The organism is Bacillus sp. 17RED48 (genome assembly GCF_019837545.1).
GTDB classification, from domain to species: domain Bacteria; phylum Bacillota; class Bacilli; order Bacillales; family Bacillaceae_G; genus Bacillus_A; species Bacillus_A wiedmannii.
Window position 1 is genome coordinate 739,238 of the sequence record NZ_JADAXG010000001.1, and the last position, 223,419, is coordinate 962,656.

Genomic DNA, 223,419 nt, shown 5'->3' on the forward strand with positions numbered 1-223,419 from the left:
ATCAGGAGTTATATTTGGAAGAAACATAAATGATAAAAAAATGTTTAAAATCAATGGAATAATAACAACAAAGCCCCCGATAAGAAAGGTTTTACTAAACAGCTTAAGAAAATACATTTTATAATTACTTCGTATAATTACAAACAAAAAAGATCCATTTTTTTATCTTCCTGAAAGAGTGATGAACTAGGTAAACTTGCAATCACTGGAAGTATAAAGAAAAATAAAAAGGAAGGTGTTACAATACTATTAATTCCCATCCAAGTTGTATATGGAGTGAAGATAACATCCCTTTTATCGGTTAGTGGAATTACATAATATAATATATATATACAAGATAAGGCTATTCCTAACATAAGTGAAAAATAAAAATTCTTATTACTCATTCTTTCGTTAAAGTAAGTACCCATGTTTCACCTCTTAAAAATTCAAATATACTCCTCGTAACACTTAAAATATGTAATGTTACGAGGAAAGGCTTACAAGAATATAAAATATTATATTTATATATAATTATTTACGGATACTATCTGGACTCCAAACACCTGTCGCTGTGCCCTCAGCCCATCTTCTAGTATCAATTTTAACCTTGATACCAGAATTAAATTTCTCAACTGCCAAATTGTATAAGAATTCTTCTTGACCATCACGCATTATGTACGTATGACCATCAGAAACATCTGTACCATCTTTTAATGCAGCCCAGGCATTGAAATATCCATCTAATCCTGACATGTCGTCTACCCTCATATAATAAGCTGTTTTATTATATTTAGGTCGAGATGGCGTTTCATCATTAGGACTGTAAACACGATATACATTTGACCAGTCGCTGTTTTCATGATTAGATTTTGCTGCTGCTGCTGCTGCAAAGCTTGATAAGGCTATTCCTGCTGTTAAAGTCAGAATCGCTATTTTTTTTCATTTATTCTCCTCCTATTTTTTTACTTGTAAGCCCTTAAAAAATATAACACACCATTTAAAGTTTAATATATAGATTTTATAATATTAATATTTCTTTAATGTTAACTATAACTTTTTAACAAATATCTTGTAAAACATATCATTACACAAAGCTTTTCAACTAATAACAACTGTTTTATATCTAGATATTAAATAAAAATAAGCTATTTACAAAAAGTTAAAGTATAGTTACTTCAATTGCACTACAAGCAAAAGAATTATTTAATAACTCAAGTGAAAAGATAGTTTTAGATGAGTTTGATCAAAGTATGTATACAAATTTTTGGACGGAATATGAAGATGTGCTAAATAAATATAAATAAAAAAGCACTGTAACCAGTGCTTTTTTATTTATAGATTATGAGATTGTAGCATTTTCAAAAATAACAATTTCTGAGCTGTTTGTTGTTGAAACGCGTTGTGCGTAATATGTTAAAGCTGAAGAAATATATGTTGGTAATGAATCATTTGTATGTGTTGTTGTATATTCATGGATTAATTCTTTCAAAGTCGTCCATTCTAATTGTGCTGGGTGATCAGACACGAAAGAACTTACCCAGCGATCAAATGAAGATGAAAAATCAGTTTGTAAACGAAATGCTTCTTTCATAATAAAACGCTCCCTTAAAATGTAGTATAACCATTTTAACATAAAACACGAACGGTTACTAAGTTTTTTGAGTATAATGTTCGTGTTATATAGTTGTCTAGATGATTGGTTATGTAAATTCGATTTGCCATTTGAAATAACATTCCGTAAGATGAAAGGTAGATTATATAAAGAGCTGGAGGAAAGAAAGTGGAATTTGTATTTTTAGGAACTGGTGCAGGTGTTCCTTCGAAAGGAAGGAACGTTTCGGCAATTGCTTTGCAATTGTTAGAAGAACGAGGACAGACTTGGTTATTTGATTGTGGCGAGGCGACGCAACATCAAATATTACATACATCAGTACGCCCACGCCGCATTGAAAAAATATTTATTACGCATTTACATGGTGATCATATTTTTGGATTGCCAGGTTTATTAGGAAGCCGTTCGTTTCAAGGAGGGACTACACCTTTAACTGTGTATGGACCAAAAGGAATTAAACAATTTATTGAAGTGGCATTATCAGTAAGTACCACACATGTAAAATATCCACTTGAAATTGTGGAGATAACAGAAGAAGGTACTGTATTTGAAGATAATGAATTTCACGTGGAAACGAAAAGATTGTCACATGGTATTGAATGTTTTGGGTATCGTATTGTAGAGAAAGATATACAAGGTGCTCTTTTAGTCGATAAATTGCTGGAGATGGGTGTGAAACCCGGTCCACTTTTTAAACGTTTAAAAGATGGAGAAATAGTTGAATTAGAAGATGGTACGATACTAAATGGAAAAGATTTTATTGGTTCGCCTCAAAAGGGAAGAATTATTACCATTTTAGGTGATACAAGGTATTGTGAAGCGAGTAGAGAGCTGGCACAAGACGCTGACGTACTTGTTCATGAGGCAACTTTTGCAGCAGAAGATGAACAACAAGCGTATGATTATTTTCATTCCACATCTAAGCAAGCTGCGAGTATTGCACTTCAGGCAAATGCAAAACGATTAATATTGACTCATATTAGTTCTCGTTATCAAGGGGATACATATAAGGAATTATGGAAAGAGGCAAGAGAGCTATTTTCTAATACAGAAATAGCTACGGACTTGAAAATATTTCCGGTAGAAAGATAATAATGGTGTGAAAAAATGGTGACGAAAGGTTGCCATTTTTTTATTTCTAAAAAAAATTTAAAATAAAACTGTTATCATTTTATGTTTATATTGGATGAAACAGAAAGTTTTAATGATGTGAAGAGATAGGATAAAAATACATAGTACCGATTGTTTAGAAAAACTGTTATATAAGTCAGACGACATACGAGTGGTACAAATAGCAAAAACAGATCGTTATTCAGAACTTTTAAAATTCATTAAAAGTAAGCGTTTTATTAAAAACGAGCTATAATGAGGGCAGATCAAAATTTATTGTAGGCTACATGCGTTTTAGGCATTTGTCGTAATAAGTGAAGTTGACTAAATTGTGAGAGAGCAACATGGAATTTATAATAGGAAAGATATTACTATTATTTATATGAAGTCTTTTTTACTTTTTAGCCTTAAAGCACGAAAAGGTATGAAAGCAATGGGCGTTTCACTTGTTATGCTATCCTTGTAAGGGGTTCTGTGTTAAACTTTGGATTGCTACAAGACTTTATTGTGGATTAGCTTATATTATTTTTAAATGAAGGTAATGCTAAGTTTCTTATTTATTATGATAATTGGTATTATTTCAGGATATATTGTTTCACTGTTATTCAAAAACTATCCAATTCGTATAGCGGAACAAATTCGTCGTACAACTGGAAAAGCAACCGATTCGGTAGCTTAATAGAATAGTAAAAAATTTTTGCATAGAGGTTTAGGGGGAGTTATGATGAAGTATCGCTCAGTATTTGATATTATTGGTCCAGTTATGATTGGTCCATCAAGTTCACATACAGCAGGCGCAGCAAGAATGGGGCAAGTTGCTCGCCAGCTGTTTCGTCATGAACCAGAAAGAGTAAGCATTTCATTATATGGATCATTTGCAAAGACGTATCGAGGGCATGGTACGGATGTAGCATTGATCGGTGGAATATTAGGGTTTGAAACAGATGACTTACGTATTCCAGAGGCGCTAGACATAGCAAAAGAGCGCAAAATCGAAGTAGAATTCATTGAAGAAGATGCAAATGCACCTCACCCAAATACAGCGAGAATTCGTTTGTATAAAGGTGAAGAAGAAATTGAAGTTGTTGCTTGCTCAATTGGTGGCGGTAAAATTGAAGTTGTAGAATTAAACGGATTCGATCTTCAATTAACAGGCACGAGTCCAGCACTACTTATTGTAAATAACGATCGCTTCGGTGCTATTGCAGCAGTAGCTTCAATCCTTGCGAAACATGAAATTAACATTAGTACAATGAGTGTTTCTCGTAAAGAAAAAGGAAGAAGAGCGCTTATGGTTATCGAAACAGATGAATTATTAGCAGATGAAGTGATTGAAGAAATAAACGCGCAACAAAATATTTGTCAAGTAACTATTATGGAATAATTGCAGGGGGGACACACCATGTTTCGGAACGCAACGGAACTAGTGGCGCAAGCTAAAGAACAAAATGTAAAGATCGCAGAAATTATGATTCAATGTGAAATGAAAACAAGAAATATTTCACGTGAAGAAGTAATTGCTGGTATGGAAAAGAACTTAGTCGTGATGGAGCAAGCGGTAGAACGTGGTATTCGCGGAGTAAAATCACCAACTGGTTTAACTGGCGGAGATGCTGTAAAAGTTCAGGCGTATATGAATAGCGGAAAAGGCTTATCTGGAGATACGATTTTGGACGCGGTGAGTAAAGCTGTTGCAACAAATGAAGTAAACGCAGCGATGGGAATTATTTGTGCAACACCAACAGCAGGGTCTGCTGGAACAGTGCCAGGTGTACTGTTTGCACTGCAAGAAAAATTACAGCCGACACGCGAAGAGATGATCGAATTTTTATTTACAGCAGGAGCTTTCGGTATGGTTGTTGCGAATAATGCTTGTATTTCCGGCGCGGCAGGAGGTTGCCAAGCTGAAGTAGGTTCAGCAAGTGGAATGGCAGCAGCAGCAGCAGTTGAGATGGCTGGTGGAACACAAGATCAAGCAGCTACAGCGATGGCGATTTCATTAAAGAATATGCTTGGTTTAGTATGTGATCCTGTTGCAGGGCTTGTAGAAGTACCTTGTGTAAAACGTAATGCAGCAGGAGCTGCGAATGCGATGATTTCAGCTGATTTAGCATTAGCTGGCGTAACGAGTACAATTCCATGTGATGAAGTGATTGAGGCGATGTTTAGAATCGGACAAACGATGCCAGTAGCACTTCGTGAAACAGCTGAAGGTGGACTTGCAGCAACACCAACTGGTCGCCGTCTGCAAGAAGAGATTTTTGGGAAGACTAATAACTAAACAATATATGTTAATAAAAAAATGGAGCTCAAGTAAGATTGAGCTCCATTTGTTATTTTTCTTTTGTTAGTTGTTCTAATGTTTTCCCAAGATTATGTGATCGTTGTGTAGCCTGTGTAATACAAGAAATAAGTGCTTGTTGAAATTTATGTTCTTGTAATACTTCAATGCCTGCTTCGGTCGTTCCACCAGGAGAAGTAATTTCCTTTCGCAAAACAGAAGGGTGTTTTTCACTTGCTTTTAGCATTTCAGCAGCACCAATCATCGTCTGAAGAATAAGTGACTTTGCAACATCTTCTTTTAAACCAATTGTTTTTGCGGCTTCTTCCATCGCTTCCACTACGTAATAAATATAAGCAGGCCCACTTCCAGATAATGCAGTGACAGCATGCATATCTTCTTCCTCTACAACAGAGACGAGACCGATTGTTTCAAATAAAGCTATGGCAGTCTGAATATGTTCCGCTGTTGCATGTTTTGAAGGCGAGATAGCAGTAGCTGATTTTAAAATAGCTGCAGATGTATTTGGCATCGCACGAATAATCGGAACATCTTTTTGAAGCAGGTTTCTAATCGAGTGAGTAGAAACACCTGCTAATAAGGAAATAATAAGCAGGTTATTATGTATATCTTCTTTAAAAGGAGTAAGTGCTTCTGCAACATCCTTTGGTTTCATTGCTAGAAAAAGAATAGTTGTATCAGTAAGTAGCTCTTTTTTATTATGCGTACCTTTAACGCCATATTTTTTATGTAGCTCCTGCAATCTTGTCTCGTTAGAACGATTACTTACGGTAATTTGTTCGCCTTTCACAACATTTGCATGTAACAAGCCACCAATAATAGCTTCAGCAATAGAGCCTGCACCGAGAAAGGAAATGTTTTGAATAGACATGATGTTCCTCCTTTAAATTTGGTTAGAAATTCTTATAAATGTACATACATTCGTTTTTTTATAGGAAACACCTCTTTTTATCTGAAAATAATGACAAATATATATAGAAGTTGTAAACTGAAGAAGTATTCATTTTTGAACCGGAAAGAGACAGGGGGGCTAAGCATGACGGCGATTCACCGAATGGAGATTCCTGTGCCATTTGCAGTTGAAACTGTGAATGTGTTTTTAGTTGAGGGGGAGACATTAACATTAATTGATACAGGGACGAATACAGAAGAGGCAAGAAGTGCGTTAGAAAGGCAATTAGGTACATTAGGATATGCGATAGAAGATATTAAAACAGTAGTCATTACGCATCATCATGCGGATCATTGTGGGCTTTTAAATATATTTTCTGAGAAAACGAACATTATTGGACATCCTTGGAATGAGCCTTGGATCACGCAAAATCCAGAATTTTTAAAGTGGTATCATGAGTTTTTTAGAGAGACAGCTTTGCAATTTGGTGTTCCAGCGGCATTTTTGAAAGACGAGGCGTTATTGACGACGAAGACACTTAAATATTCTTGTAATAGATCGTTAACACATACTGTGAGAGAGGGAGATCGTATTGATTCTTTACCTGGGTTTACAGTAATCGAAACACCAGGTCATGCTTCCACTCATATTTCATTATATAGAGAATCTGATGGAATATTAATTGGCGGGGATGCTCTCATTAGTCATATTTCTTCGAATCCCATATTAGAACCACCATATGAAGGACAAACAGAAAGGGCGCGCCCGTTATTACAATATAATCAGACGTTAAAGCGTTTAAGTGAAATGAATATTTCGCGCATTTTATCAGGACATGGAGAAGATGTTCTAAATGTGAAACAACTTATTGAAACGAGATTACAAAAGCAAGAAACACGTGCGTTTAAAGTGCTTGAGTTATTAAAGGAAAAACCAATGACAGCATTTGAAGTATGTGTAAAACTATTTCCGGTATTATATAGGGAGCAATTGCCGCTTACTATTTCAGAAACTGTTGGACAATTAGACTTTTTAGCATATAATCAACAAGTGATGATTGATGAATCTTCGCAACAATTGATTTATTATGCAAAGTAGGTGACAGCAATGACGGGACGTTTACAAGATAAAGTAATCGTCATTACAGGTGCTTCTAGTGGAATTGGAGAGCAAGTTGCAATGCAAGTTGCAGAGCAGGGGGCGACTCCAGTATTAATGGCTAGAACAGAAGAGAAATTAAAAGCGTTAGCAGAGAAAATTAAAGAAACTTATAATACGCCTTGCTATTATTATGTATTAGATGTAAGTGAAGAGACGGAAGTACAATCTGTTTTTTCAAAGGTATTACAAGAAGTGGGACGTATTGATATATTAGTAAACAATGCGGGATTTGGTATTTTTAAAACATTTGAAGATGCATCAATGGATGAAGTGAAAGATATGTTCCAAGTAAATGTATTTGGATTAGTAGCTTGTACGAAAGCGGTACTACCCTATATGGTGAAAAGGAACGAAGGACATATTATTAATATTGCTTCACTTGCTGGGAAAATTGCAACTCCGAAATCGAGTGCGTATGCAGCGACGAAACATGCCGTATTAGGATTTACGAATAGTTTACGCATGGAGTTGTCTAGTACAAATATTTTCGTAACAGCGATTAATCCAGGTCCGATAGATACAAACTTTTTTGAAATAGCGGATCAATCCGGTACATATGTGAAAAATATGGGACGGTACATGTTAAAACCAACATATGTAGCAGAGCAGATCGTAAAATCGATGCAAACGAAAAGGCGTGAAGTAAACTTACCGAAGTGGATGGGCATTGGTCCGAAATTGTATGCTCTATTCCCAGGTTTATTTGAGCGTGTTGCAGGTAAATCATTAAGTAAAAAATAGGAGATTTCCATATGGAAATCTCCTATTTTTTTATTTTCCAGTCACATAATCGTAAACGATATCCTCCACTGCCTCGTATACATCAATTTCAGTATTTGAATGAATTATCGTTTGAATATGTTTAATTAGCATTTCCTGATCCTCATTTGAAATAGGATTACATTGATATTGTTGAAAACTTTTTATGATCATTTTCTCAATTAATTTCTCATTCATGTTTTTCCCCGCCTGTATGTATACATGTATTGTTTTCCCCGGTATTAACGGGCAGTAAAACTCCCACCTTAAAATTCGGCTAGAGCAAAGAAGTTAGGTGGGAGATCGACTGCCCCTAAACGCCCGATTGGTGTGGGCTAATAATCAGTGGGGATGAACAAAAAACCACTGATTATAGTTTCACTTTATTGTACTTGAAGTGAAATAAAAAAACTACTATACGCTATTTGTGCATAAAAATTCGGTTATGTATATTGTTTTTCTAGTAAAATTAAGTTTTTTTAAGTTTATAAAATTTATAAATATTTAATTGACTCTATAAATATACAATATTATAATCATACTTAATTTAAAGAATCGATATGAGGAGGAGCATATGAAAGTCGCAATTATTGGAGCAACTGGGTATGGAGGTATTGAGTTAATTCGGTTAATAGAGCAACATCCATATTTTTCGATAGCCTCTCTCCATTCTTTTTCGCAAGTTGGCGAGTGTATAACAAATGTATATCCGCATTTTCAAAATGTTCTTGTCCATACGTTACAAGAAATTGATGCGGAGGAAATAAAGAAGAAAGCAGAAATTGTATTTCTAGCAACCCCAGCAGGAGTGTCGGCAGAGTTAACTCCAAAATTATTAGCAGTAGGTTTAAAAATAATTGACCTATCTGGAGACTTTCGTATGAAAGATCCTTCGACATATGAACAGTGGTATAAAAGGGTTGCTGCAAAAGAAAAAGTTCTTAAGGAAGCTGTATATGGGTTAAGTGAATGGAAAAGGTCCGAGATTCAAAATGCAAATTTAATTGCAAACCCAGGATGTTTTGCTACAGCCGCATTATTAGCGATATTGCCGTTAGTACGTAGTGGCATGATTGAAGAAGATTCCATTATTATTGATGCGAAATCAGGAGTATCTGGAGCGGGCAAAACGCCAACAACAATGACTCACTTTCCTGAGTTATACGATAACTTGCACATTTATAAAGTAAATGTGCATCAACACATTCCTGAGATTGAGCAAATGCTTGCAGAGTGGAATAGGGAAACGAAGCCAATCACGTTTAGTACACATTTAATACCGATATCACGGGGGATTATGGTTACACTTTATGCGAAAGTAAAACGAGAAATGGAAATAGAACAACTTCAAAAATTATATGAAGAAACATATGAACAATCGGCTTTTATTCGAATTCGCATGCAAGGAGAGTTTCCAAGTCCGAAAGAAGTGAGGGGCTCAAATTATTGTGATATGGGGATAGCTTACGATGAAAGAACAGGAAGAGTGACAGTCGTTTCTGTTATAGACAATATGATGAAAGGTGCGGCTGGGCAAGCGATTCAAAATGCAAACATAGTAGCGGGACTAGAAGAAACAACAGGTTTACAACATATGCCGCTTTATCTATAAGGGGGACAGGATGATTAAAGTAGAGTCTATAACAAAATTAGAAAATGGTTCAATTGTAACGCCAAAAGGCTTTTCGGCAATCGGTACTGCAATTGGTTTAAAAAAAGAAAAAAAGGATTTAGGTGTAATCATTTGTGAAGTGCCAGCATCATGCGCCGCTGTTTATACAACGAATCAAATACAAGCAGCCCCGCTGCAAGTAACGAAAGACAGTATAGCAGCTGAGGGGAAATTACAAGCGATTGTCGTCAATAGTGGAAATGCAAATGCTTGTACAGGAATGAAAGGCTTACAAGATGCTTACGAGATACGTGCATTAGGGGCCGAACATTTTGGAGTGAAAGAAAATTACGTTGCAGTAGCTTCAACAGGTGTAATTGGTGTTCCTTTACCGATGGATATAATCCGAAAGGGAGTTGCAAATCTTATCCCGACGAAGGAAGTAAGTGAAGCTCATTCTTTTTCTGAAGCGATTTTAACGACGGATCTTATAACGAAAGAAACGTGCTATGAGATGATGATTGATGGGAAGAAAGTGACGATTGCTGGTGTTGCGAAAGGTTCAGGGATGATTCACCCAAATATGGCAACGATGCTAAGTTTTATTACGACAGATGCTCATATAGAGCATGACGTATTGCAAACAGCACTATCACAAATAACGAATCATACATTTAATCAAATTACGGTGGATGGAGATACTTCTACGAATGATATGGTCATCGTTATGGCAAGTGGATTATCAGAAACGAAACCAATCAATATGGAACATGCAGATTGGGAAACTTTCGTATTTGCTTTACAGAAGGTATGTGAAGATTTAGCGAAAAAAATTGCACAAGATGGTGAAGGTGCTACGAAGTTAATAGAAGTAAATGTGCTAGGAGCTCGAACGAATGAAGAGGCAAAGAAAATTGCAAAGCAAATAGTCGGTTCGAGTCTTGTGAAAACAGCAATACATGGTGAAGACCCAAATTGGGGGCGAATTATTAGCAGTATGGGACAAAGTGAAGTAGCGATTCATCCGGATACAATTGATATTACTCTACAATCTATCGCTGTGTTAAAAAATAGTGAGCCTCAAATGTTTTCTGAAGAGGAAATGAAAAGGAAATTAAAAGAACATGAAATTGTGATGGATGTGTATTTACATTTAGGAGAAGAGACCGGATCAGCTTGGGGCTGTGACTTAAGTTATGAATATGTGAAAATAAACGCTTGTTATCGTACATAAGGAGAGGGAAGATGAGCGATTATATTGTAGTGAAATGCGGCGGTAGTATGTTGGATCAATTAAATGATGTGTTTTTTGATTGTATAAAGAAATTGCAACAGAAGTATAAAGTAGTGATTGTCCATGGTGGCGGCCCAGAAATTGATGCGCAATTAAAAGATTGTAACATCAAAGTAGAAAAAAGAGATGGGTTACGAGTAACACCAAAGGAAGTTATGGATATTGTTCAAATGGTGCTATGTGGAAGTACGAATAAAAGATTTGTAATGAAGTTGCAAAGGCATAATTTACTTGCGGTAGGTTGTTCAGGGTGTGACGGCAATTTACTTCAAGTTCAACCTGTCAGCGAAGAAATAGGATATGTGGGAGAAGTAAGTTATGTCGAAACAGCCTTACTAAAAGGATTGATAACTTTGAATTATATTCCTGTTATTGCTCCAATCGGGATAAATGATAATGAGATTTATAACATAAATGCGGATACAGCTGCAGCTGGAATTGCAGCCGCTTTATCCGCAAAAGAACTCATCTTTATTACGGATGTAGATGGAATATTACATGAAGGAAAGTTAGTAAAGAAAACGGATGAAATTGAAATTGTTACTTTAATAGAAAAAGGAGTTATTACAGGCGGGATGATTCCGAAGGTACAGGCGGCACTAGCGTCATTAAAAATGGGAGTGCAGAAGATAAGTATTGTGAACGGTACAAAAGATTTTACTGAAGTTACGGGAGAGTGTATCGGAACGACGGTAACGAAAGGAGTAAGTATCGTATGACAAGTCATCTTTTTCAAACGTATGGGAGAAGAAATATTGAGCTTGTAAAGGGAAGTGGAACGAAAGTTATTGATAAAAATGGTAAGCAATATTTAGATTTCACATCAGGAATTGGCGTATGTAATTTAGGACATTGTCACCCTACTGTTATGAAAGCTGTCCAAGAGCAACTTAATGATTTATGGCATATATCTAACCTGTTTATAAACAGCTTACAAGAAGAAGTCGCGTCATTATTAACAGAAAATATAGCATTAGATTCTGTTTTTTTCTGTAATAGCGGGGCAGAGGCGAATGAAGCTGCGTTGAAGCTAGCTCGTAAGCATACTGGAAAATCTCTCGTCGTAACATGCCAGCAGTCTTTTCACGGTAGAACATTCGCAACGATGAGTGCGACGGGTCAAAATAAAGTGAAAGAAGGGTTTGGTCCGCTCCTTCCGTCTTTTTTACATACCCCTTTTAACGACGTGAAGGCGTTAGAGGAAGTAATGAATGAAGAAGTCGCGGCGGTAATGGTAGAAGTTGTTCAAGGAGAGGGAGGAGTCATACCTGCTAATCTATCTTTTTTGAAAGCAATTGAAACATTATGCAATAAATTCGGTTCCTTATTTATTATTGACGAAGTACAAACAGGAATTGGAAGAACAGGGACATTATTTGCTTATGAACAAATGGGAATACATCCTCATATCGTTACTACCGCTAAGGCGCTTGGAAATGGCATTCCGGTTGGAGCGATGATTGGCAGGAAAGAACTTGGAACATCGTTTACTGCAGGATCACACGGTTCAACGTTTGGTGGAAATTATATTGCAATGGCTGCAGCGAAAGAAGTATTGCAAGTAAGTAAGAATCCATCATTTTTAAAAGAGGTAAAGGAAAAGGGCGAGTACGTATTACAGAAGTTGCGAGAGGAATTACGACATGTTGAATGTATTCAAAATATACGTGGTAAGGGGCTTATGATTGGAATTGAATGTACGCATGAAGTTGCAAGTTTTATAGAACAACTAGAAAAAGAGGGACTTCTCGTATTACAAGCAGGATCTAATGTGATAAGACTATTACCACCACTTATTGTAACGAATGAAGAGTTAGAACAGGCAGTATATATGATAAAAAAAGTAGTTTGTACAAAAAACGTATCAATCATATAAGGGGGAAGTTTCATGTCAACTGTACAAGTACCAAAATTAAATACGAAAGATCTTTTAACATTAGAAGAACTGACGCAAGAAGAAATCATTTCTTTAATTGAGTTCGCTATATATTTAAAAAAGAATAAGCAGGAGCCTTTATTACAAGGCAAAATATTAGGGCTTATCTTTGATAAACATTCAACTCGTACTCGCGTATCTTTTGAAGCAGGAATGGTACAGCTTGGGGGACATGGCATGTTTTTAAGTGGGAAAGAGATGCAAATAGGAAGAGGAGAAACCGTTTCAGATACTGCGAAAGTATTATCTCATTATATTGATGGGATCATGATACGTACGTTCTCACATGCAGATGTAGAAGAGCTTGCAAAAGAATCGAGTATTCCTGTTATTAACGGTTTAACGGATGATCATCATCCTTGTCAAGCGTTGGCAGATTTAATGACAATATATGAAGAAACAAATACATTTAAAGGAATAAAATTGGCTTATGTAGGTGACGGAAATAACGTATGTCATTCATTGTTGTTAGCGAGTGCAAAAGTCGGAATGCATATGACTGTTGCAACGCCTGTAGGGTATGAACCGAATGAAGAGATTGTAAAAAAAGCGTTAGCGATTGCCAAGGAAACAGGAGCTGAAATTGAAATTTTGCATAACGCTGAATTAGCAGTGAGTAAAGCAGATTTCATTTATACTGACGTTTGGATGAGCATGGGGCAAGAGGGAGAAGAAGAGAAATATACTTTATTTCAACCATATCAAATCAATAACAAACTTGTTAAGCATGCGAAGCAAACATATCGTTTCTTACACTGTTTACCTGCCCATCGTGAAGAAGAAGTAACAGGAGAAATTATAGATGGACCACAGTCTATTGTCTTTGAGCAAGCTGGTAATCGATTGCATGCGCAAAAAGCATTATTAGTAAGTTTATTTAAAAATGTAGAAGAGCTTTCCTAAATGATGTGCACCCCAATTGTTAAGCACGAATAACAATTGGAGGTGTGCTTTTTAGATTGAAATGTCGTATGTATATTTGGTTAACTATCTCTATATCATTTATAATAAAAAGAGTAAACTAAATTTGTTTTTCATATCATGTAAGGACATACTAGATAGAAAAAATATAGTTAAAGAGATGATGAATTTGAAAACAACTAAGAAAACATATTCGTTTTTTCAGCGGATGTGGAGAATATTAAAGTTTCAATATTATAAGTTGCTTCGATCGCCAGAAGGCGCGAAGAAAGTATCGTTAGGTTTTGCTATAGGATTTGGTTTAGAAATGTTAGTCATTTATACGGCATCGCTCGTATATGTAATATTTTATCCAATCGTTCGATTAGCAAGGGGATCTTTTCCTGCTGCGGTTATTGGCAATATTATTGGGAAAATATCGTTTCTACCGATATTTTTATTTCCATTTGCTTATGCGTTAGGAAAAATGATATATCCATTTCATGTACAAAAAATACATCATGAACCATTTACGATATCTGACTTGTTTTCGAGTCATATTTTTACGATATTAAAGGGGTTAGTGCAGAGTGAAGTGTATGTATTAATTGGAATGACGATTTTAGGAGTGGTGCTTGGGGGAATTTCATATTTCGTTGTGCATTATTTATATGAAAAGAACCGTAAGTTACGTTTGAAGAATAGAAAGAAACGAGTGAGAGAACCACTCATGCAAATATAAAGAGTGTCACATTCATTTTCTCCTTTGAATATGTTTAAGAAAAAGGGGGAGAGAATGAATGTATTATTATTACGTACCGCAAGTATATCCATATGTAAATTATCATCCGGTTTATGATATGAATAGACAATACGAATTATATCGACAACAACAATTACAGCAATTTCCACAAATACCATCACAACAGCCTACGCAAGATCAAAAACCATATTTAACGACATGGCCGTATTCAAATGTATACTATGGTAATTATTACGAATCATAAAGCTGCTTCTATTTAGAAGCAGCTTTATGCGTTTGTTTTCAAAATTAAATTTTGAATGGTTTGAAGAGAATGGATGAGCTTCTCACGCTCTTCCTCAGATAATGTTTGGAAATTTTCTTTTAATTTGTCTAAAATGAATTGTTGATACTGATTTACTAACAATTTCCCTTCAGCTGTTAGGGAAATTAAAATGACCCGTCGATCTTTTTCGCTATAATGACGCTCTATTAGTTCTTCTTGAATCAGTTTGTTTAATAGAGGTGTCATGTTAGGCCGTGAAATCGCTAGCCGCTTGCCGATTTCGGAAACTGCTAATGTGCCATTTTCATGCAGAAGCAGTAATACTTGTGTATGTGATGGCGGCATATGTCTTTGAGAAGAAAATTCTCCAGGAAGCATAAATTTGCGATAAAAAAGAGGCACTAGCGAAAGAAGATGATCAACAATACGTTCCCACTCGCGTGATTCCATATAAAGGCCCCCTTCCACTCTCATTGTAACAAAAAAGACATGTTATAAAAATAGAATTGTTTCATGGAAACTTTAATATTTGTAGGCTAACACTTTTTTTGTAAATGAATCGGCAATAATCGTATAGCCTTTATCATTTGGGTGTACTTGGTCAAAGAGTAATTCTTTTTTATCATTCGATATTAATTTACGAATTGGTAAAACGATAGATGGTTGATTTGCTTTTGAAATGGAATAAACGGATTCATTCCAGCCATCTAAAAACATATCTGCATAACTGGCGATGGAGTCATCGAGTTGTAACGGGTTATAGAGTTCAGAAAGAATGAGTAAAGCATCCGGATTTTGATCTCGAACTGTCTTTACAATATTTTTTATATCCGCTTCAAAATGAGCTTTTTCTTTATTTAACATTTTAATACCATCTATAACACCGACATCACGATTTAAACGGAATAAATTATTTCCTCCAATATTAATTGTAATGATATTTGCTGCTCTAATTTTTTGCTTTACATCTTCTGATTGCACTTTTTTAGCGAGACGATCTGTTGTAAGACCGTTTATTCCAAGGTTTTCTACCGTAATTGGTTTATGAATTTGTGCTTCTAATTGTCTAGAAGCTAATTCAGCAAATCCCCCTTGTGTCGATCCATATCCTTTGGCGAGCGAATCACCTAGTACGAGATGATAAAAGGAATCGTTTGTTTGCTTATCAATCCAACTTGGAGTAGATGTTTTTTCTATGTTTTCTTCGGGTTCATTTTGTTTTGTCTCATCGTTCTTTTCAAAATAAGAATAAGAAATGATTAGAAGGAGGAGACAAACAATTGTTAAGATGACTTTTTTCATATATTCATCCTCCTTGTAATTGGTAATTGTATCATATTCAGCAGTATTAACAATGTAAGGGCATATTATATGTTTATGAAAAGTTTACAATAACTTTACAGAAAATTTGTAGAAGTATGTCAAAAAATATTGACGATATGAAAGTACATTATATATGATAATGTCAGATAAGGTGAAATTTTAATGAGTAGTGCTTTATTTCCAACTAAGTAAAGTTTCACTAATCGGGCGTTTAAGGGGACTCCTCATTAGCGCAGGATGAAATGAAAATCTTGTCTCTAATAGAAGAAAAAAGGTATGTGGTTAGAGGCAAATAGAGGTTTATTTCATTATTTTGGGTAATTGTATAAGGGGGATTTTTTGTGAAAAAGTCAAAAAAAATGCTAGCTGGAGCAACTCTTGCTATTGGTGTAATAGCACCACAAGTGTTGCCAACAACAGCTCATGCGGATGAGAACAATGGGGAGAGTACGGTTAACTTACGAATTCTAGAAACATCAGATATTCACGTTAACTTAATGAATTACGATTATTATCAAACGAAAACAGATAATAAAGTAGGTCTCGTGCAAACGGCAACACTTGTTAATAAAGCACGTGAAGAAGCGAAGAACTCTGTCCTATTTGATGATGGGGATGCATTACAAGGGACACCGCTTGGAGATTATGTAGCGAATAAAATAAATGATCCGAAGAAGCCTGTGGATCCTAGTTATACACATCCATTATATCGTGTAATGAATTTAATGAAGTATGACGTCATCTCTCTTGGGAATCATGAATTTAACTACGGTTTAGACTATTTAAACAAAGTAATTAGTAAAACAGAGTTCCCGGTTATTAACTCGAACGTCTATAAGGACGATAAAGATAATAATGAAGAGAACGACCAAAACTACTTTAAACCATATCATGTTTTTGAAAAAGAAGTAGAAGATGAATCAGGTCAAAAGCAAAAAGTGAAAATTGGCGTAATGGGATTTGTTCCACCTCAAGTTATGAACTGGGATAAAGCGAATTTAGAAGGAAAAGTGAAAGCGAAAGATATAGTTGAAACAGCGAAGAAAATGGTGCCAAAAATGAAAGCAGAAGGTGCAGATGTTATCGTTGCACTAGCGCATTCCGGTGTTGATAAGAGTGGATACAACGTTGGCATGGAAAACGCGTCGTATTATTTAACAGAGGTTCCTGGTGTAGATGCAGTATTAATGGGACATTCACATACTGAAATGAAGGATGTATTTAATGGTGTTCCAGTTGTAATGCCTGGTGTCTTTGGAAGTAACCTAGGTATTATTGATATGCAATTGAAAAAGGTAAACGGAAAATGGGAAATACAAAAAGAGCAATCGAAGCCGCAACTTCGTCCGATTGCTGATAGTAAAGGGAACCCATTAGTAAAATCTGATCAAGAATTAGTTAATGAAATTAAAGATGATCATCAAGCGACAATTGATTATGTGAATACAGCTGTAGGAAAAACGACAGCGCCAATTAATAGTTATTTCTCATTAGTACAAGATGATCCTTCTGTACAACTTGTAACAAATGCGCAGAAATGGTATGTAGAAAAGTTATTTGCTGAAAATGGACAGTACAGCAAATATAAAGGAATTCCAGTTTTATCTGCAGGAGCACCATTTAAAGCAGGTGGCCGAAACGGTGCTACATATTATACGGATATTCCAGCTGGAACGTTAGCGATTAAAAACGTGGCAGATTTATATGTATATCCAAATACGTTATATGCTGTAAAAGTAAATGGGGCACAAGTGAAAGAATGGCTTGAAATGTCTGCAGGTCAGTTTAATCAAATTGATCCAAAGAAAACAGAAGAACAGCCGTTAGTAAATATAGGCTATCCTACATATAACTTCGATATTTTAGATGGCTTAAAATACGAAATTGATGTAACACAACCAACGAAATACGATAAAGATGGAAAAGTTGTAAATGCAAATACGAATCGTATTATAAATATGACATATGAAGGTAAGCCAGTAGCTGACAATCAAGAGTTCATCGTCGCTACAAATAACTATCGCGGAAGTAGCCAAACGTTCCCAGGTGTAAGTAAAGGAGAAGTTGTATACCAATCACAAGATGAAACACGTCAAATCATTGTGAAGTATATGCAAGAAACACCAGTTATTGATCCAGCAGCAGATAAAAATTGGACGTTTAAACCGATTGTTGCAGATAAATTACACACAACATTCGATTCTTCACCAAATGCACAAAAGTATATAAAGAAAGATGGGAAAATATCATATGTTGGACCATCTGAAAATGAATTTGCTAAATATGCAATTGATATAACGAAGAAGAACGATGATGATAAGGAAACTGGTGGAGAGAATCCAACGACACCGCCAACAGGTGAAGGGAATAATGGAGGAAATCCAACGACACCACCAACAGGTGAAGGCAGTAATGGAGGAAATCCAACGACACCACCAACAGCTGAAGGCAGTAATGGAGAAAATCCAACGACACCACCAACAAATGAAGGTAATAATGGAAATAATGCAGGATCTGGACAAACTACAACGGATAATCAAAACTCAAAAGAAACAATAACTGTAAGTGAAAATAAAGAAGAACGTGATTTACCGAAAACAGGTACAAGTGTTGCTTCTACAATTGGAGCAGGTTTGGCGTTTGTTGGAGCGGGATTACTTCTGTTATTTAGAAGAAAGAAAGCAAATAAATAGTCGAGAAATATAAAAAAGGATTACCGATTTAGGTAATCCTTTTTAGTATATTATGAAATTGGTACTGCTTTTTCTTTCTTCCATGAAAGACCAAATCCAGTGAAACCAACAATAATTGTTAAGACTGGGCAAGCTAAACAGAAAATTGCGTATGGAAGGTAATCGAATGTTGGAACGCTAAGGACGTTTGTTAAGAATACGCCACTTACACCCCATGGTACGAGCGGGTTAATAACTGTACCTGCATCTTCTAATACGCGTGATAAATTACGACGCTCTAAACCAACTTCATCGTATTTAGTAGCAAATGCTTGTCCTGTTAAAACGATTGATAAGTACTGCTCACCAAGTAAGAAGTTTACACCAATTGCAGTTGAAGCAGTAGAAATAATTAAGCGTGTGCTATTTTTTACGAAGCTAGAGATGATATTCATGAGCTGCGTGATAATACCCATTCCTTGTAATAATCCTCCCATACAAAGTGCTAGGAAAATAAGCGCAATCGACATCATCATGCTTTGTAGACCACCGCGAGATAGTAAGCTATCAATATCTTTAATACCAGTTTTAGAAACGTAGCCGTCTTGCATAATTTTCATTAAATCAGCTAAAGAAGTGCTAGGTTTAAAAATAAAGAGAATAATAATTCCTACCACAATTCCTGCAAGCAATGTTGGAACAGCTGGAACTTTTTTAAATGCGAATAGGAACAGTAATAAAATTGGAATAAGTGTAACGATAGAAATCGTTGCATTTTTCTCTAATGTGCTAATAAATTTTGTGAAGTCAACGTCTCCACTCGTACCGCTTCCTAAAATGAAAAATGCGATAAAAGCAATAATGAAAGCTGGAACTGTTGTCCAAAGCATGTTACGAATATGCTCAAATAAATCTACACCCGTTACAGCAGGAGCTAAGTTTGTTGTATCAGATAAAGGAGACATTTTATCTCCAAAGAATGCGCCAGAAATAATTGCACCAGCGATTAGAGCCGGATCGTATCCGAGAGCACTACCCATACCCATAAAGGCAAGTCCTACAGTTGCGGCAGTTGTAAAGGCGCTACCTATACTTGTTCCAACAATTGCACAAACTACAAAAACAGTTGGAACGAAAATTTTAGGAGATACAATCTGGAAGCCGTATACCATTAAAGTTGGAATTGTTCCAGCAGCGATCCAAACACTAATTAATACGCCTACCAGTAAGAAAATAAAAATAGATGGAATACCAGCTGAAATACTACTGATCATCCCTTTTTCCATAGTAGACCAAGAGATTTTTTTCATAAATCCAAATGCTAATAAAAGAACGATACCAAATAAAATTGGGATGTGTGGTGAAACTTCTAATTGGATAACACTAAAGCCAATACAGAAAAAGATAAATAATGTTAAAAGAACAGATTCAATTTTTGAAACCATTGTTTTTCCCTCCTAAGTAATCTAAAATAGCTCTTTTTTATATAAAATTCGCCAATATTGTATATTTCCTTCTAAAATTTAGAATTTTGTGACAAATTACCGGTAATTGTTGATCCTTCAATATGATACGGAAATGATTGGATAAAAAAACGTCCCTGCATATAATTATGCAGGGACGAAGAAATCGCGGTACCACCCTAGCTTGTGAAATGAATGTATCACAAAATAAAGGGTCGTATGATATGCGCTAATAAAATAAAAACGCCCCTGCAATATATGCAGGGACGAAAAATTCGCGGTACCACCCTAAATTGTGAAACAGTTTCGTTTCACCACTCTTTAGATATAACGGTCTATAACCGTCTTTCACTACTCCTTACGTTTCGCAAAAGAAGCTCCAGGGGGTAATTCATAATTCGCTCTGTACTGGTTCGCACCGACCACCAGCTCTCTGAAATCAGAAATCGAAATACTACTAAATCCTATCAATGCCGATTCATATGATGTTAGTTAAATTTTTATCACATTTTCATCTTATATGTCAATAAAAATGTTCAATATTTTTTTAGGGAAATAAAGGTTAAATGTTTTTAATGTTCTAAATTTGTACGTTATAATGAATTTGAAAGGGGAGGAAAGAGTGAAGAAAAAAATAATTCTTTTTACCACCTTACTAGTCATTGGCGGAAGTGCTGGAATTTACACAGCTTTTGCAGCTGAGTCAGAGCAGGCGAAACAAAAGCAAATACAGCAGTCAGAAGCGAAGAAAGTGAAAGAAGATGAAGAGAAGAAGTCGATGGAAAAAGCAGCTGAGAAACTAGGAGTTTCTACTGAAGGGAAAACAAAAGAAGAGGTTACGAAAGAAGTAAATACCGCAAGATTTGAGAAGCGCCATGATTTATTAATTGAACATGCAAAACAACTTGGAATTGATACAGAAGGAAAAAAAGATGAAGAGATTATTTTAGAAATCGGAAAGATACAACACGGAAAGTAGAACAACTTATCGTATGATAAGTTGTTCTTTTTTAAGAACTATTTGATTTAAAAATAATTGACAGTCATTTAAATTTAATGTTAACTTTATTTATAAATTAGTTAACATTAGGGGTGACAATTGTGACTGTTAATAGTAATACGACTGAAAAATCGTCTTATACATATGAAGAATTATCGGAGAAAAATAAAGCTTATGTATGGCATCCGTTTACACAAATGAAAGATTATTTAGAAGAAGATCCTGTCATTATTGAACGTGGAGAGGGAAGAAAGCTATACGATGTAAATGGAAATGAATATTGGGATGGTGTTTCATCTATTTGGTTAAATGTTCACGGACATCAAGTACCAGAATTAGATGAAGCAATTCGTGAGCAATTAAATAAAATTGCCCATTCTACTATGCTAGGACTTGCTAACGTTCCATCTATTTTATTAGCAGAAAAAATAATTGAAGTTGTGCCAGAAGGTTTGAAGAAAGTATTCTATTCAGACTCCGGTTCTAGCGCTGTTGAAATTGCAATTAAGATGGCCTTTCAATATTGGCAGCATAAAGGAAAACCGAAGAAACAAAGATTTGTTACATTAAAAGAAGCATATCACGGTGATACAATTGGAGCTGTTTCAGTAGGAGCGATAGACTTGTTTCACCAAGTGTATAGTTCACTTTTATTTGAGGCAATTAAAATGCCGTATCCATATACATATCGTTCTCCTTATGGAAATAATAAGGAGGAAATTGTGAAAAAACATTTAGAAGAAATGGAAGAGCTGCTCAAAGAAAAGCATGAAGAAATTGCGGCGATTATTGTAGAGCCTTTAATGCAAGGTGCTGGCGGTATGATTACAATGCCAAAAGGATACTTAAGAGGGCTCCGTACTTTATGTACAAAATATAATGTTTTATTTATTACAGATGAGGTAGCGACTGGATTTGGGCGTACCGGGAAAATGTTTGCATGTGAACATGAAAATGTAACGCCAGATATTTTAACAGCCGGAAAAGGTTTAACAGGTGGATATTTACCAGTTGCAATCACCGTAACGACAGATGAAATTTATAATGCCTTTTTAGGAGACTATGAAGAACAAAAAACGTTTTTCCACGGTCATAGTTATACAGGGAATCCGTTAGGGTGTGCGGTAGCCATTGCGAATCTAGAGATATACGAGAAAACAAATTTAATAGAAGAAGTGGCACGTAAGACAGAATATGTGGCGACGCAATTAGAATCGCTCTTTGCATATAAACATGTAGGGGATATTCGTCAGTGCGGGTTAATGATTGGAATTGAACTTGTGAAGAATAAGGAAACGAAAGAAGCGTTTGAATGGACAGAGAGAGTCGGTGTTCAAGTGTGTAAACGCTCAAGAGAGCTGGGCATGATTTTGCGGCCACTCGGCAATACAATTGTATTTATGCCTCCTCTTGCTTCTACAATTGATGAGATTGATGATATGTTACATATTTTGTATAAAGCAATCTCGGATGTTACGGAGGGAGAATAATGAACGGTTTTTTTGTAACAGCAACGGATACTGAAGTAGGGAAAACTGTAGTTGCCGGTGCATTAGCAGGTGTATTTAGAGAATTGGGATATAACATCGGGGTATATAAACCGTTGCAAAGTGGACATGTTGCATCAAATCCAGAGGGAGATGCAGCAAGGTTAAAAGCATTATCAGGTGTACCGGCAAAAGAAGATGAAATTTGCCCTTATTCTATTGAAGAGCCTCTTGCTCCGAGACTTGCCATGAAAAGAGCTGGAAGAGTAGTACATTTAAAAGACATTACGGATCATTATAATGAACTCTTGAAAGAGTTTAATAGCCTATTTGTAGAAGGAGCAGGTGGACTGGCTGTTCCATATACAGAAGACGCTTTAGTAATTGATTTCGCAAAGGAATTACAGCTTCCTCTTATTATAGTCGCACGCCCTACATTAGGAACAGTAAATCATACAGTTTTAACGATTGCTTATGCAAAGGCACAGGGCTTAACAGTAGCAGGTGTAATTTTATCCGGCTGCAAAGAATGTGAAATGGAAAGAGTACAAGAAAATAAAGAAATGATTGAAGAGCTAAGTGGGGTACCGGTTTTAGGGTTATTACCATTCTTTGAAGGGGCGTTTACAAAAGAAGAAGTCTTGGAATCTGCAAAAGAGTATATAATGATTTCAAAATTAGAGGAGTTCATCCGAAATGAATCAAACGTGGCGCACACATCTTCAATCTAAATTGCAACAATTAAATGAGCAAGGGCAGTATCGCAATTTGCATGTAACAGAACAAGCAGAAGAGACATGGCTTATTCGAGATGAAAAAAGGATGCTAAATTTAGCGTCAAATAATTATTTAGGGTTAGCTGGAGATGAGAGGTTAAAAGAAGCTGCTATTGCATGCACAAGAAAATATGGAACTGGGGCGACGGCATCAAGGCTCGTTGTAGGAAATTATTCACTGTATGAAGAGGTTGAGAGAAGTATATGCGATTGGAAAGGCACTGAAAAATCCTTAGTTGTAAATAGCGGATATACCGCAAATATTGGAGTGATTTCTTCGTTAGCCTGTCGTCACGATATTGTGTTTAGTGACAAATTAAATCACGCAAGCATCGTGGATGGAATTATATTAAGCGGAGCAGAGCATAAAAGGTATCGTCATAATGATTTAGATCACTTAGAGAAGCTGTTGCAAGTAGCACCGCCAAAAAAGAAGAAATTAATCGTAACAGATACTGTTTTTAGTATGGATGGTGATACTGCATATTTAAGAGATTTAGTGCAAATGAAAGAGAAATACGGGGCAATTATGATAGTTGATGAAGCACATGCGAGTGGGATATATGGAATTGATGGAGCAGGATTGTCTCATATAGAAAAAAATATTGCTCAAAACATTGATATACATATGGGGACGTTTAGCAAGGCTTTAGGGTGTTATGGGGCGTATTTGACAGGTGATGCAATGTATATAGAGTATTTACAGAATATGATGAGAAGCTTTATTTTTACTACTGCTTTACCACCAGGAACGTTAGGGGCGGTACAAAAAGCAATTGAAATTGTGAAAGAAGATAATGAAAGAAGAGAGAGACTTATAGAGAATGGAGCCTATTTTAGGACACATTTGCAAGAAGCTGGTTTTGATATTGGGAATAGCTCAACTCATATTGTACCGATTGTAGTCGGTTCAAATGAAACAGCTTTACGGTTTAGTAGAAGGCTGCAAGAGGTAGGTATTGCAGCAATTGCAATTCGTCCACCAACGGTTCCAGTTAATAGTTCACGGGTCCGTTTTGCGGTTACGTCCCAACATACAATAGCTGATTTGAAATGGGCTATTCAGCATATTATACGCATTGGTAAAGAAGAGGGGTTTTTCGTATGAAAGAGCTAAAGATTATTTTTATTCCTGGGTGGGGAATGGAAGAAGGTGTTTGGACTTTAGTTCTGCCGTATTTTAAAGGATATTCTGTTCAATGTATCAATTGGCGTAATGTGAAAGAACAAAGTGAATTTGCGGGGCGAATAATTGATGTAGCAAAAGATGAAAATGTAATTTTAGTTGGATGGTCACTAGGAGCGTTAGCAGCAGTTCAAGCTCATAAAAGGGTTAAGGCAAAAGGTATTGTACTAATTGGTGGTACTGCCAAATTTACAAATACGAGCGATTATACGAGTGGATGGAATACTCTGCATGTAGAACGGCTGAAAAAGAATTTAACGAGAAAGAAAGAAGATACGCTCAAGCGGTTTTATGAAAATATGTTCACGAAAGATGAGCTGAAAGAGAATAAAAGGTTTGAAGATATGATAAAACGCTTTAAAGGTGATTCTATTCAGTCTTTGCAATTAGGTTTGGAGTATTTAATAGAAGCAGATATGAGAGAAGAATTGAAAGAAATTAAAGTCCCTATACTACTTATTCACGGAGTGCAGGATGTAATTTGTCCATTGTCTGCAGCGCGTAGTATGGCGGAGAATGAGACTGCCACGCTCAAGGTAGTAAGTGAGGCTGGACACGCATTATGCGTAACGAATTTCGAATATTGCGGAAATGAGATAATTCAATTTGTAGAGGGGATACGACATGATCAACAAAACGTTACTTCAAAAACGGTTTAACATGGCAGCTGTATCCTACGATCAATATGCAAATGTACAAAAAAAGATGGCACATTCATTACTTTCTACATTGAATCGGCGATATAGTGCAAATGCATCGATACGTATTTTAGAACTTGGATGCGGGACAGGATATGTTACAGAGCAATTATCAAACTTATTTCCGAAAGCACATATTACAGCCATTGATTTTGCTGAAAGTATGATTGAGGTTGCGAAAACTAGACAAAATGTGAAAAATGTAATGTTTTACTGTGAGGATATCGAAAGATTACGACTAGAAGGAACGTATGATGTCATTATTTCGAATGCTACATTTCAATGGCTAAATGATTTAAAACAAGTGATAAGAAATTTATTTCATCATTTGTCTATAGATGGGATATTACTCTTTTCAACGTTTGGACATGAAACATTTCAAGAATTGCATGCTTCATTCCAGCGGGCGAAAGAAGAAAAAAATATACAAAATGAAACATCGATTGGGCAACGTTTTTATTCGAAAAATCAGTTGCGCCATATGTGCGAAATAGAAACAGGGGATGTGCATGTTTCTGAAACATGTTACATAGAGAGATTTACAGAAGTTAGGGAGTTTCTACACTCTATTCGAAAAGTAGGAGCGACCAATAGTAATGAAGAATCAAATTGTCAAAGTCCCTCACTCTTTCGTGCGATGCTTCGCATATACGAAAGAGACTTCACGGAAAATGAAGGGATAATGGCGACGTATCATGCTTTATTTATGCATATAACAAAAGAGGGGAAGAGATGAAATGAAACAAGTACAAACAAAAAGGGATTGGAAAAAACTTGCGCATGACGTAGTAGAAGAGAAAATGATTACGAAAGAGGATGCAATTGCAATATTAGAAGCTGATGATACAGAAATTTTAGAAATTATGAATGCAGCTTACATCATTCGCCATCATCACTTTGGTAAGAAAGTAAAATTGAATATGATTATTAATACGAAATCTGGATTATGTCCTGAAGATTGCGGATATTGTTCACAGTCTATTATTTCAGAGGCGCCGATTGATAAATATGCATGGTTAACGCAGGAAAAGATTGTAGAAGGAGCACACGAAGCAATTCGCCGTAAAGCGGGTACATATTGTATTGTAGCATCTGGTCGTCGCCCGACGGATAAAGAGGTGAATCACGTAATTGGAGCAGTTAAGGAGATTCGTGAAACGACAGATTTGAAGATTTGTTGTTGTTTAGGTTTCTTAAACGAAGATCAAGCAGGACGTTTAGCAGAAGCGGGTGTACATCGTTATAACCACAACTTAAATACACATGCAAATAATTACGAAAGTATTTGCTCCACTCATACGTATGACGATCGTGTTGATACAGTTCAAAAAGCAAAACAAGCGGGCATTTCACCATGCTCTGGGGCGATTTTTGGAATGGGAGAGACAATAGAAGAACGTGCTGAAATTGCATTTGAATTACAACGTATAGATGCAGATTCAATTCCATGTAATTTCCTTGTTGCTGTAAAGGGTACGCCGCTTGAAGGACAAAAAGAATTATCGCCGGTAGAATGTTTAAAAGTGCTGGCGATGATGCGTTTTGTAAACCCAACGAAAGAAATTCGCATTTCAGGAGGACGTGAAATTAATTTACGTTCTGTACAGCCAATCGGATTATTTGCAGCAAACTCTATCTTTGTCGGGGATTATTTAACGACAGCTGGGCAAGAGCCGACTGCAGACTGGGGTATGATTGAAGATTTGGGATTTGAGATTGAAGAATGTGCATTATAAGATAGATAAAAAGCAAACTTGTAAAAGAGTTTGCTTTTTTGTAAATAAAATGTAATAAATAGTTGTGAACGCTTGATACTATTGGTTTTTGAGCGAAAAAAAGAATTTTGGTGGACGAATTTTCCAAGCCCCAATTGTACATAGTAAATATGTAATTTATATTGGGTTGGAGGATTTTACATGCACAAATATATATTAGCGATTATGACTTGTCTAATTTTACTAAAAGCAATAAGTGCTGATCCAGTTAAGGCCGCTGAAAATCCTGAACAAAAAGAGATGCAACAACGAATTGAACAACATTTTCGAACGAAAGCTGAACATTTTGGATTGAAAACAGAAGGAAAAGATTTAAAGGAAGTGCGAAAAGAAATTACTATTATAGAAGAAGCGAAGAAAAGGGAGAATATATGGAGAACAGCACAAACGCTTCGTATACAAACAGAAGGAAAAACAATGGATGAATTAATAAAAGATGTACGGAAAAAAGTAAAAAAATAAAAAAGAGGCCGCAGCCTCTTTTTTATTTTTTATGCCCATTGTTTTGATAAATGAGCCATTTCAATCGCAGCAACGGCGGATTCATAGCCTTTATTACCAGCTTTCGTGCCCGCGCGTTCAATCGCCTGCTCGATCGTTTCAGTCGTTAATACACCGAAAATAACTGGGATGTCTGTTTGTAGTGATAAAGATGCAACTCCTTTTGCTACTTCATTACAAACGTAATCGTAATGTGTTGTAGCACCACGAATTACAGTACCTAACGTAATAACAGCATCATACTTCCCGCTATTAGCCATCTTTTTAGCGATTAAAGGAATTTCAAACGCACCAGGAACCCAAGCAACATCGATATCAGTTTCTTCTACACCGTGACGCTTTAATCCATCTAAAGCTCCGCCGAGTAACTTACTTGTAATAAATTCATTGAAACGTCCAACAACAACCCCAACTTTTAATCCTGTACCAACTAAATGACCTTCGAATACCATAATGAATCTCTCCCTTTATTATAAGTTTAGTAAATGTCCTAATTTGTTTACTTTCGTTTGTAAATACGTTTTATTCTCTTCTTTTGTTGGCATTTGCAATGGAACACGCTCGATTACTTCTAAATCGTAACCTTGTAAGCCAGCAATTTTTCGTGGGTTATTCGTTAATAATCGTAACTGTTGTAAACCTAAATCTTTTAACATTTGAGCGCCAATACCGTAATCACGCAAATCAGCTGGGAATCCAAGTTTTTCGTTTGCTTCTACCGTATCGAATCCTTCTTCTTGTAACTTATAAGCGCGAAGCTTATTAAGAAGGCCGATGCCTCGTCCTTCTTGTCTCATATAAAGAAGAACGCCTTTTCCTTCACGTTCAATTTGAGCAAGTGCAGCATGGAGTTGTGGTCCGCAATCACAGCGGCATGAGCCAAATACATCTCCTGTTAAGCACTCTGAATGAACGCGTACAAGTACAGGCTCTCCTGTTGAAATATCACCTTTTACGAGTGCGATATGCTCTTTCGTATCTAATGAATTAGAATAGCCAATTGCATGGAAAGTACCGAAATCTGTAGGTAATGTAATTTCCACTTCTCGGGTCACTAGTGTTTCATGGTGGCGGCGAAAAGCAATTAAATCTTCTATTGTAATCATTTTTATATCAAATTGTTTTGCGCACTGTAGTAAATCAGGTACGCGAGCCATCGTACCGTCCTCATTGATAATCTCGCAAATGACTCCAGCTGGTTCTGCTCCGCAAAGCTGTGCTAAATCGACGGCAGCCTCTGTATGACCAGCACGGCGCAGTACACCGCCTTCTTTCGCGATTAATGGAAAGATATGTCCAGGACGATTGAAATCAGCACCTTTTGATGCAGGGTTTAACAATTCTTGTATCGTAGTCGCCCGTTCGTGAGCGCTAATCCCTGTTGTTGTAGAAACATGATCAATGCTCACTGTAAATGCAGTATGATGCGAATCTGTATTATGAGCTACCATTGGTTCTAATTGTAGACGCTCTGCGTACCCTTCCGTAATCGGTACACAAACGAGACCACGCCCATGTGTAATCATAAAGTTAATCGTTTCTGGCGTAATATACTCTGCTAAAGCGATAAAGTCGCCTTCATTTTCACGGTTTTCATCATCGCATACGATAACGACTTTTCCTTGTTTTAAATCTTCTAGAGCTTCTTCAATACGATGAAACATAATGCTTCCCCCTTATAGAAATCCGTTTTCTTGTAAAAAGCTTTCGCTCATTGAACCTGTTCGTTTTACAGGTTTAGAAATAAAGCGTTCGATATATTTACCGATCATGTCACACTCAATGTTTACTATGTCACCGGCATTCTTTTCTCCGATAACAGATTCACTTACTGTGTGCGGGATGAGTGAGATTGTGATGGAAGATTCGTCTATATCAAATATCGTTAAACTCGTTCCATCAACAGCAACGGATCCTTTATGCAAACAATAGCGCAGCAATTCATCAGCAATAGCTATTTTGTAATAGACGGCATTATAGTGTTGTTTTTTGTTTAATATCGTTCCGATGCCATCAATATGTCCTGAAACGAAATGCCCACCGAATCGTCCGTTTGCAGCCATCGCCCGCTCTAAATTTACTTTAGAGCGGGGTTTAAGCATGCGAAGTGATGTTGATTGCATCGTTTCAGGCATTGCGTCCACTGTGAATGAAGTTGTTGTGAAACTCGTTACAGTTAAGCAAATACCGTTAACCGCGATACTATCACCTAAGTGAACATCTGATAAAATTTTATTCGCATGGATCGTTAACTTCATTGCTTCTCCGCTTTGTTGCATGTTTGCAATCGTTCCTAATTCTTCTACAATTCCTGTAAACATTCCGTCACCTCACTTCGGGCATTCGCAACGATTTTTATATCATCACCAACTTGTTTCATCTCTTGAATTTCCAAGGAAAGTGCATCTTGCAATGCTGCGAAACCATTTCCACCAAATAAAGTAGGGGCATCATTCCCACCAATTAATATCGGGCTTATATAAGTTATAATTTCATTGAAATGCTTTGTTTGTAAGAAGCTTGCATGAGTCGATTGGCCTCCTTCAACGAATAAAGAAAGAATTTGCTTCTCTCCAAGAAAGAAAAGGAGGTCCTTGAGGTCTATATGTTTTGTTTTCATTTGGAATATAGCTATATTTTCAGATTCATAAGAAGCTATTTTCTCTTTATTTACATCCTTACCGACAAAAATCCATGTCGGTGCTAAACCATCTGTTATGACATGAGAAGATGGTGGTGTTCGTAAATGGGTATCTAAAATGACGCGTATAGGATGTTTACCCCCGTTAGGAATTCTGGTCGTTAAATGCGGATTATCAGCTATAACTGTATTTACTCCAACGAGAATCGCATCATGTGTATGGCGATATTGGTGAACATCAGCTCGTGCTTCTTCACCTGTAATCCACTTACTTTCACCAGTGACAGTTGCTGTTTTTCCATCTAAGCTCATCGCTGTTTTTATTGTTACAAATGGACGTTTCGTTTTCATGTAGTGAAAAAAGAAACGATTTAATAAGGTGGCTTCTGTTTCAAGAACACCGGTAGTTACTTCGATGCCAGCTTCTTCTAATCTCCTTTTTCCAGTACCAGAAACGAGAGGATTGCAATCAAGAGTAGCAATTACAACCCGTTTGACTCCTTTTTTGATGAGCAATTCACAACAAGGTGGTGTTTTTCCAAAATGGCTACACGGTTCAAGTGTTACATAAACGGTAGCTCCTTTTGCTTTTTCACCAGCCATATGAAGAGCGTGAACTTCTGCGTGTTCTTCACCTGCACGTAAATGAGCGCCAATACCGACGATGTTTCCATCTTTTACAACAACAGCACCAACCATAGGATTTGGACTTGTTTGTCCGGATGTTCCTTCTGCTAACTGCAGGGCAATCCTCATATATTCTTGATCTGTCATTTTCTTCACCTCTCCTGAAAAAATCAAAAAACCCCAAGGATTTTATATCCTTGGGGTTTGGGAGACGTGATTTCTAGAAATATAGTTCGAATACGAAAGTATAGGAAAGAAACCTAACGATGATTGATATTTTGGCATAAGGAAAAAACCTAGCAAAATATCAAATTTTTCAAGCGCTAGTCGTATCTTTTTATTTCAGTGTAGAAACATAAGTATACAAAATAAAACATATATAAAGATTCAAAATGAAACTTTAAAAATATGCATACTGAAATAAAAGTGTATTCGCTATATAAAATTACTAGAAAACATATCCTTCTCCCATCCAGACTATACTGTCGGCCCTAGAGTTTCACTAGATCCACCGTTTTCGTGTTGAAAACGGGTCACGGACTTAGAAGTTTGCACTTCATCACCGCCGGTTGGGAATTTCACCCGACCCCGAAGGATGTTGTTTGCTCAAATTATAGCACAAAAAAGACAAAAGGCTAGTAAAAAATATTCGAATGTGAAGAATTGTGTGAAAATATATGTAAGTTGGAATGAGGACAAAAGTATGAGGAATGTTGTAAGGAAAAGGGGGGACGAGAGTTAATGAAAAGAAAAAACATGCACAAAAAAATGTGCATGTCACATGTGAAATTATTCTGCCTCTGGTGCTCTAACAACAGACTCGAATTTCCCTTTATGCGAAGCATCGCAATAAGGCATATTTTTTGATAAACCACAACGGCATAAAGAAAATGCCGGTTTTGCTGGGAATACATTCCCTTGTGAATCGACTAATTCCACGTCCCCTGTAACACGAAAAGAGCCATTATCATTTACTTTAATTTGTACTTTCGCCAACGCTATCCCTCCTTCCCAAACGCTTAATTTCATCATATAATTAAGAGAAGTACTTGACAATATAAAGTGAAACTTTAATTAGTGGGGGAGGTATCCCCCACTAATTATTAGTTGAACCAATCGGGCTTTTAGGGGCAGTTAATCTCCCACCTAACTTCTTTGTTTTAGCTGAGTTTTGAGGTGGGAGTTTTACTGCCCGTTAATGCGGGGTAAAAAGAGCACTTTGTTTGAGAAAGAAGAGAGTGTTATAATAGTTTTCATAACTGACTAGAGTAAGGTGACGAGAGATGGATAAACAATTACATACATTACGAAACATTGCAAATGAGCGCACGTGGGCATCATTTTTGAATGATAATCATCCATATAGTTTGTTACATTGGTCCATTGCAGGTGTAGGGCAAGAGGCAAAGGATGTTTGGTTACTTCAAGATGAAGTAACATTTCAAACGACAGAATTTCCAACGTTAGACGATGCAATGCAATGGATTTCTGAAAACATGGAACAAGTTACAGACGTTTTAGCGCAATAAAAAACAGGCTTATGCAAGCCTGTTTTTTGTTTCTTTTACATATGAGTTTAAAAATTGATCAACGGCTGCTTCATACTCTTCTTTATTTTCGTTATAAGAGCAAGCGTGTGCACCGCGTTCTGCAATATAAAGTTGTTTATTGTTTTCTTTTGCTTCATATAGTGCTTTCGTCATATCAGCTAAAATATAATCATCATCTTTACTATGAATAAAGAGGACGGGATTGTTAATATTTTTTATACAATCGATTGGTGAAACTTCGCGAATCGTATAACCGTCACGCACTTTTAAAAAAGCATTTGCTAAAGGTAATAAAGGCCATTTAGGTAAATGGAATTCAACCTTTAAACGGTGTTGTAATTGTCCGTAGAAATCAGAAAAAGGACAATCTGCAATATAGAAATCAGCACCATCTTCTACAAGTCCTGCGTATTGAAGAAGTGTTGCAGCTCCCATAGATTCACCATGAATACCGAGTGTTATATTTGTTCCAAATCGACTTTTTAGCCAGTCAACTACAGATTTTAAATCATGTTTTTCATAGTATCCATAGCTTGTTGTTTTTCCGCCAGTTTTACCATGACGACGATGATCATAAATAACGACATTATACCCTCTGTTTAAAAATAACCTTGCATATTTTACAGAGTTCATTTTATTTACAGTTACGCCGTGACAAAAAATCATAAACTTATTGGAATGACCAGCAGGAATGTAATAGCCGTGAAGATCATATCCGAATTGCGAAGGAATATGAATTTCTTCTTTATGAAGAGCATCAAAATCCTCTATACGAAAATGTTTTTTCGTTTCTCTTTCGAGTACTTCTTCCTCTGTTTTTTTCTTTAAGTACATCACTTTATTTGTAAAGAAAATCCCAAGGGCAGTTATCGCACCTAGTATAGTAAACAATGCTGCAAAAAAACGTTTCATACTTTACCTCATCCTCCAAATACCGTTACATGTGATACACTTACATTGTATCACAATGATAGAAAAGGGGAGAAATAGGAAATGGTGTATATACAAAAAATTACGCCAGCGATGAAAGAAACAATCCGAATGTTCATGTGTGAGAACTGGGGGAGTTCATTGATGGTTTCACGTGGTAAGGGGCACCAGTTAGAAGGGTTGCCAGGATTTGTTGCGCTCTCGGATGACAGAATAATCGGAATTATAACGTATGAAGTGACCGGAAATATGTGTGAAATTGTATCGTTAGATAGCTTTGAAGAAAGAAAAGGAATAGGGACGAAACTTGTAGATTGTGTATTACAAGTTGCAGAAGAAGAACGGTGCGGGCGGGTTTGGCTCATAACAACAAATGATAATATGAATGCGTTACGTTTTTACCAAAAACGTAATTTTGTGATGACTAATTTATATGTGAATGCAGTGGAAGAGGCACGAAAAATAAAGAAAGAAATTCCGCGTATCGGATATGATAACATCCCAATTTTACATGAAATACAGTTGGAGTATCGTTTAATAAATTGATGTAACAATTTTCAGAAATATAAGTTAGTAACCTTGACGAATATTGTAATTTAGGTTACCGTAAAATTGTAATCTATTACCATATTAAGGGGTGACGATGTGGCAACTATACGTGATGTTGCAAAATTGGCAGGTGTTTCAGTCGCAACCGTTTCACGAGTTATTAATGAAAAAGGATACGTTCATGAGGACACAGTAAAACAAGTAAAGGAAGCAATTGAGGAATTACGTTATAGGCCAAATAGTGCAGCAAAGCCATTATTTAAAGAGAATTCAACGATAATTGCATTACTTGTAGATAATCTATATGACCCATCAAACATCACTTTGCTACATTGTATTGAGGAAATAGCATATAAAGAAGGATATCAAATCATTGTTTGTAATATAGAGAATAAAGATAGATACATACATATGTTGAAGGAAAATAACGTTGCAGGTGTTATTTTAACAAAATCCGTTTTTAAAAGTATAGGAGAAATTCCACTTCCGTTTGTTGTGATTGATGAAAAAAAATCCCATGCAAATTATTATGAAAAGGGACAAAGAACGGTTTCTTTATTAAAAGAAAAAGGCTGTCAATTTCTTGCTTATTTCGATGAGGGAGAAGATAGTGAAGAAATGGAAGAGCACATATCAGGATTTTTAGACGCTGTTTGGGAGGAAGGGATCTCTTATCGAGAAGTATGTGTACAAGGGTATACGAATAAACAATTTATTACATTCTTGCAAACTCACCCGTATATAGATGGAATTGTAACTTCAAGTGAAAAGGTTACTTTTGAGTTAATTCAAGCAGCGAAAAATTTAAATATCCGTATACCGGATAAGTTGAAAATCATTGGACCGAACGGGAGCATAGACAGTGAATGGATAGGCCCGTCACTCCTGAAAATTGAAAGTTGCGCCGAAGAAAATGGGAAAATAGCTTTACAACAATTAAAAGAAAAAATAAAAAAGTAAAAGGTGCGTATAAAACGCACCTTTTATAATGTAATTGCGGCAATAAAGCCGAATATAAGTAACGGTATATTATAATGCAGAAAAGTTGGTACACATGTATCCCATATATGATGGTGTTGACCATCAGCATTTAAACCGGATGTTGGCCCAAGTGTACTATCTGATGCTGGAGATCCCGCATCGCCTAGCGCTCCAGCTGTACCGATAATTGCAATTGTGGCCATTGGACTAAATCCAAGCTGCATGCAAAGAGGCACAAAAATTGTTGTTAAAATAGGGATGGTTGAAAAGGATGAACCAATTCCCATCGTAACGAGAAGTCCAATCACAAGCATAAGAAATGCAGCGAGTGGTTTGTTATTTCCAATTATATGTGCACTCGTTTGCACAAGAGATTCAACATGTCCTGTTTTTCGAAGAACAGCACCAAATCCAGCGGCAGCGATCATAACAAAACCGATAAAGGACATCATGCGCATTCCGCTTGTTAATATAGCATCAGCTTCTTTAAGAGGTAGACTACCACTTACTGATAAGACGATAATCCCCGCTAAAGCACCGAAAATCATTGATTCTGTTGCTAATTGAACGGTTAATGTGGCTATGATAGATAACAATCCGAAAGTAATGCTACGTTTTGTATAGGGAACGATTTCATTTGCGGTAGTATGAACTTGTTCTGTTTCATACGTACGAGGTTTCCGGTACGTAATGAATACCGCTACACATAATCCAATAATCATACCGATTGCTGGAATAGTCATTGCTTTTGGAATAAGTGCGACATCAAATGTAAGACCACTTTGCGCAGCATTTGTTTGCAATACGTCATGATAAATTTTTCCGAACCCTGCTGGAATCCACATATAAGGAGTAATCAATCCGAATGTAATAATACATGTAACAAGTCTGCGATCCACTTTCAGCTCATTTAATACTTTTAAAAGTGCTGGAATTAAGATGGGGATGAAAGCGATATGAACAGGAATCACATTTTGTGAGAAACAAGCCATCGTTAAAATGATGAATAAAATAAGTATTTTAGAATAAACTTGTTTTTTCGTGTCTTGTTCATTGCCAATCCATTTTAGTGCAGTTTGAATCATGGCATCTGGAAGTCCTGTTTTGGAAAGGGAAATAGCGAAACCGCCAAGCATTGCATAACTTAAAGCGATTGGAGCACTGTTTCCAAGGCCAGTTGTAAAAGTGTTAATAGTTTCTGAAATACCGAGTCCACCGATAATTCCGCCTGTTAAAGCTCCAACAATGATGGCGACAATGACCTGGACGCGAAACAAACTAAGCAATAGCATAACTGCTACTGCGACGAGTACAGCATTCATAATAAATGTAATCTCCCTAAAATTTTATTGTGCTAAGGCAAGTAAATATGAAGCACTTTGCTATATTTATACATAGTTGCGACATATTATTATAAATTGTTTTCTATGAAATGTAAAAGAGCCTTTTGTTACTAATGCTGAAAAGCTAGCTCTTGTTTAATTGATTGTAAAGAATTGGCGAATAATTCTGGTTCTTCTAAATCAGGAGAATGTGCTGAATTTGGGAACCAAATCATTTTTTTTATGGGGGCTTCTATTACATCACAATATTCCTGAACGAGAGCATAAGGAGTTTGATAATCATAGCGACCAGAACAAAAATAAACCGGAATAGATAAGCTTGAAATAGAAGAAAAGAAATCGATTGTCAACATTTCTTCCCATAAAACGCCAGATTTTAAATTTCCTGCGAGAAACTTGAACCAATCTAATAGCGTATATTCAGGAGAAAAGAAGCCTTTTCGTATGAAAGAAAAGGAAGATCCGTTTTGGATTGCTCCGCCGAATGTGCCAAGCCACTTTCTTTGAATAATAAGGCGTCTCGTATCTAAAAATGGTGGTTTGCCTAATTTTAAAAGGGACGCTAATGCTTTTTTATGATCATGTTTTTTTGCAGAACGAATTAAATGCTGATATAGCAATTCTTCGTTTTGTTTCATATGTACAATCTGCCCAATACCGATGTAAGCCTCGATATACTGTGGATATTGATGTGCTATGTTAAGCCCAATAATGCTTCCCCAAGAATGACCAGCGAGAAATAGTTTCTGTTTATTGAACTTTTTAAGTACATATTGAATCACTTCTTTTGCATCGGAAACGAATTGTTCGATTGTAAAATTTGTTCCGAAATCTTTCATTGAAAAGGATTTACCTGCCCCGCGCTGATCCCAATTAATAACGATGAAGTGTTTCTCCAATTCTTTTTGAAAATGACGAATAAATCCAATTTGTGCCATGCCAGGTCCGCCATGAAAGCATAATAAAATTGGCTGCTCTATGTTTTGCCCGCGAATAAGGAGAGTTTGTTTTCGATTATGAATCATAACGCTTTCCATCGTAGCAATACTATTAGGAATGAGTTGTTTATTTTCATTATAAAACTGTGGGGTATAGCTACGAAAAAGCATATGGAAAACCTCCTTTTCTGAAATCGTATGAATCGCACAGGCTATTCGTTTTGCATATACTGTTAGAAAATCATTGTAACATACCATACTAGTGTCATTTCAATACGGGAGGAGGGAAATTGTGACGATTGGAGAAATTATAGATTGCTTAAATAGACGTGAATCCATCGCTATTATAGCAAAACGTCTTGAAATAAGCCCATATACATTATCAAAGAAATTAAGATTAATTGGATACGAATATGATGGAGAACAGAAGAAACGTATTTTTGTAGGAGATGGAGAAGAACCGCGTCACTTACAACTCCAAGAAGCGACAGCCCTTCAATATGCGACAACGGATTATCAATTATTAATTTATGAGCAATTACAAAGTATTTATGAGTTATTAAGAAAGAGAGAAGAAGTAATTGTGCCCATTATGAGTATAAGTACAGAAAAAAAGAAACGTACCTTTTCTATTAATAAAGACATATTAGCAAAACTAGACGTTATATCAGAATTGAAAGGAATTCAAAAATCTAAACTTGTAGAAGAGGCGTTACAACAATTTTTACAACAATATGATTTTAACAAAACATCACATTTTGATAACTAAAGAAAAGGATACTATGTTCATTGTAAGAACGAGTATCCTTTTTAGGTTTTACTAATATTGTGGATTAAGTAAGTATAAGTGCGTATCCTTTACAATAAAAATCTGGATCGCATATTAGGGAAATACTTAATTTACCTTTTGAATTCTTCCATCAATAACTGGCTGAATTGGTTCTTTTAATTGTTTTACATAATCGACTAGCGCTTCAAAGTCGTTTGGACCAGTTTCTGAATTCTTTCCATTTTTAAATGATACGAATCCGTCACCGCCAGAAGCTAAGAAAGCATTCGCAACTACGCTATACGTTTTAGATGGAGATAACTCTTCGCCATTTGTTAAGCGTATATTCGTAACCTTTTCACCGCTTGGTTTATTTGCATCCCACGTATATTGAATACCTGAAATTTGAAGCATTCTTGTTGTTCCTTTTTGCCATTGTTGATTTAAAATGTCGCGAATATCTTGACCTGTTAAATCTACTTTAATCAATTGGTTTCCAAAAGGCTGAATGCCATATAATTCGCCCCAAGTAATATCGCCAGCATCTAAGTCATTACGAATGCCACCAGGATTCATAAGTGCGATTTGAGCTTGCATCGTTTGACGCTGTGCGTCGGCAATTACATTCCCAAGAGTAGATTCACCAGCATCATTTTGTTTACGGTCGATAGGTGCTGTAGATTTTCCTACAACTTCATTTACAAGTGGTGCGATTTTTTCTTTATATTGATCTATTTTTTGTTTTACTTGTTTATCAGGTTCCACACCTTCATGATATGTTGTAATCACTTCAGCTTTTTTCTTTACAATATCTTTTGTCTTACGATCAATTGTTACATCTACGTCTGAGAAAGCTGTTCCATAAGAGTTCGCTTGGACGATTAGTTTATTATTTACAGTACCATTTACATACGTGTGACTATGTCCACCGAAAATAACATCAACTTCCGAGTCTGTTTCATTTGCAATTCGAGTAAGGTCTCCATTTGTCACGCCAGACTCATCAGTTGTTCCGCCGACATGGGCAAGGACGACGATGGATTTAACACCGAGACGCTTTAATTGTTGCGCTGATTTATTAATTGCTTCTACTTCGTCAGTGATCTGTACATTTTTAAGCATAGTAGGCATCACGACATTTGGCGTATCAGTTGTAACAACGCCAATGAATCCTACAGGAACACCATCTACCATTTTTACAGTAAATGGTGGTAAAAATAAGCGACCAGTTGATTTGTTATAGAAGTTAGCAGCGACATAAGGGAAGTTAGCACCTTTGAAATTCCCTGTTTTCTCGTGATATCCACCGTAAATGAGGCGTTTCATTTCATCGATACCTTCATCAAATTCATGGTTTCCGATTGTACCAACGTCGAATTTTAAGTCATTTAAAAATTCAATCGTTGGTTCATCTTGTAACAACGCTGAAACTGGTGGACTAGCTCCGACAATATCGCCAGCATGTACGAGAAGTGTATTAGGGTTTTGCTTTTTACGTTCTTTTAAATAAGTAGCTAAGTAATCAGCGCCACCAGCTTCTTTGTTATTAATTTTTTTAACAGTATCTAGTTGTCCATGGAAATCATTAATACCAAGCATTTGTACGTCTACGTAGCGGTTTTGTTCAGCTGGAATCTGGGATGGGGGAGCGGCAAATACGCTTGAAAAAGTTATGGTGCTTAAAACGGCAACAGCAGGAATGATTTTTTTCCACATAATTCATTTCTCCTTTTTTTTATAATCTGACATCATACGACATAATTTTAATAGATTCATAGGATTATATCTATATAAAAATTTAGTTTTTTCGAAAAATTAACATATTTACAAAAGGTGAATAATAGAGTAAAGAACCTTTTTTATTGTCGAGATCATTGTGTATCTACTATAATGGAGAAAAAAGTAAAAGGTGAGTAGCATGAAGAAAAAGAAACAAAGACAAATGCAAAGACAATCGCAAGTGAATAGACCAGAGAAAGAGTCGCTTACATTAGGCGATCAATTAAATGATTCACTCATGCAGCAATTAAAGAATAAGAAGAAAGAATTGCAAGTGAGAGAAGAGAAAAAAGAGGCAGCTGAACTGGAAAGAAAGCGCCAAGAACAAAAAGAACGAGAAAAGAATAAATCATTTGAAGAACTGTTAAGTGAAAGTAGCCTTACTTGGAAAGACTTTAAATAATATAAAAAAATGATCAGTGCATACCGCTGATCATTTTTTTGACGAGCTTGTAAGAAAAGGGGAGTGTAAAATGAGAAAAATTGTAGTCGTTCCGCATGAAAATCATTGGAACGAAAAATTTCAAATAGAGGCCGAACGATTAAAATCGGCGATGCCAGAAATGGTGAAAGTCCATCATATTGGAAGTACATCAGTGCCAGGACTGGCAGCTAAACCAATTATAGATATGATTATGGAAGTAGAGAGTATCGACAGAGTAGATGATTGGAATGAACGTTTTGAAGAGCTTGGTTACATCGTAAAAGGGGAAAATGGTATTTCAAGACGTCGTTATTTTATTCATGGAACGGAGGAAAAACGCTCGTATCACTTACATGTTTTTGAAAAAGGAAATCCTGAAATAGTAAGGCATTTAGCGTTTCGTGATTATATGATGGCTCATTGTGAAGAAGCAGAGGCATATGCAACCTTAAAGAAAGAATTAGCCGAAAAATATACATATGATGGCACGTTATATACGGAAGGAAAAAATGAGTTTGTACGTAGTGTTGATGAAAAAGCGAAAGAATGGAGAGAAGGAAATATGAATAATTGATTTCGCGTTTTAATGTATAAAATTATTATGTAAACTGTACATATGTTTTGACTTTTTGGTTGAATCTTGTTGAAATAAAGTGGCGGCTTATAAAAAATGTAAGAATGAAAGGGAGACGACTGTGCACATTCCAACAACTACACTTCATAATGGCGTAAAAATGCCGATGATTGGTCTAGGCGTTTATAAAGCGAAAGAAGGCGACGAAGTAAAACAAGCAGTAAAAACAGCGTTAGAAGTTGGATACCGTTCGATTGATACAGCAACTGTATATGAAAATGAAAGCGGTGTCGGAGAAGCGGTTCGTGAATCAGGGATTCCGAGAGAAGACATATTTATTACAACAAAAGTTTGGAACGACGATCAAGGATACGAGGAAACACTTGAGGCGTTTGAAAAAAGCTTAAAGAAATTACAAATGGACTATGTAGATTTATATTTAATACATTGGCCAATAAGAGGAAAGTATGTCGATACTTACCGAGCGTTAGAGAAACTGTATGAAGAAGGTAAAGTGCGCGCGATTGGTGTTTCAAATTTTCATAAACATCATTTAGAACTGTTATTACCAAATTGTAAAGTGAAGCCGATGGTCAACCAAGTGGAACTTCATCCGATGTTAGCGCAATTTGAATTGCGTAATTTCTGTCAAGGTGAGCAAATTCAAATGGAAGCATGGAGCCCATTAATGAGAGGCGGGGAAGTATTCGAGAACCCGATTATTCAGGCCATTGCTACGAAATATGAAAAAACACCTGCGCAAGTTATATTAAGATGGGATATTCAAAGCGGGGTAGTGACGATTCCTAAATCTGTTACACCATCACGTATTAAAGAGAATTTTTCTATCTTTGATTTTTCACTAACAGAAGAAGAGATGACTCAAATTAATACGTTAAATCGTAATTTACATGTAGGAACGAATCCTGATAAATATGATACGCTATAAAAAGACGCTACCGGTATGGTAGCGTCTTTTTAACGATGTAAAGCGTAAGTATCACATTTAGCAATTTGCTGAAGTTGTATATATTCTGCTGTTGTTAACTTTTTTTGTTTACTAGCCTGTACATTTTCTTGCAATTGTTGAATAGAGCTTGCACCAGGTATAACAGCTGCAACAGTTTCGTTATGTAAGCAATATTGAATAGCTGTTCCTGTTAAAGAGCTTTCTCCGATTATTTCTTTTACATTCGCGAGTGTCGCATATAATTCATCGTAAGAATAAGAAAGGTAATTTTTTTCTTTTACTCTTTCTATCTTTCTTGCATTATTGTCAGTTAAAATTCCTTTTGCAAGTGGCCCACGAGCAATAATGCTAATTTGATGTTCACTTAGAAGTGGGAACCATTCTTCAGGGCGACGATTTAAAAGGCTATATTCCATTAGCACACTAACGATATTTGAACGTTTAGCATATTCACGGATAACATTTGGACGTATAGAAGAAATACCGTAATGGCGAATAATACCTTCTTTTTTTAATTCTTCAAAGGCTTCAATTGTTTCATCTATTGGATCTTCAATCGTCCCGCCGTGAAGTTGATAAAGGTCAATATAATCAGTTTGAAGTCTACGTAAACTTTCTTTCACTTCAGCCTTTATGTAATTTTTAGAAGGATCCCAAGACCACCCGTTTTTTTCTTCTGTCCAACGATTTCCAACTTTTGTTGTAAGAACAATTTGGTCTCGTTTCCCTTTTAAGGCTTTTCCAACAAATTCTTCGTTTAATCCATAATCATATAAATCCGCTGTATCAAAAAAATTGATTCCTAAATCGATTGCTTCATCGATAATACGCATAGCTTCTGTTTCAGATGTACCGAGAGACATGCAGCCAAGGCCCATTTGTGTAACAAACAAATCTGAGTTTCCTAATTGACGTTTTTTCATAGGTCAACCTCCTTACCTTTATTGTACGAAAGGAAAAAGAGGTTGACAAACGTTTACTTTTTATTTGCTGTAATCCACTCTTGTACAGTTGTATACTCTTTGCCATATTGTTTTAGCTTATGGCGAATTTGCCATGCTTTTCCGACTAAAGTGACGCGATTTGGTAAAATATAAACTTTCATTTCTATCACGCTCCTTTCAATGTGGTAAAATGTATGAGGAAAGAATAGGAAATAGAACAGGGAGATGAAGTAGTATGAGTAATCTTGCAGAGAGAACAGTAAAAACTGAGCCGATTTTTGATGGTAGAGTTATAAAAGTTCGTGTTGATGATGTAGTATTACCAAATGGAGCAATGAGTAAACGTGAAATTGTAAATCACCCTGGTGCAGTTGCTATTATTGCTATTACTGATGAGGGGAAAATCGTGCTTGTTGAGCAGTATCGTAAAGCGCTTGAAAAGGCGATTATAGAAATTCCGGCCGGCAAGTTAGAACCTGGTGAAAAACCTGAGGTGACAGCAGTTCGTGAATTAGAAGAGGAAACAGGATATGTATGTGAAAATATGGAGCTTATTACTTCTTTCTATACATCTCCAGGATTTGCAGATGAAATTTTATATGTATATAAAGCGACAGGTTTGACGAAAAAAGAAAATAAAGCCGAGTTAGATGAAGATGAATTTGTGGAATTGATGGAAGTATCGTTAGAAGAAGCGATTATTCTTATGAAAGATCTTCGTATTCATGATGCGAAGACGATGTTTGCAGTACAATATTTACAACTACAAAAATAAACACTCGCCAAAGGCGAGTGTTTTTTAATTGATTTTTGCGTATACGCGTGCATCACGTAAGCTACCATCTGGTGCTATGAAATCATTTTCCATTGTACCTTCTAGAATAAATTCTAAACGTTCTGCTAGGTTACATGCATTTGTATTTGTTGCATCAGTACGAATTTCAATTCTTCTAGCACTTAGCTTATCAAAGGCAAATTGAATGGCACCTTTAATGGCTTCAGTCATATAGCCTTGTTTTGTATAAGCGCTATGCAGCCAGAAGTGAAGTGAAAACTTTGGAATATCCCAGTTTTCAGGCTTGAGCGTTATAGCTCCGATGAATGTACCAGATACTTTATCGTATAAGTGAAAATCAAGTGTTTCACGAAGTAAAAACTGCCCGTGAGCGTTACGAACGATTTCTTCAGCACTTTCTTCTGTTTCAGCGTTAATTGGCATCCACGGTACTAAGTCTTCTAGAGAAGCTTGGATTGCTTCATACACTTCTGCACCATCACCTGGAAATGGCTTACGAACTTGTAAGCGTTCAGTTTGAAATAATGTTGGAAAATCTAATAATAATGGTTTCAAGAGAAATCCCTCCTATTCTCTACTTTTTAGTTTAGCAAAGTAGAGCGGAATTTCAATGTTAATTCGTCATACTTTTTTCTTTCTTTCATACATTTTTAGTAAGAGTGTGAACGGAGGGAAGAAAAATGTGGAGAAAAACTTGGCAAGACCGTGTAATGTCTCACATACAGGAAAACTCTTCATTATATATATTTAACGCTGTTTTATTATTGATGGGAGTAATATTTGGGGCCATTCTTGTGAATAGTTTACAATTAAATCAAAAACAAGATTTATCATTTTACTTACAACGTTTTTTTGGACAAGTTTCTAAAGGAGAATTTGCTATTGCGAGCGAAATGTTTCGAGAAAGTTACTTTTCGCAATTAAAATACATTGGATTTATTTGGATTTTGGGGATTTCAATTATTGGAGTGCCACTTATTTTTATTTTATTATTTGTAAAAGGAGTAGTTGTCGGATTTACAGTAGGTTTTTTAGTCAGTCAGCATGGATGGAATGGATTATTATTAGCATTCGTTTCTGTATTGCCACAAAACCTCATTATTATCCCAGTATTTCTCGTTATGACAACAATTGCCGCAAGCTTTTCCTTACGCATGATTAGGCATCAATTTATCAGGAAAATAACCGAGCCATTATTACCATTATTAATTCGTTATACATGCTTCTTTCTTGTAATTGGAGCGGTGTTAGCTCTTGCTTCTAGTGTAGAAGCTTATGCATCACCAGTTTTAATGAAAGAAGTCGTTGAGGCTATTAATAAACAATAAATACTTTTTGAGAATAATTATCAATTTGTTTTTATTGTTTTTCTTTTGACAGAAGCCCTTCTTCTGATATAATGGTGTAAGAGTGGCGAGGAGGGAGTAGTACCGAATGGAAGAGAGAATTGAACGAATTAAGAAGCAATTACATGCAGCGAGCTACAAATTAACACCGCAACGTGAAGCAACAGTTCGTGTGCTGCTAGAAAATGAAGAAGATCATTTAAGCGCAGAAGATGTTTACCTCCTTGTAAAAGAAAAGTCGCCAGAGATCGGATTAGCAACCGTCTATCGAACTTTAGAACTATTATCTGAGTTAAAAGTTGTCGATAAGATTAACTTCGGAGACGGTGTTTCACGCTATGACTTACGCCAAGAAGGTGCGCAGCGTTTTCACCATCATTTGATTTGTACACAATGTGGTGCTGTACAAGAAATACAAGAAGATTTACTTGGTGAAGTGGAAAGGAAAGTAGAACGTGACTGGAGCTTTAAGGTGAAAGATCATCGTTTAACATTCCATGGGATTTGTAAAAATTGTCAAGAAAATGAAACGGATGAAAAATAACCTTTTCCTATTTATCTAGGAAGAGGTTTTTTATTTGAATAAGGTATAAATTGGTGAAAGCTTGGCATATGTTGTAATAACTTATATTTTGGAGGAATTTACAATGCGCCGAGCTTTAAAATTAACTTTTGATGGGATAAAAGTATTTTTATTATTTACAAGTTGTACGATTTTGTTTTATTTCGCTATACTATGGATAAATGAAGAATATGAAAGCTATCATCGTTATGAAAAACCAAAAGAAGAGACTGTAGAAAAAGTATCAGGGAATGAAGAGCCGGCAAAGGATGCTTTCGTAAATAGAATGATGTTTTTCTATGAAAATGGGGAGTAGTGTAGATTGGAAGATCAATTAAAAGATTTTATTCATTATATGGTTGTCGAAAAAGGGCTAGCGAAAAATACAGTAGTATCTTATGAACGTGATTTAAAAAGTTATGTAAAGTATTTGCAAAATGTAGAACAGGCGAAAAGCTTTCATGAAGTGACACGCTTGCACATTGTTAATTTTCTGCAGCACTTAAAAGAAAACGGAAAATCTTCGAAAACATTAGCACGTCATATTGCATCAATTCGTTCGTTTCACCAATTCTTACTTCGTGAACGAGCGGTAGAGCACGACCCATCCGTACATATTGAAACGCCGCAAGGAGAACGGAAATTACCGAAAGTACTATCAATCGATGAAGTAGAGGCGTTACTTCAGACGCCAAAAATGACGAGTGCTTTTGGGGTTCGTGACAAAGCGATGCTAGAGTTACTTTATGCAACAGGACTTCGTGTTTCGGAATTAATTGCCTTAAATTTAGAAGATGTACATTTAACGATGGGATTTGTTCGTTGCATAGGGAAAGGGAATAAAGAAAGAATTATTCCACTAGGAAGTTTAGCGACGGAAGCGATTCAAAAGTATATTGAAAAGGGAAGAAGAGAATTGATGGGTAAAAAAGTAGTAGATGCACTCTTTTTAAACCATCATGGGAATCGATTATCAAGACAAGGATTTTGGAAAATTTTAAAACGATTGGCGAAAGAAGCAAATATTGAAAAAGAGCTTACACCACATACGTTGCGCCATTCTTTTGCTACGCATTTATTAGAAAATGGAGCAGACTTGCGTGCTGTGCAAGAAATGCTAGGACATGCAGATATTTCAACGACGCAAATTTATACGCATGTTTCAAAAGCTAGATTAAAAGATGTATATAAACAGTTTCATCCGAGAGCATAGTTACTATGCTCTTTTTTTCATAGATTCAAAAGGCTATAGTACTTCACAAAAACTTCACAAATATTTCGTACATTGTTTTCAGCAGAAGACTAGAATATTACAATGTATTTCCTCTATACTAAATAAGGTATGAAGGAGGAAATGATGATGAAAAAACTTATTATGACTTTATTTATCGCGATGCTAGCATTGGCTGGCTGTAATACAAACAAAGAAGAACCAAAAAAAGAACAGAAACTAGAAGCTGTAAAAGTAGCAGTTCAAACAAATCCGAAAGAAATTAAACCTGGTGAAAAAACAGAAGTACAAGCACTTGTTACACAAGGAAAAGAAAAAGTAACAGATGCTGATGATGTAAAGTTTGAAATTTGGAAAGATGGCGACGAAAAGCACGAGATGTTAGATGGGAAGCATAAAGGAAAAGGTGTTTATGCAGTAGAGAAAACGTTCGAGACGGATGGAGTATACCATATTATCGCTCACACAAATGCACGTGAAATGCATGTTATGCCAGAAGTAAAAGTGGCTGTAGGAAATGCGAAAGTAGAAGATGCGAAAAAAGAAAATAGTAATCACGGTGCAGGGCATGGCGATCATAAAAGCGATACGATGATCCATCTTATGGCTGGTGATATAAAAGCAAATGCAGAATCAACTATGAAAGTTCATTTAAAACAAAAAGAAGAAGCGTTAACTGGTGCTGAAGTACAACTTGAGATTTGGAAAGATGGTGTTGAAAAACATGAATTTATTCCAGCAAAAGAAGGAAATAAAGGAGAGTATGAAACGAAACATACTTTCAAAGAAAACGGTGCTTACAAAGTGAAAGTTCATGTTAAAAAAGGCGAACTACATGAACATAAAGAAGAAACAGTAGAAGTAAAATAAAAAGCAGCTCTTTAGAGCTGCTTTTTATTTTTATCACGTTATTTGCGGGCAGATTAAAGTTTCGCTTTATATGAAGAAATAAATCATAAAATAATTAGCACTTCTTCGCATAATGGATTACAATAGAAGTGTGAATAAAATAAGAAATTCTACGAAAATGTATTAAAAAGAAAGCGTAAACATGTTATGATATCAATATCAGATGTCTGACATCTGACTTAGAAAAAACTAGAAATGTTTTTGAGTCGTTTCCAGTAAAACAAAATAGGTTAGAAATTGATTTAAAGAAGTACTGTTTGCCAGTGAGAACGAAAGATAATTCTTATGAATAACAGTTTCACTTTATAGCGTTTTGAACATACTACAAGAAGTAGAACTGAACTTATAGGAGGTCGCAGTTATGAATAAATATAAACGTATATTCCTAGTCGTAATGGACTCTGTAGGAATCGGCGAAGCACCGGATGCTGAGCAATTTGGTGATTTAGGTTCTGACACAATTGGTCACATTGCTGAACATATGAATGGATTACAAATGCCAAATATGGTGAAGTTAGGTCTTGGTAACATTCGTGAAATGAAAGGTATCTCTAAAGTAGAAAAACCGCTTGGATATTATACAAAAATGCAAGAGAAATCTACTGGTAAAGATACAATGACAGGGCACTGGGAAATTATGGGTCTTTACATTGATACACCATTCCAAGTGTTCCCTGAAGGATTCCCAAAAGAATTACTTGATGAATTAGAAGAAAAAACAGGTCGTAAAATTATCGGTAATAAACCAGCTTCTGGAACTGAGATTCTTGATGAGCTTGGTCAAGAACAAATGGAAACAGGTTCTTTAATCGTTTACACTTCTGCTGATAGCGTATTACAAATCGCAGCACACGAAGAAGTAGTGCCACTTGAAGAGTTATATAAAATTTGTAAAATTGCACGTGAATTAACGTTAGATGAAAAGTACATGGTAGGTCGTGTTATCGCTCGTCCATTCGTTGGAGAACCAGGGGAATTCACACGTACACCAAACCGTCATGATTATGCGTTAAAACCATTTGGCCGCACGGTAATGAATGAATTAAAAGATAGTGACTACGATGTGATTGCTATCGGTAAAATCTCTGACATATATGATGGTGAAGGGGTAACTGAATCACTTCGTACGAAGTCTAACATGGATGGAATGGATAAGCTTGTAGATACATTAAACATGGACTTTACAGGTCTTAGCTTCTTAAACTTAGTTGACTTTGATGCATTATTCGGTCACCGCCGTGATCCACAAGGATATGGAGAAGCACTGCAAGACTATGATGCACGTCTTCCAGAAGTATTCGAAAAACTAAAAGAAGATGATTTATTATTAATTACAGCAGACCATGGTAATGATCCAGTACATCCTGGTACTGATCATACACGTGAATATGTACCGTTATTAGCATATAGCCCAAGCATGAAAGAAGGCGGACAAGAATTAGCACTTCGTCAAACATTTGCTGATATTGGTGCAACGGTAGCAGAAAACTTCGGCGTGAAAATGCCAGAACACGGAACAAGCTTCTTAAACGAGCTAAAGAAATAGGGGGATAAACAAATGAATCGTGAACTTATTACAAAATCAGCTTCATACTTAAAAGAGAAATTTCAAGAAACGCCACAAGTAGGACTAATCCTTGGATCTGGACTAGGTGTATTAGCAGATGAAATCGAGAACGCAGTAACAGTACCTTACAGTGAAATCCCTGAATTCCCAGTATCAACTGTAGAAGGTCATGCAGGTCAACTAGTATTCGGTACACTTCAAGGTGTAACAGTAGTAGCAATGCAAGGACGTTTCCACTTCTATGAAGGATACGACATGCAAAAAGTAACATTCCCAGTTCGTGTTATGAAAGAACTAGGTGTAGAAACAGTTGTTGTAACAAATGCAGCTGGTGGTGTAAATACATCATTTGAGCCAGGCGATCTTATGTTAATTTCAGACCACATTAACTTCATGGGTACAAATCCATTAATCGGACCGAATGATTCTGAAATGGGGGTACGTTTCCCTGATATGTCTACATCATATACACCAGAACTTCGTGAAATGGCGAAACAAGTTGCAGCGGACTTAAATATTAAAGTACAAGAAGGTGTATACGTTGGAATGACAGGTCCTGTATATGAAACACCTGCTGAAATTCGTATGCTTCGTACACTAGGCGGAGATGCAGTTGGTATGTCAACAGTACCAGAAGTAATTGTAGCGCGTCATGCTGGTATGAAAGTACTTGGTATTTCTTGTATTTCAAATATGGCAGCTGGTATTTTAGATCAGCCACTTCACCACGATGAAGTAATTGAAACGACAGAACGTGTTAAAGCTAACTTCTTAGCATTAGTAAAAGCAATCGTAAAACAAATGAAGGGGTGACCTCACAATGAGAATGGTGGACCTAATTGCAAAAAAACGTGACGGACATGCATTAACGACAGAAGAAATTAACTTTATTGTTGAAGGATATACGAATGGTGATATTCCTGATTATCAAGTAAGTTCACTTGCAATGGCAATTTTCTTCCAAGATATGAACGATCAAGAACGTGCTGATTTAACGATGGCAATGGTAAATAGCGGTGATACAATCGACTTATCAGCTATTGAAGGGGTAAAAGTAGATAAGCACTCAACAGGTGGTGTTGGTGATACAACAACACTTGTGTTAGGTCCATTAGTAGCCGCTTTAGGTGTACCGGTTGCAAAAATGTCTGGACGTGGTTTAGGACATACTGGTGGTACAATTGATAAATTAGAAGCAGTTCCAGGATTCCATGTTGAAATCGAAAATGATGAATTCATGCGTCTTGTAAATGAAAACAAAATCGCTGTTATTGGTCAAAGTGGAAACTTAACACCTGCCGATAAAAAGTTATACGCACTTCGTGATGTAACGGCAACAGTAAACTCTATTCCGCTTATTGCAAGCTCGATTATGAGTAAAAAAATTGCTGCTGGTGCAGATGCAATTGTTCTTGATGTAAAAACTGGAGCAGGTGCATTTATGAAAACAGATGAAGATGCAAAACGTTTAGCAGAAGCAATGGTGCGCATTGGTAATAACGTTGGTCGTAATACGATGGCTGTTATTTCTGATATGAGTCAACCACTTGGTGAGGCGATTGGTAACGCACTTGAAGTACAAGAAGCAATTGATACATTACAAGGTAAAGGACCGAAAGATTTAGAAGAGTTATGTTTAACGCTTGGAAGTCAAATGGTATACCTTGCTGGACAAGCTTCATCTTTAGAAGATGCACGTGAGAAATTAATTGAAGTAATGAACAACGGTAAAGCGCTAGAATCATTTAAAACGTTCTTATCAGCGCAAGGCGGCGATGCTTCTGTTGTTGATGATCCTACTAAATTACCACAAGCACAGTTTAAAATTGAAGTAGAAGCGAAGGAAGACGGTTATGTATCAGAAATCGTTGCAGATGAAATTGGAACAGCAGCAATGCTTTTAGGAGCAGGACGTGCGACGAAGGAATCTGAAATTGATTTAGCAGTTGGCTTAATGCTTCGCAAAAAAGTAGGGGACAGCGTGAAAAAAGGTGAATCCCTTGTTACAATTTACGCAAACCGTGAAAATGTGGAAGATGTAAAAGCAAAAATTTATGAGAACATGAAGATCGCTAACGAACATGTAGATGCACCAACATTAGTGCACGGCATCGTTACTGAATAATAAAAAAGGGCCAAGGAGTATTTCTCCTTGGCTTTTTTTGCTATTTTTTGTTTATAATAATAATGGGTGAAATTATGATTAGAATTTGTGCAATAACAAAAACAGATGAAGTATTATATGATGTTTCGCTAGAAGAAACAACGAAAGACCATATTGTATGGTATTGGCTAGATTTATATAAGCCAACGAAAGAAGAGTATACATACATTTTGCAAGATCATTTTAAGTTCCATCCCCTTGCAATTGAAGACTGTATAGAATATGTACAGAGGCCAAAAGTTGATTTTTATGATGGATATAACTTTTTAGTTCTTCATGCATTTGGTGAGGATGGATTAGAACCGCACGAAATCGATTTATTTATTAGTGATCGTTTTATTGTTTCTTTCCACTTTTCTCATAACAATGCAATCGAAAGAGTATGGAAAACACTTGGAGAAAAGAAGCGTATTAAAAATAGTCCTTTACACGTAGCTCATACAATTATCGACCAAATTGTAGATGACTATTTTGCGCCTGTATATTACATTGAGGATCATTTAAATGCAATTGATGATAATTTAACGGGTGAGACAGCGGGAAGTGTATTAGAAGAAGTATTTGATATACGTGCAGATTTATCGAAGCTAAGGCGCACAATCATTCCGATGCGTGATTTATTGTATCGTATTTTAAATTCGACTCGTTTTTACGGTATAAGTGATCATGAGATTTACTTTAAAGATATACATGACCATTTGCTTAAACTAACAGAAATGATTGAGGCAAGCCGGGAGTTAACGGCAGATATTCGAGATAGCTATTTTTCATTAAACTCACATCATATGAATAACATTATGAAAACATTAACTGTATTCTCGACTATTTTCATGCCATTAACATTTATTGCGGGAGTATACGGAATGAACTTTACGCATATGCCGGAGCTTGGTGGACAATATAGTTATTTTGTTTGTCTACTTCTAATGGCGCTAATTGGCGGTGGCATGATGGCTTGGTTTTATAAAAAAGGATGGTTTAAGTAAAAAAACACCGAGGAATTTTCCTCGGTGTTTTTACTTAACCAATAGCATGTAATACAAACATGGCTAAGAATAAGCATGTAACGATATACATAGACGGTGCGACTTCTTTACGCTTTCCAAGAGCAACTTTTAAGATAGGATAAGCAATAAATCCGAACGCAATGCCATCAGCGATACTATATGTGAGCGGGATCATGACGATAATTAAGAACGCTGGAAATCCTTCTGAAAAATCGTTCAGAGGAATTTGCTGAATGCTTGTAATCATCAGGCCGCCAATAATAATTAAGATTGGTGCAATGGCACTATCGGGAATTAGTTTCACAAACGGAAGTGCAAACAGTGATGCAAAGAATAACAACCCTGTAACGATAGACGTCAGACCTGTCTTTCCGCCTGCAGTAATACCTGCGGCACTCTCTACTGTTGATACGGTAGGGCTTGTGCCAAATAGACCACATGTCATTGCTGAAATTGCATTGGCTTGGTAAGCACGTGGGAATTTACGGTCATCTTCTAATAAACCGTGCAGTAGTCCCATGTTCTCAAAAATAAGCACCATGCTTAAGGAGAATGTTGCAATCCAAAACGGTAAGGAAGAAAGTTTGCCAAATGACATAGCTCCAAACACATCACCGTAATTAGCGAATGAGAATGAACTATTTCCGATTTGACTTGTATCAACAAGACCAAATAGCCATGCAATACCAGTTCCTATTGCAATCGTCCATAAAAAGCTTCCACGTACGTTACGAATAAATAGTACAAGTGCAACGATAAGAGTAAGTAGTGTCGCAAGAACGACAGGGTTACTTAATTTACCCATTGCAACAGCAGTATTTGGATTCGAAACGACTAAACCACCTTTTTGCAATCCGATAAATGCTAAAAATAATCCGATGCCGACAGTAATAGCTTCCTTTAATGACTTTGGAATCGATACTGAAAGCACGCGAGCGATTGGTGCAAACGCAGCAATTGCAAAAATAATACCAGAGATGAAGACAGCTGCTAATGCTTCCTGCCAAGCTAATCCGAGCGTATGCACAGCAGTGTACGTGAAGAATGCATTTACGCCCATACCAGGGACAAGAATAGCAGGTGCATTTGCCCAAAATGCCATGAGCAGACATCCGACAAATGAACTGAAAACAGTTGCTAAAATTCCAGCTTCAAGAGGAATGCCAGCATCCGATAAAATGGATGCATTTACAATCATAATATATACGATCGTGAAAAATGACGTAACTCCAGCTAAAACTTCTTGTTTTGGTGATGTTTCGTGTAAACCTAATTTAAATGTTCTTTCAAGTATTCCTTTCATGTTAAACCTTCTTTTTCATATCCCTCTCCCACCCGTGATATCTCTTTCGTAAGAGCTCACCGTCCTTTATTATATCAGAACATCATGTTTTTACAACAAGGAAAATGATAACGTTTACTTATAAAAGAAATTATTTATAAATACGTAAAAATAGCTCGTATTGTTGAAATGATTTCTAATTCTCCTGATTGAATGGGCGGAGCTGCTTGCGCATGTAAAGTAGCATAGGACGTCACTTCCCGTGGTAATTGGGCAGATTCTTCAACGAATGAGAGTGGAACTGGATTAATGTTTAAATTGTATGTACTCGCAATAGCACGAGCTTTTTCTACCGCTTGTTGCAGAGCTTGAATGAGAGCTTGCTCATAATATTTATTTGGATGAGATATTCGAAAACGTAATCCTTTTGCTAAGTTTGCTCCATTTGAAACGGCTATATCATATACTTCCCCTGCTTTTTGTACATTTAAAACGGTAATTTCATACAAATGTTCTACACGATATCCTTGTAATAATGCTTTATCATTTACATATTCGTACTGGGGCGTAATCGTATATGAAATGGTTTCTATATTTTTGTCGGCAATACCTAGTTGTTTTAGTGCATCCAATAATTGTTTTGATTGCACTGCATTTTCTTCTTGCGCTTGTTTCACATTTTTATTATCAGTTCTAATGCCAAGTGTTAATATAACAACATTGGGTTTTGCTTTGACAACGCCTTCACCTTGTACAGTAATAGTCGCTTCTTTACCAGTAGTAGCTGTGCGTACGTTGTGTAAATAAGGATTCATTCCACCTTGCATCTTCCATCACCATCCTTATTTATATGTATATGTGTGAACAAAAAAGAAATTTATATGAAAAAAGTTACATAAATGAGAATGTTGAGGGAAGAAAGCATATACAACATAGGTATTTATAGATTATAATATGTGTAAATATGATAAAAAAGGGACGAGGCTAGTGAACGAAAAAAGAGAAACACTGATTTTAGAGTTATCCGGATCATTCCGAAAGATGATACGTTTATTACAAAATGATATTAATACACGTTTTGCAGAACATATGCCATACAATGAATTTTCTGTATTACGCGCGTTATTTTTAAACAGTCCACAGATGGCTTCGCAAATTGCGAGTGAAGTAAACGTAACCTCCAGTCATATTACAGCTGTTACTGATCGTCTCGTACGAAAAGGGTTTGTAGAAAGAAAGCGTTCAAATTCAGACCGTCGTATCGTGTACCTAGAAATTACAGAACACGGAAGAGAAGTAACTGAAAAACTTGAAGCTGTGCGTAAAGAATATTATAAAGAGAGATTTAAAGATTGGAGCGACCAAGAAATCGAAATGGTTTTAGATTTATTTGGCCGCGTATTATAATAAATGAGGATAGGAAGCGAAAGCTTTCCTATCCTTTTTCTTTTGAATAAAAACATTTTGAAACTCCAATACTTTAATTAAAAAGAATCGGAGTGAAAAATTATGAAACGTATTTGTACGCTTTTCATTATGATTGGAAGTTTTTTCTGCTTTAATCAATTCGCGGATGCCGCAACGCCTCTTCAAGTCGTGCAGAAAGAATTACAACATATTTCAAATAAGCAACCTGTTTTATATTCAAAACTATGGATTCGTTCAATGCAGAATGCTATTTTATTTCATCATAGTGATAACATTCGGCATGAAGATACGATAAGCAATGTGACAAAGTCTTCTCTTATAAAAGTAAAACAGCTTCCACTTCAGAAAGCATCGCAGTATATCCCGAGATTATCGCAATATATTTCTAAGTTTGAAGCTGAGAATGTGCAAGTGTACTATGTTGCAGCTCGTTATGAAGTGAAAAAAGAAAATCCGTATCAGTTAAATGGAATGAATTATTTTATGCAAGTGTTTATTCAACAAGGGGGGGAATGGCGAATTGCTGAAAGCATAGTTGCTCCAACAGATCAAATCGTGGCAAATGGTGACGGTTTTGGAACGAAGCAAGAAAAAGAGTATGGGAAAAGAAGAGAGAATGTGAAATAACCTCTTTATTTAGATCGGGATATATATAATAAAAAAGCATTGCTCTTGTGCAATGCCTTTTTTATTTAGTTCATATAAGAGTTAAATAATTCCTAACATCTTTCTTTTGTCATTGTATGACTTTTTTCGTCAGCTTCTATTAATGCCATTGTTCCGTGTTTATAGTCTCACATCTATAATGCTTTTTGAAACATGTATCCACCACCTTAATGCATATTTATTTCCCTACAAAAGCAAACTTCAATTTTAATAGACGTGTAAAAATGAAGTAACTTATGATAGCAAATAGGAAAAATCCAACATAATAAGACAGTAGTGCATCTCGTCCGCCTAGTATTCTACCGCCAAGCAGTCCGAAGCATAGAACAGTGCAAATCATGAACCATTTTTGCAAGTTAGGAAACAATAGTATTTTTCCGTTTTGTTCGTTCGGTGTACGTGTGTATAGAAAGGTTGCCATTGATAAAAAGATAATGATGTAAGCAAATGGTGTTAATAGTGTCCAAGGAGAAGGTACAGAAGTATGCTTCATTGGATTGTCCTGTGGTACACTAGAAAGTTTATTGCCATAGTCATCAAATGTTTCTATTGGGTGGTAATCATAAGTAATAGAAAAAGATTCTAATGGTGAAATGATACCTATATGTTGTAAGTACTCATGAGTATGGTTCTCTATTTCTCCCATTGCATCTAAAGACCATTGTGTATGGGAATAAATAAATCCGGAAATTAACAATCCCAAACCGTATGGTAAAAATAATAGAATGATAGTTAAACTACTTTGAGAGAATATATGTCCAGTAATGGTTCCGATAAATAAGGTGAATGTATAAATAGCGATAAGTACAACCGTAGCATATAGAAAGTAACTATAGAACGGAGTAAAGATTTGATGCTCATTGTGAAACGACATGTTCTTTATTCCGTACATGCTAATCCAGCAAACAATTTGCACTGTAATAATATTCAAAACACCAAGCCACCATTTTGTTAAAAAAATATCTTTTCGTTTAAAAGGCATCGAGAATAGAAAATCAGTTGATTGATTGTTACGTTCCCATCCAATTAAAAGACAAGCAAGTGCAATAAGAGTAGCTCCTTGAAAGAAGATGGCACCATCAGATGTCTGAAAATAGTAGGAGTAGTAATATGCATAGTCACCAAACTTCATTTTTGATTGTTTTAGCTGCATTTGCGCTTCTTGATAATATTTATAAGGTAGTTGATATAAACTAATTAACCAAAATAATAGAATTATATATTTTCCTTGCTTCCATTGCCTCATCCATAAAGCTTTATGAAACATGCGAATCCTCCTCAAACGTTGTGATAAAAATATCTTCGAGCGACATGGTTAATTCCTCAATGAGCAGTGGCTGTTCTTTATGAAACTTTTCTAATGTAGCTGCCACATTTCCCTCAATTAAGATTGTATATACTTTTCCCGTTTGATTTAATATTTTAATATTGCTTAAGTTTTCTAGTTTTTGAGGTAATGACCGTTCGTAAGCTACTTGTATTTTTGCAAATCGTGATTTTGCATCATCAAGTGACGTAATAGATGCCACGGTATGACCTTTTAATATAATAATTGTATCTGCAATTTGTTCCACTTCATCTAAATGGTGAGTTGAGATGAAAATGGTAATCTCCTTATCTGCAACTTCTCCAACGAGAAATTGGAGGATCTGCCGTTTAACGATAGGATCAAGTCCGTTTGTCGGTTCATCTAAAATGATATATTCTGCTTTTGTAGAAACGGCTAAAATGATGGCAAGCAGTGCTTTCATTCCTTTTGAATAGCTACGAATTCGTTTGTTTGGTAAGTTAAAACGTTCTAACAGTTCATAGAAATATGCTTCATCAAATGCGGTATAAACTTCTTTATAAAACTTTACAATTTCTTTTACCGTATATCCGCTCAGTATGTTAGTAGAATCAGGGACATATACGATTTTTTGCTTTATTTCAGGACACTGATGAATGTTTGTATCTTCATATGTAACAGTCCCTGCATCAGGGTCTAAAATGCCGACCATCGTTCGTAATAAAGTTGTTTTCCCCGCACCGTTTCTTCCGAGTAATCCGATGATACTTCCTCGTTGTAATGTGAAAGAAACATCATCTAAAATCGTTTGATTATCAATTGTTTTCTTCAAGCTTGTCACTTTCAGCATCCGTATTTCCTCCAATCTCTTTATAGTATGAATCTATCCAATCATGAATTTTATCTTTCGTAACACCAAGATAAGAGGCTTCTAATAGTAATTGATGAAATTGCTTTTCAACCATAGCGATTTTCCTTTCGTCTAATGTTGGGGTAATCGATTGGGATACAAATGTTCCTTTTCCTCTTAATGTTTCAATAATCCCTTGTCGCTCTAACTCTTGGTACGCTTTACTCACTGTGTTTGGGTTTATAACGAGTAAAGAAGCGAGTTCGCGTACAGAAGGTAGTTTGTCACTTGGAGCTAACATGTTCTTCAATACGAGTTCTTTTATATTTTGAACAATTTGTTCCCATATCGGAGTGTTGCTTCTTGGATCAAGTTGAATATGCAAGAGCAATGTCTCCTTTCTGACTTGTATTAAGTGTACTACTGTATGTAATACACTTAATACAATATAGGTGGTGAATGTATTTGTCAACTGAAAATATTAGAAAAATATGGTATTAAAAAATAAAAAATTGGAAAAAATAGGTCTGATATAGAATGGAGGGTTAGTCATGAAGCGAGTTTTTGGAATACTTGTTTGTTTCATGTTATTGCTTTCTGGTACTTCAGTTAGTTTCGCACAATCTGAGAAGACGAAGCAGGAGAAAACAGAAGAAACAGCGCCGAAGTTAGCGGAACAAGCGTCGTCAGCAATTGTAATTGAACAAGATACAGGTAAAGTTTTGTTTGATAAAAATCCAAATGAGAAATTACCACCTGCTAGTATGACGAAGATTATGACAATGCTATTAATTATGGAACAAGTTGAAAAAGGAAAACTAAAACTGACCGATAAAGTTAGAGCAAGTGAGCATGCGGCTTCAATGGGTGGATCACAAATCTTTTTAGAGCCTGGGGAAGAGATGACTGTAAATGAAATGCTAAAGGGTATTGCCATTGCATCTGGAAATGATGCGTCTGTTGCAGTAGCAGAGCATATCGCTGGTTCAGAAGAAGGTTTTGTAAATATGATGAACAAAAAAGCGAAAGACTTAGGACTGAAAAACACTCATTTTCAAAATCCAACAGGTCTTCCGGCTAAAGAGCATTATTCCACAGCAAATGATATGGCTATAATGGCAAAAGAATTGATGAAGTACCCACTTATTCGCAAATATACAGGTAAATACGAAGACTATTTACGTGAAGATACGGATAAGAAGTTTTGGCTCGTGAATACGAATAAGTTAGTACGTTTTTATCCTGGAGTAGATGGTGTGAAAACGGGCTTTACGACAGAAGCAAAATATTGTTTAACAGCATCGGCTGAAAAGAATGGGATGCGTGTTATTTCAGTTGTTATGGGAGCACCTACATCGAAAGAACGGAACAACCAAGTAACAAAGCTTCTTGACTACGCATTTGGACAATATATGACAAAAAAAATGTATACACGAGGCGAAAAAATTAAGACTGTACAAGTAGGAAAAGGGAAAAAAGAAAAAGTAGATTTAGTTGCGTCAGACAATGTGTCTCTTCTTATGAAGAAGGGCGAAAATATGGACAAAGTAAAGCGAGAAGTAATTGCTGAAAAGAAAGTGAAAGCGCCGATTAAAAAAGGTGACGCGCTTGGTACACTAGTTATTAAAAAAGATAAAGATGTTTTATTAAAACAAACAATTGTAGCAAAAGAAGATGTTGCTGCAGCGAGCTGGTGGGAGTTATTTAAAAGAAGTTTTGGGATGTTTTCAACATCAAAATAGCGGCAAACATTTTGCCGCTTTTCTATTCGTATGAAAGTAAATAATTGCTGAATCGTTTCACTTTATGGCGAAATAGTTCTTCTTTTGTCAGTAGGAAGGATTCTTATGTTGTATCACGAAAATCTTTATGTATGTAAATGAGTAAAGTTTGAGCATAAGGAGGAAATCGTGTGAGTCTTTCCATGCAATTAGAAGTAAAACGTGACGTCCTATGTGTGAGACTAGCGGGTGAATTAGATCATCATACTGCTGAAGAGTTGCGAACGAAAGTAACAGATATGATTGAGACACATGGTGTTCATCATATTGTTTTGAGCCTAGAGAACTTATCGTTTATGGATAGTTCTGGTTTAGGTGTTATATTAGGCCGATATAAGCATGTAAAGGGATTAGGTGGAGAAATGGTTGTTTGTGCAATTTCACCGCCTGTTAAACGTTTATTTGAAATGTCGGGCTTATTTAAAATTGTTCGTTTAGAAGAAAGTGAAGCGCATGCGCTCGCGACGTTGGGGGTGGCATAAATGAGAAATGAAATGAACCTTCAATTTTCAGCATTAAGTCAAAATGAATCGTTCGCTCGCGTTACAGTAGCTGCATTCATTGCGCAACTAGACCCAACGATGGAAGAACTTACGGAGATTAAAACAGTTGTGTCAGAAGCAGTTACGAATGCAATTATTCATGGGTACGAAGGAAATGCAGAAGGTGTTGTTTATATTTCTGTAATTTTGGAAGAAGCAATGGTGAAACTCACGATTCGAGATGAAGGGATTGGCATCTTTGATTTAGATGAAGCAAGGCAACCCCTGTTTACAACTAAACCTGAATTAGAGCGTTCCGGAATGGGATTTACTATCATGGAAAATTTTATGGATGAAGTAGAAGTTATTTCAAACGAATCTTTCGGGACAACAATCCATTTGACAAAATACTTATCAAATAGTAACGCTCTATGCAATTAAGGAGAATAGCCTATGGACATAGAGGTCAAAAATGAGAAGAAGAAACCTCAGTTAAAGGACCACGAGCTAAAAGCGTTAATTCAACAAAGTCAAGATGGAGATCAGCAAGCGAGAGATACAATCGTTCAAAGTAATATGCGTCTCGTATGGTCGGTTGTGCAGCGTTTTCTTAATCGAGGATACGAACCAGACGATTTATTTCAAATTGGATGTATTGGGCTCTTAAAATCGGTAGATAAATTTGATTTATCTTTCGACGTGAAATTTTCAACATATGCAGTTCCAATGATTATTGGAGAAATACAACGATTTTTACGTGATGATGGATCAGTGAAAGTAAGTAGATCTTTAAAAGAAACAGGAAATAAAATACGAAAGATGAGAGACGAGCTTTCGAAAGAATTTGGAAGAGCGCCAACAATTAATGAAGTAGCCGAAGCGTTAGAACTAACGCCAGAGGAAGTGGTTCTGGCGCAAGAAGCGAGTCGAGCTCCTTCATCCATACATGAAACGGTGTATGAAAACGATGGAGATCCAATCACTATTTTAGATCAAATTGCCGATCAATCTGAAACGAAATGGTTCGATAAAATTGCTTTAAAAGAAGCAATTAGAGAATTAGATGATCGAGAACGTTTAATTGTGTATTTACGCTACTATAAAGATCAAACCCAATCGGAAGTAGCGGAACGAATAGGCATTTCGCAAGTACAAGTTTCAAGACTTGAAAAGAAAATATTAAAACAGATGAAAGATCGAATAGATGAATAGCTATCTATTCGATTTTTTTTTGATTTTAAATAGGAGGAGATTGTAAACTTTCGTAAAAATTGACAGAATTTATTGATAATTCGGTTAATTTAAAATATAATCCAAGTATGAACTTGTCACAAAGGGGGAAGAAAATATGGAAACGAGGCAACAATGGGGAACGAGGGCTGGATTTATTTTCGCAGCGGTCGGCTCTGCCGTTGGATTAGGAAACATATGGCGTTTTCCTTATACAGCGTATGAAAATGGGGGAGGCGCATTCTTTTTACCGTACTTATTCGCATTATTAACGACTGGTATTTCATTATTGGCGTTTGAATTTGCTCTTGGGCATCGTCACCGTGGTTCCGCGCCACTTACGTTCTTCCGTATTAGTCCGCGTGCTGAATTCATCGGATGGTGGCAAATGTGTGTAACATTTATCGTTTCAACATATTATGCAGTAATTATTGCTTGGTCTATTTCATATACGTACTTTGCAATTACTGGAGCATGGGGGAAAGACACGCAATCATTTTTATTTAAAGAGTACTTACATGTTGCAGATAAGCCAGGGCAGTTTGGGGGGCTTGTGCCGGAAGTATTGATTCCATTAGCTCTCGTTTGGATTATTGTGCTTGGTGTTGCATTCAAAGGAGTTAAAAAAGGAATCGAAGTGGTTAACCGCATTTTCATTCCTTTACTAGTTGTTATGTTCCTTATTATCGTAGTTCGTGCAGTGACGATGGAAGGTGCGATGCAAGGATTAGATGCATTCTTCAAACCAGATTGGAGTCGTATTTTTGATGGGAAGGTATGGCTTGCTGCTTATGGTCAAATTTTCTTTAGCTTATCTTTAGCATTTGGAATTATGATTACGTATTCTAGTTATTTACCGAAAAACTCAGATACAACAAATAATGCCTTTATTACTGGCTTTGCAAACTCAGGATTTGAATTATTAGCAGGGATTGGGGTCTTTGCAGCGCTTGGATTTATGGCAAACAATATGGGAGTACCAGTTGATAAAGTAGCAAGTGCTGGTGTAGGACTTGCATTCGTAGTATTCCCGCAAATTATTAATGAATTACCGATGTCACCATTATTTGGCGTATTGTTTTTCTTATCATTAACGGTTGCCGGAATTACATCCCTCATTTCGCTTGCGGAAGTATGTTTTGCGGCCGTATCTGAAAAGTTCAGCTTAAGCCGCCAAAAAACAATTGGAATTATGGGAACGCTTCTCGTACTAGTGTCTCTTGTTTTTGCAACACGTGGTGGGCTTATGTTCCTAGATGTTGTTGATTATTTCGCTAATAACTTCGGGTTAATTTCAATTGCATTAGTGGAAGTAGTTACGATAGGGCTCATTCTACGCCGTTTACCAGTTTATCAAAATCACGCAAACTTCGTATCTGATATTAAGTTAGGGACGTTTTGGAGAGTGAGTTTACTCGTTATTACCCCGCTTATGTTAGGATACATGTTAATTGATGGGACAATCCAAAATATTAAAAAGAACTACGGAGATTATCCAACGGAGTTTGTCGTAACATATGGTTGGTCAATTGCAGCAGCGTTCCTTATCGTTGCACTAATCATTAGTATAAAGAAATGGAATGCACAAATACATTCAGATTCTGCTAAGCTTGAAAAAGAATGGAAAGATCGGGGTGTTTCATAATGAGCGGATCAGCGATTATGATGATGGTTATTGGTATGGTAGTCATTTGGGGAGGACTCGCATTAAGTATTGCAAATTTATTTAAGAAAAAGGCATAAACTAAAAAACATCTGTACCGAAACGGTACAGATGTTTTTTTATGAAAAAATTGTATTAGAAAAAAATTCAATAACCATACTACAACTACGAGGAAGAGTGAAGAGGTGAATGGAAATTGGAACAAACAATTTATATTAAAATGCGTAATCGATTAAAAGTTTCTCCTACGTATGAAGTGAAACTGGGTGATGTCGCTCAACTTGCCGGAGATGCTATGGTAGTTGAATTATTACAGAATGAGGTAGTTTACAAAATAACAGCGCATGATAAGACGCATGTTGTAATTGATGTTATGAAAATTATTGAGATTATTCAACAAAAAGCGGCTCATATACAAATTAATTTACTCGGTTCTGGACAAACTCTTGTTGAAATTATATATGAAAAAAAGAAAGTACATCCGATTTTCTTCGGACTTGTATGGTTGTTACTTTTTATTGGAGCGGCTCTTGCGATCATTTATTTCCATGAAGATGTAAGTATGCAACAAGTACACCAGCGGTTATATTACATGATTACGGGAGAATTTAAGGCACAGCCACTTCTATTTCAAATTCCTTATTCAGTAGGTCTTGGGTTAGGCATGGTTTTATTTTTTAATCATGTATTTCAAAAGCGAATTAATGAAGAGCCGAGTCCGTTAGAAGTGGAGATGTTCCAATACCAGCAGTCACTTGACCAATATGTAATTGTTCATGAAAACAAGGACAATATGAAACAACTTGCCGATGATTGAGTCTGGGCTTGTTATTTTAATTGGTTTAGCGGGAGGAATTGCAGTAGGTAGCGGATATGTCGCATTTTTAGCTGTACTTGGTATAATCCCCCGACTAGCTCAATTAACGAGAAGTGGAAAGCACATTCAATATTTTGAGTGGGCAGTTATTGCAGGTACGTTAACAGGAGCTTGGTGTAGTTTGAAAAACATTACATTTCAAACATCGCAATATTGGCTTGTTATACTAGGACTATTTTGTGGCACATTCATTGGAATGCTTGCAGCCGCATTAACAGAAGTGTTAAATGTTTTACCTATTTTAGCGAAACGAGTAGGGGTAGAAGGGAAAATTGTTGTTTTACTCGTTGCTCTTGTACTTGGCAAAGTAATAGGCTCATTGTTTCACTGGATTTATTTCGTAAAGTAGGAGGCAATATATAAATGACAGGGCGAAAACTAAAGGATGATTACATAAATAAAGTGAAGGAGTACCATCCAAAACCAAACTATTTCCTAAATTGTGTCAAGGCATTTCTTGTAGGTGGATTCATTTGTACTGTCGGAGAAGTATTAATGAAATTTTATATACATTATTTTCATTTCAGTGAACAAGAGGCAGGAAATCCGACAGTTGCAACGCTTGTATTACTATCGGCGATTTTAACAGGTTGTGGTGTATATGATAAAATCGGTCAATTTGCTGGAGCGGGATCGGCCGTACCTGTTACAGGATTTGCGAATTCTATGGCGAGCGCTGCGCTAGAACATAAGAGTGAAGGAATTGTGCTTGGGGTTGCTACAAATATGTTTAAGCTAGCGGGAAGTGTTATCGTTTTTGGGGTCGTTGGTGCATACGTTATTGGATTAATAAGATATACTTTTAACATTTTTATGTCTTAAAGGAGGGGCTAGTATGAGGTTGACTGGAAAACAAACGTGGGTATTTCAAAATGATATTTATGTGAATGCAACCGGTACTGCTGTTGGTCCAAAAGAAGCTGAAGGCCCTCTTGGGAAGGATTTTGATATTTCATATGATGATTTACATTGCGGAGAGGAAAACTGGGAACTTGCTGAACGAAGATTAATGTCAGATTCAATTCAACAAGTCTTGCAAAAAGGAAATGTAAAAACATCACAAATCGACTTTTTTTTAGCGGGTGATTTATTAAATCAAACAGTGACAGCAAATTATGTTGCACGTAATTGGGGGATTCCCTTTTTAGGGATGTTTAGCGCTTGTGCAACCTCGATGGAGACTTTAGCGGTTGGATCAGCCTTTATAGATGGTGGATTCGCAAATCGTGTTTTAGCGACGGTAAGTAGTCATAATGCAACGGCTGAAAGACAGTTCCGTTATCCAACAGAGTATGGGGGACAGAAACCAGGAACAGCAAATTCCACTGTTACAGGTGCGGGATCCATATTAATTAGTAAAGAAAAAAGTGCAATTAAAATTACGGCAGCTACGATTGGAAAAGTGCAAGATTTAGGGATTGCGAATCCTTTAGATATGGGGTCGGCGATGGCACCTGCTGCTGCTCATACAATTCAACAACATTTTGAAGATTTGAAGAGGAGTGCAGCAGATTATGATTTGATTGTTACCGGTGATTTATCAGCTATTGGGACACCAATCGCAAAACAACTGTTACTGGAAGAAGGTTATGATCTTGGGCATATATATAATGATTGCGGATTAATGATTTATGATTCCGGTCAAGAAGAAGTATTTGCCGGTGGTAGTGGTTGTGCTTGTTCAGCTGTTGTCACATATGGTCATTTATTAAGCGAGATGCAAAAAGGGAATTTACAACGAATTTTTGTCGTTGCTACTGGCGCGTTATTAAGTCCGATGATGATGCAGCAGAAAGAAACCATTCCAACAATTGCACATGGTGTCGTATTTGAGAGAGTGAAGGGAGAGTGAATTGTGGATTTTATATATGCATTTCTTGTAGGAGGCGCCATTTGTGTAATTGGACAGGTATTGTTAGATTTCGCAAAGTTAACACCAGCCCATTTAATGGCTACCTTTGTAGTTATAGGAGCAGTTTTAGATGGATTCGGATTGTACGATAAGCTTATAAAGTTTGCTGGTGCTGGTGCGACAGTTCCTATTACAAGTTTTGGACATTCACTATTACATGGGGCAATGCATGCGGCAGAAAAACACGGATATATTGGGATTGGTATGGGTATGTTTAGTTTAACGTCTGCAGGCATTTCTGCAGCGATATTATTTTCATTTTTTGTAGCACTTATATGTAAACCGAAAGGATAAATCAAATGAGACGAAGGGTTGTTTTGGTCACAGATGGGGATGAATATGCAAAGCGGACAATTGAGCTTTTAACGAAGGAATTTGGGGGAAGGTGTATTTCAGCATCACAAAGTAATCCAACCAAATTGACAGGGAAGAAAGTTGTTGAGCTTATTATGCAAACGCCATATGACCCTGTATTTGTCATGTTTGATGACAGTGGATTTATTGGAGAAGGATCTGGTGAAAAGGCTTTAAAATATGTAGCCACACATAAACAAATTGATGTACTGGGGATTTTGGCAGTAGCGTCTAATACACATCATTGGGAATGGGCACGTGTAGATGTCAGTGTAGATCGGAACGGGAATTTAACCGAATACGGTGTTGATAAATTTGGACTTCCAGATGGTGAAATTGGCAGAATTAGCGGAGATACAATTTATTGTTTAGATGATCTGAATGTTCCTGTCATTGTGGGAGTTGGTGATATTGGTAAGATGTGTGGAAACGATGAATGGGAGAGAGGATCACCTATTACTAGAAAAGCGATTCAATTAATTTTGGAAAGGAGTGGTTTTTATGACGAAACCTAAAAAAGTGGAAATCCCTATTTCATCTTTCATAAGTGATAATGAAAATTACTTAAAGCAAACAGCTGGACTGGGTGTTACATACGACGTTGGCATTCGTAAATTTCAAATTTTGAATAAAGAAATTGGTGTGTTATTTGTAAATGGACTTTGTGATACAAATTATATTATCCCTATTTTAGAAGAAGCGGTGGATACAAATGAGATAAGGGATGTAGAAGAAGATACAGTGAAGCTTTTAGAGAATCGTTTAATCCATCAACAAGTAAGCAAAGTGAAAACGATGGATGAGGTAATGCTTCAAGTATTATCGGGACTCATCGTTATATTTGTGGAAGGTGAAACGGAAGCGTTCGCAATAGATGTTCGTAGTTATCCGGGCCGGACGCCGACAGAACCAGATACAGAAAAGGTAGTACGTGGTGCAAGGGACGGATTTGTTGAAAATATCGTTGTAAATACAGCGTTAATTCGTAGAAGGATACGTGACCCACGTCTTCGAAATGAAATGATTCGAGTAGGAGATAGATCACAAACGGATGTTTGTATTACATATGTACAAGATGTTGCAAATCCGGATTTAGTTAAAATTATAAAACAAGAATTAAATAACATTGAAGTAGACGGGATTACGATGGCGGATAAAACGATAGAGGAATTTGTAGTTAAACAAGGCTATAATCCCTTCCCGCTTATTCGATATACAGAAAGACCAGATGTAGCAGCAAATCATCTATTAGAAGGACATGTGTTAGTACTCGTTGACACATCGCCAAGTGCTATGATTACACCGACAACATATTTTCATCATTTACAGCATGCAGAAGAGTTTAGGCAAAATCCAGCTGTAGGTACATTTTTACGTTGGGTACGTTTTTTAGGTGTTATATTTTCACTGTTCTTATTGCCATTTTGGTTAGTGTTTGTTTTTGATCCAACTCTTTTACCGGAAAGTCTTGCTTTCATTGGACCGAACAAGATGACGCATTTACCAATTTTATTACAAATTTTGATGGCCGAAATCGGACTCGAATTTTTAAGGATGGCTGCCATTCATACACCGACATCATTGTCGTCTGCAGCAGGATTAATTTCTGCCATATTAATTGGTCAAATTGCCATTGATGTAGGTTTGTTTGTACCAGAAGTAATTTTATACGTAGCAGTTTCTATGATCGGAGCATATGCAACACCGAGTTATGAATTAGGGCTTGGGAATAAAGTCGGAAAGCTATTTGTCATTATTTTGACAGGTATATTTCATGAAATGGGATTTGTAGTTGGAATGACGATATTGATTTTATTTTTAACGTCTATAAAAAGTTTACAAACACCGTATTTATGGCCGTTTTTACCATTTGATTGGGGAGCGTTAACAAAAATTCTACTCCGTCCAACGATGTCTAGTTTAAAAGTGCGCCCAAGTATTGTAAAACCTCAAAATGTAAGAAGGCAAAAATAAGCAGGATTAATCTCCTGCTTATTTTTTATCGAAAATTTATTGTTTTTTAACAAAAATCAAACATTTTTTGTGTACACTTAGAGTAGATATTGTGTATGGAAGGGGAAGAGGACATGATTAAATTATTTGTAAGTGATTTAGATGATACGCTCGTTTACAATGTGAATCATATGCAAAAAGAAGATGAACGTGCACTTTGTTGGTTAGCTGAAAAAGGGACAAATATTTGTTTTGCCTCTGGCCGCTTTACTCATCGAATTGATGAAGTCGTAAATAGGTTTGCATTCCCGTATTACACAACTAGTTTAAATGGAGCAACGATGTTACTGCCGGATGGAAAAATATTTCATGAATCAAGTTTTGAAGATGGGATTGCCCAGGAAATATATCGATATATCCATAAAAAGAGACTAGCAGATATTGTTTGTGCAAATGAGCAACGGTATACAAAAAGAAAGAATGAACATCATCATACTTTTGAAACGTATATGGGCGTGCATATTGCTGAAATAGAAGCATTAGAAGAGGAATTTGGTAAGACTGTACATCCTGCGAAATTGTTTGTTTTTGGGGAAGAAGAGACAATTGCAGCATTAGATCAAGAGTTACGAGATACATTTCAGAGCGAAGCGGAAGTTTTTATGTCGGGTAAACGCTATGTTGACATTATGCCAAGGGGAGTAAGTAAAGGGAGTGCTTTAAGGCGACTAATGGAACATTTACAAATTGAAGCAAATGAAATTGCATGCATTGGCGATTCTTTCAATGATATTTCTATGTTTGAAGTAACTCCGCATTCATTTACTCTACATCATGCTCATCCATATGTGAAGGAGAAGGCAAATCATATTGTTCGTTCGGTCGAAGAAGCTGTTATGAAATTGCCATTACTTGTATAAAAAAAGAAGCTCGTCACTGACGAGCTTCTTTTTACTTGAATAACGATTTAACAAAATCAATGATACTTGAGAAAAAATCTTTAACTTTATCTAGGAAACCTTGCCCTTCTTCAGATCCTAAAAAGGCAGAAACGTGTTCTTTTGCTTTATTTAACTGACTGCCAACTTGATTCCAATCGATATTAAGATTTTTCATTTTATCAAATAGCGCAACTAAGTTATCTAACTGTTCATCCGTTAATGTAATGCCAAGTTGATCCGCAATTTTTTGAATTAATGAACGTAAATCTTCAGTCGTTTTTGGCTGTTCTTTGGCAATTTCTTCTTTAATTTTTGCAACAAGTTGAACTGCTTTTTCTTCACCAATTTTATCGCCGAGCTGGGCTGTTTGCACCATTTCTTCATTGGCTACTTTTTTTACTTCCTCAGGAATTGCTTTGTTCGATGTTGTTTCATAGGCTTTCATTAAACCGGTTAAAGCAGCAGTTCCTGAAACTTTAAATGGTGCAGTAATTTGAATTTCTGCATCTTTCACACCTGCTGTAATAAGTGCGTTTGTGTACATTGCATCTGTTATCGAATTAATGTTTTTTGAACGTACAATGAGACCAGACCCTGGTTTTGTGTATGTAATCATAGAAGAGGAAATTGCTCTCGTACCAATTTGCGCTTTTGGAACAATCCCTTCTAGAAATTTATGTTCTTCCGCATTAGACACAGTAATGATTGTAGCATCCTTTGGTGCTTTCATTTCTTTTAACAGATCTTGTTTTTGTTGTTCAGACAAGTTTTCTCCTAGTGTAACAATTGATTCTCCTTCGATGATGTCTGCAAACGAAGCTGTTGGCATCATAAATACCGTTACAGCCAATAGCAGAGCTAGTAATTTCGTTTTCACGAAAAATCGCTCCCTTTCTCTTTCTAAAATTTTCGGGCAACACAGTTATTATAGTATATATTTCTTATTTGTCACCTAGCTTTTTCCACATTTCGAAAAAGAAGTATCTAGATTGTCGGATTCTTTTTGTTTCTAGTCATGAATGTGGTAATATAGTGCTGAGATAGTTGAAAGGAGACATATACGTATGAAAACTTTAGGATACATATTAATGGAAAATGGTGAAAAAATCGATTTAGAATTTTTCCCAGAAGAGGCACCAAAAACAGTAGAAAACTTTAAAAAATTAGCAGAGCAAGGATTTTATGATGGTGTGACATTCCACCGCGTTATTCCTGGCTTCGTAAGTCAAGGTGGAGATCCAACAGGAACAGGTGCAGGTGGCCCAGGTTACTCTATCCCATGTGAAACTGATGGAAATCCTCATAGACATCTTGTAGGTTCACTTTCTATGGCTCATGCTGGCCGTAATACAGGCGGTAGCCAATTCTTTGTTGTTCATGAGCCACAACCGCATTTAGATGGTGTACATACTGTATTCGGTAAAGCAACAAGCGGTATTGAAACAGTATTAAACATGCGTCAAGGCGATGTAATGAAAGAAGTTAAAGTTTGGGAAGAATAAGTTAATGGGAAAAGAGAGCTATGGCTCTCTTTTTTGTTTTTTTAATAGGAATGGGTATTTCGTTTGCAGTACATGATACAAGTAGTACTATATTGAAGCGAAAATATGGCGCCTATAAGAACAAAATTTTAACAAATTACATAGAATACATTAAATTACATGTTTCAAGAAATATTTTTATTACATTAATTTTGCTAGAATTCATTTGCGCTCAGGTGATGAATATTGAAGTGGTAATGAGCGGTGGATGTTTCTTTTTGCTTTCATATAACAGCGTTTCTTCTTTAATCTACTTAGAAAAAATAGTACTGAAACATATATTTGACTTTCTTCTTTTCGCTTTGTATGATTATCAAGTTGTTTTAGGCCCTTCTCACTCTGTTGAAAATATTGTAAAATGAATGTGATATGAAAAGAGTGGTTGAGGGGATTAATAGTTTGTAACTTTTGTAAGAAGGGATAAGGGTTATGTTAATTCGTTTTAAAAAAAGTTATGAAAAGATTGCAATGGGGCTTCTTTCATTTATGCCAACTGAAAAAGATGTAAAAACATTACAATTGACTATGAAAGATTATGAAGCAAAGGATGATTGGCAATTGTATTTGTGGAAACAAAACGAAGATTTTGTTGGGATAATGGGGATTGTAAAAAAAGAGAATCAAGTGTTGGAAATTCAGCATTTGAGTGTGAACCCGTCTCACCGTCATATGGGTATTGGGACGAAGATGGTTCAAGAGTTAAAGAGTAAATTTCTTGAGTTTACAATTTGCGGAAATGAGCAAACAGCAAGTTTTTGCAAAAAGTGTAAAGGGCTAGAACAAAATATACATTCGTGAAAGCAGAGATAAGTAGTTTATTATCTCTGCTTTCTTTTTTGTAATTGTTCGTTTCGTTCAGCGATGACCTCTGTTCGATCACGTAATGTGTGCTTATGTATTATATATTCATTAGAAGTAGCATTCACGTCTTTCCAAGGAAGGTTTTGTTTCTGACATAATTCCATGCAGTGCTTTTCTAATGCTGTATCCGATAATGGTAAAAATAACGGTGTAAAACTCTCTTCTTTCTGTATAGATTGCAATCTATCCTGGAGTAAGCATAGAAGTTGTGTCTGATTTATTCCTAAACGTAGTAAAGGTGCACTGTTTATTTCTAAAATCTTTATGGCGCTTTTCATCATTTTCTCTGCGCCATTCCAGTTAGAGCGTCTTTGATGGTATAAAGAAACTGCAATTTGAATAAGACCGACTAAATAATTATCACGATTTTCTCTCGGTTTTGTTTTCCAATATTCTTCCAGTATCTCGTGGCATTCAAAATAATCATAATCTCCGTGAAAATGAATTAAAAATTGGATGTATTCGGTAGGATACATTTTCTTCACCCCTGTTTAACGGTTATAAATACAAGTTTATCATAGAAATATAAACAATAAACGACTAGGGAATTTTCCCTAGCCGTTATTGTTCATATTAGCAGAAGCAAGCTGCCCCTACAATAATTAGTAAAATAAACAATACAACAAGTAATGCGAACCCACCGCTAAAACCGCAATCAACGTGACCCATAGTTTTTTGACCTCCTACATTGTTCTTACTACACTGTTATCATATGAAGCGGTGGGCATGATGACATAGGCATAGGTCTATTTTTAATTAAATTTCTTAAAAAGGTTGGATAGAACATGAGTATGCTCTATACTTATGTTGTTATAGAAAAAATGTGGTGGGATGCTTTGTGCAGTATAATTTTAAAGTAGAGGCTTTTGAAGGGCCTTTAGATTTATTGTTACATTTAATACATCGTTATGAAATTGACATATATAATATTCCTGTAGCGGAAATTACAGAGCAATATTTATCTTATGTTCATACGATGAAAGAACTACAATTAGATGTTGCAAGTGAGTATTTAGTAATGGCTGCGACTTTATTACAAATTAAAAGTAAAATGTTGTTGCCGAAACATGAAGAAGATGTACTTGATAACGGTGATGACTTTATAGATGATCCTCGTCAAGAATTGATGGAGAGGTTAATTGAATATAAGAAATATAAGCAAGTTGCTACTGAGCTAAAAGAAAGAGAACAAGAAAGAGCACAGCTATATACACGTCCGCCAATTGATTTTACATCGTTGCAACAAGAAGAGGAGACAAACTTGCCTCTTGATGTTACGTTATATGATATGCTAGCGGCATTTCAAAAATTAATGCGCCGTAAAAAAGCAAAGAAACCTGTAACAACACGTATTACTCGTCAAGAAATACCAATTGAAAAGCGCATGATTGATATTTTAAAACAGTTAGAAATACAAGGTGGTCGTCAAAGTTTTTATGATTTGTTTGTTGATGATGAACGGGAAATAATGGTTGTAACATTTTTAGCGGTTCTTGAGCTTATGAAAAATCAACAAATCATAATTGAACAGGAACATAATTTTGATGAAATTTTCGTATCAAGCTCTACTAAATCTGCATAGAGTTAGTATGGAAAATGGGATGGAAATAATATATCTCATGCTAGGTTTGAATGTATCGTTTGGAACAAGAGAAAAAATATTGAACCGAACGCATTGATTGTGATTCGGTTTTTTGATGTGTATTTTTATGGAGAAAATTGGAGGAAGGAGCTCGTAAAATGGATAGAAGAGAACAGAAATCAATCATTGAAGGGCTTTTATTTGTTTCTGGTGATGAAGGGATTTATCCAGAACAAATAGCGAAAGTGCTTGAAATTGAAGGAAATGAAGTAATCGATATTTTAGAAGAAATGCAAAAAGAATGTGAAGGTGCACACCGCGGTTTGCAAATTGTACAGTATGCAAAAGTATATCGTTTTGCTACAAAGAAAGAACATGCTTCGTACTATCAAAAATTAATAGATATCCCAACAGCTGCTTCACTTTCTCAGGCTGCTTTAGAAACGTTAGCGATTGTGGCATATCGTCAACCTATTACAAGGACTGAAATGGAAGAGATTAGAGGGGTGAAAACCGATAAGGCGTTACAAACGTTAGTTTCACACTTACTTATAAAAGAAATGGGAAGAGCAGAAGGTCCAGGGCGTCCTATTTTATATGGAACAACGAAAGAATTTTTGGATACATTTGGATTGAAAACATTAGATGATTTACCGGCACTTTCTGAAGAGAATGAACAAATGAATGAAGCAGATTTATTCTTTGGTTCTTTACAGGAGATATCGAAATAAAAGCTTAGCATTTTGCTAAGCTTTTTTTGTATATCAATTATATACCGTGCCATACTAATTGAAAAAAGGAGACGAGTTATGAGAAGTATGCGAAGTATTTTATTGTTAGTTTCTGTTTTGTTATGCTTTTCTTTAAATAGTGCATCGGCCAAAAGATATATGATGTCTATTCATACCGCGTCTCCTTTACATATGCAGCGGCAACATTTTGGTAAAATGAAAGTGAGTTTTTTAAAAGTTGGGCAAGGTGATGCGACACTTATTACATTGCCAAATGGACAAACGATGTTAATTGATGGGGGACCTTATGAAGCAGGTGAGGTTATCATTCAAAAACTAATCGAAAAAGGGATTAACCATTTAGATGCTATCGTCAGTACGCATCCTGATATGGATCACATTGGAGGACTCATTCCGATTGTAGAGCAAATGCCGGTAGCACTTATATTAGATAGTGGAAAAACATATAGTTCTTTTACGTATCACACATACCGGAATCATATTAAAAAAAGAGGAATTCCTTTCGTTTCAGTAAAAGAGGGACAATACATACCGCTAGATCCGCATGTTTCCATACAAGTATTAAACAATGGGAAATCAAAAGATGAAAATAATGAATCTTCAATTGTGTTAAAGGTACGATACGGAAAAGCGGATTTTTTACTAATGGGTGATGCTGATGTGCGGACGGAAACTGAAATATTAAAGCAATTTGATGTACATGCAGATGTGTTAAAGGTGGGACATCATGGCTCCTATACTTCAACAAGTGAAATGTTTATAAAGAAAGTAGAACCGCAGTTTGCAATTCTTTCATATGGAAGCAGAAATCCGTATGGACATCCGCATCAAAGTGTAGTGAGACGCTTAAAACAGCATGGTATAATGATATATGGAACAAACAAACGTACAGTAGAAATGGAAACAGACGGCGAGCATATTACAATAGGCTCTAGTGGATTAATGCCATTACTTAAGTGAGTAATATGATAGGGGATATTCTCCCTTTTTGGAAAACTGAATAACATATATTATAATTGCAAGAGACGTACTAAGTTTCCTTTTTGTTAAACAAAGAGGAAATTTCATTCGAATGTATAGACAACTACTCGTGCATATATTAAGATGGAATTAGGCGAATAAGGTAATAATAACAAGTAGGTATTTCATGGGAAAGGATCGATGAAAATGAAAACGCAAGTTGTCATCAATGCCAAAATTTATACAGGTCAAGAAGTAGTGGAAAACGGATTTATTCGTTACGCAGAAACAATTAAAGAAATTGGTTTGATGGCTCAATATGTATCACAAGAAAATGAAGCGGTTTTAGATGCGGCAGGGAAGATTGTGATTCCAGGTATGATTGATGTTCATATTCATGGTGGGTACGATATTGATGCGATGGATGCAAATAGCGATGGATTAGTAACTCTAGGTAAAGAAATGTTAAAAGAAGGAGTTACAACTTACTTTCCAACAACAATGACACAAGCTCCAGAAGCAATCGAAGCGGCACTACATGCTGCGAAGGAAGCGAAAGAAAAAGGAGCACATTTCGAATATATTCACTTAGAAGGACCGTATGTTTCAAAAAAACGTGCAGGTGCACAACCACTTGAACATATTGTTCCTGCGAATATTGAACAATTTAAACAATGGCAGGAAGCAAGCGGGAATCTAATTAAATTAGTAACATATGCACCTGAAGAAGAAGGTGCGTTAGAATTTGAGCAGTATCTTGCTGAAACTGGTGTTGTTGGCACAATGGGGCATACAGATGCAATTGATGCGCAACTAAAAAATAGAAACATTACACATGCAACGCATTTATACAATCAAATGCGTGGATTACATCACCGTGAACCAGGAGTTGTTGGTCATGTGTTATTAAATCCAGATGTAATGGTTGAAGTAATTACAGATGGTATTCATATTGACCCTGATATGGTGAAATTAGCATATAAATTAAAAGGACCGAAAAAAGTAAGTGTTATTACTGACGCAATGCGTGCAAAAGGTCTTGAAGATGGATTATATGAGCTTGGCGGACAGCCAGTACATGTAAAAGATGGTAGTGCTCGATTAGAAGATGGAACGTTAGCTGGCAGTATTCTAAAAATGGATCAAGCTTTCCGAAATGTAATTGAATTTACAGGTTGTTCAATCGAAGATGCAGTACTGATGACATCAGTTAACCAAGCAGAAGAGTTTGGATTAAATCATAAAGGTGCATTAGTGGTAGGAAAAGATGCAGACTTTGTTGTGATGAATGAAGATTTACATGTATATGATACGGTTCGTTTAGGAATTCATATGAAGGAAGGGAAGTAATTAAATGAATATTCTTGTTGTAAAAACTCCAGAAGAACTAGCAGAAGCAGGTTATAAATTAATTGAAGAAGTTGTAAACACAAAAGAAAATCCAACATTAGGAATGGCTACAGGAAGCTCTCCATTAGGTATTTATGCAGAAATGCGAAAAAATAAACTTGATACAAGCCGTGTAACCACTGTAAACTTAGATGAGTACGTAAATTTACCACATGAAGATAAAAACAGCTATCACTATTTCATGCAAGAACAGTTGTTTGATCATCTTCCATTTAAACAAACTTATGTACCAAACGGGATGGCAAGTGATTTAGAGGAAGAGTGCAAACGTTACGAGGGCATTCTAGCTGCTAACCCAGTTGACCTACAGATTCTTGGAATCGGTGAAAACGGTCACATCGGATTTAACGAACCAGGAACACTGTTTAATTCTCCAACAAACATTGTTGAATTAACAGAGTCTACACGCCAAGCAAACCTTCGCTTCTTCGAAAAAGAAGAAGATGTGCCAACTCATGCGATTACAATGGGGATTGGAAGCATTATGAAAGCGAAACAAATTCTACTTGTTGCTATGGGTTCTAAAAAGGCAGAAGCTGTGAAAGAATTATTACAAGGTGAATATAGTGAAGCGTGTCCTGCTACAGTTTTACAACGTCATCCGAATGTAACCGTAATCGCTGATCAAGAAGCTCTATCTTTATGCAGTGAGGCGATTGCTGATGAACATCGACAAGTATTCACCATTTCCGATCTATTATCAGATTCAAGAGTGGGTGAAACAGCTAATTGAGGACGGCGAATGGAAGCCGGGAGATAAAATCCCATCTGAGAATGAACTTTGCGATAAGTTCGAAGTGAGTCGTATGACAATCAGACAGGCGATTAATAATTTAGTGGAACAAGGTTATTTATATCGGAAACGTGGAATCGGTACGTTTGTCCAACTTCCGAAAGTGGAACAAAAATTGCAAGGAATGACGGGATTCACAGAAGATATGATTTCTCGTGGGATGAACCCAAGTAGTCAATTACTTAGTTTCCGCCTAGTTCCAGCTACTGCAAAAATAGCAGACCGGTTGAGAATACAGGAGGGAGAGTCGGTTTATGAAGTGAGGCGTATACGCTTAGCTGATGATGAACCGATTGCTTTTGAGACGACATATTTGTCGCCAGCTCTTGTAAAAGATATTAACGAAGAAATATTGCAACAATCTTTATATGAACATTTAGAGAAAAAACTGGGCTTTAAACTTGTTAGCGCTACTCAATCAATTGAAGCTTCAATTGCAACGGATAATGAAGCTGAACATCTGCATATTCCTAAAAAGGCGCCAGTGCTTGTAATGCGTCAATGGTCATATTCAGAAGGTGAAGTACCGTTAGAGTATGTGAAATGTATTTATCGTGGGGATCGTTATAAGTTTATTACAAACATCGCACGTAACAAATAATATATTTCAGTTTGTGAAGTACAGTTAATGTCAAATTGTTTAACATGTAAAGAAAAAATACGACTCATCCTTATAAGGAGTGAGTCGTATTTTTATTATGAGCAATTACGTGGTTAACAGCATCTTTAACTGTATTTACTACATAGTGAGCGTGTTCTTTTACTGCGTCATCTGCTTGAAACATAGCAAAACTGTGAGGAGTTAAAGAAAACATCGGGATATCATTATAAGAATCCCCTATGCAAGCAACTTCCTCTGGTTGTAGTTGAAACTCTTTTAATAAAACAGAAATAGCAGCCCCTTTACTAATATTAGGTGGCATTACATCTAAACATTGTTCTGCTGAAATGAATGTACTAACTTTTCCGTGGAATTGTTCATCAATTTTTTTCTGAAGGAGTTGTAAGCTTTCCTTTGTTCCACCGACAGAGATTTTATTTGGAAAAATTGTATCATCAATTTTCTGTAATAGACGCGGTTCTTCAACAGAAGTCATCGTTACTTGTTGTTCAAGTTCATGAATAAATGGTGTTTTCTCTTCAATGTAATAATTATGCTCATCACTTACATAACGAAAATAAGGATCTTCATTTGTCATTGCTAACAGATCAGGTAGAATACTCGAATCGAATGTTGCGGATAATAGTTGCTTGTTTTCATGTGTGTACACGAAAACACCATTTACACTAATACGATGGAAATTTGTATTTACAGCTTTCATTAAGTCTGCAATTTCATTATCCAGTCGGCCAGAAGCGAAACAAAGAATAACATTTTGCTCAGCAAGACTACGAAGTGCTACAATATCCTGTTCGTCAATTAACCCTCCGTGTTGCATCATTGTACCATCGATATCACTTACAAACATTTTAATCATGTTGTTATCCCCTTTCTATGTACAGTTGCTCTTACATTATACGCATCATATATAAACATGTCTAAAAAACGAATTTTTATGAAATGGTAGATGTTTTATATTGACGACAAAGAAGAATGTTCTGTAACATAAAAGCAGGCTATTTAAGTACGAGGGTGGTGTTATATGAGTAATTATCTAGAAATTAAAAAAGTTTTAAATAATAATGTTATCATTGCTAGCCATCCTGAACATGAGGAAGTAGTAGTGATCGGTAAAGGAATTGGATTTGGGAAAAAAGCGAAAGACATATTGGAGCAAGAACAAATTGAAAAAATGTTTGTTTTAAAAAATGAACGTGATCGTGAACAATACAAACTGTTAGTGCCGCATGTGAGTGAAAAATTAATCGAATTAATGAATGATATTATGTTCTACATTCAAGAAAAAGCAAAATCACCATTGAATGAACATATTCATATCGCTTTAACAGATCATATTTCTTTTGCGATTAAGCGGTTAAAACAAGGACTTACAATTGATAATCCTTTTTTAGTTGAAACGAAAATGCTCTATCCAGAGGAATATGAAATTGCTGAAGGTGTTGTAGACCTTTTAAATTCTCGTTTGCAAATTACATTGCCAGAAGGAGAAATTGGTTTTATTGCACTCCATATTTACAGTTCACTTACAAATTCAGATTTATCTTCAGTTAATCAAAACTCCCGTCTCATTGCACATCTTGTATCTTTAATTGAGACAAACTTACAAATTACATTAGACCAAGAAAGTATCCACTACTTACGCCTTATTCGTCATTTACAATATGCTATTGAACGGGTGAAAAAAGGGGAGAAAGTAGAGGAATCACAAAGTTTTGCTGATTTATTAAAGGCGGAATATCCCGTCTGTTATAATTTAGCTTGGAAGCTAGTTAAGGTCATGCAAAAAGAATTGCAACTTCCTGTGTATGAAGCAGAGAGCATATATTTAACGATGCACCTGCAGCGCTTAGTGAAAGCAGAGCATGTGTAAAAAGACATATATTTTTGTCTAAAATGAAAACGTTAAAAAAAATCATTGAATCGCTTACAATAGTTATGTATAATAACTATTGCAAAGTTATACAAATTTCGACAAACACATTAAGGTAAGTAACGAAAACGTTTGCCTTAATTATAGTGAACTTATACGTAAACCTATTTTTGACACGTGTTACTGATTCGATCAGGCATGAGTGGAGAAAAGCAAGGAATGTAAGCTAGAGAAAGGGATATACTACCCTTTGTATAGCTATCGTTCTATCTTTTTTTCCTCATGTCTTTTTGGCGTTTGTCGGAAGGTATCAATATAGATAAGAGAGGAAGGGTTTCCATGTTTAAGAAGATCTTTGGTGTTCTTCAAAAAGTCGGAAAAGCGTTAATGCTTCCAGTAGCGATTTTACCGGCAGCAGGTATTTTACTTGGATTTGGTAATGCATTTCAAAATCCACAGTTAACAAATGTTATTCCTGCTTTAAAAGCAGATTGGTTCGTAATGGTAGCAAAAATTATGGAACAATCTGGTGATATTATTTTCGCTAACCTTGCATTATTATTCGCAGTTGGGGTAGCAATTGGTTTAGCTGGTGGAGACGGAGTAGCTGGATTAGCAGCGTTCGTCGGCTACTTAATTATGAACAAAACGATGAGTGTGTTCTTAGAAGTAGATAAGCTAGTGAAAGTAACAAGTTCTGGAGCAGACCCAGTAAAAATTGGATTTACAGATCCAGCATATGCAAACGTATTAGGAATTCCAACGCTACAAACGGGAGTGTTTGGTGGTATTATCGTCGGTATAGTAGCCGCATATTGCTACAATAAATACTTCAACATTGAATTACCATCATACTTAGGTTTCTTCGCAGGTAAGCGTTTCGTACCGATCGCAACTGCAACATTCTCTTTAGTAGTAGGTATAATCATGTGTTTCATTTGGCCATACATTCAAGGTGGCTTAAATACGTTCTCACATCAAATGATTGATGCAAATAGAACATTAGCAGCATTCATATTCGGTTTAATTGAACGTTCATTAATTCCATTTGGATTACATCACATTTTCTATTCACCGTTCTGGTTCGAATTCGGTCAGTATACAAATGCAGCTGGCGAATTAATCCGTGGTGACCAAAAAATCTTTATGGCACAGTTAAAAGACGGTGTAGAAATAACAGCAGGTACATTTACAACTGGTAAGTATCCGTTCATGATGTTCGGTCTTCCAGCAGCAGCATTAGCAATGTACCATGAAGCACGTCCTGAAAATAAAAAATTAGCAGCGGGTATTTTAGGCTCTGCTGCATTAACATCTTTCTTAACAGGTATTACAGAACCACTTGAATTTTCATTCTTATTCGTAGCACCAGTACTGTTCGGAATTCACGCAGTATTCGCTGGTCTATCATTTATGACAATGCAAATTTTAGGTGTTAAAATTGGTATGACATTCTCTGGTGGTTTAATCGACTTTATGTTATTCGGTGTACTACCAGGCCGTACAGCATGGTGGTGGGTAATTATTGTTGGTCTTGTACTAGCAGTTATTTACTACTTCGGATTCCGCTTTGCAATCCGTAAATGGGATTTAAAAACACCTGGTCGTGAAGTAGCAAATGCGAATGACGGCGCAGGTAAAACAGAAGCAGGAGAACTTCCACGTGAAGTATTAGTAGCACTTGGTGGTAAAGAAAACATTGCTTCTTTAGACGCTTGTATTACTCGTTTACGTGTTCAAGTTAACGAACAAAAGAATGTAAACAAAGATCGCTTAAAAGAGCTTGGAGCAGCTGGTGTACTTGAAGTTGGAAATAACATTCAAGCTATTTTTGGACCGAAATCTGACACATTAAAATCACAAATTCATGATATTATGTCAGGTCGTACACCTCATGTTGAAAAAGAAGAGCCTGTAAAGGTAGAAGAAACTCCTAAACAAGTTGATGAAAACGAAACAATCGTATCACCAATTGAAGGGAAAATCTTATCGATTACAGAAGTACCTGATCAAGTATTCTCAGGAAAAATGATGGGAGACGGATTTGCAATCGAGCCAACAGAAGGAACAGTAGTTTCTCCAGTTAACGGTGAGATCGTCAACGTATTCCCTACAAAGCATGCAATTGGTATTCAATCTGAAGGCGGAAAAGAAATTTTAATCCACTTCGGTATTGATACTGTAAAATTAAATGGTGAAGGTTTTGAAGCACTTGTAGCACAAGGCGACAAAGTGAAACAAGGACAACCATTATTAAAAGTAGATCTTGCATTTGTAAAAGAAAATGCACCATCTATCATTACACCAATTGTCTTTACGAATTTACAACAAGGACAACAAGTCGAATTGAAAAAAGATGGAAATGTTAAGAAGGGCGAAAACGCTATTATTGACATTCAGTAGGAATTTGACGCAAAATGTTTATAATTATAATAGGCGATGTGGTTGACCGAACATCGCCTATTATATACAATAGATGATGTAGTACTCACGTCTATACAACTAAAAAAATACTGTAATTTAAAGGAGATAAATTATCATGGAAAAAATCTTTAAAGTAACTAGCGACTCAGGAATTCATGCTCGTCCAGCAACTCTACTTGTAAACACTGCAAGCAAATTTGGTTCTGACATTAACTTAGAGTATAACGGAAAAAACGTTAACTTAAAATCAATCATGGGTGTTATGTCTTTAGGCATTCAACAAAACGCAGAAATTAAAATCACTGCAAATGGTGATGATGCAGCTCAAGCACTAGCAGCTATCGAAGAAACTATGAAAAACGAAGGATTAGGAGAATAATGACTCTTAACATTCAAGGGATCGCTGCATCAAGTGGGATTGCTATTGCAAAGGCTTTCAGACTTGAGAATCCTGAATTTAACATCGAAAAGAAATCAATTACAAACGAAGCTGCTGAAATTGCACGCTTAGACGCTGCGCTTGAGAAAGCAAAAACTGAATTAGAAGCAATTAAGGACCATGCTTTTGCTGAGCTGGGTGCTGATAAAGCTGCGATCTTTGAAGCACATTTATTAGTGTTAAATGATCCAGAACTAGTAAACCCAGTAAAAGATAAAGTAAATAGTGAAAAAGTAAATGCTGAATTTGCAATGGATGAAGTTGCATCAATGTTTATTTCTATGTTTGAAAACATGGATAACGAATATATGAAAGAACGTGCTGCGGACATTCGTGACGTAACAAAACGCGTTCTTGCACATTTACTAGGAATTAACTTCTCAAACCCTGGTACAATTTCTGAAGAAGTAATCATCATTGCTGAAGATTTAACACCATCTGATACAGCTCAGTTAAACCGTAAGTATGCAAAAGGTTTTACAACTGATATCGGTGGACGTACATCTCACTCTGCAATTATGGCTCGTTCTATGGAAATTCCTGCAGTTGTTGGTACGAAAGTTGTTATGGAGAAAATCCAAAACGGCGATATCGTAATCATCGACGGTTTAGATGGAGAAGTAATTGTAAATCCATCAGAAGAAACTCTTCGTTCTTTTGAAGAAAAGAAAGCGAAATTTGAAGAGCAAAAAACTGAATGGGCAAAATTAAAAGACCAAGCTACTGTAACAAGTGATGGACATCACGTTGAGCTTGTTGCAAATATCGGAACACCAAATGATGTACAAGGTATTATCGATAATGGCGGAGAAGGCGTTGGTTTATACCGTACAGAATTCTTATACATGGGCCGTGACAATCTTCCAACAGAAGAAGAGCAGTTCGAAGCGTATAAAGCAGTTCTTGAAGGTGTAAAAGAAGGTCAACCTGTTGTTGTTCGTACACTTGACATCGGTGGAGATAAAGAACTTCCATACTTACATTTACCAAAAGAAATGAACCCATTCTTAGGATACCGTGCAATTCGCTTATGCCTTGATGAGCAAGATGTGTTCCGTACACAACTTCGTGCATTACTTCGTGCTAGCGTATACGGTAACTTAAAAATTATGTTCCCAATGATTGCAACTCTTGATGAGTTCCGTCAAGCGAAAGCAATCTTATTAGAAGAGAAAGCGAAACTTGTAGAAGCGGGTACAACTGTTTCTGATTCTATTGAAGTGGGTATGATGGTTGAAATCCCAGCTTCAGCAGTATTAGCAGATCAATTCGCAAAAGAAGTTGATTTCTTCTCTATCGGAACAAATGACTTAATCCAATACACAATGGCTGCAGACCGTATGAACGAACAAGTAGCTTACTTATACCAACCGTATAACCCATCTATTTTACGTCTTGTAAAAATGGTTATTGATGCGGCTCATAAAGAAGGCAAATGGGCTGGTATGTGTGGTGAGATGGCGGGAGATTCACTTGCTATCCCATTATTATTAGGATTAGGTTTAGATGAGTTCAGTATGAGTGCAACATCTATTCTTCCTGCAAGAACACAACTAAGCAAGTTGTCAAAAGCAGAAATGGAAACATTAGCAGAAAAAGCACTAATGATGTCAACTGCTGAAGAAGTTGTTGAACTAGTTAAAAGCATATAATTAATAAAAAAACCTGAGTCGATTTGAAATCGGTCTCAGGTTTTTTCTATGAGAAAAGTAACTCTTATTTTCTTACTATAGAGGATAAGACACAGAACTAGATAGCGATAGCAACGATATCAGTTGGGCATACACGTAAAATACCATTAAAAGTATTACGTTGACGGTTCTTATCATCTTTGTCGTTGTCTTTATCATCTTTATCATTATTGTTACGAGCTAAAGCAGAGAAAAGAGCAACGCCGTTAGCGAAACCTTCAAAAATTACATTGTTGAAAGATCCAATACCTTTAATGCTTAAAAGAGAAAGTTCTGTTCCAACTGAAATGCTAGCAAGTACGTTACATACAGCTGGTTGTTGTGGTTTTACCTCTCTCTCTTTCTCGCGATGGTCACGATGGTCGCACTCTCTTTCACGATGATGACAGTCTCTAAAGTTATCACAGCATCCAAATGATCCAAACATAATCCTCATCACCCCCTTCACACTTATAATCTATGTAAGTTCGGTAGTTAGTGACTGGACAGAGAGTGGAATTTTTTATGGGGGATTTTCTCATTTTAAAAGACTAGCTGGGTGTTTAGTACGGAATGATGTTTAAAATAGGGGAAATATCACAAAAAAGTGTAAAGACCACCGAAATGAATGAAATAGGTAGGCTTTACACTTTTTTACTTTTATATAAAACGATGATATATACAGGGAGAGCTAAGAGTAGTGGTGCAATGGATCTTGCAGTATGTTTTTCTGCGTCTAATTGGAACGTTTCTTCTTTTGGGAATTGTAACACTGATATGTTTGTAGCATCGCCAATAAAATATAACAGTAGTACAGTTACTATGTAACTTAAAAGTGCGATAAAGCTTCCGTATGAACTCAATGAAAATCCCTCTCTTGTTATCTATTTGTTATCATTGTATCATAATTGTAACAAAAACACACGGTTATATTTCAATGCTTTAACAAAATTCGACACGAAACGCCATTTATGTGTATGGGGATAGCATGAAATTTACTATTTGTTTATGTATAGATGTCGAATAATACATTGTAATATTACGGGTGTGTGACAGAAGAAAAAGAAACGAAGGTAATGAAATTACCTTCGTTTCTTTTTTATACCGTATTAACAGGCAGTAAGCCCCTCACATTGATTAAAGGTTCACTTTATTATTTTGCCCATTCACTCACTTGTTCTACGCTCATTCGTGGTGCAGGATGACCTTTTAAAGTTGATTCACCAATTGTAATAAGCATAATTGGTACGTAACGAGATGAAACATTGAATTCTTCTGTAAGTGCTTGTGGGTTGAAACCACCAATAGCACAAGTATCCCAGCCAGTTGCTTTAGCCGCAAGCATAAGTTGCATTGCTGCTAAAGATGCATTTGAAAAGGCTGCATCTCTTGGGAATTGCTCACGAGCATATGCAGAGTCAATATTTTTAGCTAAGCGCTCTTTTGCTTCTTCTTTCATAAATCCTTGTTCTACAATTGGACCATAAACTGGTTCAACGTTTTTATAAGCTTCTAAATCACCTAAAATAGCGACTACAGCAGAAGCATCAAGTATTTGTTGCTGGTTATAAGCAATTGGATGCAATCGTTTCTGTACATCTTCACCTTGGAATACAAGGAATTTCCAGTGCTGCAAGTTCCAAGCAGAAGGTGCTTGAGCAGCTCCCTTTAAAATCTCGTGTAACTCTGTAGATGAAATTTCTTTCTCTGGGTTGAATGCACGTGTAGATGTGCGTTCGTATAGAACATTAAAAAAGTTGTCGTTTGTCATTATATATCCTCCAAGTAACATATCAAATTATAAAAAATACATGTAATATATTCTACTTACATTTTGTAAGTTGTCGAATTTAAGAATATAATATCTTTATTTTAATTGTCAAGTTTTAAAGAGGAAGCTAGGGCATTCATACAAACGATACAATTCCTATCATCATACACTAAAAAAGGAATTTATAGAGAAAAAGCGAAGAGAGCATTCTCAATTAGCTTGTTAATATGTGTCCCTTACTCATTAAAGTATTTAGAGAACAGTCTTTTTATAAAATGTTTGTGAGGAATGCAGTAGAACAAGATATATGAAGTGAGTGAAGACTAGTGATGAACATACTACATTTTTTATTAGAGAATACGGTTTTCCAAAATGTATTACAAGATCTTCAGTTAAATGTCCTTTATATAGAAAATGGATGCACACATCAACAAACGATAGAAAATATTCATCCAAAATGTATGTTTATAGCAAATAGTTTTGAAGAAGGAGAATTATTGTATCAGAGGACTAAACCACATATTGTAATTATGTATGTAACAGATTTTTCTCAAATAAAATATATAAAGAATATGTATAATCCACAGAGTACATTTATTGTCATTTGGGATCAACAAATAACAAGCGAGTTTACAGAGGTGCTTACGTTAGGAATACGTAATATTGTGATAGCCCCTGTGACCCCACAAATGGTGTTAGAGGAAGTGAATAAGAGTTTGTATCAGCTTTCTTTAGTGCGGCAAGTAAGTTTGCAACAAGAACTACTTCAAACGATGTTTGATTTTCAAAATGATCTATTATTTATAGTAGAAGACGATGAGATTGTTGATTGTAATACAAATTTTTTAGAGTTTTTCGGATATGAAAATTTATTTGCCTATCGTGAGCAACATTTAGTATTTGCTGAACATTTTATTAGAGAAAACGGATACTATTCAACAACCCATGATATAACATGGTTAGATGATACATTATCATATGATAGAAGAATTAAGATGTCCAATTATGAAGGAGAAGTGTCAATTTTTTTATTGCGTGCGACACCACTGCCAGAAGATTTATCAAGATTTATTGTGAAGTGTACAGAGATTACAGAATTAGATGAAATCTATCAAGAACAAGAAAGGCTTGCTATGATAGATTCGTTAACAGAGATTTATAATCGTTTGAAGTTCCAACAAATACTAGAGGCAGAATGGGATAATGCAATGCGTAACGATGAAAAAATAGCACTTATTTTATTTGACATAGATAATTTTAAAACAGTAAATGACACGTACGGCCATGATTTTGGTGACTTAGCATTAATTCAGCTTGCAGAGCTTATGAAATCTAAAGTGGAGCAGCAACATGTATTTGCAAGGTGGGGAGGAGAAGAATTTATTATATTAGTAACGAATACAGTAGAAAAAGAAGCATTTCAGGTTGCGGAATCATTACGATTTTTCATTGAAACAAAGCATTTCTCCGGAATTTCGAAATTAACAGCGAGTTTTGGAGTCGCGTTATATGAACAAGGGATTACAAGAGAAGAATTAATGCAACGAGCGGATATCGCATTATATGAAGCGAAAAAAAATGGAAAAAATCAAGTGTGTGTATATAGAAAAGAAAAAAAGTGATTTTTCGCAACAAATTGTTGCGATTTTTTTTTATTGTTTGATAATAGAATGTGGGGGGGATTTTGGACGAAGGAATTATGGAGGAACAACATGATAAAAAAATAATGACGATGGCTTCGCTGTCTGCTGTAGTTTGTGGTGGAGTATACTATTTTCTCTATAATCCCAATATAAAGGAAAGCACTGTATTAACAACTAAGGTGAATCCTACTATTGAATCCGAAGTACAAGAGAATATAGAAGAAAAAGAAGAACAACGAATTGATTATGCTAGTATATCTCAAAAGTTAGATCAATATTTAATAGGAAAGCAATTTAATGGAACAGTTTTAGTAACAGATAAAGAGCATGTTATATTGAATAAAGGATATGGATATGCTGATGTTCAAAATAAGATAGAAAATACGCCTCAAACAAAATATCGTGTCGGTTCTATTACGAAAACAGTCGTGGCCACATCTATTTTACAGCTGCAGGAACAAAGGAAGTTAAATATTCAAGATAATGTAAATAAATATATTCCCTCTTTTCCGGTAGATAAAAATATCACCTTATATCATTTGTTAACACACACATCAGGTTTACCAGAAAGCGGAAAAGGGAAAGTGAATGCAGCTTCTCGTATAAATTTAGTAAATTGGATTGGAAGTCAAAAGTTAGAATTTCCACCAGGCGCAGGTTGGAGATATACAGATTATAATTATATGGTGCTTGCCTATATTATAGAAAGCATATCAAAAAAAACTTTAGGAGATTACATAAAAGAAAATATATTTACTAAAGCAGAAATGTATGAATCTGGTATGGGAAATATGGCTCAGGGAGATCAGCATTTTACTAAAGGATATGTAAAGAAAGAGAATGTACTTGAACCTGCACAAAAATTGTTAATGGAGTGGTTATACGGATGCGGTGAGATGTATACGACAGTTGGCGATATGAAGAAGTTAGACGAAGCGATTATAAATGGGAAACTTCTTTCTGAACAAAGTAGACAAGCGATGTTTTCACCTTCAACAGAACGAAAATATGCATATAGTTTTTACATATATCCGGATTATTTTTATAATCATGGTGTACTATCTGGTTGGAACACTTTCAATAATTTTAATAAAGAAAAAGGCACTTTTGTTATATTATTTTCAAATGTGAAAAATAGTATAGATGATGATTTTAATAATGAGTTTCGAAAGATGGTAAGTGATTTATTAGAACAAAGGGGATGAGAAAATGGAACGTAAAAATGTATCAATAGGTTTCATCGGTATTGGTGTAATGGGAAAAAGTATGGTGCGTCATTTAATGCAAGACGGCTATCAAGTATATGTATATAATAGAACGAAAATGAAGACAGACTCTTTAGTGCAAGATGGTGCGAATTGGTGTGATACACCGAAAGAGTTAGTGAAGCAAGTTGATGTTGTAATGACTATGGTTGGATATCCACATGATGTAGAAGAAGTGTACTTTGGGATAGATGGGATTTTGGAGAATGCAAATGAAGGTACGATTGCAATTGATTTCACGACATCTACACCAACATTGGCAAAACGTATTAATGAAACCGGTAAAAGTAAGAATGTATATACGTTAGATGCGCCTGTATCTGGAGGAGACGTTGGTGCGAAAGAAGCAAGGCTCGCAATTATGGTCGGTGGTGAAAAAGAAATATATGAAAAATGTTTACCGTTATTTGAAAAACTAGGAACAAACATTCAGTTGCAAGGACCAGCTGGAAGTGGACAACATACAAAAATGTGCAATCAAATTGCGATTGCTTCTAACATGATTGGAGTATGTGAAGCTGTTGCTTATGCAAAAAAAGCTGGACTAGATCCGGATAAAGTATTAGAAAGTATTTCAACGGGAGCAGCAGGTAGTTGGTCATTGAGTAACTTAGCTCCTCGAATGTTAAAGGGAGATTTTGAACCAGGGTTTTATGTAAAGCACTTTATGAAAGATATGAAGATAGCTTTAGATGAGGCTGAAAAATTAGAATTACCAGTACCAGGTTTAAGTTTGGCGAAGGAATTGTATGAAGAGTTAATAAAAGATGGGGAAGAGAATAGCGGAACACAAGTGTTATACAAAAAATATATAAAGGGGTAAATGAGATGGATCTTCAAAAATTTGATGAGATGATTGATACTGTACAACGAGCAACTTGTATACAAATTAATGAAAAACAAAAAGAAGCTTTTAAACAAAAGTATGATTTTGAGCCGGAATTCGAATATGGAAGAGATGAGAAGGGGCATTATGTTATTCGAACTTCAAAAAAGATGTTAGAAGAAATGGATTTTTATTTGGCATTGAAATATGATCGAGATGGAGTTGACCTTTATATGCAAGCAGAGATTGACGGTATATGTCACGTATCTGTTAGCTATAGTGAAGACGTCTTGCACCTACAAGAATTGTTTCAATTTCTAGAAGAAAATAAATAAAAGTCCTCATTTGAGGACTTTTATTTATTTTTAATTTTAAAATTATAAGCTAGAAGCCCGGCGACATCGTTCGATTGGGAATGGAATAACTTGCGCGATGTGATTAGGACCGAATTGCTTTGCACGAGCATGGCGTACTATATAAAATGCACACAGAATTGAAACAGGAATAGCACCGAATAAGCCGAAAAATAAAGCGCTTACACAAGATGCGACAAAACCTAAAACACCAACTTCCAACTCTTCCATAATAGCTCCTAGAATAACAGGAAGTGCTCCACACGTAACCCCTAGTATAAGTGCGATAAGTAAACTCATGATTATCCCCCTCTGTTTGCGATATTCTTTTCCTTTTTATTTAATTGTAGTATATCATATACAAAACAGAATTTTCAGAAAAAATTCAAAAAAAGTTCAATAAATGTTCAAAAAGTGTTAAAAAATTCGCTTAAAACATAGAAGGGGGGAGATTGTTTTGGAATAGACGGAATCATATGCTTGAGAAAATAAAAAATCAGGCTTATTTCATTTTTGGAAATAAGCCTGTTCCATAGGAGGATGTATATATGTAGAGTGAATAAAAGGTTGGAAAAGGGGATCCAAGTCCTTTTATTCAACTAACTACCTTAATAAATTGGAACCCAGCCTTCAGTTGTAACAAAAATACGAATAGCTACAACTTGACGATCATCTTGCAAGGTAAAATAATGTCTTGCATTTTCAGGAACAGATATGAGATCGCCTGGCTCAAGTTCAACGTCAAAGAATTTCCCATCTTTTCCTTCAATAGCAAAGATGCCATGACCACTAACAATAAAGCGAACTTCATCATCAGTATGATGGTGTTCTTTTTGGAAATTAATTAATAATTCGTCAAGGTTAGGTGTGCTATTTGAAAGTGAAATTACATCATGTGCTTTATAACCTCGGCGCGCTGAAACATCAGCGATTTCTTTTGAAAACACAGCTAATATTTCAGCCTTGTTTTCATCTGTTAACGAATAATTTTCATTTAAATAAGTAGGAAGTTTAGAGATGTTCCATTTCTCATATAAAACGCCTTCCTCTTGTAGAAATTTAGATACTTCCACTTCATTTTCGATGCGAGTATTTACTTCATGAATACGAATTTGCGCCATTAGAAACGCCTCCTTGAATTGATAATAGTTTTATATGAAATTGGAATAAAAACTCATAAGCTTCTAATCTTTTCTTTGCATCAAAGCTATCTCGGCCCCATACGGTAATACCATGGTTACGGATCAATACTGCTCCCGAATCTCCTTGTATATGCTTTCGGAAGTTTTCTCCAAGCGTTGGGATATGGGCATGGTTTTCGATAATAGGAATGTGAATTGTTGCACCTTCTTCCCAAATATCGAGAGCTTTAATAATTTCTTGATTTTGAAGGACGACTGCATCACTGTATAAATTTGTGATGACATTATTATCAGTTGTATGAACATGAAGTACGCACCCAGCATTCGTATTGTTATAAATATGGGTATGCAATATTGTTTCTGCTGAAGGGCGTAATTCAGTCTCTAATACGGGAAGCCCTAGATGATCTACTAATAGAAAATCATCTGGAGTAGTTTTTGTTTTATCTTTACCACTTGCTGTAATAAGAAAAGTAAGTGGCTCATGACTAACCTTTATAGAAATATTACCACTCGTTGCTGGAAACCAATTTCGTGTTGTTAATTCTTTTTTTATCTCGCTTAAGTCATACCATTGACGAAAAAGTTGTTTCATGATTTCACCTCCAACAAATGTTTTAATTGGGTTTGAACATCGTGAAATGTTTCAAACGGTGTATAAGCAATATAATTCTCTTCACACTTTGTAATAAGGAAGTCACGAGCAAATACTTTATCTGCTTGTTTCGCAGCTTGTAAATCAGTAATTGAATCTCCAATTACAATATGGAAGTCATTCGTATCACTTAATTTACGGATTAAAGATGATTTACATAATCCGCAATGATTTTGACAATGATGATCACAAGGATGAGGCCACTTAACTGTAATGAATTCATTTGAAAAGTCTGTTTCATTACAGTAAATTTGCTCTTTTGGAATGATTCCTTGTAAGAGTGGATAGACGAAGAAATCCATTCCACCTGATATAACGTAAAAAGAAATGTTATTTTCATTTACAAATTGTATAAATTCATGAAAACCACTACGGATTTCAGCAGTTTCTATTAAAAATTGAATCATATCATCGTGTAGACTAGTAGGTATTAATTGAAATAATTGAGAAACACCTTCTTGAATAGACAGCTCTTGTGATAAAATTCTATTCTTTACTTCTTCGGCTTCTGGTGGTGCAAATTTTTCCATAATGGACATAATGTTATCACTATTTGTAATCGTGCCATCAAAATCACAAAATACTTGAATACTCATAATTTCACCCCATGAGAGGGATTTCCCCATATTTGTAGTGCACTATGCAAATTTATGTCATCTACTTCATGGAGTGGTGTATTTTGCAAAGTAGCATCAATTGCAGTACGGAAAGCTTTACCGCCCCCTTGCGCTCCACTCGGATGTCCATGTATCCCGCCGCCAGCATTAATAACAACATCTTTACCGAAATCTCGTAGAATAAAGGGAACGAAACCAGGGTGAATACCAGCAGACGGAACAGAAAAACTCTTCTTGAAAAATGCATCGTCTTCAGTTAAATATTTTGAGATAGCAAGAGCCTCCTCTTTTTCTAGTGCAACACTTCCGTATGGAGATGGGAATAATGAAAAGTCAGCACCAGCATAACGTAGTAGCTTTCCTAGTAATAATGGAGAGGAAACTCCATATAACTTGGATGCTGAATAAGCACCACTTACAGCAGGGTGTGCCATAATAGGAACTGGGATTTCATTATCTTCTGCAAGTGATTGTAGTACATCTAGTCCGTAAGCAAATACATTAAATAATAGAATATCTGCCCCAGCTTGCACTGCGCGTTTCGCATTTTCTTTTAAATCAAAAGTTCGTCCTGTTAAATTTACGGCATATAACGTTTTATGTCCGTATGTTTCATATACTGAGTCTAAAACTTCTTTTCCAGATACAATGCGTTTCGTAAGTGGTGTTAATGTATTCTCAAATAATATTTCATCATCTTTTACTATATCTACACCACCAATTGCTTGATCGCGTAATTGCGTTTTTAAATACCCAATATTTCGTCCAATCATTCCTTTGAAAATGCTCATTAAAAGGGGACGCTCATGCACTTGTAAAAGATTTCGAATGCCATCTATCCCGAATTTCGGACCAGGGAAATACTGTTTTAACTCGTCTGAAAATGTTAAGTCGATTAATTTCACTTCGCCATCAAGTGATAGCTTTCCGAATGTAGTTGTTAAAATTGCTGGTAAGTCTGGACTGAAGTTTAATAACGGATATTCGATTTTAATAATCCCACGTTTAACTTTTTTACGTAAATACGAATTGGTATGTTCTTGTTCAGCTAATTCCTCAACATGAATGACGTTGCCTTTATGCTGTTTTAATTGTTCTTGCAATAAGTGTGGCAAATGAGTCCAAGAGCCAATTGTTAAACCGAGTGCAATTTGCTCAGCTTTTTTTTCTAAGTTATGTGAATCATCATGGATTAAATACGTCGCTATAATTCCGCTCATTGTTAAAACCTCCTAGTTAAATAAAAAAACCTCTCAGCTAAGGAGAGGTTTTTTTACAACCAGCTCCTTATCTGTCAGCGTAATGCTGCGAGAATTAGCACCGTGTCTACAATTGTAGATCGGTTGCCGGGTTTCGTCGGGCTCGTCCCTCCACCTGCTCTTGATAAGAAGTATTTAGAAATGTTTAAATTTTTAAGATAACTGAATTTTGTCAGATATTTTTCATGTTGTCAATTACTTTTTGAAAAAATTTAATTTATCAATTCGATTAATGGCTTCTCGTAATCTATCTTCTGTATGCAAGAGACCAACACGGACATACCCTTCGCCATGCTCACCAAATCCAACACCAGGAGCAACTGCAACGTGTGCTTTTTCTAGTAAAATATCAGAAAATTGCTCAGATGTATATCCTTTCGGAACAGGAAGCCATGCAAAGAATGAGCCTGTTGGAATGTCTACATTCCAACCAATTGAGTGACAAGCTGAAACAAGAGCGTTTCTTCGAGATTCGTAACTATTTACAAGGTCTATTACGCAAGACTGTGAACTTAATAGTGCTTCGCGGGCAGCATCTTGAACTGCACCAAAAATACTAACATACATATGATCTTGTAATAAGTTAATTGTCTCAATCACACTTTCATTCCCCACAGCAAAAGCGATGCGCCATCCAGCCATATTGAAAGTTTTCGATAGAGTGTAAATTTCAATACCTGTATCTTTAGCACCGTCTGCTTGCAAGAAACTAACAGGTTTTTGACCATCGAATCCAATCGCACCGTAAGCAAAATCATGAATGACTAATATATTATGTTTATTAGCAAAATGAATGGTTTCATCAAAGAAATCTTTTGATGCAGTAGCACCGGTCGGATTATTTGGATAGTTTAAAAACATTAACTTTGCACGCTCAGCGGTAGTGGCATCAATTTTTGTATAATCTGGTAAAAAATTATTTTCTGCAATAAGCGGCATTGTTTCAAATTGTGCTTTTGCTAAAGCAACTCCTGATAAATAATCTGGATAGCCTGGATCTGGAACGAGAATAGTATCACCAGGGTTTGTAAAACAAAGTGGTAATTCTACTAATCCAGCTTTTCCACCAAACAAAATAGCAACTTCTGTTTTTGGATTTACTACTACATCATATTCGCGTTGATAGAATGTTGCCACGGCTTCTTTTAAACTTTCGTGTCCGCGAAATGGTGGATATTTATGATGAATGGTCTTTTCAGCAGCATCTTGTAAAGCTTTTACGATATGCTGCGGTGTTGGTTGATCTGGATTACCTTGACCTAGATTAATAACATCGTGACCTGCTGCTACGACTTTGTTAACTTTTGCAACAAGTGAAGCGAAAAATTGTGTAGGCAATGATGTTACTATCTCAGAAGGTTGAAATAATTTCATACTTTCCACCTCTTTTGAAAGTTGTTACAATTCTAGTGACAAATGATATAATCTTTCCAGTATTTTGTAAAGAAAAAAATTAAGAATGGGGCTGACAAAATGAAAGTCGCATGTATTCAAATGGACATTGTCTTTGGAGATGTAGAAAAAAATATTGAGAATGCTAAAAATAAAATAAGCGAAGCGATGAAGGAAAGACCAGACGTTATTGTCTTACCAGAATTATGGACAACGGGATATGATTTAACGAGGCTTACTGAAATTGCAGATAGGGATGGATTGCAAACGAAAGAAAAGCTGAAAGAATGGTCGAAGCAATATGGTGTACATATTGTCGGTGGGTCTATAGCGAAGCAAACAGAGCAAGGTGTTACAAATACAATGTATGTGGTAAACAAGGAAGGAGAACTAGTCAATGAATATAGTAAAGTGCATTTATTTCAGCTTATGGATGAACATAAATATTTAATCGCTGGAAATAGTACAGGTGAATTTAAGTTAGATGATGTAGAGTGCGCCGGCACAATTTGTTATGACATTCGTTTTCCGGAGTGGATGCGCGTTCATACTGCGAAAGGTGCAAAAGTTTTATTTGTTGTAGCAGAATGGCCATTAGTTCGTTTAGCACATTGGCGTTTGCTATTGCAAGCAAGAGCAGTTGAAAATCAATGTTATGTTGTTGCATGTAATAGGGCAGGGAAGGATCCGAGTAATGAGTTTGCCGGTCATTCTCTAATTGTCGATCCTTGGGGCGAAGTTGTTGTAGAAGCGAATGAAGAAGAATCAATTTTATTTGGAGAGCTTCATTTTGAGAAAATTAAAGAAGTACGCAAAGGAATTCCAGTTTTTGCAGATCGTCGTCCAGAATTATACAAATAAAATGTTGACAAGTGATTTTTATTCTTGGTATAGTCTTCAACATAAAGTTAAAAATTCAAAAAATTATACAACTCTTATCAAGAGCAGGTGGAGGGATTTGGCCCGATGAAGCCCAGCAACCGACCGTAATACCATTGTGAAATGGGGCGTTTATTTACGCCAAAAGGCACGGTGCTAATTCCAGCAGAAAGTAAACCTTTCTGGCAGATAAGAGGGGAGAAGATAAACTTCAAACCTCTTTCTTTGTGGAAAGAGGTTTTTCTACGTCAGAAAAACCTCTGAATTTAAAAAAGGGGGAGAAGACGATGGGATATTATTCATTAACTGAAACGACAGCTATACAATATGCGAAAGAACACGGTTATTTTGAAAAGAAAGCAAATGTAGTTTGTCATGAAATTGGAGATGGAAATTTAAATTACGTGTTCAAATTAGATGATGGAGAGAAGTCTATTATAATAAAACAAGCACTGCCATATGCGAAAGTAGTTGGTGAGAGCTGGCCACTGTCTATAAAAAGAGCGACGATTGAAAGTAAAGCATTACAAATTTTTGCGAAGTATGTGCCGGAATATGTGCCGGTAGTGTACAGTCATGATGAAGAGTTAGCAGTAACGGTCATAGAAGACTTATCAAGGCTAACAATTACAAGAAAAGGATTAACAGATGGAGAGGAGTACCCACTTTTATCCCAACATATTGGTCGCTTTCTAGCACATGTTTTGTTTTATACTTCAGATTTCGGTTTACAATCAGAAGAGAAAAGAGTGTTAGATAGTGAATTTGTTAATCCAGATCTTAGTAAAATTACGGAAGATTTAGTGTTTACAGATCCGTTTAGTCATTATGATACGAATGATTATGAACCAGAGTTACAACTAGCGGTGGATGAACTGTGGAGTGACAAAAATTTAAAATTAAAAGTAGCACAGTATAAATATAAGTTCTTAACAAGAAAAGAAGCGCTTATTCATGGTGATTTACATACTGGTAGTATTTTTTCATCACCTGCTGAAACGAAAGTAATTGATCCAGAATTTGCAACATACGGTCCATTTGGATTTGACCTTGGTCAATTTATTGCAAATTTATTATTAAATGCACTATCCCGTGAAGAGGAAAAAAGAAGTGTGCTATTTTTCCATATTGAGAAAACATGGAGTTATTTTGTAGAAGCTTTTACGAAATTATGGATTGGAGAAGGCGTAGAAGCATATACGAAAGAGAAACAATGGTTGCCAATTATTTTGCAAAATATTTTTACGGATGCCGTTGGATTTGCTGGATGTGAGCTTATACGTAGAACAATTGGTTTAGCACATGTAGCTGATTTAGATGAAATAGCAAATAAAGAAACGAGAATCCAAGCTAAAAAACAAGCGCTATCCTTAGGTAAAGAACTAATAAAATATGAATCTAAGAGCGCTGACATTCAACTGTTCCGAACGTTATTTCAACAGACAGTTTCTGGAGGGGTAAAAGCATGAGTACAATTGTTACTGTTCCGAGGTCTGTCAGTTGGAAAGGTGATGCCATTGCAGTATTAAATCAAACAAAGTTGCCGCATAGTACAGAATACAAAACATTAACGACGATTGAAGAGGTATGGAAAAGTATTGTCATGCTAGAAGTACGAGGAGCACCTGCAATTGGAATTGTAGCTGCATTTGGTTTGGCGCTTGCATCAAAAAAATATAATACTGTACATATGGAAGAATTTCAAAAGAAGTTTAATAGAGATTGTAATTATTTAGGAACGTCACGCCCGACAGCAGTCAATTTATTTTGGGCAATCGATCGTATGAGAGAATCCATTGGAGAAATTACTAAAATAAAAGAAGCACAAAAAATATTAGAAGAAGAAGCACTTCTCATTCAGCAAGAAGATGAAGCGGTATGCCGGAGTATTGGAGAACATGCATTAACATGCTTTAAAGACGGTGATAACATTTTAACAATTTGTAACGCTGGAAGTATTGCAACTGCTAGATATGGTACTGCATTAGCACCGTTTTATATTGGGAAAGAAAAAGGTGTACGTTTACATGCGTATGCATGTGAAACGAGACCGGTTTTACAAGGCGGGCGTTTAACGACATGGGAATTAAAACAGGCAAATATTGATGTAACACTTATTACAGATAATACGGCAGCGCATGCTATTCAAACGAAAGAAATAAACGCAATTATTGTAGGAGCGGACCGAATTGTCGCAAATGGAGATACAGCAAATAAAATCGGAACAATGAATTTAGCTATATTAGCAAAGTATTTCGATATTCCATTTTACGTTGCAGCTCCGTTATCTACGTTTGATATTACGAAACAAATAGGTACAGACATTGTTATTGAAGAAAGAGATGAAACCGAAGTTACGAAAATTTTTGAAAAACAAGTGGCGCCAATTGGAACTAATGTTTATAATCCTGCATTTGACGTAACACCGAATGAATTAATTACAGGTATTATTACTGAAAAAGGCATCATACATGGAGATTATAAACGGGAAATTGCATCATTATTTGAAAGACAAGCTAATACATAATAGCTTGTTTTTTTATGCCTAAATGTATTTCGTACTCTTATTTATATAATGAAAGGGGGAGAGAAAAATGGAAGAGTGGATCAGGATGATAGGTAATGTAGGGTTTCCGATTGTTGTAACATTATATTTACTCCATCGTATTGAAAGTAAATTAGATGGGGTAATTGTTGCAATCGAGAAACTCCCTAAACAATTACTAAAGTAGGAAGGTCCTCGCGATAGAAAGTAAAATAAAGTTTGCTCTTCGTGAGCAAACTTTATTTTTTACCCCGCATTAATGGGAAGTAAAAGCCTTCACTTTATTGAGCAGTATAACCACCATCGATAACAACGGCTTGTCCAGTTATACCTCTTGCTTTTTCACTCGCTAAAAACATAGCATAATCAGCGATTTCTTGTACTTGCAATAAGCGTTTTTGTGGTACAAGTGGATAAATAACATCTTCTAAAACATTTTTAAGTGGTACATTTCGTGTAGTAGCTAAATCTTGTAGTTGATTACGTACAAGAGGGGTATCGACATAACCAGGACAAAGCGCATTAACGGTAATTCCGTGAGTAGCGCCTTCTAAAGCGGCAACTTTTGTTAATCCGATTACGCCATGCTTCGCGCTATTGTAGGCGGATTTTCCCGCAAATCCAACGAGGCCATTAATGGAGGCTACATTAATAATTCGGCCATACTTTTGTTTTTTCATGATTGGGAAGGCATGCTTAATTGCGATAAAAGGAGCGATTTGCATAATTTTAATAAGCAGTTCGAACTTTTCGGTTGGAAAATCTTCAATTGGTGAAACGTGCTGCATTCCTGCGTTGTTAATTAATATATGTAATGAACCGAAATGCGTAACGGTTTGAGAAATTGCAGCGGTAATTTCTTCTTCAGATGTAACATCACATTTTAAACCGATAGCTTGATAGCCTTCTTTTTGTAATTGTTCAGCAGCTTCTTTTGCACGTTCTTCAAGACGATCGGTAATAACAACTTTTGCACCTTCTTTTGCAAAAGCGTTTCCCATTTCATAACCAATGCCACTTGCAGCGCCTGTTAAAAAAACAACTCGATTTGTAACCATGATGAAAAACATCCCTTCGTCATAAAGTTCTCATATTGCTCTATTTAGAGAGTGGATAATGAAAATCCTGCAAAGAATTGGAAAAATATCGTTAGCTATCTTGTTTTGCAAAATAGTCTCTGCTATACTATTTTGTAAAGCAAGATACTTACGCTTATCTATCTTGTAAAACAAGATAGTGGGAGGATTTGAATTATGTCGACAAGTCAAATGCTGAAAGGGATTTTAGAAGGATGCTTACTTGCTATTATTTCTGAAGGTGAAATATACGGTTATGAAATGAGTGAAAAGCTAGCGAAGTATGGCTTTACAATGGCGAGTGAGGGAAGTATTTATCCGTTATTAATACGAATGCAAAAGGAAGGATTAATAACAAGTGTAATGAAGGAATCTCCATCTGGCCCAAAGCGAAAATATTATACATTAACAGAAAAAGGCGAGGAAGCACTTAATGAATTTATGGATCGCTGGGAAGCGATGCAAAGTAGTGTAGAGCGTCTACTTGAAGGGAAGGGGAGAAAAAAATAATGATATCCAGTGAAGCACGAAAGTTTTTATTAGATATGAGATTATTTTTAGTGGCAAAGGGTGTGAAAGAAAGCGATATTGAAAATTTTATAGAAGATGCAGAACTCCATTTAATTGAGGGTGAGAGTGATGGGAAAAGTGTAGAAGATATTTTCGGAAGCTCACCGAAAGAATATGCAAATGAACTTGTAAAAGTAATGGAAAAGGATAGACAGGAAACGTGGAAGCAAATTGGTTTTACAGTAATGAATATCGTATCGTTTTGGATTATTGCTTCTATCTTAATAGTGAATAACGGAATGTTACAGATTTCACTTATTCAGTGCATTGGCTATAGCTTTACATTGATCGTAGCTGTAATGGGTCCTAATTTTCTACTTCGTAAAATGACCTTCGTAACAAGCTTTACAAAAACATGGTTTTCTATGTGGTTTTTAGTCATGATTGCGCCAATGTTTCTAATAGGAGTTGTTACGATATTAGATGTAATATATCCTACAAAAATGCTCACATTCACCGAAATGCAAAGTTATATATTAGCTGGAGGTATTTTTATTATCACAATAGGGATAAATTTGTATTTTGAAGGATGGTTTAAAAACTTATATTTAATCATTCCGCTTTCAATTATGTTAGTGTTTAAAACATTTACATCAGAAGATCTCGTACCAATGTTATTTCAAATTATATGTTTATACGGAAGTTTGTTTATTTTAATTTTCCTTGAAATTATGATGAAGACGAATAGAAAAGAAACGGTTAAATAAGGGAGAGGTTATCATGCAAATTTCTAAAGAAGGAGAAAAGTTTTTAATCGATACAAAAGTGTATTTAATAACAAAAGGAATGAAAGAAGAAGATGTGGACGCTTTTATAGAAGATGCAGAACTTCATTTAATAGAAGGTGAGAAAGAGGGAAAGACGGTAAGCGATATATTCGGTGATTCACCAAAAGAATATGCGGAAGAATTAGCGAAAGAAATGGATAAGGATAAAGGCGGGAGTATAAAGAGTATTCTTGCCATGATAATTGGTATTGGCGGATATTGGATATTAACTCATATTTTATTTAATAATCCGAATCAGCAATTTATACTAACGAATATACAGTTAATTGGCTATCCTATCGTCTTAATCATTATGATTATTGGAACCATTGTTGCGTTTAGAATGTCTTCTTTTAAAAATAAATTTGTAGAGTTCGGGATTATTTACATAATGGTAATGGTTCCCATTTTATTATTAGTATTATTGATGTTTATTGATAAATGGTACGGGACACCTATTTTGCAATTGTCGACAATGCAAACATATATATTAGCAGCAAGTATCTTTTTATTGCTTTTCGTTGGAGAAGTGTATGTTCTTGGTTGGATAGGTGTTTTGGTGCTACTTGTTCCTTTAGCGATTATGTTTATATTTAAAGGATTAGAAGAAAAAAATGTATTTTGGGGAATTGCAAAGATATTACTTATGTATGGAAGTATATATGGATTAATGAGATGGTCTTTAAAAATTGAAGAGAGAAAAAGTATAAACGAGTAGTTCAAAAAAAGTGGCTGCTCTGGATATACAATAAATTATTTCCAAAGAAATACTATATTTTGATTTTAAGAGAGATTACGCTTAGATGTATAGTGTATCCTTTGGCAGCCGAGAATTGGTTTGTTGATTAAATAAGTTGTTTTAAACAGTAACATGACAGTTACTGTTTTTTTCTTTGTAATAAAGAGCTTTGTAAAGAGAGCTCTTTTTGTTCGTTTGTTAATAAGGAATGAATATGGACGTTTTCAGGACGAGGTACGATAGGGTACATAAGATTTGTTGGAGAAGGATGGTGCTCCGAGCCAGTTGGGGAATGAGGATCTGCGTGAGTAAGTTTTCCGTGAATACGTCTTGTAAATAAAATATGACCGACTTCGTGAGCGAGCGTGTATATATTTTTCATGGGGGCAGCCGAGTTTGTTAAAACGATATAACCAGTAAGTTGCTGTTGTTTTGCTAAAGAGTAAGCGCAGGCAATTACGGCTGTTTCTTTGAAATAATCACTGCCAATATAACAAATGTAAAGGTCGCATTCAGGAGCTTCATTTACACACGTTTGGAAAAAGGATGCTAATTTTTCCTGACTTTGAATAGAATTTTTATAACTAATTTCACGGTCAGAAAAACGAAAAAGTTCATTTAAAATAATTACGTCTTTAATTTGAAATGTAATGGGGTGCCAAATTGATTCTGCAACTGCTAAATCTTTTGCGATACGGTCATCAGAAATATTGGCGCCTGGAGTAATGCAAATACATATATTGACGTATGGATCCATAAGGAACACCTCAACTGAAAAAAATTCTTCCTATAATATATGTTGGGAAAAGACCCTATGTATGGATAAACGCCTTGTTTATTACAAGTCGAAAAAATTTCATAGTTCTATAACGTAGTGTGATCATCTTTTTGATATAGTAAAGGAAAGGGGGAGAATATATGTATACATTAAAAATCGTTTCAGACAGAGAAGCTCTTTATCAATTTGCAAGTTATGTAAGAGTTGTGCAAGGGGTGGAAGATGTATATGTAGAGGTGGGAGAACCTTTATATGAACATCCATTAATGAAGTTTTATGTACATATTAAGCTGGGGGAAACATATGAGCAACATAAAGCGTTACAAGAAATAGCAAGATTAGTAGAATTAGGGCGTTTTACATACGTTCATTATCGTAATGATGAAATTGAAGAAGCTTTTGAAGCTGTAAAATATGAAAGTTTTAAGAAATAAAAATGGAAAAAAGGAAGCGAAAGCTTCCTTTTTTTTCTTGGAAATTACATCAACAAAAGGAGAAAAATTTTGTTATGATAAGGGAGGGTGAGGAAAGGAGAATTTACATAATGGGGTATATTGAAGAGTTACGCAAAGTTGTTGGGACAAGACCACTTATTCTCGTTGGATCAGCAATAATTATACTAAATGATAATCAAGAAGTATTGCTTCAATATCGTTCAGATACATATGATTGGGGTGTACCTGGCGGCGCGATGGAACTAGGAGAAACGACGGAAGAAACTGCTCGCCGAGAATTATTAGAGGAGACGGGATTAACTGCAAAAATAATGCAATTTCTAGGTGTCTTATCAGGAAAGGAAGTATATTTCCGTTATCCTAATGGGGATGAAATTTTTAATGTTATTCATCTGTATCAGGGGCATCATGTGAGTGGAGAATTAAGGCTTGATCATGAGGGATTGAAGCTTCAATATTTTCCGGTAGATAGGTTACCAAAATTGAATGAAACGACAGAGAAAATTTTACAAAAATTTTTATATGCATTAACAGAATAGAAGGTTAATTCCTTCTATTTTTATTATATTAAATATTTTGATTTTTTAGTATGTTTATAGTATGATAGATGTAGACATACATCTTATGGAATTTCACCTAAAAACTGACTAGGGTACATAAGAGAGGGGCAAGTGCAAAATGCATAATGTTGTTATTACAGCTGCAGTTCGTTCGCCAATTGGAACTTTTGGAGGAGCGCTAAAAAATGTAACGCCAGTAGAATTAGCGGTTCCTGTACTTCAGGAAGCTGTAAAACGAGGCGGGGTAGAACCACACGAAGTTGATGAAGTAATTTTAGGTCATTGTATTCAAAGAACTGATGAAGCAAATACTGCAAGAACAGCTGCATTAGCGGCAGGATTTCCTGACACAGTTACGGGTTATACAATCCAACGCCAATGTTCTTCAGGTATGCAAGCAATTATGTCAGCTGCAATGCAAATTCAATTAGGTGTAAGTGATGTTGTTATTGCAGGTGGAGTAGAAGCGATGAGTTCGAGCCCTTATGCATTAAAACAGCACCGCTGGGGACAACGTCTACAGCACGGAGAAATTCGTGATACGGTGTGGGAAGTACTAGAAGATCCGATTCACCATATTATGATGGGTGAAACGGCTGAAAATTTAGTTGACCAATATGAAATTACAAGAGAGGAACAAGATGAAGTTGCGCTTCGTAGTCATACATTGGCACTACAAGCAATCGAGTCTGGATATTTTGACGAGCAAATTGTTCCTATTACGATAAAAGAACGTAGAAAAGAAATAGTATTTTCGAAGGATGAACATCCACGCGCAGATATTACAGCGGAAAAATTAGCAGGATTAAAACCAGCTTTCCGTAAAGATGGATCTGTAACGGCAGGGAATGCATCTGGCCTTAATGATGGAAGTGCGGTTCTAGTATTAATGAGCGAAGAAAAAGCGAAAGAAAAAGGCTTACAACCGTTAGCTAGAATTGTTGGATATTCAGTAGCTGGAGTAGATCCGAAAATTATGGGTATTGGACCAGCACCAGCAATTCGTAAAGGATTAGAAAAAGTAGATTGGTCATTAGAAGATGCTGATTTACTGGAAATTAATGAAGCTTTCGCGGCTCAATACCTAGCTGTAGAGAAAGAATTAGGTTTAGACCGTGAAAAAGTGAATGTAAACGGTAGCGGTGTAGGACTTGGACATCCAATTGGTTGTACAGGAGCTCGTATTACTGTAAGTTTAATTCATGAATTGAAGAGACGCGGTTTAGAAAAAGGAATTGCCTCTCTATGCGTCGGTGGCGGTATTGGGGTCGCATTATTTATAGAAGCACTATAAAAAAGAAGCAGCAATCGCTGCTTCTTTTTTATTAAGAATCAAATAAATGATGAAATAATCGATCACGATTTTCAAAGAAAAGTTTTGTCGTTTGGTAATGCTCGGTTTCTTCTAATGTGGATTCATGAATCCCTTCTTGTGTTAAAGAATATATAGTGGATTCAGGATAAGCCATTAAAATAGGAGAGTGCGTCGCGATAACAAATTGTGAACCTTGTTCCGCTAGTTCGTGCATTCGAATAAGCATGGAAAGTTGCCTCATTGGTGATAGAGCGGCCTCAGGCTCATCTAAAATGTATAAACCTTGTCCTGAAAAACGATTCATAAATAAGGAGAAAAATGATTCACCATGGGATTGCTCATGAAGTGAAACACCTCCATAAGATTTTATAGCATCTATTTCATCAATATAAGAAGCAACATTATAAAATGATTCAGCGCGAAGAAAGAAACCATCGTTTGGTGTATTGAAACTTTTCGAAATTCGAAGGTATTCATGTAAAGATGAATGTGAATCGTTTGTGCTAAAGCGGAAATTCTTCGTTCCACCTTCTGCATTAAATCCTAAAGCGATTGCAATTGCTTCGAGTAATGTTGATTTTCCCGTTCCGTTTTCTCCAATAATGAATGTTACATTTGGGTGGAAGGCAAGTGATTGTAAAGTTCGGATAGCGGGTAGACAGTAAGGATATGCGGAAAAACTAGGGATATTTTCTTTTTTTAATGTGACATTTTTTAAAAAGGGTACATCAATCAATATATAAACCTCAATTCATAACGGATTTTGATTGTAACAAAACAGTAAATACAAGTGTTAATGACACGTGAACCTCTCCTTATTTTCTGAATATTTTATGTGGATTATAACATGTAAACTATCATATTCCAATGTGAAAATAAATATTGCATCAAGATCAATTCTCTCGTTATGATAGATGGTATTCTATTGAAGATATGAAAAGGAGTTCAAACATGCCGTTTACATTTGCGCATCCAGCAGCAGTCCTTCCTTTTGTGAAAAAGCAGTCCAAATATATTTCAGTAACGGCTCTTATATTAGGGAGTATGGCGCCTGATTTTGAATATTTTTTACACTTTAGACCGTATGGTGTCATTGGCCATACATGGCTTGGGTTCTTATATTTAAATTTACCGCTTGTATTTCTACTCGCATGCATATATCATCACATTTTAAAAAAGCCGTTTATAACACATTTACCTAAACCATTTGCTGGCTACTATACATATGTAGTAGATGAGAGGTGGGGGCTTCATACATGGAAGGATTTCTTTGTATTTTGCTATTCTGCTTTATTCGGTATGCTCACGCATGTCGTTTGGGATGCGTTTACTCATAAGACAGGCTACTTCGTTATGGAAATACCATTGTTACAAAGGGAATTACATAGTATCCCGGTGTATAAATATATGCAACACGGGAGTACATGTGTTGGTTTCTTATTACTATTATACGTATTATGGAAGTATAAAGATGAAACAGGGAAAGATATTATGATAGCTTCAGAAAAAAGGAAGTATTGGGTTTCGGCAATCATTGTGGCAGCTCTAGTATTTATCGTTCACGCGTTTGTAAATCCCTATTTTCATATTTTCCAAATAGGGGGTATAATAGTATCTGGACTGACAAGTTCGTTTTGTGGGCTTCTCATTGTTTCTATAGTCTACAAAGCAAAGGACTAATTTATATTAATGAATGATAGTGTTAGGAGAAATTATATGATGAAAGCATGGAAAAATATTTTTGTTTTATGTAGTTTTCTTCTTATGTTAAGTGGTTGCTTCCATCAAGAAGAAAAGAAAGTTGAACCGAAGAAGAAAGAATCTATTCCTGAAACAAAAGAATATGGTGGGCGTGAGCTGAAAAAAGTAGGACAAAAAGTGAAAGAAACAGGGTGGGGTACTTTTAAGTTAGAACAGATTCAATCTGTAAATCAAACATTTGAAGTAGCACCAATGAAAATTCACATACAAGATGTAAAAGTAATCTCTTTATCGCAGATGAGTAAAGATGCAAAAAATACATTAAAAGTATTTACGGCATTAACTCCTGAAGAAGTAAAGCGTAGATTAGGAGATAAAGTAAGCCAAGAAGATGCGGAGTTATATGCATCGATAAGTGGTACAGAGATTAGTGATACGATTCGTTACCTTGAAATTACATATAAGGTGGAAAATAGCGGAAATAAAAATATGCAATTTTTCTCTATGAATGATGTTACGATTAATGATAAGCAACATTTTAAAGTAGCAACTCAAAACTTTTTATATGATGAAGATACGCTCGTTGGTACAAAAAATGTATCAAGGGAAGACTATAAGCCTGGTGAAACAAGAGATGGTATTATCGGCTTAATACTTGATGATGGAAAAGAAAAGGTAAAGGATATTAAGTTTACAACAGATAATGTAGTCGCAGCAGATACAGAAACGCAAGATGTTGTAAAAGAGGCACAAACTTTTAATATCTCACTTTCTGAGTAAGGTGTTTTAAAAATATGTAAGAAAAAACAGTCAGCGCTTAAACTATTATGCTGACTGTTTTTTCTGTTCTTTTATGTATGAATCTACACTTTGAAAAGGTACCTTAATTTTAAACGCATCTTTTTGTTCATTAAATTGCTTTTCATTATAAGGGCCAAAACGTTTATTATGCTTTACGTCAATAATCCAATAATGCTCACTTTTTTTATTTGCAATTGCTCCGTCAGGGTTATTCGGATCTGACTTTTCCTCAATTTGTTTTGCAATAATGTATTTATCATCCCAAGCTATGTCTGTAATTTTTGCAGGAATGTATTGTGTGGCATATACAGCATCTTGTGATGGGAAAAGTTCAAATGCATTTCCAGAAGTACGTATGAGTTCGTATTCATCGTTAATCGTATAAGTTATATGATTTGTATTTCCAGCACAACCGGCTAATAGGAATGCGACGAATAGGATTATCCATTTTTTCAATATGGGAACCTCCTTTACAATGCTGTTGTAACACATTGTACAAGAAAAGTAAGAGAAACGCTAGTTTACAATGTTTTTTAGAAGTGGTACGATGAGACGGGTAAAGAAGGATATGAAGGAGTCGACATAAAATGAAGTTAAAGATGCATCGTCCAGCGCTTGTAATGAATCGCATAGGTGCTTCCCTAATTGACATGTTTTTAATCTCGGTTATGTATGGTGCAGTAGTAGCTATTATGACCGGAAATTATAGTGCTATTTTTAATCGCTTTAATATTAGTTTTGGTGATTATAGATATGATCTCGCAGTAGTTTTTATATTAATGGCGATATATTTTATTTTGGTACCCTTTATTTGGAACGGTGTTACACTTGGTAAAAAGGTAACGAGAATAAAATTAATTTCATTGAAGAGTGAAAAGTTAACATTACAAACATTAATTATAAGGTTTTTTGTATTGTTATTACCGAACATATTGCTACTTGGAATTCCGATATTATGTAACGTATATATGATGTTATTCCGCAAAGATAATTGTGGTTTTCAAGATTTAATTACAAAAACAAAAGTGATAAGTCTTGTATAATAAAACAGAGACCTTTTTATACATAAAATAAGAAGGTCTTTTTTTATTATATAAATATATTTTAAAGGATATATAATAAGAAAAAGTTAATCCATATCATTTTTGGTTTTAATAGATTGAAAATTAAGAAAATGTTATAATGATTAAAATAATATCTTTATATAATAAGGGGGAAATTGAAATGACTGGGGGTAGCGTAATCTTTTGGGGGATTTTAATTTTCATCGGTTTAGTTTTCGATCAGCGTAATAGTAAGAAAAAAGAAGGAGTAAAAAAGTAATCGCTTACAAATTAATAAGCAACTTTTCTTGCTTGCAGACTAATCTCATAAAGGAGTATACTGAATGACGGTAAGACTTATAGAAGGGGTAATGAAAATGAAGCTTGCAGGAAAAGTTGCTATCGTAACTGGCGGTGGCATCGGTATTGGACGTAATACAGCTCTTTTGTTGGCTAAACAAGGCGCAAAAGTAATTGTGACGGACATTGATCAAGAAAGTGGACAAGCAACAGTGGAGGAAATTACGAATCTAGGCGGAGAAGCACTTTTTGTAACCTATGATATGGGAAAGCAAGGAGATTGGCAACGCGTTATCAGTATTACTTTGAATGCATTTAGTCGCATTGATATGCTTTTTCAAAATGCTGGTTTATATAAAATAGATTCTATTTTTTCTCGCCAACAAGAGAACGATTCCAATGTACTTTGTATTAATGACGTTTGGATAGAGATAAAACAATTAACGTCATCTTTTATGAAACAGCAAGAAGAAGTGGTGCTGAGTGACTTACCGATTTTCGGTATTATTGGCACGAAAGGACAATCATTTCATACAGTAGAAGCCCTCGTATAATAATGAAAACCGCCCTCAAAGTATGTGGACGGTTTTTTTGTATGTTATACAGGGAGAAATTATTTTTTAACGAATACGTTGTTCAGTTTGACTATCAAAGAAATGCGCTTTATTCATATCAAATGCTAGTTTAATTTGATCTCCAGGTGAAAATGTATGTCTTGCATCAACACGTGCTGCAAAATCTTGATCTCCAAGTTTCATATATAAAATAGATTCAGCACCTAGTAACTCAGCAACTTCGATTTTTGTTGTGAAGGCAGTAGATTGTGAAGCTTCTAAAAATAATAGTTCATCATGAATGTCTTCAGGGCGAATGCCTAAAACAATTTCCTTATTTACATAGCCTTGTTCACGTAACATCTTCATTTTTCCTTCAGTTACTTTGACTTTTAATGAATTATCTATAACGAAATCGGTTTCAGTTAATTTACCACGGAAGAAATTCATTGCTGGTGAGCCAATAAATCCACCAACGAAAATATTTTCAGGTGTTTCATATACTTCTTTTGGAGTTCCGATTTGTTGAATCTTTCCGTCTTTCATAACAACGAGACGTGAAGCCATTGTCATTGCTTCTGTTTGATCATGTGTTACGTAAATTGTTGTCGTTCCAAGACGGTGATGTAATTTAGAAATTTCTGAGCGCATTGCAACACGTAATTTAGCGTCTAAGTTGGATAAAGGCTCATCCATTAAGAAAACTTTCGCGTCTCGAACAATTGCTCTACCTAACGCAACACGTTGACGTTGTCCACCAGATAACGCTTTCGGTTTTCTATCTAAATATTGTTCCAGTCCTAAAATTTTTGCTGCATTTTTCACACGACGATCGATTTCATCTTTTGGTATTTTTCTAAGTTTTAATCCAAATGCCATATTATCATACACACTCATATGTGGATATAAAGCATAGTTTTGGAAGACCATTGCGATATCGCGATCTTTTGGAGGGACATCATTCATTAGCTTACCATCAATTGAAAACTCTCCTTTTGAAATATCTTCCAGCCCAGCCACCATTCGTAATGTTGTAGATTTTCCGCATCCAGAAGGACCGACAAATACGATAAACTCTTTATCTTGAATGTGTAAATTAAAATCTGTTACAGCTGTTACGTTATTATCATATATTTTATAAATGTTTTCTAATTTCAATTCTGCCATGGTATTGCCCCCTAGAAAAATTATGCAAACGTTTTCTTTGAGTTTATTATAAACTAATAGATTCAAAAAATAAACAAAAAAATAAAACGTTTTCATTTATTAGAAGAATAGTAGTAATTTTCGTATGTTTTCTTAGAAAAATAAGAATAAAAAGTTGTAAGCGCTATTTTAAATTAAGATAGAATCTGTTATCATTCATTAATGAAAACGTTTGCGCCTTAAAAAAGAGAAAATCGAATTATTAATGAAATGGGGTAGCATAATGGAAAAACAGTGGTGGAAAGAAAGTGTAGTATATCAAATTTATCCTCGTAGCTTTATGGATAGTAACGGTGATGGTATTGGGGATCTTCGTGGAATTATTTCAAAGCTAGATTACTTAAAAGAATTAGGGATTGATGTCATTTGGTTATCTCCGGTCTATGAATCTCCAAATGATGATAATGGTTATGATATAAGTGATTATTGTAAAATTATGAATGAGTTCGGAACAATGGAAGATTGGGATGAGCTATTACATGAAATGCATGAACGTAATATGAAACTTATGATGGACTTAGTTGTTAACCATACTTCTGATGAACATAATTGGTTTATTGAATCACGTAAATCAAAAGATAATAAATATAGAGATTACTATATATGGCGTCCTGGAAAAGAAGGGAAAGAGCCGAACAACTGGGGAGCAGCTTTTAGTGGATCTGCATGGAAGTATGATGAAATGACAGATGAATATTATTTACATTTGTTTTCTAAAAAACAGCCGGATTTAAATTGGGATAATGAAAAGGTAAGACAAGATGTTTATGAAATGATGAAGTTTTGGTTAGAAAAAGGAATTGATGGCTTCCGTATGGATGTTATTAATTTTATTTCTAAAGAAGAGGGATTACCAGCTGTTGAAACGGAAGAAGAGGGGTATGTTTCAGGTCATAAGCATTTTATGAACGGTCCAAACATTCATAAATATTTACATGAAATGAATGAAGAAGTATTGTCTCATTATGATATTATGACGGTTGGTGAAATGCCTGGTGTAACGACAGAAGAAGCGAAAATGTATACTGGAGAAGAACGAAAAGAACTGCAGATGGTATTCCAATTTGAACATATGGATTTAGATTCGGGAGAAGGCGGAAAATGGGATGTAAAACCATGTTCACTCCTTACTTTAAAAGAGAATTTAACGAAGTGGCAAAAAGCATTAGAGCATACAGGGTGGAATAGCCTGTATTGGAATAACCATGATCAGCCACGCGTTGTATCTCGTTTTGGTAATGATGGAATGTATCGCATTAAATCTGCGAAAATGTTAGCGACGGTGCTTCATATGATGAAAGGAACACCATATATTTATCAAGGAGAAGAAATCGGAATGACGAACGTTCGATTTGAATCGATTGATGAATATCGAGATATTGAAACATTAAATATGTATAAGGAAAAAGTGATAGAGCACGGTGAAGATATAGATAAAGTGATGCAGTCTATTTATATAAAAGGGCGAGATAATGCTAGAACACCGATGCAGTGGGATGATAAAGATCATGCCGGATTCACAACAGGTGAGCCTTGGATTACGGTAAACCCTAACTACAAAGAAATCAATGTGAAACAAGCGATCCAAAATAAAGATTCAATTTTTTATTACTATAAAAAATTAATTGACCTACGCAAAAATAATGAAATAGTTGTGTACGGATCATATGATTTAATATTAGATAATAATCCTTCTATTTTTGCATACGTAAGAACATATGAAGAAGAAAAACTTCTTGTTATTGCAAACTTTACGGCGGAAGAAAGTGTATTTGAATTGCCTGAGGACGTTATTTATAGTGAATCAGAGTTATTCATACACAATTACGACGTAGAGAGTGGATCGATAGATAACATGACATTACGTCCATATGAAGCGATGGTATTTAAATTAAAATAAAAAAATCCTTATGCCACACCTTGGCATAAGGATTTTTTATTACCATGTTAAGATTGAGAATCCATATGGAGGAAGTGTAACCTGTAATACACTTGCTTCCGCTGAAAATTCTTCGTTTGTATAAATGTTAATGATTTTCTTTCCAGTAACATGGAGAGGGAGTGAAGCTGTAACATCACTATTAGTCGGATTTAAAACGAAAAAGATAGTTTCATCTTCATATGTTTTCGTATAAGAAATATAATTATGTTCATCATTTGCTTCGATGAATTGGAAAGTACCATGTCCTCCAAATGCTTTATATTGCTTTCGTAATGAAATTAATGTTTGTATATGTGTAAATAATAGATGATCTTGTTCTTTCATATCCCAAACCATACATTTGCGACAATCTGGGTCCATACCGCCGTCCATACCAATTTCGTCTCCATAATAAATACAAGGAGAGCCGATGAAAGAAAGATGGAATACATAAAGTAACTGTAACTTATTTTTATCTCCGTTACATGTTGTCAATATTCTTGGTGTATCATGGCTGTCTAATAAATGAAACGCTGCTTCATTTATATTCATAGAGTAGGAATGGAGAGATTCTGTAATTTGTTTCATAAATTCATTTGCTTTAATGGAATCATTAGCAAAGTAAGACAGCAGAGCGTTTGTAACAGGATAGCTCATTACAGCATCAAATTGATCTCCTTGTAGCCATGGAAGTGCATCGTGCCAAATTTCTCCTAAAATATATACTTCAGGATTTAATGCTTTTATCTCGCTTCGGAATTCTCTCCAAAAGCTGTGGTCGACTTCATTTGCTACATCAAGGCGCCAACCGTCTATATTAAATTCTCTTACCCAATAACGCCCAACTTCAAGTAAGTATTCTTTTACATCTGGGTGTGCTGTATTTAATTTAGGCATATACGGTGTAAACGCGAAAGTATCATAATTCGGAAGTGGCTCAGTTATAATTGGAAATTCATGAATATGGAACCACTCTTTATAAGCAGATTTCTCGCCGTTTTCTAGTACGTCTTGGAATTTATCGAAAAAGTATCCACTATGATTAAACACGGCATCGAGCATTATTTTTATACCGTGTGTATGACATGCTTGAACGAGTTCTTTGAACGTTTCTTTCGTCCCGAATTGCGGGTCGATTTCCATGTAGTCAATTGTGTCATATTTATGGTTGGAATGTGCTTTGAAAATAGGTGTGAAGTATATTCCTGAAATTCCAAGCTTAACAAGGTAATCGAGGTTTTGAATAATACCAGCAAAATCTCCGCCGAAAAAATTAGTTGGAGTTGGCTCAGCGCTTCCCCAAGGAAGAGTGTTTTCTGGATTTAGTGCACGATCTCCATTAGCGAACCGTTCTGGGAAAATTTGATACCAAACGGTGTCTTTAATCCAAGAAGGTGCTTGAAATACATCATTTGCATGAATAAATGGCAAACAGAAAAAGTTACCAACGTCATCATTTGGAATAGTGGAAAAAAATCCTCGCTCTGCATAAATAAGCGTTTCTATATCATTTTTTAATTCGAATCCATAACGTAAGCGCTTAAATTTAGGCTCGATGGAAATGGACCAATAATCAAACAATGCAGTAGAACCAGTTTTTTTCATCGCTGTACTTGATGTAATCCATTTCCCTTCTTTCCATTCATAAGGATCACCGTAAATAAGAGTGGCGCTTTGAACATCTTCTCTTTTAGTACGTATTCGGATGTGAATCGTTTTTTCATCGTAAGCGTATGCGTAATTATCTTTTGGCCTATGATAAATAGCTTCTTTAAGCATATAGAAAAGCCCCCTTTAATATCTCCATGCATATTGTTCCCTTAAGTATAATAATAAAGTATATGTTGCAAACGATTGCTTTTTGCATAGCTTTAATATTGCTTATAAGAGTAGTATTCATTTCATATAAAGTCAATGTATAAAGAGTGTAGTAATAATATTTTAAAATTAATATTTGCAAAATGAATAAAAGAATGTATAATGATAGACAAATAGCGCAAACGTTTTCATAGATTGAGATGTTGTTTGCGCTTCTATTAAACTATTTAATGCAAACGTTTTCAATTATTAGGGTACATATACAATTTAGGGAGGTTTTTGGGATGAAGAAAGCATTATCATTATTAACGGTTTCGGCATTATCAATTGGTATGTTATCTGCATGTGGACCGAAAGATTCAGGGAAAAAAGAAGAAAGTAAAGCGAAGAAAGATTACGATCTTCTCGTTTGGGAAGATGATAAAAAAGGTGTTGGTTTAGAACCAGCAGTGAAGAGTTTTGAGGAAAAATATAAAGTAAAAGTAAAAGTCGTTGAAATGCAAATGACAGATCAAGTGAAGAAGTTACGCCTTGATGGACCAGCGGGGACGGGACCAGATGTTGTAACATTACCACATGATCAAATTGGAAACGCAGTAACAGAAGGTTTACTTTCTGAAGTGAAAGCTGATGATACTGTAAAGAGTAGATTTACTGAATCATCGATAGAAGCACAGAAATATAACGGAAAATTATATGGTTTACCAAAAGCAATTGAGACACCAGTCTTTATTTACAATAAAAAATTAATGCCAAAAGCGCCAGAAACGATGGACGAGCTGTTTAACTTCTCAAAAGAATTTACGAAGGATGGCAAATACGGATTTTTAACACTAGGAGATAACTTCTACTTTGCTAATGCATTTATGGCAGGTATGGGTGGTTATGTATTTGGTGAAAAAGATGGAAAGCCAAATGCAAGTGATGTTGGATTAAATAATAGCGGAGCGGTACAAGGTGCTGAATATCTTCAAAAATGGTACAAAGAAAAGTTATTCCCGAAAGGTATTATCGGTGAATCTGGTGGACCTGCTGCTGATGGACTATTTAACGAAGGAAAAGCAGCATCTATTATGAACGGCCCATGGGCGTTCCAAGCAATGGAAAAGAACGGAATTGATTATGGTGTTGCTCCAATGCCGAAATTACCAAATGGTCAACCGATGAAAACATTTGTAGGAGTTAAAGGATGGCATGTAACAAGTTTCTCTAAGCAAAATGATTTAGCTACAAAGTTTACTGAATGGATAACAAATGAAGAAAACGCAAAAATTCGATTTGAGAAAACAAAAGAAATTCCTCCAGTAAAATCAGTAATGGAAGATCCAATTATTAAAGATAATGAAGCTGCAAAAGCAGTTGCAACGCAATCTGAAAATGGAATTCCAATGCCAAACATTCCGGAAATGCAAGAAGTATGGAAACCAGCTGGAGATGCGCTTCAATTAGTTGTTACGGAAAAAGAGGCACCAAAAGCAGCACTTGACAATGCAGTGAAGCAAATTAAAGGTAATATTGAGGCAAATCATAGTAAGAAAAAATAAGGTGAAATTCGTGCCTCTCATATGAGGGGCACGAATTCTCTCCCAGAAAAAAGGGGGAAGGAACATGCAAACATCTATGGAACCAGCAAACGGTTTAAACGGTTCAAAGCATAGGAAAATGGCAACCATGTTATCTATCATTCCAGGCGTGGGCCAAATGTATAATAAGCAATTTGTAAAAGGTCTTATTTTTCTAGTATTAACAGGTTCATTTATTGTAGCCTTTGCTGATTTATTAAATATGGGATTATGGGGAATTGTAACGCTTGGTACAGAAGTTCCACGTGACCATTCTGTCTTTCTATTAGTAGAAGGAATCTTGGCACTTATCGTCATCGTGTTTGGACTCGGAATATATGCATTTAATTTATATGATGCATACCAAAATGGGAAGAAACGTGATATAGGAACACCGTTAAACTCTGTAAAAGAGCAATACCGTAATTTACTAGATCAAGGTTTTCCATATTTAATGGTTTCACCAGGTTTTCTATTACTTATCTTTGTAGTTGTATTTCCAATCATCTTCGTAATTTTAATTGGATTTACGAACTATGATTTATATCATTCTCCTCCAGCTAAATTAGTAGATTGGGTAGGATTTAAAAACTTTATTGATATCTTTACATTACCGATGTGGAGAGAGACATTTTTAAGTGTATTTTCTTGGACTGTCATTTGGACATTCGTTGCAACGACATTACAAGTTGCGCTTGGTATTTTCTTAGCGATTATCGTAAATCAGCCTGGTATTAAAGGGAAGGCAATTATTCGAACAATCTTCATTTTACCATGGGCAGTTCCAGCATTCGTATCTATTCTTGTTTTCTCTGGTATGTTTAATGAAACATTTGGAGCAATTAACAATCAAGTATTGGCTTTATTCGGAATTGAAAAGATTGCTTGGATGACAGATCCATTTTGGGCGAAGATTGCTTTAATTATGATTCAAACGTGGCTTGGATTCCCATTTGTCTTTGCAATGACGACAGGTATACTGCAATCGATTCCGGGAGAATTATATGAAGCAGCTACAGTAGATGGAGCTACAGCTTGGCAACAGTTTCGTAAAATTACATTGCCACTTGTTCTATATGCAACAGCACCAATATTAATTACGCAATATACGTTTAACTTTAATAACTTTAGTATCATCTATCTATTTAACGGCGGAGGTCCTGCTGTAGCTGGACAAGACGCAGGTGGAACAGATATTTTAATTTCATGGATTTATAAGTTAACGATGACTTCGGCGCAGTACGGGAAAGCAGCAGCTCTTACAATGATATTATCGTTAATCGTTATTACAGTTGCGTTATGGCAATTTAAGAGAACAAAATCATTCCAAGAAGAGGATATGATGTAAATGAATATTAAAAAACAAAAGATGTTACGTCTCTCATTAAGTTATTTCGTTATTTTCGTAATGTGTGCCATCATTTTCTATCCATTATTATGGATTATTGGCTCATCGTTTAATCCAGGTGATAGTTTATCCGGATCAAGTATTATTCCACAAAATGCAACGTTAGATCATTATCGTAAGTTATTAGATTTAGAGAATAGTAATTATTTACTATGGTATAAAAACACGTTAAAAGTAAGTGTTATAACGATGATTTTCTCAGTGTTAGCAATTAGTTTTACTGCTTATGCATTTTCGAGATACCGTTTTGTTGGAAGGAAAAATGGTTTATTAACGTTTTTAATTCTGCAAATGATTCCGAACTTTGCGGCGCTAATCGCTCTATACGTATTAGCACAGTTAACAGGGTTAATCGATACGCACCTTGCATTAATTTTAATTTACGTAGGCGGGGCAATTCCAATGAATACATGGCTTATGAAAGGATATTTTGATACGATTCCGAAAGAATTGGATGAGTCAGCTCGTATGGATGGGGCAGGACATTTCCGTATTTTTTGGCAAATCATTATGCCACTTGCAAAGCCAATCGTAGCGGTTGTGGCATTATTCACTTTCATTGGTCCATTTACAGATTTCATTTTAGCGAGTGTTATTTTGCGCACACCAGAAAATTATACGTTAGCAGTTGGGTTATATGAAATGGTAGCGAAGAAATTTGGTAATGAATTTACAACGTTCGCAGCGGGTTCAGTATTGATTGCAATCCCAATTTCAATTTTATTCCTATCACTACAAAAATACTTTATCTCTGGTTTAACTGCTGGAGGTACGAAAGGATGAAAAATGGGACGTTACGTCCCATTTTTCTTTTCATCTCCCTATAAAAAAATTTATAGGGAGATGAAAAGAGATTTGACATCACATATGCAAAGAAGTGAAATAAATAGTATATTATAGTATAGGAAAAAAGAGCTATATCCCTTACAATACATGGAGAGGGAGAATATGATAGGTATTACAAGATAGAATCAATGAAAGTTTATGACTTCTCCTATTACTTGCAACGGGTGCAAGATTAAAATATATAACAAAATGGCAGAGAAGTGAGAGGAGGGGGATTTTTATGACAGTTACAATTAAAGATGTGGCGAAGAAGGCAAATGTAGCACCATCTACCGTTTCTCGTGTAATTGCTGATAATCCAAGTATAAGTGAAAAAACAAAGCGTCGTGTTCGGAAAGTAATGAGTGAACTAGGGTATCATCCCAATTTAAACGCAAGAAATCTAGCTAACCAAACAACAAAAACACTTGGTCTTGTTATGCCAAGTTCTGCAAGTAAAGCTTTTCAAAATCCGTTTTTCCCAGAAGTTATAAGAGGGATTAGTTCATTTGCACATGTGGAAGGGTATGCGCTTTATATGTCGACAGGTGAAACGGAAGATGAAATTTTTAATGGTGTTGTAAAGATGGTACAGGGGCGCCAAATTGGTGGCATTATTCTTTTATATTCAAGAGAGAATGATCGGATTATTCAATATTTGCATAAACAAAATTTCCCGTTTGTTTTAATTGGGAAACCGTATGATCGAAAAGATGAAATTACATATGTAGATAATGATAATTATACAGCTGCAAGAGAAGTAGCAGAATATTTGATTTCATTAGGTCATAAACAAATCGCGTTCATCGGCGGTGGATCAGATTTACTTGTAACGAGAGATCGTTTGGCTGGTATGAGTGATGCTTTAAAATTAGCGGACATTGTATTACCAAAAGAGTATATTTTACATTTTGATTTTTCGAGGGAAAGTGGTCAACAAGCCGTTGAGGAGTTAATGGGACTACAGCAACCACCGACAGCAATTGTGGCAACGGATGATTTAATTGGACTTGGTGTGTTAAGTGCTCTTTCTAAAAAAGGATTCGTTGTACCAAAGGATGTTTCCATTATAAGCTTTAACAATGCTTTATTATCAGAAATTGCGAGTCCGCCACTTTCGACAGTTGATGTGAATATTTATCAACTAGGATATGAGGCAGCAAAAGCTTTAGTGGATAAAATAGAGAATGCGGAGTCTACTGCAAAGTGTATTATTATTCCTCATAAATTACTAAAGCGCCAAACTTGCGATCATTATGCATAAAAAAGCTAAGAGTTTAACTCTTAGCTTTTTGTTGTAGAAAGGCCTCTAATCGATCACAGCCTTCTTTTAAAGTTTCAATACTATACGCATAGGACAAGCGAAGATAGCCTTCACCATATTCAGAAAATGCAGTTCCAGGAACGACAGCTAGTCCAGCTTCTTTGACAAGGTCAAGTGCAAAATCAAATGATGAAGAAGTTAAATGACCAACATATGGGAATAAGTAAAATGCACCTGTTGGCTTTTCAACTGTTAAGCCCATTTGAATGAGTCGATTATATACGTAATCACGACGTTTTTTGTATTGATGACGCATCATTTTTGGTGCATCTTTAGCAGCTGTTAATGCTTCAATTGCAGCATACTGAGCGATTGAAGTAGCACACGTTACGTTGTATTGATGAACTTTTAGTATATGTCCTGCTAAATAGCTTGGTGCGAACAATAGACCGATACGCCAGCCAGTCATAGAATGAGATTTTGATAAACCGTTAATGACGATAGTCTTTTCACGCATTTCTGGGAAATGAGCGATAGATGTATGCTTTTGTTCATATACAAGTTCGCTATAAATTTCATCAGAAAGGACGAAAATATTTTTATCTTTTAAAACAGTTACAATATCCTGTAATTCTTCTTTTGATAAAGTTACACCAGTTGGATTAGAAGGATACGGCAGTACGACGCATCTTGTTTTTTCTGTAATAGCATTTTCTAGCGCTTCGGCTGTTAAACGGAAGCCAGTTTCACGAACATCGATAAAAATAGGTGTAGCACCGCATAATCGAATAATTGGTTCGTATCCTGGATAAATAGGAGCAGGTAAAATAACTTCTGTTCCTGGCTCTAAAATCGTTCGGAATGCAATATCAATTGCTTCACTGGCACCGATTGTAACGATGGTTTCGTTTTCAGGCGAATACTGTAAATCGTAGTTATCTTTTACAAAGTTACAAGCAGCCTTGCGTAATTCTAGTAAACCGGCGTTATGTGTATAGCTTGTATAATTTTCTGTAATAGCCCGTTTTGCCGCTTCTTTTACGAGAGAAGGCGTAGGGAAATCGGGTTGACCAATTGTTAAAGAGATAAGATTATCATAGTTTTGAATCATGTTAGAGAATTGACGGATTCCAGAAATTTGGATGTCCTTCACTCTAGGGTTAATGAATTGTTCCATTGTATCTCCCTTTCTTCCGTTTGAAAATTAAGTTCATTTTAACATATTTTCTATGATTTCGCTTGCGTATATGTTATGTAGAAAGAGAGCGATAATAGAAAAAAAGCCGCTGTAAGCGACTTTTTAATATCCGTACTCCCAATCTATTTCATCTTCATTCCAAAGTACAGAGGATACTTTGCCAAGGTGAACAACTGATTCATTCACAGCACATGTGCAATTTTCTTCTCCGGTTTTATGCTGTAACTCTTCATATACTGATTTTTCAACATTTTCTAGAACAACCAAATTCTCTTCTTTTAAAACAAGCGTAGTACCCGCCATATTTATCTTCCTCCTACTAAAATAATGATCACTTATTTGTAAACATAGATAGTATGGATTATATGCTGTATTTTGCTATAGTTGTCCGTCTCATGAAGTATTTTTTATTTTCTTTGTAATCCGTATTCATTGTATACTGCCCGACGGAAATTTGGTACAGGGTTTACATTCATTTCGAAAATCTGTAACAATTATTATGTGTTGTTAACAAAGAATTAACAAATATGTTAAGAAAAATCAAAATTTTAAAACAAATAAACCCGTAAAATGATATAATCATATCAAAATACATATAGGGGATGAGAGGCTATGGAGCTGATCCGTGATTTAATGATCCAAATTGCCATCATTATTTTGCCACTATTTTTATATGAAGCGATTCGTTTAAATCGTTATCAAGAAATGCCTCCGAAGCCGAACCGCTACTTTATTATGTTTTTATCCAGCATTACACTCGTTCTCTCCATGACATACTCTATTTGTTTTGGTGACATTTGTGGGTATAACTTTCACCCAATCCCGATTGTTAGTGGTTTTTTATATGGTGGGATTGTTGGTTTAATCCCGGCCGTTATTTTTGTTGCATATGAATGGGCGCTAAAGGGAATGAGCCTTCTTCCAGTCATAGAAGTAATATTTCTATTGATAGTTCCATTATTTTTATCAAAGAAATGGTCTCTATTTTCAAGGGATAAGAAGCTAATTTTAGCATTTATGATTTCATCACTATACGTACTTGTTTCTTTAGTGATTGGCATGATTAACGTTCTGTTAGAAACGGGGTTTACACCACATATTTCACACTTATATAGCGGATATATATTTGCTTCGCTTATTATGGTTATGACTATGGTATTTCAAGTGTACTTAACAGAATATTTAAACGAAAATGCAATATTACGTACAGAGATGCAAAAGTCAGAAAAGCTTAATATTGTAAGTGAGTTGGCAGCAAGTGTTGCACATGAGGTTCGAAATCCACTCACTGTTGTTCGTGGTTTTATTCAATTGTTAGAAAGTACGGAAGATGTGAAAAATAAGGATTATATGCGTCTCGTATTAGCCGAATTGGATCGGGCAGAACAAATTATTTCAGATTATTTGAATTTAGCAAGGCCACAAATTGAGAAAAAAGAACACATTTGCTTATCCGCTCAATTAATAGAAATGACAACTCTTATGTCATCATTTGCAGCGATGCAAGGTGTATATTTGCAAGTTGAGATTTCTGAAAGTCTTTATACGATCGGTGATAAGACGAAACTGAAGCAAGCTATTATGAATGTTGTTAAAAATGGTATTGAAGCAATCCAAGGAAATAAAGGATATTTAAAAGTAACGGCTATGCAAAAAGATGAAACGATAGTAATAAGAGTTAAAGATAGTGGTGTTGGAATGACGAAAGAACAGTTAGTAAGACTGGGACAACCGTATTATTCTTTAAAAGAAAAAGGGACAGGATTAGGACTTATGGTAACATTTAGTATTTTACAAGCGCATAATGGTACGCTGGAATATAAAAGCGAAAGTGGGAAAGGAACTGAAGCGATTATTATATTGCCAGCTGTAAGAAATAAGGAATAAAAGTTACCGATGGAAGGTAACTTTTTATTTTATATTGTTTATTCATTTGTTTTTTCTTGTTTTGCTCGGCTAAATAAACTTTTAAATGATTGCAAGAATCCTTGCTCTTTTGATGCAGCAACCATTCTTTTTGTTTCTTGAATTTCGCGAATTACTTGCATAAGTTGTGCATCCCGATTGCTGTCTTTATTATAAATTTGATTTACGAGTTTATTCATTTTTTCCTCTTGCTTAGATTCGCGTTTATACATATGATTCATTAATAAGTCCATCTTTTCTTTTTGCAGGGCATCTGTTTGAGCGGCATGATCCACTAACTCTTGTAGCATTTTTTCTTGAGAGCCTTCTTTTACATAAACTTGTTGCATCAATTCATCTAGCTTTTCATCTTTTAAACGATTTTGGGTAATAAGGGTAGAATTTTGATGAATAATTGCTTCATTTAATTGAGCGAGCATTTCAAGTTTTAACATGAACTCCTCAAAGTTACGCCCATCTTCTTTTTCTTTCGTTTGTATTTCTTGCTTATCTTGTATAGCGGGTACAGGCGGGTCCTCTTTTTCTTTTAAAATAATAGGTATCGTTTCTGAAATGTCTTCTTGCAATGTAGCAGCTCTTTCATGTATAGATTTCAATAGTTTTAAATCATCCAGTTTATAAATGCGAGCATCAGCTGTTTTGGAAATGATATAACCATGATCCTCTAACAGTTGACTATATTTGCGAACTATATGTTTTGGGATGCCTGTTTTATTCGTGACATCTTTCGTTTTATAGGTAGCTTCCATAATATTTCCTCCCCAAAAAGTATCGTATATATCATTTCAATCTTTTATGAGGACTTCCTTTGAAAAAGAATGTCGGAAGGTTATTAGTTTTCTACAGCATTAGTGAAAAGATGAAGGAAAATGAGAGTTTTTTGGCGGAATGGCGAAGAAGAGCTAAAATAATGTCTGAAAACATATACAGGAGAAGTTTGTTATAATAACGGAGGCAAAGAAACTGGTAGAATCATGGAGGTATACATGAAGCAATTAAAAGGTATTATCATTTCAATTATTGCAATTCTTTCTATTGTAGTAGCGGTGTATGAAGTACTTGTTCCAGAGGAAACAAGTATCAAAAAAACGAATACGTATGATCAAGTTCTAGAATTTCCGAAAGAGCGATATCCAGAGACAGGGAAACATATTACGGATGCTATAAAAGAAGGACATTCAGAAGTTTGTACAATCGATCGTAGTGGTGCTGCGGATAGAAGGAAATTATCGTTAGCTCCATATCCATCAAAAAAAGGGTATGATCGTGATGAATGGCCAATGGCGATGTGTAAAGAAGGTGGAAAAGGAGCACATATTGAATATATAAGTCCAGCAGATAACCGCGGAGCAGGGTCTTGGGTAGGAAATAAGTTGGACAAATACCCAGATGGTACGCGTGTGAAATTTGACGTAAAGTAGTAGTTGCATATTTCATAATGAAGGAGAATGGGAACGATGGAGTTAACAATTTCTTATTCGCAATTAATGTTGATGAACTATGACGGTGATCAGCCTTACGTTGACTGGACGGATGAAGATTTTGAAAGAGGTTATGCGAAGGCGGATGGAACTGTTATTTTTGAAGCACTCTCTGATTATACTTGTGAAGTGAAAGTGACTTGCGGGAAGCATATTGAGAAAGAAGAAGCGATTAGAACGGTTACAGTTCCTTTTACAGTTGAAAATGGATGTATCGTTGTAACAAGTATTCTTTCAAATAAATTTCAAATTCCTATTGCGAATGGTGAGTATACAGTTGTATTACAGGCAACTCCTCTTGAAGAACCAACGGATGATGAATTATATAAAATACAATACGAATTCTTTTTTGAAAGTAAAGAATAAAAAATGGGTTATCCTCAATAAGGATAACCCATTTTCGTTATGCGTTTGTTTTTAGCAGGGAGCGAGCATCTTTTGCTGCTTGCACCATGTGCTCTAAAGCTGGAATAACTTCTTCTGTTCTTCTCGTTTTTAAACCACAATCAGGATTAATCCAGAAATATTTAGGATCGCATACTTCTAAAGATTGTTCTACGATTTTATACATTTCATCTTTACTCGGTACACGTGGGCTATGAATATCATATACACCTAGACCGATGCCTTTTTCATATGTTGTATGTTTTAATGTATCAATAAATTCACCGTGACTTCTTGATGTTTCGATAGAAATCACATCTGCATCTAATGCGCGAATCGCATCAACAATATCTTCGAAGTTACTGTAACACATATGAGTATGAATTTGTGTTTCATTTGCTACAGAAGAAGTTGCTAAAAGGAAGGATTGAACTGCCCATGTAATATAAGTGTCCCAATCTTTTTCTTTTAGTGGCATTCCTTCACGAAGTGCTGGCTCATCGACTTGGATTACTCGAATTCCGGAAGATTCAAGTAGTTCAATTTCGTGACGAAGAGCTAATGCAATTTGATACGAAACTTCTTTTCTTGGAATGTCATTTCGAACGAAGGACCAATTTAAAATTGTAACAGGTCCAGTTAACATTCCTTTTACAACTTTCTCTGTTAAGCTTTGTGCATAAACAGTTTCCTTAATAGTCATTCCGTTAATAAAGGCTACATCACCATAAATAACAGGTGGTTTTACGCAGCGGGAACCGTATGATTGTACCCAACCGTTTTTAGTGAATGAGAAACCAGCAAGACGCTCACCGAAATATTCGACCATGTCAGTTCTTTCAAACTCACCATGTACAAGGACATCAAGACCAATTTCTTCTTGGTAACGAATCCATTTTTCTGTCTCTTTTTCAATAAATTTTTCATATTGTTCATTTGAAATAACACCGTTACGCCATTCTTTTCGCGTTTGACGAACTTCAGTTGTTTGCGGGAAGCTACCGATAGTTGTTGTTGGTAACAATGGTAACTCTAGGGCAACTTGTTGTAATTCGTATCGCTTTTCAAATGGAAGAGGACGTGAGAAATCTTCTTCTTTTAGTGCTGTTCGTGCTGCTTTGACATCTTCACGGTTACGTACAGCAGATGAACGAATTGTATGATGTACATTTCGATATGTTTCCAGCTCATTACTAATACTTTCTGTACCTTGAGTGAGAGCAGAGTGAATGAGAACTAACTCTTCTAATTTTTGATTTGCAAATGCTAACGCATCGAATAGTTCAGTCGATAAGTGAATTTCTTCTGTTTTATCGATTGGTGTATGCAATAAGCTACAAGAAGGCTGAACGATGAAGTCTTTCGTTTGGACTTGTTTTTGTAACGTTGTAAATAACGTAAGAACTTCATCAAGGTCAGCTCTCCAAATGTTACGGCCATCTATACAACCGACAGCTAAAGTTTTATCAGCTGGGAATCCATATTTTGAAATAGCATGTAGATTACCTTCTTTACCATGAACGAAATCTAATCCAATACCGGATACAGGGAATGTAATAATTTCTTCATAGTTTTCTTCTACACTATCAAAATATGTTTGTAAAAGAAGGTTCGCATTTGGAACTTCTTTACGAATAGCTTCATAAATTTCTTTTGCTTGTTGAACTTCTTCTTTTGTTAAAGAAGCGAAAATCGGTTCATCAACTTGAATGACTTGTGCACCAGCTGCATGTAGTTCTGAAAGCAGTTGTACGTATGGTGCAACTAATTGTTTTAAAATCGTAGCGAATTGTTCTTGTGTATAACCTTTAGCTAATTTTAAGAAAGTATATGGTCCTAAAATAACAGGTTTTCCATCTACTCCTAATTCTTGTTTTGCCTCTTCGTATAAGCGAAGTGGACGATTATCTTTTAAAGAGATTTGTAATCCCTCTTCATATTCAGGAACGATATAATGATAGTTTGTGTTAAACCATTTTGTCATTTCAGAAGCTACGTGATCTTTAGAGCCACGCGCCATTGCGAAATATACATCAAGGTAAGATGTAAACTCAGAAAAACGTGATGGGATAAATCCTAGCATATAAGCAGTATCCAAAACGTGATCATAATATGTAAAGTCGCCAATTGGAATGAGTTCAATCCCTTTTTCTTGCTGTACTTTAACGTGTTGAAGGCGAATTTCTTTCATCGTTGTTAAAAATTGTTCTTCATCGATTTTATTGGACCAAAAAGCTTCCAATGTTTTTTTCCACTCTCTTTGTAGTCCGATACGTGGATAACCTAAGTTACTTGTTTGAATTGCCATTTTAAATTCCTCCCTAATTGAAAGTAAGCATTTCCGTTTACTAGGAAATACCTATAACAAAAAGCATAAAGGCATAGAAAATAAGCCTTCCTTTTTGTTTTAACACCTCATCATCATCCGTGAATCTATCAGTGTTGCTAAAACAGGCAGGTCTCCTGACTTATGCTTCATATAATTTCTTTCACCTTCCCGTTTTCACAGTGGCACTAAACAAGAAATCTCAGCATTTACAGTGGCGGGACCGTGTTGGAGTTTCACCAAGCTTCCCTTTTAAACACGAAACGAAATTTTCGTGTACCTATTTTCCTTTTGAAAGGAAGTTAACAAGCGATATGATATTGAAACAAATTCTAACACAATTTTTGGAATTTTGTCTACTGTTTTAAAATAAGAAAATTCTAAAGTTTTTTATTTTTATTATTCTGATTGTTCTAACTTTTATAAGAGTGAAGAGAGGTAGCGGTAATTGAAATAAAGTGCGATTAAACTTATAAAGAAGTGTGTATCTGTACAGAGATAAGATGCCAGTTATGTTATTTAACAATCGGTTCATGTTATATCAAAACCTAAACAAGTATCCCCCGTCCTAAATTAGAACGGGGGATACTTGTTTAGGTTTTAACATTAAATAACTTTATTGTCTTTTTACAGTTTCTTCTTTATAAGTTTACCTTTCATCTATATCAATTTCTGACAGTCGCCCTGCAACTGCATCTGTAAGGAGGGTGTTTAACCATTGTAATTCAACTGTAATATGTTCAATAACGCTTTGTAAAATATATAGTTGTGCACGTGGAATGTGTCCTTTGCTACAATCATAAATAGTTTGCATTTTATGTAAATATTGAACGGTATCATTTTTCTTTTTTTCTAAAATAGGAATTAACTCTTGATCATCACCAAAATGAGCGAAAGAGAGTGCTGAATAAATTGGTTTATAGATTTGATTTTTTGCCTCGAATTGTTTTAATAGTAACGTGTGAAATAACCGTTTACCTTCTTCTGTTATATGAAAGATTGTTTTATCGGGTCTATTCGTATCTCGAACAATCGTGGTAATACGAATTGCACCCTGCTTTTCTAATTGCTCGAAGGCGTAGTAAAGTGATCCTTTTGCATATTTAATATAACAATCCATTTGTCGTTCTTTCATGATGTGCTGCACTTCATATGGATGTTTATCTCCTTCGAGTAGCAAGCCGAGAATGACTAATTTCATGCTCATGCTGTCTCAACTCCTATAAATAAAAACTTTATACATATTATAAACGGCATATCCGTTTTCATAAAGGGATATGCCGTTTCTTCTCTCTATATTAACTTACTTGCTTTTGTTTTTGTTTCGTTTTTGGACCTGTAAAGAGGCGTTCATTGCCCATAAGTAAAATACAAATAATACTTAGTACAGCCGGAATAAGTGCCCAGAAGAATGTACTGGCAATAGAGGTAGCGAGAGCATCTTTAATACCAGTTAATATTTCAGCTGGAATCTTCTCGGTAGCACCTTGTGTTAATAAGAAACTTGTGTCTCCGCCTTTTGGAGCTAATTTAGCTAGTTCAGGAGGGAACACAGTGTTTAATTTAGTAGTAAAAATATGGTTTTGAATTGTACCGAAAATCGTTACACCAAGAGTCATACCGAGTGAACGGAAGAATGAGTTTGTTGATGTAGCAGAACCACGGTCTCGCATTTCTAACTTGTGGATAGAAGACATACTTAAAACTGAGAACGAGAAACCAACTCCAAGTCCAGTGAGAACCATAAATAGCGTTACAAGTAGACGAGGTGTATCCATTGTTAAAGTGCTTAGTAAATAAATACCAATTACGAAGAAAACGCCAGATACCATCATGATGTTACGATAGCTTGTTCGAGAAGCTAACTGTCCACCTGTTTGACTTCCAATTACAGAGCCAACCATCATAGGTGTTAAAATTAATCCAGCATTTGAGGCTGAACCGCCGAGAACACCTTGAACGAAGATTGGGATATAAACTGTACAGATAATAAAAGCGGCACCATAGAAAAAGGCAACTCCTTGGCTAGCTGCGAATAAAGGTTTTTTAAATAGATGGAAAGAAATGATAGGTTCAGTTGCTTTTCGTTCTACGAAGAAGAAAATAATAAGCATAATAACAACTGTTGTAAATAAACCGATAATTACAGTGGAATTCCATGCGTATTCTTTACCACCAAGTTCTAAGGCGAACATTAAGCAAACGATACTAATAACAAGTGTAATAGCGCCGGCCCAATCAATTTTTTGTTTTCTAAATTCTAGAGATTCACTGTAGTATTTAGTAATGAAGAAGAAAGAGATAAGTCCTAATGGAATATTAATATAGAAGACCCAATGCCAACTTATATAGTCTGTAATATAAGCACCTAATAAAGGGCCGAATACACTAGATGTCCCGAAAACCGCACCGAATAGCCCTGTCATTTTTCCACGCTTTTCTGGTGGGAATATATCGTACATAATCGTGAAGGCGATAGGCATAAGAGCACCGCCGCCGATCCCTTGAATTGCTCTATAAATACTTAGTTGCTCAATACTAGATGCTGTCCCGCAAAGTGCAGAACCGAATAAGAAAAGAATGAGACCACCAATATAAAAGCGTTTCCGTCCGTACATATCAGAAAGTTTTCCGAAGATAGGCATCCCTGCCATTGTTGCTACCATATATGCAGACGTGACCCAAACGAACTTGTCAAATCCTCCTAGGTCTCCAACAATCGTTGCCATTGCTGTTGCAACGATTGTATTATCCATTGCCGCCATTAAAATACCAAGTAATAAACCTGCAACAACAAATTTTGTATTGTTGGAGTCTTTTTTTGATAATTGAGATTCCAAATATAACCCTCCTTTAATAATAAGTAAACTATATGAAGTTTTGAGTGCAGCACATAAAAATTTAAAGTATAGTTCTTTCAAATTAATTTAAACAAGTGCACTGACAAAGCCATAAAGAATATTATAGTCAAATTTGACTAAAAGGCAAACTTTTTCTTCCGTCAAAATATTCTGTTGTATGGACAGCAAAAGAGTGAGTAATACTTAATATTGGTATAAAGTCAATGAAGGAAATTGTAAAAAAATATTTCAGTAAGAATACTGCCTGTTAACAGAGGAAAAATGGTTTTTTCTTTATATTGTCGAATAGGATACAAGGAAGAGCAATAACTATATATCGTTTGTAACAAGCTTTATTAATATGGTGTAGAGAGGTAGAATAAGGTCGTATGGATGATGCATCTGAAATGGGGTGAATATTATTGTGAAAATATGGAAACGAAATTCGGATCAAGGAAGGCATTCAATACCGCTACAACCAGTATTATGGATTGATGGCTCAAAAAAGGAAAGCGAATGTCCTAATATAGCAGTTACATTACAAATCCGTAGTATGTATAAAGAAAAATTTTCATATGAACTGACCTATGATGTAAACGACATACTTATTATTCGAATTGAAGTAGAAAATAAAGGAATGGAAATGATTTCACGAGTTGTAGTAAGTCATATGATTCGAGATTATTTTGCATATATCCCAAATTCATTAAAGGCTGATAAGGGGATGAGCGAGTTTTTGTTCCAGCTTGTAAGGTGGCGAATCGAAAATTTATTACCGAATGAGAAAGTAGAACTAATTTGTAAAATAAAAGCAAATAAAGATAAAGCAATTAAAAACGCATTATTTCAGGCTACATATACATTTCAATATAAAGGAGTATCATATGGTCCGCTGCAAACAAATGAAGTTGTTGTGCGGCAATGATAAAAAGGAACCTGTAAGAAAGGTTCCTTTTTTAATGAAGATTGTGTTTTTTGAGTACTTTTTTTTGCTCGATTCCTTTTTTTCCTACATAATTATTTTTATAACCAAAATATAAAATGAAAAGAAAGGAAGCAACATTTACAATAGCGTCAATTTGATCGTTTGTAATAAAGTTCACTCCGAAAGAATTACATAATAATTTTAACGATAACAGAAAGCCTGCTAGTAAACGTATAATATCTGATAGATTTTCTTTTTGTAGCATACAGATCACCTCTTTCTAAAACGATATATAGTATATATATGAAATAGAATAAAAATGGTATACAAGCTTAAGCGAAAATGTACACTCAATGTGTACATTTTTTATTTTGTAGAAAAACATAATTGTTATAGAAACATATATTGGTATAGAAGGGAGGAGAAGTATGAAACATAAAGGAAAAATTAGTGGGTTATTACTTGGGAATACAGTGGCAGTTACAGAATGGATTGCGCTTCAGGATGTAATTACAAAACTGGATTCGCGATCATTTTATACCGTCTTTATTATTTATATATTGCAAATGATACTCAGCTATTATTTTGGACATTGGTATGATAAAAGAGCGAGTGGACGTATGGATACGGAAGTAGGAGGAATGGCAAGTAATGATTTTGTAGTTGATTTTTTTGAGAAAGTAACTGCTCTGTCAGAACGGGATTCTCATAATATTACAGTGTACATTCTTTCTATGAAAGAATGGAAAGGACTAAAAGAAACAGTGCAAGAAAAAAATTTGGAGGTGTTAGTACAAAAATTGGAGAGTACAATTGTAAAGACAATTCGTAAAGGGGATGTTGTTACTAGGTGGGACGAAAATAAGTATGTTATTGTGGCAGTTGATAACGGACATGAAAAGTCGACGATAACAAACCGATTAATGAAAAATATTGAAAGTGAAATAGAAAATGGTTTGTTAAGTATGACGCTTTTATTTGGAGCTGCTAGTTATCCAATAGAAGGAAAAACTTTTGAAGAATTGTTAAGAAAGGCACAAAATCAATTGTACCAGCATAGGGATTTGTAAGAAAATGAGTGAAACTTTGATTTGAAGAAATATGATATGAAGAAGTTTTGAATGTAACATTTTTTTGACTTTTATTACAAAAAGAACTTTTATTGTAATAAAAGTCTTTAAAAATATATGGAATAAGCATATAATTATGATGGATGTGTCAATGCATTTTGCACAATGTGTTTCATTTTAAAAGTGTAGAGGGAAGCATGCTCTACACTTTTCCTTTTTAGGGAATGACAAGAATAATTGTAAGTTGTTGCAAGATAGCATTTATACTGTGTAAAATGAACAAATAGATTATTTGATAGAAAGCCGGAAAGGGAATGATAGAATGATAGACGTGAGAGAACAACGATCATCTTTTATCAGGTGAATTATTATTACTGTTGTTCTTCAAATTATTATGGCTGTGATGAATTCCGTTGTACTTTTATGTAATACATAGTATGAACAGACTTTAAAAAGTGCTAAGTAAAAGATGGATATGAAACTGCTAATTGGTTCAAAAAAGTAAAATGTAATTTTAAGTAATACAATTTGTACAAGCATTATAAACAATATCAATGATTTTCGTAGAAAAGGTGCGAGTATGGAGTTTATAGAAGGATATATAATTTTCATAGCTTTTTACACGATGATCGTATATAAGTAGGAGGAAGAAGATGTTGAAATATAGTAAATTAGCAATTGTAACTGCATTATCAATGACTTTATTAGCCGGTTGTTTCGGACCGAAACCAGAAGAGGAATTATATGTTGCATTTGAAAATGCTGCAAAGCAAGAAAAAACAATGTTTGAAGATGCAAAGAAACTTGAAACTTTAGAAAAAGAGGGACAAGAATTATATAACCAGATTGTTCGAGAAGGAAAAGATAATAATCAAACTGTTAAGGAAAAATTGAACCAAGCAGTGAAAAATACAGATGAACGAGACAAAGTGCTTAAAAAAGAAAAAGAATCTTTAAGTAAGGCACAAGAAGAAGTAAAATCAGTAGATAAATATGTGAAGAAAATTGAAGATAAGAAATTGAAAGATCAAGCGGATAAAGTGAAAAGCATATATGAGAAACGACAAGATTCATTTAACAAGATGTATGATAGCTATAATAAATCGTTAAAACAAGAAAAAGAATTATATACAATGTTACAAGATAAAGGTACAAAATTAAAAGATATTAGTGAAAAAGTAAAAGTAGTAAATCAATCTTATAAGGATATTGAATCAGAAAAAGACAAGTTTAATGAATTTACAAAATCTTATAATACAGAAAAAATAGCTTTTTATAAACAAGCAAATATTAAAATTAAAGAAGAGAAAAAATAAAACAGTTTGGCCTACAATTGGCCAAACTGTTTTATTTTTTTGTATAAGTACGACTATACCATGGGACAGGTTCACTTAATTTTTTTTCTTGTTTCAGTGCTTCAGGACCAATATAATCTTGAAGTGTTTTTTTTGCTACTGTTAAAGATAAGGTTGTTTTCGGATTTCGATAGGAGGATTCAAGATGACCAAGATGTGGTAGGATTCGAAAATCTTCTTTGGTAGGAGGAATATGGAAAAAATAATCACCTAAACGTATAAGAACATCAGATTGTTGTTGGCTAAAACGTGGATTTCTAGAAAAATGTAATCCTTCTTTAATAGCTTTTTTTTCAGCAATTAAGCGTTCTAAAGCCGTCTTTTTTAACCAGTATAAATACTTCGGATTAGTTGCAGCTTTAGCATGACGATTCACAACGAAAATAGATTGAGCTAGTCGATTAATAGAATGTTGGTTTTGTAATTGAGATTGTGGTTGTGAAGGTTTCATATTGAATCTCCTTTCAATTTTTCATTATTATAACATAAATAAAAGAGGTTTTTATTATATGCAAAAAGTGATTGTATATATTTTCAATATTAAAGCAATATTGTTACAAAAAACAACTATTTTGTATAATAGTAATAGAATGTGTTTTAGAAATTTGATAATGAAAGAGTGAGAAGTTTGAAAGAAATATTAAAACAGCAATATGCCATTATAGATATTGGATCTAATACAATGCGTTTAGTTATTTATGAAAAGCAAAACGGAGGTTTTTATAAGGAGATTGAAAATACGAAAGTGGTTGCTCGGTTAAGGAATTACTTAATTGATGGTGTGTTGATGGAAGAAGGAATAGAGGTATTGTTACAAACGTTATTTCAATTTCAAGAAAGTACACGATTCCACCAGTTGCATCATGTACTTTGTGTTGCAACAGCAACAATTAGACAGGCTGAGAATCAAGAGGCAATTAAAAAACTGGTTGAGGGACAAACAGACTTTACTCTTAGAGTCTTATCAGAATATGAGGAAGCACGTTACGGCTATTTAGCAGTTATGAATTCAACTTCGTTCTCTGAAGGAATTACAGTAGATATTGGTGGAGGAAGTACAGAAGTTACATACTTTCGAAATAGAGAGATTCTAGAGTACCATAGCTTTCCTTTTGGAGCACTTTCTTTAAAACAACAATTTATTAAAGAGGATATACCTACTGAAGACGAGTTGGAAAAGATTCAAACGTACTTAGAATATCAATTTCGAACATTACCATGGTTAATTGATAAGAAATTGCCTCTTATTGCAATTGGTGGTAGTGCGAGGAACTTAGTGAAAATCCATCAAAATTTAATTTGTTATCCTATAGCAGGGGTACATTTATATAAAATGAAAGAAGAAGATATTAAAAATGTGAAAGAAGAATTGGAAGCATTGTCGTTCATAGAAATTCAAAAATTGGAAGGATTGGCAAAAGATCGAGCAGATACAATTATTCCAGCAGTCAAAGTTTTTCATACGCTTGTTAATGTTATAGAGGCACCAGCATTTGTGTTAAGCAGAAAAGGGTTACGAGAAGGTGTTTTCTATGAAGAGTTGACAAAAGATTTGGGGATTTCATATTATCCGAACGTAGTCGAAGAAAGTTTACATTTATTATCACATGAATATGAAATGGATATGGAATTTGTAATTCAGCTTATTAAACATGGAAGATTGATTTGTAAACAGCTTGAAGAAACAGGGCTAATTTCTATGTCAGTAAAAGACTGGGAAGTATTTCATCAAGCAGCGAAAGTATTTAATATAGGTAAATATATAGACGAAGAAGCGAGTCGCTTACATACGTTTTATTTATTAGCGAATAAAACAATTGATGGTATGATGCATAAAGAGCGAGTTAGATTAGCGCTTATTGCGTCTTATAAATCAAAAATGTTATTCAAACAACACTTGTCCCCATTTGAAGGATGGTTTGATAAAAATGAACAAAAAAAAATCCGCCTATTAGGGGCTGTTTTACAATTTTCAGCAGCTCTAAATATAAGACAAAGATCGCTTGTTGAATCGATATCTATAATAGAAAGTAAAGAAGGATTAACATTTAAAATTGTATGTGAGCAATCGGCATTAGCGGAAAAAGTACAAGCTGAAAAACAAAAAAAGCAGCTGGAAAGAGTGTTGAAAAAGACTATTAATTTATCCTTCGAATCAAAATGTTAAGTTGTACGGATGTCTTTACAAAAAATTAACACCTTGGAATATTGTAATTTGCTAAAATAAAAGTAACTAAATTATAGTAAAAAAGTTTCAGGGGAAGTGTGAAGAGGATGGAAATGTTGATGGGGAATATAGTAAATTTAAATGATACAGCTTATTACAACAATCGAGAATTAAGTTGGTTAGCATTTAATGAACGTGTACTACAAGAAGCACAGGATGAAACGAATCCGCTCTTGGAAAGATTAAAGTTTATTAGCATTTTCAGTTCCAATTTAGATGAATTCTTTATGGTACGCGTAGCAGGATTGAAGGATCAAGTGAGTGCTGGGTTTAACCAACCAGAAAATAAGGCTGGCTTAACACCAAAAAAGCAATTAAATAAAATTGCGATAAAGGCCCATGAATTAATGACTGTACAATATGATACGTTTAAAAATTATGTGTTGCCAGCGCTGGAGTTAGAGGGGATTGAACGTTTAACATTCCACGATTTGACGAAAGAACAGAGGGAATTTATAGAAGAGTATTTTGATGAGCAAATTTTTCCAGTCTTAACACCTGTAGCTATTGATGCATATCGTCCATTTCCGATGTTATTAAATAAAAGTTTGAATTTAGCTACTCTTTTATATGATGAGAAACAAGTGGAGGAAGAAAACCGTACGAAGTTAGGGATTGTACAAGTTCCTTCATTACTCGAACGCTTCATATTTTTACCGAGTGAAGGGCAAAAGCATAAATTTATTTTATTAGAAGATGTAATTAGTGGTTTTACCCATAAATTATTTACAGGATATAATGTATCATCAGTTACTCGTTTTCGTATTACACGCAATGCGGATTTAACAATTCATGAAGAAGGTGCAAGGGATTTATTAAAGGTAATTGAAAAAGAATTAAAAAAGCGTAAGTGGGGAGCTGCTGTACGTTTAGAAGTTGGCAAAGAGCATATTGATGAAAGAGTATTAGCATTATTATATGAGGTGTTGGAAGTAAAAGATGAAGATGTGTATATAATGGATGGACCGTTAGATTTAACATGTCTATTTTCTTTATATAAAAAACTAGCTCCTGTATATGAACATCTTGTATATCCGGCTCTTATTCCGCAACGGCCTCAAGACTTAGGGGATGCGGAAGATGTATTTGAAAAAGCGATTGAGCATGATATTTTATTACATCATCCTTTTGAATCATTTCAGCCAGTAGTTGATTTTGTCCGTGATGCGGCAGACGATCCGAATGTACTTGCAATCAAACAAACATTATATCGAGTAAGTGGGGATTCGCCGATTATTCAGGCGCTAAAGGTAGCAGCTGAAAAAGGGAAGCAAGTTACGGTATTAGTTGAATTAAAGGCAAGATTTGATGAAGAAAATAATGTGAATTGGGCTAAAGAATTGGAACAGGCGGGCTGTCATGTTATTTACGGTGTAAGCCACTTGAAAACACATAGTAAAATTACGCTAGTTGTAAGAAGAAAAAACGGAAAAATTGAAAGGTTCGTACATCTTGGGACTGGAAATTATAATGACGCGACTGCAAAGTTATATACTGATTTTGGGTATATTACATCACGAAAAGACTTTGGGGTCGATGCAACAAATTTCTTTAATTATTTGAGCGGTTATACAACAAAGCCGCATTTTCATCATTTATCGGTTGCACCATTTGATATAAGAGAGCAATTTATGGATTTAATAGATGAAGAAATCGGTTATCATAGGCAATATGGAAATGGGTATATTATCGCTAAGATGAATTCATTAACAGATAAACCATTAATAAAAAAAATGTATGAAGCATCACAAGCTGGAGTAAAGGTAGAGCTCATCGTTCGAGGAACATGTTGTTTAAGGCCTGGTATTCCAAATGTAAGTGAGAATATTCGGGTAGTTAGTGTTGTTGGGAGATATTTAGAACATAGCCGAATTTATTATTTCCATCATAATGGAGAGGAAAAGACATATTTATCTTCAGCTGATTGGATGACGCGAAATATGGAAAAGCGAGTAGAAATATCTTTCCCAATATTAGATATTGAAATGAAGGCGAGAATTAAGGCGATTTTACAGCTTATATTAGCTGATAATGTGAAAACGCGCGAACAAAATAAAACCGGTGATTATTATTATGTTATTAATAGTAGTACAGAAGAAATTGATAGCCAAGTGAAGTTGTTTAAGATGGCGTATCAAAACACGGATGCTGAATAATGAGAACAAAGTAAAAAAACCTCTTAAAAAAGAGGTTTTTTTACTTTGTTCTCTACTTATTATATGTTCTCTAAATAAATGGATGCGTAGAGAGAATAGTTTTTATTGTAAGCATGTTAATAGATCATGGATCGGTCAAGAGAGGGAATAACATTGGTAGAATTGTGGCAGTACATTAATAATAGTATGGTTGTTGACAAGGTCCACCATAACAAGGATAAGGTGTTGGCGGTGGGAAAGGTGGTGGATATGGTGGATAATACGGTCTAGGACCGAAAGCCAATGCACCGCCTAGCAGTCCGCCAGCAATGCCAGCTAGAAATGGGACGCCAAAAAACGGAAAGAAGCGTGAGTCGCCTACTGGACCAATAGGTGCTGAACGGACTGGGATTGGTTGATAATATGGGTACATGAACAAACCTCCTTTATTGGACTCACTTTTATCATATGGTAAATGAAACGTGGATGAGCGCGTACAAGAAAGGATATGTAAGAAAATAGGCGAATTATTACGAATGTTGGAGCGTGAAAATCGTAATTTCAGGTTTTGACATAAATCGGAATGGGACACGTGTTCTTCCAAGGCCCCGATTGACATAGAGAGCTAAATCTTGAATCGTATAGAAGCCTTCAACATAGTTTTTAGCAAGTGATGGGGTAATAATAGCGCCTAAAAAAGGAATTTGCACTTGTCCGCCATGGCTATGACCAGAAAGTTGTAAGTTAACTGGATATTTAGCGATTTGCGGTGCAATATCTGGCTCGTGAACAAGAACAATGTTATAAGTATTTTGCCTCGCGTACTGTAGTGTCTCCTCTATTTTTGGTTTGCCTAGTAGTATATCATCGAGCCCGAAAATTGAAATTTCACTATTATCCAGTAGACGGATTCTCTTTTCGTTATTTAGTAATAGTTCAAATCCAGATTCACGCATGATGTGCTCATAGTATTCCGTTCCATAGCCGCCGTGATCATGGTTACCATAAATAGAAAATTTACCGAAGGGTGCTTGTATATTTTTTAAAATGGATGCAACGAAAGGGGTGGCAGTATATGTTTGATAATTATCAATGAGATCACCAGTAAAAAGAACAATGTCGGGTTTTACAGCATTAATTTTAGAAACGATTTGAGATAAATGTTGGAGAGAGAAATAGTATCCGAGATGTAAATCGCTAAATTGAAGAATCTTCATACCATGAAAACTTTTGGGTATGAGTTGCGATGTAAGTGTATGCTCTGTAAAAGAGAGTAAATGAGGCTCAATATATTTAGCGTAATAGTACCCGATGCTAGTGGTTATAAATGAATATAGACAAGTGCGCATGCCAACTTTTAAAAAATCTCTTCTAGTAATTTTCTTCATAAAAATATGAGTATACCTATTTGACTTATATCACATGTGTTCGTTACATCTACAGGTTACTCAAATCTCCTTTCAGTTTATTTGAAATATATTTTAAATAATAAAAAAGTAGTATAGATTACGAAAAAAATGAATGAAAAGAAACCTCTTTACGTTAAAATATCAGAAAAGTTTAAAAATATAAAGATTTCTATTAAATAAAATGATAAAATGAATGTGTATTCATTTTTGGGAGGGGATGTATGTGAAAGAAAAGGTAGTTATTATTACAGGTGGATCAAGCGGAATGGGAAAAGGAATGGCGATTCGTTTTGCAAAAGAAGGGGCACGAGTTGTTATTACAGGACGTACAAAGGAAAAACTAGAGGAAACAAAGTTGGAAATTGAACAATTTCCAGGGCAAATATTACCCGTACAAATGGATGTAAGAAATACTGATGATATTCAGAAAATGATTGAACAGATTGATGAGAAGTTTGGACGAATTGATATTTTAATAAATAATGCAGCTGGAAACTTTATTTGTCCAGCAGAGGATTTATCCGTGAATGGCTGGAATTCGGTCATAAATATTGTGTTAAATGGCACATTTTACTGTAGCCAGGCTGTCGGAAAATATTGGATTGAAAAAGGTATAAAAGGGAATATCATTAACATGGTAGCAACATATGCATGGGATGCAGGTCCGGGAGTTATTCATTCGGCTGCAGCGAAGGCTGGAGTGTTAGCAATGACGAAGACGCTTGCTGTTGAGTGGGGACGTAAATATGGAATACGAGTTAACGCTATCGCGCCAGGACCAATTGAACGTACGGGCGGTGCTGATAAGTTATGGATTTCAGAAGAAATGGCTAAGCGTACGATACAAAGTGTTCCGCTTGGAAGGCTGGGTACGCCAGAAGAAATCGCAGGTTTAGCTTATTATTTATGTTCAGATGAAGCTGCGTACATAAATGGAACTTGCATGACAATGGATGGAGGACAACATTTACATCAATATCCATTTTAAAAGGGATGAGAAAATGAATGTTTGATCCATATTCTTACGGTTAAATGTGACGGAATTGTGACATGTGAAAGAAAAGTGTTTACAAGAGGTCATATATACGTTATATTTAAGACCTCTTTTTTCTTCATAGTAGAATTGCTAATTCCCCTTAGCATTTTACCCCTCTAATCCCTTCAGGAAAACTGAAGGGATTTTTTATTATTTTTCCGTAAATATCATGTTATAATTTTTGAAAAGTAAAGGGAGGGAAGCGCGTTGATAGATGCATTAGATGTAATGAGTAACTTGGATAAAGTCCTTCCTTATTATCAAGCTATTTTTAGTGCTGATGAGCATACTGTAATTGGATATGAAGTAGTAGGACGTATTCAAACAGAAGAGGGCATACAAAGTCTAGCTTCTTTCTTTCATGATGATTCTATTCCGAGTGAGTTTCAACTGGAAGCGGACAACATTATAGTAGAAAAAGCTTTAAATCGTTATTTAGAAAGTGATCAAAAATTATTATTATTTATACATCGGAATGCTAACGTATTAATGAACGATGATGATGAAAGTTTACTTCAACTTTTATTGATGTATGAAGAGCAAGGTTTAAATTTGAAACACATTGTTTTAGAAATTACAGAACATGAATGTCAAGAAGATATAGAGCAATTTAATCATTTGCTTATGTATTATCGTACATATGGTATTCAAATTTCGATTAATAAAGTCGGAACGGGTACAAGTAATTTAGAACGTATTAGCGTGTTAGCACCGGATATTTTAAAAGTAGATTTAACAAACTTAAGGCAAACTGCACTTTTACAATCTTATCAAGATATTTTATATTCTTTATCATTACTTGCTAGAAGAATTGGTGCAACATTGTTATATGAAGAAATAGATGCTTTTTATCAACTACAATATGCTTGGAAAAACGGTGGTAGATATTATCAAGGGAATTATTTGAAAGAGTGCTTACCTGATTTTATTGAAACGAACGTTTTGAAAGAACGACTTGGTAATGAGTGTCATCAATTTATTCAACATGAGAAGAAAAAGTTACAAAAGATTTATAATTTAACAGAAATGTTACGTGATCGAATTGGTGATGTTCTAGCCAAACAGAAAAAGAATGAAGATATAAATGATTGGTTATTACAATTTAGCCAAAGTGTATCACAGTGTAGTTTTCGCATATTTATTTGTAACGAAGATGGTTTCCAACAATCAGGAAACGTTATGAAAAAAGATGGGGAATGGATTGTGATGCCTGAGTATTATATGAAGAACTGGAGTTGGCGTCCGTATTTTCTAGAAAATATTATGAAAATGCGTTTTGAGAATAAGGCAAGACTTTCAGATTTATATGCTGATATTGAAACCGGTGAGATGGTACGAACATTTTCCTTCCCAATTGATGATGAAAACTTTTTATTTATAGATTTATCGTATGAATATTTATATGAAGAAGATGTTTTATTTTAATGCACGAAGAGATTCGTGCATTTTTTGTTTGTTTTTATCATAAATTGGTAATAGTGAAAATGGTGATGAAAATGCTGTCTATCGTTGTAAAGATTTTACGAACGAAACCACCCCTGTCTTTGCATAATCATTGTTACAATGAATACTACAAAGACAAGTTTTCTTAAAAGGAAGGTGAAAAAATGAGGAAATATGGAATATGGTTAGTTCTATTTGTATGCGTTGCCTTTCTAGTTGGTTATAGTGTCACAACTGTTTTAGGAAAAGAGGAAGCGAAAGTCGATCGGGAAGAAGTGTTTACAACGATACAAAAGGGCTATGAAACCCAATTTTCAATTCGTGGGAAGCATTTGCCGATGAATAAGATGATAGAAACGTTATCACCATATTTTACAGAGAATTTCCTTCAAGTATTTACAGATGAAAATAGTAGAAGTGATAAACAAAGTGGTGAATATTTACTTCCAGCAAAAGAAGCGCCGTTTTCTTTTCATTCAGAAACGAAAATGTCATATGATGAAGAGCATAAAATTTTATATGTATATGAGCGGGCGAAAAGTGGACAATATCAAATTGTAACATTGCAAAGAGATCAAGGGAAATGGAAATTGGCCGGATATCATGAAAGTCAAGAACTTTTAACTGAAATAAAACGATTACAACAATTATAAAGTGAAACTGTAATCGGTGGGGGATGTTCATCTCTCACTGATTAATAGCTCGCACCAATCGGGCTATTACTGCCCACAAATAGTGGGATAAAAATAAGAATAGGTCTTTACCTATTCTTATTCAATATTGAGTAGCTGTTGTAATTTTTCAATTTGAAAACCAGCAACAACTTCTCCATCAATTACAACTGTTGGAGTTGAATACGAATCATAGTCGTATAAAAGACGATTGCGTGCAGCAGCGTCTTTTTTTACGTCAAACTCTTCATATACAACGTTATTATGCTTTAAAAATTCTTTCACAATGACACATGGCGGACAATCAGGTTGTGTGTAAACCTCAATTTTTTTCATTGTAATTCCTCCTTTTTTCTGTTTTTTATTATATTCTTCCAGTATAAAAATCGCAATAAAGAAGGGAAAAGATGTTCTTTCTGTTTTTTCCTTCGCATTTCGACAAATTTTTAGTTGAGTTTCTGGCCAATAACCTTTATCCTAGACTGTGGAACATTTTTTCTGTTATGACGGATAGAATGAGTATAGCTGTAAAACCTATTGGTAGGAAGATCAGAGAAAGGAGAGATTTCATGTCTCTACTCCAAGGAATTTTAACTCGACTTGTTAGTCTACAAGAACAAGCTGAAAGCGGTGAAGTAGCACAACGCTATTTTGAAGTGAACGGTGAGCGCAAATGTAGCGTGAAATTTTTCGATAAAAGTGAAATGTATGAGTTAGAAGTGTATCAACAAGGTGAAAAACCTCAAGTGTATCAATTCGATAATATCGATATGGTTGCAATTGAGATTTACGATATCATTTCTTGATACATATAAAAAAGGTGTTGCCATATGGCAACACCTTTTTTAGTTCTATTACTTTTTAGCATATAGGTATAGGGATTTTTCATTTTTCCTACAATGGTAATAAAGTGAAATTGTAATCAGTAGGGCTTCTTCGTCCTATACTGATTATTAGCCATCACCAATTGGGTGTTTACGGGTAGCAAATAGCGGGATAAAAATAACGAGGAGGTGTGTTGTATGGAACGTTTACCAGTTGTGGTTTGTCCTAAATGCCACAATTCTGCTGAGATTATTCATGTATTAACGGCTCAATCGAATCAAAATGTAATTTATACGTGCCAAGTTTGCCATTATGTAATTCGAAATATTGAAACGAATAAAGGGTAGGAAGTTATAATTTTTATTTTTGTCCCATACAATGAGAATACGAAAAGTCTGTCTAATTGAAAGGACGTGACTATGTGGCCGGTGAACATACATTTTATAATGTTTCAGAGAGACATTTAAATTTTGATATGGTCTTTAGCCGTATTTGCAGTTTCATTGAAAAGGATCCACGAAATTTATATCGCTTATCCATTGGGACAGACTCACAAGCACATCAAAAGGATACGAGGTTTATTACGGCAATTCATATTCATCGCGTTGGAAAAGGTGCCTGGGGGTGTTTACACCATAAATCAGTAAAAGATAAGCCAGCAACTTTACGTGAGAAAATATATTTAGAAACGCAGTTTAGCCAAGAAATTGCATGCCTATTTACTCCGAACCATATACAAACAATATGGGATTTATTGCATCCATATGCTCAAGAGGGAGCTGGATTTATAATGGAAATTCACTTGGATATCGGAAATGATGGTTTAACAAAAGAATTTATTCTAGATATGACAGCGAAAATTCAAGCGATGGGATTAACAGCAAAAATTAAGCCAGATGCTTATGCGGCGTTTAGTTATGCAAATCGATATACGAAATAAAAAACAATTTTTATATATCCCCCACTAAAAACTGAATATTACATCTATTAAATAGGTTGAAAATTATATATAATAAGAGTAACGATGCGAGTATAAGGAGAGGGGTATATGAAAAGGGAATTTGTTTTAACAGAAGAAGAAGAGAGTTTGTTACTAGATATTCTATTTCAGCAAAATTATGCGAGTGAAATTTTATCTGTGGAAATTACAGATATTGAGAATGGTTTAAAACAGACAGATGTGACGCAATATAAAAAAATCACAAGGTTATTTTACAGATTAAAAAATAAGGGGTATTAAGCGCTACCGGAATGGTAGTCTTTTTTTTGTGTTGTATGCTAAAATAGCTGTGTAATTTTGTTTTTATTGAAATAAAGTAGGGACAAAATAATAATATGAAAACGCTGTCATAAAATATGAATAGAATCGGTGATTAAAAGTAGGAAAAAGGGAAAATGGGGGGATGTAACATGATTAGTATTCCGAAAGACGAGTTTCAACAAATTTTTGTGAAAGATTTAATGATTTCATCAGAAAAAGTAGCACATGTCCAAATGGGGAATGGTTTAGAGCATGCTTTACTCGTTCTTGTGAAATCTGGATATTCGGCGATACCTGTTTTGGACCCGATGTATAAATTGCATGGGTTAATTAGTACTGCCATGATTTTAGACGGTATGTTAGGGCTGGAACGTATTGAGTTTGAAAGACTTGACGAAATGAAAGTAGAACAGGTGATGAAGGAAGACATTCCGGTTCTTAAGTTAGAAGATTCGTTTGCAAAAGCTTTAGAAATGACAATTGATCATCCTTTTATTTGCGCTGTCAATGAAGATGGGTATTTTGAGGGGATTTTAACACGTCGGGCTATTTTAAAATTGTTGAATAAAAAAGTAAGGCAACATAATCGATAATGTGAGAAAAGTGACTTCATAGAAGCGGAGAAGTCACTTTTTTTCGTGCATATCAGTTGTGTATGTATTATATTTAAAAAGATAAAAAATATAAGAGTATATAGTTAAATTAAGGATGAAAAGCTTATTGAGATAAGGTGTATGGAAGCTAAGGAAAGAGGGAGAAAGTTGCAAATTGATGATTTTCAAATGATGGTTGTGTTAGCTCAGGAATCAAATATGAGAAAAGCGGCGGAACGTTTATTTGTTTCACAACCTGCGCTTAGTCAACGATTACAATCTATGGAGAAACAATGGGGAATGAAGTTTTTTATTCGCTCACAAAAAGGATTGACAATTACACCTGAAGGGGAAAAAGTCGCAAATTATGCAAAAGAAATGCTACAAAAGGAAGAGGATATTAAAAGTGAGCTAGCTGTTTTTAGAACAGAAACTCACGGAACGTTAAAAATAGCTGTTGCATCAGTTATTGGTCAATATTGGCTTCCTCCTGTTTTGAAGAAGTTTGTACATAAATACCCTTCTGTGAAAATATCGCTGTTTACTGGCTGGAGTAGTGAAGTGCAAAAGCAATTTTATGAAGGGGACGTTCATGTTGCTATATTGAGAGGAACACAAGAATATAAAGGTCAGAAGCAACAATTATTTGAAGATGAACTTTATTTAGTGGATAAAGAAATAAAAGATATTACAATGTTAAAAGAAACAAATAGACCATTTATTCAATTTAAAAGTGATTCGACTTATTATGGACAAATACAAAATTGGTGGTATGGTTTATTTTCTAATCCACCTAAGAGAACAATTGTGGTTGATCAAATTGAGACTTGCAAACAGCTCGTTTTAAATGGTATAGGTTATGCTCTTTTACCTTCTACTGTTTTAAAAGAAGTACAGGAAAATATGTATAAAACACCTGTTCAATTAACGAGAGAAACATGGTTATTGACGAGTGAATCGGCCAGACAATTGAAGCAAGTAAGGGCATTTTTAGAAATTATAGAAGAAATTCAAATGGAAAAATAGGATTATTATCTTGCTACTCGCTCTATCGTTTGGTAGAGTAACATTATAAATGGATTTAGGAGGCAACAAGAATGAAAATGATGGACGCTAACGAAATTATTTCGTTTATTCAAAAAAGTGAAAAGAAAACTCCTGTAAAGGTATACATAAAAGGGGATTTAAAAGAAGTAACATTCCCTGAAACGGTACAAGCATTTGTAAATAAAAAGTCTGGTGTATTATTTGGAGAATGGTCTGAAATTAAGACAATTCTTGATGGAAATAGCAAGCACATCGTTGATTACGTTGTTGAAAATGACCGTCGTAATTCTGCAATTCCAATGCTTGATTTAAAAGGTATTAAAGCTCGTATTGAGCCAGGCGCGATTATTCGTGATCACGTTGAAATCGGCGACAACGCTGTTATTATGATGAATGCAACAATTAATATCGGTGCTGTAATCGGTGAAGGTACTATGATTGACATGAACGCGGTACTTGGTGGACGTGCAACTGTTGGTAAGAACTGTCACGTAGGTGCAGGTGCAGTACTTGCAGGTGTTATTGAGCCGCCTTCAGCAAAACCAGTTATCGTTGAAGATGATGTTGTAATTGGTGCAAACGTAGTTGTGTTAGAGGGAGTTACAGTAGGTAAGGGTGCAGTTGTAGCAGCAGGAGCTGTTGTAACAGAAGATGTACCTCCATATACAGTTGTTGCCGGTACTCCAGCACGTGTAATTAAAGAGATTGATGAGAAGACAAAAGCAAAAACTGAAATTAAACAAGAGCTTCGTCAATTAAACCCAGAGAAATAAACACAAAAAAAGCGTAAGAGCATAACAGGCTCTTGCGCTTTTTATAGATAGAGGTGCAAAAATGGCAGTAAGCAAATTCGTTCAAATTCGTAGAGACTTACACAAAATACCGGAAATTGGATTTAAAGAGTGGAAAACACAACAGTATATTTTAGATTACATAGGAACGCTTTCGAATGAATATGTGGAAGTGAAAGTATGGAAAACAGGTGTCATTGTTAAAGTAAATGGAAAAAATCCAGAAAAAATTATCGGTTATCGCGCAGATATAGACGGTTTACCAATTACCGAAGAAACTGGATATGAGTTTGCTTCTATTCATGAAGGAATGATGCATGCATGTGGACATGATTTGCATACAACAATCGGTTTAGGCCTTCTAACAGCAGCTGTAACAGAAAGAATAGATGATGACCTTGTGTTTCTATTCCAACCAGCTGAAGAAGGACCAGGAGGGGCTCTTCCTATGTTAGAGAGTGAAGAGTTAAAAGAATGGAAGCCGAATATAATTCTTGGTCTTCATATTGCACCTGAATACGCTGTAGGAACAATTGCCACAAAAGAGGGGCTATTATTTGCAAATACATCAGAGTTATATGTTGATTTGAAAGGGAAAGGTGGACATGCAGCCTACCCGCATACTGCAAATGATATGATTGTAGCAGCAAGTCACCTTGTTACACAACTTCAATCTGTTATTAGTCGTAATGTGAATCCTCTTGATAGTGCAGTGATTACAATCGGAAAAATAACAGGTGGTACAGTTCAAAATATCATAGCAGAAAAGTCTCGGTTAGAAGGAACGATCCGAACGTTATCAGTGGAATCAATGAGGCGTGTTAAAAGTAGGATTGAGGCAATTGTTGCAGGTATAGAAGCTTCCTTCCAATGTGAAGCTGTTATTGACTATGGAGCGATGTATCATCAAGTATATAACCATGAAGTATTAACGAGAGAGTTTATGCAGTTTGTAAGTGAACAAACTGATATGAAGGTAATTACATGTACTGAGGCAATGACAGGGGAAGATTTTGGTTATATGCTTCAAGAGATTCCTGGATTTATGTTTTGGCTTGGGGTAAATTCAGAATATGGTTTACACCATGCGAAATTAAAACCAGATGAAGAGGTTATTGAGAAAGCTATCGCATTTTTAGATCAATATGTAAAGTGGAAAGGAACTAGAAAGTAAACTCGCTCGCCAACTTTGCAAAAACTTACAGCGGGTACTTGTTAGTTCCAAGACGAAAACATCTTTCATATTTGTTTTGGATACACATTGGCATACAAATGGATAAAGTAATGAGCAGCGGTTTTGAGCCGCTGCTCATTATTCATTATCGCTTATTGAGAAGATGATTAGTTAACTAGCTTATATATGTTTACATTTCGTGTAGAAAGTGTGTAAAATCAAGGTGAAACATAGAAAAAAGGGTGGGGAATTACGTGCAAATTAGCAGTGCAATGTTGTGTTTCGTCTTATATGCGTATGTTATTATTGCGGCGGTGTATTTTGGGATAAGTTTTTATGCCTACCGTTTAGTAGATAATCACGAATATGACGAAACATATAAATGGGTGAAAAGATATTTATCACCTGTATTAGAAATTATGAATGGGTTTGTGCTCTTTTTATTTATTGGATTAATTGCTTTCTCGACGAGTTTAGTAGGGAATAAAACGACATTATTTGTACTAGGTATCATTATTTTTATGTTGTTAGGGATACGGATTGGTAACACAGTGTTTTGGAATGAAAGAAAAGTAGATGGTTGGACTGGAATGTTAATCCCGTGTATGTTAGCGGCTATCGTGACAAACATAGAGCATGAGTATTATCAATTACATTTTTGGCTTATTATCGTTTTAACAATTCTTTCAGTTTTGTACATAAGTACGGTAGTACTCACATACATTGCACATGAAAAAGGTGATGTTAAAGGAACGCGCTTCTTTAGAGGGCGAGCATTATTTTGGAGTGTGCCAACGATGGCTGTTATAGGAATTATTGCGATATTAGTAAATGGATATCAATTTACTAATTGGCAACTGTTTTTAGAAAATTGGTGGATTTTCATTATTTCGTTTATCGCTTTTTTAGGTGCAACACATTATTTATTCCATCAACATCATTATATATTGGCATTGCTATTCGCATTTACACAACTATTATTTGCTTTCTTCGGACAAGAAACGTTATTATTCGTTTTTGAAACATTTAGTTCATTTGGAAATATATTTGTATTTGGTATGTTGATTTTCAGTATCGCATTTTATTTACAACAGTATTTTTATATGCAAAAACAAAAATAAGAATGATATACAGGTTTTTGTAGCAAATCTAAAGTATGTTACAATAAAAATACATAGTATTCGATGTTATTGGAGGAATTCCTGTGGGTGAAAAAGAGAAAGAATTTGCTGTCATTGGGCTTGGACGTTTTGGTGGAAGCATTTGCCGAGAACTCGCTCAATTAGGTATGGAAGTAATGGCAATTGATTCAGATGAGGATAAAATTAATGAGTTTGCAAATATAGCTTCACATGCTGTAATTGCAGATTCAACAGATGAGATGGTATTAAAAAGTCTTGGTATTCGTAATTTTGATCATGTAGTCGTTGCTATTGGAGATAATTTAAATTCAAGTATTTTAACAACATTAATTTTAAAAGAGTTAGGTGTAAAAAATATTACTGTAAAAGCTCAAAATGATTACCATGAAAAAGTGTTAAGTAAAATAGGGGCAGATCACATTGTGCACCCCGAGCGTGATATGGGAAAAAGGATTGCTAATAATATTGCATCAAGTAATGTATTAGACTATCTTGAGCTTTCAGATGAGCATAGTATTGTAGAGATTATTGCAAATAAAAAAATTGATGGTCATTCTTTAATCGAATTAGATATTCGTGCGAAGTTTGGATTGAATATTGTAGCGATTAAACGTGGTAAAGAAGTTATTGTATCTCCTCGAGCTACGGAAAATATTCAAGCGGGAGATATATTAATTGTAATTGGTCATGACGATGAAGTAGATCGTTTTAAACACTTTTTAAGATAAGAGAAAAGGACAATACCATGAAGGTATTGTCCTTTTTCTTATATTTCCATAATGATTGGTAAAATCATTGGGCGACGTTTCGTTTTCTCATATAGGAATGGTGCTAATGTGTCTGTAATTTCATTTTTAATTTCAGACCATTGTGTTGTTTTACGCTCCATTACTTTTTCTAAATGAGTTGTAATTAATGTTTGAGCATCATTAATTAAATCACTACTTTCGCGCATATACACGAAACCACGTGAGATAATATCAGGTCCTGCTGCAACTTTAAACTCTTTCATATCAATGCTTACAACTACAATAACAAGTCCTTCTTCAGAAAGAATACGACGATCGCGTAATACAATATTACCGATATCTCCAATACCATTTCCGTCAATATAGACAGATCCAGATGGTATTTTACCAGCTACGCTTGCTTCATCAGAACGAAGAGCAAGAACATCTCCATTATCCATGATGAAACAGTTTTCTTCTGGAATACCACAATCGTTTGCTAACTTCATATGCATACGTTGCATGCGGTATTCACCATGAATTGGCATGAAATACTTCGGTTTAATTAGACGAAGCATTAGTTTTTGTTCTTCTTGTCCACCGTGTCCACTCGTATGAATGTTTGACAGTTTTCCGTGGATTACATCAGCACCAGCACGATACAACATGTTAATTGTACGGCTTACACTAATTGTATTACCAGGGATTGGTGAAGAAGAGAAAACAACTGTGTCGCCAGGAATGATTTGAATTTGACGATGAGTACCATTAGCAATACGTGAAAGTGCTGCCATTGGCTCACCTTGACTACCTGTACATAAAATAACAACTTTATTAGCCGGTAGGCGGTTTAGTTGAGCTGTATCTATGAATGTATCCTTCGGACAGCGAATATAACCAAGGTTTTGTCCGATTTCAATCGCCGCTTCCATACTGCGACCGAACACAGCCACTTTACGATTGTTTTCAACAGCCGCTTCAACAACTTGTTGTAGACGATGGATATTTGATGCAAAGGTTGCAAAGATAATACGACCTTCTACTTTGCGGAAAATATCTTGAATACTATCACCAACACGGCGCTCAGACATTGTAAAGTTTGGAACTTCACTGTTTGTACTGTCAGATAAGAGACAAAGTACGCCGTCTTTTCCGATTTCAGCCATTTTTGTTAAGTCCGCTGGTTCACCGACTGGTGTGAAATCAAATTTGAAATCGCCAGTATGAACAACTTGTCCTTGAGGTGTTTTCACAACAACTCCGTATGAATCTGGGATACTGTGAGTTGTACGGAAGAAGGAAACAGATGTCTTTTTAAATTTAATAACATCATCTTCTTGAATTTCATAAAGTTTTGCTTTACGAAGTAATCCGTGCTCTTCTAATTTGTTTTTGATTAGTGCAATTGCTAATTTTCCGCCATAAATCGGGATGTTTACTTGACGTAATAAGTAAGGAATTCCACCGATATGATCTTCGTGACCATGTGTAATGAATAATCCTTTAATTTTATCTTCGTTTCGCACAAAATAAGTGTAATCTGGTATTACATAATCGATTCCGAGGAGTTCGTCTTCTGGAAATTTAATTCCAGCATCAATAATAATAATTTCATCTTGAAATTGAACAGCATATGTATTTTTACCGATTTCACCAAGTCCACCTAAAGCAAAAACGGCAGCTTGATCATTCTTTAGAAATTTCATATGACTATACGATTTCCGCTAATGTTAAATCAGCGTTTTCTTTTTCATATTCAAGATGAGCACCAGTAACAGACTGAACGAACTCGATATTATATGCGAACTTATTTAATTTCTTACGAACATCCTTTTCAGACGTAGCCTCTAAATATAAAACTTTTGTATTTTCACGTACTGGAACCTCAGTCAATTTTACTTGATAAAATACTTTAAAAATCATTTGGAAAACCTCTCCTTGTCTATGTTTTGCATTATCTGTTACTTATTATAAAGCAAACAGTCACGATTTTCATGTTTTTTCGAATGAGAATGAAGAAAAAGCCCGAAATGGGCACAATTTAAGCGATTGTCTTTTTACGGACTAGATCTTTTAAATAACGCTTGAGCTTTTTCTTCAGCTTCTTCAGCATGATTACTCCTTCCTTTCCTTATTTAAAACATGCATATTACTAGTGAAAACTCTGTCTCTGATATAAGAAAGAAGACAAAAGTGAATGTTGAATCTTGTCCTTTCTTATACAGGGAAAGTTATTCTATAGTAACGATTAGTAGCCGTTAGTTATAGGTATAGTATGAGAAAGAATAGAAAAGAAAATTCATACGAACAAGTATCCACATTTTTTACTAATATATATATGCAGGTTTCATAAATAAGGTCAGAAAGTGAACGCTTTCTTCACAGATGTTTAATATGTTATACTTTTTTTTAGAATTTGAAAAGCGATAATCAAAATAGGAATATAGAGTAACAGAAAGGATTTTGACAAATGAATGATAAAATTGTCTTTTTTGATATTGATGGAACATTATTAGATCACGATAAGAAGATTCCGCAATCTACACGAGATGCAGTAAGACATTTACAAGAGAAAGGTGTGCATGTAGCAATTGCAACAGGACGTGCGCCATTTATGTTTGAGGATATACGTGAGGAACTCAATATACATAATTATGTTAGCTTTAATGGACAGTACGTTGTATTTGAAGATGAGGTAATATTTAATAACCCGTTACATCCAGCTGCCTTACATAAGTTTACTCAGTTTGCAAAACAAGAAGGATATCCACTTGTATATCTGGATCATCAAGAAATGAGAGCATCAGTAGAATATCATGATTATGTGAAAGAAGGTTTTGGAAGCTTAAACTTTGAACATCCGGCATATGAACCTGATTTTTATGAGAAGCGTAATATTTATCAAACTCTGCTTTTCTGTGAAGTGAATGAAGAGGAAAAGTTTATTAATCAGTATCCAGACTTTCATTTCATTCGCTGGCATGCGTATTCAATGGATATTATTCCAAATGGTGGTTCGAAGGCAAAAGGAATTGAGAAATTCATTGAAAAATTAGGATTTAACCGTGAACAAGTGTATGCATTTGGAGATGGCTTAAATGATTTAGAAATGATCGAAGCAGTTGGGACAGGTATTGTGATGGGGAATGGTCACGAAGACTTGAAAAAACTTGCAAATTATGTGACAAAGGATGTTAGTGAAGACGGCATATATCATGGCTTAAAATGGGCTGGATTGCTATAAGTGAATATGGAACCCATTTCATATAAAAAAGGCGGAAGATTAACTTCCGCCTTTTTTATTATCGCTCTAGAGGTTTTGAATCATCAGGAGCAGCAAATGGATTTTCTTTATTAATGTGGTCATAGAACATAACACCATTTAAATGGTCAATCTCATGCTGAAATACGATTGCTGGTAAACCTTTTAAACGTAATTTTACTTCTTCGCCGTTGATAGATGTTGCTTTCACTGTAATTCTTGTGTAACGAGGGACATAACCAGGTACTTCGCGGTCTACTGATAGACAGCCTTCCCCGCTTTGTAAATATGTACGTTCAACAGAATGACTAATGATTTTTGGGTTGAATAATGCATGACTATATAACGTACCGTCCGTATCAGTTACATGAACCGCAATCATTTTCTTTGAAATACCGATCTGTGGAGCTGCTAATCCGATTCCAGGGCGTAAACTATATTTTTCAGCCATTTCAGGATCTTGGCTATTTATTACAAATTCAATCATTTCTTTAAGGGTAGTTGTATCTTCTTCGCTCGCCGGCATTGAAACCTCTTCTGCAACGTTTCGCAAAATAGGATCTCCTTCGCGAATTACATCTTTCATTGTAAGCATATGTAATCTCTCCTTTCTTCTTTAGTCTACCAAAGGAGATGGAAAAAGTCATCGACAAGTAGGGAAGCGCTTTGGAAAGCGTTCTACTATAGAATATTTATGTATGTAATAAAAAGAAAAGACGGCAAAGCCGTCTGTTTCTTTCCATAGTTGTTTCATTTTACATTAGCGAATGCAAGCAGCACCAACGATAATTAAAAGAATAAACAACACAACGATTAAGGCGAAGCCGCGTCCAGACCCGCCACAAGAACCGCCATAACCGTAGGAAGGATTTGAACAAGTTGGATAGCAATATGAGTATCCGTACATGAGATGACCTCCTTTATCATTTCCCGCTAACACTGCGGTTACTATAATGTATGGAGGGAAGGATAGAAATGTATGGGTAATTACCTATAAAAGGAAGAAGAGTTTGTATATTTTTGCTAAGAAGAGAGAAAAACTAAAGAGAATTAAATCGTTTACATATTATTCTAAGAGAAAAAATAAGTTGAAAAGGGAATAATATAACAGTAGGTTAATGCTTACTAATACAGATGTGAAAAATAAAAACACGTTTGTGTAGAAGAAACCTGCAGATTATTTATAAAAAAACGTAACCAAAGTAATTGACATCGTAATTAGAATAGTTGTAAACTAAAAAACGTGATCAAGATTGTATTAATATGTTTCTGAAAAAACATTAGTACAGATTGTTAGGTACACAAAATTATTCTCAACCGACAGATAAATTTGTTGGTTTACATTGTTGCGTTTTCAGTCTAGCTAATAGATAGTGAAAGCGTTTCAGAATATGGTTCAAGAGAGGAAGAGGTGAACGGAATGGGTACTAAAACAAAAAAGACCCTATTTAATGTTGATGAGCAAATGAAAGCTATCGCAGCTCAATTTGAGACATTACAAATTTTAAATGAAAAAGGCGAAGTTGTGAATGAAGCAGCTATGCCTGAATTATCTGATGATCAATTAAAAGAATTGATGCGCCGTATGGTGTATACTCGCGTACTAGATCAACGTTCTATTTCTTTAAACCGTCAAGGACGTTTAGGTTTCTACGCACCAACAGCTGGACAAGAGGCTTCTCAATTAGCAAGTCATTTCGCACTTGAAGCAGAAGATTTCATCTTACCAGGATATCGTGATGTGCCACAATTAGTATGGCACGGTTTACCATTATACCAAGCATTCTTATTCTCTCGTGGACATTTCATGGGTAACCAAATGCCTGAGAATGTAAATGCACTTGCTCCACAAATCATTATCGGTGCGCAAATCATCCAAACTGCTGGTGTTGCGTTAGGTATGAAACTACGTGGTAAAAAATCTGTTGCAATTACTTACACTGGTGACGGTGGTGCTTCACAAGGTGACTTCTACGAAGGTATGAACTTTGCGGGTGCATTCAAAGCTCCAGCAATCTTCGTTGTACAAAACAACCGTTATGCAATCTCTACTCCAGTAGAAAAGCAATCTGCAGCTAAAACTGTAGCACAAAAAGCAGTAGCAGCAGGTATTTACGGAATTCAAGTAGACGGTATGGATCCATTAGCTGTATACGCAGCAACTGCTTTCGCTCGTGAGCGTGCAGTAAACGGCGAAGGCCCTACTTTAATCGAGACTTTAACATTCCGTTATGGTCCACATACAATGGCTGGTGATGACCCAACTCGTTACCGTACAAAAGATATCGAGAACGAATGGGAACAAAAAGATCCAATCGTACGCTTCCGTGCATTCTTAGAAAACAAAGGCCTATGGTCTCAAGAAGTTGAAGAGAAAGTAATCGAAGAAGCAAAAGAAGATATCAAACAAGCAATTGCTAAGGCTGACCAAGCTCCAAAACAAAAAGTTACTGATTTAATGGAAATCATGTACGAAAAAATGCCTTACAACTTAGCTGAACAATATGAAATTTACAAAGAAAAGGAGTCGAAGTAAGCCATGGCTCAAATGACAATGATTCAAGCAATCACTGATGCTTTACGCGTTGAAATGAAAAATGACCCTAACGTACTTGTGTTTGGTGAAGACGTTGGTGTAAACGGCGGTGTATTCCGTGCTACTGAAGGTTTACAAGCTGAATTCGGTGAAGATCGTGTAATGGATACTCCACTTGCAGAGTCTGGTATTGGTGGACTTGCAGTTGGACTTGCATTAGAAGGCTTCCGTCCAGTTCCAGAAATCCAATTCTTCGGTTTCATTTATGAAGTAATGGATTCAGTTTCTGGTCAATTAGCTCGTATGCGTTACCGTTCTGGTGGACGTTGGACTGCTCCAGTAACAATTCGTTCTCCATTCGGTGGCGGTGTTCATACTCCTGAACTACATGCTGATAGCTTAGAAGGATTAGTGGCTCAACAACCTGGTCTAAAAGTTGTTATTCCATCTACTCCATACGATGCAAAAGGTCTTTTAATCTCTGCGATTCGTGACAACGATCCAGTTATCTACTTAGAGCATATGAAATTGTACCGTTCATTCCGTCAAGATGTACCAGAAGGCGATTACACAATTGATTTAGGTAAAGCTGATATCAAACGTGAAGGTACAGATGTATCTGTTATCGCTTACGGTGCTATGGTTCATGCTGCATTAAAAGCTGCTGAAGAACTTGAAAAAGAAGGTATCTCTTTAGAAGTAGTTGACTTACGTACAGTTCAACCATTAGATATCGAAACAATCATCGCTTCTGTTGAAAAAACAGGCCGCGTAGTTGTAGTTCAAGAAGCACAAAAACAAGCTGGTATTGCAGCTAACGTTGTAGCGGAAATTAACGACCGTGCAATCTTAAACTTAGAAGCTCCAGTTGTACGTGTTGCAGCTGCTGATACAGTATTCCCATTCTCTCAAGCTGAGAGCGTATGGTTACCAAACCATAAAGATATTGTTGAAGCTGTTAACAAAGTAATGAACTTCTAATTTTTAGCTTTTCATGTGCAAAAGAAATCAGCACATGCTGGTTTCTTTTGTACATATTCCATAATAATGAAATGAATCAGGGGGCTGAATTCCGTGGCATTTGAATTTAAACTACCAGATATCGGTGAAGGTATCCACGAAGGTGAAATCGTAAAATGGTTTATTAAACCAGGCGATGAAGTAAACGAAGACGATGTACTTCTTGAAGTACAAAATGATAAAGCAGTAGTAGAAATCCCTTCTCCTGTTAAAGGTAAAGTACTTGAAGTACTTGTAGAAGAAGGAACAGTTGCAATTGTAGGAGATACATTAATTAAATTTGATGCTCCTGGATACGAAAACCTTAAATTTAAAGGTGACGATCATGATGAAGCTCCAAAAGCTGAAGAAGCAGCAGTAGAAGCTCCAGCAGCGGAAGCTACTCCAGCAGCAACTGCAGAAGTAGTAAATGAGCGCGTAATCGCTATGCCATCTGTTCGTAAATATGCTCGTGAAAACGGCGTAGACATTCATAAAGTAGCTGGTTCTGGTAAGAACGGCCGTATCGTAAAAGCTGACATCGATGCATTTGCAAATGGTGGACAAGCAGTAGCAGCAACTGAGGCTCCAGCAGCAGTAGAAGCTACTCCAGCAGCAGCGAAAGAAGAAGCACCAAAAGCACAACCAATCCCAGCTGGTGAATATCCAGAAACTCGTGAGAAAATGAGTGGTATCCGTAAAGCGATTGCAAAAGCAATGGTTAACTCTAAACATACAGCTCCTCACGTAACATTAATGGATGAAGTAGATGTAACAGAACTTGTTGCTCACCGTAAGAAGTTCAAAGCTGTTGCAGCTGACAAAGGTATTAAATTAACTTACCTTCCATACGTTGTTAAAGCTTTAACATCTGCATTACGTGAATTCCCAATGTTGAATACTGCTTTAGACGATGCTTCTCAAGAAATCGTTCATAAACATTACTTCAACATCGGTATCGCAGCTGATACAGACAAAGGTCTATTAGTACCAGTTGTTAAAGATACAGATCGTAAATCAATCTTCACTATTTCTAACGAGATCAATGATCTTGCTGGTAAAGCACGTGAAGGTCGTTTAGCTCCAGCTGAAATGAAAGGTGCTTCTTGCACAATTACAAACATTGGTTCTGCAGGTGGACAATGGTTCACTCCAGTTATCAACCACCCAGAAGTAGCAATCCTTGGTATCGGCCGTATCGCTGAGAAGCCAGTTGTGAAAAACGGTGAAATCGTTGCAGCTCCAGTATTAGCATTATCTCTAAGCTTTGACCATCGTTTAATTGACGGCGCAACTGCTCAAAAAGCATTAAACCAAATTAAACGTCTATTGAATGACCCACAATTATTAGTAATGGAGGCGTAATAACAATGGTAGTAGGAGATTTCCCAATTGAATTAGATACAGTCGTTGTTGGTGCAGGTCCTGGTGGATACGTTGCGGCAATTCGTGCAGCACAATTAGGTCAAAAGGTAGCAATTATCGAAAAAGCTAACCTTGGTGGCGTATGCTTAAACGTTGGATGTATTCCTTCAAAAGCGTTAATCAATGCAGGTCATCGTTATGAGAATGCAATGCATTCTGATGACATGGGTATCACTGCAGAGAACGTAAAAGTTGACTTTACAAAAGTTCAAGAATGGAAAAACGGCGTAGTTAAGAAATTAACTGGCGGTGTTGAAGGCCTTCTTAAAGGTAACAAAGTTGAAATCATTCGCGGTGAAGCTTACTTCGTAGATGCTAATACATTACGCGTAATGACTGAAGATGCAGCACAAACGTATACGTTTAAAAATGCTGTTCTTGCAACTGGTTCTACACCAATCGAAATTCCAGGATTCAAATACTCTAAACGTGTTATCAACTCTACAGGTGCTTTAAGCTTACCTGAAATTCCTAAAAAACTTGTTGTAATCGGCGGCGGTTACATCGGTATGGAATTAGGAACTGCATATGCTAACTTCGGTACAGAAGTTACTGTAGTAGAAGCTGGCGACGAAATCTTAGCTGGTTTCGAAAAAGCTATGAGCTCTGTTGTTAAACGTGCTCTTCAAAAGAAAGGTAACGTAAATATCCATACAAAAGCTATGGCTAAAGGCGTTGAAGAAACAGAAACTGGCGTAAAAGTTAGCTTTGAAGTTAAAGGTGAAATCCAAACTGTAGAAGCAGATTACGTATTAGTAACTGTAGGTCGTCGTCCAAACACTCAAGAAATTGGTCTTGAGCAAGTTGGAGTTAAAATGACTGACCGCGGCATCATCGAAATCGATGAGCAATGTCGTACAAACGTATCAAACATCTATGCAATCGGTGATATCGTTCCTGGACCACCATTAGCTCACAAAGCTTCTTACGAAGGTAAAGTAGCTGTTGAAGCAATTAGTGGCCATGCATCAGCAATCGATTACATCGGAATTCCTGCAGTATGCTTCACTGATCCAGAATTAGCATCTGTTGGTTACACTAAGAAACAAGCTGAAGAAGCAGGAATGACAGTAGCTGTATCTAAGTTCCCATTCGCTGCTAACGGTCGTGCATTATCATTAAACAGCACTGACGGTTTCCTACAACTTGTAACACGTAAAGAAGATGGTCTTCTTGTAGGTGCTCAAGTTGCAGGTGCAGGCGCTTCTGATATTATCTCTGAGATTGGTTTAGCTATCGAAGCTGGAATGACAGCAGAAGATATCGCTCAAACAATCCACGCTCACCCAACATTAGGTGAGATCACGATGGAAGCAGCTGAAGTTGCTCTTGGAATGCCAATTCACATTGTAAAATAATTATAAAAAAACGTCTTCTAAATTTAGAAGACGTTTTTTTTCGTGTGTTATATGCATAGAAAAACAAGAGGTGAATTTTGTTGATTCACCTCTTGTTTTGTATTCTTTGTTTTCAAATTGATACATTTCTTTATTTGTACTAGTGTCATTATAAAGGAATAATACGATATCAGCATGTAGTTTTTCGAGGTCTTGCTTTACATTTTTACTTGCCGCAAATCGTGGATCAATAAATGTTGTTTATTCAAACTCTTGTGCAAATAAAGGATAAGCTGTATTTGCATAAGAATCTTTAATAATGACAGCATGTAGTGTGTTCGTATGCATAAAATGCACCTTTCATATTCAATGGTGATCGGTCTTCTAATTGTTCATGAGTAAATGCCTTGTTAGTCCTCCAGCCCTCCTTTAGAAGCGGAAGTAAATAAATGGATTGTAAGTTGCATTCGTTAAATACATCATAGTTATGATTAAAACACTCAAGTAATAAAGTGGAGATAAAATTACTACCTTTTTATTTGCTAATGGATTCTTGATCCAAGAGAAAATTGGAGCTGATGTAATAATAGCAAGTATAAAGATTCCCCAATAATTCATCACATAGAAATAACTAGTAATGTCAGTCAACGATCCATTTAATCCGAACATTGTTTGTAAAAATTTAGAACAGTAGCTAAAATTATCAGCGCGGAAGAACACCCAACCAATAATTACTAAAAACATAACGTATATGTGTTGAATCGGCCACCATAATTTTTGTAATATTTTTTCGAAACCAGCCTTTTCTAAAGCAATTAAACATCCGTAATAAATACCCCATATCATAAATGTCCAACTAGCTCCATGCCAAAATCCAGTTAATGCCCATACGATAAATAGATTTCGATAGTTTTTCCAAGGAGATATTCGATTTCCGCCTAGTGGAATATAAACATAATCACGGAACCATGAACCAAGTGAAATGTGCCAGCGACGCCAAAATTCAGAGATGGATTTTGAAATATATGGATAATTGAAGTTTTCTAAGAAATCAAATCCGAACATTTTTCCTAATCCAATTGCCATATCACTGTAACCTGAAAAATCGAAATAAATTTGTAATGTATAAGCAATTGCACCAATCCAAGCGGTTGATACGCTCATCGTTGCTGGATCCATTGCAAATATTTCATCGGCAATAGCTCCTAGTTGATTCGCAATTAAAACCTTTTTTCCTAATCCAATGATAAAACGACGAATTCCTTCTGAAAACTTATCAGCATTAACTGTTCTAACATGTAATTGAAAAGCGATTGTATTATATCGAACAATTGGTCCTGCTACTAATTGCGGGAAAATAGTAAAATATAGTGCAAGATCAAATAGATTTCGCTGAGCTTCTACTTTTCTCTTAAAAATATCGATAATATAACTCATTGCATGGAAAGTGAAAAATGAAATCCCAATGGGCAAAGGAATTTTTTCGAGTACAATGTTTGTATGAAAAATCCCGTTTATATTATCCACTAAGAAATTAGCGTATTTAAAATATCCTAGTATAGCAGTATTGACAACAATTGCTATAGTAAGAATAAGTTTTCTATTTGCACTAGATAGTCGGTCTTTATTAAGCCATATTCCGAACCAATAGTTGATGAAAATAGAGAAAAGCATTAGGAAGACATATATTGGTTCTCCCCAAGCATAAAATAATAAACTAAATAATAAAAGAACGATGTTTTGTAATTCTTTCCGTACTGAGTAGTATACGAAAAGAATTGCAGGTAAAAAAAGACATAAAAAAAATAAATTGCTAAATACCATGTATTATTAATTCCTTTCTATATTTTCTTCTTAAGGAGTATACCATGCGATAAATGAATAATCTGTCTTATGGGCGATATGAGCGAATTTATTGTTAAGAACGAGGGATATTCGTATGTGAATAGTTGGGGAATTAAAAAAACAGGAAAAATTCAACAGTGGATTAGGTGAAATTTGGAGAAGTCTACTTTCAAAATACTAAGAGGGAAGAGTTGAAGCATATAATAGAAAGGATAAGGAGGTAACGCTATGAAAATTACGCTAGCTTCATTTTTTCATCTAGTTTTGTGGAGTGGATTTTCAGCAGTGTTATTATTGTCAAGTCGGGATAAACTGCATTATAAAATTTTTCTTTTTCTTATATTTTTGTACTTAGCGTATGTGATAGCATATGTCATACTAAGTGCAAGGAGGAAAGCAATACTTCTTACTTGCACAAATAGTATGATCTTTCTAATCGTTTATTTTTGTTTTTAAATTAACGTTTATAGAAATACATTGTTCTTCCATTAAATAATTGTAACTCTCCTTCTAATTTCTTCGCTAGAAAACGGCAAAATTCATTTGCTTTTCCTTTATCACCAAATGTTGCATTAGGTGGTAAAGAAATCTGAATAAAAGATTGTTCCTTTTCTATACCAACACCAACATAAATGGAGTCATATCGATCGTGAGTAGATTGTAGTTTTAATGTTGTTGCTGATGTATCTAAAATTTCATAAGGAAAAGCGGTATTTGTATAAGCGTAATTAATTTGAACACCAGTTTTGGAAGTAACTGTTTGATAGTAATGAAAAAGTTGTTTTATATCATCTATTGAAACAGATTGTTGATTGGATTTAGGTACAAGCGTAATAAAGGCATGTTGCATATAAGATCCCCCTAACCTTAGTAGAATACTAACATTCTACATGATACTGAATTTTTTGACAATTAAAAGGAGTATTCCTTTTTTTGTTTAATATACTAATGAAAGGTGATGGAGAAAGGTGGAAACCGATGTTTGAAAAATTGTATGATGAACATGAAAGTGTGAAGGTACGATTTTTGGGTTTTATGACACATGATACTCGTTATGATTTTGGTGTTATTTATACAAATATGTTTTTTGGAAAGCCACTCATTGTTTGCATGCAAACAGGAAGGTCTACTTTACTTGGGCGAGATGATGTAGAGAATGTTCAACATATACAGGAGATTTTTAAATTAGGATCAGAAGAGGAAGCGGCAGAGTTAGCTCAGTTTTTCAAGTTTTTAGTCCCACCTACTTCTTTGCATGCGGAATATGAAGAATAATTAATGTAAAACAGTCGTACGTATAAATATGGCTGTTTTTTTGTTTGAATATCGCATACTAATTAAAATTAAAAATATTTAATGTGTTATACTAAAAACCTATTGACGTAAAAAGTATAACATATTAAAATAAAGACAGAAAGTTAAGCGGTTACAAAGAAGTTTTTGGGATTATAAACTTAGGGGGAAATGAAAAATGGGAACGATCGTATGTCAAGATTGTGAAGGTACAATTGCACACTTCGAGGATGAAAAAGTAACGGTACTTTACGGGAAATGTGGATCTTGCGGATGTGATCACACAGAGCATACAAAAGCCCAATAATTGATAGGAAATGGACAGCTAAAAGTTTTTAGGACCATAAACTTAGGGGGAAATAAAAAATGGGAACAATTGTATGCCAAGTATGTGAAGGAACAATCGGTCATTTTGAAGATGAAAAAACGACAGTGCTTTACGGAAAATGTGGTACAAATTGTGAATGTGCTAATAGAGATAAGGCGAAAGCTTAATTATAAATAAGTAGATTATTATTAAAACTCAGGGGGAAATGAAAAATGGGAACAATCGTATGCCAAGTATGTGAAGGAACAATCGGACATTTTGAAGATGAAAAATCAACAGTACTATACGGGAAATGTGGATCTCATTGCGAATGTGGCCATAAAGAACATACAAAAGCTTAAATAAAAAAAGCGCCTACATATACATATGTAGGCGCTTTTTTAATAAATTGTAGTTGTATGACCAACTGTTGCAACGATTGCATCATCTCTAATCGGAATAAACCCTATCGATGTCTGTGGAGTGCTAGGAGAAGCGTAGTGGCTCATAAGACGGCTATCAATACGGGTAATAGTATCGGTCAAGAAAGCTGAAATAAAAGCGTAAGGGACTCGTCGTTCATTTAATGAGTATATAATTTCCTCTTTTGTTTTTACACCTACGCCATGTCCGTAAAAAAAGAAATTTCCTAGATAGATTGCATTTTCTCCTTGCCACTCGATCGTAGCTGGATTCACTTGTGGATTTTTAAAATAAACGAGATCACCTGGAACAAGATCACCACCCGTTTTTGTTATGAGCTTTAAATCTTGATCGTAGTCCCATGTATAAAGTAAAAGGTTTGCAAAGAGACGGTTGAAAGTTTCTTCCTCATATAATGATCGTAAAGCTTTGTAAAAAATAATGATCATAGCAGTGGCACATTCAGTTCCATATAGTTTTCCGTTTTTGAAAATATCTTGTATGGCAATGGAAGGGGGTATGTTTGGTAGTAGCTCGAATCCTCCAAGTGACGTTCTTTTCCAATACTGGGGGTTGCAAAAGGATTGTTGAAATGTGCGAAACTGAAATCCACTTTGAAAAAGTTCTAATGCAGAAGTAATAATATTCACTCGCAAATTTAGATCAAAGCTGAGTTCATCAGATGTTCGGAAGGAATAAATTTCTTGATTTCCTGCCATTATCGATAAAATTTGTTGTTTCTCAGCTGCAAATGGCTCGTATTCATTTGTGATATAAGGATGTACAATAGAACGGCCTATTACAATCATAATCGTATCCCCACCTATACGTTACATTACTTAATATCGTATGAGAAAAGGGTAAAATGGTGAAAGAAAAGCCTATCAACTGATAGGCTTGTACTCTTTAATCACACGTAATGTTTGTAATGTCATATCTTCAGGACCTTGTACAGGTAAACCCGCTTCTAAGTTTTTACGAATATACTCTAAGTTATCTTGTGTAATAATTTCCCCCGGAGTAAAGATTGGAATCCCTGGCGGATAAACCATAACGAAATCAGCTATAATACGACCTGCTGCATTTTCAAACGGAATGACTTCTGTTTCTGAATAAAAAGCATCTCGAGGAGAAAGTGCTAGCACTGGTATTTCTGGAATTTCTACTTGTATTTGAACACCTTTATCGGCTTTATTTCTAAATGTTGCTGCTAAATCTTGTAATGCTGCAATAAGTGTATTTGTCTCACTTTCTGTATCCCCAAAAGTGACAAGACATAGTATGTTGTATAAATCCGAGAGTTCTACTTCAATGTTATATTGCTCTCTAAGCCATACTTCAGCCTGATGGCCTGTAATACCTAAATCTTTTACAGATACAATTATCTTTGTAGGATCGTAGTTAAAAGTAGCATCTGTACCTAGCATTTCTTTCCCAGGACAGTAAAGATCCTCAACAGCATTAATAGCATCACGAACTTGTTCCGCTAATTGTATTGTTTGTTCTATGAGTGCTGTTCCTTCTGTAGCAAGACGTTTTCTAGCAACATCTAGGGATGCTAACAAAATGTAAGAAGTTGATGTAGTCGTAAGCATGCTAATAATAGATTGAACATGTTTAACGTTCACAAGGCCTTCCTTCACGTTAAGAATAGAACTTTGCGTTAAAGATCCTCCTAATTTGTGAACACTTGTTGCTGCCATATCTGCACCGGCTTGCATCGCTGACATCGGCAATTCATCGTGAAAATGAATATGAACACCATGAGCCTCATCAACTAGTACAGGGATATCATAAGAATGCGCTAATTGGACAATCTGTTCTAAGTCCGCAGCAAAGCCAAAGTATGTTGGATTAATAACAAGTAAGCCTTTCGCATCTGAATGCTCTTCAAGTGCCTTTTTGACAGATTGAATTGTGATTCCGTGTGAAATACCAAGTTTTGGATCGATTTCAGGATGCATGAAAATCGGTTTTGCACCTGAGAAAATAATAGCTGACATTACTGATTTATGCACGTTTCGTGGCACTAGGATTTTGTCACCAGGACCGCACACGCTCATCACCATTGTCATTATTGCACCACTTGTACCTTGAATAGAAAAGAAAGTATGATCTGCACCAAATGCAGAGGCTGCTAAATCTTGTGCTTCTTTAATCATACCTTTTGGATGATGTAAATCATCGAGCGGCGCAATATTAATTAAATCAATTGCTAATGCATTATGCCCAATAAATTCGCGAAATGTAGGATCCATGCCCTGACCTTTTTTGTGACCAGGAATATGGAATTGAATTGGATTTCGCTTACTGTGCTCAACTAAAGCGGTAAACAATGGTGTTTCGTATTGGGACAATCTATACACCCCTTCTTTTTCATAATATTTATTAGAGTTTGTTTTATATAATCTTGTTCTAAAAAAGTTAAGTGCTTTTTAGAATGAGACTTGTTTTTCTGCCAATCACAAAAGCATTTTTGAGATGGTAGGTTCACTTTATTTTCTATAAAACAAAAGCATTATATCACCAATAATTATAGATGTATAGAAAAAAATATTTTTACAGTGAGTATGTTAAATAGTTATTTCCAATTAACTTATAGAGGAAGACAATTCCATCACAATGAATAAATAGTGTATAATGCAAAGTGGCTATAGTGAAGAAGAAAAAAATCCCTTTAAGATAGCATATTGAAATAAGAAGAAATGATAAATGAGGTGCGAAATGGAATATCAATATCCGTTAGATTATGATTGGTCAAATGAGGAAATGGTTGTAATTGTGAAGTTTTATGAAGCAATTGAGAAAGTATACGAAAAAGGAATTATAAGAGAAGAATTAATGGGATTATATCGTCGTTTTAAAGAGATTGTTCCATCTAAAGCAGAAGAGAAGAAAATTGATAAAGAGTTTCAAGAAGTAAGTGGATATTCTATATACCGTGCGATTCAAAGGGCGAAAGAAACTGAAGAACAAAAGCTTGTGAAAATGTAAAAATATTTTGAAAAATGAAAACTGAAGTGATATAATGTGATAACAACTAAAAACGGACAATATAAATTGTCCGTTTTCTACTATCGATTACAAAGTGCATATAAAGGAAGGAGTGATTGCATCGTAGATTCAATCTTAGCAAGGAATTGTTCGTTGGTCATTGCTGAAAACTCCTCTGGTGATATATGAATACCAACTAATAATTCTGCTTTTTTCACAGTAGCTAGACGTTCAATCATCTTTTGTAAGTCTTCTGTTTCAAGTGTTTTATGTAATTTTACACTTGGTTTAGTATGGTCAATGGACCAAACGAAGTCATTTGGAATATTTGTTTTTAAATCATTTAAATGTTCTAAGAAGGCGTGAGCCGTCTCCACTTTTTGTGGACACTCATAGATTAAACCAAAGTATATGAAGGCATGAGTACCCCATAATCCAATTTGGAAATGTGGCAGCATTTTATAACCGCGTTTATTTGTTGAAAAAGCAACCCAAGTATCGTTTGGTGGATTGACTTTGCGGCGTGCATGTTTTGCTACATGATAAAAAAAGTTCTCATCAGTTTGTTTGGATAAATACGTTGCAAACTGTTCCCCTAAAGCTTCCAGCTTAGGATGAATGTTCGTTTTAATTGCACTCATTCGTTCTTCGAGACCATCAACTGTAAAGACCTCAAAATCAGTTGACTTGAATGTTTGTAGTGTCATGATTGTTCCTCCAACTCCTATTTTGCTTTTATTTTAGCATAGCTTGTACTATTCATAAAAAAAACAGCACAAAAAAAATTAAATAAAAAAATATAATTTTGTTGCATAGATGATTTATCCAACATAGTATAGTATAAAACAAAAAATCAGAAAATTGAATCAATTACAGTCCGAGGGCAGACGAATATTGGGAGGAGGCAAATAATATGAGACAGGTGATTAATGCGTTAAAGAGAACAGATGCTGAAAAGAGAATACCGGTGCTACGTTTGGAGCTAGATTATGAATTAGCAACTTTATATGATGCGATGATGGAGAATGATAAACTGAAAAAAGAAGAGTGTGTACAAAAGTTAGAAGTGTTAAGACTTGAAATGATTCGTTTAGAAGCGTAATAATAGTATATGTATAAAAAATTAGTTGGTGCGAACCTTATAAAGGGTTCGTTTTTTCTGTGAACAGTATAGATCGGAGTGTTTAAACATGCAAGAAGTATGGAAAGACATCGATGCACATGCCAAACAGTGGATTCGAGATGCAGGAGAGTTTTTAATGGCATCAATGGAAAAAGCACTTATTATAGAAACGAAATCCAATGCAGCTGATTTAGTAACAAATATGGACCGAGAAATAGAACAGTTTTTAATTGGGAAAATTAAAGAAACATTCCCGAACCATAATATTTTAGGAGAAGAAGGTTATGGAGATGAGGTAACTTCTTCTGATGGGGTTGTTTGGTTAATTGATCCAATTGATGGCACGATGAACTTTGTTCATCAAAAAAGAAATTTTGCAATTTCAATTGGAATTTATGAGAACGGTATCGGAAAGATTGGACTCATTTATGACCCAGTTCATGATGAATTATACCATGCGGTAAAGGGAGCCGGAGCATTTTGTAATGAAGTACCAATACCTTTATTGGAAGAAGGAACTGTAGAGCAAGGTATTGTAGCATTAAATGCGATATGGCTTACCGACAATCCATTGCTTAATAAGGAAAGTATGATGGCACTGGTTAAGAAAGCAAGAGGCACGAGATCATATGGCTGTGCAGCGTTAGAGATGGTATACGTTGCAACAGGAAGAATAGATGCATATGTAACGCCGAGATTATCACCATGGGATTTTGGTGGGGGACAGATAATTGTAGAGGAAGTTGGAGGCAAGGTGACAACTTTTTCTGGATCTCCGCTTTCTATCGTAGAGAAGAGCAGCGTATTAGTTGCAAAACCAGGAGTGTATGAAGAGTTGTTACGATTTATAGCGGAGTAACAAAAAAAGTAAGAGGCTGTATAAGCGCTTCTTACTTTTTGACGTTATTGCGATTTACGCATTTTTCTTTTTGTTACAAAACCGTATCCAACTGTAACAAATGTGCCGATAATGCAAATAATAATACCGATGGGACTATTTTCAGCAACCATAATGCCGATACCGATTAAGAAAATAACACCGATAATTGCAGTTAATAAAAAGCGATATTGAATGTGTTCCATTTCTTCACCCTCCAATCTCATTTTACTTTCACAAAAGTAAGAATACAACTATATTTTCATTCTTGATTTTATTTTGATTGCCATTGTATCCCCTTCGCTCTTATAATAGAGAAGGATTAAAAAGACATTAGGAGTTGGACATGTTGAAAAAACGACAAGATTTACGAAATATAGCAATTATTGCCCACGTTGACCATGGTAAAACAACACTTGTTGACCAGTTATTACGTCAAGCGGGGACGTTCCGTGCGAATGAACATATTGAAGAACGCGCAATGGACTCAAACGATCTAGAAAGAGAACGTGGTATTACAATTTTAGCGAAGAATACTGCGATTCACTATGAAGATAAAAGAATTAACATTTTAGATACACCTGGTCACGCTGACTTCGGTGGAGAAGTGGAACGTATCATGAAAATGGTTGATGGTGTTCTACTTGTTGTTGATGCATATGAAGGTTGTATGCCACAAACACGATTTGTTTTAAAGAAAGCTCTTGAGCAAAATTTAACTCCAATCGTTGTTGTAAACAAAATTGACCGTGACTTCGCTCGCCCTGATGAAGTAGTTGATGAAGTAGTTGACTTATTCATCGAACTTGGTGCAAACGAAGATCAATTAGAGTTCCCAGTTGTATTTGCATCAGCAATGAACGGAACAGCAAGCTTAGATTCAAATCCAGCAAATCAAGAAGAGAATATGAAATCATTGTTTGACACAATTATTGAACATATTCCAGCACCAGTTGATAACAGCGAAGAGCCACTTCAATTCCAAGTAGCACTTCTTGATTACAATGACTATGTTGGTCGTATCGGGGTTGGACGCGTATTCCGTGGTACAATGAAAGTAGGACAACAAGTTGCATTAATGAAAGTTGATGGAACTGTAAAACAATTCCGTGTAACGAAATTATTTGGTTACATTGGATTAAAACGTCAAGAAATTGAAGAAGCAAAAGCTGGAGATTTAGTAGCTGTTTCAGGTATGGAAGACATTAACGTAGGTGAAACGGTATGTCCGGTTGAGCATGAAGAGGCTTTACCATTATTACGTATTGATGAGCCAACACTACAAATGACATTCCTTGTAAATAACAGCCCATTTGCAGGTCGTGAAGGTAAATTCATTACATCTCGTAAAATTGAAGAGCGTCTTCGTTCACAATTAGAAACAGATGTAAGTTTACGTGTAGATAATACAGATTCTCCTGATGCGTGGATCGTATCTGGACGCGGGGAATTACATTTATCTATCCTAATTGAAAACATGCGTCGTGAAGGTTATGAACTACAAGTATCTAAGCCTGAAGTAATTATTAAAGAAGTTGATGGCGTAAGATGTGAGCCTGTAGAGCGCGTGCAAATCGATGTACCTGAAGAATACACTGGTTCTATTATGGAATCTATGGGTGCACGTAAAGGTGAAATGTTAGATATGGTGAATAACGGAAACGGTCAAGTTCGCCTTACTTTCATGGTTCCAGCACGTGGTTTAATTGGTTACACAACAGAATTCTTAACATTAACTCGTGGTTACGGTATTTTAAACCATACATTCGATTGCTACCAACCAGTACATGCTGGACAAGTGGGTGGACGTCGTCAAGGTGTTCTAGTTTCACTTGAAGCAGGAAAAGCATCACAATACGGTATTATGCAAGTTGAAGACCGTGGTGTAATCTTCGTTGAACCAGGTACAGAAGTATATGCTGGTATGATCGTTGGAGAACACACTCGTGAGAATGACTTAACAGTTAACGTTGTAAAAATGAAACAACAAACTAATATTCGTTCTGCGACGAAAGATCAAACTTCAACAATGAAAAAACCACGCTTAATGACTTTAGAAGAGTCATTAGAGTACTTAAACGATGACGAGTTCTGTGAAGTAACTCCAGAATCGATTCGTCTACGTAAAAAGATTCTTGATAAGAGCGAGCGCGAAAGAGCTGCTAAGAAAAAGAAATCTGTAGAAGCGTAAAATAATAGAACAGCTACCTTTGAGGGGTAGCTGTTTTTTTATTGCATTTATTTTTGGAATATTTACTCTTTTTTGTGGACAGTATTTTTTTTGCAGGTTACTCTTGTATTAAGTACATAAATAAAATTTGTTTCTTGTGAGAAAGGGGGATGAATGATGTTAGAAAGAATGTCGTTTTTTGCGAAATTATGTAAAGTTGATGAAAATCCGGAACTAGGGATGTGGTTGCTGTATGGCATCATTATTATATTAAGTGCACTTGTGTATAATTTAGGTTTTGCAAGAAAACTATCAATAATAAAAAATATAGTGATATATATATCGTTAGCGATTGGATGTACAGTTTTAACTTTCTTTGCAGTTTTTTTACCTGTTGGAGAGGGCCTTGTTGTAGCGGCAATTGTACTTGGGATTTATAGGTTGCGTTTACGTCAAGCGAGACAACAAAAAGCAGGGTGAGGGGGCAAATTTTTATGCGTTCAGTACAAGATGCGTTATATAATTGGTTAACAATTAAAACAGTTGCCGAAGCACGTCCAGATGATCGTGCTGCACAAGAAACGTATTTGTTATTTGAAAATATGATATATGAAGAACATAAATTAAAGAATGTGGAAGTTAATAAGAATGAAGAAATGTATTTGATTACATATGAAATGAATGGAGAAAGAAAATCTGCAAGGTTTCCGTTAGAAGCTATTGATTGTTTTTTTGATCAAATGAATCGTGAACCTGAAAAATATAAATAAGTCCTTATCTAAATGATTAAGGACTTATTTACATTTTACCAATCGTCTTCGACTTTTTTATCACGGTATAATCGGAAATTACCACTTGCATGACGTTCCATTGTACGTTCTGCAATTCGTTCCGAACATTCCATGCACATATATGTATGAATAGGGCGGTTACGTAGTTTTTTTGCCATAGGATTTTCATCATCTAACATATCTTTTTTATCACAAATCATACACTTGACTCTCATTTCGTCACCTCAATACGAATTCTATCAGTATAAGTATATCATGGAAGTGTAATATTTTTGAATAATAGCGGGAAAAAATAATATTTTCGCAATTCGAAAAATAAGTTATGATAAGGATATAGTAAGTATATTTGGAGGTGGAAATATGGCGAATGTAGTAGATCCTACATTAACAGATGATTTAGTACAAACGTTACGTAAAGAATGTATTGTTATGGTAGCAACAACAGACTTCGAAAAACAAGTTCCTAACGTAAGTGCTATTTCTTGGGTGTATGCAGTGAGTAAAACTAGTATTCGATTTGCAGTAGATCAACGTTCACGTATTGTGGAAAATATACGGCATAGTACTGGGCTAGTATTGACTATAATGGCGAATGAATCCGTATTTTCCATAAGTGGTGCAGGTGAAATTTTGACTGATAGAATGGAAGGCATTCCTCTAAAATTAACTGTAATAGAAGTAAATGTACAAGAAGTACGTGATGTTATGTTTTATGGAGCGAAACTTGCAACTGAGCCAACGTATGAAAAAACATATGACATTCGCGCAGCGAAAAAGCTGGATAACCAAGTGTTAGTAGGAATAAAAGAATTATAAATGTGATAAATAAGAAAATAAGTTATTAACTTTTGTAATCAGTTATTGTGATTTTATGTTAATAATTATAATTAAAAGTAATATATTGAATAGAAATGAATAAAAAATAAATAAAAGGTTTAATGGCTATGAATTTCGATTCTACCTCGTTTATACGGTACATATAATTATAACAATGGTTCGTCCATATTTTATGGATGAAACCCTTGTTCTACAAATTTAAAAGTGGAGTCAGGGGGTAACAGGTTGGATAAAATTTATGTGTTAGATACGAATGTACTTTTGCAGGATCCTTTATCTATTTTTTCATTTGAAACCAATGAAGTAGTGATTCCAGCAGTTGTATTAGAAGAGGTTGATTCGAAAAAACGTTATATGGATGAAGTAGGACGAAACGCTCGTTATGTATCTAAGTTAATAGACAAATTTCGTGAAATAGGAAAGCTGCATGAAAGTATTCCGTTAGAAAACGGCGGTACATTTCGTATTGAATTAAATCATCGTTCATTTGTTCAACTACAAGATATTTTTGTAGAAAAAACGAATGATAATCGAATTTTAGCTGTAGCAAAAAATCTATCTTTAGAAGAACAAGAAAAAGAGGACGGGAAGTCTGTTATTTTAGTAAGTAAAGACGTGCTCGTAAGGGTAAAAGCTGATGCAATTGGTTTGAAGGCGGAAGATTATTTAAGTGATCGTGTAATTGAAGTAGATAATATATATTCAGGATTTTTAGAAGGGTATATATCAAAAGAGCAATTAGATTATTTTTATGAAAAAGGTGAATTGCCTTTATCCGAAATTGCAAATCACCCTTTTTATCCAAATCAGTTTGTAGTAATGAAAGATGCATTAGGGGGATCTAGTTCAGCACTTGGCATTGTGGATCACTTAGGTAAGAAGGTAAAGAAACTTATTTTTCACAATGAACAAGTATGGGGGATACGACCACGAAATGTGCAGCAAATTATGGGATTAGAATTGTTGCTTCGTGAAGATATTCCGCTAGTAACGTTAACAGGGAAAGCTGGTACAGGAAAAACATTACTTGCTTTAGCTTCGGGGCTCATGCAAACTGAAGATTTAGGGCTATATAAAAAACTACTAGTTGCAAGGCCAATTGTTCCAGTCGGAAAAGATATCGGTTATTTACCAGGAGAAAAAGAAGAAAAGTTAAGACCATGGATGCAACCGATTTTTGATAATCTAGAGTATTTATTTAATACGAAAAAGCCAGGAGAGTTAGATGCTATTTTAGCTGGAATGGGTTCGATTGAAGTAGAGGCCCTTACCTATATACGTGGGAGAAGTATTCCAGATCAGTTCATTATAATTGATGAAGCACAAAATTTAACGAAGCATGAAGTGAAAACGATACTAACAAGGGTAGGAGAAAAAAGTAAAATTGTATTAATGGGAGATCCACAGCAAATTGATCACCCGTATTTGGATGAATATAATAACGGTTTAACATATGTTGTAGAGAAGTTTAAAGAGCAGCGTATTAGTGGTCATGTAAAGTTTGTTAAAGGGGAGCGGTCTAATTTAGCTCAACTAGCAGCAGATTTATTATAAAAAAGAGTGAGCTGAAGCTCACTCCTTTTTTCTTTCAAGTATACATGTTAAATAATAGTAAATTTACGGATGTTACGGATTGGATTTTGTCTATTAGATCCATCATTGTAATATAGATGAACAGGTCCATCCTCTTTTAATGGCTTTCCTTCTTTTGAAAAACCAAGAATAGCATTTTTGACAGTTTCTAATGGAAGTATTATTGTTTGATCTACTGTTTCAATTTCGACTTGCGTAGCGTCCTCTGAAATTTCGGCGTTAGCAAGAAATGGATGAAATGGTATACCGAACGTTCCAGTAATTAGTTGTTCTTTTTTATATTTCTTTACACTTTGTTGTATCGGTGGAAACGCAGCACCATCACGGATTTCACGATCCCAATGCTCTGAAGTGTTTTTTAAATAAGCTTCTAGTTCTGAAGTGTTTTCTCTTGTTTCATCAAAGTAAGTTGTCAAATCTACTTTTCGATCATCAAAGATCCAAACAGTTGGATCGATAGTGATTGGAAAACGAACTTTTCCATTAATAAATAAAATTTCGCTCATTGTTGTTCCCCCATTTGTGTTATACTCCCACTTTTCAGTATAATAGCATTAGACACGGTTGTCACAAAAAATGTTTCTATTGCAATTTACTAAAACTATCGCTAATATTAATAGATAGGAGAGAGTAGGACGGAAACGGAGGGAATCAATTTGGCGTCTGAGACAGTATCAAATCATCAGGAAAAGGCACTAGCCCTTCTACAAGCGGATGCGGAGAAGATTTTAAGACTTATTAAGGTGCAAATGGACAATCTTACAATGCCGCAATGTCCATTATATGAAGAAGTGTTAGACACACAAATGTTTGGACTATCCCGCGAGGTCGATTTTGCAGTTCGCCTTGGTCTTATTGCAGAAGAACAAGGGAAAGCAATGTTAGGAGAGCTTGAACGTGAGTTATCTGCACTTCATGAAGCATTTACAAACAAACAACAATAACGGGTTCAAATAGGGGGGCTCAAACTGAAATAGTTTGGGCTTTTTATTTGTATAATAAAGCAGGAAGAATCAATGTACATATGGAATACAACAATAATTAAATTGAAACAGAAAGAGGAAATGAAATGAAAAGAGTATGGAAATCAATGGATTATTCATTATTACTTCCTCTTGTTATCTTATGTGTGTTGGGAGTTATAATGGTATATAGTTCTAGTTCCATTGTCGCGATTTCGTCGAGATATAACTGGCCGGCAAATTACTTTTTTAAAAAACAATTAGTTGCTCTTGCTATTGGAACGGTAATACTAGTGATTGTTGCTGTAATTCCTTACAAATTTTGGAGGAAAAAAATAGTTCTTACAGCGATGGGATTAGGGAGTCTGGGCTTACTAACAGCAGCTTTCCTTTTCGGTAAGGTAATCAATGGTGCAAAAGGATGGATACTAGGTATACAACCAGCTGAGTTTGTAAAAATAGCAGTTATTATTACGCTAGCAAGTTTTTTTGCTAAGAAACAAGAGAGGCAAACCCCTTTTTTCCAAGGGATCATACCTCCTATATTTGTTGTCGGTGGATCGATGGTATTAATTTTATTACAAAATGACTTAGGGACCGACATATTAATAGGTGGAACAGTGTTAATTATGTTCTTCTGTTCAGGAGTTAATGTTAACTTGTGGATTAAAAGATTTTTATTAACATCTGTCTTGTGGATTCCGGCGTTGTATTTTATCGGAAACTATAAATTAAGTCTATACCAAAAAGCTCGATTTTCAGTTTTTCTTGATCCATTTAACGATCCTCAAAATGATGGATTCCAATTAGTTAATTCTTTTATTGGAATTGCCTCAGGCGGGTTAAATGGTAGAGGATTAGGGAATAGTATACAAAAGTATGGCTACTTACCAGAGCCACAAACGGATTTTATTATGGCAATTATATCTGAAGAACTAGGTTTTATAGGTGTAGCTATCATTTTAATCTGTTTATTACTTATTATCATTCGTTCGTTTAGAGTGGCACAAAAGTGTAAAGATCCATTTGGAAGTTTAATTGCAATCGGAATTGCAAGTTTAATTGGGATACAAACTTTTGTTAATGTTGGTGGTATGTCTGGATTAATACCACTTACAGGAGTACCGTTACCGTTTATTAGTTATGGTGGTAGTTCTTTATTGGCTAATCTAATCTCAATGGGTATATTATTAAATGTTGCTAGTCATGTAAAACGACAAGAGAAACAACAAAATGAGATAATGAAAGAAAGAGAGCAAGATGGACCGCATCTTGTTGTAGTAAAATAAAAAACACATTGTACTCTAAAGTACAATGTGTTTTTTATTTTCAAGAAACATTAAATATGACGTATTAATTGATAATTATATTAAAAAATATATCACATTTGTTTAAATGTGATATACAATTAAGTTGTTAGAAAAGGAAGAGGTATGCTATACTGTTTTTGTGAAACAAATTGATCAGAAAACTTATCATTTGTTAAAAAATAAGGTATGATGGATAAAAATAAAGTGAAGCTTTCTAAGTATAATATAATGTAGAAAGTGAAGAACTTCACGCTCTTTATGGTGTGTGTATATTTTATCTCTAGAGTGGTAGGAAAGTAGAGGGGGAAAATCATGACAAAGCTGCAACGTATTCAAAAAGTATTGGTAGCTAACCGTGGAGAGATTGCAATTCGTGTGTTTCGAGCTTGTTCGGAACTTGGATTAAAAACAGTTGCAATCTATTCTAAAGAGGATAGTGGTTCTTATCATCGTTATAAAGCCGATGAGTCCTATTTAGTTGGGGAAGGGAAAAAGCCAATTGATGCTTATCTAGATATTGAGGGCATTATTGAGATTGCGAAAAGTAATCATGTAGATGCAATCCACCCTGGATATGGTTTCTTGTCAGAAAATATTCAATTCGCAAAACGTTGTGAAGAAGAAGGGATTATCTTTATTGGTCCAAAGAGTAAGCATTTAGATATGTTTGGAGATAAAGTGAAAGCAAGAACACAAGCGCAGCTAGCACAAATTCCAGTTATTCCTGGTAGTGATGGGCCGGTAAATTCAGTAGAAGAAGTTGGAGAATTTGCTGAAAAGTATGATTACCCGATTATTATTAAAGCTTCCCTTGGCGGTGGCGGTCGTGGTATGCGTATTGTACGTACTAGTGAAGAATTAAGAGAATCGTATAATCGAGCGAAGTCAGAAGCGAAAGCAGCCTTTGGTAATGATGAAGTATACGTTGAAAAATTCGTTGAAAAACCTAAACATATAGAAGTTCAAATTTTAGCAGATGAAGAGAGCAATGTTGTTCATTTATACGAGCGTGACTGTTCTGTACAACGTCGTCACCAAAAAGTGGTAGAAATCGCACCTAGTGTGTCGCTTTCAGATGATTTGCGTCAGCGTATTTGTGATGCTGCTGTGAAATTAACAAAAAATGTAAATTATTTAAACGCAGGAACAGTAGAATTTCTTGTAAAAGGTGATGAGTTTTACTTTATTGAAGTAAATCCGCGTGTTCAAGTTGAACATACAATTACAGAAATGATCACAGGGGTAGATATCGTTCAATCGCAAATTTTAATAGCTGATGGACATGCATTACATAGTAAAATGGTAGGTGTTCCGAAGCAAGAGGAAGTAGTTGTTCATGGATTTGCGATCCAATCTCGTGTAACGACTGAGGACCCACTAAATAATTTCATGCCGGATACAGGGAAAATTATGGCATACCGATCAGGCGGTGGTTTCGGTGTTCGTCTTGATACAGGTAATAGTTTCCAAGGTGCTGTTATTACACCGTACTATGATTCTTTACTTGTAAAAGTTACAACATGGGCACTTACTTTTGAACAAGCTGCTGCGAAAATGGAACGTAACTTAAAAGAATTCCGTATTCGTGGTATTAAAACAAATATTCCATTCCTAGAGAATGTAGTAAAACATAAAAACTTCTTATCAGGAGAATATGACACTTCATTTATTGATGCGTCACCTGAACTATTCCTGTTCCCGAAACGTAAAGACCGCGGAACGAAAATGTTAAATTACATTGGGACAGTAACAGTAAATGGCTTCCCAGGAGTAGGAAAAAAAGAGAAACCAATTTTCCCAGATGCTCGTATACCGAATGTATTACACTCAGAGCCGGTTCAAAATGGAACGAAACAAATTTTGGATGAGCGTGGAGCAGACGGATTAGTAAAATGGGTACAAGATCAAAAGCGTGTACTTTTAACGGATACAACATTCCGTGATGCGCATCAGTCATTACTTGCGACACGTATTCGTACAAAAGATTTACATCAAATTGCAGAGCCGACAGCGAGAATGTTACCGAACCTATTCTCAGCGGAAATGTGGGGTGGTGCAACGTTTGATGTTGCATATCGTTTCTTAAAGGAAGATCCATGGGAACGATTACTAGATCTTCGTGAAAAAATGCCAAACGTTTTATTCCAAATGTTACTTCGTTCTTCAAACGCAGTTGGTTACAAAAACTATCCGGATAATTTAATTCAAAAATTTGTGGAATGTTCTGCCCAAGCTGGAATTGATGTGTTCCGTATTTTTGATAGCTTAAACTGGGTAGAAGGTATGAGAGTTGCGATTGATGCTGTACGAGATACTGGTAAAATTGCAGAAGCAACAATGTGCTACACAGGAGATATTCATGATCCGTTACGTAGTAAATATGATTTAAATTACTATAAAAATTTAGCAAAAGAGTTAGAAGCATCAGGAGCACATATATTAGGAATTAAAGATATGGCAGGCTTATTAAAACCTAATGCGGCATATGATTTAGTTTCTGCATTAAAAGAGACGGTATCGATTCCGATTCACTTGCATACACACGATACGAGTGGAAATGGTATATTAACGTATACAAAGGCAATTGAAGCAGGTGTTGATATTGTCGATGTAGCAGTAAGTTCTATGGCTGGTCAAACGTCACAACCAAGCGCAAACACGCTATACTACGCTTTAGGTGGAAACGAAAGACAGCCAGACGTTAACGTAGATTCATTAGAAAAACTATCTCATTACTGGGAAGATGTACGTAAATACTACGCACCGTTTGAAAGTGGTATGAATGCTCCTCATACAGAGGTATATATGCACGAAATGCCAGGCGGACAGTATAGTAATCTACAACAACAAGCGAAGGCGGTTGGTTTAGGAGATCGCTTCGATGAAGTGAAAGTAATGTACCGCCGTGTGAATGACATGTTTGGCGATATTGTAAAAGTAACACCATCATCTAAAGTTGTCGGTGATATGGCATTATTTATGGTTCAAAATCACTTAACAGAACAAGATGTTTTAGAGCGTGGGCATTCTATGGACTTCCCAGGATCTGTTGTTGAAATGTTCTCAGGAGATTTAGGACAACCGTATGGTGGTTTCCCGAAAAAGTTACAAGAAATTATTTTAAAAGGGAAAGAGCCATTAACAGTAAGGCCGGGTGAATTATTAGAGCCAGTAGATTTCGACGCGTTAAAAGAAGAGCTATTCCATAAGCTTGGACGCGAAGTGACGATTTTTGATGTCGTTGCATATGCATTATATCCAAAAGTATTTATGGATTACGAAAAAGTTGCTGAGCTTTATGGAAGTGTATCTGTACTTGATACACCGACATTCTTCTATGGTATGAGACTTGGTGAAGAAATTAATGTGGAAATCGAACAAGGAAAAACATTGATGGTTAAACTAGTATCAATCGGAGAGCCTCAGCCAGATGGAAATCGTATTCTTTACTTGGAGTTTAACGGTCAACCACGTGAGATTGTCGTGAAAGACGAAAGTGTGAAAGCAACAGTGGCACAACGTGTGAAAGGAAACCGTGAAAATCCAAACCACATTAGTGCAACAATGCCAGGAACGGTTATTAAAGTAGTTGTAAAAGAAGGCGATGAAGTGAAAAAAGGCGATTCTATGGCAATTACAGAAGCGATGAAAATGGAAACGACAGTTCAAGCGCCTTTCAATGGTAAAGTGAAAAAAGTATATGTTAACGATGGAGATGCAATTCAAACGGGTGACTTACTCATTGAATTAGATCACTAAAATAGAAAAGAGCTGTGTAAATGCAGCTCTTTTTCTTTATCGTAAAAAATACCTTGCCAATTCGGCAAGGTATTTTAATTTAAATTTATTTTGTTTGTTGAGAAGTTGATTCAGCTTCTTTTGCATTCGCTTTACTTCTTGTACCTAACATAACTAAATAGCATAGTACAGCAAACAAGCAAGAAATGAATAGTGAATGTAATAATGCCATTACTAAATTAGCATTTGTAAATACGACTAAAATTCCCACGATAGCTTGAAGTGTAACAAGGATAAATGAAATGATCCATCCCCAGTATACGACAGGCTGCTGCTTGTAATGGCGAATAGCGAGAATCATCGCGTATAGTATCCAAGCGAAAATTAACATCGCTGCAACTCTATGCCCCATTTGAACCCATTCATGTAGTTGAGTTGGCATAGGTCTATTTTTGCTACATAAAGGAAAGTCTGGACAGGCTAAGCTAGCTCGTTCGTGACGTACTAAAGCACCTGTGTAGACGACAATATAACTGTAAATTGTTACACCATAAATATGAAATTTCATTTTTTTGTCCATAATAAGTGAACGTGCATCAAATTTCTGGTCAATTTCAAAGATAAGACACGTTAATAAAATGACAGAAGCAAATGAAATTAAGGAAATACCGAAATGGATAGCGAGTACAGCTGGAATTTGTCCCCAAACAACTGCTGCCGCTCCCATTAATGCTTGTGCAACTAAAAATACGAAGGATAAAATTGCTAACGTTTTTGTTTCGCGCACATGTTTATAATATTTCCAGGACAAAATACAAAGGAGAGTGACAAGAATTCCTGCTGATCCTGATGTAAGGCGGTGACTTAGTTCAATAATAGTTTCCATTGATAAATTAGATGGAACAAATTCACCGTTACAAAGTGGCCATGATTTACCGCACCCTTGGCCAGAACCTGTTTTTGTAACTAAGGCGCCTCCTAGTAAAACTATTAATAAATCAAGACTCGTAATGACTGCTAACCATTTAATAAAGCGTTGCAATCTATTTCACCATCTTTCTGCTATGAAGTTATTGCGAAATATTTTCATTCCATTATGTATAGAATAAAACGCGCTAGTTCCTATGATATATAAAAAATAATAAAATAGCAAAGAAATGGTGGGCGCAGACAGGGGAGAGAAAATGGGTGTGGAAATAGGATGTATAAGGGAATTTTTAGGTGAAAAACAGGCTATTTTGAAAAGAAATGGGGAGAATACGTGTTAAATATGACAAAAAAGTTTATGATAGAAGGTAACATCATGTTATGATAAGGACAAGTAAGAATTAAGTTTTTATATTCGACACAAAAAGTTCATGTTTTCTTCACAAAATGTTCGGGAAATATGATTTAATATATTGGAGTATGGGCGTAGATTAGTAGTAGAATGGATTAACAATATTTCTACTGTAATAATATTGCTATATAGAAGCGAAATATTTCATTCGAAATAGGCGCAAAAAGAAAGATGAAAGTTTTAAGAGGGGGTTAAAGTGATGAACCATGCAACAAGTGAGCTGCATGATGAGTCAGCTGTTACAAGTGTACCGGAAACAACTCGGCTACAAGATTTATCAGCGCTCGTTAAAATGGGGATTGTAAACTCAAATACACTTACTGTATTTACAGGATTTTGGTTGGCATTACATTTTAATGGATTAAGTGTGATGGACAATCTGGATAAGTTATTCTTTACAATCGTTGGTTCTGGATTAATTATGGCGGGGGTATGTTGTTTAAATAATTACATTGATCGAGACATCGACCCATTAATGGAAAGAACAAAAACCCGTCCAACGGTTACTGGGAAGTATAAACCGGGATTTGCACTTACATTTGGACTAGTTATATTACTTCTTGGATTTGTATTTTTATTATTAACAACACCAATGGCAGTATTAATGGGATTTATTGGTGCTTTCACATATGTTGTCTTATATACGTTATGGACAAAGAGAAAGTATACACTAAATACTGTTGTAGGTAGTATATCTGGAGCAGTTCCACCTTTAATTGGATGGGCAGCAATCGATCCATCTTTAGGCCATCCAATTGCTTGGATGTTATTTTTAATTATGTTTATTTGGCAAATCCCACATTTTCTCGCATTAGCGATGAAACGTGTTGATGAATATCGAAATGCAGGAATTCCAATGCTTCCTGTAGTTCATGGATTTGAAATTACGAAACGCCAAATTATGATTTGGACAGTATGTTTATTACCACTACCATTTTATATGAGTGGACTAGGGATAACATTTATGGTAATTGCAACATTGTTAAACATCGGATGGATCGTTTTAGGATTTTATGGCTTCCGTAAGCAAGATGACATCAAATGGTCCGTACAAATGTTTGTTTATTCCCTAAATTATTTAACAATCTTATTTGTATCAATGATTGTAGTTACATTCTTCTAAGACAACGACATAATTGGATTTCTTTACGTTGAGATTTACTTTACTTAACTATAAAGTACAATCTAATTCACAAGGAAAGTGGGGGTTGTTTGTATGAAGAAACAGTGGCGACTGCTTTCGTTCGTTTCACTGCTGGCTTTACTGTTAGGGGGATGCGGTAAAGCCTTTCAATCTACTTTAATTCCGCAAGGAGAAGTAGCAAAAATGCAATATGATTTGCTCTTACTAGCAACTGCGATCATGGTAGGAGTAGTACTAGTAGTTACTATTATTTTCTTATATGTAATTGTGCGTTTCCGACAAAAGAAAGGTCAGGAAGATTATATTCCGGAGCAAGTTGAAGGGAATCACAAGTTAGAAATTATATGGACAGTTATTCCGATTATTCTTTTGTTAATCTTAGCTGTTCCGACGGTTACATATACATTCAAACTTGCTGATGTAAGTGCGATGGAGAAAAAGAATATTGATAAAGATACTATCGTTGTTGATGTAACAGCGAATCTTTATTGGTGGGAATTTTCTTATAAATCAGAAAAAATAGTCACTTCTCAAGATTTGGTCATCCCCACAGGTAAGAAAGTGTATTTGAATTTGAAGGGTGCCGATATTAAACATTCGTTTTGGGTTCCATCTTTAGCTGGGAAAATGGATACAAATACAGACAATGTGAACAAAATGTGGTTAAAGGCAGATAAATCGGGCACTTATAATGGTTTTTGTACAGAATTTTGCGGCCCATCACATTCTTTAATGCAATTCAAAGTGAAAGCTTTAGATGAAAGCGAGTACAAAAAGTGGCTTGCTGATATGAAGAAGATTGATGGGAAGAAAGAAGTAGCTTCAACAAAGGCGCAAGAGGGCCAAGAAATATTTAATAAAAGCTGTATTGGTTGTCACGCAGTTGGATCCAATGATAGTAGACCACCTTCCGCTCGTATCGCACCAAACTTAGCAAACTTTGCGGATCGCGATATGGTTGCCGGTATTGCCGAAAACAATAAAGAAAACTTAAAAAAATGGCTGAAAGATCCTGAAAATATGAAACCAGGAAATAAAATGACTGGTAAATATGGCAACTTAACGGATGATCAAATTGATGCATTAAATGCATACTTACAAACGTTAAAAGTTGAAAAGTAAAGAGGGATTATTCGCGAAGGGGAGGTTGAAAACGTGAGTTCTGTAGCAAAAAAACAGGGGATGGGTGCTGTCATATGGGATTATTTAACGACAGTAGACCATAAAAAGATTGCCATTCTCTATTTAATTGCAGGTGGATTGTTTTTTATAATAGGCGGAATAGAAGCTCTATTTATTCGCCTTCAATTAGCGATTCCTAACAACGCTTTTCTTGTTGGGGATGCTTATAATCAAGTATTAACGATGCACGGTACAACAATGATTTTCCTCGCAGCTATGCCACTCGTGTTTGCATTTATGAACGCCGCTGTACCACTTCAAATTGGTGCACGTGATGTAGCGTTCCCGTTTTTGAATTCACTTGGATTTTGGTTATTTTTCTTTGGTGGAGTATTTTTAAATTTAAGTTGGTTTTTAGGTGGAGCACCTGATGCAGGATGGACATCTTATGCATCTTTAGCTTTAGCCTCAAAAGGCCATGGTGTTGATTTTTATGTACTCGGCTTGCAAATCTCTGGTATTGGTACATTAATTGGAGGTATTAACTTCCTTGTAACCATTATTAATATGCGTGCGCCAGGAATGACGTATATGCGTATGCCGATGTTTACATGGACGACATTTGTAACATCTTCGCTAATATTATTCGCTTTTCCGCCATTAACTGTAGGATTAGGACTTTTAATGTTAGATCGTTTATTTGGAACAAGTTTCTTTAATCCAGCATTGGGCGGGAATACAATTATATGGGAGCATTTATTCTGGATTTTCGGTCATCCAGAAGTATACATTCTTATACTCCCAGCTTTCGGAATATTCTCAGAAATCTTCGCGACATTTTCGAAAAAGCGATTATTTGGTTATTCATCGATGGTGTTTGCGACAGTATTAATTGGATTCTTAGGATTTATGGTATGGGCGCATCATATGTTTACTGTCGGGCTTGGTCCAGTTGCAAATGCTATTTTCTCAGTTGCAACAATGGCGATTGCGGTTCCGACCGGTATTAAAATATTCAACTGGCTCTTTACGATGTGGGGCGGAAGTATTCGTTTTACGACACCGATGATGTGGGCAGTAGCTTTCATTCCATCATTCGTAATGGGAGGAGTTACAGGTGTTATGCTAGCATCTGCGCCTGCTGATTATCAATTTCATGACAACTATTTCGTAGTAGCGCACTTTCATTATGTAATCGTCGGCGGTGTTGTATTTGGTTTACTTGCAGGAGCTCATTATTATTGGCCACTGATGTTTAATAAAGTATTGAATGAAACGTTAGGAAAGATAACATTTTGGCTATTCTTTATCGGTTTCCATTTAACGTTCTTCATTCAGCATTTCCTTGGATTGATTGGTATGCCGCGTCGTTACTACACATATCTTGAAGGTCAAGGGTTGGAAATGGGGAATATGATTAGTTCTATTGGAGCGGTATTTATGGCTCTTGGAACGATTGTTCTTCTATTCAATGTAATCAAAACAACAGTATCAAAAGAAAAGGCTGGTCGTGATCCATGGGATGCACGTACATTAGAATGGACAATGCCAGCACCTACACCGGAATATAACTTTAAACAATTACCATTTGTTCGCGGATTAGATCCGTTTTGGATTGAAAAACGCGAAGGGAATAAAGAGATGACAGCGGCGGAACCAGTTGATGATATTCATATGCCAAATCCATCGTTTTCACCATTTATCATTTCTTTAGGATTGTTTATAGCTGCATTCGGTGCAATGTATATGCAGGGTGGAAAAGATAAGTTTTGGTTATTAGTAGCAATTATTGGTTTAATCATTACATTCGGTACAATGTTCCTACGTTCAGTGATCGATGATCATGGATATCATATTCATAAGGAAGATTTAGAAGATAAGGGGGGCAAGGCATAATGCATGTAGATGAAAAATTAACGAATGAAACATTTCCAGCAGAGCCTGAAAAAGCAACCCTTGAGGGAAAAAATAAGTTTGTCGGTTTTTGGTTATTTCTTGGAGGCGAAACAGTATTGTTCGCTTCCTTGTTTGGCACATATTTAGCGTTAAAGAATTCTACAAATGGTGGACCAACATCTCAAGAGATGTTCCAAATGCCACTCGTTTTCATTATGACGATGCTTTTATTAACGAGTAGCTTAACGAGCGTATATGCGATGTATCATATGAAAAACTTTAACTTTAAGAAAATGCAACTTTGGCTATTAGTAACAGTGTTGCTAGGTTTAGGATTTTTAGGGTTTGAGATATATGAGTTTTATCATTATACGCATGAATTTAAGCATACTATGAGAAGTAGTGCGTTTGGTTCCGCGTTTTATGCTCTTGTTGGTACGCATGGACTACACGTATTGTTTGGATTGTGTTGGATTTTAACATTAATCTTTAGAAATGCGAAGAGAGGTCTAAATTTATACAATGCACCGAAGTTTTATGTTGCATCGATTTATTGGCACTTTATTGACGTAGTTTGGGTGTTTATTTTCACTGTAGTATATTTAATGGGAATGGTGGGATAAACAATGGCGATAAAGCAAACGAATAATCCTAAAGTTGATCTTGTTTATCGGAAGAGAAAAAGTGCGGAGGAAATGAAGCATCAAGTTATTACGTTTGCATTAATGATTTTTTTAACATTTGTTGCATTTGTAGCAGTAGCATATCCAAAAACTTTTAGTCCGACTTTCTCAGTACCATTTATTTTACTATTAGCAGTGGTACAAGTAATTTTTCAATTGTATTATTTTATGCATATGAGTCATAAAGGACATGAAGCGGCAAGTTTCTTTCTTTATTCTGGTCTGTTAATCGGGTTAATTACAATTTTAGCTTTTATGACAATTGTGTGGATTTGAAAAGTGAAAAATAAGGGAGCTTGTGTTGTCACAGCTCCCTCTTCTTATTATGTGAAAGGATAACCTTAAGAAGGTAGGTGTAACAATGAGTAACTTGTGGATATTTGGTTTTCAAGCTCTATGGAGTCCAATCTTTTTATTATTTATGCTTTCGATTCTTATTGGGTACTTTTTAATTATTGGGCCATATAGAATGCGATTTGAAAATGCGACGAAGGTAAGTAAGAAGCAAATTTTTTATTTTACGACCGGGATTGTTCTTTTGTATTTTGTAAAGGGAGGGCCTATTGATTTAATTGGTCATATTATATTTAGTGCACATATGTTTGAGATGGCAGTTATGTATATTGCAGTTCCACCGTTATTGTTGCTTGGTATACCAGATTGGTTATATCGTTATATTACTTCTTTTAAGTTCGTTCAAATTATATTAAAGATATTTGCTAAACCACTTATTGCATTGTTTGTATTTAATGGCCTGTTTTCTTTTTATCATTTACCAGTTGTTTTTGACACAGTAAAACAAAGTCAAATTGCTCATCCTATTTGTCTCGCTATATTGTTCTTTACGGCAATCATGATGTGGTGGCCGATGCTAAATCCATTACCAGAATATCAAACGTTAAGTGATATAAAGAAACTTGGTTATATGTTTGCTAACGGTATATTATTAACGCCAGCTTGTGCGTTAATCATTTTTGCAACTGCACCGTTATTTGCAACCTATACGGATCCGGCTGCTTGGATGAAGGCGATGGAACTTTGTGTACCGGCGGGAACTTTATCAGATTTAAATATAACGGGACCAGAATTTTTACACTGGATGCCAGTCGTACAAGACCAACAAACAGGTGGCATCATTATGAAAATTGTCCAGGAAATAGTGTATGGCACAATTATAGGCTATGTATTCTTTCGATGGGCGCGTCGAGAGCGTGAAAAGGATAAAGAGCAGTTGCAACAATTGCCGCCGTATTTACAAACGAAATAAAAGTGAGTGCATCAATATGATGCACTCACTTTTATTTTATTCAATGATTTGGAATTCTTTTAACTCTTTTTCGATATTTTGTAGGAGTTGTTCGCTTTTTTGAAGTACATTCGTTGGGAAAGTTTCACCATCACCATATTCAACGCCGTGAGGATAATAATGTTTTCCTAATAAGGGAGGAAGTAGCTTGATTTCAGCGTGTCTGCTACCAACATCACCTTCAACAGCCAAACCTAGTACGCGCAAATAATAAATATCGTTTAATATTTCAAATTTATAATCGTATGTAACTCGTTCATAATCCCACTGTCCAGCAAGTACAAAATGGTTCTTTTCCATAATCTCTGTTAATAGTGTTAAATCAACGACTGCCCCATTAAATTTCGTATTTGTAAATTGCATATAATACCTCCTCTTTTCATGTTACATCATTATTTTTATAATAGTATGAATAATAAGAAAGTGCAATTCATATTGAGAGAAAAGGGATAATCCAGACTTTTTTTGCGAAAATATGATATAGTGAAAAGAGTACGGTACACACAAAAAAGGAAAGAAAAGGATTTGTGTATATCTCAATTTTATGTTTTGTGCAGGAGGTATATCGATTGAAGAAATTATTGCGTATCGTAATGATTACATTTTTAATTTTAGCTGTGGACTTATACGGGAAATTACTCGTTTCACAATATATATTAACCCCATCTCAATCAAAGCAAGAAAATAAAATTGTGAAAAAGAAAAAACAAGTAAATGAAGACTCTTCAAATACGGTTTTAAATATGATTGGTGGGGACTCTGAAAATTTATTAGCAAAATGGGGCGAACCATCTCGAATAGAGCCATCTGCTTACGGATATGAATGGTGGGTATACAATCAAGATTTAACTCAGTATGTGCAATTTGGGGTTGCGGAACGAAAAGTTGTAACGGCGTATGTTGCTGGTGAGCAAGTTAAGGTGCCGCCTTATTATATAAATGAAAAGTATGAAGAAGTGTATAAAAAGAATCCACTCTCGCATGAGATTTCGTTAAAAAGAGGGAAACATAGTTATCAATTTGAGTTATCTGACACGGAAGTGATGGAACAACCATTAATACCTGTAGAAGATGGCTGGGCACAATTATATTTTGATCATTTTACACATGAGCTTGTTGGTGTTCGTTATATGGATGATGAAACGTTATTACGCCAAAGACCGTATCAGCTTGTTTATTCGGGTGAATTACTAGCTGAACAACCATTGACTCCAGATAAAATGAAACAAATAGAGAATGGGAATATGCAACAAATTTTTGATTTAACAAATATTATTCGAAGTCGCCATAAGTTACCGCTGTTAGCTTGGGATCAACAAACAGCAGATGTGGCTATAGGGCATAGTAAAGATATGAAGGATAATAATTACTTTTCACACGATTCACCTACATTAGGTACGTTAGGAGATCGTTTACAGCGCGGGAAAGTAGGGTTTCAACTTGCTGGTGAGAACATAGCGGCGCAACATAGTGATGGAATTGCGGCGGTGCAAGGTTGGTTAAATAGTGAAGGGCATAGAAAAAATGTATTAAATGAACAATTTACAGGATTAGGTGTTGGGGTATACGATAAGTTTTATACACAAAACTTTATTCGGAAATAAAGTGGAATTTTAAGTTGTGTAGGGGACACCTCACGTTTAAGTACTTCGTATTCACTGAAGTGTAGGTCGGAATCTTACCGTATGCAAATAGCAGGATAAAAAGGTGCATGAATCGTCTGAAAATAGGCGAACCATGTGCCTTTTTTTTCTTATTATATAGTAGATATACATGAAGAGGTGAGGATTATGCCAACAACAAAAGGACCGTTACATCCATCGGTTCAACAGTTTAAAGAGTTTGTAAACCATCACCCTAAAATGGTTCATGAGGTTCGAAGTGGTCACAAAACTTGGCAACAGTTTTATGAAGAATGGTACTTACTTGGTGAAGAAGATCCGATATGGGCAACTTTTAGACCTGATGGAGCGCCTGCTTTTTCTTCGGTAAAAGAAAATAAACAAGAAAAAGATAATCGAACTGAAGAGGAGAAAACAGCAGATGTGATGGGACAAATGCTTTCTTTCTTTAAAAAGCTAGATGTAGAACAAATGCAACACCATTTAGCCAATGTGACGAGTGCCATTGGTAGTGTGCAACAAGTTTTTCAACAATTTCAAGGGAAGCCCGCGCGGCAAGAAGAGAGTACTTCCGAAAATAATCCATTTTTCTTTCAGAAGGATTAGGGGGAAAGAGGATGAGAGCAGAAATTATGGAGTTTATAAGGGCTGATGAGGATTTATCTCGCTATATTAGGGAGCAACCGTACTGGTATAGAAAACTAACGCGAAATCCTGAAGAGAAAGAGGCTTTTGAGTTAGCAGCTATGCAGCATTTCAAAAAAACGATACCAGATAAAGTTGAGAAATTTCAAAACCAATTGGCAGTTGCCTCCATTATGATCGATATGTTTCAGTATATGAAGCAACAAAATACAACATAATTGGAAGGGAAAACTATGTCCGTCATGCAGAACTTTTGATACAATAGAAGCGGATTATTTAAAAAGGAGTTGCAGCATGAGCATGACGGAAATTTGTTTAGTACGACATGGACAAACTGATTGGAATTTTCAAGAGATTATTCAAGGACGTGAAGATATTCCACTTAATGAAGTGGGAAAGAAGCAAGCAAGTCAAAGTGCAGTTGCTTTGCAAGCGGAAGCATGGGATGTAATTATAAGTAGCCCATTAATTAGAGCGCACGAAACAGCTAAGGAAATTGCAGGGGCTACAGGATTGCAATCGATTTTATTAGATGAGCGATTTGTTGAACGTAATTTTGGTGAAGCTTCTGGGAAGCCGGTTGCGACTGTTAGGGAGCTAATTGCAGAAGGTAAAGTAGAAGGTATGGAGCAAGATGAAGAGATTGTAACTCGTTGCTTTGCTGCTGTAAAAGATGTTGCAGAAACTTATTCTGGCAAACGTATTATCATTGTAGCTCATTCACATGCGATAAAAGCAATTTTACATGCAATTGCACCGGAAGATATTTCGTTTAAGACACCATTAAAAAATGCATGTATTAGTTATGTGAAAGAAAATAGTGGGAAATGGGATGTTCTGAAATATAATATTGCGGAACATATTAAATAAGTATGTGCTAGAATTATATGGAAAATAGTTAGAGTGATATCTTTCTGTTTAGTGAGACACTTCAATTAGTAGTTCTATTCTAAATGTGGTATGATGAATACTCGGAGGTGTCTCTCATGATTGTAGCGACGCTGGAAAGCGTATTGATATTAGATAAGGCAGAGCAGCTTGCAAAAGCGATTATCTGTTCAGATATAGCAGAAGACTATCGTAAGTGTTATAAAGAATTGCATGAAGATATGGAAGTTCAGACGTTAATTCAGCAATTTACAGCGATGAAAGAACGATATGAAGAAGTGCAACGTTTCGGTAAATACCATCCTGATTATACTTTCGTTTCGACGAAGATGAGGGAGTTAAAGCGTTCTGTAGACTTACATGATAAGGTTGCAGCTTTTAAACGAGTAGAAACAGCTTTGCAAAAGTTGTTAGATGAAGTTAGTGTAGCAATCGGTTCTGAGGTGTCTTCTTCCATCAAAGTTCCAACAGGAAATCCATTTTTTGATGCTGGTGGCTGTGGTGGCGGTTGTGGTACCGGCGGAGGTTGTGGCTGTAAAACGGGGTAAATTACCCCGTTTTTTAGAAGATAGAAGAAAACGTATACAGAGTTTGTCCTGTAATGTCATAAATTTCTGATTGGTTTTCATAAAATATAAAATATATGCTTTTAAAAGGAGAAGATGGAGAAGATTATGTTCGGGCAACGACAAAGTATGATTGTTTATTTACATTCATTGAAACATGCCAAGATTTTAAGGAAATATGGTAACATACATTACATATCAAAACGCTTAAAATACGCAGTAGTATATTGTGATATGGAACAAATTGAGCATATGATGCAAAAGTTGAACAAGCTTCCTTTTGTGAAGAAGATAGAACAGTCGTACCGCCCGTATTTAAAAACGGAATTTGAAAATTCACGTCCTGATCGGGCAAAAGAATACGATTATAGCTAATAGAAAAAATCCCCTGCAAATTTTAGCAGGGGATTTTTTTACTTGAAATAACAATTTATTTCATTGGAGGAATGAAATTATTCATTCGTAAAATACCAATTAAATGATTGAAAAACAGTTCTTTTTCTGGGAAAGTTGTGGATGGTTTTACCGTAAAGGTAGTCACTTTTCTTCCTAGTTGTTCTGCCGTTTCTTCAAATAAAATGACGCGTTTACTTTTTTTATTTTCAAGTACAGGAATGCCTTCACGACATATGTATAATGGTTGGAAATCACCAGTAGTAGTTGGTTTTAATATTACAACAAGTGAGCACACTTTTTTTTCATTTTTAATCGTTTCAAATTGTAACATATGTGTTATACGTTCTTGATTTGCTTTGGCAATTTCAAGTAATTCATATAAATCAGAGTAGCCTTCTCCGAGTTCTATAAAGCGTTGAATCATATTTTTTCCTCCTCTTTCTTTTACTGTACCATCTCACTTTTTAAATGAAAAGTAGACAAAGAAAAAAAACCCTGCAAAGCAGGGCCCTTCTTATACTAGCATGTACTAGTAAGAAGGAAAAGGGAGAGGAGAAACCGGAGGAAGAACTTATGGGGAAACGTAAGTCTTCTCCGCGGTTGGCAACAACATCGAAGGTGATGTTGTTATAATTATTTATGTCCAATCTAAATGAAGATATACATCATGAAATTAAATTTTATGTTTGGCTTTTTATTTTTCTTTTTTTTATTTTATGATAGGATAAAAAAGATAAAGTGAAACGAATATACATAATGGGTTCGTGTTAGCGCATGGTGAGATGAATACATAAAAATGCAGAGCGGTTATTTTAAGCCAAAGTTCTCCTATTGTTCATTGAGAAATGAATGGAAAATTTCATGGAATAGTATAGTTTGGTAGCGGTTACCGAATGGAGAAAGGTTTTCTATAATTGCTCGATAGATTGAAATAAAGGTAGTGACAACAGATGAGAGTAGTTTCAGGAAAATGTAAAGGGCATCCACTAAAAGCGGTGCCAGGTAATACAACACGTCCAACGACAGATAAAGTAAAAGAATCAATATTTAATATGATAGGTCCTTATTTTGATGGTGGTATCGCTCTTGATTTATTTGGCGGTAGTGGTGGTCTTGGAATCGAGGCTATAAGTAGAGGGATTGATAAAGCAATTTTTGTTGATCGAGATAATAAAGCGATAAAAGTAATCCATCAAAATTTAGAAAGTTGTCGAATACAGGAACAAGCTGAAGTATATCGAAATGATGCAGAACGTGCGGTAAAGGCTCTTATAAAACGTGAAATATCATTCGATCTTATATTAATTGATCCTCCATATAAAGATCAAAAAATTGTATCTTTAATTAGTGTGATGGATCAACATGGATTGCTACATAGAGATGGATTAATTATGTCAGAGCATGGTAATGATGTGGTTTTACCTGATTCTATAGGGAGTCTTGTAAAAGTAAGAGCTGAAAATTATGGGGTTACAGCAATATCGATTTATAAGTATGAAGGTGAGGGGACGGAATGACTAGTATAGCTATTTCTTCGGGAAGTTTTGATCCAATTACCCTTGGGCATCTGGATATTATTAAAAGGGGAGCAAAAGTATTTGATGAGGTATACGTAGTAGTTTTAAACAACTCGTCAAAAAAACCGTTCTTTTCAGTTGAAGAGCGCTTAGATTTAATTCGAGAAGCAACAAAGGATATCCCGAATGTAAAAGTAGATTCACATAGTGGACTATTAGTGGAGTATGCGAAAATGCGTAATGCAAACGCGATTTTGCGTGGGTTACGAGCGGTTTCTGATTTTGAATATGAGATGCAAATTACTTCTATGAATCGAAAATTAGATGAAAATATTGAAACCTTTTTTATTATGACAAATAACCAATATTCATTTTTAAGCTCGAGTATTGTAAAAGAAGTTGCGAGATATGGAGGAAGCGTAGTAGATCTTGTACCTCCTGTTGTAGAACGTGCTTTAAAAGAAAAGTTTCAAACCCCGTTAAAGTGAACGGGGTTTTTCTTTGTTGCTACGAAAAAATAATAAGATAACATATACATATAAACAAAATAAAGTAAAGATCGGTCCATAGTGTACAAAAGATGTCCAAATTTCTTGCAGTATAGAAGAATGATTCGATAAAAATACGGGGATATCTTTTTGCATAGGTGAAAAAGAGCTTACTTTTTCATAAAATGGTTTCCAAAATATAAAAGTAAAAATAGGAGCCAGAATACTTTGGATAATTCGTGCGAAAAAATAGGGCTTAAATCGGATGTCTGTTTCAGCTAATATGCTAGCAACTTGTGCCTGAATAGAAAGGCCGCTAAACGCTAAAATAAAGCTTGTTACCATAGCTTGCTGCAGGAGGGGTGTTTCATTTATTTGACTAATCATTTGGCTACCGAGTGTCATTTCAAAAATCCCTGATAAGATTGGAATACTAAATTCTGTAGTTAGTTGGAAGAATGATAAAATATGTTGCATAATAAAAGAAAGTGCTGCTGTAATATGAAATACAGTAATCATTTTATTTAAAACAGAGAATAAAATAATAAATCCACCAATCATAAGTAACGTTTGAATAGAAGAAACGATAGCGTCCCCAAGTAATTTTCCTAATGGTCTTTTTTCTTGCATGCGCGTCTCGTGTAGGACTGAAAAAGGGTTTTGAAAAGGACGTTTTTTAGTAGGATGTTGATACTTCGTGGAAATATTGTTATTGCCGTAAAAACGCATCAATAACCCGACGGCAAAGTTACTTAAATAATGTGCAGCAGCTAATACGATTCCTAATTTCGGATTATTGAAAAAACCGATTGAAACAGCTCCAAAAATAAAAAGTGGATTAGATGAGTTTGTAAAAGATACGAGGCGTTCTGCTTCGATTTGTGTTAGTTGATTACTTTTACGCAGTCTAGCGCTTAATTTGGCGCCAGCAGGGAATCCTGAAGCCATTCCCATTGCCCAAACAAATCCGCCTATCCCTGGAACGCGAAAAAGTGGTCGCATGAGTGGTTCTAATATAACACCTATAAATTTTACAACACCAATACTAATTAGAAGTTCCGCAATGATGAAAAACGGTAAAAGTGAAGGGAATACAACTTCCCACCATATATTTAACCCTCGAATGGAAGCTTGCAAAGCAGCTTGGGGGTGAAGTACAAGAGAAAAGGTTAAAAACAGTGTTGATATGGTAAGAAAAGCCGTTTTCCATTTTTCATACATGTAAGTAAATCCCCCTTTGTCCCAAAAAACGTTCATTTCAGTATACGTGGATACGTAGTGCATTTAGACCATAAGTATGAAAAAGGAATGAAAAAAATTAAAGGGTGAGAAAAATGAAAGAACCGAAAATTGGTTTAGCTCTTGGATCTGGGGGCGCAAAAGGGTTTGCACATATTGGTGTTATAAAAGTTTTAAGAGAAAATGGTATACCGATTCATATGATTGCAGGAAGTAGTATGGGGGCTTTAGTAGGTACGTTTTATGCAGCTAGCTCAAACGTTGAAAGGTTGTATAAACTGGCAAATGTTTTTAAGAGGAAATATTATTTAGATTTTACAGTTCCGAAAATGGGATTTATTGCTGGAAAACGTGTCAAAGATATGATTAAAATGTTTACATATAATAAAAATTTAGAAGAGTTAGATATCCCGACGGCTGTTGTGGCTACTGACATCTTGAAGGGGGAAAAAGTAGTTTTTACAAGTGGTCCTGTTGCAGAGGCTGTGAGAGCTAGCATATCTGTACCTGGAGTGTTTGTACCAGAAAAAATAGATGGACGATTATTGGTGGATGGCGGAGTGATTGATCGCATTCCAGTATCGGTTGTGAAAGAGTTAGGTGCTGATATTGTTATTGCTGTTGATGTATCCCCGATTAAAGTGAATGGAGAGGTTACATCTATTTATGATGTAATTATGCAGAGTATTGAAATTATGCAACATGAGCTAGTGATGAATCGACAAATTGCATCGGATTTAATGATGCGACCAGCTGTAGAACAATTTAGTTCACGTGCTTTTACAAACATTGAAGACATTATTCGAGTTGGAGAAGTAGAGGCGGAAAAACATGTTGCAAATATTTATTTATTAATTGAGCAGTGGAAGGAGAAACATAATGTTTAAGCGTTTTCGGTTTATATATGCAATTTTAATAGGGGTTATATTGGCGATGTTACTTGTTTACGTACGTTTACCGTATTATGTAACAAAACCAGGAATGGCGGCCAAATTAGAGCCTTACGTTCAAGTTGAAGGTGGAACGAAAGAATCCGGTGATTTTATGCTTGTTACGGTTTCAATGGGACCAGCAAATGTGGTGAATTTAATAGCGGCACAGTTTAATAAATACACACATATTTCGAAAGCGGAAGAAATATTGCAAAAAGGTGAGAGTGATGAAGAATATCAATTTCGCCAAAATTATGCGATGAAAGATTCGCAAAATGCAGCAATCTATAATGCATATAAACGTGCAAATCGTACTGTTTCTTTTGAAAATAAAGGTGTATTGGTTGCAGGAGTAGCGAAAGGGATGCCGTCAGAAGGAAAGCTTAAGCTTGGAGATGTCATCATAGCTGTCGACGGAAAAATATTTGAAAAGACGGAGCAATTTATTGAATATATGACAGGAAAAAAAGAAGGGGAAGCAGTAAATATTGAGTACAAGAGGAATGGAAAACAGTTAAAAGAAAATTTAAATGTAAAGACCATTCCGAATGGTAATGGGCGTGTTGGTATAGGGGTTTCTATCGTTACTGAAAGAGAATTAGTGGTAGATCCGAAAGTGAAAATTGATTCTCATGAAATAGGCGGACCATCGGCAGGCCTAATGTTTACATTAGAAATATATAATCAACTTGTGGAAGATGATTTAACAAGAGGGCATGAAATAGCTGGAACAGGGACGATAAATGAAAAGGGAGAAATTGGCCCGATTGGTGGTATTCAGCAAAAAGTGGTCGCTGCAAGTGATGCTGGTGCTGAAGTGTTCTTTGCGCCAAATGAAAAAGGTGCGGAGAAATCGAATTATAAAGATGCGCTTGCGGCTGCGAAAGATATTAAAACAAAAATGAAAGTTGTACCAGTTGATACGCTGGATGATGCATTGCTGTATTTGGAAAAAATGGGCGAGAAAAAATAAACCTCTCTGAAAAAGAGAGGTTTTTTATAGGAATTTTGCAGTTGTTTCATCGTAACGAATTGGATGGTGTGTTGCATCTTGTTTTAGTAGTTGTGTTCGTAATGGTTCTTGCATGATGGAGAAATATACAGAATTGGCTTTTCGCTCTATATGTAAAGTAGGATGGTCAAATGTTTTTGTATGGGTAAGGATGGGAAGTTCTATTTTTTTCTTGTTTTTTGAAAGGTAAGTTTGTCCTTTTTGTGACATGCCTAGTAGACGAATGTACGGTGCATGCTGCTCTATATTTGCGCTATGTATTTCTTCTTTTGTTGTATTTGTTAAAATGTGTGTACAAGCTCTTTGTAATCTAGTCCATGTATAGCGCTTCGTTTTTAATGCTTCCATGAATGAATGGAAGGAGGAACTGTTTTGGATTTTTGATAAAATACGATGCTCTAAACCTTCTTCTATTTCATATATAAGTCGTAAGTCTTCTGGAGACATCGTCATGAGTTTGTATTTGAAAAATGAAAAGTATTGTTCCCAATTATGTAATATCCCGTAGTTTTGTTTGTAACTTGCTAAAAGAGAAGCAGTCGCTTTTGGGATGAAAGGCTCAATTTCTGTAAAAGAACTATTTTCGCTAAAAAGTTGTTTACGAATACTAGTTGCGCTTGCAATATGTTGGTCGCTAAATGTTTCATCATGATAATGAGATGCGAATCTTTTTATCGTTTGTGCTTGCATAGAACTATTTTGTAAGAAAATTGATTTCATGTATTGGAATCCTAATATGTTATTCGGTTGTGACATGTCTATGTTTTTTTCGGATGGTAAAATGTGTAGGAAGGCTTCAGATGTAGCTTTTGCGTAACTGTTACCTGCATTCATAAATTGCTTTACAAGACGATTAAAAGTATCTTCTTCATTTTTTTGCACAGAGATGGTGTTATGAAAATTTTCAATCTCCCCATCTTCACTACCGAAACAAATTTCAGAAACACGCAGGGCGTTTAAAATAGAAATAGCGCCATTTGCAAAGGTTTCAGCCTTTTGTGTTGAGAAGGCGTATGGAAGCTCTACAACAAGGTCTACACCGCATGATAAGGCCATTTTGGTACGATACCATTTGGATATGAGTGCTGGCTCACCACGCTGTAAAAAAGGGCCACTCATAACAGCGATTGTAATATCAGCGTGTGTTAACTTTTTTGTTTGTTGCACATGATAATCATGACCGTTATGAAAAGGGTTATATTCAACAACAATACCACTGGCTTTTATGGTAATCTCTCCTTTCGATGTAGCATCTTTTTCAAAAACGTGATACTCTATATATTATTTACTATGATGACTTCATTATAGTGTAAAGAAAAAACTTACACTATATATGCATTATATCACTTATACCGTGGGGTTTGACCAACTTGTTTTTCCTTATTGACCACAAACTGCCCACATATCATCATTTTATAGAACCAGGCATGAATTTTCTACGAGCTTCAATTGCTACTTTTTCAGCCTCTTCGACAGTATCGTATTGCCCAAAACTTTTTCGTTTACCATCAACCATGAATGTAACTCTATACTTATTTCTCAAAGGATTGTAATTAACATTTCTAGGTAAGTTCCCTCTTTGTTTCTGATTGTGCAAGTTATGTTTTTGTGAAACTAATCTTAAGTTAGATTTTCTATTGTTTAATGTATTACCATCTATGTGGTCTACTACAATACTATCTTCAGCATTCATGATATATCTATAAAGGTAATGATGCTTGTTACCAATTCTACATTTAACTCTAACTTTTTTGCCGTTTTTATAAAATACCCAAGTGTTTTTGACACTGTTGACTTTTTCAAAATCTTCGGTATCGATGATGGTTTCGAATAAGTCACCGGTCTTTGGATGAGTATAATAAATTGTTGTTGAGCCGTCTGCATTGTGTTTAAAATGATTCTTCATAACATGAACCTCCATGTATATTTTTACTATACATCCTAGTTATGCATCTGATTTACGACCACTTTTCAGTACATTTCCTAGCATTTCAGTTACTTCAATTTGACGCTCTTCATAAACATCAGTATAAATATTTAAAGTTGTAGAAACATTTGTATGACCAAGCAATTTTGAAACAACCTTTGCATTTGCGCCAGAATCGATTAAAATAGTTGTAAACGTTCTTCGGATATCGTGGAATCTAATATACGGTACGTCAATTGCTTCGCACAAAGCTTTCATTTGGTAGCGTATCGTATATGGATGCACGATTTTTTTATTTCTTGTGCAAATTAATAGGTCGAAAGAATTCTCCTTTTTGTGCTTTCGATATTCTAACAACTCTTCCATTAATTCTTCTGTCATTGGGATCATGCGATTAGATGCTTCAGTTTTTGTTTCACCTAATTCATACTTACCATCCACAAGTGTTAACGTTCTTTGTACATGAATAGTCTTGGTTTCGAAATTAATATCATCCCACTGTAGAGCTAATACTTCGCCGATACGCATGCCAGTATGCAACGCTAAAACAAATGTAATATAGTAGCTTCCTTGTATTTTTGCATACTCCATAAATTTCATTGCTTCATCAACTGTCCAACTAGCTTGCGCTTTCTTTTTAACTTTTGGCCGCTTTGCTTTCTTAGCAGGATTAGAGTTAATCATTTCTAACTCTACACCTTTATCAAGGATTTGCTTTAACATAACATCAACGGATGAAATGTATTTTGTGGTTAGACCCTCTTTAAGCAGCTTCTGGTGAAAATTATGCACTGTTAGAGGTTTTATATCAGATAACCTCTTGTCGGCAAATTCAGGCATGACACGCGAGCGTAGAATACGTTTGTACTGATACAACGTTGAAGGTCTACATGATGATTCTTTCTCTTGCATCCAGATTTCTACGAGTTGAGAAAAGCGAATATCACTATTCTCATAATCCCCATTTGCTAAATCATTTGTCACTCTAGCCACTTCTTCTTGAGCAGCTTTCTTTGTTTTAAAACCACCTTTAGTGATTTGTTTCCGTTTACCTGTGAGCGGGTCTTTGCCAACATCCATAGTAAAAGACCACTTCTCACCACGTTTGCGAAAGTATGCCATGATTTTCACCTCGTCATAATCGTTTTCTAGATACAAGCTGTGATATGTAGTAGTGGTATAAGAAATGATAGCATGTAAGCCTAATTTCTGTAAAAGGAAATTTACAGATATAGAACAAGTGAGCTACAATATTTATATACAAAAAAGAAAGGGGGATAAAAAATGGGAGAGTTCACAAAAGAACCTGGTGGTCATAAAGTTGCTGATCCTGGTGTAGGTTGGCACAATGAACCAGGCGGTGGCGGTTGGAAATACAACGAAGACCCTGGGACGGATTGGAAAACGATTTCTGGCCCAGGGACAGGTATATAAGAAAAGGGGGATAACGAAATGAAAAGGTACATAAAAGATCCAGGTGGTTCAAAGATGATTTCTGATCCAGGGACAGGTATGGGGATTTCCGATCCAGGACCGGGCGGTGGATATACAACTGACCCAGGTGGTGGATGGCGAAAAGAACCAGGAGGTTTGAGAAAATGAAAAGGGATAACTTTGACCCAGGTGGTTTAGGTGGTAATCAATTGAAGTATGATCCGAATCCGGGCGGAGGGTATACCAAAGACCCAGGTGGCGGAATGGGTATGTATGATCCTGGTGCAGGTGGAGGATACATGAAAGACCCAGGAACGGGAATATAAAAAAGAGAGCTAAGTGCTCTCTTTTTTTTTTTTTTTGATAAAAATTTGTTAATTTTTACCGTTGCGATTGGAAATCATTTCTTCTAAAATCAAATCATAACAGCTCGTTATGATTTTTAAGAAACTTTGCATATAAAACGAGTTGCTTGCAGAATTGCTCTCGATGAGACTCATCCAGGCCTGCGAAAACCGTTTGAATCTCATTGAGAGCATTTGTTATATTTTCCTCGTTTGGTGTAGTTGTTCTTCCCATTAAAGCATCAACAGATACACCTAGATATGATGCAATACGATTCAAAGTGTCGAGATCAGGCTGGTTATAATTAATCTCTAAATTACCAACCTGACTACGACTTAATTGCACTTTTTCGCCAAACTCTGATTGAGTAAGGGAACGACTTGCTCTAAACTTTTTTAAATTTTCTCCAAATGTACTCATAGTTTCAGTATAAATACATGAGAATTTTTAGACTATATATGTCATGAATTTTGTCTGTATAATAGTAATTGTCACGTAAATTGATAATACACTTGAAAAAGTATAGAACAAACGTTCTTTTGGTGGTAAAATATTCTTAGAGAAAAAGTAGATTTTTCGAAAAAAACTTTCTCAACATGATTTGACTATAATTGGAACGAACATTTTAAATCTTATGATAAACTGAATTTAATAAAAAAAAGGAATAAAAAAGACCCACGGTGTTATAAATGTGAGGCCACACATTTATAACATTTCACCCTAACCTAGATAGGGAAAAAATTCCATGAGTCAGTACATAGTATATCATACTTCGTAAGAGTAAAGAGAATTATGGTTCATTTTCCTATTGAGAAATAAGGGATGTGTTTTGGGTTCTGATTTAGGAGGGAATTTTAGAATGCAGATCTTTATGAAGAACTTACAAGAACATATCAATTATGCTAAGTTGGACGTTGGTACATTAGCTGAAAAAGCAGATATTGATAGAACTAATCTTAATAGGATATTAAACGGAAAAATTAAAGAAATGAAGTTAGAGTCATTCTTATTGATTGCTCCCGACTTGTATCCAAGCTGGACAGAGCGTAGAAAGAAAATTAGAGATTTTATATTGGTTTGTGAGAGTGATTTAAACATAAGAAAGGCACTTTCTTATTGTCAAACAGTCGGTGAGTATCAATTAATGAAAAAAATAATAAAAAAACATATTGACAGTGATAAGAAAGGGAAAATAAACAAATATCTAAATTTGTACGATTTATACAATCAAAGAAATTTGAGCAAGTTAGAAGGAGAAGAGTTACAACAAAAATTAGATGAATTACCCTACTCTAAAAATGTTGACTATCAAATAGTAGTAGACATGTTACATGGCTTTGCACTGTATGATAGTAGTAATTTTATGGCCATGGTCCCGTATTCTAAAAAGATTGACCAAAACTTACCATTAGTAGAAAATTTATTTATAAAAAAACATTTGGATTTACAACATGATGATCGCAAAGCTCACATAAATTTGTTTAGTAATAAAATAAAAGAATGTAGGGACATTTGTAATAGCATTATAAAATCGGCTCCGGAAGATTCAGTTATAAAGGCCAAAGCATTGAGTTGCTTAGGTGAGTCTTTTATATTTGAAAACCCTTTACAGGCGGAAATATACTTTTTGGAAAGTTTAAAGCTAATAAAAAGATTAGGCATTACCGCTTATAGTAAATTGTATCGTGCGGTACATGGCACATTAGCTTTTCTACGAATTGAATATGGAATAAATTTAGATGAAATAAATTGGGATTTTGTAGGCGAATCAGAAAAAGCTTTCTTTGATGCTAAATTTGGATCAGGGATTAAAGCTAGAGCTTATTTTGAAGATTTAAAAAAACAAGGAAAAAAGTTGTCTGCTTTTAAATTATATTATTTATTTTTTGTAGATAGAAATGATATAATGATTCTCAAAGAGTCTTTAGAAAAATTTGCGAATAATGGGAATGTATTCTATTCGAATTTAATTACACGTGTTTTAATGAAAGAGGGAGTGAAGTAGGTTGAAAAAAATTATTCTTACAATGGTATGTGTTTTAGGGTTACTAGGAGCAGTTGAACAAAATAAAGATACTTCACAAGTGCATTCAAGTAAGGTAGAAACAACATACTTAATGGTTGATCCAGGAACTCATTAGAAATTTAATAATTATTTTTTCAAGACGCTACTAAAAAGTAGCGTCTTGAGTGCTTTTTAAGGGGTATGCATTTTTGAAAAATGTAACAAAAATGCACAGTTTGTTAAAAAAATCACATAATTATTGGGATGGAGGAGTTCGTATTGTTAATAAGTGGCGAAGAAAAAATAAAATCTATGATTAAATATTTATTAGGGGATAAAGTCTCAGAAAATGACACTCTTCATGCTTTGGAAGAAATACATAAACAAGGATTCATTACTGATATTGAATTTAGTGAAGTCATACAGCTAATGGAACCAAAAAAAGGACTAGCCTCATGCTAATCCTTTTTTTCTTGTTTTAACATTCTTTGGATAGCTACTTCTAAAAGTGCTTTGACACTTTCGATCTCGTCAGGAGACAGCTTTCTTCCATCCCAATGCAATTCGCCACTTTCAAATATTTCTTTTATATTATTGCTACTTTTAATGGAGCTATCGCTTTTCCCAAATAAATAATCAGTGGGAACATTGAAGAAATCAGCTAATTTTTCGATGTTCTCGCGTGAGGGGATTTTTGTCCCTTTTTCATATTTAGAAATAGTTTGCTTGCTGACACCAATATTTTCGCCTATTTTTTCTTGAGTTAGTTTTCGTTCTTTTCTTAACTCGAATATTCTATCCCCTATGATATTCATCTATAACATCCTTTCGCACTACTTGTAAAAAAAGTATCTAGTTTAAATGTAACAATCAGTAGCCCTAATGGCAACGCAAAAATAAAAAATAAATTTTAAAAAATAAATCGTTGCCTTCTGGGCTACTTTTGGTTATACTAAATTTAGAAGTTGAAGGTGGTGACTTAAAATGCTAAATACACAAAGAATTAAATCTTTACGACAAGAAAATGGACACTCTTTAGATTATGTTTCAAAGGCTTTAGGTCTAAAATTTAAACGTTCTTATCATAATGTCGAAAAAGGTGAATCAGGTTTATCGGTAGAGAAATTAAAAAAACTTTCAGAACTTTATGGTGTGCCAATTAGTGATTTAATAAAGTGAGAGAGATTTTTTTTGCAATCATAGTCGCCCTAGGGGTTACTGTTTAGGGCGACACTACATGATAGTGTATCCATATTTATATTTTTAAAAAATGATTGGAGTGAAAAACATGTACCAAATAAAGCAACTACCATTTTCAATGAAAGCGGAGGATGTACAAGAATTCTTAAATATTTCTCGATCAGCAGCGTATGCACTTATGAAACGAAAGGATTTTCCAACGATTGTGATAGGGAAAAGCAAGCGCGTTAAAGCGGAAGATTTTCTTAAATGGGTGGAAGCACAAAAGGTGGGAGCAAATGCTAGTTAAAATTAAATTTCTGATTTTCGACAAAATTTCCGTTTGATAAATAAGGAGGTGATTTAGTGGAAGATACAACATCGTTAGTAGTATTCGCAATGTTTATCGCATGCAGTGTATGGTTGCTTTACATTACTTACGAACCGATAAAACGATGGGCTTGGAGTGATGGAAAACAAAATAAAAAGACCCATGGCAGTGGGTCCTTTGAAAAAAATAAGTTGTTATAAGTATATCACGGAAAGTAGGGAAATAGTACATGGATTTAATTGAATATCAAGTGCTATTACCTAGTAAGTTCTGGGACTTAGCAAGAAGCGAAGATGGATTAAAAGAAATGATCCAAAAGTATTTCAAGATTGGTTATCCGCATTATGAAATACAACGTATTATCCAAAGTGGACAAGCATATGTGGCGATTTGTACGAGGAGGTAAAACAATGGGGATTTTTAGAGTTAAGAAAGATGTTAATTATTCAGTTATTCATAATACACCATTACGCGATGAGAAATTAAGCTGGAGAGCAAAAGGGTTATTAGCATATATGCTTTCTTTACCAGATGATTGGACGTTTCATGCAACTGAACTCAGCCAACACGCCAAAGACGGAAAAGAAATAACCACCAAAACTATACAAGAATTAAAAAAAGCAGGGTATTTAAAAAGGTATCCTGTTCAAGATCCAAAAACAGGGAAAATATCACATTGGGAAACAGCAGTTTACGAAGTCCCATCCACAGAGCCAGAAAACCAGTCAGTGGAAAAACCAGTCAGTGGAAAAACCAATCGACGGGAATCCAATGACAGGGAAACCAGTGATATGGAAAACCATCCAGTGGAAAAACAGACACTACTAAGTACTGATAATTTACCAAGTACTAATAAACAAAATACTAATATACAAAGTAGTAGTAGCATCTTCTCTTTTTACGAAAATAATTTCGGTATTTTAAATTCATTTATAGCCGAAAGTATTGCTCAATGGGTAAACGATACAAGCGAAGAACTTGTACAGGCAGCTATGGAACGTGCATTGAAACAACAGAAAAAATGGAACTACGCTGAGGGGATTTTAAAACAGTGGGTTAATAAAAACATTCATACATTAGCAGATGTTCATGCGTTAGAAACTGAGTTTAAAAACAAAGGTAAAAAAGGAGAGAAAAACAATGCAAGCAATCAAAAAGATAGTAGCTTCATCGAAAAATACGACTTCAAAAAGCGCTAATCAAAGATATGTATTGTCTCCTAATAGATGTAATAACGTCTTTTTAGTAGGAAAAGACAATTTTAAAGATGTTTGCAGTAAACGTATGTTGATAGATAAAGAAACAAATGAAGAATTTTGTCCTCAATGTAGATCGGTAGAAAAAGAAGATCAGAAATTAGCTATAGAAACACTAGCTATAAAAAAGAAAAACGAAATCATTCATTTATATGATTCATTTGCTGATAACAGCTTAATAAATGACAAACTCAAAAAAGCTACATTTGAAAATTATATACCAACTAACAAAGAATTGGCTGATGCGAAAGAAACGATTATGGATTTCGTTACTTCATTCAATAGAGAAGAACCAACAAGCAAGATAATAACGGGTAATTATGGAGTAGGGAAAAGCCATTTGTGTGTGGCAGCCACTAAAGAACTTATGAAAAAGGGTCACAGTGCAATGTTTATTCAAATGAATAAACTATTTACCAAAATCAAATCAACTTGGAATAAAAACAGTGAAATGACAGAGGACAAGCTTATGTCTCTTCTAGCAAAAGTTGATGTCTTAATTATCGATGACTTCGGAGCGGAATTCACGGAGAAAGATAAAGAAGGCGTCACTTGGAAGCAAACGAAGACAAACGAAATCGTAGATAGCCGTATAGGAAAAAGTACTTTATTTACTACTAATTTTACAATCGATGAATTAGCAGAAATGTATGGAGAACGTGATTTTAGTCGGATGATGGAAAACGCCGAAATGTTAGAAATGCATGGTGATAATTATAGATTACGCAATTTTAAAAAGGGGGAATAAGCATGTGTGTATTATGTCATGATACAGGAATTATTCGTAAAGAAACTTATCCAGGTGTGATTGAAACGAACGGTTGTAATTGTGAAGTAGCAAAGCAACAGCAAGCAGAAAACGATAAGCGTTGGCAAGCATGGTTAATAAAATTTGAATCAATGAAACAAGAATTAGAAAGAAAAAAACAACAAAAAGCTAGTTAACAAGAAAAAGGGGGATTTCAGTCGTATGAAGCCTACGAAAGTTGAAATCGATGTTACTGATAATAAAATTTATGTGGTCAAAAATGGTGAGATTACTCCGCTGAATCCTCCAGCAACAGGGTTTGGAGAACAAATAATCACTTGGCAAGGCGGAAAAGTTGATCGTGTATCAACTACAGTCACTGAAAAAATCAAATAACTGGGGATGCGATTATGAAACAATTAACAATTGATGATGTTGTAGGAAGTTTCAACTACGACGCGATAAGTACCAGTGAAAAGTTTTTGAATCCAAGCTATGAAGTACATTTTTACGATAAAGAGGAACGGCAAAAGATGGATTGCTTTGATGCTAAAAATGAAGCCGAAGCTTGGAATGCAGCTATAGAAGAGCACGGGAAAGGTATTCAGAAGATTGAGATAAAATGTTCGAATCGTACGAGGGCTGAATTTCTGGCACTAGATTAGGAGGGAGAATGATGGCGGCTTTAAATCGCTGGTTAACCGATGAAGAATATGCAAGAGCTTTATCTAATGGGATAAAAAGAAAGACATTAAATTATCGTATTTATGAAGCTGAATGGGATTTAGAAGAGGCATTAACAGCACCGCCGAGAAGCGTAAGACATATAAAGTTTGAGGGAATGCACATGAAATGGCGTAGAATCGCTGAGGCGAATGGTATAAACGCTGGTACATTTTACAGTAGGTTAAATAGCGGTTGGGGATATCAAGAGGCCTCTACGAAAACAGCTATAAAAAGAAAAGGTTTGGGAAAAGTGTGGTTAGAACGAGCAAAGCCAAATGGAATTTGCTACAGCACATTTATGACAAGAGTAATCACTAGAAAGTGGGATATAGAAAAGGCTGCAACAACACCGGTAATTAGAACAGGTAAAAACGTTGCAGTAACAAATCGGGTGAAAGCGTTATGAAATATTACGAACCTGTTATCACTTATGAGGATTATGAGAAGGCTGCCAAGAACGGTATCAACAAGTCTAATGTGTATCAAAGAGTTGTTGAATATGGGTGGAATCTAGAACGCGCTATAACGGTACCAGTTAGAAGGCGAAAAGGTGAAATAAATGCTGGAATGATAACGATAGCTGAACGGAATGGAATAAGTAAGCCCACTTTCTTCAAAAGGGTTAAAAGTGGTATGGATCCATATGAAGCAGCTACGAAACCAAAAAGATATGAGGCGTACTTGGAGTTAGCTAGAAAGAACGGGATTAAGGACGTTACATTTTACCAAAGAGTGAAGAGAGGGATGAAACCTTACGAAGCGGCAACAAAGCCAGTAATAAGTCGAAATAAAGTACAGCAGCTAGGCTAGGAGGAAGCATGGATCAAGACGTTTTAATCAATAAATTGATCGATAATCACATATACAAACTTTCGGATGGACGTGATCTATTTGAGGGATCGATTGAGGAACTGAAGAAGCTAATAAAAGGAGATGGAGAGAATGAAGGAAGCGATTAAGGAGTATATAAACCATTTGCAACAATCAGCAGTAGAAAGCAGAAAGGAATCAGACAAAGCGTATGATAATGGAGATTTAGGTTTATCTGGTTACTATCGTGGTCAATGGATTGCTAATGAGGGAACGGCGATTGCGTTAGAGAGTATTTTAGTTAAATGCAAGGAGGGAAAATAATGAATTTGAGAGTGAAAATCAAGCGATTGAAAGATGTGGAGTTGCCGAAGTATGCGAAACCTGGTGATGCTGGATTCGATTTAGTTGTAGCAGAGGACACGATTATATGGCCGGGTGAAACAAAAGTTGTGCAAACCGGATTAGCTTTTGAGATTCCACCAGGATATGAACTCCAGGTGAGACCGCGTAGCGGGATTTCACGTAATACCAAATTGAGAGTAATCCTTGGAACTGTAGACAGTGGTTTTAGGGGAGAAGTTGGAGTGATTGTAGATAATACAGAACGTAACTTAGGAGTGAACATGAAAGCTCATATTATTGAACGAGGGACAAGAATTGCACAAGGTGTCATAGCGCCAGTGGAAACGGCTCATTTTGTAGAGGTGGACGAACTATCGGATAGTGAGCGTGGCGTTGGTGGGTTCGGATCTACAGGTACAAAATAATACAAGAGGAGAAACATCATGAAATGGTTGTTTTATGTATACATTCTTCAAATGTGTTTCGTGCCAGCATTAACTTATCAGATCATCGTGAATTTGATTTTAAAAGACAAAGTAAATCCTACGTCAATATTTGCGTTAATCCTATTGATCTGGGCGATTCCTAGATTCAATCCTATATGGAACGAACTAATAGAAAAATGGAAAAAGAAATAAGACCAAATTTGAATTTTATTAAGAAATGGGGAATGAGAAATGGCTATTGAAGCACATAGATGTAACGTTAAAGGATGCAATGGACTTGTAGTTTTCGAAAATGCTGATTTTGATTTACAAAATCCCGACACAATTAAAGGAGTTTATGCACTTGATGATCCTACTTGTAACGTTTGCGGAAAAGAATTTTTAGTAGTACCTAGCTATTCTGTCATTGATCTTGATGTAGAAACACAAGAATTTGAAGAAATTGAACCAGCTTGTATTACTGAATGGCAGAATCAAAAATTTTAACCAAAGCGTTATTTGGTCGGAAAGGGGGATTATGATGTATCTATTTTATGTAGATGGCGAAAAGGTATTTTCATTTTCTTACAAGCCAAGTAAAGGTGTTGTGAAAGATGACGATACTGGCAAGTGGTACGAAATAACTGAAGTCGAGCCAGGTCGTAGTCGCAAGGTGTATGGTAAGGAATCATGCAATTTGGATAGTTGGGATTGGAAACCTTATAAAGATTAATCGAAAAGGGGAATGAGAAATGGCTAGAAGACAAGCTAATAAAATAGTACGAGTTCAATTTACAGAAGATCGTGTAATGATGTTCGGAAATTCATATAAACCTTGGGAAATGCAATTTGATGAGTATTTATGGCTATTAAAGCAAGAGGGAAAGCTTACCGATGTTGAGCAAGTAACAGTTTCTGATAACGAGTGGGTGTCATGGGGTGGCTTGAAATGGTGTCCAGAAGAAAGGTTCCAGCATCAGTTAAATCGTGAAGGGTGTCAGGATTCGGAACCAGATAATCCAAACCCTCGTCAGTATAAGAAAATGACATTCTATGAAGATATTAAAGTGACAAAAAAAGTGCTCAAGGCAGTCGAAAACTACAAAAATAACATTTATTAATATTCGAACAAAATAGTTATTTGAATAGAAAGGGAGAAAATATGGAACCTTCAATAGAATCAATTAAGGCTAAATGTGACGAAGCTGTTGAAAATGCATTTACTAGTAACCCTTTGGTGATGTTAGAAGCAGATACAATTTATTGGTTAATTGAAAAAGCGCAAGAAAAGGAGAATGAAAGATGAAATTTTATGCTATCGCTTATCAATTTGAGGAAGATTCGTTCTATGATCTATCAACGCAGGAAGACACCCTATTCTTAAAAGAAACTTGTTTTCTTCCGACCGAAGAACTAGCGCAACAGATTATTGATGAAGAACTATCAGTTAAATATGTTCCTGTCGAAATAAATCTTACTTCTTTACAAGAGAATGGGATTTGGTCTTACGAACGAGGACGGGTAGATGTATGGGATGAAAACTAAACAAAATTCTTATTTTAAAAATAAAGAGCGCCTTGTAGAGCGCTCCTGATACCTAATCATAATGAAAATAACGAGCTCATATAGGAAGGGAGGCATTTATAAAAATCATGAATCATCATGTTTCAGCTTAGATTTATCGACTGAAGGAATAAAATGATCACGGACAAAGTTTTGATAAATCATACAGCTTATAAATGTAATATAAAAAACTGCACAAAAGAAGATTAGAATGTATTTAAATGTCTTTTTCATATTATTACCGCCCTAAAAGAGAATTACTTGGATTTTAATATGATATGTAAAAAAGTTGCGGTTATACAACGGAAGAGTAGATCGTGAAATTAAAATAAAATCTTTATTTAAAAAGGAGACGGAGATCATGAGAGAACGTGAAAATTGGGATGTCTTGTGTGAAGAATGCGATAAAGTAATCATCATTGGTGTAAAAACGGAATCTGGGGATCATTATTGTGAAACATGTTATGACAAGTTAGCGTACGGAAACAAAGATAAGTAATTTAAACAAAATCGTTATTTTAGTTGTAGTTTGACAAAAAAGGACCCGCTATAAATAGCAGGCCCTTTCCTAAACTGGCAAAGAGTAACTCTTACCTTACTCTTCCACTATATAATACATCATATTTGATTGTTTGTGTAGAAAAATGTCGAAATATGCAATATTGCATGTCAAATATAAGCAAATGAAGAAGTGAGACCGATAATTAAATAAAAACGCTATTTTATTAGAAAAGGAGAATGAAAATGGAAGAGATCTTAGTGCAAGGTAACATAACTGAAGATTTAAAAAGATTAGGGGTTAATGCTACTCGAACAAACGGAAATGAAGAAACTTATTATCAAGTATATGAATTGTCCGATAAAGAATTTGAAAAACTAAGTGTTCTATGCATGAACGAAGATGATAATGATGAACATTGGCAAAATGGTGGATGGCGTTGGTGTAAGGGAAGTAATCAACCTATTCCAACCGATAAGGCGGAAGTCAATCATCAAGAATTAGTGTGCTGGGTAGAAACGTTGAATGATGGTGAAGAGACGTATCGGAATGACTGGCATGTGAACTTACTAGAATACCTTGATATTGAAATGGGATGCACAACTTTCAAAAATGTATGTGCCGTAACTAAAGACTTAGCAAAATACAACAATATGACAATGGCTGAGCTATTCCGAAAGTATCAAGGGTAATTTATATAAAAACTTCATTTTAGTAGAGAAGGAGAATGAAAATTGAACTTAAAGGAGTACGTCGTTTATAAAGGTGAATCATTCGTATGTATTGGAACTGCAAAGGAATGCGCTCAACATATGGGCGTACTTCCTGCAACGGTTCGATATTATACAACTCCAGCTTATCAAAGGAAGTTAGCAAAGCGGAAGAAGTCTAGAAACTACTTAACTGTTGCAGTACTTGAGGAAGATTAGTATAAAAATTTCATTTTGTAGAAAAAACTAAAAAGAGCACTATCAATTAGTGCCCTTTGTAAAAATAGCGTAAGTGGCCAGCTCACGTTATGAAGAAAGGTAGAATTTAATATATTCAAACCCTGCTTAAATGGTGAAAACAAAAGAGCAGCTAGCAAAAGCTAACTGCTCAACTCTCGACCAAGAGAGCTAGAGTGGGAAGAATTTAAAACAACCTTTTAAATTCTTCCATAGTATCGGAAAAAAATTAGAATTTTATTCACTTAAAACTTAAATTAGGAAGTTCAATAATTGATTGTATCTATAGCATAGACAAGTTTTAGAAATTTATTCAAGGGGGAATGGATATGGCGTCTGGTTGTATCATAGCTGAATGTCCTATTTGTGAGGATTTGGTATTTGAAGATGAATGGATACTTGATCAATATGACAACGTGGTTCATGAGAGATGCCTTAAAAAAAGGAATAACAACAATAAAACGATTCATCTCTTAAATCAAGAAATACAAAGTCTTGAGAAGAGAATAAAGGAATTGGAAGAGCAGAATAAGAGCGGACAGATGACATTATTTTAAATAAAAGAGCAGCTAGCAAAAGCTAACTGCTAAGCCTTCGGGTATGAAGGGGAATCAGAAACTGTATCTACAGTATTGACGGAATATTGAGTTTTATTCAGGAGGAAGAGGGAAATGAGAGAAATTAAGTTCAGATTGTATCAAAAGTTAGCCAAGAAGATGATGTCTTGGGAAGAAGCTAAGAAGTTATACAAATTAGATGTGCTGGATGATAACGAGGAAAATAAAGTTTTTAGTAGTTGGATGCAATACACAGGGTTTAAAGATAAAAACGGTAAAGAAATTTATGAAGGCGATATCGTAGAGTATGATGGTTGGTTCTACATCATTAAATGGGACAAGGAAGAAACGGGATTTTATATGCATGATAAAAATAACCATGAAGATGATCATTTAAGAATGATTGATATAAGTGTTGGTGAAATTATGGGAAATATTTATGAGAATCAAAACTTAATAAAATAATCCTTTGAATAGAAAGTGAGGTTAAGAGAATGGAAGGTAACGTAAAGCTATTAGGTGCAGACGGAATGTGTGGAATGGAGTTTACAGAAAATAAGATTAACGTTTATAACGATGCAGGATATGTGATGGAGAGTATGACAACAAAGGAGCATGTTCAGGAAGTTATTGATTTTCTTGAAGAGTGTAAAGAACAAATGGAATAGAAAGTGAGGTTAGCAGAATGAAACCTTTGAAGAAAAGAAAAATTAGAAAAGCAATTGCTCGTCGCACAAAAGAAGTGGAGAAGTATCAAGTTAATAAAGCTTGGAGAAACATCTTTGTACAAGCTGGTATTTTAAAGTAAAGAAAATAGAATATAGTCCGGCTAGAAAACTAGAGGACACCAATTCATTAAAGCAGCAATTCAAGCTGTTTTAGGAATAGGTGTCCTTTTTACTTTGAAAAGGGAGATGGGGAAATGAAGGTGTTAAAGGATCAGTTACGTGAATGGAAAAAGCAATCCAAGCAAGGAAAGAAGAAACATAAGAAAAAGAAAGAAGAGAAGCTAACCACTCGTGAAATTGAAGATTTAATGGGGATTCATAGACCTTGTTATGAGCGTAGACGTGGGGCTTTAAGACAAAAGTAATTTAAAAATAAAAAGGAGTGGTCTTACATGACTAAACAATTATCTTTCTTACCAAAAATAGATAGAGCAGCAACGCAGAAAAAATTAGAAGGTGTTCTCGAAAATGTACGTTTATATAGACAGTTTGGAATGATGCGTGAAGAAATGAAAGTCACTCCTTCTTATGAAATTAGATATCACGGACCTACAAATGATGTAGGAAATCCATTAGAAGATGTAGCGATGGCTAATATACAACAAAGTGAACGAGAAGAACGGATTAAGAAAACGTCATTTCGTATTGATCAGTTCCTTAGTCGCTTGGGCAATGGGCGTGCAGGAAAGGATCAAAGAAACATCATCATTAAGCGTTATTTAGAAGATGAAGATGTATGTGATTATATGGTTTATAACGAGATTGGCATGAGTGAGCGTACTTATCGACGCGTTAAGGCTAGAGTGTTTTATAAACTTGCTTTTGCTCTTAGATTAGAAGTTTACGAGACAGAAGAGACTGGAGGTAATGAATAATGAATTTTGTTCAGCCAATACGTGATCCAGAAGAGATACAGCAGCTAAAAGATTATTTTAAGGAAAAGAGCTTACGTAATTACATTCTCTTCATTATGGGTATCAATACAGGTCTCAGAATCTCCGATATTTTGAAATTAAAAGTAGGGGATGTCAAAGGTAGTCATATATCTATGAGGGAAAAGAAAACAGGTAAACAGAAACGAATACAAATTACTGCAGCATTGAAAAGAGAGCTTAAATGGTTTATTGAAGAAAGAGAAGATAATGAGTACCTATTACAAAGTAGACAAGGGAGAAATCGTCCTATTGGGCGCAGCATGGCATATAAGATATTAAGTGGAGCAGCGGCAGAGTTTGGATTAGACGAAATAGGAACACATACGCTGAGAAAGACATACGGCTATCATATGTACATGCAAACGAAAAACATAGCATTACTCATGGAGATATTCAATCACTCGTCAGAGAAGGTTACATTACGTTATATAGGGGTAAATCAAGATGCAATGGATAAAGCAATGACTAGGTTTAAAATCTAAGCATTGCTTTTTCTTTTTAAAACTATACAGTTACTCATAAATTTCGTACTGTGTAACTCAAAAGGGAAAGTATTGTAAAGTCAATTATAACAAGGGATTTGGCGAAGGGGTCAGTTACACACAATACAAGATATGGGTAACTCATTAGTAAAAAATACATAAGAGTGAGAGATAGTTAGGAAATATAAAATAAGTGGCAGAGTCGTGACCGCTTTTTGGCAGGAAATGTGCCGGTTATTTTGAAATTAACGTGATATATTTGTATTGTGAGAAGTGGCGGAAAACACAACTCACTATGTTGTTTCTAATTTTCTAAACGGCTTCATTATGCGGCACATAAAATCCGAAACCAGCAGATGGTACTGATTGAATGTTACCGTGAATGAGGAGAGCTTTTGCTCTTCTTTGAGCTAACAACATCCTAGGTAGACAGAATTAGGAGAACCTGATAAGTTTTCCGATGGTGTCTGTCGTGGTTGTTAGCTGAAAGCAGGATAAAACTTCATTTACCGTAATTGAAGTGTAAACAAATAATTGATTAAAAAGCATCCATTCGGGTGCTTTTTATTTTGGAGGAGGATGAAAGGAATGGGTAATAACGAATTAACCGTTAATGTAGATGCTGATAGTATAAAAACTAAAGTGAAATGTATTTTAGATGATACAAAGGTAATTGAATCTTTGATAGTTCAAACAGCAGATTCAATTGAAATGAAATGGTAGCTGTATCTATTAGATTGTTTTATTTTTTGAAATAAAAAACAAAAGAACCCACTCATGATGGATTCTTTTGTTAATAATCATTGTATCAAAACAAAGAGATTGAATTGCAATTAATCAAGTTTAACAGAATAGCTACCGTCATCATTTTGAATTAATTCTTTGTTTGTATAGAAAATGATATCGTTTGCTGTTTGTTCCATTTTTATGGCGAAACCGTTAGGATAAATAGATTCTCTAATTATACGCTCGGGTGATTCTTCAATAATATTTTGTTTGATCTCAGAAAAATCTATTCCGAAGTCAGTATGAATTTTTGTGTCGCCATCAAATTGGAAATAAGTATATTTATAATCTTGCATAGTAAACACCTCCTTTTGATATTATTCTATCAAAATATGGTTGTTAAAGGGAATCTAAATATAGGAGTGAATTAGAATGAAGAATAACAAATTAATTATTCAAGTAACTGCGGATACAACTGAAGCATTAGAAGGGATTAAAGAAGTAACTGACGCTGCTAATGAATGTATGGAGGCGTTAGAAAAGTTAGAAAAGATTATGGGGAAATTCACTAAAAAGAATGATGTGATTAAAATAGATGTTCCTGTTCTTATAAACGGAAGGAAAATCGCTGAAGGTGTTACGAAAATTACGGAAACAGAAAGGGAAATAGCTTCAAGAACATGTTAAGGAAATGTAGGGGGAGATAGCTAATGAAACTAGCTAAACAAGAACAAGCAGTTATAATCAGCACATTCATTTCGATGTTAGGAACAGATCTTGTAAATGAGCGTATCGATAAACAAAAATTAGAAAGTGTGCTTCCTATCTTTAATGAGATGGAAGATAACACAACACCAAAGCAAAGAAGAGAAGCAATAATTAGTTTGCTTGGTAAGACGGTAGATGAATTCTTAAAGCAATAGCCATAAAAAAAGGAAAAGCAACTCGCTTGGGGGGCGAATTACTTTTCTAGATGGCAATGTTAACTTCATTATAACAACTTGTATTTATTTGTAAATATATAATTTGAATATTCTTTCTAAAAGAGTGAGGAGAAATGTGTGAAGTGCATACAGAAAAAAGATACTTTAATAAAGCTGCATGTTTAGTGTGTGGGCATACGGATAAAGTTTATCATCCATCTAAAGAAGAATATAAAGAAGTGACTGTTTGTCCAAAGTGTAACGGTGCTTTTGTAGACATGTGGAAGTTAGGGAAGTATGAGAAACACATCAATCAGCATAAGGAATGTGAACATAAGTATCAAGTGTTAGATAGTGAAACTATTTCTTCTTATGCTGATGTGGGACGAACAAGTCAAGAAGTATCAGCTATTTTCTATTGTGAGAAGTGCCTAGACATTCGAAGTCAGAAGAGGAGGATTGAAAAATGGGAATAGGGATGGAACTAACTAAGCTTGAGAAGGCAATTGCTCTTGGTACAATCCTTAATGCTATCGATGAAGACAAGCTTGAAGATTATGTGGAATTAGAATCATTACGACCAGTAGTTAAAGTATTAAATAGATTAAACAAGAGAACAAAGCCTGAGAAAAAGAAAGAAGCTATAACAGGTTTAATTAATAAGTTGATAGATGATCTATTGAATGATAAGGAGTGAGATAGAATGCTATGGCTATTAACTTATCTTATTGTAGGTATGGTCTACATTTCTTTTGGGATGCATTCGACTGTACGTAAGTTGTTAAAAGATGATAAAGGCGATTCCAATCAAGAGATGATAACAATTGCGGTAATGTTATTTCTTATTTGTATCTTCACACCTGTGTGGCCAGCGTTAGTAACAATGAGGATTGCTGGTAAGTTTTATAAGAATAAAATAAAGGAGTGAGAACGATTGGATAGTGTTTTAAACGGTAAGGTCGCTGCACTTGGTCTTATACCTATTGATAAGAAAGCATATATTAAATACCTTAAGCTACATGAGAAAGCGTACAAGAAGGCTGGGATTGATGTTAATCGATTCAAGTATTACAAACTGTATGGCGAGAACCACATGCTTTATTCTGTAGAATATCTGGAACAAACATCAATAAAAGAATTACTGGAAAGAGATAAAGGTAATAAAGTACGTTGGGTAAAGACAGATGAATGAATATAAAACCAAACAACAGAAGCGTAAGTTCTACGACAGTGGTGAGTGGAAGAGTATACGTGAACAAGTAAAGAAGCGTGACAACTATGAATGCCAAGAGTGTAAGCGTAATGGTCGAGTGCAAACAGATACCAATGAGTACAGTGAGAGTGCAAAGCGTAAGAAGATTCAACTCGTTGTCCATCATAAAAAAGAACTTGAACATCATCCAGAACTTGCATTAGAAATAGATAACTTAGAAACAGTCTGTGTGGATTGCCATAATAAAGAACATGGAAGATTCTTTGAAAAGAAACCGAACAAATGGGAAAACGATGAAAAGTGGTAAAAAAGAATCAACAATAACACCCCCCCTTAAAAAATTTCATCAAAAAATGCTCTAAGGGGCACCGGAGGAGGGGGTCGATTTTCTAAATTTATAAGCAAATTCGCGCGTTATATTAAATTGGAAAACGATGTAAATCAGAAGGGAGGGGATGTTGTGGCTAGAGTTAAACGCGAAACAATGAGAAAAAGGATTGAAAAGGATTTAATAAATCAATTAAAAGAAAAAAAGATTGTAGGTAATCATTATGTAGATTTAATTCAAGACTATTTATCATTGTGGGATTTAAAGTGTGTTCTTTTTGATGACATTGAAGAAATAGGAATTAAAGTATCTGGTATGCACGGGCCAAAATCCAATCCTTCTATTACTGATTTACATAAAACAAATGATCGAATGATAAAAATTTTAGATGCACTTGGCTTGGAAGCATCGGCTGAAGTAAGTATTGTTCCTCAAAAGACTAAGCGCTCTGCGAAAGATTTAACATGATTCATAACCAGTACGTCAGTGAATATATCGACATGTATCGCACAGGGAAAATTAAGCTAAATAAAGAGCGCATAATGCTAATTGAGTACCTGGAGAAATATATATTAACTCGTGACGATTTATATTTTGATACTGAAATGCATGGGGATTATATAAAATTCACTGAGAAATGGTATTTTGAGTTGCAGCCGTTTCAAAAATTCCTAACAGCATTTGTTTTTCTTTTTTATAAAGAAGATGATTCTGTTTTTTATGAGCAATTCTTAATTATGATGGCTCGTGGTGGTGGTAAGAATGGTTTGATTTCATCGTTATGTCATTTCTTTATTAGTCCATTGCATGGGATAGATCGATACAATGTTTCAATTGTGGCCAATAATGAAAAACAAGCCAAAGTTTCTTTTCGTGAAGTCTATGATGCTATTAAAGGAAAAGAGATATTAGAAGATATGTTTTATCGAACTAAGGTTGAGATACTTAGCAACGATACCCAAAGTATTATGCAATATCATACATCTAATGCAAGTTCGAAAGATGGTCTTCGTGATGGTTGTGTTATTTATGATGAAATACATCAATATGAAAATTTTGATGTTGTAAATGTATTCTCTAGTGGACTTGGAAAAGTGCCGAATGCTAGAGAATTTTTTATTGGTACAGATGGTTTTGTTCGCGATGGGTTCTTAGATAAAACGAAAGAGCGAGCAATGAATATTTTGAAAGGTGAAGAGTTAGACGATCCATTGTTTCCTTTCATCTGCAAGATTGATGATCCAGAAGAAATTGATAATCCTGACATGTGGGAAAAAGCGAATCCTATGTTCAGTGAACCAAGAAGCTTTTATGCGAAAGGGTTATTTAAAAAGGTATTAACTCAATATAAGCAGTTAGCAAATAATCCATCAAACCGCGAGGAATTCATGACAAAACGTATGAATTATCCTGAAACAGATTTAACAAAGGCTGTAGCTCCGTGGGAAGAAATCATGCGTACCGGATATGAAGAAGATGGAGAAACGCTTAGAGAAGTTCCGGATTTAAAACACAAAGTAGCTGTGGGTGGACTCGACTTCGCCAGCATTAAAGACTTTGCGGCGGTCGGTTTACTATTTAAACATGGCGAAGACTATATTTGGAAAGGTCATTCATTCGTACGTAAAGGATTCTTGGACAAGGTAAAATTAAAAGCGCCTATTTATGAATGGGCTGAAAATGGATTACTAACTATTGTGGACGAACCAGTTATTAATATCTCTCACATTGTAGATTGGTTTGTAAAAATGCGTGAGTTATACGGGTTTAATACGATTGTAGCTGATACCTTCCGTCTTGATCTTGTTAAAACAGCACTTGAAGCTGAAGGTTTCATATTGTTATATATTCGTAATCCAAAAGCTATTCATTCTTTATTAGCACCAAGGGTCGAAACGTTATTTGCAAACAATCGCATTATTTTTGGTGATAATCCATTAATGCGTTGGTACACCAACAATGTCTACGTCCACATCAAAAAAGACGGCAACAAAGAATATTTGAAAAAAGATGAATTTAAGCGCAAAACAGATGGATTCCAAGCTTTTATCCATGCATTATGGCAAGCGGACAACGTTCTTGTGGATGAATTCGACTTCATGTTAGACGGTATTAAATTCTAATAAAGGGGGTGATAACCATTGGATGGTTGGATGCAGTGTTTAAAAGAAATAGTGAAGTAGGATTTATGTTTGATGTGGAAATGTTTATTGAAAAGGCAAATAGAGTCCACATGAAACGATTAGCGATTGATACATGTATTTCTTTTTTAGGAAGAACGATTAGTCAGTCAGAATTTAGAGTGAAAAACGGTGAAGAATTCGAAAAGGATGAGCTTTATTACCAATTAAATGTTAGGCCCAATAAGAATATGACAGCAAGTACCTTTTGGGAGCAGTATATTTACAAGCTCATTTATGATAATGAAGCTTTAATTATACAAACTGATGATGGGGATTTACTTATCGCTGATGACTTTGAGCATAATGAATACGCTGTGTTTGAAGATACTTTTACAAATGTCACCGTAAAAGATTATCAGTTTAAGAGAAGCTTTAAACAAAGTGAAGTCATTCATTTAAGATACCGGAATGACAAGTTATCACCGCTTATTGATGGTCTTTTTACTGATTATGGTGATTTATTCGGTAGGATATTAAGCTCTCAAAAGCGTAAAAATCAAATTCGTGCCACAGTCGATATGGACATGCTTGCTGCAAAGAGTAAAGACCATCAAGCAAAACTCCAAAATTTCATAGATGACATGTATAAAGCAGTTGGAGAAAATGATATTGCTATCATTCCGCAACAACCAGGTTTTAAGTATGCTGAAACCTCAGATGGGGGGAATTCTGGTCAGAGTGTGGAGGAAATCAATAAAGTAACGAATGGTTTCTTAAATCAAGTAGCAATGGCTTTTGGTATTCCGACTGCTTTGTTATATGGGGAAATGGCTGATGTAGAGAAGCAAACGAAAAATTATATGCTTTTTACAGTGAAACCATTATTAAAAAAGATTTCAGATGAAGCAAACGTTAAGTTTTTTGAAAAAGAAGAGTATCTTTCAGGTCAGAAGATTGAAATTAAATCTGTTTCTTATCAAAGTATATTTGACCTTGCGACAAGCATTGATAAACTTATTTCTTCAAGTGCATTTACAGGAAATGAAATTCGATTAGAAGTAGGATATGAAGTCTCTGATGATCCTAATTTAAATACACATCATATTACGAAAAACTATACAAGGTTAACTCAATCTGAAGGAGGTGAGAATACAAATGACGGTGAAAATTGACGTTAAAGGTCCAATTATTTCAAATGATGAAGCTTGGATTTATGATTGGTTTGAAATGGATGCTACAAGCCCAGGTAAGATTACAAAACAACTGGATAATGCAAATAGTGAGGATTTAATTGTATCGATCAATAGTCCTGGTGGTTATGTAGATGAGGGTTCGGAAATTTACACAGCATTAAAAAATTATCCTGGTCATGTGGAAGTTCAAATTGTAGGTTTAGCAGCAAGTGCAGCATCTGTAATTGCTATGGCCGGGGATAAAGTTCGAATTTCTCCAACAGCAAAAATTATGATTCACAACGCTGCTAAGTGGCATGGTGGAGATCATCGTGACATGGAAAAGGCGGCTGAGATGTTAAAAATAACAGATCGAGCAATTGTAAATGCCTATGTTATTAAAAGTGGTAAATCTGAGGAAGAACTACTAAACATGATGGCTAAAGAAACTTGGATGGGTCCGCAGCAAGCATTAGAAAACAATTTTGCGGATGAAATCATGTTTATGGAAAATCCAGTTAAAACGACAGCTTCAACTGCTACTGCTGCCATGCTTCCACAGAAAGTAATCGATGGTTTTAGAAATGGAACAATGAACAAAGGTCAAGGAATTACAAAAGAAGATTTAAACGCCGCTTTATCAGGGCTGAAAAACGAGATTCTGAATGATTTACAAAACAATATAGAAGAACAACCAAAGGAGCCAAATCCTAAACCTGTAAAAAACAGTGGGATTAAAGGGCTCTTTTTAAAATTATAAAAAAATGGGGGAAACACATAATGGTCATTAAATTTAATAAATCTGAAGCATTTAATAAAGCGAAGGCAAAATTAACAGATGCTCTAACGAACGCTGAAAGTACAGAACAAGAACAAACGTCAGCGTTTGAAGGTTTCTTTGATGCACTACAAACAGATGTAGCAAATACAGTTCGTGAACAAGTAAATAACGATATGCTTGATCGTTCAATTTTACAGCAGCGTGGTCAAAATGTTTTAACTTCAGCAGAAACAAAATTCTTTAATGCAGTTGTTAAAGAAGGTGGATTTACAGATGGCTCAATCCTTCCTGTAACGACGCAAGAGCGTGTGTTTGAAGATTTAGTTACAGAACATCCCTTATTAGCTGAAATTGGTTTGCAAGATTTAGGAGCAGTTACGAAGTTTATTTACTCTGATGCAACGAAGGCATATGTATGGGGCGAATTATTCGGGGAAATCCGTGGGCAAATTGATGCCATCTTCAAACAAGAAAAAATTGGTCAACTTAAATTAACTGCGTTTGCAGCAATTCCGAATGATATGAAGGAACTTGGACCGGAATGGATTGAACGTTATGTTCGAACGGTTTTAGTTGAAACATATTCCGTCGGCCTAGAATTTGGTTTTATTAATGGTGGCGGATCTGTAGCACACCAACCAGTTGGTTTAATGAAAGATGTTAATCCAGAAACAGGCGCTGTTACTGATAAAAAATCTTCTGGTAAATTAACATTTGCTCCGTCTGATAAAGGGGTAATTGTAGCAGGTGAACTTTATGAAGTAGTAAAAGCTTTATCTGTTGATGCAAAAGGGAAATCTAGAAAAGTATTAAATAAAATTGTAATGGTAGTTAACCCGATTGATGCGATTGGCGTACAAGCACGTAATACAATCCAGACATCAACAGGTCAATGGGTAATGGCATTGCCTTATAACATTAAACCTGTTGAGTGTGAGGAAGTTCCTGTTGGTAAAGCATTATTCTTTGTAAAGGGACAATATATTGCTGCAATTGCAGGAGGATATAAATTAAAAGAATTTGATCAAACGTTAGCTTTCGAAGATGCTACGCTTTATACAATCAAACAGTTTGCTAATGGTAAACCAAAAGATAATAAAGCGGCTCTTGTATATGACTTGAATATTTCTTTCACACCACCTACAACTCCAGAAACTAAATAAGGAATGATGTGAATGGATAAGGTAATTTTGAATGGAATATTACAGGAATTTAAAGATAGGATGCACTTGGGTGATGATGAAGATGATAACCTAAAGCGCATCCTTTCTACATCTAATAAGGCATTACTTAGGATTTGTGGGAATTATGATTTAAATAATGACGAGGAGTTCAAGGAATTAGTCTTTGAACGTTCTCGTTATGTTTATAACGATGCATTAGAGTATTTTGACAAGAATTTTTTAAGTCAAATTAATAGTTTAAGCATCGATAAAGCATTAGAAGAAATTAAATTGGACGGTGATTAATATGCGTCCTTTTCAATACAAGAAACCATTGAATACAGGTGATTGTAGGAATCGAATTATCATTGAACAACCTGAAGTAATAAAAGATGAATTGAATCAAGAAGTTGAAACAGGTAATTGGCAAGAGGTTAAAAGAGCCTGGGCGATGATAAAAACGGTAAAAGGTTCGGAGTATATTGAAGCTTCGGCTTCACAGTCTACACGAATTTATCGTTTTGTAATCCCTTATACAACAGGCGTTACAGAATTAATGCGAATCAATATGAAAGGTCGTATCTTTGATATTATCGAACCGCCAATGAATGATGATGAAATGTATCAAACATTGACTATTATCGCAAAGGAGCATGTTTAATATGAACGATTTTGCGAGTGAACTTGCTAGAGAATTACAAAGATATGCGAATGTCGTGGAAGAAGAATTGTTAACAGCCCAAGAAGAAGTTGCTGATGTTGCTGTGAGTAAATTAAAACAAAATAGCCCTAAAAAAACAGGTGCTTATCGTAAAGGATGGCGTAAGAAAAAAGAAGATAATGGTGTTGTTATTCATAATACTCAAGGACAATTAACACATCTTTTAGAAAAGGGACATGCGAAAGTTGGCGGTGGACGTGTTCCGGCTCAAGTTCATATTCGTCCAGTTGAAGAGTATGTAATTAATGAATTACCAAGACAGATTGAAAGGGCGCTTGGATAATGACATTAGGTGAATTAACAAAAATTCTTGAAGCTACAGGTTATCCTGTGGCTTATTCTCATTTTACAGCCACACCAGGTAAGTCAGTACCAGCGCCACCTTATATTTGTATTCTTGTGGATGGATCAGCAAACTTAATGGCTGATAACAAGGTTTATTACAAGATAGACGATGCAAATATTGAGCTTTATACAACTAAAAAAGATTTAGTTGCAGAAGCAAAACTTGAAAACGTACTAGACGATCATGAAATTCCTTATGACTCGTATGGGACGTTTATTGAATCTGAGAAAATGTATCAAAAAATATACGAAACGAGGTTGTTATAAATGACTAAAGAAAATAAAGTTACGTTTGGTTTGAAGAATGTACATTATGTCCCAATTGATGTTCAAGATTTTTTAGTAAAGTTTGGTACGCCAATCCCGTTACCTGGTGGGGTGGAGCTAACATTTGAGCCACGCGGTGATTTAATTGAATTCTATGCGGATGACATGCTTTATTACGCAGCAAGTAATAACCAAGGTTATGACGGAACGCTATCTATTGCAACTATTCCGGAACAATTCGCTATTGATGCATTAGGTGAGCAATTAGATGAAACAGACGGTGTATTAAATGAGTTAGCTGATGCCAAAGGAAAATCATTTGCATTACTATTTGAATTCGATGGCGATGTGAACGCAACTCGACACGTTATGTATAACTGTGCAGCGAGTCGTCCGACAATCGCATCTAAAACAAAAACAAATTCAGCTGAACCAAATACAAATGAATTGAAGTTTGTTTCTAGTCCAATCGTTTTAGCGCCTGGTGGAAGACCTATGGTTAAAACGAAAACAACATCTAAAACAACTCAAGCAATTTATGATAATTGGTACAAAGAAGTGTACGTTAAAAAACCAGTAGCACCAAAAGGAGCGTAAGTAAATGGAAAAGACAATCACAATAGACGAAAAACAAGTCAGATTGAAAGCTACAGCAGCTACGGTTAAACGGTATAAAGCGCAATTCAGACGTAATTTATTTGCAGATTTGATGGGGTTAGGGGCAATTAATGCTTTAGCTTCATCAGATGGTTCAGAACAACCTATTGATATGTCTAATGTCGATATGAGTAAAGTCGATTTTGAACTTATTTATGACTTAACTTGGTTATACGCTAAAACGGCTGATCCTAATATTCCTGATCCTATGACGTGGCTAGATGGATTTGAAGAATTCCCAATTGAAGAAATTATGCCTGAGGTCATGGAATTAGTTCAGGTCACTATGGGAGCAAAAAAAAATAAAGAAAAATAATGGAGAGCAAGGGACATTCAGTGATGAGGAATTTACAACTGAATTGTTCCTTGCTCTTTGTTATAAAGCAAATTTAACACATGGTGATTTAGAAGAAATGACCGTTGGTGATTGCTTTGATTATATT

283 protein-coding genes, 2 pseudogenes, 4 riboswitches and 1 other annotated feature (2 of these 290 only partly in view) are annotated in these 223,419 nt (G+C 35.4%); of the genes and pseudogenes, 206 read left to right on the forward strand and 79 right to left on the reverse strand.

Annotation, left to right across the window (positions count from 1 at the left end; genetic code table 11):
• The 3 genes from ILT06_RS32400 to ILT06_RS32410 all read right to left on the reverse strand — a co-directional run.
• Positions 1–117, reverse strand: partial view of a hypothetical protein gene (locus tag ILT06_RS32400; RefSeq protein ID WP_242288679.1) — the 5' portion only. The gene continues 381 nt to the left of window position 1, outside the view; only the first 117 of its 498 coding nucleotides appear in the window; its start codon is at positions 115–117; its stop codon lies beyond the left edge, outside the window.
• A 20-nt stretch (positions 118–137) separates the two neighbouring features.
• On the reverse strand, positions 138–410 hold the full coding sequence (locus tag ILT06_RS32405; protein ID WP_261784465.1) for a hypothetical protein: 273 nt from the start codon (positions 408–410) through the stop codon (positions 138–140).
• A gap of 103 nt (positions 411–513) precedes the next feature.
• Positions 514–750 (reverse strand): hypothetical protein, encoded by a 237-nt coding sequence (locus tag ILT06_RS32410; protein WP_240368243.1) that lies wholly within the window; start codon positions 748–750, stop codon positions 514–516.
• Positions 751–1,151: 401 nt separating this feature from the next.
• Here ILT06_RS32410 and ILT06_RS32415 point away from each other — a divergent pair.
• Positions 1,152–1,286: pseudogene (locus ILT06_RS32415) on the forward strand (DNA polymerase IV); the annotation flags it as partial.
• Positions 1,287–1,321: 35 nt separating this feature from the next.
• On the opposite strand, the gene ILT06_RS04110 reads toward ILT06_RS32415, so the two are convergent.
• Entirely contained in the window at positions 1,322–1,573 is a 252-nt protein-coding gene (locus tag ILT06_RS04110) for a DUF3932 family protein (protein WP_000656495.1), read from the reverse strand.
• 189 nt (positions 1,574–1,762) lie between these two features.
• On the opposite strand from ILT06_RS04110, the gene rnz reads away from it, so the two are divergent.
• The 4 genes from rnz to sdaAA all read left to right on the forward strand — a co-directional run bounded on the left by rnz (position 1,763) and on the right by sdaAA (position 4,985).
• Positions 1,763–2,686: a ribonuclease Z gene (gene rnz / locus ILT06_RS04115; protein WP_098102725.1), complete on the forward strand. Its 924-nt coding sequence runs from the start codon at positions 1,763–1,765 to the stop codon at positions 2,684–2,686.
• A gap of 550 nt (positions 2,687–3,236) precedes the next feature.
• Positions 3,237–3,383, forward strand: a complete 147-nt coding sequence (locus ILT06_RS04120; protein ID WP_179194447.1) for a hypothetical protein — start codon at positions 3,237–3,239, stop codon at positions 3,381–3,383.
• 45 nt (positions 3,384–3,428) lie between these two features.
• Positions 3,429–4,088, forward strand: a complete 660-nt coding sequence (gene sdaAB / locus ILT06_RS04125) for an L-serine ammonia-lyase, iron-sulfur-dependent subunit beta (protein WP_000877441.1) — start codon at positions 3,429–3,431, stop codon at positions 4,086–4,088.
• A gap of 18 nt (positions 4,089–4,106) precedes the next feature.
• Complete coding sequence (gene sdaAA / locus ILT06_RS04130) at positions 4,107–4,985, forward strand: L-serine ammonia-lyase, iron-sulfur-dependent, subunit alpha (RefSeq protein ID WP_064474853.1); 879 nt, start codon at positions 4,107–4,109, stop codon at positions 4,983–4,985.
• A 52-nt stretch (positions 4,986–5,037) separates the two neighbouring features.
• Here sdaAA and proI read toward each other — a convergent pair whose 3' ends face one another.
• Positions 5,038–5,877 carry a pyrroline-5-carboxylate reductase ProI gene (gene proI / locus ILT06_RS04135; protein ID WP_000027261.1) on the reverse strand — a complete coding sequence of 280 codons (840 nt, stop codon included), beginning with the start codon at positions 5,875–5,877 and terminating at the stop codon, positions 5,038–5,040.
• Between the two features lie 165 nt (positions 5,878–6,042).
• Here proI and ILT06_RS04140 point away from each other — a divergent pair, with 165 nt between their 5' ends.
• Entirely contained in the window at positions 6,043–6,996 is a 954-nt protein-coding gene (locus ILT06_RS04140) for an MBL fold metallo-hydrolase (RefSeq protein ID WP_098102726.1), read from the forward strand.
• Positions 6,997–7,005: 9 nt separating this feature from the next.
• A complete protein-coding gene (locus ILT06_RS04145) occupies positions 7,006–7,800 on the forward strand; it encodes an SDR family oxidoreductase (protein WP_098102727.1) in 795 nt (264 codons plus the stop codon).
• A 30-nt stretch (positions 7,801–7,830) separates the two neighbouring features.
• Here ILT06_RS04145 and ILT06_RS04150 read toward each other — a convergent pair whose 3' ends face one another.
• Positions 7,831–8,016: a YqzH family protein gene (locus ILT06_RS04150; protein WP_064474856.1), complete on the reverse strand. Its 186-nt coding sequence runs from the start codon at positions 8,014–8,016 to the stop codon at positions 7,831–7,833.
• Between the two features lie 376 nt (positions 8,017–8,392).
• On the opposite strand from ILT06_RS04150, the gene argC reads away from it, so the two are divergent.
• The 7 genes from argC to ILT06_RS04185 all read left to right on the forward strand — a co-directional run bounded on the left by argC (position 8,393) and on the right by ILT06_RS04185 (position 14,567).
• Positions 8,393–9,430 carry an N-acetyl-gamma-glutamyl-phosphate reductase gene (gene argC / locus ILT06_RS04155; RefSeq protein ID WP_222654864.1) on the forward strand — a complete coding sequence of 346 codons (1,038 nt, stop codon included), beginning with the start codon at positions 8,393–8,395 and terminating at the stop codon, positions 9,428–9,430.
• Between the two features lie 10 nt (positions 9,431–9,440).
• Complete coding sequence (gene argJ / locus ILT06_RS04160; protein ID WP_098102729.1) at positions 9,441–10,664, forward strand: bifunctional glutamate N-acetyltransferase/amino-acid acetyltransferase ArgJ; 1,224 nt, start codon at positions 9,441–9,443, stop codon at positions 10,662–10,664.
• Positions 10,665–10,675: 11 nt separating this feature from the next.
• A complete protein-coding gene (gene argB, locus ILT06_RS04165; RefSeq protein ID WP_088047202.1) occupies positions 10,676–11,443 on the forward strand; it encodes an acetylglutamate kinase in 768 nt (255 codons plus the stop codon).
• Positions 11,440–12,600 carry an acetylornithine transaminase gene (locus ILT06_RS04170; protein WP_064474860.1) on the forward strand — a complete coding sequence of 387 codons (1,161 nt, stop codon included), beginning with the start codon at positions 11,440–11,442 and terminating at the stop codon, positions 12,598–12,600. The genes argB and ILT06_RS04170 overlap by 4 nt, the downstream gene beginning before the upstream one ends.
• Before the next feature lie 12 nt (positions 12,601–12,612).
• Positions 12,613–13,563, forward strand: coding sequence for an ornithine carbamoyltransferase (gene argF / locus ILT06_RS04175; RefSeq protein WP_064474861.1), 951 nt, complete (start codon positions 12,613–12,615; stop codon positions 13,561–13,563).
• 178 nt (positions 13,564–13,741) lie between these two features.
• Complete coding sequence (locus ILT06_RS04180; RefSeq protein WP_064475084.1) at positions 13,742–14,302, forward strand: DUF2062 domain-containing protein; 561 nt, start codon at positions 13,742–13,744, stop codon at positions 14,300–14,302.
• Between the two features lie 58 nt (positions 14,303–14,360).
• A complete protein-coding gene (locus ILT06_RS04185) occupies positions 14,361–14,567 on the forward strand; it encodes a hypothetical protein (RefSeq protein ID WP_222654865.1) in 207 nt (68 codons plus the stop codon).
• A gap of 24 nt (positions 14,568–14,591) precedes the next feature.
• Here the strand turns inward: ILT06_RS04185 and ILT06_RS04190 are convergent, their stop codons facing one another.
• Together ILT06_RS04190 and ILT06_RS04195 are read right to left on the reverse strand one after the other, a co-directional pair.
• The gene (locus ILT06_RS04190; RefSeq protein ID WP_000445817.1) at positions 14,592–15,038 is read right to left on the reverse strand and encodes a MarR family winged helix-turn-helix transcriptional regulator; all 447 of its coding nucleotides are present in this window, start codon (positions 15,036–15,038) and stop codon (positions 14,592–14,594) included.
• Positions 15,039–15,110: 72 nt separating this feature from the next.
• Positions 15,111–15,890 carry a GDSL-type esterase/lipase family protein gene (locus ILT06_RS04195; RefSeq protein WP_088047203.1) on the reverse strand — a complete coding sequence of 260 codons (780 nt, stop codon included), beginning with the start codon at positions 15,888–15,890 and terminating at the stop codon, positions 15,111–15,113.
• A 362-nt stretch (positions 15,891–16,252) separates the two neighbouring features.
• On the opposite strand from ILT06_RS04195, the gene cpdB reads away from it, so the two are divergent.
• Positions 16,253–18,604, forward strand: a complete 2,352-nt coding sequence (cpdB, locus tag ILT06_RS04200; RefSeq protein WP_064474863.1) for a bifunctional 2',3'-cyclic-nucleotide 2'-phosphodiesterase/3'-nucleotidase — start codon at positions 16,253–16,255, stop codon at positions 18,602–18,604.
• 50 nt (positions 18,605–18,654) lie between these two features.
• Here the strand turns inward: cpdB and nhaC are convergent, their stop codons facing one another.
• The gene (gene nhaC, locus ILT06_RS04205; protein WP_088047205.1) at positions 18,655–20,028 is read right to left on the reverse strand and encodes a Na+/H+ antiporter NhaC; all 1,374 of its coding nucleotides are present in this window, start codon (positions 20,026–20,028) and stop codon (positions 18,655–18,657) included.
• A gap of 277 nt (positions 20,029–20,305) precedes the next feature.
• Positions 20,306–20,526, reverse strand: a binding site (T-box leader).
• Positions 20,527–20,668: 142 nt separating this feature from the next.
• On the opposite strand from nhaC, the gene ILT06_RS04210 reads away from it, so the two are divergent.
• The 8 genes from ILT06_RS04210 (at position 20,669) to ILT06_RS04245 (ending at position 27,430) form a co-directional block, all read left to right on the forward strand.
• Complete coding sequence (locus tag ILT06_RS04210) at positions 20,669–21,025, forward strand: hypothetical protein (protein ID WP_064474865.1); 357 nt, start codon at positions 20,669–20,671, stop codon at positions 21,023–21,025.
• Between the two features lie 122 nt (positions 21,026–21,147).
• Complete coding sequence (bioA, locus tag ILT06_RS04215; RefSeq protein WP_088047206.1) at positions 21,148–22,536, forward strand: adenosylmethionine--8-amino-7-oxononanoate transaminase; 1,389 nt, start codon at positions 21,148–21,150, stop codon at positions 22,534–22,536.
• Complete coding sequence (bioD, locus tag ILT06_RS04220) at positions 22,536–23,264, forward strand: dethiobiotin synthase (protein ID WP_088047207.1); 729 nt, start codon at positions 22,536–22,538, stop codon at positions 23,262–23,264. The genes bioA and bioD overlap by 1 nt, the downstream gene beginning before the upstream one ends.
• On the forward strand, positions 23,230–24,417 hold the full coding sequence (gene bioF / locus ILT06_RS04225) for an 8-amino-7-oxononanoate synthase (RefSeq protein ID WP_222654866.1): 1,188 nt from the start codon (positions 23,230–23,232) through the stop codon (positions 24,415–24,417). Before bioD ends, bioF begins: the two co-directional genes overlap by 35 nt.
• Complete coding sequence (locus ILT06_RS04230) at positions 24,414–25,154, forward strand: alpha/beta fold hydrolase (protein WP_222654867.1); 741 nt, start codon at positions 24,414–24,416, stop codon at positions 25,152–25,154. The genes bioF and ILT06_RS04230 overlap by 4 nt, the downstream gene beginning before the upstream one ends.
• Complete coding sequence (bioC, locus tag ILT06_RS04235; protein WP_064474870.1) at positions 25,120–25,929, forward strand: malonyl-ACP O-methyltransferase BioC; 810 nt, start codon at positions 25,120–25,122, stop codon at positions 25,927–25,929. The genes ILT06_RS04230 and bioC overlap by 35 nt, the downstream gene beginning before the upstream one ends.
• Before the next feature lies 1 nt (position 25,930).
• Complete coding sequence (bioB, locus tag ILT06_RS04240) at positions 25,931–26,929, forward strand: biotin synthase (RefSeq protein ID WP_064474871.1); 999 nt, start codon at positions 25,931–25,933, stop codon at positions 26,927–26,929.
• Positions 26,930–27,109: 180 nt separating this feature from the next.
• Positions 27,110–27,430, forward strand: a complete 321-nt coding sequence (locus ILT06_RS04245) for a hypothetical protein (protein WP_064474872.1) — start codon at positions 27,110–27,112, stop codon at positions 27,428–27,430.
• 29 nt (positions 27,431–27,459) lie between these two features.
• On the opposite strand, the gene ribH is transcribed toward ILT06_RS04245, so the two are convergent.
• The 5 genes from ribH to ILT06_RS04270 all read right to left on the reverse strand — a co-directional run bounded on the left by ribH (position 27,460) and on the right by ILT06_RS04270 (position 31,733).
• Positions 27,460–27,921 (reverse strand): 6,7-dimethyl-8-ribityllumazine synthase, encoded by a 462-nt coding sequence (gene ribH, locus ILT06_RS04250; RefSeq protein WP_000230900.1) that lies wholly within the window; start codon positions 27,919–27,921, stop codon positions 27,460–27,462.
• Between the two features lie 18 nt (positions 27,922–27,939).
• Positions 27,940–29,133 carry a bifunctional 3,4-dihydroxy-2-butanone 4-phosphate synthase/GTP cyclohydrolase II gene (gene ribBA / locus ILT06_RS04255; RefSeq protein ID WP_064474873.1) on the reverse strand — a complete coding sequence of 398 codons (1,194 nt, stop codon included), beginning with the start codon at positions 29,131–29,133 and terminating at the stop codon, positions 27,940–27,942.
• 12 nt (positions 29,134–29,145) lie between these two features.
• Positions 29,146–29,790 (reverse strand): riboflavin synthase subunit alpha, encoded by a 645-nt coding sequence (gene ribE, locus ILT06_RS04260; RefSeq protein WP_064474874.1) that lies wholly within the window; start codon positions 29,788–29,790, stop codon positions 29,146–29,148.
• The gene (gene ribD / locus ILT06_RS04265) at positions 29,772–30,884 is read right to left on the reverse strand and encodes a bifunctional diaminohydroxyphosphoribosylaminopyrimidine deaminase/5-amino-6-(5-phosphoribosylamino)uracil reductase RibD (protein WP_064474875.1); all 1,113 of its coding nucleotides are present in this window, start codon (positions 30,882–30,884) and stop codon (positions 29,772–29,774) included. Before ribD ends, ribE begins: the two co-directional genes overlap by 19 nt.
• A gap of 309 nt (positions 30,885–31,193) precedes the next feature.
• A riboswitch (FMN riboswitch) is annotated at positions 31,194–31,337 on the reverse strand.
• A 189-nt stretch (positions 31,338–31,526) separates the two neighbouring features.
• On the reverse strand, positions 31,527–31,733 hold the full coding sequence (locus ILT06_RS04270) for a CDGSH iron-sulfur domain-containing protein (RefSeq protein WP_001151582.1): 207 nt from the start codon (positions 31,731–31,733) through the stop codon (positions 31,527–31,529).
• Between the two features lie 287 nt (positions 31,734–32,020).
• On the opposite strand from ILT06_RS04270, the gene ILT06_RS04275 reads away from it, so the two are divergent.
• On the forward strand, positions 32,021–32,266 hold the full coding sequence (locus ILT06_RS04275; RefSeq protein ID WP_000360793.1) for a DUF2552 family protein: 246 nt from the start codon (positions 32,021–32,023) through the stop codon (positions 32,264–32,266).
• 9 nt (positions 32,267–32,275) lie between these two features.
• Here ILT06_RS04275 and ILT06_RS04280 read toward each other — a convergent pair whose 3' ends face one another.
• A complete protein-coding gene (locus ILT06_RS04280; RefSeq protein ID WP_048546291.1) occupies positions 32,276–33,199 on the reverse strand; it encodes an alpha/beta hydrolase in 924 nt (307 codons plus the stop codon).
• An 81-nt stretch (positions 33,200–33,280) separates the two neighbouring features.
• On the opposite strand from ILT06_RS04280, the gene ILT06_RS04285 reads away from it, so the two are divergent.
• Entirely contained in the window at positions 33,281–33,763 is a 483-nt protein-coding gene (locus tag ILT06_RS04285; protein WP_064474876.1) for a GNAT family N-acetyltransferase, read from the forward strand.
• Positions 33,764–33,862: 99 nt separating this feature from the next.
• Positions 33,863–34,726 (forward strand): LacI family DNA-binding transcriptional regulator, encoded by an 864-nt coding sequence (locus ILT06_RS04290; protein WP_064474877.1) that lies wholly within the window; start codon positions 33,863–33,865, stop codon positions 34,724–34,726.
• A 23-nt stretch (positions 34,727–34,749) separates the two neighbouring features.
• Here ILT06_RS04290 and ILT06_RS04295 read toward each other — a convergent pair whose 3' ends face one another.
• Together ILT06_RS04295 and ILT06_RS04300 are read right to left on the reverse strand one after the other, a co-directional pair.
• Positions 34,750–36,069, reverse strand: coding sequence for a Na+/H+ antiporter family protein (locus ILT06_RS04295; RefSeq protein WP_064474878.1), 1,320 nt, complete (start codon positions 36,067–36,069; stop codon positions 34,750–34,752).
• Between the two features lie 131 nt (positions 36,070–36,200).
• Complete coding sequence (locus ILT06_RS04300; protein ID WP_064474879.1) at positions 36,201–37,199, reverse strand: alpha/beta fold hydrolase; 999 nt, start codon at positions 37,197–37,199, stop codon at positions 36,201–36,203.
• 121 nt (positions 37,200–37,320) lie between these two features.
• Between ILT06_RS04300 and ILT06_RS04305 the strand changes: the two genes are divergently transcribed.
• Positions 37,321–37,797: a ribbon-helix-helix domain-containing protein gene (locus ILT06_RS04305; RefSeq protein WP_064474880.1), complete on the forward strand. Its 477-nt coding sequence runs from the start codon at positions 37,321–37,323 to the stop codon at positions 37,795–37,797.
• Between the two features lie 126 nt (positions 37,798–37,923).
• On the opposite strand, the gene ILT06_RS04310 is transcribed toward ILT06_RS04305, so the two are convergent.
• Positions 37,924–39,513, reverse strand: a complete 1,590-nt coding sequence (locus ILT06_RS04310) for a bifunctional metallophosphatase/5'-nucleotidase (protein WP_064474881.1) — start codon at positions 39,511–39,513, stop codon at positions 37,924–37,926.
• 202 nt (positions 39,514–39,715) lie between these two features.
• Here ILT06_RS04310 and ILT06_RS04315 point away from each other — a divergent pair, with 202 nt between their 5' ends.
• The 3 genes from ILT06_RS04315 (at position 39,716) to ILT06_RS04325 (ending at position 41,523) form a co-directional block, all read left to right on the forward strand.
• Positions 39,716–39,979, forward strand: coding sequence for a YqkE family protein (locus tag ILT06_RS04315; RefSeq protein WP_000727565.1), 264 nt, complete (start codon positions 39,716–39,718; stop codon positions 39,977–39,979).
• A gap of 70 nt (positions 39,980–40,049) precedes the next feature.
• Positions 40,050–40,574, forward strand: coding sequence for a GrpB family protein (locus tag ILT06_RS04320; protein WP_064474882.1), 525 nt, complete (start codon positions 40,050–40,052; stop codon positions 40,572–40,574).
• 121 nt (positions 40,575–40,695) lie between these two features.
• A complete protein-coding gene (locus tag ILT06_RS04325) occupies positions 40,696–41,523 on the forward strand; it encodes an aldo/keto reductase (RefSeq protein ID WP_048546278.1) in 828 nt (275 codons plus the stop codon).
• A 29-nt stretch (positions 41,524–41,552) separates the two neighbouring features.
• Here ILT06_RS04325 and lolS read toward each other — a convergent pair whose 3' ends face one another.
• Together lolS and mciZ are read right to left on the reverse strand one after the other, a co-directional pair.
• Positions 41,553–42,467, reverse strand: coding sequence for an aldo/keto reductase (gene lolS, locus ILT06_RS04330; RefSeq protein WP_064474883.1), 915 nt, complete (start codon positions 42,465–42,467; stop codon positions 41,553–41,555).
• 53 nt (positions 42,468–42,520) lie between these two features.
• A complete protein-coding gene (gene mciZ, locus ILT06_RS04335; RefSeq protein WP_000870295.1) occupies positions 42,521–42,649 on the reverse strand; it encodes a Z-ring formation inhibitor MciZ in 129 nt (42 codons plus the stop codon).
• 74 nt (positions 42,650–42,723) lie between these two features.
• Here mciZ and ILT06_RS04340 point away from each other — a divergent pair, with 74 nt between their 5' ends.
• Complete coding sequence (locus ILT06_RS04340) at positions 42,724–43,263, forward strand: NUDIX domain-containing protein (protein ID WP_000067040.1); 540 nt, start codon at positions 42,724–42,726, stop codon at positions 43,261–43,263.
• A 24-nt stretch (positions 43,264–43,287) separates the two neighbouring features.
• On the opposite strand, the gene ILT06_RS04345 is transcribed toward ILT06_RS04340, so the two are convergent.
• Positions 43,288–43,839, reverse strand: coding sequence for a GNAT family N-acetyltransferase (locus ILT06_RS04345; RefSeq protein ID WP_064474884.1), 552 nt, complete (start codon positions 43,837–43,839; stop codon positions 43,288–43,290).
• 155 nt (positions 43,840–43,994) lie between these two features.
• On the opposite strand from ILT06_RS04345, the gene spoIIM reads away from it, so the two are divergent.
• The 9 genes from spoIIM to corA all read left to right on the forward strand — a co-directional run bounded on the left by spoIIM (position 43,995) and on the right by corA (position 52,049).
• The gene (gene spoIIM, locus ILT06_RS04350; RefSeq protein ID WP_229135799.1) at positions 43,995–44,612 is read left to right on the forward strand and encodes a stage II sporulation protein M; all 618 of its coding nucleotides are present in this window, start codon (positions 43,995–43,997) and stop codon (positions 44,610–44,612) included.
• A gap of 106 nt (positions 44,613–44,718) precedes the next feature.
• A complete protein-coding gene (gene fur, locus ILT06_RS04355) occupies positions 44,719–45,174 on the forward strand; it encodes a ferric iron uptake transcriptional regulator (RefSeq protein ID WP_000392657.1) in 456 nt (151 codons plus the stop codon).
• Positions 45,175–45,277: 103 nt separating this feature from the next.
• Positions 45,278–45,508, forward strand: coding sequence for a YqzK family protein (locus ILT06_RS04360; protein ID WP_001250432.1), 231 nt, complete (start codon positions 45,278–45,280; stop codon positions 45,506–45,508).
• Positions 45,509–45,514: 6 nt separating this feature from the next.
• Positions 45,515–46,405, forward strand: a complete 891-nt coding sequence (xerD, locus tag ILT06_RS04365; RefSeq protein ID WP_000390083.1) for a site-specific tyrosine recombinase XerD — start codon at positions 45,515–45,517, stop codon at positions 46,403–46,405.
• Between the two features lie 147 nt (positions 46,406–46,552).
• On the forward strand, positions 46,553–47,293 hold the full coding sequence (locus ILT06_RS04370; RefSeq protein WP_081257191.1) for a FixH family protein: 741 nt from the start codon (positions 46,553–46,555) through the stop codon (positions 47,291–47,293).
• 400 nt (positions 47,294–47,693) lie between these two features.
• The gene (gene deoB, locus ILT06_RS04375) at positions 47,694–48,878 is read left to right on the forward strand and encodes a phosphopentomutase (RefSeq protein WP_098625496.1); all 1,185 of its coding nucleotides are present in this window, start codon (positions 47,694–47,696) and stop codon (positions 48,876–48,878) included.
• Positions 48,879–48,890: 12 nt separating this feature from the next.
• On the forward strand, positions 48,891–49,712 hold the full coding sequence (locus ILT06_RS04380; RefSeq protein WP_001078443.1) for a purine-nucleoside phosphorylase: 822 nt from the start codon (positions 48,891–48,893) through the stop codon (positions 49,710–49,712).
• A gap of 7 nt (positions 49,713–49,719) precedes the next feature.
• Complete coding sequence (locus ILT06_RS04385) at positions 49,720–51,024, forward strand: pyrimidine-nucleoside phosphorylase (RefSeq protein ID WP_064474887.1); 1,305 nt, start codon at positions 49,720–49,722, stop codon at positions 51,022–51,024.
• Between the two features lie 62 nt (positions 51,025–51,086).
• Complete coding sequence (corA, locus tag ILT06_RS04390) at positions 51,087–52,049, forward strand: magnesium/cobalt transporter CorA (RefSeq protein ID WP_064475085.1); 963 nt, start codon at positions 51,087–51,089, stop codon at positions 52,047–52,049.
• A gap of 34 nt (positions 52,050–52,083) precedes the next feature.
• Here corA and ILT06_RS04395 read toward each other — a convergent pair whose 3' ends face one another.
• Together ILT06_RS04395 and ILT06_RS04400 are read right to left on the reverse strand one after the other, a co-directional pair.
• Positions 52,084–53,373: an NCS2 family permease gene (locus ILT06_RS04395; protein ID WP_222654868.1), complete on the reverse strand. Its 1,290-nt coding sequence runs from the start codon at positions 53,371–53,373 to the stop codon at positions 52,084–52,086.
• Between the two features lie 134 nt (positions 53,374–53,507).
• Complete coding sequence (locus tag ILT06_RS04400; RefSeq protein WP_088047214.1) at positions 53,508–54,179, reverse strand: SIMPL domain-containing protein; 672 nt, start codon at positions 54,177–54,179, stop codon at positions 53,508–53,510.
• Positions 54,180–54,339: 160 nt separating this feature from the next.
• On the opposite strand from ILT06_RS04400, the gene ILT06_RS04405 reads away from it, so the two are divergent.
• Both ILT06_RS04405 and ILT06_RS04410 read left to right on the forward strand, forming a co-directional pair.
• On the forward strand, positions 54,340–54,759 hold the full coding sequence (locus ILT06_RS04405) for a MarR family winged helix-turn-helix transcriptional regulator (protein WP_142315045.1): 420 nt from the start codon (positions 54,340–54,342) through the stop codon (positions 54,757–54,759).
• Positions 54,760–54,861: 102 nt separating this feature from the next.
• Positions 54,862–55,407 (forward strand): hypothetical protein, encoded by a 546-nt coding sequence (locus ILT06_RS04410; RefSeq protein ID WP_000820923.1) that lies wholly within the window; start codon positions 54,862–54,864, stop codon positions 55,405–55,407.
• Between the two features lie 217 nt (positions 55,408–55,624).
• Here ILT06_RS04410 and ILT06_RS04415 read toward each other — a convergent pair whose 3' ends face one another.
• Genes ILT06_RS04415 through ILT06_RS04425 form a run of 3 tightly spaced genes read right to left on the reverse strand, consistent with a single transcriptional unit; the run spans position 55,625 to position 57,969 of the window.
• Positions 55,625–56,713, reverse strand: a complete 1,089-nt coding sequence (locus ILT06_RS04415; RefSeq protein ID WP_098102733.1) for an ABC-2 transporter permease — start codon at positions 56,711–56,713, stop codon at positions 55,625–55,627.
• Positions 56,703–57,584 (reverse strand): ABC transporter ATP-binding protein, encoded by an 882-nt coding sequence (locus ILT06_RS04420; RefSeq protein ID WP_098102734.1) that lies wholly within the window; start codon positions 57,582–57,584, stop codon positions 56,703–56,705. Before ILT06_RS04420 ends, ILT06_RS04415 begins: the two co-directional genes overlap by 11 nt.
• Positions 57,550–57,969 carry a GntR family transcriptional regulator gene (locus ILT06_RS04425; RefSeq protein WP_000548040.1) on the reverse strand — a complete coding sequence of 140 codons (420 nt, stop codon included), beginning with the start codon at positions 57,967–57,969 and terminating at the stop codon, positions 57,550–57,552. The genes ILT06_RS04420 and ILT06_RS04425 overlap by 35 nt, the downstream gene beginning before the upstream one ends.
• Before the next feature lie 166 nt (positions 57,970–58,135).
• Between ILT06_RS04425 and dacF the strand changes: the two genes are divergently transcribed.
• The 14 genes from dacF to ILT06_RS04495 all read left to right on the forward strand — a co-directional run bounded on the left by dacF (position 58,136) and on the right by ILT06_RS04495 (position 68,756).
• A complete protein-coding gene (dacF, locus tag ILT06_RS04430) occupies positions 58,136–59,326 on the forward strand; it encodes a serine-type D-Ala-D-Ala carboxypeptidase DacF (protein WP_098102735.1) in 1,191 nt (396 codons plus the stop codon).
• 170 nt (positions 59,327–59,496) lie between these two features.
• On the forward strand, positions 59,497–59,847 hold the full coding sequence (gene spoIIAA, locus ILT06_RS04435; RefSeq protein ID WP_000059133.1) for an anti-sigma F factor antagonist: 351 nt from the start codon (positions 59,497–59,499) through the stop codon (positions 59,845–59,847).
• Positions 59,848–60,288, forward strand: a complete 441-nt coding sequence (gene spoIIAB / locus ILT06_RS04440) for an anti-sigma F factor (protein ID WP_001243399.1) — start codon at positions 59,848–59,850, stop codon at positions 60,286–60,288.
• Between the two features lie 12 nt (positions 60,289–60,300).
• The gene (sigF, locus tag ILT06_RS04445; RefSeq protein WP_000350733.1) at positions 60,301–61,059 is read left to right on the forward strand and encodes an RNA polymerase sporulation sigma factor SigF; all 759 of its coding nucleotides are present in this window, start codon (positions 60,301–60,303) and stop codon (positions 61,057–61,059) included.
• A 136-nt stretch (positions 61,060–61,195) separates the two neighbouring features.
• Positions 61,196–62,722, forward strand: coding sequence for a sodium-dependent transporter (locus ILT06_RS04450; protein WP_046957461.1), 1,527 nt, complete (start codon positions 61,196–61,198; stop codon positions 62,720–62,722).
• On the forward strand, positions 62,722–62,820 hold the full coding sequence (locus tag ILT06_RS04455; RefSeq protein WP_000016829.1) for a methionine/alanine import family NSS transporter small subunit: 99 nt from the start codon (positions 62,722–62,724) through the stop codon (positions 62,818–62,820). Before ILT06_RS04450 ends, ILT06_RS04455 begins: the two co-directional genes overlap by 1 nt.
• A 116-nt stretch (positions 62,821–62,936) precedes the next feature.
• Complete coding sequence (spoVAA, locus tag ILT06_RS04460; protein WP_064474895.1) at positions 62,937–63,557, forward strand: stage V sporulation protein SpoVAA; 621 nt, start codon at positions 62,937–62,939, stop codon at positions 63,555–63,557.
• Positions 63,550–63,966 (forward strand): stage V sporulation protein SpoVAB, encoded by a 417-nt coding sequence (spoVAB, locus tag ILT06_RS04465; protein ID WP_000572950.1) that lies wholly within the window; start codon positions 63,550–63,552, stop codon positions 63,964–63,966. Before spoVAA ends, spoVAB begins: the two co-directional genes overlap by 8 nt.
• A gap of 14 nt (positions 63,967–63,980) precedes the next feature.
• Positions 63,981–64,439 carry a stage V sporulation protein AC gene (gene spoVAC / locus ILT06_RS04470; RefSeq protein WP_000147730.1) on the forward strand — a complete coding sequence of 153 codons (459 nt, stop codon included), beginning with the start codon at positions 63,981–63,983 and terminating at the stop codon, positions 64,437–64,439.
• Positions 64,440–64,452: 13 nt separating this feature from the next.
• Positions 64,453–65,469, forward strand: coding sequence for a stage V sporulation protein AD (spoVAD, locus tag ILT06_RS04475; protein ID WP_064474896.1), 1,017 nt, complete (start codon positions 64,453–64,455; stop codon positions 65,467–65,469).
• 3 nt (positions 65,470–65,472) lie between these two features.
• Positions 65,473–65,823, forward strand: a complete 351-nt coding sequence (spoVAE, locus tag ILT06_RS04480; protein ID WP_000345909.1) for a stage V sporulation protein AE — start codon at positions 65,473–65,475, stop codon at positions 65,821–65,823.
• Positions 65,824–65,828: 5 nt separating this feature from the next.
• Positions 65,829–66,398 carry a stage V sporulation protein SpoVABEA gene (gene spoVAEA / locus ILT06_RS04485; protein WP_001254417.1) on the forward strand — a complete coding sequence of 190 codons (570 nt, stop codon included), beginning with the start codon at positions 65,829–65,831 and terminating at the stop codon, positions 66,396–66,398.
• Positions 66,385–67,857 carry a spore germination protein SpoVAF gene (gene spoVAF / locus ILT06_RS04490; protein ID WP_048562394.1) on the forward strand — a complete coding sequence of 491 codons (1,473 nt, stop codon included), beginning with the start codon at positions 66,385–66,387 and terminating at the stop codon, positions 67,855–67,857. The genes spoVAEA and spoVAF overlap by 14 nt, the downstream gene beginning before the upstream one ends.
• Positions 67,858–67,952: 95 nt before the next feature.
• Positions 67,953–68,756, forward strand: a complete 804-nt coding sequence (locus ILT06_RS04495) for a Cof-type HAD-IIB family hydrolase (protein WP_064474897.1) — start codon at positions 67,953–67,955, stop codon at positions 68,754–68,756.
• 31 nt (positions 68,757–68,787) lie between these two features.
• Here the strand turns inward: ILT06_RS04495 and ILT06_RS04500 are convergent, their stop codons facing one another.
• Complete coding sequence (locus tag ILT06_RS04500) at positions 68,788–69,654, reverse strand: DUF1002 domain-containing protein (protein WP_000850512.1); 867 nt, start codon at positions 69,652–69,654, stop codon at positions 68,788–68,790.
• A gap of 187 nt (positions 69,655–69,841) precedes the next feature.
• On the opposite strand from ILT06_RS04500, the gene ILT06_RS04505 reads away from it, so the two are divergent.
• The 3 genes from ILT06_RS04505 (at position 69,842) to ribT (ending at position 71,116) form a co-directional block, all read left to right on the forward strand.
• Positions 69,842–70,279 (forward strand): peptidylprolyl isomerase, encoded by a 438-nt coding sequence (locus ILT06_RS04505; protein WP_000853785.1) that lies wholly within the window; start codon positions 69,842–69,844, stop codon positions 70,277–70,279.
• 218 nt (positions 70,280–70,497) lie between these two features.
• Positions 70,498–70,680 (forward strand): hypothetical protein, encoded by a 183-nt coding sequence (locus ILT06_RS04510; RefSeq protein ID WP_064475086.1) that lies wholly within the window; start codon positions 70,498–70,500, stop codon positions 70,678–70,680.
• Positions 70,681–70,747: 67 nt separating this feature from the next.
• Positions 70,748–71,116 (forward strand): GNAT family N-acetyltransferase RibT, encoded by a 369-nt coding sequence (ribT, locus tag ILT06_RS04515; RefSeq protein WP_000908397.1) that lies wholly within the window; start codon positions 70,748–70,750, stop codon positions 71,114–71,116.
• 20 nt (positions 71,117–71,136) lie between these two features.
• Here ribT and ILT06_RS04520 read toward each other — a convergent pair whose 3' ends face one another.
• Positions 71,137–71,655, reverse strand: coding sequence for a DUF309 domain-containing protein (locus tag ILT06_RS04520; RefSeq protein ID WP_000283580.1), 519 nt, complete (start codon positions 71,653–71,655; stop codon positions 71,137–71,139).
• A gap of 97 nt (positions 71,656–71,752) precedes the next feature.
• On the reverse strand, positions 71,753–71,848 hold the full coding sequence (locus tag ILT06_RS04525) for a YjcZ family sporulation protein (protein ID WP_000510194.1): 96 nt from the start codon (positions 71,846–71,848) through the stop codon (positions 71,753–71,755).
• Positions 71,849–72,017: 169 nt separating this feature from the next.
• Here ILT06_RS04525 and scpA point away from each other — a divergent pair, with 169 nt between their 5' ends.
• The 6 genes from scpA (at position 72,018) to phnF (ending at position 77,277) form a co-directional block, all read left to right on the forward strand.
• Positions 72,018–72,761, forward strand: a complete 744-nt coding sequence (gene scpA, locus ILT06_RS04530) for a segregation/condensation protein A (RefSeq protein ID WP_001199757.1) — start codon at positions 72,018–72,020, stop codon at positions 72,759–72,761.
• 158 nt (positions 72,762–72,919) lie between these two features.
• The gene (gene scpB / locus ILT06_RS04535) at positions 72,920–73,492 is read left to right on the forward strand and encodes a segregation/condensation protein ScpB (protein ID WP_060488364.1); all 573 of its coding nucleotides are present in this window, start codon (positions 72,920–72,922) and stop codon (positions 73,490–73,492) included.
• A gap of 78 nt (positions 73,493–73,570) precedes the next feature.
• Entirely contained in the window at positions 73,571–74,473 is a 903-nt protein-coding gene (locus tag ILT06_RS04540; RefSeq protein WP_064474898.1) for a ComEC/Rec2 family competence protein, read from the forward strand.
• Positions 74,474–74,680: 207 nt separating this feature from the next.
• Entirely contained in the window at positions 74,681–75,823 is a 1,143-nt protein-coding gene (gene nagA / locus ILT06_RS04545; RefSeq protein WP_064475087.1) for an N-acetylglucosamine-6-phosphate deacetylase, read from the forward strand.
• A gap of 4 nt (positions 75,824–75,827) precedes the next feature.
• Complete coding sequence (gene nagB, locus ILT06_RS04550; protein ID WP_064474899.1) at positions 75,828–76,616, forward strand: glucosamine-6-phosphate deaminase; 789 nt, start codon at positions 75,828–75,830, stop codon at positions 76,614–76,616.
• Positions 76,546–77,277 carry a phosphonate metabolism transcriptional regulator PhnF gene (gene phnF, locus ILT06_RS04555; protein ID WP_002194085.1) on the forward strand — a complete coding sequence of 244 codons (732 nt, stop codon included), beginning with the start codon at positions 76,546–76,548 and terminating at the stop codon, positions 77,275–77,277. Before nagB ends, phnF begins: the two co-directional genes overlap by 71 nt.
• Before the next feature lie 70 nt (positions 77,278–77,347).
• On the opposite strand, the gene ILT06_RS04560 is transcribed toward phnF, so the two are convergent.
• Positions 77,348–78,154: a Cof-type HAD-IIB family hydrolase gene (locus ILT06_RS04560; protein ID WP_064474900.1), complete on the reverse strand. Its 807-nt coding sequence runs from the start codon at positions 78,152–78,154 to the stop codon at positions 77,348–77,350.
• A 165-nt stretch (positions 78,155–78,319) separates the two neighbouring features.
• Between ILT06_RS04560 and glcT the strand changes: the two genes are divergently transcribed.
• The 4 genes from glcT (at position 78,320) to ptsP (ending at position 83,683) form a co-directional block, all read left to right on the forward strand.
• Positions 78,320–79,168 carry a glucose PTS transporter transcription antiterminator GlcT gene (glcT, locus tag ILT06_RS04565; RefSeq protein ID WP_048546230.1) on the forward strand — a complete coding sequence of 283 codons (849 nt, stop codon included), beginning with the start codon at positions 78,320–78,322 and terminating at the stop codon, positions 79,166–79,168.
• A 339-nt stretch (positions 79,169–79,507) separates the two neighbouring features.
• The gene (gene ptsG / locus ILT06_RS04570; protein WP_098102737.1) at positions 79,508–81,571 is read left to right on the forward strand and encodes a PTS glucose transporter subunit IIABC; all 2,064 of its coding nucleotides are present in this window, start codon (positions 79,508–79,510) and stop codon (positions 81,569–81,571) included.
• Positions 81,572–81,707: 136 nt separating this feature from the next.
• Positions 81,708–81,971, forward strand: coding sequence for a phosphocarrier protein HPr (ptsH, locus tag ILT06_RS04575; protein WP_000411080.1), 264 nt, complete (start codon positions 81,708–81,710; stop codon positions 81,969–81,971).
• Positions 81,971–83,683, forward strand: coding sequence for a phosphoenolpyruvate--protein phosphotransferase (gene ptsP, locus ILT06_RS04580; RefSeq protein ID WP_000174214.1), 1,713 nt, complete (start codon positions 81,971–81,973; stop codon positions 83,681–83,683). Before ptsH ends, ptsP begins: the two co-directional genes overlap by 1 nt.
• A gap of 97 nt (positions 83,684–83,780) precedes the next feature.
• On the opposite strand, the gene ILT06_RS04585 is transcribed toward ptsP, so the two are convergent.
• From ILT06_RS04585 to ILT06_RS04595, 3 genes are all read right to left on the reverse strand, one after another.
• Positions 83,781–84,149, reverse strand: coding sequence for a DUF3915 domain-containing protein (locus tag ILT06_RS04585; protein ID WP_060749672.1), 369 nt, complete (start codon positions 84,147–84,149; stop codon positions 83,781–83,783).
• A 196-nt stretch (positions 84,150–84,345) separates the two neighbouring features.
• A complete protein-coding gene (locus ILT06_RS04590) occupies positions 84,346–84,564 on the reverse strand; it encodes a hypothetical protein (protein WP_000100492.1) in 219 nt (72 codons plus the stop codon).
• Between the two features lie 290 nt (positions 84,565–84,854).
• Positions 84,855–85,472 carry a nitroreductase family protein gene (locus ILT06_RS04595; RefSeq protein ID WP_222654869.1) on the reverse strand — a complete coding sequence of 206 codons (618 nt, stop codon included), beginning with the start codon at positions 85,470–85,472 and terminating at the stop codon, positions 84,855–84,857.
• A 329-nt stretch (positions 85,473–85,801) separates the two neighbouring features.
• Between ILT06_RS04595 and ILT06_RS04600 the strand changes: the two genes are divergently transcribed.
• From ILT06_RS04600 to ILT06_RS04615, 4 genes are all read left to right on the forward strand, one after another.
• Complete coding sequence (locus ILT06_RS04600) at positions 85,802–87,094, forward strand: GGDEF domain-containing protein (RefSeq protein WP_149173459.1); 1,293 nt, start codon at positions 85,802–85,804, stop codon at positions 87,092–87,094.
• Positions 87,095–87,171: 77 nt separating this feature from the next.
• Entirely contained in the window at positions 87,172–88,320 is a 1,149-nt protein-coding gene (locus tag ILT06_RS04605; protein ID WP_222654942.1) for a serine hydrolase domain-containing protein, read from the forward strand.
• 4 nt (positions 88,321–88,324) lie between these two features.
• Positions 88,325–89,203 carry an NAD(P)-dependent oxidoreductase gene (locus ILT06_RS04610; RefSeq protein WP_154131170.1) on the forward strand — a complete coding sequence of 293 codons (879 nt, stop codon included), beginning with the start codon at positions 88,325–88,327 and terminating at the stop codon, positions 89,201–89,203.
• Between the two features lie 5 nt (positions 89,204–89,208).
• Positions 89,209–89,541, forward strand: a complete 333-nt coding sequence (locus tag ILT06_RS04615) for a DUF3909 family protein (RefSeq protein ID WP_149173462.1) — start codon at positions 89,209–89,211, stop codon at positions 89,539–89,541.
• A gap of 42 nt (positions 89,542–89,583) precedes the next feature.
• Here ILT06_RS04615 and ILT06_RS04620 read toward each other — a convergent pair whose 3' ends face one another.
• The 6 genes from ILT06_RS04620 to ILT06_RS04645 all read right to left on the reverse strand — a co-directional run bounded on the left by ILT06_RS04620 (position 89,584) and on the right by ILT06_RS04645 (position 94,606).
• Entirely contained in the window at positions 89,584–89,859 is a 276-nt protein-coding gene (locus tag ILT06_RS04620) for a hypothetical protein (protein ID WP_000054671.1), read from the reverse strand.
• A gap of 308 nt (positions 89,860–90,167) precedes the next feature.
• Positions 90,168–90,680, reverse strand: a complete 513-nt coding sequence (locus ILT06_RS04625; protein ID WP_000057324.1) for a 1,2-dihydroxy-3-keto-5-methylthiopentene dioxygenase — start codon at positions 90,678–90,680, stop codon at positions 90,168–90,170.
• Positions 90,658–91,296, reverse strand: coding sequence for a methylthioribulose 1-phosphate dehydratase (locus ILT06_RS04630; protein WP_088047225.1), 639 nt, complete (start codon positions 91,294–91,296; stop codon positions 90,658–90,660). The genes ILT06_RS04625 and ILT06_RS04630 overlap by 23 nt, the downstream gene beginning before the upstream one ends.
• The gene (locus ILT06_RS04635) at positions 91,293–91,952 is read right to left on the reverse strand and encodes a 2-hydroxy-3-keto-5-methylthiopentenyl-1-phosphate phosphatase (protein WP_222654870.1); all 660 of its coding nucleotides are present in this window, start codon (positions 91,950–91,952) and stop codon (positions 91,293–91,295) included. Before ILT06_RS04635 ends, ILT06_RS04630 begins: the two co-directional genes overlap by 4 nt.
• The gene (gene mtnW, locus ILT06_RS04640) at positions 91,949–93,193 is read right to left on the reverse strand and encodes a 2,3-diketo-5-methylthiopentyl-1-phosphate enolase (RefSeq protein ID WP_222654871.1); all 1,245 of its coding nucleotides are present in this window, start codon (positions 93,191–93,193) and stop codon (positions 91,949–91,951) included. The genes ILT06_RS04635 and mtnW overlap by 4 nt, the downstream gene beginning before the upstream one ends.
• 64 nt (positions 93,194–93,257) lie before the next feature.
• Positions 93,258–93,363, reverse strand: a riboswitch (SAM riboswitch).
• Positions 93,364–93,427: 64 nt separating this feature from the next.
• Positions 93,428–94,606 carry a pyridoxal phosphate-dependent aminotransferase gene (locus ILT06_RS04645; protein ID WP_064474907.1) on the reverse strand — a complete coding sequence of 393 codons (1,179 nt, stop codon included), beginning with the start codon at positions 94,604–94,606 and terminating at the stop codon, positions 93,428–93,430.
• A gap of 99 nt (positions 94,607–94,705) precedes the next feature.
• On the opposite strand from ILT06_RS04645, the gene ILT06_RS04650 reads away from it, so the two are divergent.
• The 4 genes from ILT06_RS04650 (at position 94,706) to ILT06_RS04665 (ending at position 98,235) form a co-directional block, all read left to right on the forward strand.
• Positions 94,706–95,485: a carbon-nitrogen family hydrolase gene (locus tag ILT06_RS04650; RefSeq protein ID WP_064474908.1), complete on the forward strand. Its 780-nt coding sequence runs from the start codon at positions 94,706–94,708 to the stop codon at positions 95,483–95,485.
• A gap of 71 nt (positions 95,486–95,556) precedes the next feature.
• Positions 95,557–95,699: riboswitch (SAM riboswitch) on the forward strand.
• 91 nt (positions 95,700–95,790) lie between these two features.
• A complete protein-coding gene (gene mtnK, locus ILT06_RS04655) occupies positions 95,791–96,972 on the forward strand; it encodes an S-methyl-5-thioribose kinase (RefSeq protein WP_088047228.1) in 1,182 nt (393 codons plus the stop codon).
• Positions 96,969–98,030, forward strand: coding sequence for an S-methyl-5-thioribose-1-phosphate isomerase (mtnA, locus tag ILT06_RS04660; protein WP_088047229.1), 1,062 nt, complete (start codon positions 96,969–96,971; stop codon positions 98,028–98,030). Before mtnK ends, mtnA begins: the two co-directional genes overlap by 4 nt.
• A 67-nt stretch (positions 98,031–98,097) precedes the next feature.
• Positions 98,098–98,235: a YvrJ family protein gene (locus ILT06_RS04665; protein WP_000393342.1), complete on the forward strand. Its 138-nt coding sequence runs from the start codon at positions 98,098–98,100 to the stop codon at positions 98,233–98,235.
• 94 nt (positions 98,236–98,329) lie between these two features.
• Here the strand turns inward: ILT06_RS04665 and ILT06_RS04670 are convergent, their stop codons facing one another.
• The gene (locus ILT06_RS04670; protein ID WP_064474910.1) at positions 98,330–99,106 is read right to left on the reverse strand and encodes a 3-hydroxybutyrate dehydrogenase; all 777 of its coding nucleotides are present in this window, start codon (positions 99,104–99,106) and stop codon (positions 98,330–98,332) included.
• A gap of 195 nt (positions 99,107–99,301) precedes the next feature.
• Between ILT06_RS04670 and ILT06_RS04675 the strand changes: the two genes are divergently transcribed.
• The 3 genes from ILT06_RS04675 to ILT06_RS04685 are packed head-to-tail and all read left to right on the forward strand — an operon-like array spanning position 99,302 to position 101,179.
• Entirely contained in the window at positions 99,302–99,634 is a 333-nt protein-coding gene (locus ILT06_RS04675; protein ID WP_000107987.1) for a PadR family transcriptional regulator, read from the forward strand.
• Positions 99,634–100,401, forward strand: coding sequence for a DUF1129 domain-containing protein (locus tag ILT06_RS04680; RefSeq protein ID WP_064474911.1), 768 nt, complete (start codon positions 99,634–99,636; stop codon positions 100,399–100,401). Before ILT06_RS04675 ends, ILT06_RS04680 begins: the two co-directional genes overlap by 1 nt.
• 13 nt (positions 100,402–100,414) lie before the next feature.
• Complete coding sequence (locus ILT06_RS04685) at positions 100,415–101,179, forward strand: DUF1129 domain-containing protein (protein ID WP_064474912.1); 765 nt, start codon at positions 100,415–100,417, stop codon at positions 101,177–101,179.
• 160 nt (positions 101,180–101,339) lie between these two features.
• Here the strand turns inward: ILT06_RS04685 and ILT06_RS04690 are convergent, their stop codons facing one another.
• Complete coding sequence (locus ILT06_RS04690) at positions 101,340–101,957, reverse strand: hypothetical protein (RefSeq protein ID WP_048562415.1); 618 nt, start codon at positions 101,955–101,957, stop codon at positions 101,340–101,342.
• 161 nt (positions 101,958–102,118) lie between these two features.
• On the opposite strand from ILT06_RS04690, the gene ILT06_RS04695 reads away from it, so the two are divergent.
• The 3 genes from ILT06_RS04695 (at position 102,119) to ILT06_RS04705 (ending at position 104,287) form a co-directional block, all read left to right on the forward strand.
• Positions 102,119–102,412 (forward strand): DUF3928 family protein, encoded by a 294-nt coding sequence (locus ILT06_RS04695; RefSeq protein WP_000288329.1) that lies wholly within the window; start codon positions 102,119–102,121, stop codon positions 102,410–102,412.
• 110 nt (positions 102,413–102,522) lie between these two features.
• Entirely contained in the window at positions 102,523–102,972 is a 450-nt protein-coding gene (locus ILT06_RS04700; RefSeq protein WP_142289347.1) for an NUDIX hydrolase, read from the forward strand.
• A gap of 139 nt (positions 102,973–103,111) precedes the next feature.
• Positions 103,112–104,287: an acetyl-CoA C-acetyltransferase gene (locus tag ILT06_RS04705; RefSeq protein ID WP_000552069.1), complete on the forward strand. Its 1,176-nt coding sequence runs from the start codon at positions 103,112–103,114 to the stop codon at positions 104,285–104,287.
• Between the two features lie 31 nt (positions 104,288–104,318).
• Here ILT06_RS04705 and ILT06_RS04710 read toward each other — a convergent pair whose 3' ends face one another.
• Positions 104,319–105,044 carry an AAA family ATPase gene (locus ILT06_RS04710; RefSeq protein ID WP_000567976.1) on the reverse strand — a complete coding sequence of 242 codons (726 nt, stop codon included), beginning with the start codon at positions 105,042–105,044 and terminating at the stop codon, positions 104,319–104,321.
• A 215-nt stretch (positions 105,045–105,259) separates the two neighbouring features.
• Between ILT06_RS04710 and ILT06_RS04715 the strand changes: the two genes are divergently transcribed.
• Positions 105,260–105,988, forward strand: coding sequence for a DUF4184 family protein (locus ILT06_RS04715; protein ID WP_088047230.1), 729 nt, complete (start codon positions 105,260–105,262; stop codon positions 105,986–105,988).
• Positions 105,989–106,024: 36 nt separating this feature from the next.
• The gene (locus ILT06_RS04720; protein ID WP_064474916.1) at positions 106,025–106,789 is read left to right on the forward strand and encodes a hypothetical protein; all 765 of its coding nucleotides are present in this window, start codon (positions 106,025–106,027) and stop codon (positions 106,787–106,789) included.
• Positions 106,790–106,834: 45 nt separating this feature from the next.
• Here the strand turns inward: ILT06_RS04720 and ILT06_RS04725 are convergent, their stop codons facing one another.
• Positions 106,835–107,266: a DUF3997 domain-containing protein gene (locus ILT06_RS04725; protein WP_088047231.1), complete on the reverse strand. Its 432-nt coding sequence runs from the start codon at positions 107,264–107,266 to the stop codon at positions 106,835–106,837.
• Between the two features lie 131 nt (positions 107,267–107,397).
• Here ILT06_RS04725 and ILT06_RS04730 point away from each other — a divergent pair, with 131 nt between their 5' ends.
• The 3 genes from ILT06_RS04730 to ILT06_RS04740 all read left to right on the forward strand — a co-directional run bounded on the left by ILT06_RS04730 (position 107,398) and on the right by ILT06_RS04740 (position 108,707).
• Positions 107,398–107,853 carry an RDD family protein gene (locus ILT06_RS04730; RefSeq protein ID WP_000769076.1) on the forward strand — a complete coding sequence of 152 codons (456 nt, stop codon included), beginning with the start codon at positions 107,398–107,400 and terminating at the stop codon, positions 107,851–107,853.
• A 181-nt stretch (positions 107,854–108,034) separates the two neighbouring features.
• Complete coding sequence (locus tag ILT06_RS04735) at positions 108,035–108,133, forward strand: hypothetical protein (RefSeq protein WP_000145657.1); 99 nt, start codon at positions 108,035–108,037, stop codon at positions 108,131–108,133.
• A gap of 64 nt (positions 108,134–108,197) precedes the next feature.
• Positions 108,198–108,707: an SDR family NAD(P)-dependent oxidoreductase gene (locus ILT06_RS04740; protein WP_064474918.1), complete on the forward strand. Its 510-nt coding sequence runs from the start codon at positions 108,198–108,200 to the stop codon at positions 108,705–108,707.
• A 66-nt stretch (positions 108,708–108,773) separates the two neighbouring features.
• Here the strand turns inward: ILT06_RS04740 and ILT06_RS04745 are convergent, their stop codons facing one another.
• The gene (locus tag ILT06_RS04745) at positions 108,774–109,874 is read right to left on the reverse strand and encodes an ABC transporter ATP-binding protein (RefSeq protein ID WP_064474919.1); all 1,101 of its coding nucleotides are present in this window, start codon (positions 109,872–109,874) and stop codon (positions 108,774–108,776) included.
• Positions 109,875–110,136: 262 nt separating this feature from the next.
• Between ILT06_RS04745 and malL the strand changes: the two genes are divergently transcribed.
• Positions 110,137–111,813: an oligo-1,6-glucosidase gene (malL, locus tag ILT06_RS04750; protein ID WP_064474920.1), complete on the forward strand. Its 1,677-nt coding sequence runs from the start codon at positions 110,137–110,139 to the stop codon at positions 111,811–111,813.
• A gap of 39 nt (positions 111,814–111,852) precedes the next feature.
• Here malL and ILT06_RS04755 read toward each other — a convergent pair whose 3' ends face one another.
• Positions 111,853–113,613, reverse strand: a complete 1,761-nt coding sequence (locus ILT06_RS04755; RefSeq protein ID WP_064474921.1) for an alpha-glycosidase — start codon at positions 113,611–113,613, stop codon at positions 111,853–111,855.
• A gap of 323 nt (positions 113,614–113,936) precedes the next feature.
• Between ILT06_RS04755 and ILT06_RS04760 the strand changes: the two genes are divergently transcribed.
• The 4 genes from ILT06_RS04760 to malR all read left to right on the forward strand — a co-directional run bounded on the left by ILT06_RS04760 (position 113,937) and on the right by malR (position 118,711).
• Complete coding sequence (locus tag ILT06_RS04760) at positions 113,937–115,196, forward strand: extracellular solute-binding protein (protein ID WP_088047234.1); 1,260 nt, start codon at positions 113,937–113,939, stop codon at positions 115,194–115,196.
• Positions 115,197–115,260: 64 nt separating this feature from the next.
• Positions 115,261–116,562, forward strand: coding sequence for a maltosaccharide ABC transporter permease MalC (gene malC, locus ILT06_RS04765; RefSeq protein ID WP_001194989.1), 1,302 nt, complete (start codon positions 115,261–115,263; stop codon positions 116,560–116,562).
• Positions 116,563–117,405: a maltosaccharide ABC transporter permease MalD gene (gene malD, locus ILT06_RS04770; RefSeq protein ID WP_064474923.1), complete on the forward strand. Its 843-nt coding sequence runs from the start codon at positions 116,563–116,565 to the stop codon at positions 117,403–117,405.
• A gap of 283 nt (positions 117,406–117,688) precedes the next feature.
• Entirely contained in the window at positions 117,689–118,711 is a 1,023-nt protein-coding gene (gene malR, locus ILT06_RS04775; protein WP_064474924.1) for a maltose operon transcriptional repressor MalR, read from the forward strand.
• Positions 118,712–118,724: 13 nt separating this feature from the next.
• Here malR and ILT06_RS04780 read toward each other — a convergent pair whose 3' ends face one another.
• Positions 118,725–119,888, reverse strand: coding sequence for an aminotransferase A (locus ILT06_RS04780; RefSeq protein ID WP_000434595.1), 1,164 nt, complete (start codon positions 119,886–119,888; stop codon positions 118,725–118,727).
• Positions 119,889–120,011: 123 nt separating this feature from the next.
• Positions 120,012–120,212 carry a hypothetical protein gene (locus tag ILT06_RS04785; RefSeq protein WP_000929285.1) on the reverse strand — a complete coding sequence of 67 codons (201 nt, stop codon included), beginning with the start codon at positions 120,210–120,212 and terminating at the stop codon, positions 120,012–120,014.
• 309 nt (positions 120,213–120,521) lie between these two features.
• Here ILT06_RS04785 and kinB point away from each other — a divergent pair, with 309 nt between their 5' ends.
• On the forward strand, positions 120,522–121,796 hold the full coding sequence (kinB, locus tag ILT06_RS04790) for a sporulation sensor histidine kinase KinB (RefSeq protein WP_000420381.1): 1,275 nt from the start codon (positions 120,522–120,524) through the stop codon (positions 121,794–121,796).
• 38 nt (positions 121,797–121,834) lie between these two features.
• Here kinB and ILT06_RS04795 read toward each other — a convergent pair whose 3' ends face one another.
• Positions 121,835–122,584 (reverse strand): DUF3967 domain-containing protein, encoded by a 750-nt coding sequence (locus ILT06_RS04795; protein ID WP_064474926.1) that lies wholly within the window; start codon positions 122,582–122,584, stop codon positions 121,835–121,837.
• Positions 122,585–122,821: 237 nt separating this feature from the next.
• Here ILT06_RS04795 and nucA point away from each other — a divergent pair, with 237 nt between their 5' ends.
• Positions 122,822–123,256, forward strand: a complete 435-nt coding sequence (nucA, locus tag ILT06_RS04800) for a DNA-entry nuclease (protein WP_064474927.1) — start codon at positions 122,822–122,824, stop codon at positions 123,254–123,256.
• Between the two features lie 36 nt (positions 123,257–123,292).
• Positions 123,293–123,682, forward strand: coding sequence for a competence protein ComJ (gene comJ / locus ILT06_RS04805; protein WP_098103105.1), 390 nt, complete (start codon positions 123,293–123,295; stop codon positions 123,680–123,682).
• Positions 123,683–123,719: 37 nt separating this feature from the next.
• Here comJ and metE read toward each other — a convergent pair whose 3' ends face one another.
• The 3 genes from metE to ILT06_RS04820 all read right to left on the reverse strand — a co-directional run bounded on the left by metE (position 123,720) and on the right by ILT06_RS04820 (position 128,866).
• Positions 123,720–126,008, reverse strand: a complete 2,289-nt coding sequence (gene metE / locus ILT06_RS04810; RefSeq protein ID WP_154131167.1) for a 5-methyltetrahydropteroyltriglutamate--homocysteine S-methyltransferase — start codon at positions 126,006–126,008, stop codon at positions 123,720–123,722.
• Between the two features lie 128 nt (positions 126,009–126,136).
• Positions 126,137–126,325: riboswitch (cobalamin riboswitch) on the reverse strand.
• A 350-nt stretch (positions 126,326–126,675) separates the two neighbouring features.
• Positions 126,676–127,233, reverse strand: a complete 558-nt coding sequence (locus ILT06_RS04815) for a PadR family transcriptional regulator (RefSeq protein ID WP_064474931.1) — start codon at positions 127,231–127,233, stop codon at positions 126,676–126,678.
• 91 nt (positions 127,234–127,324) lie between these two features.
• Positions 127,325–128,866 (reverse strand): MDR family MFS transporter, encoded by a 1,542-nt coding sequence (locus ILT06_RS04820; RefSeq protein ID WP_088047235.1) that lies wholly within the window; start codon positions 128,864–128,866, stop codon positions 127,325–127,327.
• A 424-nt stretch (positions 128,867–129,290) separates the two neighbouring features.
• Between ILT06_RS04820 and ILT06_RS04825 the strand changes: the two genes are divergently transcribed.
• Positions 129,291–129,791 carry a hypothetical protein gene (locus ILT06_RS04825; RefSeq protein ID WP_048563239.1) on the forward strand — a complete coding sequence of 167 codons (501 nt, stop codon included), beginning with the start codon at positions 129,291–129,293 and terminating at the stop codon, positions 129,789–129,791.
• Positions 129,792–129,822: 31 nt separating this feature from the next.
• Here the strand turns inward: ILT06_RS04825 and ILT06_RS04830 are convergent, their stop codons facing one another.
• Positions 129,823–130,056: an SPP1 phage holin family protein gene (locus ILT06_RS04830; RefSeq protein ID WP_076539911.1), complete on the reverse strand. Its 234-nt coding sequence runs from the start codon at positions 130,054–130,056 to the stop codon at positions 129,823–129,825.
• A gap of 163 nt (positions 130,057–130,219) precedes the next feature.
• Between ILT06_RS04830 and ILT06_RS04835 the strand changes: the two genes are divergently transcribed.
• Together ILT06_RS04835 and ILT06_RS04840 are read left to right on the forward strand one after the other, a co-directional pair.
• Complete coding sequence (locus ILT06_RS04835) at positions 130,220–130,861, forward strand: diguanylate cyclase domain-containing protein (RefSeq protein WP_088047236.1); 642 nt, start codon at positions 130,220–130,222, stop codon at positions 130,859–130,861.
• 653 nt (positions 130,862–131,514) lie between these two features.
• Positions 131,515–132,177, forward strand: coding sequence for a YkyA family protein (locus tag ILT06_RS04840; RefSeq protein WP_088047237.1), 663 nt, complete (start codon positions 131,515–131,517; stop codon positions 132,175–132,177).
• 31 nt (positions 132,178–132,208) lie between these two features.
• Here ILT06_RS04840 and ILT06_RS04845 read toward each other — a convergent pair whose 3' ends face one another.
• Entirely contained in the window at positions 132,209–132,667 is a 459-nt protein-coding gene (locus tag ILT06_RS04845) for a YkyB family protein (protein ID WP_000804864.1), read from the reverse strand.
• Positions 132,668–132,835: 168 nt separating this feature from the next.
• Here ILT06_RS04845 and ppx point away from each other — a divergent pair, with 168 nt between their 5' ends.
• Entirely contained in the window at positions 132,836–134,383 is a 1,548-nt protein-coding gene (gene ppx, locus ILT06_RS04850; protein ID WP_240368224.1) for an exopolyphosphatase, read from the forward strand.
• Between the two features lie 107 nt (positions 134,384–134,490).
• On the forward strand, positions 134,491–136,599 hold the full coding sequence (locus ILT06_RS04855) for a polyphosphate kinase (protein ID WP_088047239.1): 2,109 nt from the start codon (positions 134,491–134,493) through the stop codon (positions 136,597–136,599).
• A 175-nt stretch (positions 136,600–136,774) separates the two neighbouring features.
• Here ILT06_RS04855 and ILT06_RS04860 read toward each other — a convergent pair whose 3' ends face one another.
• Both ILT06_RS04860 and ILT06_RS04865 read right to left on the reverse strand, forming a co-directional pair.
• Complete coding sequence (locus ILT06_RS04860) at positions 136,775–137,011, reverse strand: hypothetical protein (protein WP_048563234.1); 237 nt, start codon at positions 137,009–137,011, stop codon at positions 136,775–136,777.
• 97 nt (positions 137,012–137,108) lie between these two features.
• Entirely contained in the window at positions 137,109–137,966 is an 858-nt protein-coding gene (locus ILT06_RS04865) for a metallophosphoesterase (RefSeq protein ID WP_064474938.1), read from the reverse strand.
• A gap of 244 nt (positions 137,967–138,210) precedes the next feature.
• Between ILT06_RS04865 and fadH the strand changes: the two genes are divergently transcribed.
• The 3 genes from fadH (at position 138,211) to ILT06_RS04880 (ending at position 141,119) form a co-directional block, all read left to right on the forward strand.
• The gene (gene fadH, locus ILT06_RS04870; RefSeq protein WP_000660897.1) at positions 138,211–138,975 is read left to right on the forward strand and encodes a 2,4-dienoyl-CoA reductase; all 765 of its coding nucleotides are present in this window, start codon (positions 138,211–138,213) and stop codon (positions 138,973–138,975) included.
• Between the two features lie 255 nt (positions 138,976–139,230).
• Positions 139,231–140,448, forward strand: coding sequence for an EAL domain-containing protein (locus tag ILT06_RS04875; RefSeq protein ID WP_046957433.1), 1,218 nt, complete (start codon positions 139,231–139,233; stop codon positions 140,446–140,448).
• A 182-nt stretch (positions 140,449–140,630) separates the two neighbouring features.
• A complete protein-coding gene (locus ILT06_RS04880) occupies positions 140,631–141,119 on the forward strand; it encodes a DUF3993 domain-containing protein (RefSeq protein ID WP_046956444.1) in 489 nt (162 codons plus the stop codon).
• A 117-nt stretch (positions 141,120–141,236) separates the two neighbouring features.
• On the opposite strand, the gene ILT06_RS04885 is transcribed toward ILT06_RS04880, so the two are convergent.
• The gene (locus ILT06_RS04885) at positions 141,237–141,473 is read right to left on the reverse strand and encodes a glutaredoxin family protein (protein WP_000717880.1); all 237 of its coding nucleotides are present in this window, start codon (positions 141,471–141,473) and stop codon (positions 141,237–141,239) included.
• A gap of 233 nt (positions 141,474–141,706) precedes the next feature.
• Between ILT06_RS04885 and ILT06_RS04890 the strand changes: the two genes are divergently transcribed.
• The 10 genes from ILT06_RS04890 to ILT06_RS04935 all read left to right on the forward strand — a co-directional run bounded on the left by ILT06_RS04890 (position 141,707) and on the right by ILT06_RS04935 (position 148,698).
• Entirely contained in the window at positions 141,707–141,943 is a 237-nt protein-coding gene (locus ILT06_RS04890) for a YkuJ family protein (protein ID WP_000055151.1), read from the forward strand.
• Between the two features lie 216 nt (positions 141,944–142,159).
• Positions 142,160–142,309, forward strand: coding sequence for a hypothetical protein (locus tag ILT06_RS04895; RefSeq protein ID WP_064474939.1), 150 nt, complete (start codon positions 142,160–142,162; stop codon positions 142,307–142,309).
• Between the two features lie 74 nt (positions 142,310–142,383).
• On the forward strand, positions 142,384–142,902 hold the full coding sequence (locus ILT06_RS04900) for a ribonuclease H-like YkuK family protein (protein WP_000896655.1): 519 nt from the start codon (positions 142,384–142,386) through the stop codon (positions 142,900–142,902).
• Between the two features lie 108 nt (positions 142,903–143,010).
• Complete coding sequence (abbA, locus tag ILT06_RS04905; RefSeq protein WP_000817795.1) at positions 143,011–143,202, forward strand: antirepressor AbbA; 192 nt, start codon at positions 143,011–143,013, stop codon at positions 143,200–143,202.
• A gap of 170 nt (positions 143,203–143,372) precedes the next feature.
• Positions 143,373–143,816, forward strand: coding sequence for a cyclic-di-AMP-binding protein CbpB (cbpB, locus tag ILT06_RS04910; protein WP_000623572.1), 444 nt, complete (start codon positions 143,373–143,375; stop codon positions 143,814–143,816).
• 141 nt (positions 143,817–143,957) lie between these two features.
• A complete protein-coding gene (locus ILT06_RS04915; protein WP_002008407.1) occupies positions 143,958–144,842 on the forward strand; it encodes a transcriptional regulator CcpC in 885 nt (294 codons plus the stop codon).
• Between the two features lie 71 nt (positions 144,843–144,913).
• Positions 144,914–145,636 (forward strand): 2,3,4,5-tetrahydropyridine-2,6-dicarboxylate N-acetyltransferase, encoded by a 723-nt coding sequence (gene dapD / locus ILT06_RS04920; RefSeq protein WP_064474940.1) that lies wholly within the window; start codon positions 144,914–144,916, stop codon positions 145,634–145,636.
• Between the two features lie 61 nt (positions 145,637–145,697).
• Complete coding sequence (locus ILT06_RS04925; protein WP_088047240.1) at positions 145,698–146,828, forward strand: N-acetyldiaminopimelate deacetylase; 1,131 nt, start codon at positions 145,698–145,700, stop codon at positions 146,826–146,828.
• Positions 146,829–147,082: 254 nt separating this feature from the next.
• Complete coding sequence (locus ILT06_RS04930) at positions 147,083–147,949, forward strand: hypothetical protein (RefSeq protein WP_046956446.1); 867 nt, start codon at positions 147,083–147,085, stop codon at positions 147,947–147,949.
• An 83-nt stretch (positions 147,950–148,032) separates the two neighbouring features.
• Entirely contained in the window at positions 148,033–148,698 is a 666-nt protein-coding gene (locus ILT06_RS04935) for a potassium channel family protein (RefSeq protein ID WP_000504032.1), read from the forward strand.
• A gap of 38 nt (positions 148,699–148,736) precedes the next feature.
• On the opposite strand, the gene rnjA is transcribed toward ILT06_RS04935, so the two are convergent.
• The gene (rnjA, locus tag ILT06_RS04940; RefSeq protein WP_000670370.1) at positions 148,737–150,404 is read right to left on the reverse strand and encodes a ribonuclease J1; all 1,668 of its coding nucleotides are present in this window, start codon (positions 150,402–150,404) and stop codon (positions 148,737–148,739) included.
• Between the two features lie 4 nt (positions 150,405–150,408).
• A complete protein-coding gene (locus ILT06_RS04945; RefSeq protein ID WP_000576445.1) occupies positions 150,409–150,621 on the reverse strand; it encodes a DNA-dependent RNA polymerase subunit epsilon in 213 nt (70 codons plus the stop codon).
• A 547-nt stretch (positions 150,622–151,168) separates the two neighbouring features.
• On the opposite strand from ILT06_RS04945, the gene ILT06_RS04950 reads away from it, so the two are divergent.
• Entirely contained in the window at positions 151,169–151,942 is a 774-nt protein-coding gene (locus ILT06_RS04950; protein WP_064474942.1) for a Cof-type HAD-IIB family hydrolase, read from the forward strand.
• A gap of 58 nt (positions 151,943–152,000) precedes the next feature.
• On the opposite strand, the gene def is transcribed toward ILT06_RS04950, so the two are convergent.
• Positions 152,001–152,555 carry a peptide deformylase gene (def, locus tag ILT06_RS04955; RefSeq protein WP_016086516.1) on the reverse strand — a complete coding sequence of 185 codons (555 nt, stop codon included), beginning with the start codon at positions 152,553–152,555 and terminating at the stop codon, positions 152,001–152,003.
• Between the two features lie 165 nt (positions 152,556–152,720).
• Positions 152,721–152,867, reverse strand: coding sequence for a YjcZ family sporulation protein (locus ILT06_RS04960; protein ID WP_000274561.1), 147 nt, complete (start codon positions 152,865–152,867; stop codon positions 152,721–152,723).
• Between the two features lie 513 nt (positions 152,868–153,380).
• On the opposite strand from ILT06_RS04960, the gene pdhA reads away from it, so the two are divergent.
• The 4 genes from pdhA (at position 153,381) to lpdA (ending at position 158,278) form a co-directional block, all read left to right on the forward strand.
• Positions 153,381–154,496, forward strand: coding sequence for a pyruvate dehydrogenase E1 component subunit alpha (pdhA, locus tag ILT06_RS04965; protein ID WP_000536893.1), 1,116 nt, complete (start codon positions 153,381–153,383; stop codon positions 154,494–154,496).
• 3 nt (positions 154,497–154,499) lie between these two features.
• Entirely contained in the window at positions 154,500–155,477 is a 978-nt protein-coding gene (gene pdhB, locus ILT06_RS04970; protein WP_000068162.1) for a pyruvate dehydrogenase complex E1 component subunit beta, read from the forward strand.
• A 93-nt stretch (positions 155,478–155,570) separates the two neighbouring features.
• Positions 155,571–156,860: a pyruvate dehydrogenase complex dihydrolipoyllysine-residue acetyltransferase gene (pdhC, locus tag ILT06_RS04975; RefSeq protein WP_064474943.1), complete on the forward strand. Its 1,290-nt coding sequence runs from the start codon at positions 155,571–155,573 to the stop codon at positions 156,858–156,860.
• 5 nt (positions 156,861–156,865) lie between these two features.
• Positions 156,866–158,278 carry a dihydrolipoyl dehydrogenase gene (lpdA, locus tag ILT06_RS04980; RefSeq protein ID WP_000260106.1) on the forward strand — a complete coding sequence of 471 codons (1,413 nt, stop codon included), beginning with the start codon at positions 156,866–156,868 and terminating at the stop codon, positions 158,276–158,278.
• Positions 158,279–158,380: 102 nt separating this feature from the next.
• Here the strand turns inward: lpdA and ILT06_RS33020 are convergent.
• Positions 158,381–158,590: pseudogene (locus ILT06_RS33020) on the reverse strand (hypothetical protein); the annotation flags it as partial.
• Positions 158,591–158,686: 96 nt separating this feature from the next.
• Positions 158,687–160,081, reverse strand: a complete 1,395-nt coding sequence (locus ILT06_RS04985; protein WP_222654872.1) for an MBOAT family O-acyltransferase — start codon at positions 160,079–160,081, stop codon at positions 158,687–158,689.
• A 249-nt stretch (positions 160,082–160,330) separates the two neighbouring features.
• Here ILT06_RS04985 and ILT06_RS04990 point away from each other — a divergent pair, with 249 nt between their 5' ends.
• Positions 160,331–160,558: a hypothetical protein gene (locus ILT06_RS04990; RefSeq protein WP_064474945.1), complete on the forward strand. Its 228-nt coding sequence runs from the start codon at positions 160,331–160,333 to the stop codon at positions 160,556–160,558.
• A gap of 1 nt (position 160,559) precedes the next feature.
• Here ILT06_RS04990 and ILT06_RS04995 read toward each other — a convergent pair whose 3' ends face one another.
• A complete protein-coding gene (locus ILT06_RS04995) occupies positions 160,560–160,952 on the reverse strand; it encodes a DUF1885 family protein (protein ID WP_098103102.1) in 393 nt (130 codons plus the stop codon).
• A 128-nt stretch (positions 160,953–161,080) separates the two neighbouring features.
• Between ILT06_RS04995 and ILT06_RS05000 the strand changes: the two genes are divergently transcribed.
• The 4 genes from ILT06_RS05000 (at position 161,081) to ILT06_RS05015 (ending at position 162,064) form a co-directional block, all read left to right on the forward strand.
• On the forward strand, positions 161,081–161,377 hold the full coding sequence (locus tag ILT06_RS05000) for a DUF3055 domain-containing protein (protein ID WP_088047342.1): 297 nt from the start codon (positions 161,081–161,083) through the stop codon (positions 161,375–161,377).
• A 196-nt stretch (positions 161,378–161,573) separates the two neighbouring features.
• On the forward strand, positions 161,574–161,702 hold the full coding sequence (locus ILT06_RS05005; protein ID WP_000536778.1) for a GapA-binding peptide SR1P: 129 nt from the start codon (positions 161,574–161,576) through the stop codon (positions 161,700–161,702).
• Positions 161,703–161,761: 59 nt separating this feature from the next.
• Positions 161,762–161,890, forward strand: a complete 129-nt coding sequence (locus tag ILT06_RS05010; protein ID WP_064474947.1) for a GapA-binding peptide SR1P — start codon at positions 161,762–161,764, stop codon at positions 161,888–161,890.
• A gap of 45 nt (positions 161,891–161,935) precedes the next feature.
• Positions 161,936–162,064 carry a GapA-binding peptide SR1P gene (locus ILT06_RS05015; RefSeq protein WP_088047244.1) on the forward strand — a complete coding sequence of 43 codons (129 nt, stop codon included), beginning with the start codon at positions 161,936–161,938 and terminating at the stop codon, positions 162,062–162,064.
• A gap of 39 nt (positions 162,065–162,103) precedes the next feature.
• Here ILT06_RS05015 and ILT06_RS05020 read toward each other — a convergent pair whose 3' ends face one another.
• Both ILT06_RS05020 and speA read right to left on the reverse strand, forming a co-directional pair.
• Positions 162,104–162,934: a protein-glutamine gamma-glutamyltransferase gene (locus ILT06_RS05020; protein ID WP_088047245.1), complete on the reverse strand. Its 831-nt coding sequence runs from the start codon at positions 162,932–162,934 to the stop codon at positions 162,104–162,106.
• A 75-nt stretch (positions 162,935–163,009) separates the two neighbouring features.
• Positions 163,010–164,482, reverse strand: coding sequence for an arginine decarboxylase (gene speA, locus ILT06_RS05025; protein ID WP_142289348.1), 1,473 nt, complete (start codon positions 164,480–164,482; stop codon positions 163,010–163,012).
• Positions 164,483–164,849: 367 nt separating this feature from the next.
• Here speA and ILT06_RS05030 point away from each other — a divergent pair, with 367 nt between their 5' ends.
• Positions 164,850–165,119, forward strand: coding sequence for a UPF0223 family protein (locus ILT06_RS05030; RefSeq protein ID WP_222654873.1), 270 nt, complete (start codon positions 164,850–164,852; stop codon positions 165,117–165,119).
• Positions 165,120–165,199: 80 nt separating this feature from the next.
• Here ILT06_RS05030 and ILT06_RS05035 read toward each other — a convergent pair whose 3' ends face one another.
• Entirely contained in the window at positions 165,200–165,826 is a 627-nt protein-coding gene (locus ILT06_RS05035) for a YktB family protein (protein WP_000175087.1), read from the reverse strand.
• Positions 165,827–166,032: 206 nt separating this feature from the next.
• Here ILT06_RS05035 and ILT06_RS05040 point away from each other — a divergent pair, with 206 nt between their 5' ends.
• Together ILT06_RS05040 and ILT06_RS05045 are read left to right on the forward strand one after the other, a co-directional pair.
• On the forward strand, positions 166,033–166,221 hold the full coding sequence (locus ILT06_RS05040; RefSeq protein ID WP_001250166.1) for a hypothetical protein: 189 nt from the start codon (positions 166,033–166,035) through the stop codon (positions 166,219–166,221).
• A gap of 88 nt (positions 166,222–166,309) precedes the next feature.
• On the forward strand, positions 166,310–167,101 hold the full coding sequence (locus ILT06_RS05045; RefSeq protein ID WP_222654874.1) for an inositol monophosphatase family protein: 792 nt from the start codon (positions 166,310–166,312) through the stop codon (positions 167,099–167,101).
• A gap of 44 nt (positions 167,102–167,145) precedes the next feature.
• On the opposite strand, the gene ILT06_RS05050 is transcribed toward ILT06_RS05045, so the two are convergent.
• Complete coding sequence (locus ILT06_RS05050; RefSeq protein ID WP_000400129.1) at positions 167,146–167,325, reverse strand: DUF5325 family protein; 180 nt, start codon at positions 167,323–167,325, stop codon at positions 167,146–167,148.
• A gap of 140 nt (positions 167,326–167,465) precedes the next feature.
• Here ILT06_RS05050 and typA point away from each other — a divergent pair, with 140 nt between their 5' ends.
• The 3 genes from typA to ILT06_RS05065 all read left to right on the forward strand — a co-directional run bounded on the left by typA (position 167,466) and on the right by ILT06_RS05065 (position 170,059).
• Entirely contained in the window at positions 167,466–169,310 is a 1,845-nt protein-coding gene (gene typA, locus ILT06_RS05055) for a translational GTPase TypA (RefSeq protein WP_064474950.1), read from the forward strand.
• A gap of 156 nt (positions 169,311–169,466) precedes the next feature.
• Positions 169,467–169,769, forward strand: coding sequence for a YlaH-like family protein (locus tag ILT06_RS05060; protein ID WP_000893656.1), 303 nt, complete (start codon positions 169,467–169,469; stop codon positions 169,767–169,769).
• Between the two features lie 14 nt (positions 169,770–169,783).
• Positions 169,784–170,059, forward strand: a complete 276-nt coding sequence (locus tag ILT06_RS05065) for a hypothetical protein (RefSeq protein ID WP_222654875.1) — start codon at positions 169,784–169,786, stop codon at positions 170,057–170,059.
• A gap of 35 nt (positions 170,060–170,094) precedes the next feature.
• On the opposite strand, the gene ILT06_RS05070 is transcribed toward ILT06_RS05065, so the two are convergent.
• Positions 170,095–170,295, reverse strand: a complete 201-nt coding sequence (locus tag ILT06_RS05070; protein WP_001995040.1) for a YlaI family protein — start codon at positions 170,293–170,295, stop codon at positions 170,095–170,097.
• A gap of 145 nt (positions 170,296–170,440) precedes the next feature.
• Here ILT06_RS05070 and ILT06_RS05075 point away from each other — a divergent pair, with 145 nt between their 5' ends.
• Both ILT06_RS05075 and ILT06_RS05080 read left to right on the forward strand, forming a co-directional pair.
• On the forward strand, positions 170,441–170,896 hold the full coding sequence (locus ILT06_RS05075; protein WP_000024571.1) for a PNPOx family protein: 456 nt from the start codon (positions 170,441–170,443) through the stop codon (positions 170,894–170,896).
• A gap of 246 nt (positions 170,897–171,142) precedes the next feature.
• Positions 171,143–172,471, forward strand: a complete 1,329-nt coding sequence (locus tag ILT06_RS05080) for a PhoH family protein (RefSeq protein WP_000358079.1) — start codon at positions 171,143–171,145, stop codon at positions 172,469–172,471.
• A 47-nt stretch (positions 172,472–172,518) separates the two neighbouring features.
• Here ILT06_RS05080 and ILT06_RS05085 read toward each other — a convergent pair whose 3' ends face one another.
• Positions 172,519–173,016, reverse strand: a complete 498-nt coding sequence (locus tag ILT06_RS05085) for a hypothetical protein (RefSeq protein ID WP_064474951.1) — start codon at positions 173,014–173,016, stop codon at positions 172,519–172,521.
• A 150-nt stretch (positions 173,017–173,166) separates the two neighbouring features.
• Here ILT06_RS05085 and ILT06_RS05090 point away from each other — a divergent pair, with 150 nt between their 5' ends.
• The 3 genes from ILT06_RS05090 (at position 173,167) to pyc (ending at position 178,541) form a co-directional block, all read left to right on the forward strand.
• Positions 173,167–173,454: an Fpa/YlaN family protein gene (locus ILT06_RS05090; RefSeq protein ID WP_000135698.1), complete on the forward strand. Its 288-nt coding sequence runs from the start codon at positions 173,167–173,169 to the stop codon at positions 173,452–173,454.
• A gap of 125 nt (positions 173,455–173,579) precedes the next feature.
• Entirely contained in the window at positions 173,580–174,761 is a 1,182-nt protein-coding gene (gene ftsW / locus ILT06_RS05095; protein WP_088047248.1) for a putative lipid II flippase FtsW, read from the forward strand.
• Between the two features lie 333 nt (positions 174,762–175,094).
• Positions 175,095–178,541 (forward strand): pyruvate carboxylase, encoded by a 3,447-nt coding sequence (pyc, locus tag ILT06_RS05100; RefSeq protein WP_088047249.1) that lies wholly within the window; start codon positions 175,095–175,097, stop codon positions 178,539–178,541.
• A gap of 85 nt (positions 178,542–178,626) precedes the next feature.
• Here pyc and ctaA read toward each other — a convergent pair whose 3' ends face one another.
• Positions 178,627–179,562, reverse strand: a complete 936-nt coding sequence (ctaA, locus tag ILT06_RS05105) for a heme A synthase (protein WP_088047250.1) — start codon at positions 179,560–179,562, stop codon at positions 178,627–178,629.
• Positions 179,563–180,058: 496 nt separating this feature from the next.
• Here ctaA and ctaB point away from each other — a divergent pair, with 496 nt between their 5' ends.
• The 6 genes from ctaB (at position 180,059) to ctaG (ending at position 185,971) form a co-directional block, all read left to right on the forward strand.
• Complete coding sequence (gene ctaB / locus ILT06_RS05110; RefSeq protein WP_001015062.1) at positions 180,059–180,982, forward strand: protoheme IX farnesyltransferase; 924 nt, start codon at positions 180,059–180,061, stop codon at positions 180,980–180,982.
• A gap of 93 nt (positions 180,983–181,075) precedes the next feature.
• Positions 181,076–182,125, forward strand: coding sequence for a cytochrome c oxidase subunit II (gene coxB, locus ILT06_RS05115; RefSeq protein WP_088047251.1), 1,050 nt, complete (start codon positions 181,076–181,078; stop codon positions 182,123–182,125).
• A 60-nt stretch (positions 182,126–182,185) separates the two neighbouring features.
• Entirely contained in the window at positions 182,186–184,021 is a 1,836-nt protein-coding gene (ctaD, locus tag ILT06_RS05120; RefSeq protein ID WP_154131176.1) for a cytochrome c oxidase subunit I, read from the forward strand.
• Positions 184,021–184,644 (forward strand): cytochrome c oxidase subunit III, encoded by a 624-nt coding sequence (gene ctaE, locus ILT06_RS05125; RefSeq protein WP_000557861.1) that lies wholly within the window; start codon positions 184,021–184,023, stop codon positions 184,642–184,644. The genes ctaD and ctaE overlap by 1 nt, the downstream gene beginning before the upstream one ends.
• Positions 184,645–184,647: 3 nt before the next feature.
• Complete coding sequence (ctaF, locus tag ILT06_RS05130; protein WP_048563214.1) at positions 184,648–184,980, forward strand: cytochrome c oxidase subunit IVB; 333 nt, start codon at positions 184,648–184,650, stop codon at positions 184,978–184,980.
• An 85-nt stretch (positions 184,981–185,065) separates the two neighbouring features.
• Positions 185,066–185,971, forward strand: a complete 906-nt coding sequence (ctaG, locus tag ILT06_RS05135; protein WP_048563213.1) for a cytochrome c oxidase assembly factor CtaG — start codon at positions 185,066–185,068, stop codon at positions 185,969–185,971.
• 36 nt (positions 185,972–186,007) lie between these two features.
• Here ctaG and ILT06_RS05140 read toward each other — a convergent pair whose 3' ends face one another.
• On the reverse strand, positions 186,008–186,373 hold the full coding sequence (locus ILT06_RS05140; RefSeq protein WP_064474955.1) for a YugN family protein: 366 nt from the start codon (positions 186,371–186,373) through the stop codon (positions 186,008–186,010).
• A gap of 206 nt (positions 186,374–186,579) precedes the next feature.
• On the opposite strand from ILT06_RS05140, the gene ILT06_RS05145 reads away from it, so the two are divergent.
• The 6 genes from ILT06_RS05145 (at position 186,580) to ILT06_RS05170 (ending at position 190,106) form a co-directional block, all read left to right on the forward strand.
• Positions 186,580–187,614, forward strand: coding sequence for a CAP domain-containing protein (locus ILT06_RS05145; RefSeq protein WP_064474956.1), 1,035 nt, complete (start codon positions 186,580–186,582; stop codon positions 187,612–187,614).
• 186 nt (positions 187,615–187,800) lie between these two features.
• Complete coding sequence (locus tag ILT06_RS05150; RefSeq protein ID WP_061678261.1) at positions 187,801–188,238, forward strand: YlbD family protein; 438 nt, start codon at positions 187,801–187,803, stop codon at positions 188,236–188,238.
• Positions 188,239–188,249: 11 nt separating this feature from the next.
• Positions 188,250–188,495, forward strand: coding sequence for a YlbE-like family protein (locus tag ILT06_RS05155; protein WP_064474958.1), 246 nt, complete (start codon positions 188,250–188,252; stop codon positions 188,493–188,495).
• 82 nt (positions 188,496–188,577) lie between these two features.
• Positions 188,578–189,147 (forward strand): histidine phosphatase family protein, encoded by a 570-nt coding sequence (locus tag ILT06_RS05160; RefSeq protein WP_222654943.1) that lies wholly within the window; start codon positions 188,578–188,580, stop codon positions 189,145–189,147.
• Positions 189,148–189,263: 116 nt separating this feature from the next.
• Positions 189,264–189,713: a YlbF/YmcA family competence regulator gene (locus tag ILT06_RS05165; protein WP_000634355.1), complete on the forward strand. Its 450-nt coding sequence runs from the start codon at positions 189,264–189,266 to the stop codon at positions 189,711–189,713.
• Between the two features lie 126 nt (positions 189,714–189,839).
• Positions 189,840–190,106 (forward strand): YlbG family protein, encoded by a 267-nt coding sequence (locus ILT06_RS05170; RefSeq protein ID WP_002080814.1) that lies wholly within the window; start codon positions 189,840–189,842, stop codon positions 190,104–190,106.
• A gap of 55 nt (positions 190,107–190,161) precedes the next feature.
• Here ILT06_RS05170 and ILT06_RS05175 read toward each other — a convergent pair whose 3' ends face one another.
• A complete protein-coding gene (locus ILT06_RS05175) occupies positions 190,162–190,551 on the reverse strand; it encodes a DUF7147 family protein (protein WP_000616012.1) in 390 nt (129 codons plus the stop codon).
• A gap of 526 nt (positions 190,552–191,077) precedes the next feature.
• Between ILT06_RS05175 and rsmD the strand changes: the two genes are divergently transcribed.
• Positions 191,078–191,644, forward strand: coding sequence for a 16S rRNA (guanine(966)-N(2))-methyltransferase RsmD (gene rsmD / locus ILT06_RS05180; protein ID WP_064474960.1), 567 nt, complete (start codon positions 191,078–191,080; stop codon positions 191,642–191,644).
• Positions 191,641–192,132 (forward strand): pantetheine-phosphate adenylyltransferase, encoded by a 492-nt coding sequence (coaD, locus tag ILT06_RS05185; RefSeq protein WP_000200598.1) that lies wholly within the window; start codon positions 191,641–191,643, stop codon positions 192,130–192,132. Before rsmD ends, coaD begins: the two co-directional genes overlap by 4 nt.
• On the opposite strand, the gene ylbJ is transcribed toward coaD, so the two are convergent.
• Positions 192,124–193,353 carry a sporulation integral membrane protein YlbJ gene (gene ylbJ / locus ILT06_RS05190; protein WP_064474961.1) on the reverse strand — a complete coding sequence of 410 codons (1,230 nt, stop codon included), beginning with the start codon at positions 193,351–193,353 and terminating at the stop codon, positions 192,124–192,126. The genes coaD and ylbJ overlap by 9 nt on opposite strands.
• 113 nt (positions 193,354–193,466) lie before the next feature.
• Between ylbJ and ILT06_RS05195 the strand changes: the two genes are divergently transcribed.
• On the forward strand, positions 193,467–194,258 hold the full coding sequence (locus ILT06_RS05195; protein WP_000662602.1) for a patatin-like phospholipase family protein: 792 nt from the start codon (positions 193,467–193,469) through the stop codon (positions 194,256–194,258).
• Entirely contained in the window at positions 194,251–195,276 is a 1,026-nt protein-coding gene (locus tag ILT06_RS05200) for a SepM family pheromone-processing serine protease (RefSeq protein ID WP_064474963.1), read from the forward strand. The genes ILT06_RS05195 and ILT06_RS05200 overlap by 8 nt, the downstream gene beginning before the upstream one ends.
• Positions 195,277–195,300: 24 nt before the next feature.
• On the opposite strand, the gene ILT06_RS05205 is transcribed toward ILT06_RS05200, so the two are convergent.
• From ILT06_RS05205 to ILT06_RS05215, 3 genes are all read right to left on the reverse strand, one after another.
• Entirely contained in the window at positions 195,301–196,542 is a 1,242-nt protein-coding gene (locus tag ILT06_RS05205; RefSeq protein ID WP_367627525.1) for a nucleotidyltransferase, read from the reverse strand.
• A gap of 181 nt (positions 196,543–196,723) precedes the next feature.
• Entirely contained in the window at positions 196,724–197,221 is a 498-nt protein-coding gene (locus ILT06_RS05210; protein ID WP_000788504.1) for an HNH endonuclease, read from the reverse strand.
• Positions 197,222–197,260: 39 nt separating this feature from the next.
• Entirely contained in the window at positions 197,261–198,364 is a 1,104-nt protein-coding gene (locus ILT06_RS05215; protein WP_222654876.1) for a site-specific integrase, read from the reverse strand.
• Between the two features lie 162 nt (positions 198,365–198,526).
• Between ILT06_RS05215 and ILT06_RS05220 the strand changes: the two genes are divergently transcribed.
• The 3 genes from ILT06_RS05220 to ILT06_RS05230 are packed head-to-tail and all read left to right on the forward strand — an operon-like array spanning position 198,527 to position 199,002.
• Positions 198,527–198,676 (forward strand): hypothetical protein, encoded by a 150-nt coding sequence (locus ILT06_RS05220; protein ID WP_222654877.1) that lies wholly within the window; start codon positions 198,527–198,529, stop codon positions 198,674–198,676.
• An 18-nt stretch (positions 198,677–198,694) separates the two neighbouring features.
• A complete protein-coding gene (locus ILT06_RS05225; RefSeq protein ID WP_222654878.1) occupies positions 198,695–198,844 on the forward strand; it encodes a hypothetical protein in 150 nt (49 codons plus the stop codon).
• Positions 198,841–199,002 carry a hypothetical protein gene (locus ILT06_RS05230; RefSeq protein ID WP_179863578.1) on the forward strand — a complete coding sequence of 54 codons (162 nt, stop codon included), beginning with the start codon at positions 198,841–198,843 and terminating at the stop codon, positions 199,000–199,002. Before ILT06_RS05225 ends, ILT06_RS05230 begins: the two co-directional genes overlap by 4 nt.
• A 94-nt stretch (positions 199,003–199,096) precedes the next feature.
• Here ILT06_RS05230 and ILT06_RS05235 read toward each other — a convergent pair whose 3' ends face one another.
• Positions 199,097–199,441: a helix-turn-helix domain-containing protein gene (locus tag ILT06_RS05235; protein WP_222654879.1), complete on the reverse strand. Its 345-nt coding sequence runs from the start codon at positions 199,439–199,441 to the stop codon at positions 199,097–199,099.
• A 439-nt stretch (positions 199,442–199,880) separates the two neighbouring features.
• Here ILT06_RS05235 and ILT06_RS05240 point away from each other — a divergent pair, with 439 nt between their 5' ends.
• The 3 genes from ILT06_RS05240 (at position 199,881) to ILT06_RS05250 (ending at position 201,488) form a co-directional block, all read left to right on the forward strand.
• Positions 199,881–201,026 carry an AimR family lysis-lysogeny pheromone receptor gene (locus ILT06_RS05240; RefSeq protein ID WP_222654880.1) on the forward strand — a complete coding sequence of 382 codons (1,146 nt, stop codon included), beginning with the start codon at positions 199,881–199,883 and terminating at the stop codon, positions 201,024–201,026.
• Positions 201,027–201,048: 22 nt separating this feature from the next.
• Positions 201,049–201,162 carry an ABC transporter ATP-binding protein gene (locus ILT06_RS05245; protein WP_261784466.1) on the forward strand — a complete coding sequence of 38 codons (114 nt, stop codon included), beginning with the start codon at positions 201,049–201,051 and terminating at the stop codon, positions 201,160–201,162.
• A gap of 143 nt (positions 201,163–201,305) precedes the next feature.
• Positions 201,306–201,488 (forward strand): hypothetical protein, encoded by a 183-nt coding sequence (locus ILT06_RS05250; protein ID WP_222654882.1) that lies wholly within the window; start codon positions 201,306–201,308, stop codon positions 201,486–201,488.
• Here ILT06_RS05250 and ILT06_RS05255 read toward each other — a convergent pair.
• Positions 201,485–201,841: a helix-turn-helix domain-containing protein gene (locus ILT06_RS05255; RefSeq protein ID WP_222654883.1), complete on the reverse strand. Its 357-nt coding sequence runs from the start codon at positions 201,839–201,841 to the stop codon at positions 201,485–201,487. The two genes, ILT06_RS05250 and ILT06_RS05255, sit on opposite strands and share 4 nt — an antisense overlap.
• A gap of 169 nt (positions 201,842–202,010) precedes the next feature.
• Here ILT06_RS05255 and ILT06_RS05260 point away from each other — a divergent pair, with 169 nt between their 5' ends.
• The 30 genes from ILT06_RS05260 (at position 202,011) to ILT06_RS32420 (ending at position 213,280) form a co-directional block, all read left to right on the forward strand.
• Positions 202,011–202,205, forward strand: a complete 195-nt coding sequence (locus ILT06_RS05260; protein ID WP_000935434.1) for a helix-turn-helix domain-containing protein — start codon at positions 202,011–202,013, stop codon at positions 202,203–202,205.
• 109 nt (positions 202,206–202,314) lie between these two features.
• The gene (locus ILT06_RS05265) at positions 202,315–202,515 is read left to right on the forward strand and encodes a helix-turn-helix domain-containing protein (RefSeq protein ID WP_098498842.1); all 201 of its coding nucleotides are present in this window, start codon (positions 202,315–202,317) and stop codon (positions 202,513–202,515) included.
• 56 nt (positions 202,516–202,571) lie between these two features.
• Positions 202,572–202,736, forward strand: coding sequence for a hypothetical protein (locus ILT06_RS05270; RefSeq protein ID WP_044791479.1), 165 nt, complete (start codon positions 202,572–202,574; stop codon positions 202,734–202,736).
• A 29-nt stretch (positions 202,737–202,765) separates the two neighbouring features.
• Positions 202,766–202,942: a hypothetical protein gene (locus ILT06_RS05275; protein ID WP_061656562.1), complete on the forward strand. Its 177-nt coding sequence runs from the start codon at positions 202,766–202,768 to the stop codon at positions 202,940–202,942.
• Between the two features lie 4 nt (positions 202,943–202,946).
• Positions 202,947–203,735: a DnaD domain-containing protein gene (locus ILT06_RS05280; RefSeq protein WP_222654884.1), complete on the forward strand. Its 789-nt coding sequence runs from the start codon at positions 202,947–202,949 to the stop codon at positions 203,733–203,735.
• The gene (locus ILT06_RS05285; RefSeq protein ID WP_222654885.1) at positions 203,677–204,540 is read left to right on the forward strand and encodes an ATP-binding protein; all 864 of its coding nucleotides are present in this window, start codon (positions 203,677–203,679) and stop codon (positions 204,538–204,540) included. The genes ILT06_RS05280 and ILT06_RS05285 overlap by 59 nt, the downstream gene beginning before the upstream one ends.
• Positions 204,541–204,542: 2 nt before the next feature.
• Positions 204,543–204,737: a hypothetical protein gene (locus tag ILT06_RS05290; RefSeq protein WP_103655170.1), complete on the forward strand. Its 195-nt coding sequence runs from the start codon at positions 204,543–204,545 to the stop codon at positions 204,735–204,737.
• Between the two features lie 25 nt (positions 204,738–204,762).
• Positions 204,763–204,936 carry a DUF3954 domain-containing protein gene (locus ILT06_RS05295; RefSeq protein ID WP_103655171.1) on the forward strand — a complete coding sequence of 58 codons (174 nt, stop codon included), beginning with the start codon at positions 204,763–204,765 and terminating at the stop codon, positions 204,934–204,936.
• A gap of 14 nt (positions 204,937–204,950) precedes the next feature.
• Complete coding sequence (locus tag ILT06_RS05300) at positions 204,951–205,205, forward strand: hypothetical protein (RefSeq protein WP_103655172.1); 255 nt, start codon at positions 204,951–204,953, stop codon at positions 205,203–205,205.
• A gap of 8 nt (positions 205,206–205,213) precedes the next feature.
• Entirely contained in the window at positions 205,214–205,672 is a 459-nt protein-coding gene (locus tag ILT06_RS05305) for a nucleoside permease (RefSeq protein ID WP_103655173.1), read from the forward strand.
• On the forward strand, positions 205,669–206,076 hold the full coding sequence (locus ILT06_RS05310) for a hypothetical protein (RefSeq protein WP_222654886.1): 408 nt from the start codon (positions 205,669–205,671) through the stop codon (positions 206,074–206,076). Before ILT06_RS05305 ends, ILT06_RS05310 begins: the two co-directional genes overlap by 4 nt.
• Positions 206,077–206,084: 8 nt before the next feature.
• Complete coding sequence (locus tag ILT06_RS05315) at positions 206,085–206,225, forward strand: Fur-regulated basic protein FbpA (protein WP_103655175.1); 141 nt, start codon at positions 206,085–206,087, stop codon at positions 206,223–206,225.
• The gene (locus ILT06_RS05320) at positions 206,209–206,400 is read left to right on the forward strand and encodes a hypothetical protein (RefSeq protein ID WP_142387368.1); all 192 of its coding nucleotides are present in this window, start codon (positions 206,209–206,211) and stop codon (positions 206,398–206,400) included. The genes ILT06_RS05315 and ILT06_RS05320 overlap by 17 nt, the downstream gene beginning before the upstream one ends.
• Positions 206,400–206,846, forward strand: coding sequence for a dUTP diphosphatase (gene dut / locus ILT06_RS05325; protein ID WP_103655177.1), 447 nt, complete (start codon positions 206,400–206,402; stop codon positions 206,844–206,846). Before ILT06_RS05320 ends, dut begins: the two co-directional genes overlap by 1 nt.
• 252 nt (positions 206,847–207,098) lie before the next feature.
• Positions 207,099–207,353 (forward strand): hypothetical protein, encoded by a 255-nt coding sequence (locus tag ILT06_RS05330; RefSeq protein ID WP_098855220.1) that lies wholly within the window; start codon positions 207,099–207,101, stop codon positions 207,351–207,353.
• Positions 207,354–207,387: 34 nt separating this feature from the next.
• Positions 207,388–207,579, forward strand: coding sequence for a hypothetical protein (locus ILT06_RS05335; RefSeq protein ID WP_222654887.1), 192 nt, complete (start codon positions 207,388–207,390; stop codon positions 207,577–207,579).
• Positions 207,580–207,598: 19 nt separating this feature from the next.
• Positions 207,599–207,967 carry a spore protein H gene (locus ILT06_RS05340; RefSeq protein WP_222654888.1) on the forward strand — a complete coding sequence of 123 codons (369 nt, stop codon included), beginning with the start codon at positions 207,599–207,601 and terminating at the stop codon, positions 207,965–207,967.
• Positions 207,968–208,008: 41 nt separating this feature from the next.
• Positions 208,009–208,152 (forward strand): hypothetical protein, encoded by a 144-nt coding sequence (locus ILT06_RS05345; RefSeq protein ID WP_016097587.1) that lies wholly within the window; start codon positions 208,009–208,011, stop codon positions 208,150–208,152.
• Positions 208,149–208,391: a hypothetical protein gene (locus ILT06_RS05350; RefSeq protein ID WP_061684751.1), complete on the forward strand. Its 243-nt coding sequence runs from the start codon at positions 208,149–208,151 to the stop codon at positions 208,389–208,391. Before ILT06_RS05345 ends, ILT06_RS05350 begins: the two co-directional genes overlap by 4 nt.
• A gap of 379 nt (positions 208,392–208,770) precedes the next feature.
• Positions 208,771–208,908, forward strand: a complete 138-nt coding sequence (locus ILT06_RS05355) for a hypothetical protein (RefSeq protein WP_192797836.1) — start codon at positions 208,771–208,773, stop codon at positions 208,906–208,908.
• 245 nt (positions 208,909–209,153) lie between these two features.
• Complete coding sequence (locus ILT06_RS05360) at positions 209,154–209,600, forward strand: hypothetical protein (protein WP_222654889.1); 447 nt, start codon at positions 209,154–209,156, stop codon at positions 209,598–209,600.
• Positions 209,601–209,642: 42 nt separating this feature from the next.
• Entirely contained in the window at positions 209,643–209,837 is a 195-nt protein-coding gene (locus ILT06_RS05365; RefSeq protein ID WP_098355214.1) for a hypothetical protein, read from the forward strand.
• Between the two features lie 347 nt (positions 209,838–210,184).
• Complete coding sequence (locus ILT06_RS05370) at positions 210,185–210,412, forward strand: hypothetical protein (protein WP_222654890.1); 228 nt, start codon at positions 210,185–210,187, stop codon at positions 210,410–210,412.
• A 114-nt stretch (positions 210,413–210,526) separates the two neighbouring features.
• Positions 210,527–210,877, forward strand: a complete 351-nt coding sequence (locus ILT06_RS05375; RefSeq protein ID WP_049106924.1) for a YopX family protein — start codon at positions 210,527–210,529, stop codon at positions 210,875–210,877.
• Positions 210,878–210,906: 29 nt separating this feature from the next.
• Positions 210,907–211,080, forward strand: a complete 174-nt coding sequence (locus ILT06_RS05380; protein WP_222654891.1) for a hypothetical protein — start codon at positions 210,907–210,909, stop codon at positions 211,078–211,080.
• Between the two features lie 17 nt (positions 211,081–211,097).
• Positions 211,098–211,220, forward strand: coding sequence for a DUF3983 domain-containing protein (locus ILT06_RS05385; protein WP_000803282.1), 123 nt, complete (start codon positions 211,098–211,100; stop codon positions 211,218–211,220).
• A gap of 114 nt (positions 211,221–211,334) precedes the next feature.
• Entirely contained in the window at positions 211,335–211,505 is a 171-nt protein-coding gene (locus ILT06_RS05390) for a hypothetical protein (protein WP_222654892.1), read from the forward strand.
• A 27-nt stretch (positions 211,506–211,532) separates the two neighbouring features.
• Entirely contained in the window at positions 211,533–212,015 is a 483-nt protein-coding gene (locus ILT06_RS05395) for an ArpU family phage packaging/lysis transcriptional regulator (RefSeq protein ID WP_222654893.1), read from the forward strand.
• Positions 212,015–212,557 (forward strand): site-specific integrase, encoded by a 543-nt coding sequence (locus ILT06_RS05400; protein WP_098111503.1) that lies wholly within the window; start codon positions 212,015–212,017, stop codon positions 212,555–212,557. The genes ILT06_RS05395 and ILT06_RS05400 overlap by 1 nt, the downstream gene beginning before the upstream one ends.
• A 588-nt stretch (positions 212,558–213,145) precedes the next feature.
• The gene (locus tag ILT06_RS32420; protein ID WP_261784467.1) at positions 213,146–213,280 is read left to right on the forward strand and encodes a hypothetical protein; all 135 of its coding nucleotides are present in this window, start codon (positions 213,146–213,148) and stop codon (positions 213,278–213,280) included.
• 110 nt (positions 213,281–213,390) lie between these two features.
• On the opposite strand, the gene ILT06_RS05405 is transcribed toward ILT06_RS32420, so the two are convergent.
• Complete coding sequence (locus ILT06_RS05405; protein ID WP_222654894.1) at positions 213,391–213,639, reverse strand: hypothetical protein; 249 nt, start codon at positions 213,637–213,639, stop codon at positions 213,391–213,393.
• A 76-nt stretch (positions 213,640–213,715) separates the two neighbouring features.
• Between ILT06_RS05405 and ILT06_RS05410 the strand changes: the two genes are divergently transcribed.
• From ILT06_RS05410 to ILT06_RS05500, 19 genes are all read left to right on the forward strand, one after another.
• Positions 213,716–213,970: a hypothetical protein gene (locus ILT06_RS05410; protein ID WP_222654895.1), complete on the forward strand. Its 255-nt coding sequence runs from the start codon at positions 213,716–213,718 to the stop codon at positions 213,968–213,970.
• A 23-nt stretch (positions 213,971–213,993) separates the two neighbouring features.
• A complete protein-coding gene (locus tag ILT06_RS05415; RefSeq protein ID WP_222654896.1) occupies positions 213,994–214,206 on the forward strand; it encodes a hypothetical protein in 213 nt (70 codons plus the stop codon).
• Positions 214,207–214,340: 134 nt separating this feature from the next.
• Positions 214,341–214,682, forward strand: coding sequence for a hypothetical protein (locus tag ILT06_RS05420; RefSeq protein ID WP_072193057.1), 342 nt, complete (start codon positions 214,341–214,343; stop codon positions 214,680–214,682).
• Positions 214,673–214,903: a hypothetical protein gene (locus ILT06_RS05425; RefSeq protein WP_240671873.1), complete on the forward strand. Its 231-nt coding sequence runs from the start codon at positions 214,673–214,675 to the stop codon at positions 214,901–214,903. Before ILT06_RS05420 ends, ILT06_RS05425 begins: the two co-directional genes overlap by 10 nt.
• Positions 214,904–214,909: 6 nt before the next feature.
• Positions 214,910–215,134 (forward strand): hypothetical protein, encoded by a 225-nt coding sequence (locus ILT06_RS05430; RefSeq protein ID WP_222654897.1) that lies wholly within the window; start codon positions 214,910–214,912, stop codon positions 215,132–215,134.
• Positions 215,135–215,140: 6 nt separating this feature from the next.
• Positions 215,141–215,398 carry a hydrolase gene (locus tag ILT06_RS05435; protein ID WP_222654898.1) on the forward strand — a complete coding sequence of 86 codons (258 nt, stop codon included), beginning with the start codon at positions 215,141–215,143 and terminating at the stop codon, positions 215,396–215,398.
• Positions 215,391–215,726, forward strand: coding sequence for an HNH endonuclease (locus tag ILT06_RS05440; protein WP_222654899.1), 336 nt, complete (start codon positions 215,391–215,393; stop codon positions 215,724–215,726). The genes ILT06_RS05435 and ILT06_RS05440 overlap by 8 nt, the downstream gene beginning before the upstream one ends.
• A gap of 153 nt (positions 215,727–215,879) precedes the next feature.
• The gene (locus ILT06_RS05445) at positions 215,880–216,215 is read left to right on the forward strand and encodes a P27 family phage terminase small subunit (RefSeq protein WP_222654900.1); all 336 of its coding nucleotides are present in this window, start codon (positions 215,880–215,882) and stop codon (positions 216,213–216,215) included.
• The gene (locus ILT06_RS05450) at positions 216,212–217,870 is read left to right on the forward strand and encodes a terminase TerL endonuclease subunit (protein WP_222654901.1); all 1,659 of its coding nucleotides are present in this window, start codon (positions 216,212–216,214) and stop codon (positions 217,868–217,870) included. Before ILT06_RS05445 ends, ILT06_RS05450 begins: the two co-directional genes overlap by 4 nt.
• Positions 217,871–217,878: 8 nt before the next feature.
• The gene (locus ILT06_RS05455) at positions 217,879–219,042 is read left to right on the forward strand and encodes a phage portal protein (protein ID WP_483861595.1); all 1,164 of its coding nucleotides are present in this window, start codon (positions 217,879–217,881) and stop codon (positions 219,040–219,042) included.
• Positions 219,026–219,802, forward strand: coding sequence for a head maturation protease, ClpP-related (locus ILT06_RS05460; protein WP_222654902.1), 777 nt, complete (start codon positions 219,026–219,028; stop codon positions 219,800–219,802). The genes ILT06_RS05455 and ILT06_RS05460 overlap by 17 nt, the downstream gene beginning before the upstream one ends.
• A gap of 20 nt (positions 219,803–219,822) precedes the next feature.
• Entirely contained in the window at positions 219,823–220,986 is a 1,164-nt protein-coding gene (locus tag ILT06_RS05465) for a phage major capsid protein (RefSeq protein WP_222654903.1), read from the forward strand.
• Between the two features lie 12 nt (positions 220,987–220,998).
• Entirely contained in the window at positions 220,999–221,292 is a 294-nt protein-coding gene (locus tag ILT06_RS05470; protein ID WP_222654904.1) for a hypothetical protein, read from the forward strand.
• Between the two features lies 1 nt (position 221,293).
• A complete protein-coding gene (locus tag ILT06_RS05475) occupies positions 221,294–221,647 on the forward strand; it encodes a phage head closure protein (RefSeq protein ID WP_222654905.1) in 354 nt (117 codons plus the stop codon).
• A 1-nt stretch (position 221,648) separates the two neighbouring features.
• Positions 221,649–221,990: an HK97 gp10 family phage protein gene (locus tag ILT06_RS05480; protein ID WP_222654906.1), complete on the forward strand. Its 342-nt coding sequence runs from the start codon at positions 221,649–221,651 to the stop codon at positions 221,988–221,990.
• Complete coding sequence (locus ILT06_RS05485) at positions 221,990–222,319, forward strand: hypothetical protein (protein WP_222654907.1); 330 nt, start codon at positions 221,990–221,992, stop codon at positions 222,317–222,319. The genes ILT06_RS05480 and ILT06_RS05485 overlap by 1 nt, the downstream gene beginning before the upstream one ends.
• Positions 222,320–222,916, forward strand: a complete 597-nt coding sequence (locus ILT06_RS05490) for a major tail protein (protein WP_222654908.1) — start codon at positions 222,320–222,322, stop codon at positions 222,914–222,916.
• 4 nt (positions 222,917–222,920) lie between these two features.
• Complete coding sequence (locus ILT06_RS05495; RefSeq protein ID WP_098146556.1) at positions 222,921–223,292, forward strand: hypothetical protein; 372 nt, start codon at positions 222,921–222,923, stop codon at positions 223,290–223,292.
• Positions 223,293–223,335: 43 nt separating this feature from the next.
• Positions 223,336–223,419 carry the 5' portion of a hypothetical protein gene (locus ILT06_RS05500; RefSeq protein WP_016092190.1) on the forward strand. The gene runs 78 nt beyond the window's last position, so 84 of the gene's 162 nt are visible here — the first part of the coding sequence; its start codon is at positions 223,336–223,338; its stop codon lies beyond the right edge, outside the window.

Excerpts from the sequence above, each read along its gene's own strand:
- coaD (WP_000200598.1), top strand. The coding sequence starts at position 191,641 with ATGACTAGTATAGCTATTTCTTCGGGAAGTTTTGATCCAATTACCCTT.
- ILT06_RS04625 (WP_000057324.1), bottom strand. The coding sequence starts at position 90,680 with ATGGCGCAAATTCGTATTCATGAAGTAAATACTCGCATCGAAAATGAA.
- ILT06_RS04520 (WP_000283580.1), bottom strand. The coding sequence starts at position 71,655 with ATGTATCCTACCGAATACATCCAATTTTTAATTCATTTTCACGGAGAT.
- ILT06_RS04560 (WP_064474900.1), bottom strand. The coding sequence starts at position 78,154 with ATGATTAAAATGTTTGTAAGTGATATCGATGGTACAATGATGCAACAC.
- ILT06_RS05045 (WP_222654874.1), top strand. The coding sequence starts at position 166,310 with ATGCAAGAAGTATGGAAAGACATCGATGCACATGCCAAACAGTGGATT.
- ILT06_RS04170 (WP_064474860.1), top strand. The coding sequence starts at position 11,440 with ATGACAAGTCATCTTTTTCAAACGTATGGGAGAAGAAATATTGAGCTT.
- ILT06_RS05315 (WP_103655175.1), top strand. The coding sequence starts at position 206,085 with ATGGATCAAGACGTTTTAATCAATAAATTGATCGATAATCACATATAC.
- lolS (WP_064474883.1), bottom strand. The coding sequence starts at position 42,467 with ATGAAAAAACGTCAATTAGGAAACTCAGATTTGTTTGTTACACAAATG.
- ILT06_RS04120 (WP_179194447.1), top strand. The coding sequence starts at position 3,237 with ATGAAGGTAATGCTAAGTTTCTTATTTATTATGATAATTGGTATTATT.
- dacF (WP_098102735.1), top strand. The coding sequence starts at position 58,136 with ATGAAGCGAGTTTTTGGAATACTTGTTTGTTTCATGTTATTGCTTTCT.
- ILT06_RS05290 (WP_103655170.1), top strand. The coding sequence starts at position 204,543 with ATGTGTGTATTATGTCATGATACAGGAATTATTCGTAAAGAAACTTAT.
- ILT06_RS04695 (WP_000288329.1), top strand. The coding sequence starts at position 102,119 with ATGTATACATTAAAAATCGTTTCAGACAGAGAAGCTCTTTATCAATTT.
- ILT06_RS05305 (WP_103655173.1), top strand. The coding sequence starts at position 205,214 with ATGATGGCGGCTTTAAATCGCTGGTTAACCGATGAAGAATATGCAAGA.
- ILT06_RS04685 (WP_064474912.1), top strand. The coding sequence starts at position 100,415 with ATGCAAATTTCTAAAGAAGGAGAAAAGTTTTTAATCGATACAAAAGTG.
- ILT06_RS05280 (WP_222654884.1), top strand. The coding sequence starts at position 202,947 with ATGGGGATTTTTAGAGTTAAGAAAGATGTTAATTATTCAGTTATTCAT.
- pdhB (WP_000068162.1), top strand. The coding sequence starts at position 154,500 with ATGGCTCAAATGACAATGATTCAAGCAATCACTGATGCTTTACGCGTT.
- spoIIM (WP_229135799.1), top strand. The coding sequence starts at position 43,995 with ATGTCTCACATACAGGAAAACTCTTCATTATATATATTTAACGCTGTT.
- ILT06_RS04990 (WP_064474945.1), top strand. The coding sequence starts at position 160,331 with ATGAAAATTACGCTAGCTTCATTTTTTCATCTAGTTTTGTGGAGTGGA.
- sdaAB (WP_000877441.1), top strand. The coding sequence starts at position 3,429 with ATGAAGTATCGCTCAGTATTTGATATTATTGGTCCAGTTATGATTGGT.
- ILT06_RS32410 (WP_240368243.1), bottom strand. The coding sequence starts at position 750 with ATGAGGGTAGACGACATGTCAGGATTAGATGGATATTTCAATGCCTGG.
- ILT06_RS05285 (WP_222654885.1), top strand. The coding sequence starts at position 203,677 with ATGCAAGCAATCAAAAAGATAGTAGCTTCATCGAAAAATACGACTTCA.
- ILT06_RS04705 (WP_000552069.1), top strand. The coding sequence starts at position 103,112 with ATGCATAATGTTGTTATTACAGCTGCAGTTCGTTCGCCAATTGGAACT.
- ILT06_RS05155 (WP_064474958.1), top strand. The coding sequence starts at position 188,250 with ATGAGAGCAGAAATTATGGAGTTTATAAGGGCTGATGAGGATTTATCT.
- dut (WP_103655177.1), top strand. The coding sequence starts at position 206,400 with ATGAATTTGAGAGTGAAAATCAAGCGATTGAAAGATGTGGAGTTGCCG.
- argC (WP_222654864.1), top strand. The coding sequence starts at position 8,393 with ATGAAAGTCGCAATTATTGGAGCAACTGGGTATGGAGGTATTGAGTTA.
- ILT06_RS04635 (WP_222654870.1), bottom strand. The coding sequence starts at position 91,952 with ATGAGTATTCAAGTATTTTGTGATTTTGATGGCACGATTACAAATAGT.
- ILT06_RS05000 (WP_088047342.1), top strand. The coding sequence starts at position 161,081 with ATGTTTGAAAAATTGTATGATGAACATGAAAGTGTGAAGGTACGATTT.
- ILT06_RS05070 (WP_001995040.1), bottom strand. The coding sequence starts at position 170,295 with ATGAGAGTCAAGTGTATGATTTGTGATAAAAAAGATATGTTAGATGAT.
- ribH (WP_000230900.1), bottom strand. The coding sequence starts at position 27,921 with ATGGTATTCGAAGGTCATTTAGTTGGTACAGGATTAAAAGTTGGGGTT.
- ILT06_RS04680 (WP_064474911.1), top strand. The coding sequence starts at position 99,634 with ATGATATCCAGTGAAGCACGAAAGTTTTTATTAGATATGAGATTATTT.
- malR (WP_064474924.1), top strand. The coding sequence starts at position 117,689 with ATGACAGTTACAATTAAAGATGTGGCGAAGAAGGCAAATGTAGCACCA.
- ILT06_RS04950 (WP_064474942.1), top strand. The coding sequence starts at position 151,169 with ATGAATGATAAAATTGTCTTTTTTGATATTGATGGAACATTATTAGAT.
- corA (WP_064475085.1), top strand. The coding sequence starts at position 51,087 with ATGGGTGAAATTATGATTAGAATTTGTGCAATAACAAAAACAGATGAA.
- ILT06_RS05235 (WP_222654879.1), bottom strand. The coding sequence starts at position 199,441 with ATGAGTACATTTGGAGAAAATTTAAAAAAGTTTAGAGCAAGTCGTTCC.
- ILT06_RS05195 (WP_000662602.1), top strand. The coding sequence starts at position 193,467 with ATGAAAGAACCGAAAATTGGTTTAGCTCTTGGATCTGGGGGCGCAAAA.
- ILT06_RS04315 (WP_000727565.1), top strand. The coding sequence starts at position 39,716 with ATGAAGAAAAAGAAACAAAGACAAATGCAAAGACAATCGCAAGTGAAT.
- pyc (WP_088047249.1), top strand. The coding sequence starts at position 175,095 with ATGACAAAGCTGCAACGTATTCAAAAAGTATTGGTAGCTAACCGTGGA.
- ILT06_RS04285 (WP_064474876.1), top strand. The coding sequence starts at position 33,281 with ATGGTGTATATACAAAAAATTACGCCAGCGATGAAAGAAACAATCCGA.
- bioD (WP_088047207.1), top strand. The coding sequence starts at position 22,536 with ATGAACGGTTTTTTTGTAACAGCAACGGATACTGAAGTAGGGAAAACT.
- ILT06_RS04145 (WP_098102727.1), top strand. The coding sequence starts at position 7,006 with ATGACGGGACGTTTACAAGATAAAGTAATCGTCATTACAGGTGCTTCT.
- nagA (WP_064475087.1), top strand. The coding sequence starts at position 74,681 with ATGAAAACGCAAGTTGTCATCAATGCCAAAATTTATACAGGTCAAGAA.
- spoVAB (WP_000572950.1), top strand. The coding sequence starts at position 63,550 with ATGATTGAGTCTGGGCTTGTTATTTTAATTGGTTTAGCGGGAGGAATT.
- ILT06_RS05410 (WP_222654895.1), top strand. The coding sequence starts at position 213,716 with ATGAAGAATAACAAATTAATTATTCAAGTAACTGCGGATACAACTGAA.
- ILT06_RS04700 (WP_142289347.1), top strand. The coding sequence starts at position 102,523 with ATGGGGTATATTGAAGAGTTACGCAAAGTTGTTGGGACAAGACCACTT.
- ILT06_RS05360 (WP_222654889.1), top strand. The coding sequence starts at position 209,154 with ATGGAAGAGATCTTAGTGCAAGGTAACATAACTGAAGATTTAAAAAGA.
- ILT06_RS05450 (WP_222654901.1), top strand. The coding sequence starts at position 216,212 with ATGATTCATAACCAGTACGTCAGTGAATATATCGACATGTATCGCACA.
- ILT06_RS05310 (WP_222654886.1), top strand. The coding sequence starts at position 205,669 with ATGAAATATTACGAACCTGTTATCACTTATGAGGATTATGAGAAGGCT.
- ILT06_RS04395 (WP_222654868.1), bottom strand. The coding sequence starts at position 53,373 with ATGAAAGGAATACTTGAAAGAACATTTAAATTAGGTTTACACGAAACA.
- bioC (WP_064474870.1), top strand. The coding sequence starts at position 25,120 with ATGATCAACAAAACGTTACTTCAAAAACGGTTTAACATGGCAGCTGTA.
- pdhA (WP_000536893.1), top strand. The coding sequence starts at position 153,381 with ATGGGTACTAAAACAAAAAAGACCCTATTTAATGTTGATGAGCAAATG.
- ILT06_RS04670 (WP_064474910.1), bottom strand. The coding sequence starts at position 99,106 with ATGGTTACAAATCGAGTTGTTTTTTTAACAGGCGCTGCAAGTGGCATT.
- ctaB (WP_001015062.1), top strand. The coding sequence starts at position 180,059 with ATGAACCATGCAACAAGTGAGCTGCATGATGAGTCAGCTGTTACAAGT.
- mtnW (WP_222654871.1), bottom strand. The coding sequence starts at position 93,193 with ATGAGCGGAATTATAGCGACGTATTTAATCCATGATGATTCACATAAC.
- spoVAF (WP_048562394.1), top strand. The coding sequence starts at position 66,385 with ATGACGAAACCTAAAAAAGTGGAAATCCCTATTTCATCTTTCATAAGT.
- ILT06_RS05380 (WP_222654891.1), top strand. The coding sequence starts at position 210,907 with ATGGAAGGTAACGTAAAGCTATTAGGTGCAGACGGAATGTGTGGAATG.
- ILT06_RS05465 (WP_222654903.1), top strand. The coding sequence starts at position 219,823 with ATGGTCATTAAATTTAATAAATCTGAAGCATTTAATAAAGCGAAGGCA.
- ILT06_RS05495 (WP_098146556.1), top strand. The coding sequence starts at position 222,921 with ATGGAAAAGACAATCACAATAGACGAAAAACAAGTCAGATTGAAAGCT.
- ILT06_RS05010 (WP_064474947.1), top strand. The coding sequence starts at position 161,762 with ATGGGAACAATTGTATGCCAAGTATGTGAAGGAACAATCGGTCATTTT.
- ILT06_RS05390 (WP_222654892.1), top strand. The coding sequence starts at position 211,335 with ATGAAGGTGTTAAAGGATCAGTTACGTGAATGGAAAAAGCAATCCAAG.
- ILT06_RS04835 (WP_088047236.1), top strand. The coding sequence starts at position 130,220 with ATGAAACATAAAGGAAAAATTAGTGGGTTATTACTTGGGAATACAGTG.
- ILT06_RS05165 (WP_000634355.1), top strand. The coding sequence starts at position 189,264 with ATGATTGTAGCGACGCTGGAAAGCGTATTGATATTAGATAAGGCAGAG.
- ILT06_RS04735 (WP_000145657.1), top strand. The coding sequence starts at position 108,035 with ATGACTGGGGGTAGCGTAATCTTTTGGGGGATTTTAATTTTCATCGGT.
- malD (WP_064474923.1), top strand. The coding sequence starts at position 116,563 with ATGAATATTAAAAAACAAAAGATGTTACGTCTCTCATTAAGTTATTTC.
- ILT06_RS05480 (WP_222654906.1), top strand. The coding sequence starts at position 221,649 with ATGAACGATTTTGCGAGTGAACTTGCTAGAGAATTACAAAGATATGCG.
- mtnA (WP_088047229.1), top strand. The coding sequence starts at position 96,969 with ATGAGTACAATTGTTACTGTTCCGAGGTCTGTCAGTTGGAAAGGTGAT.
- ILT06_RS05370 (WP_222654890.1), top strand. The coding sequence starts at position 210,185 with ATGGCGTCTGGTTGTATCATAGCTGAATGTCCTATTTGTGAGGATTTG.
- ILT06_RS04650 (WP_064474908.1), top strand. The coding sequence starts at position 94,706 with ATGAAAGTCGCATGTATTCAAATGGACATTGTCTTTGGAGATGTAGAA.
- ILT06_RS04540 (WP_064474898.1), top strand. The coding sequence starts at position 73,571 with ATGAGAAGTATGCGAAGTATTTTATTGTTAGTTTCTGTTTTGTTATGC.
- ptsG (WP_098102737.1), top strand. The coding sequence starts at position 79,508 with ATGTTTAAGAAGATCTTTGGTGTTCTTCAAAAAGTCGGAAAAGCGTTA.
- ILT06_RS05030 (WP_222654873.1), top strand. The coding sequence starts at position 164,850 with ATGGAATATCAATATCCGTTAGATTATGATTGGTCAAATGAGGAAATG.
- ILT06_RS05300 (WP_103655172.1), top strand. The coding sequence starts at position 204,951 with ATGAAACAATTAACAATTGATGATGTTGTAGGAAGTTTCAACTACGAC.
- ILT06_RS04610 (WP_154131170.1), top strand. The coding sequence starts at position 88,325 with ATGGAACGTAAAAATGTATCAATAGGTTTCATCGGTATTGGTGTAATG.
- ILT06_RS05040 (WP_001250166.1), top strand. The coding sequence starts at position 166,033 with ATGAGACAGGTGATTAATGCGTTAAAGAGAACAGATGCTGAAAAGAGA.
- ILT06_RS04195 (WP_088047203.1), bottom strand. The coding sequence starts at position 15,890 with ATGAAAAAAGTCATCTTAACAATTGTTTGTCTCCTCCTTCTAATCATT.
- metE (WP_154131167.1), bottom strand. The coding sequence starts at position 126,008 with ATGGCAATTCAAACAAGTAACTTAGGTTATCCACGTATCGGACTACAA.
- ILT06_RS04410 (WP_000820923.1), top strand. The coding sequence starts at position 54,862 with ATGAAACGTATTTGTACGCTTTTCATTATGATTGGAAGTTTTTTCTGC.
- ILT06_RS04880 (WP_046956444.1), top strand. The coding sequence starts at position 140,631 with ATGAGGAAATATGGAATATGGTTAGTTCTATTTGTATGCGTTGCCTTT.
- ILT06_RS04845 (WP_000804864.1), bottom strand. The coding sequence starts at position 132,667 with ATGAAACCTTCACAACCACAATCTCAATTACAAAACCAACATTCTATT.
- ILT06_RS04185 (WP_222654865.1), top strand. The coding sequence starts at position 14,361 with ATGTATTATTATTACGTACCGCAAGTATATCCATATGTAAATTATCAT.
- ILT06_RS05345 (WP_016097587.1), top strand. The coding sequence starts at position 208,009 with ATGGAACCTTCAATAGAATCAATTAAGGCTAAATGTGACGAAGCTGTT.
- ILT06_RS05005 (WP_000536778.1), top strand. The coding sequence starts at position 161,574 with ATGGGAACGATCGTATGTCAAGATTGTGAAGGTACAATTGCACACTTC.
- ILT06_RS05420 (WP_072193057.1), top strand. The coding sequence starts at position 214,341 with ATGTGTGAAGTGCATACAGAAAAAAGATACTTTAATAAAGCTGCATGT.
- ILT06_RS04275 (WP_000360793.1), top strand. The coding sequence starts at position 32,021 with ATGGATAAACAATTACATACATTACGAAACATTGCAAATGAGCGCACG.
- glcT (WP_048546230.1), top strand. The coding sequence starts at position 78,320 with ATGAGTAATTATCTAGAAATTAAAAAAGTTTTAAATAATAATGTTATC.
- ILT06_RS04380 (WP_001078443.1), top strand. The coding sequence starts at position 48,891 with ATGAATCGTGAACTTATTACAAAATCAGCTTCATACTTAAAAGAGAAA.
- cbpB (WP_000623572.1), top strand. The coding sequence starts at position 143,373 with ATGATTAGTATTCCGAAAGACGAGTTTCAACAAATTTTTGTGAAAGAT.
- ILT06_RS05405 (WP_222654894.1), bottom strand. The coding sequence starts at position 213,639 with ATGCAAGATTATAAATATACTTATTTCCAATTTGATGGCGACACAAAA.
- ILT06_RS04665 (WP_000393342.1), top strand. The coding sequence starts at position 98,098 with ATGGAAGAGTGGATCAGGATGATAGGTAATGTAGGGTTTCCGATTGTT.
- bioF (WP_222654866.1), top strand. The coding sequence starts at position 23,230 with ATGAATCAAACGTGGCGCACACATCTTCAATCTAAATTGCAACAATTA.
- ILT06_RS05245 (WP_261784466.1), top strand. The coding sequence starts at position 201,049 with ATGGTATGTGTTTTAGGGTTACTAGGAGCAGTTGAACAAAATAAAGAT.
- nhaC (WP_088047205.1), bottom strand. The coding sequence starts at position 20,028 with ATGGTTTCAAAAATTGAATCTGTTCTTTTAACATTATTTATCTTTTTC.
- ctaE (WP_000557861.1), top strand. The coding sequence starts at position 184,021 with ATGCATGTAGATGAAAAATTAACGAATGAAACATTTCCAGCAGAGCCT.
- ILT06_RS05400 (WP_098111503.1), top strand. The coding sequence starts at position 212,015 with ATGAATTTTGTTCAGCCAATACGTGATCCAGAAGAGATACAGCAGCTA.
- ILT06_RS04180 (WP_064475084.1), top strand. The coding sequence starts at position 13,742 with ATGATGAATTTGAAAACAACTAAGAAAACATATTCGTTTTTTCAGCGG.
- ILT06_RS04455 (WP_000016829.1), top strand. The coding sequence starts at position 62,722 with ATGAGCGGATCAGCGATTATGATGATGGTTATTGGTATGGTAGTCATT.
- kinB (WP_000420381.1), top strand. The coding sequence starts at position 120,522 with ATGGAGCTGATCCGTGATTTAATGATCCAAATTGCCATCATTATTTTG.
- ILT06_RS04715 (WP_088047230.1), top strand. The coding sequence starts at position 105,260 with ATGCCGTTTACATTTGCGCATCCAGCAGCAGTCCTTCCTTTTGTGAAA.
- ILT06_RS05475 (WP_222654905.1), top strand. The coding sequence starts at position 221,294 with ATGCGTCCTTTTCAATACAAGAAACCATTGAATACAGGTGATTGTAGG.
- malC (WP_001194989.1), top strand. The coding sequence starts at position 115,261 with ATGCAAACATCTATGGAACCAGCAAACGGTTTAAACGGTTCAAAGCAT.
- dapD (WP_064474940.1), top strand. The coding sequence starts at position 144,914 with ATGAAAATGATGGACGCTAACGAAATTATTTCGTTTATTCAAAAAAGT.
- ILT06_RS04995 (WP_098103102.1), bottom strand. The coding sequence starts at position 160,952 with ATGCAACATGCCTTTATTACGCTTGTACCTAAATCCAATCAACAATCT.
- ILT06_RS04830 (WP_076539911.1), bottom strand. The coding sequence starts at position 130,056 with ATGCTACAAAAAGAAAATCTATCAGATATTATACGTTTACTAGCAGGC.
- ILT06_RS05335 (WP_222654887.1), top strand. The coding sequence starts at position 207,388 with ATGTATCTATTTTATGTAGATGGCGAAAAGGTATTTTCATTTTCTTAC.
- ILT06_RS04505 (WP_000853785.1), top strand. The coding sequence starts at position 69,842 with ATGAAAACTTTAGGATACATATTAATGGAAAATGGTGAAAAAATCGAT.
- ILT06_RS04340 (WP_000067040.1), top strand. The coding sequence starts at position 42,724 with ATGAGTAATCTTGCAGAGAGAACAGTAAAAACTGAGCCGATTTTTGAT.
- ILT06_RS04740 (WP_064474918.1), top strand. The coding sequence starts at position 108,198 with ATGACGGTAAGACTTATAGAAGGGGTAATGAAAATGAAGCTTGCAGGA.
- ILT06_RS05170 (WP_002080814.1), top strand. The coding sequence starts at position 189,840 with ATGTTCGGGCAACGACAAAGTATGATTGTTTATTTACATTCATTGAAA.
- lpdA (WP_000260106.1), top strand. The coding sequence starts at position 156,866 with ATGGTAGTAGGAGATTTCCCAATTGAATTAGATACAGTCGTTGTTGGT.
- ILT06_RS05220 (WP_222654877.1), top strand. The coding sequence starts at position 198,527 with ATGGGAGAGTTCACAAAAGAACCTGGTGGTCATAAAGTTGCTGATCCT.
- phnF (WP_002194085.1), top strand. The coding sequence starts at position 76,546 with ATGAACATCGACAAGTATTCACCATTTCCGATCTATTATCAGATTCAA.
- ILT06_RS05340 (WP_222654888.1), top strand. The coding sequence starts at position 207,599 with ATGGCTAGAAGACAAGCTAATAAAATAGTACGAGTTCAATTTACAGAA.
- ILT06_RS04865 (WP_064474938.1), bottom strand. The coding sequence starts at position 137,966 with ATGAAGAAAATTACTAGAAGAGATTTTTTAAAAGTTGGCATGCGCACT.
- ILT06_RS05035 (WP_000175087.1), bottom strand. The coding sequence starts at position 165,826 with ATGACACTACAAACATTCAAGTCAACTGATTTTGAGGTCTTTACAGTT.
- ILT06_RS04945 (WP_000576445.1), bottom strand. The coding sequence starts at position 150,621 with ATGATTTTTAAAGTATTTTATCAAGTAAAATTGACTGAGGTTCCAGTA.
- typA (WP_064474950.1), top strand. The coding sequence starts at position 167,466 with ATGTTGAAAAAACGACAAGATTTACGAAATATAGCAATTATTGCCCAC.
- ILT06_RS32420 (WP_261784467.1), top strand. The coding sequence starts at position 213,146 with ATGGGTAATAACGAATTAACCGTTAATGTAGATGCTGATAGTATAAAA.
- ILT06_RS05255 (WP_222654883.1), bottom strand. The coding sequence starts at position 201,841 with ATGAATATCATAGGGGATAGAATATTCGAGTTAAGAAAAGAACGAAAA.
- argF (WP_064474861.1), top strand. The coding sequence starts at position 12,613 with ATGTCAACTGTACAAGTACCAAAATTAAATACGAAAGATCTTTTAACA.
- ILT06_RS04140 (WP_098102726.1), top strand. The coding sequence starts at position 6,043 with ATGACGGCGATTCACCGAATGGAGATTCCTGTGCCATTTGCAGTTGAA.
- ILT06_RS05350 (WP_061684751.1), top strand. The coding sequence starts at position 208,149 with ATGAAATTTTATGCTATCGCTTATCAATTTGAGGAAGATTCGTTCTAT.
- ribE (WP_064474874.1), bottom strand. The coding sequence starts at position 29,790 with ATGTTTACAGGAATTGTAGAAGAATTAGGAACGATTGCAAACATGCAA.
- ILT06_RS05230 (WP_179863578.1), top strand. The coding sequence starts at position 198,841 with ATGAAAAGGGATAACTTTGACCCAGGTGGTTTAGGTGGTAATCAATTG.
- ILT06_RS05330 (WP_098855220.1), top strand. The coding sequence starts at position 207,099 with ATGGCTATTGAAGCACATAGATGTAACGTTAAAGGATGCAATGGACTT.
- ILT06_RS04630 (WP_088047225.1), bottom strand. The coding sequence starts at position 91,296 with ATGAAACAACTTTTTCGTCAATGGTATGACTTAAGCGAGATAAAAAAA.
- ILT06_RS05015 (WP_088047244.1), top strand. The coding sequence starts at position 161,936 with ATGGGAACAATCGTATGCCAAGTATGTGAAGGAACAATCGGACATTTT.
- ILT06_RS05150 (WP_061678261.1), top strand. The coding sequence starts at position 187,801 with ATGCCAACAACAAAAGGACCGTTACATCCATCGGTTCAACAGTTTAAA.
- rsmD (WP_064474960.1), top strand. The coding sequence starts at position 191,078 with ATGAGAGTAGTTTCAGGAAAATGTAAAGGGCATCCACTAAAAGCGGTG.
- ILT06_RS04760 (WP_088047234.1), top strand. The coding sequence starts at position 113,937 with ATGAAGAAAGCATTATCATTATTAACGGTTTCGGCATTATCAATTGGT.
- ILT06_RS04385 (WP_064474887.1), top strand. The coding sequence starts at position 49,720 with ATGAGAATGGTGGACCTAATTGCAAAAAAACGTGACGGACATGCATTA.
- ILT06_RS05050 (WP_000400129.1), bottom strand. The coding sequence starts at position 167,325 with ATGGAACACATTCAATATCGCTTTTTATTAACTGCAATTATCGGTGTT.
- comJ (WP_098103105.1), top strand. The coding sequence starts at position 123,293 with ATGGAGTTAACAATTTCTTATTCGCAATTAATGTTGATGAACTATGAC.
- ILT06_RS04600 (WP_149173459.1), top strand. The coding sequence starts at position 85,802 with ATGAACATACTACATTTTTTATTAGAGAATACGGTTTTCCAAAATGTA.
- ILT06_RS04150 (WP_064474856.1), bottom strand. The coding sequence starts at position 8,016 with ATGAATGAGAAATTAATTGAGAAAATGATCATAAAAAGTTTTCAACAA.
- ctaF (WP_048563214.1), top strand. The coding sequence starts at position 184,648 with ATGGCGATAAAGCAAACGAATAATCCTAAAGTTGATCTTGTTTATCGG.
- ribD (WP_064474875.1), bottom strand. The coding sequence starts at position 30,884 with ATGACAGATCAAGAATATATGAGGATTGCCCTGCAGTTAGCAGAAGGA.
- ILT06_RS04860 (WP_048563234.1), bottom strand. The coding sequence starts at position 137,011 with ATGTACCCATATTATCAACCAATCCCAGTCCGTTCAGCACCTATTGGT.
- ILT06_RS04720 (WP_064474916.1), top strand. The coding sequence starts at position 106,025 with ATGATGAAAGCATGGAAAAATATTTTTGTTTTATGTAGTTTTCTTCTT.
- ILT06_RS04895 (WP_064474939.1), top strand. The coding sequence starts at position 142,160 with ATGGAACGTTTACCAGTTGTGGTTTGTCCTAAATGCCACAATTCTGCT.
- ILT06_RS04615 (WP_149173462.1), top strand. The coding sequence starts at position 89,209 with ATGGATCTTCAAAAATTTGATGAGATGATTGATACTGTACAACGAGCA.
- spoVAD (WP_064474896.1), top strand. The coding sequence starts at position 64,453 with ATGAGGTTGACTGGAAAACAAACGTGGGTATTTCAAAATGATATTTAT.
- ILT06_RS04280 (WP_048546291.1), bottom strand. The coding sequence starts at position 33,199 with ATGAAACGTTTTTTTGCAGCATTGTTTACTATACTAGGTGCGATAACT.
- argJ (WP_098102729.1), top strand. The coding sequence starts at position 9,441 with ATGATTAAAGTAGAGTCTATAACAAAATTAGAAAATGGTTCAATTGTA.
- sdaAA (WP_064474853.1), top strand. The coding sequence starts at position 4,107 with ATGTTTCGGAACGCAACGGAACTAGTGGCGCAAGCTAAAGAACAAAAT.
- ILT06_RS04245 (WP_064474872.1), top strand. The coding sequence starts at position 27,110 with ATGCACAAATATATATTAGCGATTATGACTTGTCTAATTTTACTAAAA.
- ftsW (WP_088047248.1), top strand. The coding sequence starts at position 173,580 with ATGAAAAGAGTATGGAAATCAATGGATTATTCATTATTACTTCCTCTT.
- argB (WP_088047202.1), top strand. The coding sequence starts at position 10,676 with ATGAGCGATTATATTGTAGTGAAATGCGGCGGTAGTATGTTGGATCAA.
- ILT06_RS05225 (WP_222654878.1), top strand. The coding sequence starts at position 198,695 with ATGAAAAGGTACATAAAAGATCCAGGTGGTTCAAAGATGATTTCTGAT.
- ILT06_RS04595 (WP_222654869.1), bottom strand. The coding sequence starts at position 85,472 with ATGACAAACGACAACTTTTTTAATGTTCTATACGAACGCACATCTACA.
- ILT06_RS04925 (WP_088047240.1), top strand. The coding sequence starts at position 145,698 with ATGGCAGTAAGCAAATTCGTTCAAATTCGTAGAGACTTACACAAAATA.
- ILT06_RS05265 (WP_098498842.1), top strand. The coding sequence starts at position 202,315 with ATGTACCAAATAAAGCAACTACCATTTTCAATGAAAGCGGAGGATGTA.
- rnjA (WP_000670370.1), bottom strand. The coding sequence starts at position 150,404 with ATGAAATTTCTAAAGAATGATCAAGCTGCCGTTTTTGCTTTAGGTGGA.
- ILT06_RS04885 (WP_000717880.1), bottom strand. The coding sequence starts at position 141,473 with ATGAAAAAAATTGAGGTTTACACACAACCTGATTGTCCGCCATGTGTC.
- ylbJ (WP_064474961.1), bottom strand. The coding sequence starts at position 193,353 with ATGTATGAAAAATGGAAAACGGCTTTTCTTACCATATCAACACTGTTT.
- ILT06_RS04690 (WP_048562415.1), bottom strand. The coding sequence starts at position 101,957 with ATGGATCCATACGTCAATATATGTATTTGCATTACTCCAGGCGCCAAT.
- ILT06_RS04585 (WP_060749672.1), bottom strand. The coding sequence starts at position 84,149 with ATGTTTGGATCATTTGGATGCTGTGATAACTTTAGAGACTGTCATCAT.
- deoB (WP_098625496.1), top strand. The coding sequence starts at position 47,694 with ATGAATAAATATAAACGTATATTCCTAGTCGTAATGGACTCTGTAGGA.
- ctaG (WP_048563213.1), top strand. The coding sequence starts at position 185,066 with ATGAGTAACTTGTGGATATTTGGTTTTCAAGCTCTATGGAGTCCAATC.
- ILT06_RS04510 (WP_064475086.1), top strand. The coding sequence starts at position 70,498 with ATGAATATTGAAGTGGTAATGAGCGGTGGATGTTTCTTTTTGCTTTCA.
- ILT06_RS05320 (WP_142387368.1), top strand. The coding sequence starts at position 206,209 with ATGAAGGAAGCGATTAAGGAGTATATAAACCATTTGCAACAATCAGCA.
- ILT06_RS04525 (WP_000510194.1), bottom strand. The coding sequence starts at position 71,848 with ATGGGTCACGTTGATTGCGGTTTTAGCGGTGGGTTCGCATTACTTGTT.
- abbA (WP_000817795.1), top strand. The coding sequence starts at position 143,011 with ATGAAAAGGGAATTTGTTTTAACAGAAGAAGAAGAGAGTTTGTTACTA.
- ILT06_RS04230 (WP_222654867.1), top strand. The coding sequence starts at position 24,414 with ATGAAAGAGCTAAAGATTATTTTTATTCCTGGGTGGGGAATGGAAGAA.
- malL (WP_064474920.1), top strand. The coding sequence starts at position 110,137 with ATGGAAAAACAGTGGTGGAAAGAAAGTGTAGTATATCAAATTTATCCT.
- ILT06_RS05430 (WP_222654897.1), top strand. The coding sequence starts at position 214,910 with ATGCTATGGCTATTAACTTATCTTATTGTAGGTATGGTCTACATTTCT.
- ILT06_RS05085 (WP_064474951.1), bottom strand. The coding sequence starts at position 173,016 with ATGAGCGAAATTTTATTTATTAATGGAAAAGTTCGTTTTCCAATCACT.
- ILT06_RS04110 (WP_000656495.1), bottom strand. The coding sequence starts at position 1,573 with ATGAAAGAAGCATTTCGTTTACAAACTGATTTTTCATCTTCATTTGAT.
- ILT06_RS05385 (WP_000803282.1), top strand. The coding sequence starts at position 211,098 with ATGAAACCTTTGAAGAAAAGAAAAATTAGAAAAGCAATTGCTCGTCGC.
- ILT06_RS05020 (WP_088047245.1), bottom strand. The coding sequence starts at position 162,934 with ATGATTGTAATAGGCCGTTCTATTGTACATCCTTATATCACAAATGAA.
- ILT06_RS04360 (WP_001250432.1), top strand. The coding sequence starts at position 45,278 with ATGCGCCGAGCTTTAAAATTAACTTTTGATGGGATAAAAGTATTTTTA.
- ILT06_RS04675 (WP_000107987.1), top strand. The coding sequence starts at position 99,302 with ATGTCGACAAGTCAAATGCTGAAAGGGATTTTAGAAGGATGCTTACTT.
- ILT06_RS05425 (WP_240671873.1), top strand. The coding sequence starts at position 214,673 with ATGGGAATAGGGATGGAACTAACTAAGCTTGAGAAGGCAATTGCTCTT.
- ILT06_RS05175 (WP_000616012.1), bottom strand. The coding sequence starts at position 190,551 with ATGATTCAACGCTTTATAGAACTCGGAGAAGGCTACTCTGATTTATAT.
- ILT06_RS04915 (WP_002008407.1), top strand. The coding sequence starts at position 143,958 with ATGGAAGCTAAGGAAAGAGGGAGAAAGTTGCAAATTGATGATTTTCAA.
- spoIIAB (WP_001243399.1), top strand. The coding sequence starts at position 59,848 with ATGAGAAATGAAATGAACCTTCAATTTTCAGCATTAAGTCAAAATGAA.
- ILT06_RS04415 (WP_098102733.1), bottom strand. The coding sequence starts at position 56,713 with ATGTTTCATAAAGCTTTATGGATGAGGCAATGGAAGCAAGGAAAATAT.
- def (WP_016086516.1), bottom strand. The coding sequence starts at position 152,555 with ATGCTTACAATGAAAGATGTAATTCGCGAAGGAGATCCTATTTTGCGA.
- ILT06_RS05490 (WP_222654908.1), top strand. The coding sequence starts at position 222,320 with ATGACTAAAGAAAATAAAGTTACGTTTGGTTTGAAGAATGTACATTAT.
- ILT06_RS04190 (WP_000445817.1), bottom strand. The coding sequence starts at position 15,038 with ATGGAATCACGCGAGTGGGAACGTATTGTTGATCATCTTCTTTCGCTA.
- ILT06_RS05295 (WP_103655171.1), top strand. The coding sequence starts at position 204,763 with ATGAAGCCTACGAAAGTTGAAATCGATGTTACTGATAATAAAATTTAT.
- ctaD (WP_154131176.1), top strand. The coding sequence starts at position 182,186 with ATGGGTGCTGTCATATGGGATTATTTAACGACAGTAGACCATAAAAAG.
- ILT06_RS05075 (WP_000024571.1), top strand. The coding sequence starts at position 170,441 with ATGGCGAATGTAGTAGATCCTACATTAACAGATGATTTAGTACAAACG.
- ILT06_RS04310 (WP_064474881.1), bottom strand. The coding sequence starts at position 39,513 with ATGTGGAAAAAAATCATTCCTGCTGTTGCCGTTTTAAGCACCATAACT.
- ILT06_RS05210 (WP_000788504.1), bottom strand. The coding sequence starts at position 197,221 with ATGAAGAATCATTTTAAACACAATGCAGACGGCTCAACAACAATTTAT.
- ribBA (WP_064474873.1), bottom strand. The coding sequence starts at position 29,133 with ATGTTTCATCGTATTGAAGAAGCTCTAGAAGATTTAAAACAAGGAAAA.
- ILT06_RS04320 (WP_064474882.1), top strand. The coding sequence starts at position 40,050 with ATGAGAAAAATTGTAGTCGTTCCGCATGAAAATCATTGGAACGAAAAA.
- ILT06_RS04890 (WP_000055151.1), top strand. The coding sequence starts at position 141,707 with ATGTCTCTACTCCAAGGAATTTTAACTCGACTTGTTAGTCTACAAGAA.
- ILT06_RS05200 (WP_064474963.1), top strand. The coding sequence starts at position 194,251 with ATGTTTAAGCGTTTTCGGTTTATATATGCAATTTTAATAGGGGTTATA.
- ILT06_RS04785 (WP_000929285.1), bottom strand. The coding sequence starts at position 120,212 with ATGGCGGGTACTACGCTTGTTTTAAAAGAAGAGAATTTGGTTGTTCTA.
- ILT06_RS04730 (WP_000769076.1), top strand. The coding sequence starts at position 107,398 with ATGAAGTTAAAGATGCATCGTCCAGCGCTTGTAATGAATCGCATAGGT.
- ILT06_RS05470 (WP_222654904.1), top strand. The coding sequence starts at position 220,999 with ATGGATAAGGTAATTTTGAATGGAATATTACAGGAATTTAAAGATAGG.
- ribT (WP_000908397.1), top strand. The coding sequence starts at position 70,748 with ATGTTAATTCGTTTTAAAAAAAGTTATGAAAAGATTGCAATGGGGCTT.
- ILT06_RS04295 (WP_064474878.1), bottom strand. The coding sequence starts at position 36,069 with ATGAATGCTGTACTCGTCGCAGTAGCAGTTATGCTATTGCTTAGTTTG.
- ILT06_RS04795 (WP_064474926.1), bottom strand. The coding sequence starts at position 122,584 with ATGGAAGCTACCTATAAAACGAAAGATGTCACGAATAAAACAGGCATC.
- spoVAEA (WP_001254417.1), top strand. The coding sequence starts at position 65,829 with ATGAGACGAAGGGTTGTTTTGGTCACAGATGGGGATGAATATGCAAAG.
- nagB (WP_064474899.1), top strand. The coding sequence starts at position 75,828 with ATGAATATTCTTGTTGTAAAAACTCCAGAAGAACTAGCAGAAGCAGGT.
- ILT06_RS04755 (WP_064474921.1), bottom strand. The coding sequence starts at position 113,613 with ATGCTTAAAGAAGCTATTTATCATAGGCCAAAAGATAATTACGCATAC.
- nucA (WP_064474927.1), top strand. The coding sequence starts at position 122,822 with ATGAAGCAATTAAAAGGTATTATCATTTCAATTATTGCAATTCTTTCT.
- ILT06_RS05260 (WP_000935434.1), top strand. The coding sequence starts at position 202,011 with ATGCTAAATACACAAAGAATTAAATCTTTACGACAAGAAAATGGACAC.
- ILT06_RS32405 (WP_261784465.1), bottom strand. The coding sequence starts at position 410 with ATGGGTACTTACTTTAACGAAAGAATGAGTAATAAGAATTTTTATTTT.
- ILT06_RS04495 (WP_064474897.1), top strand. The coding sequence starts at position 67,953 with ATGGAAGGGGAAGAGGACATGATTAAATTATTTGTAAGTGATTTAGAT.
- ILT06_RS05355 (WP_192797836.1), top strand. The coding sequence starts at position 208,771 with ATGAGAGAACGTGAAAATTGGGATGTCTTGTGTGAAGAATGCGATAAA.
- ILT06_RS05415 (WP_222654896.1), top strand. The coding sequence starts at position 213,994 with ATGAAACTAGCTAAACAAGAACAAGCAGTTATAATCAGCACATTCATT.
- ILT06_RS05140 (WP_064474955.1), bottom strand. The coding sequence starts at position 186,373 with ATGCAATTTACAAATACGAAATTTAATGGGGCAGTCGTTGATTTAACA.
- spoVAC (WP_000147730.1), top strand. The coding sequence starts at position 63,981 with ATGACAGGGCGAAAACTAAAGGATGATTACATAAATAAAGTGAAGGAG.
- ILT06_RS05460 (WP_222654902.1), top strand. The coding sequence starts at position 219,026 with ATGACGGTGAAAATTGACGTTAAAGGTCCAATTATTTCAAATGATGAA.
- ILT06_RS04815 (WP_064474931.1), bottom strand. The coding sequence starts at position 127,233 with ATGAGCATGAAATTAGTCATTCTCGGCTTGCTACTCGAAGGAGATAAA.
- ILT06_RS05060 (WP_000893656.1), top strand. The coding sequence starts at position 169,467 with ATGTTAGAAAGAATGTCGTTTTTTGCGAAATTATGTAAAGTTGATGAA.
- ILT06_RS05275 (WP_061656562.1), top strand. The coding sequence starts at position 202,766 with ATGGATTTAATTGAATATCAAGTGCTATTACCTAGTAAGTTCTGGGAC.
- ptsP (WP_000174214.1), top strand. The coding sequence starts at position 81,971 with ATGACTCTTAACATTCAAGGGATCGCTGCATCAAGTGGGATTGCTATT.
- ILT06_RS04420 (WP_098102734.1), bottom strand. The coding sequence starts at position 57,584 with ATGCTGAAAGTGACAAGCTTGAAGAAAACAATTGATAATCAAACGATT.
- ILT06_RS04745 (WP_064474919.1), bottom strand. The coding sequence starts at position 109,874 with ATGGCAGAATTGAAATTAGAAAACATTTATAAAATATATGATAATAAC.
- ILT06_RS04645 (WP_064474907.1), bottom strand. The coding sequence starts at position 94,606 with ATGAAATTATTTCAACCTTCTGAGATAGTAACATCATTGCCTACACAA.
- ILT06_RS05395 (WP_222654893.1), top strand. The coding sequence starts at position 211,533 with ATGACTAAACAATTATCTTTCTTACCAAAAATAGATAGAGCAGCAACG.
- ILT06_RS05215 (WP_222654876.1), bottom strand. The coding sequence starts at position 198,364 with ATGGCATACTTTCGCAAACGTGGTGAGAAGTGGTCTTTTACTATGGAT.
- ILT06_RS05440 (WP_222654899.1), top strand. The coding sequence starts at position 215,391 with ATGAATGAATATAAAACCAAACAACAGAAGCGTAAGTTCTACGACAGT.
- mtnK (WP_088047228.1), top strand. The coding sequence starts at position 95,791 with ATGGGATATTATTCATTAACTGAAACGACAGCTATACAATATGCGAAA.
- ILT06_RS05375 (WP_049106924.1), top strand. The coding sequence starts at position 210,527 with ATGAGAGAAATTAAGTTCAGATTGTATCAAAAGTTAGCCAAGAAGATG.
- ILT06_RS05065 (WP_222654875.1), top strand. The coding sequence starts at position 169,784 with ATGCGTTCAGTACAAGATGCGTTATATAATTGGTTAACAATTAAAACA.
- ILT06_RS04780 (WP_000434595.1), bottom strand. The coding sequence starts at position 119,888 with ATGGAACAATTCATTAACCCTAGAGTGAAGGACATCCAAATTTCTGGA.
- ILT06_RS04400 (WP_088047214.1), bottom strand. The coding sequence starts at position 54,179 with ATGCAAGGTGGAATGAATCCTTATTTACACAACGTACGCACAGCTACT.
- mciZ (WP_000870295.1), bottom strand. The coding sequence starts at position 42,649 with ATGAAAGTTTATATTTTACCAAATCGCGTCACTTTAGTCGGAAAAGCA.
- ILT06_RS04960 (WP_000274561.1), bottom strand. The coding sequence starts at position 152,867 with ATGTACGGATACTCATATTGCTATCCAACTTGTTCAAATCCTTCCTAC.
- scpB (WP_060488364.1), top strand. The coding sequence starts at position 72,920 with ATGGATAGAAGAGAACAGAAATCAATCATTGAAGGGCTTTTATTTGTT.
- fur (WP_000392657.1), top strand. The coding sequence starts at position 44,719 with ATGGAAGAGAGAATTGAACGAATTAAGAAGCAATTACATGCAGCGAGC.
- ILT06_RS05160 (WP_222654943.1), top strand. The coding sequence starts at position 188,578 with ATGACGGAAATTTGTTTAGTACGACATGGACAAACTGATTGGAATTTT.
- ILT06_RS04605 (WP_222654942.1), top strand. The coding sequence starts at position 87,172 with ATGGAGGAACAACATGATAAAAAAATAATGACGATGGCTTCGCTGTCT.
- ILT06_RS04855 (WP_088047239.1), top strand. The coding sequence starts at position 134,491 with ATGGAAATGTTGATGGGGAATATAGTAAATTTAAATGATACAGCTTAT.
- ILT06_RS04620 (WP_000054671.1), bottom strand. The coding sequence starts at position 89,859 with ATGAGTTTACTTATCGCACTTATACTAGGGGTTACGTGTGGAGCACTT.
- sigF (WP_000350733.1), top strand. The coding sequence starts at position 60,301 with ATGGACATAGAGGTCAAAAATGAGAAGAAGAAACCTCAGTTAAAGGAC.
- ILT06_RS04370 (WP_081257191.1), top strand. The coding sequence starts at position 46,553 with ATGAAAAAACTTATTATGACTTTATTTATCGCGATGCTAGCATTGGCT.
- proI (WP_000027261.1), bottom strand. The coding sequence starts at position 5,877 with ATGTCTATTCAAAACATTTCCTTTCTCGGTGCAGGCTCTATTGCTGAA.
- bioB (WP_064474871.1), top strand. The coding sequence starts at position 25,931 with ATGAAACAAGTACAAACAAAAAGGGATTGGAAAAAACTTGCGCATGAC.
- coxB (WP_088047251.1), top strand. The coding sequence starts at position 181,076 with ATGAAGAAACAGTGGCGACTGCTTTCGTTCGTTTCACTGCTGGCTTTA.
- ILT06_RS04840 (WP_088047237.1), top strand. The coding sequence starts at position 131,515 with ATGTTGAAATATAGTAAATTAGCAATTGTAACTGCATTATCAATGACT.
- ILT06_RS04985 (WP_222654872.1), bottom strand. The coding sequence starts at position 160,081 with ATGGTATTTAGCAATTTATTTTTTTTATGTCTTTTTTTACCTGCAATT.
- ILT06_RS05240 (WP_222654880.1), top strand. The coding sequence starts at position 199,881 with ATGCAGATCTTTATGAAGAACTTACAAGAACATATCAATTATGCTAAG.
- ILT06_RS04450 (WP_046957461.1), top strand. The coding sequence starts at position 61,196 with ATGGAAACGAGGCAACAATGGGGAACGAGGGCTGGATTTATTTTCGCA.
- ptsH (WP_000411080.1), top strand. The coding sequence starts at position 81,708 with ATGGAAAAAATCTTTAAAGTAACTAGCGACTCAGGAATTCATGCTCGT.
- ILT06_RS05485 (WP_222654907.1), top strand. The coding sequence starts at position 221,990 with ATGACATTAGGTGAATTAACAAAAATTCTTGAAGCTACAGGTTATCCT.
- ILT06_RS04300 (WP_064474879.1), bottom strand. The coding sequence starts at position 37,199 with ATGCTTTTTCGTAGCTATACCCCACAGTTTTATAATGAAAATAAACAA.